This window comes from Xenorhabdus sp. XBWT, assembly GCF_059072735.1.
Genome location: NZ_CM180990.1, coordinates 2364532 through 2595217 on the forward strand (window position 1 = coordinate 2364532; position 230686 = coordinate 2595217).

The 230686-nt window shown below is 44.2% G+C and carries 147 protein-coding genes, 2 tRNA genes, 2 pseudogenes, 1 riboswitch and 1 other annotated feature (2 of these 153 running past the window's edge); of the genes and pseudogenes, 67 read left to right on the forward strand and 84 right to left on the reverse strand.

Annotation, left to right across the window (positions count from 1 at the left end; genetic code table 11):
* From AC5JQI_RS10530 to panP, 9 genes are all read left to right on the forward strand, one after another.
* A protein-coding gene (locus tag AC5JQI_RS10530) for a phage holin, lambda family (RefSeq protein WP_493914661.1) crosses the window boundary here: on the forward strand, positions 1-94 show its 3' end. Its footprint begins 221 nt before the window's first position; only the last 94 of its 315 coding nucleotides appear in the window; the start codon falls outside the window, past its left edge; the stop codon is at positions 92-94.
* Entirely contained in the window at positions 94-489 is a 396-nt protein-coding gene (locus tag AC5JQI_RS10535) for a structural protein (protein ID WP_237388283.1), read from the forward strand. Before AC5JQI_RS10530 ends, AC5JQI_RS10535 begins: the two co-directional genes overlap by 1 nt.
* Before the next feature lie 357 nt (positions 490-846).
* A complete protein-coding gene (locus tag AC5JQI_RS10540) occupies positions 847-1956 on the forward strand; it encodes an S-(hydroxymethyl)glutathione dehydrogenase/class III alcohol dehydrogenase (protein WP_493912117.1) in 1110 nt (369 codons plus the stop codon).
* A 100-nt stretch (positions 1957-2056) separates the two neighbouring features.
* Positions 2057-2887: an S-formylglutathione hydrolase gene (gene fghA, locus AC5JQI_RS10545; RefSeq protein WP_493912118.1), complete on the forward strand. Its 831-nt coding sequence runs from the start codon at positions 2057-2059 to the stop codon at positions 2885-2887.
* Positions 2888-3282: 395 nt separating this feature from the next.
* A complete protein-coding gene (locus tag AC5JQI_RS10550) occupies positions 3283-3816 on the forward strand; it encodes a hypothetical protein (protein WP_493912119.1) in 534 nt (177 codons plus the stop codon).
* Between the two features lie 503 nt (positions 3817-4319).
* Positions 4320-17450 carry a non-ribosomal peptide synthetase gene (locus tag AC5JQI_RS10555; RefSeq protein WP_493912120.1) on the forward strand — a complete coding sequence of 4377 codons (13131 nt, stop codon included), beginning with the start codon at positions 4320-4322 and terminating at the stop codon, positions 17448-17450.
* The gene (locus tag AC5JQI_RS10560; protein WP_493912121.1) at positions 17450-24223 is read left to right on the forward strand and encodes an amino acid adenylation domain-containing protein; all 6774 of its coding nucleotides are present in this window, start codon (positions 17450-17452) and stop codon (positions 24221-24223) included. Before AC5JQI_RS10555 ends, AC5JQI_RS10560 begins: the two co-directional genes overlap by 1 nt.
* On the forward strand, positions 24220-38958 hold the full coding sequence (locus tag AC5JQI_RS10565) for an amino acid adenylation domain-containing protein (protein WP_493912122.1): 14739 nt from the start codon (positions 24220-24222) through the stop codon (positions 38956-38958). The genes AC5JQI_RS10560 and AC5JQI_RS10565 overlap by 4 nt, the downstream gene beginning before the upstream one ends.
* 85 nt (positions 38959-39043) lie before the next feature.
* A complete protein-coding gene (panP, locus tag AC5JQI_RS10570) occupies positions 39044-40753 on the forward strand; it encodes a pyridoxal-dependent aspartate 1-decarboxylase PanP (protein WP_493912123.1) in 1710 nt (569 codons plus the stop codon).
* A gap of 80 nt (positions 40754-40833) precedes the next feature.
* Here the strand turns inward: panP and AC5JQI_RS10575 are convergent, their stop codons facing one another.
* The 11 genes from AC5JQI_RS10575 to AC5JQI_RS10625 all read right to left on the reverse strand — a co-directional run bounded on the left by AC5JQI_RS10575 (position 40834) and on the right by AC5JQI_RS10625 (position 57772).
* Positions 40834-42375 carry an NAD(P)/FAD-dependent oxidoreductase gene (locus tag AC5JQI_RS10575; protein WP_493912124.1) on the reverse strand — a complete coding sequence of 514 codons (1542 nt, stop codon included), beginning with the start codon at positions 42373-42375 and terminating at the stop codon, positions 40834-40836.
* 25 nt (positions 42376-42400) lie between these two features.
* On the reverse strand, positions 42401-42799 hold the full coding sequence (locus AC5JQI_RS10580) for a DUF805 domain-containing protein (protein ID WP_323854619.1): 399 nt from the start codon (positions 42797-42799) through the stop codon (positions 42401-42403).
* Positions 42800-42997: 198 nt separating this feature from the next.
* Positions 42998-44284, reverse strand: coding sequence for a 4-aminobutyrate--2-oxoglutarate transaminase (locus tag AC5JQI_RS10585; RefSeq protein WP_493912125.1), 1287 nt, complete (start codon positions 44282-44284; stop codon positions 42998-43000).
* A 36-nt stretch (positions 44285-44320) separates the two neighbouring features.
* The gene (locus AC5JQI_RS10590; RefSeq protein WP_493912126.1) at positions 44321-45073 is read right to left on the reverse strand and encodes a cache domain-containing protein; all 753 of its coding nucleotides are present in this window, start codon (positions 45071-45073) and stop codon (positions 44321-44323) included.
* Between the two features lie 38 nt (positions 45074-45111).
* Positions 45112-45867 carry a FadR/GntR family transcriptional regulator gene (locus AC5JQI_RS10595; RefSeq protein WP_493912127.1) on the reverse strand — a complete coding sequence of 252 codons (756 nt, stop codon included), beginning with the start codon at positions 45865-45867 and terminating at the stop codon, positions 45112-45114.
* 53 nt (positions 45868-45920) lie between these two features.
* The gene (locus AC5JQI_RS10600) at positions 45921-46694 is read right to left on the reverse strand and encodes a nuclear transport factor 2 family protein (RefSeq protein WP_493912128.1); all 774 of its coding nucleotides are present in this window, start codon (positions 46692-46694) and stop codon (positions 45921-45923) included.
* Positions 46695-46709: 15 nt separating this feature from the next.
* Positions 46710-48140 (reverse strand): gamma-aminobutyraldehyde dehydrogenase, encoded by a 1431-nt coding sequence (locus tag AC5JQI_RS10605; protein ID WP_493912129.1) that lies wholly within the window; start codon positions 48138-48140, stop codon positions 46710-46712.
* Between the two features lie 238 nt (positions 48141-48378).
* The gene (locus AC5JQI_RS10610) at positions 48379-49338 is read right to left on the reverse strand and encodes an oxidoreductase (RefSeq protein WP_493912130.1); all 960 of its coding nucleotides are present in this window, start codon (positions 49336-49338) and stop codon (positions 48379-48381) included.
* 269 nt (positions 49339-49607) lie between these two features.
* Complete coding sequence (locus AC5JQI_RS10615; protein WP_493912131.1) at positions 49608-50927, reverse strand: hypothetical protein; 1320 nt, start codon at positions 50925-50927, stop codon at positions 49608-49610.
* 17 nt (positions 50928-50944) lie between these two features.
* Positions 50945-57220 carry a protein kinase domain-containing protein gene (locus AC5JQI_RS10620; protein WP_493912132.1) on the reverse strand — a complete coding sequence of 2092 codons (6276 nt, stop codon included), beginning with the start codon at positions 57218-57220 and terminating at the stop codon, positions 50945-50947.
* Positions 57221-57244: 24 nt separating this feature from the next.
* Positions 57245-57772 carry a 4Fe-4S cluster-binding domain-containing protein gene (locus tag AC5JQI_RS10625; protein ID WP_493912133.1) on the reverse strand — a complete coding sequence of 176 codons (528 nt, stop codon included), beginning with the start codon at positions 57770-57772 and terminating at the stop codon, positions 57245-57247.
* 45 nt (positions 57773-57817) lie between these two features.
* Here AC5JQI_RS10625 and AC5JQI_RS10630 point away from each other — a divergent pair, with 45 nt between their 5' ends.
* The gene (locus tag AC5JQI_RS10630) at positions 57818-58939 is read left to right on the forward strand and encodes an ISAs1 family transposase (protein WP_493912134.1); all 1122 of its coding nucleotides are present in this window, start codon (positions 57818-57820) and stop codon (positions 58937-58939) included.
* A gap of 185 nt (positions 58940-59124) precedes the next feature.
* Here AC5JQI_RS10630 and AC5JQI_RS10635 read toward each other — a convergent pair whose 3' ends face one another.
* Positions 59125-59973, reverse strand: a complete 849-nt coding sequence (locus tag AC5JQI_RS10635; RefSeq protein ID WP_493912135.1) for a helix-turn-helix domain-containing protein — start codon at positions 59971-59973, stop codon at positions 59125-59127.
* 246 nt (positions 59974-60219) lie between these two features.
* Here AC5JQI_RS10635 and AC5JQI_RS10640 point away from each other — a divergent pair, with 246 nt between their 5' ends.
* A complete protein-coding gene (locus AC5JQI_RS10640) occupies positions 60220-60774 on the forward strand; it encodes a GNAT family N-acetyltransferase (protein WP_493912136.1) in 555 nt (184 codons plus the stop codon).
* A 74-nt stretch (positions 60775-60848) separates the two neighbouring features.
* Here the strand turns inward: AC5JQI_RS10640 and tyrS are convergent, their stop codons facing one another.
* From tyrS to anmK, 3 genes are all read right to left on the reverse strand, one after another.
* Positions 60849-62120 carry a tyrosine--tRNA ligase gene (gene tyrS, locus AC5JQI_RS10645; RefSeq protein WP_493912137.1) on the reverse strand — a complete coding sequence of 424 codons (1272 nt, stop codon included), beginning with the start codon at positions 62118-62120 and terminating at the stop codon, positions 60849-60851.
* Between the two features lie 254 nt (positions 62121-62374).
* Positions 62375-63028: a pyridoxamine 5'-phosphate oxidase gene (gene pdxH / locus AC5JQI_RS10650; protein WP_493912138.1), complete on the reverse strand. Its 654-nt coding sequence runs from the start codon at positions 63026-63028 to the stop codon at positions 62375-62377.
* Positions 63029-63101: 73 nt separating this feature from the next.
* Positions 63102-64211: an anhydro-N-acetylmuramic acid kinase gene (gene anmK / locus AC5JQI_RS10655; RefSeq protein WP_493912139.1), complete on the reverse strand. Its 1110-nt coding sequence runs from the start codon at positions 64209-64211 to the stop codon at positions 63102-63104.
* A 348-nt stretch (positions 64212-64559) separates the two neighbouring features.
* Between anmK and AC5JQI_RS10660 the strand changes: the two genes are divergently transcribed.
* Complete coding sequence (locus tag AC5JQI_RS10660; RefSeq protein WP_237386613.1) at positions 64560-65033, forward strand: outer membrane lipoprotein; 474 nt, start codon at positions 64560-64562, stop codon at positions 65031-65033.
* A gap of 160 nt (positions 65034-65193) precedes the next feature.
* Here AC5JQI_RS10660 and slyA read toward each other — a convergent pair whose 3' ends face one another.
* Together slyA and AC5JQI_RS10670 are read right to left on the reverse strand one after the other, a co-directional pair.
* Entirely contained in the window at positions 65194-65631 is a 438-nt protein-coding gene (gene slyA, locus AC5JQI_RS10665; protein WP_493912140.1) for a transcriptional regulator SlyA, read from the reverse strand.
* Between the two features lie 679 nt (positions 65632-66310).
* Complete coding sequence (locus AC5JQI_RS10670) at positions 66311-66550, reverse strand: DUF1289 domain-containing protein (RefSeq protein ID WP_275356073.1); 240 nt, start codon at positions 66548-66550, stop codon at positions 66311-66313.
* Positions 66551-66790: 240 nt separating this feature from the next.
* On the opposite strand from AC5JQI_RS10670, the gene gloA reads away from it, so the two are divergent.
* Both gloA and rnt read left to right on the forward strand, forming a co-directional pair.
* Positions 66791-67198: a lactoylglutathione lyase gene (gene gloA, locus AC5JQI_RS10675; protein ID WP_493912141.1), complete on the forward strand. Its 408-nt coding sequence runs from the start codon at positions 66791-66793 to the stop codon at positions 67196-67198.
* A 198-nt stretch (positions 67199-67396) separates the two neighbouring features.
* Positions 67397-68056 carry a ribonuclease T gene (gene rnt, locus AC5JQI_RS10680; protein ID WP_493912142.1) on the forward strand — a complete coding sequence of 220 codons (660 nt, stop codon included), beginning with the start codon at positions 67397-67399 and terminating at the stop codon, positions 68054-68056.
* Positions 68057-68126: 70 nt separating this feature from the next.
* Here the strand turns inward: rnt and AC5JQI_RS10685 are convergent, their stop codons facing one another.
* A complete protein-coding gene (locus tag AC5JQI_RS10685) occupies positions 68127-68507 on the reverse strand; it encodes a Grx4 family monothiol glutaredoxin (RefSeq protein ID WP_237386608.1) in 381 nt (126 codons plus the stop codon).
* 362 nt (positions 68508-68869) lie between these two features.
* On the opposite strand from AC5JQI_RS10685, the gene sodB reads away from it, so the two are divergent.
* The gene (sodB, locus tag AC5JQI_RS10690; RefSeq protein ID WP_493912143.1) at positions 68870-69448 is read left to right on the forward strand and encodes a superoxide dismutase [Fe]; all 579 of its coding nucleotides are present in this window, start codon (positions 68870-68872) and stop codon (positions 69446-69448) included.
* Positions 69449-70009: 561 nt separating this feature from the next.
* On the forward strand, positions 70010-71035 hold the full coding sequence (purR, locus tag AC5JQI_RS10695; protein ID WP_092548046.1) for an HTH-type transcriptional repressor PurR: 1026 nt from the start codon (positions 70010-70012) through the stop codon (positions 71033-71035).
* Positions 71036-71038: 3 nt separating this feature from the next.
* On the opposite strand, the gene punR is transcribed toward purR, so the two are convergent.
* Entirely contained in the window at positions 71039-71947 is a 909-nt protein-coding gene (gene punR, locus AC5JQI_RS10700) for a DNA-binding transcriptional activator PunR (protein WP_493912144.1), read from the reverse strand.
* Between the two features lie 122 nt (positions 71948-72069).
* On the opposite strand from punR, the gene punC reads away from it, so the two are divergent.
* Both punC and cfa read left to right on the forward strand, forming a co-directional pair.
* Entirely contained in the window at positions 72070-73251 is a 1182-nt protein-coding gene (gene punC, locus AC5JQI_RS10705) for a purine nucleoside transporter PunC (RefSeq protein ID WP_493912145.1), read from the forward strand.
* Between the two features lie 420 nt (positions 73252-73671).
* Complete coding sequence (cfa, locus tag AC5JQI_RS10710; protein WP_493912146.1) at positions 73672-74823, forward strand: cyclopropane fatty acyl phospholipid synthase; 1152 nt, start codon at positions 73672-73674, stop codon at positions 74821-74823.
* Between the two features lie 123 nt (positions 74824-74946).
* Here cfa and AC5JQI_RS10715 read toward each other — a convergent pair whose 3' ends face one another.
* Complete coding sequence (locus tag AC5JQI_RS10715; protein WP_493912147.1) at positions 74947-75591, reverse strand: riboflavin synthase subunit alpha; 645 nt, start codon at positions 75589-75591, stop codon at positions 74947-74949.
* 261 nt (positions 75592-75852) lie between these two features.
* Here AC5JQI_RS10715 and AC5JQI_RS10720 point away from each other — a divergent pair, with 261 nt between their 5' ends.
* From AC5JQI_RS10720 to AC5JQI_RS10730, 3 genes are all read left to right on the forward strand, one after another.
* Positions 75853-77226, forward strand: coding sequence for an MATE family efflux transporter (locus tag AC5JQI_RS10720; protein ID WP_493912148.1), 1374 nt, complete (start codon positions 75853-75855; stop codon positions 77224-77226).
* Between the two features lie 158 nt (positions 77227-77384).
* Positions 77385-77461: transfer RNA gene (locus AC5JQI_RS10725), tRNA-Val, on the forward strand.
* 34 nt (positions 77462-77495) lie between these two features.
* Positions 77496-77572 (forward strand) — tRNA-Val (locus AC5JQI_RS10730).
* 75 nt (positions 77573-77647) lie between these two features.
* On the opposite strand, the gene AC5JQI_RS10735 is transcribed toward AC5JQI_RS10730, so the two are convergent.
* On the reverse strand, positions 77648-77776 hold the full coding sequence (locus AC5JQI_RS10735) for a hypothetical protein (protein WP_493912149.1): 129 nt from the start codon (positions 77774-77776) through the stop codon (positions 77648-77650).
* A 497-nt stretch (positions 77777-78273) separates the two neighbouring features.
* On the opposite strand from AC5JQI_RS10735, the gene pykF reads away from it, so the two are divergent.
* Positions 78274-79683 (forward strand): pyruvate kinase PykF, encoded by a 1410-nt coding sequence (gene pykF, locus AC5JQI_RS10740; protein WP_493912150.1) that lies wholly within the window; start codon positions 78274-78276, stop codon positions 79681-79683.
* 362 nt (positions 79684-80045) lie between these two features.
* A complete protein-coding gene (locus AC5JQI_RS10745) occupies positions 80046-80282 on the forward strand; it encodes a major outer membrane lipoprotein (RefSeq protein WP_323855912.1) in 237 nt (78 codons plus the stop codon).
* 104 nt (positions 80283-80386) lie between these two features.
* On the opposite strand, the gene AC5JQI_RS10750 is transcribed toward AC5JQI_RS10745, so the two are convergent.
* From AC5JQI_RS10750 to ydiJ, 3 genes are all read right to left on the reverse strand, one after another.
* Positions 80387-81451 carry a L,D-transpeptidase family protein gene (locus AC5JQI_RS10750; protein WP_493912151.1) on the reverse strand — a complete coding sequence of 355 codons (1065 nt, stop codon included), beginning with the start codon at positions 81449-81451 and terminating at the stop codon, positions 80387-80389.
* A 158-nt stretch (positions 81452-81609) separates the two neighbouring features.
* Positions 81610-82023, reverse strand: a complete 414-nt coding sequence (locus AC5JQI_RS10755; RefSeq protein WP_493912152.1) for a hotdog fold thioesterase — start codon at positions 82021-82023, stop codon at positions 81610-81612.
* A complete protein-coding gene (gene ydiJ / locus AC5JQI_RS10760; RefSeq protein ID WP_493912153.1) occupies positions 82020-85091 on the reverse strand; it encodes a D-2-hydroxyglutarate dehydrogenase YdiJ in 3072 nt (1023 codons plus the stop codon). The genes AC5JQI_RS10755 and ydiJ overlap by 4 nt, the downstream gene beginning before the upstream one ends.
* A 207-nt stretch (positions 85092-85298) precedes the next feature.
* On the opposite strand from ydiJ, the gene ydiK reads away from it, so the two are divergent.
* Positions 85299-86408 carry an AI-2E family transporter YdiK gene (gene ydiK / locus AC5JQI_RS10765; RefSeq protein ID WP_493912154.1) on the forward strand — a complete coding sequence of 370 codons (1110 nt, stop codon included), beginning with the start codon at positions 85299-85301 and terminating at the stop codon, positions 86406-86408.
* A gap of 466 nt (positions 86409-86874) precedes the next feature.
* On the opposite strand, the gene ppsA is transcribed toward ydiK, so the two are convergent.
* On the reverse strand, positions 86875-89253 hold the full coding sequence (gene ppsA, locus AC5JQI_RS10770) for a phosphoenolpyruvate synthase (protein ID WP_493912155.1): 2379 nt from the start codon (positions 89251-89253) through the stop codon (positions 86875-86877).
* A gap of 293 nt (positions 89254-89546) precedes the next feature.
* Between ppsA and ppsR the strand changes: the two genes are divergently transcribed.
* The 8 genes from ppsR to AC5JQI_RS10810 all read left to right on the forward strand — a co-directional run bounded on the left by ppsR (position 89547) and on the right by AC5JQI_RS10810 (position 98590).
* Positions 89547-90368, forward strand: a complete 822-nt coding sequence (gene ppsR / locus AC5JQI_RS10775) for a posphoenolpyruvate synthetase regulatory kinase/phosphorylase PpsR (RefSeq protein WP_493914662.1) — start codon at positions 89547-89549, stop codon at positions 90366-90368.
* A 160-nt stretch (positions 90369-90528) separates the two neighbouring features.
* Positions 90529-91575, forward strand: a complete 1047-nt coding sequence (locus AC5JQI_RS10780) for a 3-deoxy-7-phosphoheptulonate synthase (protein ID WP_493912156.1) — start codon at positions 90529-90531, stop codon at positions 91573-91575.
* Positions 91576-92050: 475 nt separating this feature from the next.
* On the forward strand, positions 92051-94087 hold the full coding sequence (locus tag AC5JQI_RS10785) for a TonB-dependent hemoglobin/transferrin/lactoferrin family receptor (RefSeq protein ID WP_493912157.1): 2037 nt from the start codon (positions 92051-92053) through the stop codon (positions 94085-94087).
* Between the two features lie 74 nt (positions 94088-94161).
* A complete protein-coding gene (locus AC5JQI_RS10790) occupies positions 94162-95235 on the forward strand; it encodes a hemin-degrading factor (protein WP_493912158.1) in 1074 nt (357 codons plus the stop codon).
* Entirely contained in the window at positions 95232-96050 is an 819-nt protein-coding gene (locus AC5JQI_RS10795; RefSeq protein ID WP_493912159.1) for a heme/hemin ABC transporter substrate-binding protein, read from the forward strand. Before AC5JQI_RS10790 ends, AC5JQI_RS10795 begins: the two co-directional genes overlap by 4 nt.
* Positions 96047-97048 (forward strand): FecCD family ABC transporter permease, encoded by a 1002-nt coding sequence (locus AC5JQI_RS10800; RefSeq protein WP_237386591.1) that lies wholly within the window; start codon positions 96047-96049, stop codon positions 97046-97048. Before AC5JQI_RS10795 ends, AC5JQI_RS10800 begins: the two co-directional genes overlap by 4 nt.
* Positions 97049-97059: 11 nt before the next feature.
* Complete coding sequence (locus tag AC5JQI_RS10805) at positions 97060-97842, forward strand: heme ABC transporter ATP-binding protein (RefSeq protein ID WP_493912160.1); 783 nt, start codon at positions 97060-97062, stop codon at positions 97840-97842.
* 382 nt (positions 97843-98224) lie between these two features.
* On the forward strand, positions 98225-98590 hold the full coding sequence (locus tag AC5JQI_RS10810; protein ID WP_237386589.1) for a helix-turn-helix domain-containing protein: 366 nt from the start codon (positions 98225-98227) through the stop codon (positions 98588-98590).
* 77 nt (positions 98591-98667) lie between these two features.
* On the opposite strand, the gene lplA is transcribed toward AC5JQI_RS10810, so the two are convergent.
* The 20 genes from lplA to AC5JQI_RS10910 form a co-directional block, all read right to left on the reverse strand.
* Complete coding sequence (gene lplA, locus AC5JQI_RS10815; protein WP_493912161.1) at positions 98668-99684, reverse strand: lipoate--protein ligase; 1017 nt, start codon at positions 99682-99684, stop codon at positions 98668-98670.
* 74 nt (positions 99685-99758) lie between these two features.
* Positions 99759-100244 (reverse strand): C40 family peptidase, encoded by a 486-nt coding sequence (locus AC5JQI_RS10820; protein ID WP_493912162.1) that lies wholly within the window; start codon positions 100242-100244, stop codon positions 99759-99761.
* 111 nt (positions 100245-100355) lie between these two features.
* On the reverse strand, positions 100356-100763 hold the full coding sequence (gene arnF, locus AC5JQI_RS10825; RefSeq protein ID WP_493912163.1) for a 4-amino-4-deoxy-L-arabinose-phosphoundecaprenol flippase subunit ArnF: 408 nt from the start codon (positions 100761-100763) through the stop codon (positions 100356-100358).
* Positions 100760-101110, reverse strand: a complete 351-nt coding sequence (arnE, locus tag AC5JQI_RS10830) for a 4-amino-4-deoxy-L-arabinose-phosphoundecaprenol flippase subunit ArnE (RefSeq protein WP_493912164.1) — start codon at positions 101108-101110, stop codon at positions 100760-100762. The genes arnF and arnE overlap by 4 nt, the downstream gene beginning before the upstream one ends.
* The gene (arnT, locus tag AC5JQI_RS10835) at positions 101107-102768 is read right to left on the reverse strand and encodes a lipid IV(A) 4-amino-4-deoxy-L-arabinosyltransferase (protein WP_493912165.1); all 1662 of its coding nucleotides are present in this window, start codon (positions 102766-102768) and stop codon (positions 101107-101109) included. Before arnT ends, arnE begins: the two co-directional genes overlap by 4 nt.
* Complete coding sequence (gene arnD / locus AC5JQI_RS10840) at positions 102762-103670, reverse strand: 4-deoxy-4-formamido-L-arabinose-phosphoundecaprenol deformylase (protein ID WP_237386583.1); 909 nt, start codon at positions 103668-103670, stop codon at positions 102762-102764. The genes arnT and arnD overlap by 7 nt, the downstream gene beginning before the upstream one ends.
* Complete coding sequence (arnA, locus tag AC5JQI_RS10845; RefSeq protein ID WP_493912166.1) at positions 103670-105694, reverse strand: bifunctional UDP-4-amino-4-deoxy-L-arabinose formyltransferase/UDP-glucuronic acid oxidase ArnA; 2025 nt, start codon at positions 105692-105694, stop codon at positions 103670-103672. Before arnA ends, arnD begins: the two co-directional genes overlap by 1 nt.
* The gene (gene arnC / locus AC5JQI_RS10850) at positions 105694-106671 is read right to left on the reverse strand and encodes an undecaprenyl-phosphate 4-deoxy-4-formamido-L-arabinose transferase (RefSeq protein ID WP_493912167.1); all 978 of its coding nucleotides are present in this window, start codon (positions 106669-106671) and stop codon (positions 105694-105696) included. Before arnC ends, arnA begins: the two co-directional genes overlap by 1 nt.
* On the reverse strand, positions 106672-107817 hold the full coding sequence (gene arnB, locus AC5JQI_RS10855; protein WP_493912168.1) for a UDP-4-amino-4-deoxy-L-arabinose aminotransferase: 1146 nt from the start codon (positions 107815-107817) through the stop codon (positions 106672-106674).
* Positions 107818-107975: 158 nt separating this feature from the next.
* Positions 107976-108743 (reverse strand): vitamin B12 ABC transporter ATP-binding protein BtuD, encoded by a 768-nt coding sequence (gene btuD / locus AC5JQI_RS10860; RefSeq protein ID WP_493912169.1) that lies wholly within the window; start codon positions 108741-108743, stop codon positions 107976-107978.
* A gap of 74 nt (positions 108744-108817) precedes the next feature.
* Positions 108818-109816 carry a vitamin B12 ABC transporter permease BtuC gene (gene btuC, locus AC5JQI_RS10865; protein ID WP_493912170.1) on the reverse strand — a complete coding sequence of 333 codons (999 nt, stop codon included), beginning with the start codon at positions 109814-109816 and terminating at the stop codon, positions 108818-108820.
* Positions 109817-109920: 104 nt separating this feature from the next.
* Positions 109921-110217 (reverse strand): integration host factor subunit alpha, encoded by a 297-nt coding sequence (ihfA, locus tag AC5JQI_RS10870; RefSeq protein ID WP_038233943.1) that lies wholly within the window; start codon positions 110215-110217, stop codon positions 109921-109923.
* 4 nt (positions 110218-110221) lie between these two features.
* Positions 110222-112609, reverse strand: coding sequence for a phenylalanine--tRNA ligase subunit beta (pheT, locus tag AC5JQI_RS10875; protein WP_493912171.1), 2388 nt, complete (start codon positions 112607-112609; stop codon positions 110222-110224).
* A gap of 14 nt (positions 112610-112623) precedes the next feature.
* Positions 112624-113607: a phenylalanine--tRNA ligase subunit alpha gene (gene pheS / locus AC5JQI_RS10880; RefSeq protein ID WP_493912172.1), complete on the reverse strand. Its 984-nt coding sequence runs from the start codon at positions 113605-113607 to the stop codon at positions 112624-112626.
* 81 nt (positions 113608-113688) lie between these two features.
* Positions 113689-113813, reverse strand: a sequence feature (Phe leader region).
* The gene (pheM, locus tag AC5JQI_RS10885) at positions 113763-113810 is read right to left on the reverse strand and encodes a pheST operon leader peptide PheM (protein WP_139204069.1); all 48 of its coding nucleotides are present in this window, start codon (positions 113808-113810) and stop codon (positions 113763-113765) included. (Overlaps the previous feature by 48 nt.)
* A 108-nt stretch (positions 113814-113921) precedes the next feature.
* A complete protein-coding gene (gene rplT / locus AC5JQI_RS10890; protein ID WP_010847342.1) occupies positions 113922-114278 on the reverse strand; it encodes a 50S ribosomal protein L20 in 357 nt (118 codons plus the stop codon).
* Positions 114279-114324: 46 nt separating this feature from the next.
* Positions 114325-114522, reverse strand: coding sequence for a 50S ribosomal protein L35 (gene rpmI, locus AC5JQI_RS10895; RefSeq protein ID WP_006118955.1), 198 nt, complete (start codon positions 114520-114522; stop codon positions 114325-114327).
* A 98-nt stretch (positions 114523-114620) separates the two neighbouring features.
* Entirely contained in the window at positions 114621-115160 is a 540-nt protein-coding gene (gene infC / locus AC5JQI_RS10900; protein ID WP_092550975.1) for a translation initiation factor IF-3, read from the reverse strand.
* A 3-nt stretch (positions 115161-115163) separates the two neighbouring features.
* On the reverse strand, positions 115164-117092 hold the full coding sequence (gene thrS, locus AC5JQI_RS10905; RefSeq protein WP_493912173.1) for a threonine--tRNA ligase: 1929 nt from the start codon (positions 117090-117092) through the stop codon (positions 115164-115166).
* Positions 117093-117594: 502 nt separating this feature from the next.
* Complete coding sequence (locus tag AC5JQI_RS10910; RefSeq protein ID WP_493912174.1) at positions 117595-118272, reverse strand: transglycosylase SLT domain-containing protein; 678 nt, start codon at positions 118270-118272, stop codon at positions 117595-117597.
* A gap of 293 nt (positions 118273-118565) precedes the next feature.
* Here AC5JQI_RS10910 and AC5JQI_RS10915 point away from each other — a divergent pair, with 293 nt between their 5' ends.
* The 5 genes from AC5JQI_RS10915 to AC5JQI_RS10935 all read left to right on the forward strand — a co-directional run bounded on the left by AC5JQI_RS10915 (position 118566) and on the right by AC5JQI_RS10935 (position 123148).
* Entirely contained in the window at positions 118566-119480 is a 915-nt protein-coding gene (locus AC5JQI_RS10915; protein WP_493912175.1) for a metal ABC transporter substrate-binding protein, read from the forward strand.
* Positions 119477-120388 (forward strand): manganese/iron ABC transporter ATP-binding protein, encoded by a 912-nt coding sequence (locus tag AC5JQI_RS10920; RefSeq protein ID WP_493912176.1) that lies wholly within the window; start codon positions 119477-119479, stop codon positions 120386-120388. Before AC5JQI_RS10915 ends, AC5JQI_RS10920 begins: the two co-directional genes overlap by 4 nt.
* Positions 120385-121260, forward strand: a complete 876-nt coding sequence (locus AC5JQI_RS10925; protein WP_092550987.1) for a metal ABC transporter permease — start codon at positions 120385-120387, stop codon at positions 121258-121260. The genes AC5JQI_RS10920 and AC5JQI_RS10925 overlap by 4 nt, the downstream gene beginning before the upstream one ends.
* Positions 121257-122153, forward strand: a complete 897-nt coding sequence (locus AC5JQI_RS10930; RefSeq protein ID WP_493912177.1) for a metal ABC transporter permease — start codon at positions 121257-121259, stop codon at positions 122151-122153. The genes AC5JQI_RS10925 and AC5JQI_RS10930 overlap by 4 nt, the downstream gene beginning before the upstream one ends.
* 131 nt (positions 122154-122284) lie before the next feature.
* The gene (locus tag AC5JQI_RS10935) at positions 122285-123148 is read left to right on the forward strand and encodes a fructosamine kinase family protein (RefSeq protein ID WP_493912178.1); all 864 of its coding nucleotides are present in this window, start codon (positions 122285-122287) and stop codon (positions 123146-123148) included.
* 231 nt (positions 123149-123379) lie between these two features.
* Here the strand turns inward: AC5JQI_RS10935 and AC5JQI_RS10940 are convergent, their stop codons facing one another.
* Positions 123380-123922, reverse strand: coding sequence for a YniB family protein (locus AC5JQI_RS10940; protein ID WP_493912179.1), 543 nt, complete (start codon positions 123920-123922; stop codon positions 123380-123382).
* A 208-nt stretch (positions 123923-124130) separates the two neighbouring features.
* Between AC5JQI_RS10940 and hxpB the strand changes: the two genes are divergently transcribed.
* The 3 genes from hxpB to AC5JQI_RS10955 all read left to right on the forward strand — a co-directional run bounded on the left by hxpB (position 124131) and on the right by AC5JQI_RS10955 (position 127811).
* Positions 124131-124796 (forward strand): hexitol phosphatase HxpB, encoded by a 666-nt coding sequence (gene hxpB, locus AC5JQI_RS10945; RefSeq protein WP_493912180.1) that lies wholly within the window; start codon positions 124131-124133, stop codon positions 124794-124796.
* 353 nt (positions 124797-125149) lie between these two features.
* Positions 125150-125728, forward strand: coding sequence for a metal-dependent hydrolase (locus AC5JQI_RS10950; RefSeq protein WP_493912181.1), 579 nt, complete (start codon positions 125150-125152; stop codon positions 125726-125728).
* A gap of 691 nt (positions 125729-126419) precedes the next feature.
* The gene (locus AC5JQI_RS10955; RefSeq protein WP_493912182.1) at positions 126420-127811 is read left to right on the forward strand and encodes an L-cystine transporter; all 1392 of its coding nucleotides are present in this window, start codon (positions 126420-126422) and stop codon (positions 127809-127811) included.
* Between the two features lie 172 nt (positions 127812-127983).
* Here the strand turns inward: AC5JQI_RS10955 and htpX are convergent, their stop codons facing one another.
* The 8 genes from htpX to ftnA all read right to left on the reverse strand — a co-directional run bounded on the left by htpX (position 127984) and on the right by ftnA (position 135711).
* A complete protein-coding gene (gene htpX / locus AC5JQI_RS10960; protein ID WP_493912183.1) occupies positions 127984-128868 on the reverse strand; it encodes a protease HtpX in 885 nt (294 codons plus the stop codon).
* Positions 128869-129049: 181 nt separating this feature from the next.
* Entirely contained in the window at positions 129050-131152 is a 2103-nt protein-coding gene (gene prc / locus AC5JQI_RS10965) for a carboxy terminal-processing peptidase (RefSeq protein WP_493912184.1), read from the reverse strand.
* 19 nt (positions 131153-131171) lie between these two features.
* Positions 131172-131879: an RNA chaperone ProQ gene (gene proQ / locus AC5JQI_RS10970; RefSeq protein WP_237386884.1), complete on the reverse strand. Its 708-nt coding sequence runs from the start codon at positions 131877-131879 to the stop codon at positions 131172-131174.
* A 95-nt stretch (positions 131880-131974) separates the two neighbouring features.
* Positions 131975-132472 (reverse strand): GAF domain-containing protein, encoded by a 498-nt coding sequence (locus tag AC5JQI_RS10975; RefSeq protein WP_237386885.1) that lies wholly within the window; start codon positions 132470-132472, stop codon positions 131975-131977.
* A 682-nt stretch (positions 132473-133154) separates the two neighbouring features.
* A complete protein-coding gene (locus AC5JQI_RS10980) occupies positions 133155-133508 on the reverse strand; it encodes a YebY family protein (protein WP_493912185.1) in 354 nt (117 codons plus the stop codon).
* An 86-nt stretch (positions 133509-133594) separates the two neighbouring features.
* Positions 133595-134590, reverse strand: coding sequence for a CopD family protein (locus AC5JQI_RS10985; RefSeq protein ID WP_493912186.1), 996 nt, complete (start codon positions 134588-134590; stop codon positions 133595-133597).
* On the reverse strand, positions 134590-134976 hold the full coding sequence (gene copC, locus AC5JQI_RS10990) for a copper homeostasis periplasmic binding protein CopC (RefSeq protein WP_237386888.1): 387 nt from the start codon (positions 134974-134976) through the stop codon (positions 134590-134592). The genes AC5JQI_RS10985 and copC overlap by 1 nt, the downstream gene beginning before the upstream one ends.
* Positions 134977-135204: 228 nt before the next feature.
* Complete coding sequence (gene ftnA / locus AC5JQI_RS10995; protein WP_237386889.1) at positions 135205-135711, reverse strand: non-heme ferritin; 507 nt, start codon at positions 135709-135711, stop codon at positions 135205-135207.
* 327 nt (positions 135712-136038) lie between these two features.
* Here ftnA and AC5JQI_RS11000 point away from each other — a divergent pair, with 327 nt between their 5' ends.
* A complete protein-coding gene (locus tag AC5JQI_RS11000) occupies positions 136039-136269 on the forward strand; it encodes a DNA polymerase III subunit theta (protein ID WP_493912187.1) in 231 nt (76 codons plus the stop codon).
* A 45-nt stretch (positions 136270-136314) separates the two neighbouring features.
* On the opposite strand, the gene pip is transcribed toward AC5JQI_RS11000, so the two are convergent.
* The 3 genes from pip to AC5JQI_RS11015 form a co-directional block, all read right to left on the reverse strand.
* Complete coding sequence (gene pip, locus AC5JQI_RS11005) at positions 136315-137268, reverse strand: prolyl aminopeptidase (protein WP_493912188.1); 954 nt, start codon at positions 137266-137268, stop codon at positions 136315-136317.
* 78 nt (positions 137269-137346) lie between these two features.
* A complete protein-coding gene (gene yebF, locus AC5JQI_RS11010; RefSeq protein ID WP_493912189.1) occupies positions 137347-137718 on the reverse strand; it encodes a protein YebF in 372 nt (123 codons plus the stop codon).
* Positions 137719-137821: 103 nt separating this feature from the next.
* Positions 137822-138004, reverse strand: coding sequence for a YoaH family protein (locus AC5JQI_RS11015; RefSeq protein WP_092551038.1), 183 nt, complete (start codon positions 138002-138004; stop codon positions 137822-137824).
* Between the two features lie 145 nt (positions 138005-138149).
* Between AC5JQI_RS11015 and pabB the strand changes: the two genes are divergently transcribed.
* From pabB to mntP, 8 genes are all read left to right on the forward strand, one after another.
* Complete coding sequence (gene pabB, locus AC5JQI_RS11020) at positions 138150-139520, forward strand: aminodeoxychorismate synthase component 1 (protein WP_493914663.1); 1371 nt, start codon at positions 138150-138152, stop codon at positions 139518-139520.
* On the forward strand, positions 139517-140086 hold the full coding sequence (locus tag AC5JQI_RS11025) for a CoA pyrophosphatase (RefSeq protein ID WP_493912190.1): 570 nt from the start codon (positions 139517-139519) through the stop codon (positions 140084-140086). The genes pabB and AC5JQI_RS11025 overlap by 4 nt, the downstream gene beginning before the upstream one ends.
* Positions 140087-140255: 169 nt before the next feature.
* Complete coding sequence (locus tag AC5JQI_RS11030) at positions 140256-141620, forward strand: L-serine ammonia-lyase (RefSeq protein ID WP_493912191.1); 1365 nt, start codon at positions 140256-140258, stop codon at positions 141618-141620.
* Between the two features lie 539 nt (positions 141621-142159).
* Positions 142160-143125: a PTS mannose transporter subunit IIAB gene (gene manX / locus AC5JQI_RS11035; protein ID WP_493912192.1), complete on the forward strand. Its 966-nt coding sequence runs from the start codon at positions 142160-142162 to the stop codon at positions 143123-143125.
* 82 nt (positions 143126-143207) lie between these two features.
* Positions 143208-144008 (forward strand): PTS mannose/fructose/sorbose transporter subunit IIC, encoded by an 801-nt coding sequence (locus AC5JQI_RS11040; protein WP_237386896.1) that lies wholly within the window; start codon positions 143208-143210, stop codon positions 144006-144008.
* Positions 144009-144021: 13 nt separating this feature from the next.
* Entirely contained in the window at positions 144022-144870 is an 849-nt protein-coding gene (locus AC5JQI_RS11045) for a PTS mannose transporter subunit IID (protein WP_443089538.1), read from the forward strand.
* 107 nt (positions 144871-144977) lie between these two features.
* Positions 144978-145436 carry a DUF986 family protein gene (locus AC5JQI_RS11050; protein ID WP_493912193.1) on the forward strand — a complete coding sequence of 153 codons (459 nt, stop codon included), beginning with the start codon at positions 144978-144980 and terminating at the stop codon, positions 145434-145436.
* Between the two features lie 75 nt (positions 145437-145511).
* Positions 145512-145650, forward strand: a riboswitch (yybP-ykoY riboswitch).
* A gap of 143 nt (positions 145651-145793) precedes the next feature.
* Positions 145794-146378 carry a manganese efflux pump MntP gene (gene mntP / locus AC5JQI_RS11055; RefSeq protein ID WP_493912194.1) on the forward strand — a complete coding sequence of 195 codons (585 nt, stop codon included), beginning with the start codon at positions 145794-145796 and terminating at the stop codon, positions 146376-146378.
* 115 nt (positions 146379-146493) lie between these two features.
* Here mntP and rlmA read toward each other — a convergent pair whose 3' ends face one another.
* The 7 genes and pseudogenes from rlmA to AC5JQI_RS11090 form a co-directional block, all read right to left on the reverse strand.
* On the reverse strand, positions 146494-147309 hold the full coding sequence (rlmA, locus tag AC5JQI_RS11060) for a 23S rRNA (guanine(745)-N(1))-methyltransferase (RefSeq protein ID WP_493912195.1): 816 nt from the start codon (positions 147307-147309) through the stop codon (positions 146494-146496).
* 564 nt (positions 147310-147873) lie between these two features.
* Positions 147874-148737 (reverse strand): annotated as a pseudogene (locus AC5JQI_RS11065) (IS481 family transposase); the annotation flags it as partial.
* Positions 148738-148966: 229 nt separating this feature from the next.
* Positions 148967-154093, reverse strand: a complete 5127-nt coding sequence (locus AC5JQI_RS11070; protein ID WP_493912196.1) for an SDR family NAD(P)-dependent oxidoreductase — start codon at positions 154091-154093, stop codon at positions 148967-148969.
* A 64-nt stretch (positions 154094-154157) separates the two neighbouring features.
* Positions 154158-156632: a pentapeptide repeat-containing protein gene (locus tag AC5JQI_RS11075; RefSeq protein ID WP_493912197.1), complete on the reverse strand. Its 2475-nt coding sequence runs from the start codon at positions 156630-156632 to the stop codon at positions 154158-154160.
* A gap of 4 nt (positions 156633-156636) precedes the next feature.
* Complete coding sequence (locus AC5JQI_RS11080; protein ID WP_493912198.1) at positions 156637-157293, reverse strand: hypothetical protein; 657 nt, start codon at positions 157291-157293, stop codon at positions 156637-156639.
* Between the two features lie 15 nt (positions 157294-157308).
* On the reverse strand, positions 157309-158574 hold the full coding sequence (locus AC5JQI_RS11085; protein WP_493912199.1) for a hypothetical protein: 1266 nt from the start codon (positions 158572-158574) through the stop codon (positions 157309-157311).
* Entirely contained in the window at positions 158567-163015 is a 4449-nt protein-coding gene (locus AC5JQI_RS11090; protein ID WP_493912200.1) for a hypothetical protein, read from the reverse strand. The genes AC5JQI_RS11085 and AC5JQI_RS11090 overlap by 8 nt, the downstream gene beginning before the upstream one ends.
* Before the next feature lie 677 nt (positions 163016-163692).
* Here AC5JQI_RS11090 and AC5JQI_RS11095 point away from each other — a divergent pair.
* Positions 163693-164124: pseudogene (locus AC5JQI_RS11095) on the forward strand (IS110 family RNA-guided transposase); the annotation flags it as partial.
* A gap of 378 nt (positions 164125-164502) precedes the next feature.
* Here AC5JQI_RS11095 and AC5JQI_RS11100 read toward each other — a convergent pair.
* The 4 genes from AC5JQI_RS11100 to AC5JQI_RS11115 all read right to left on the reverse strand — a co-directional run bounded on the left by AC5JQI_RS11100 (position 164503) and on the right by AC5JQI_RS11115 (position 168662).
* Positions 164503-166116, reverse strand: a complete 1614-nt coding sequence (locus AC5JQI_RS11100; RefSeq protein ID WP_493912201.1) for a cyclic peptide export ABC transporter — start codon at positions 166114-166116, stop codon at positions 164503-164505.
* Positions 166117-166360: 244 nt separating this feature from the next.
* A complete protein-coding gene (locus tag AC5JQI_RS11105) occupies positions 166361-166717 on the reverse strand; it encodes a hypothetical protein (protein ID WP_493912202.1) in 357 nt (118 codons plus the stop codon).
* Between the two features lie 254 nt (positions 166718-166971).
* Positions 166972-167196 (reverse strand): hypothetical protein, encoded by a 225-nt coding sequence (locus tag AC5JQI_RS11110; RefSeq protein WP_493912203.1) that lies wholly within the window; start codon positions 167194-167196, stop codon positions 166972-166974.
* 104 nt (positions 167197-167300) lie between these two features.
* Positions 167301-168662, reverse strand: a complete 1362-nt coding sequence (locus AC5JQI_RS11115; RefSeq protein WP_493912204.1) for an aspartate aminotransferase family protein — start codon at positions 168660-168662, stop codon at positions 167301-167303.
* Positions 168663-169112: 450 nt separating this feature from the next.
* On the opposite strand from AC5JQI_RS11115, the gene AC5JQI_RS11120 reads away from it, so the two are divergent.
* The 4 genes from AC5JQI_RS11120 to AC5JQI_RS11135 all read left to right on the forward strand — a co-directional run bounded on the left by AC5JQI_RS11120 (position 169113) and on the right by AC5JQI_RS11135 (position 195618).
* Positions 169113-172382, forward strand: coding sequence for a non-ribosomal peptide synthetase (locus AC5JQI_RS11120; RefSeq protein ID WP_493912205.1), 3270 nt, complete (start codon positions 169113-169115; stop codon positions 172380-172382).
* A gap of 26 nt (positions 172383-172408) precedes the next feature.
* Complete coding sequence (locus AC5JQI_RS11125) at positions 172409-182296, forward strand: non-ribosomal peptide synthetase (RefSeq protein ID WP_493912206.1); 9888 nt, start codon at positions 172409-172411, stop codon at positions 182294-182296.
* A gap of 29 nt (positions 182297-182325) precedes the next feature.
* Positions 182326-193074 carry a non-ribosomal peptide synthetase gene (locus AC5JQI_RS11130; protein WP_493912207.1) on the forward strand — a complete coding sequence of 3583 codons (10749 nt, stop codon included), beginning with the start codon at positions 182326-182328 and terminating at the stop codon, positions 193072-193074.
* 93 nt (positions 193075-193167) lie between these two features.
* Entirely contained in the window at positions 193168-195618 is a 2451-nt protein-coding gene (locus tag AC5JQI_RS11135; RefSeq protein ID WP_493912208.1) for a penicillin acylase family protein, read from the forward strand.
* Positions 195619-195725: 107 nt separating this feature from the next.
* Here the strand turns inward: AC5JQI_RS11135 and AC5JQI_RS11140 are convergent, their stop codons facing one another.
* The 3 genes from AC5JQI_RS11140 to AC5JQI_RS11150 form a co-directional block, all read right to left on the reverse strand.
* Complete coding sequence (locus AC5JQI_RS11140; protein ID WP_493912209.1) at positions 195726-196022, reverse strand: LCI family antimicrobial peptide; 297 nt, start codon at positions 196020-196022, stop codon at positions 195726-195728.
* Between the two features lie 293 nt (positions 196023-196315).
* The gene (locus tag AC5JQI_RS11145) at positions 196316-196600 is read right to left on the reverse strand and encodes an LCI family antimicrobial peptide (protein WP_493912210.1); all 285 of its coding nucleotides are present in this window, start codon (positions 196598-196600) and stop codon (positions 196316-196318) included.
* A gap of 300 nt (positions 196601-196900) precedes the next feature.
* Positions 196901-197182 (reverse strand): LCI family antimicrobial peptide, encoded by a 282-nt coding sequence (locus AC5JQI_RS11150; protein WP_493912211.1) that lies wholly within the window; start codon positions 197180-197182, stop codon positions 196901-196903.
* Positions 197183-197676: 494 nt separating this feature from the next.
* On the opposite strand from AC5JQI_RS11150, the gene AC5JQI_RS11155 reads away from it, so the two are divergent.
* The 4 genes from AC5JQI_RS11155 (at position 197677) to AC5JQI_RS11170 (ending at position 202344) form a co-directional block, all read left to right on the forward strand.
* Positions 197677-198414 carry an ABC transporter ATP-binding protein gene (locus tag AC5JQI_RS11155; RefSeq protein WP_493912212.1) on the forward strand — a complete coding sequence of 246 codons (738 nt, stop codon included), beginning with the start codon at positions 197677-197679 and terminating at the stop codon, positions 198412-198414.
* Positions 198407-199615 carry an ABC transporter permease gene (locus tag AC5JQI_RS11160; RefSeq protein WP_493912213.1) on the forward strand — a complete coding sequence of 403 codons (1209 nt, stop codon included), beginning with the start codon at positions 198407-198409 and terminating at the stop codon, positions 199613-199615. Before AC5JQI_RS11155 ends, AC5JQI_RS11160 begins: the two co-directional genes overlap by 8 nt.
* Positions 199608-201071, forward strand: coding sequence for a TolC family protein (locus tag AC5JQI_RS11165; protein WP_493912214.1), 1464 nt, complete (start codon positions 199608-199610; stop codon positions 201069-201071). The genes AC5JQI_RS11160 and AC5JQI_RS11165 overlap by 8 nt, the downstream gene beginning before the upstream one ends.
* Positions 201072-201135: 64 nt before the next feature.
* Positions 201136-202344, forward strand: coding sequence for an efflux RND transporter periplasmic adaptor subunit (locus AC5JQI_RS11170; RefSeq protein ID WP_493912215.1), 1209 nt, complete (start codon positions 201136-201138; stop codon positions 202342-202344).
* A gap of 137 nt (positions 202345-202481) precedes the next feature.
* Here the strand turns inward: AC5JQI_RS11170 and guaA are convergent, their stop codons facing one another.
* The gene (guaA, locus tag AC5JQI_RS11175) at positions 202482-204059 is read right to left on the reverse strand and encodes a glutamine-hydrolyzing GMP synthase (protein WP_493912216.1); all 1578 of its coding nucleotides are present in this window, start codon (positions 204057-204059) and stop codon (positions 202482-202484) included.
* A 79-nt stretch (positions 204060-204138) separates the two neighbouring features.
* Positions 204139-205605 carry an IMP dehydrogenase gene (gene guaB, locus AC5JQI_RS11180; RefSeq protein WP_237385103.1) on the reverse strand — a complete coding sequence of 489 codons (1467 nt, stop codon included), beginning with the start codon at positions 205603-205605 and terminating at the stop codon, positions 204139-204141.
* Positions 205606-205777: 172 nt separating this feature from the next.
* Here guaB and xseA point away from each other — a divergent pair, with 172 nt between their 5' ends.
* A complete protein-coding gene (gene xseA / locus AC5JQI_RS11185; RefSeq protein WP_493912217.1) occupies positions 205778-207139 on the forward strand; it encodes an exodeoxyribonuclease VII large subunit in 1362 nt (453 codons plus the stop codon).
* Positions 207140-207197: 58 nt separating this feature from the next.
* Here xseA and AC5JQI_RS11190 read toward each other — a convergent pair whose 3' ends face one another.
* The 5 genes from AC5JQI_RS11190 to maeB all read right to left on the reverse strand — a co-directional run bounded on the left by AC5JQI_RS11190 (position 207198) and on the right by maeB (position 216061).
* Entirely contained in the window at positions 207198-209453 is a 2256-nt protein-coding gene (locus AC5JQI_RS11190; RefSeq protein ID WP_493912218.1) for a TonB-dependent receptor domain-containing protein, read from the reverse strand.
* Positions 209454-209573: 120 nt separating this feature from the next.
* Positions 209574-211724, reverse strand: a complete 2151-nt coding sequence (locus tag AC5JQI_RS11195) for a S9 family peptidase (RefSeq protein WP_493914664.1) — start codon at positions 211722-211724, stop codon at positions 209574-209576.
* Positions 211725-211787: 63 nt separating this feature from the next.
* Positions 211788-212549, reverse strand: a complete 762-nt coding sequence (gene tolA, locus AC5JQI_RS11200) for a cell envelope integrity protein TolA (protein WP_493912219.1) — start codon at positions 212547-212549, stop codon at positions 211788-211790.
* Positions 212550-212705: 156 nt separating this feature from the next.
* Positions 212706-213623, reverse strand: coding sequence for a ChaN family lipoprotein (locus AC5JQI_RS11205; RefSeq protein ID WP_493912220.1), 918 nt, complete (start codon positions 213621-213623; stop codon positions 212706-212708).
* A gap of 158 nt (positions 213624-213781) precedes the next feature.
* A complete protein-coding gene (gene maeB / locus AC5JQI_RS11210) occupies positions 213782-216061 on the reverse strand; it encodes an NADP-dependent oxaloacetate-decarboxylating malate dehydrogenase (RefSeq protein ID WP_493914665.1) in 2280 nt (759 codons plus the stop codon).
* 542 nt (positions 216062-216603) lie between these two features.
* Here maeB and AC5JQI_RS11215 point away from each other — a divergent pair.
* The 5 genes from AC5JQI_RS11215 (at position 216604) to AC5JQI_RS11235 (ending at position 220170) form a co-directional block, all read left to right on the forward strand.
* The gene (locus AC5JQI_RS11215; RefSeq protein ID WP_237385110.1) at positions 216604-217239 is read left to right on the forward strand and encodes a response regulator; all 636 of its coding nucleotides are present in this window, start codon (positions 216604-216606) and stop codon (positions 217237-217239) included.
* Between the two features lie 336 nt (positions 217240-217575).
* Complete coding sequence (locus AC5JQI_RS11220) at positions 217576-217989, forward strand: ArsC family reductase (RefSeq protein WP_493912221.1); 414 nt, start codon at positions 217576-217578, stop codon at positions 217987-217989.
* Positions 217990-217999: 10 nt separating this feature from the next.
* Entirely contained in the window at positions 218000-219127 is a 1128-nt protein-coding gene (gene dapE, locus AC5JQI_RS11225) for a succinyl-diaminopimelate desuccinylase (RefSeq protein WP_493912222.1), read from the forward strand.
* Complete coding sequence (locus tag AC5JQI_RS11230; protein ID WP_237385113.1) at positions 219124-219792, forward strand: M15 family metallopeptidase; 669 nt, start codon at positions 219124-219126, stop codon at positions 219790-219792. Before dapE ends, AC5JQI_RS11230 begins: the two co-directional genes overlap by 4 nt.
* A 180-nt stretch (positions 219793-219972) precedes the next feature.
* The gene (locus tag AC5JQI_RS11235) at positions 219973-220170 is read left to right on the forward strand and encodes a YpfN family protein (protein ID WP_237385114.1); all 198 of its coding nucleotides are present in this window, start codon (positions 219973-219975) and stop codon (positions 220168-220170) included.
* On the opposite strand, the gene AC5JQI_RS11240 is transcribed toward AC5JQI_RS11235, so the two are convergent.
* From AC5JQI_RS11240 to dapA, 5 genes are all read right to left on the reverse strand, one after another.
* On the reverse strand, positions 220115-222280 hold the full coding sequence (locus tag AC5JQI_RS11240) for a tRNA(Met) cytidine acetyltransferase TmcA (RefSeq protein WP_493912223.1): 2166 nt from the start codon (positions 222278-222280) through the stop codon (positions 220115-220117). The genes AC5JQI_RS11235 and AC5JQI_RS11240 overlap by 56 nt on opposite strands.
* Positions 222277-222729: a DUF441 domain-containing protein gene (locus tag AC5JQI_RS11245; protein WP_237385116.1), complete on the reverse strand. Its 453-nt coding sequence runs from the start codon at positions 222727-222729 to the stop codon at positions 222277-222279. The genes AC5JQI_RS11240 and AC5JQI_RS11245 overlap by 4 nt, the downstream gene beginning before the upstream one ends.
* 1043 nt (positions 222730-223772) lie before the next feature.
* The gene (gene purC, locus AC5JQI_RS11250) at positions 223773-224486 is read right to left on the reverse strand and encodes a phosphoribosylaminoimidazolesuccinocarboxamide synthase (protein WP_493912224.1); all 714 of its coding nucleotides are present in this window, start codon (positions 224484-224486) and stop codon (positions 223773-223775) included.
* Between the two features lie 94 nt (positions 224487-224580).
* A complete protein-coding gene (gene bamC, locus AC5JQI_RS11255) occupies positions 224581-225627 on the reverse strand; it encodes an outer membrane protein assembly factor BamC (protein WP_493912225.1) in 1047 nt (348 codons plus the stop codon).
* Between the two features lie 16 nt (positions 225628-225643).
* The gene (dapA, locus tag AC5JQI_RS11260) at positions 225644-226543 is read right to left on the reverse strand and encodes a 4-hydroxy-tetrahydrodipicolinate synthase (protein ID WP_237385119.1); all 900 of its coding nucleotides are present in this window, start codon (positions 226541-226543) and stop codon (positions 225644-225646) included.
* A 246-nt stretch (positions 226544-226789) separates the two neighbouring features.
* Between dapA and AC5JQI_RS11265 the strand changes: the two genes are divergently transcribed.
* Together AC5JQI_RS11265 and bcp are read left to right on the forward strand one after the other, a co-directional pair.
* Positions 226790-227341, forward strand: a complete 552-nt coding sequence (locus AC5JQI_RS11265) for a glycine cleavage system transcriptional repressor (protein ID WP_237385120.1) — start codon at positions 226790-226792, stop codon at positions 227339-227341.
* A gap of 160 nt (positions 227342-227501) precedes the next feature.
* Positions 227502-227975: a thioredoxin-dependent thiol peroxidase gene (gene bcp / locus AC5JQI_RS11270; protein WP_237385121.1), complete on the forward strand. Its 474-nt coding sequence runs from the start codon at positions 227502-227504 to the stop codon at positions 227973-227975.
* Positions 227976-228141: 166 nt separating this feature from the next.
* Here bcp and AC5JQI_RS11275 read toward each other — a convergent pair whose 3' ends face one another.
* Entirely contained in the window at positions 228142-229209 is a 1068-nt protein-coding gene (locus AC5JQI_RS11275; protein ID WP_493912226.1) for an AI-2E family transporter, read from the reverse strand.
* Between the two features lie 162 nt (positions 229210-229371).
* Here AC5JQI_RS11275 and bepA point away from each other — a divergent pair, with 162 nt between their 5' ends.
* On the forward strand, positions 229372-230686 hold the 5' portion of the coding sequence (gene bepA / locus AC5JQI_RS11280) for a beta-barrel assembly-enhancing protease (RefSeq protein WP_493912227.1). It continues 152 nt past the right edge of the window; the window shows 1315 of its 1467 coding nt (coding positions 1-1315); the start codon lies at positions 229372-229374; the stop codon falls past the right edge of the window.

Sequence of the window (230686 nt, forward strand, 5' to 3'; positions counted from 1 at the left end):
ACCTGCGCTTGGCGGCGCCGTCGGTTTTATCGGTGTGGAAAAAATTCGAGAATTTGCGCTACGCGCAATCAATAAACGTTTAGGAGATAAATAATGACAAGAGGGATTCGTAATCACAATCCGGGCAATATCCGCCACGGTGATAAATGGCAGGGTTTGCGTGATACACAGACAGACAAATCGTTTTGTCAGTTTGTGGCTCCAGAATATGGCATACGTGCAATGCTGAAAATTCTGCGTAATTATGAACGCAAATACGGGGATAACACGATTTACCAGTTTATTTCCCGTTGGGCACCACCCAATGAAAATGATACTCAGGGTTATATTGCTTATGTTTGTAAAGCAGTCGGCGTCGTCAGCAGCACTGTAGTCGATGTGGAAAATGTTGCCACAATGAACCTTTTGGTTAAGGCCATCATTAAAATGGAAAACGGTCAGCAACCTTATTCCGATGAAACCTTTAAACGGGCATTTGAATTGTTATAAAGCCCGGTTTGAATATAACCACCGCCAGAAAACTGACGGTGGTTTTTAATGGATATTTCTTTTCCTATCACCTTTATCCTGACAGGGAAATCACATTCTCTGAAATGTATTCAATAAATTATTACAATCCATTCCAATCTGTCATTCAACAATAACAATCTTATCCCGGAAGGGGATAATCCCAATATGTTTCCCACTCTCCCCTGCCAAAATGGTACTTAGATCACAGTTACCACCATATATCAGCCACCGATTGTCAAATTTGCGGTACAACGACTCCCGATGCCGCTATTTGGAATTGGATTTTGAACGGGCAATTTAACATTCACTTTTTACATCAAGGAAAAGAGGAATTCTATGAAATCACGCGCTGCCGTTGCCTTTGGGCCAAACAGACCTCTTGAAATTGTCGAAATTGACGTCGCGCCACCGGAAGCGGGTGAAGTGATGATAAAAATCAGCCATACGGGTGTGTGCCATACAGATGCCTTTACCCTTTCTGGTGATGATCCCGAAGGCCTATTCCCTGTTGTGTTAGGACACGAAGGAGCCGGAGTGGTGGTCAACGTTGGTGCAGGCGTAACCAGTGTAAAACCCGGCGACCATGTTATTCCATTATATACAGCAGAATGCGGCAAATGTGAGTTCTGCCAGTCCGGTAAAACTAACCTTTGTATCGCGGTACGTGATACTCAGGGAAAGGGTCTCATGCCAGATGGTACAACCCGTTTCTCTTATCATGGTCAGCCTATTTATCATTACATGGGATGCTCCACATTCAGCGAATATACTGTTGTCGCGGAGGTCTCACTCGCCAAAATCAACCCAGAGGCAAATCATGAACATGTCTGCCTGCTGGGCTGCGGTGTAACCACCGGTATCGGTGCCGTACATAATATTGCCAAAGTACAACCGGGGGATTCTGTGGCCGTTTTCGGCCTTGGTGGAATAGGCCTTGCCGTTATTCAGGGCGCTCGCCAGGCAAAGGCAGGCCATATTATTGCCATTGACACAAATCCCGCTAAATTTGAATTAGCCAAACAATTTGGTGCAACTGAGTGCATCAATCCAAATGATCATGATAAACCTATCCAGCAAGTCATTATTGATATGACCAAATGGGGGGTTGATCATACTTTCGAATGCATCGGTAACGTCAACGTTATGCGTGCCGCCCTCGAAAGTGCGCATCGCGGCTGGGGTCAATCAGTGATAATCGGTGTGGCTGGAGCCGGACAGGAAATTTCTACCCGACCATTCCAGCTTGTTACAGGCCGTACATGGAAAGGCACTGCCTTCGGTGGTGTGAAAGGCCGCAGCCAGTTGCCCGGAATGGTAGAAGATGCCATGAAAGGTGACATTGAACTTGCACCTTTTGTCACCCACACTATGCCTCTGGAAGAGATTAATGATGCTTTCGGCCTGATGCATGAAGGCAAATCCATCCGTACTGTCATTCACTATTGATTCAATCTTGATTGAAGTGAGCAAACCGTGTTGCAAGCCAACACGGTATATGACAAATCATCGAACGCCCATTACAGAAAATCACGTAAGGACGAAAATAATGGAAAGAATCGAACACTACGCCAGTTTTGGTGGATGGCAGGATGTTTATCAACACACTTCAACGGTTTTGAACTGCCAAATGTGCTTTTCAATTTTCCTGCCTCCCCAAATAACAGAAAGAAAATTACCCGTACTATATTGGCTCTCGGGATTGACCTGCACAGAACAGAATTTCACGACAAAAGCAGGTGCTCAACGTTACGCTGCTGAACATGGCATCGTTATTGTTGCTCCAGATACCAGCCCACGCGGTGATGATGTCGCTGATGACCCTGCGTTTGATCTTGGAAAAGGTGCCAGTTTTTACCTCAACGCCTCGGAGCAACCCTGGGCTACCCATTATCGTATGTACGATTATATTGTTTCGGAATTGCCTGAATTAATAGAAGCACATTTTGCAGTGACTAATATCCGCTCGATCAGCGGACACTCAATGGGAGGCCATGGTGCAATGATTATCGCATTAAAAAATCCGGGACGTTATTGCAGCGTATCCGCATTTTCTCCCATTGTTGCCCCTTCTCAGGTTCCGTGGGGAACAAAAGCATTTTCCACTTATCTTGGCGAAGACATTAATGAATGGAAGCAATATGACACAATAGAGTTGATCAAACATGCGCAAGAACAGCTCCCCATTCTGATTGATCAGGGACTCAGTGATAATTTTCTGGATAGCCAGTTACGCCCTGACTTATTGCTGGAAGTTTGTAATGCAACCAATTACCCAGTGACCATGAATTTTCGTCAGGAGTATGATCACAGCTATTACTTTATCTCCAGTTTTATCAAAGATCACATTGCCTATCATGCACAGGCAATGCAACGCTGAGTTGAATACAGTTAAGTTTCAGGCTGAATAATGTGTGGGATGTCTATCTTTAAAGCTAATGTAAATTACAGAAATTCAATAAGTATCAGTCACATCTCTAACAGCTTACTCAGACACTTCACTAAAAAAGATATAATGGGAGCGTCAGAATTATCCTTTCCCGAAGTCAGTCTCGTTCATACAACCCGCTGCCAAAGCAGCATGCTCCATCATTAAATATAAAGTTGGTTTAAAAAATCTTGCTGGAATCTTAGGTAACATTTCCATATCTGTATAACCACGGGAGTCCCGGGACTCCCGTGGTTATACCCAATATGCGACAACTATTGACACACCCCAACACATTTCTCATATGGGCTGTGGAGAGTTAAATATCGCAAATACAGAGGAATACCATGCACGTCAAATACATAGGGGAAGATATTCCCCAACATAATTTAGTTAAAAACAAAATTTATAAACTCACAGAGCAAGATGACGGCAAGTATCTCATTAATGGCGTCTTTGTTCACTCCAATACAGTAGTCGCTGCATACCCTCACCCACACGCAGATATCATTGCAGAATACGCAAAATTTGCTATCGAAAACGATGAACCGTGGCGCTTCTTCCAATACCGTAAATGCGTTGGAACAAGCTGGCAGGACTGCGCTAAACCCCTGACTTTCAACTATGAGTGGGAATACAAACTCAAACCCAATCCCCAAACCATTCGTATCGGTGAGTGGGATGTCCCTGTACCTGAAAGAAAACCACTACTCAAAGGTACAACATACTATGTTCCGGATCTTTTGACTGAAAATTTTACCGACCCGCTTGTATGGGATAACAGCCATCTGGATTTGCGTTTACTCAATAGAGGATTAGTACACCTTACCGCAGATGCCGCAAATACCCATGCATGCGCCCTTCTTTCTTTCATTAAATGAGCGGAGAAAACGAGCATGCTGTTCTCCGATAATAAAAGGAACTTGAGGCTGTCTCCGTAAATGTCATTCGCCTGAAGTCTGGGTAAAAATCAAACCCATCGCCTGTTCCAAAATCAGTATTTTCGGTTAATAAAAAATCGGAACAGGCATGGATAAAATTAAGCTTTTCTGTAATATCGGCTGCCACTCATCCCAATTACAATATTTATAAATATCTTACACTAAATAAATAACATGATAAAAACATCCCATCATGTAAATACTACCAAAAAGAAAAAACCTCTCTAAAAAACAATGTTAAACGTTATCTTTAATAAAGACATATCAAAAATAAATGAACCGAAATTCTTTAATAAAGAAAATTATGAAAATAAAATACTCGTTTGTAAAAAATTAGTTTTTAAACATTTTCAGCAATCAGTAATACCCTATAACTCATATTTAATTTAATCAATACATTATTTACTAGCGTAGTCATTAGTCTCATAAGCAGGAGTAACAGAATGTCTATGTCATGCAATCGTATCAATAACGAAGCTCAACGTTCATTTAAAAATTCTTCTACATCTCCCCCTTGTCAATTTTCTCTCAGTTCAACTCAGCAAGTTGTCTGGCTTGACCAGATCCTCCGTCCGGATAGCTCTTGCTATAATATCGGTTTAGTTGTGCACATTGAGGGAGAATTGGATGAAGCCTTGTTAAAGCGCGCTTTTGAAACTGTTGTCTATCGTCATGATGCATTGCGTTTACGACTCATCAACACTCAAGGATTACCACTGCAAGAGTTGAGAGAAACATTGCCAGTGGAAATGAAAATCCGTGATTTTTCAGGTTATGCCGACGCAGAAAAACAAACTGAACAATACCTACGGGATTCTTTCATTCGTCCGTTTGATTTAAAGGGCGAACTATGGCGTTTCGAATTAATACGGGTAAGCAATAAACGTTGGTACTGGCAATTCTGCTGCCATCACCTTATTGGCGATTCCATCACTTTAAAACTGATACCCGAAGATATCTCCAACATTTATAGTTGCTTAATCAAAGGAGAAGAGTTTCCGGAAGCAGCCCCTTCCTATCTCGATTTTATTAATGAGGACAATGATTACCTAAATTCACCCCGCTATACACAAGATCGGCAATTCTGGCTGGAACGCTATGAAAACTTCTCTCCCACATTACTCCAGCCATCGTCTTCAGGCAAAATAACTAAGCCTGAATTTTCTGATCCTTTACTCTGGAAATTGGACAAAAAACTGTTTCGGCGCATTGAGGATACTGTAAACGCACAGGGGTTATCCGTTCTGCACTTCATGTATGCCGTTTTAGCTTGCTATTTATCCCGTACTCTTCATTTATCACAGGCAAGCGGCGCAGAAGAGATCGTCATTGGCATTCCCGTACACAACCGTAAAAACGTCAAACAAAAACGCACGGCAGGTATGTTTTCATCCATAATTCCAGTCGGCATAACCCTTACGCCCGATGCTACTTTTCTCGATATCATGAACAAGGCGGCGGCAGAATTGCGGCGCTGTTATAAACATCAACGCATGCCAATTGCAGATATCAATCGGCACATACAAGTCCAGCAAAAAACCGGACATGCTCAATTATTTGACATTATACTGTCATTTGAGTGGATTGAAGTGAATGCCAGTATCCCAAACGCCACACTCCAATATTCACAAATACAACGTGGTGCACCATTTCCCCTTCTAATTGCCATCTACCAATATGCATTTTCTGACAGTGAAGATATGCAGAAACCTGTCACCCTTGAGATTAATTATTCACCAGATCATCTGAATTGTGCTGAGGTTACGGCACTGAAATCTCGTTTAATGGTGCTGATAGACGCTGCAATTGCATCTCCTGACACACAAATCCGGGATCTGCCGATATTGCCATTCGCAGAACAGCAACAATTGTTGGTGGATTTCAATGCCACCCAAACAGATTTCCCGCAAGATTCGCTAATCCACCAACTATTTGAGACTCAGGCAACACAACGTCCTGATGCCACTGCTGTTGTCTTTGAGGAACAAACTCTCAGTTATGGTGAACTGAACCGTCGTGCCAACCGGCTGGCACACTATCTGATTGCACAGGGTGTCCGTCCGGACGATCGGGTAGCCGTCTGTGTTGAGCGCAGTCCGGATATGGTGGTGGGTTTACTGGCTATTCTCAAGGCAGGTGGCACTTATGTGCCACTTGACCCTGTTTATCCAGCCTCACGACTGGCCTATATGCTTGAAGATGCAGCACCGGTGGCCTTACTGACACGGACAGAATGGCTCGACAAACTTGCCAGTTCGTTGCCGACAGTCTTGCTGGATAACAAAGAACCGTTCCTGACAGCACAACCAGCTGATAATCCAGCTCCCCAAACTCTCGGACTGACACCGCATCATCTGGCCTATGTCATTTATACCTCTGGCTCAACCGGCTGGCCGAAGGGAGTCATGATCGAGCATCATAGCCTGTGCAATTTGATCACGACCCAGCAAAACGTGCTGGCACTCACGCCGGATAGCCGCGTCTTACAATTTGCCTCAAACAGCTTTGATGCTTGTATTTGGGAATGTTGCATGACTTTCCAGTCGGGGGCCTGCCTCTATCTGGCAAAACGTACCGATATCCTGCCCGGTGCAGTATTGTCCGGCTATTTGAAAGACAATCTCATCAGCCATGTTCTTTTGTCACCGACCGCGCTGGCAGCGATGGATTCCCTGCCCGAGACTCTGCAAACCCTGCTTGTTGGCGGTGAGGCTTGTCCGCCGACCTTAGTCAGACGCTGGTCACAAGGACGACAGATGTTCAATGCGTACGGCCCGACGGAAACTACGATTTGTACCACACTTTACCCCTGTGACAGCGCAGAAGATAATCCGCCGCCCATTGGTCGCCCTATCGCCAATACCCAGATCTATATCCTTGATACTCACAGGCAGCCTGTCCCACGCGGTGTCATCGGCGAGATTTATATTGCCGGAACCGGGGTTGCCCGTGGTTATCTGAATCGTCCTGAGCTGACGGCTGAACGCTTTATCCTCGAACCATTTTCTCCAGAACCCGATGCACGCATGTACAAGAGCGGTGACCTCGGACGCTGGTTGGCTGATGGCAATATTGAATATCTGGGACGCAATGATTTTCAGGTTAAATTACGCGGCTTCCGCATTGAGCTGGGGGAAATTGAAGCCCGCCTAAGACAATGCCACGGTGTGCGCGAAGCCGTCGTTCTTGCCCGCAAAGATGAGACCGGACAAAAATGTCTGGTTGCCTATCTGCAACCGCAAACAGGCATTGAACTGCATCCGGCTGAATTATACCAACAGCTCTCCCGGCAACTTGCTGACTATATGCTGCCCAGCGCTTTTGTGACATTAGAGGCTTTCCCTCTCACCCCTAATGGTAAACTTGATCGTCAGGCACTCCCGACCCCTGATGTATCGGCAATGGTAATTCGCCGCTATGAAGCGCCGAAAGGTGAAACAGAAATCGCTCTGGCTCAGATTTGGCAAAAACTGCTGAAAGTGAAACAGGTTGGCCGTCATGACCATTTCTTTGAACTCGGCGGGCATTCGCTGATGATTGTCAGCCTGATTGAAGAACTGCGTAATATCGGTTGGCAACTTGACATCCGCAGTGTGTTCGCTTCCCCCGTTCTCGCTGATATGGCACAGGTGATCCAACATGATGCCAATACCTTTGTTGTGCCTGCCAATCTGATTCCGGAAGGTTGTACTACTATTACGCCGGATATGCTGCCACTTGTTTCACTGTCTCAGGCTGAAATTGACACCATCGTCGCAACTGTTTCCGGCGGAGCCGCCAATGTGCAGGATATCTACCCGCTGGCACCATTGCAGGAAGGTATCCTGTTCCATCACCTGTTACAAAAACAAGGTGATGACTATTTGTTGCAAATCTTACTTGCCTTCAACACTCATGAACATCTTGATGCATTCCTGAGTGCTTTACAGCAGGTGATTGACCGCCATGATATCCTGCGTACCGCTGCTTGCTGGCAAGATTTGGCACGGCCTGTTCAGGTGGTCTGGCATCAGGCATCATTGAATATCAATATCTTCACGCCTGCTACAGTGGATAATGTTCCAGCCCAGCTACAGGCTTATACCGATCCTCGTCTGCATCGCATCAGCCTGAATCAGGCTCCGCTATTTACTGCAGATATTGCCCATGATCCGGCGCAGGATGAATGGTTGTTGGCACTGCGTTTCCATCACCTGGTCAGTGACCATATGACACTGGATCTGCTTTTCGCTGAAATTGCGCACATCTTGCAGGGAAATGAGGGAGTTCTTCCGACAACACTTCCCTATCGTAATTTTATCGCCCAGACACTAAATATATCTCCTTCACGCCATGAGGCTTACTTCCGTGAGCAACTCGCCGGTATCAACGAACCAACAGCACCATTCGGTGTGGTCACCATGCCAAAAGTAACGCCCGAACAGAGTGAATTGCCGGATGCGGGCAAATCAGTGGCAAGGGCACGCATACAACTCCCCCCCGATCTGGCTGAAAATATCCGCATTCAGGCTCGCCGTCTGAGGATCAGTCCAAGCGTCCTGTTCCATGTTGCCTGGGCTCAAGTGTTGGCACACACCAGCGGTCGCGACGATGTGGTATTTGGATCAGTATTGCTGGGACGGCTACAAGGAGGCTCCGGTGCTGACCGCATACTGGGTATGTTCATTAATACCCTGCCAGTCAGGATAGTCCTGAACGGGCACAATGTGCAGGAAATTGTGCAGGACACCTATCGTAATCTGGCAACCTTGCTGGAACATGAGCAAGCACCTTTGGCGCTGGCACAACAATGCAGTGACGTGGCACAGCCTATGCCGCTGTTCAGCACATTACTGAACTATCGTCACAGCCAGACTGCCAAAGGTGATACCGGAGATGCAGTCAGCGCCATGTGGACAGCAATGCGTTTACTCTCCGCAGAGGAGAGAACCAATTACCCGATTACCCTGTCCGTGGATGATTTAGGGGAGGGTTTCGAACTGACCGCCCTGACCATCTCTGAAATTATACCGGAGCACATCACTACCTATCTGGTCACCGCCATTGAAGGATTGGTGGATGCCTTAATTCACGAACCGAAGAAATTGGTTCTGAATGTGTCAATCTTACCGGAAGCTGAGCGGCAAAAACTACTGGTGGATTTCAATGCCACTCAGACCAATTTCCCACAAGATGCACTGATTCATCAATTGTTTGAAGCTCAGGTCTTACAACGTCCCGATGTTACCGCCGTTGTCTGCGAAGGTCAGACTCTGAGTTACAGCGCATTAAACCAGCGCGCCAATCGGCTGGCGCATCATCTTATTTCTTTGGGTGTCCGTCCGGATGATCGGATCGCCATTTGTCTTGAGCGCAGTCCGGAAATGATCGTGGGCTTGCTGGGTATCCTTAAGGCCGGAGGTGCTTATGTTCCGCTCGATCCGACCTATCCATCCGAGCGACTGGCCTATATGCTTGAAGACGCGGCTCCGGTGGTCTTACTGACTCAGACCCAATGGGTTAACAAACTTACCCGCACTTTGCCCGCCATCTTGCCGACGATCTTGCTGGCTAATGTTTTCAAAGATCAAGAAGCCTTCTTAGCTGCTGAACCGAACGAAAATCCGGATAGTCAAGCATTGGGGCTGACACCACATCATCTGGCCTATGTGCTCTACACTTCCGGTTCAACGGGACGACCCAAAGGGGTTATGGTCGAACACCGCAATGTCAATAATCTGGTTATCGGTAATTCTTACGCTGCCATTGGTGCTGACGATTGTGTGGCCCATTGTGCCAATATTGCTTTTGACGCCTCAACCTGGGAGATCTGGTCTGCCTTGCTCAATGGCGGGTGTTTACACATTGTTTCACAATCCGTGTTACTTGATCCGGCACAATTCCACGATTCATTGGTCAAGGGGAAAGTCACCGCGCTCTGGCTGACTGTCGGTCTATTTAATGAATATCTCGAAACACTCAAGCCCTTGTTCGGGCAATTGCGCTACTTGCTTATCGGCGGTGATACCCTTGATTCGAGGAAAATCCAAAGTGTGCAATTAGCGAATTTACAACCGGCGCACTTAATTAATGGCTATGGCCCAACTGAAACAACGACATTTGCCGCAACCTATGATATTGCCTCTCCGGTTGATGTAACACGTTCTATTCCTATCGGCCGGCCGATTGGCAATACCCGAATTTATATCCTTGATTCACGGGAGCAGCCTGTGCCGCTCGGCGTTGCCGGTGAAATTTATATCGGTGGAGCCGGTGTTGCCCGTGGTTATCTAAATCGTCCCGAGCTGACCGCAGAACGTTTTCTGCTTGATCCATTCTCCCAAGACGCCAGTGCACGTATGTACAAGAGCGGTGACATCGGACGCTGGCTGCCGGATGGCAATATTGAATACCTCAGCCGCAACGACTTTCAGGTTAAATTACGGGGTTTCCGCATTGAGCTGGGGGAAATCGAAACCCGACTCAGGCAATGCCACGGCGTGCGCGAAGCCGTGGTTCTGGTTCGCAGAGATGAATCGGGACAAAAACGTCTGGTTGCCTATCTGCGACCACAAACAGGTATTAAACTGGTTCCGGCGGAACTGCGTCAGCAACTCGCCCGACACCTTGCTGACTATATGCTGCCCGGTGCTTTCATGACATTGGAGCGTTTCCCGCTGACACCGAACGGAAAAATCGACCGTCAGGCGCTGCCTGCCCCTGATTTATTGTCTGTCGTGTCACACGATTATGAAGCGCCGATCAGTGAAACAGAAATCGCTCTGGCGCATATCTGGCAAGATTTACTGTATCTGGAGCAGGTCGGTCGTCACGATCATTTCTTTGAACTCGGCGGCCATTCATTACTTGCCGTCCAACTCATTTCACGTATACGTCAGGTCATGGCAAGGGAATTATCATTGCAGCAACTCTTTGACCAGCCACTGCTGTCCGATCTGGCCCAAACGCTTACAGAGACTTCAATAACCTCTCAGGTCGTGATTCCGCTGGCGAACCGCAACCAACCGCTACCGCTCTCCTTTGCCCAACTGCGGTTGTGGTTCTTAAGTCAACTCGATCCGGCTGCCAGCCTCGCCTACCATATTCCCGCAGCGCTGCGTCTGAGTGGCCAACTTAATCACCCAGCCTTGTCCGCCGCGTTTGACCGTTTGGTCGCCCGACAAGAAATTCTGCGCACCCGCTTTGTGTTGGTCGCAGGTCAGCCCTGCCAGCATATTGATCCTGCTGACATTGGTTTTACCCTGTCTTATCAGGATCTGCGCCCGCTGGCATCGGAAGAACAGACTCACCGCATTGCAGAAATTACAGCTCTCGAAGCACAAACACCGTTTGACTTTACTCAGGACCCGTTGATTCGTGGTCACTTGCTGCAACTGGCAGATGACGATCATGTATTACTGCTCACCCAGCATCATATTATTTCTGATGGCTGGTCTATCGGTGTGCTGTTGCATGAACTGAGCGCTCTCTACCGCGCTGCTCTTAAAGGGCAAGATGCGCTTTTACCGCCACTACCCATTCAATACGCAGATTATGCGGTCTGGCAACGTGACTGGCTGCAAGAAACCACCCTGACAGCACAACGTGACTTCTGGTGCAATCAGCTTTCAGGCGCACCAACGTTATTGACACTGCCGACAGATAGACCACATCCGGCTGTGCATTCCTATATGGGTAACCGGGTGCCTGTCCACTTTAAGGCGGATTTACTGACTTCGCTTAAAGCACTTGGACAACGCCATAACACCACTTTGTTTATGACCGTGCTGAGCGCGTGGAGCATTGTCCTCGCCCGCCTCAGTGGTCAGGATGATATTGTCATCGGCACACCTGTCGCTAACCGTCCGTATCATGAACTTGAAGGGATGATCGGTTTCTTCGTCAATACACTGGCCTTACGCATCAGATTCAGCGATGAACTCAGTGTGGTGGATCTTCTGGCACAGGTTAAAGAACAGGCATTTGCCGCCTATGCTCATCAGGACCTGCCTTTTGAGCAGGTGGTGGAAGCACTCCAACCCGAACGCAGCCTGAGTTACAGCCCGATCTTCCAAGTAATGCTGTCCTTGAACAACATGCCGGTTCAAGCGTTGACCCTGCCTGATCTCCGGCTTATACCGATTGAACAGGAACACCACAGTGCTCAGTTTGATTTAACTTTGTCACTGACTGAAACCGAAGAAGGTCTGGCCGGCGAGCTGGCTTATGCTGTTGATTTATTCGACTCCGCGACTATTGAACGCATGATGGGTTATCTGGCAAATGTGCTGACAGCCATGGTGACGAATGAAACACAGATGATTGCGGCTCTGCCAATGTTGCCGGAGTCAGAACGGCTTCAATTGCTGGCAGGCTTCAACGCGGCTCAAACGGACTTTCCGCAAGATACGCTGATCCACCAGCTTTTCGAGGCTCAGGCTGCACAGCGTCCGGATGCGACCGCCGTGATATTTGAAGGACAGGCGCTCAGTTATGGTGAACTGAACCGCTGTGCCAACCGTCTGGCACACCATCTGATTGCACAGGGTGTCCGTCCGGACTTTCGGGTTGCAATCTGTGTCGAACGCAGTCTGGAAATGGTGGTTGGCCTGATTGCTATTCTCAAAGCAGGCGGTGCCTATGTGCCCCTTGATCCGGCCTATCCTGCCGATCGACTGGCCTATATGCTGGATGATGCAGCGCCTGTGGCGTTATTGACCCAGACAGAGTGGGCCAACAAACTGGCCAGTGATCTGCCTACAATCTTACTTGACAATGTACTGGATAGCCAAGAACCGCTCTTGGCAGCACAACCGGACAATAATCCGGATGCGCAGGCATCGGGGCTGACCTCACGCCATCAGGCCTATATAATTTATACCTCGGGATCGACTGGCAAACCGAAAGGGGTGATGGTCGAACACGCCAATATTATTCGTCTGTTCGCCGCAACTGAGGCTCGTTTCCGGTTCAATCAAAACGATGTCTGGGCACTGTTCCACTCGTTTGCCTTCGATTTCTCCGTCTGGGAATTGTGGGGAGCGTTGGCTTACGGTGGCCGGCTGGTTGTGATCCCAGCAGATTGTGCCCGCTCACAGCAAATGTTCTATTCATTGCTGTGCCATGAGCAGGTCACGATACTGAACCAAACCCCCAGCGCTTTCCGCCAGTTAATTGCGGCTCAGGATGCTCTTTCCTCTTCCCTTTCGCATGCTCTGCGCTGCATCATTTTCGGTGGTGAGTCATTGGAACTGCATACACTTGCGCCGTGGATTGCCCGCAATCCGACTCACCAGACCCGTCTGGTGAATATGTACGGCATCACCGAAATTACCGTACATGCCACCTATCGGGAATTGACGGAATCCGATATCCAATCAGGCCGCGGCAGTCTGATTGGTCAGCCGCTTCCTGATCTTCGAGTCTATATTCTTGATGCCCTTGGTCAGCCTGTTCCTGTCGGCGTTGGCGGTGAACTTTATATCGCCGGAGCCGGTGTGGCGCGTGGCTATCTGAATCATCCTGAACTGACCGCAGAACGTTTCCTCGCCGACCCGTTTTTCCCGGATTCAGACACCCGCATGTACAAAACCGGCGATTTGGGGCGTTGGCTGCCGGATGGCAATATTGAATATCTCGGCCGCAATGATTTTCAGGTTAAGATCCGTGGTTTCCGCATTGAATTGGGCGAAGTCGAGGCAAGACTGGAACAATGCCACGGTGTACGTGAAGCCGTCGTTCTGGCGCGTGAAGATGATGCCAGCCAGAAACGCCTGGTCGCCTATTTATTACCTCAGCAGGGCATTGAGCTGATCCCTGCTGAACTGCGCCAGCAACTCAGCCAGCATCTGGCTGACTATATGTTGCCCGGTGCTTTTGTCACACTGGAATCCTTCCCGCTGACGAAAAACGGTAAACTCGATCGTCAGGCACTCCCTGCGCCTGATTTATCCGCTGTCGTGGTACACAGTTACGAAGCACCAAGCGGTGAGATGGAAACTGCCCTTGCCCGGATTTGGCAAAATCTGTTGGGGCTGGAACAGGTCGGTCGTCACGACCATTTCTTCGAACTCGGTGGGCATTCCCTGATGATTGTCAGTCTGATCGAAGAACTGCGCCGTTTGGGATGGCAGCTCGACGTTCGCAGTGTGTTTGTCACTCCCGTTCTGGCTGAGATGGCGCAGGCTATCCAACGTGATATCAGTGCCTTTATTGTGCCTCCCAACCTTATCCCTGAAGGTTGCATAGCCATCACGCCTGATATGTTACCGCTGGTTTCACTGTCTCAGGCTGAGATTGACACCATCGTCGCAACAGTGCCGGGCGGAGCTACCAATGTACAGGATATCTATCCGCTCGCGCCATTGCAGGAAGGCATCTTGTTCCACCACTTATTGCAGGCTCAGGGTGATAATTATCTGCTGCAAAGTATGCTCGCTTTCGACAGCCGTGATCGGCTTGACATCTTCCTGATTACCTTGCAAAAAATTATCGACCGCCATGATATTCTGCGCACGGCTGTCTACTGGCAAGATCTGGAACAACCGGTTCAGGTGGTCTGGCGTCAGGCCTCACTGACTATTAATACATTTATTCCCGATACATTCACTCCGGTGACAACCGATGACGTTGCTGCCCAGCTCAGGGCACATACTGACCCTCGTTACTATCGTCTCGATCTGAATCGTGCACCGTTATTCACCGCAGATATTGCCCATGATCCGGCGCAGGATGAGTGGTTGTTGGCACTGCGTTTCCATCATCTGGTCAGTGACCACATGACATTAGAACTGATTTTTGCCGAAATGAAGTCAATGTTACAGAGTAACGCTGGTAGGTTGCCGGTTGCCCTGCCTTATCGCAACTTTGTTGCCCAGACATTGAATATGCCGACCGCAGACCACGAGGCTTATTTCCGTGCCCAACTGGCCGATGTCAGCGAGCCAACCGCACCCTTCGGAATACTCAACGTGCAAGCTGACGGTGAACTGGTTAGCGAAGATCACCTCACCATCGCCCCTGATTTGGCAGAAGCCATCCGCGTTCAGGCACGCCGTCAGGGTGTCAGCCCGAGTGTGCTATTCCATGTCGCATGGGCTCAGGTACTGGCACAAACCTGTGGCCGCGATGATGTGGTATTTGGCTCTGTACTATTGGGTCGGCTTCAGGGCGGTGCAGGCTCTGAGCGGGTATTGGGGATGTTCATCAATACCTTGCCAATACGGATTTCTCTGGGTCAACGTACAGCTAAAGATGTGGTGCAGGACACACACCACAATCTGATGATGCTGCTGGAGCACGAACAGGCACCATTGGTACTGGCACAACAGTGCAGTGGTATGGCGCACTCAATGCCGCTGTTCAGCACCCTGCTGAATTACCGCCACGGCCAATCCGGTGAGGCTGAAACCGTTGATACAATCTGGACAGGTATGCGTATTCTGACCGCAGAGGAACGAACCAACTATCCGATTACTCTGTCAGTAGATGATTTGGGTGTCAGTTTCCGCCTGACGGCTCAGACCATTGCGGGCATTGAACCTGCACGCATTACGCGCTATCTGATCACCGCCATCAGCGGTCTGGTCAACACTCTGGTTCGTGAACCACAACGCTTGATTCGGGATATTTCCATCCTGCCAGCCACAGAGCGGCAACAATTACTGGTGGATTTCAACACCACTCTGACTGATTTCCCACAGAACGGGCTAATCCACCAGCAGTTTGAAGCACAAGCGGCACAATATCCCGATGCAACAGCCGTGGTATTTGAGGAGCAGACACTCAGCTATGGTGAACTGAACCGTCAAGCCAATCGCCTGGCACATTATCTGATTTTGTTAGGTGTGCGTCCTGATGTTCGGGTTGCGATATGTATTGAGCGTAGCCCTGAGTTGATTGTTGGCCTGCTGGCTATCCTCAAAGCAGGTGGCGCCTATGTTCCGCTTGACCCAAGTTACCCGATCGAACGGCTGGCTTATATGCTTGACGATTCGGCACCGGTGGCATTACTGACTCAGGAAATCCATCTCAATAAACTTTCCAGTACGTTGCCAACGGTCTTACTGGATAACGATGAAGCGTTCCTGACAACACAGCCAGCTTACAATCCGGATACTCAGGCTCTGGGGCTGACGTCACATCATCTGGCGTATGTACTCTATACCTCAGGTTCGACCGGACAGCCCAAAGGCGTCATGGTCGAGCATCGCAACGTGATTCGCCTGATTGTGAATAATGGCTTTGCCGATATCGGCCCTGATGACTGCATCGCCCATTGCGCCAATGTCTCATTTGACGCAGCCACCTGGGAAATCTGGGGGGCGTTAGGGCATGGGGCGCGTATCCTGCTCATTCCGGAAAAAATCTTGCTCCAGCCTGATGATTTTGGTCAGTGTCTGTCAGAACAAAGCGTCAGCGCATTATTCCTGACAACCGCGTTATTCAACCAATATGCCAATTTAATTGCGCCTGCGTTGTCCGGTTTGCGTTATGTGCTTTTCGGCGGTGAAAAAACGGATACCCGTGCCGCCATTCGTCTCAGAGCCGAACACTCGCCTGAGCACTTGCTGCATGTTTATGGACCAACGGAAACCACCACGTTTGCTACCGCCTATGAAATCCCTTTCATGGCAGGTGACGATGCTGAAACTGAACGAACCATTCCTATCGGCCATCCAATTTCGAATACGCAAACCTATATTCTGGATGAGAGAGGACAGCCGGTACCCGTCGGCGTCTCAGGTGAAATCTATATTGCCGGCGCAGGCGTTGCCCGTGGTTATCTCAATCGGCCTGAACTGACCGCAGAACGTTTCCTCGTCGATCCGTTTTCTTCCGAGCCAGATGCTCGCATGTATAAAACCGGTGACCTCGGTCGCTGGCTGCCGGATGGCAATATTGAATATCTGGGACGCAATGATTTTCAGGTCAAACTGCGGGGTTTCCGTATCGAGCCGGGTGAAATCGAGACAAAGCTCAGACAGTGCGAAGGTGTACATGAAGCAGTTGTTCTTGTCCGCGAAGATCAACCGGAGCAGAAACGCTTGATCGCTTATCTGCGGCCTTTGGATGGTGTTGAGTTGATGCCTGCTGAGTTACGCCAGCAACTTGCCCGACAGCTTGCTGATTATATGCTGCCCAGTGCTTTTGTGATACTTGACTCTTTCCCGTTGACCCCTAATGGCAAACTCGATCGTCAGGCACTTCCGGCACCTGATTCATCTGCGGTGGCAACCCGTGAATATGAGCCGCCAAAAGGGAGGATAGAAATTGCGTTGGCTCAGATCTGGCAGGAATTGTTAGATCTGAGCCTCGTCAGTCGCCACGACAACTTCTTTGAAGTCGGAGGTCATTCGCTGATGGTCATTCGGCTGATAACACGCATACAAAACAAATTATTAGTCAATATCCCCCTTGCCTCACTGTTCAATTCACGCACTTTGGCGGAACAGGCTGGCATCATTCTTTCAGCACAAATGAATGTGATAGGAGATAGCGAAATTGAGTCAATACAAAGCGACCTTGATTCAATGTCAGCAGAGGAATTGATGGCAATTTTAGGCGAAGAAAATTCCCATGGAGACGGTAAATAATGGAAAGAATGAACATGAATCTTGAAGACTTGAAACGCGCTGTTCTGGAAAAAAGAATTGAAGAACAATTGAAAGCCCATGGATCTCAGCAGCAACCATCATTAATCAACAAAGCCGATCGACATCAGCCACTGCCGTTATCCTTCGCACAGCAACGGTTGTGGTTTCTTTGTCAGCTCGATCCGGCTGCCAGCCTTGCCTATCATCTGCCTGTGATACTGCGCCTAACCGGTCAACTTGACCGTCAGGCACTGACTATGTCACTCAACAACCTGATAGCCCGGCACGAGAGCCTGCGCACCCGCTTTCTCTCAATTGAAGGGCAGCCCTGTCAGCATATTGACCCTGCCGATATCGGTTTTGCCCTGTCTTATCATGATTTGCGGCAACTCGAACCGGCTTTGCATGACAGCCAAGTCACTGAAATTGCCGAACGTGAAGCACTGGCACCTTTTGATTTGATGCAGGGGCCACTTATTCGCGGTCAGTTACTGCAACTGGCAGATGAGGAACATGTGTTGTTGCTCACCTTGCATCACATTATCACTGACGGCTGGTCTGTCGGTATTCTGGTACGGGAACTGGGGGATTTCTACCGTGCAGCCCTTGATGGTCATGATGTTTCCCTGCCTGTACTGCCCATTCAGTATGCGGATTATGCGGTCTGGCAACATAACCAGTTGCAAGGTGATCAAGCGCAGGGAACAAGCCTCACCGGACAACGTGATTTCTGGCGTACCCAGCTTGAGGGGACGCCGAATTTGTTACCACTGCCCACCGATCGACCACGTCCGGCGGTACAGTCCTATACGGGTGATCATGTCTCTTTCCATCTTGATACCTCATTACTGACATCACTTAAGGCGCTCGGACAGCGCCATAACACCACCCTGTTTATGACGGTACTGAGCGCATGGAGTATTGTCCTTGCCCGGCTCAGTGGTCAGGCTGATATCGTTATCGGCACACCCGTCGCTAACCGTCCGCATCATGAGCTGGAAGGTCTGATCGGATTTTTTGTCAATACGCTGGCCTTGCGTATCCGATTCAATGATGAACTCAATGTGGCTGATCTGCTGGCACAAGTCAGGGAGCAGGCACTCTCTGCCTATACCCATCAGGATCTGCCCTTTGAACAAGTGGTGGAGGCACTCCGTCCAGAGCGTAGCCTGAGCTACAGCCCCCTTTTTCAGGTGATGCTGGCCTTAAACAATACACCGGCTCAAACACTGACCTTACCGGATTTACAACTGACCCAAATTGAACAACAACGCCGTGGTGCGCATTTTGACTTAACGTTATCACTCAGTGAAACCGAAGCCGGTTTAGCTGGGGATCTGGAATATGCCACTGATCTGTTCGATTCCACAACCGTGGAACGTATAGCCGGATATTTAACCAATATACTGACGATAATGGTGGCTGATGAAAAACATTCCGTTGCTACCCTACCGATGCTGCCGGAGCCAGAACGGCAGCAACTGCTGGTGGATTTCAATGCCACTCAGGCCGATTTCCCGCAGGATGCTTTAATCCACCAGTTTGTTGAAGCTCAGGCGGCACATCGTCCTGATGCCACTGCCGTTATATTTGAAGGCCAGAGACTCAGTTATGGTGAACTGAACCAACGCGCCAATCGTCTGGCTCATCACCTGATTGCGCTGGGAGTGCGTCCGGACTCCCGGGTGGCTATTTGTCTTGAACGTAGTCCGGAAATGATGGTGGGTTTACTGGCTATCCTTAAGGCGGGCGGCGCTTATGTTCCGCTCGATCCGTCTTATCCGACCGACCGGTTGGCTTATATGCTTGAAGACGCCGCTCCCGTGGTATTACTGACCCGGACAGAATGGGTTAACAAGCTCACCAGTGCCCTGCCTGCAACCCTGCCAACGGTTCTGCTTGATAGTACATTCAATGGTCAAGGGCGGTTTCTGGCAACAGAGCCGACCGATAACCCTGATGCTCAGACCTTGGGCCTGACAGCACGTCATCTGGCCTATGTGATTTATACTTCAGGATCAACCGGTAAACCGAAAGGTGTCATGATCGAGCATCGCAGTGTGCTCCGTCTGATTATCAATAATGGTGTTGCCGATATTGGGCCGGATGACTGTATTGCCCATTGTGCTAATATCTCATTCGACGCGGCCATCTGGGAAGTGTGGACCGGGTTGATGAATGGTGCACGCGTTCTGCTGATCCCAGAAAAAACCTTGCTACAACCCGATTATTTTAGTCAGTGCCTGTCAGAAGAAGGTGTCAGTGCACTACTCCTTACAACCGCGCTGTTTAATCAATATGCAAGTTTAATTGCGCCTGCGTTGTCCGGTTTACGCTATGTACTTTTCGGGGGTGAAAAAGCGGATAACCGTTCAGCCATTCGCCTCAGGGCGGAGAGTCCACCTAAACACTTGCTGCATGCCTATGGGCCGGCAGAAACAACCACTATTGCTACCGTCTATGAAATCCCCTTAATGGAGGAGGATGAAACTGAAAGAACCATTCCTATCGGTCGTCCAATTTCGAATACGCAAGCCTATATTCTGGATGAGAGAGGACAGCCGGTTCCCGTCGGCGTCTCAGGTGAAATCTATATTGCCGGCGCAGGCGTTGCCCGTGGTTATCTGAATCGTCCCGAGCTGACCGCAGAACGTTTTCTGCTTGATCCATTCTCCCAAGACGCCGGTGCTCGCATGTATAAAACCGGTGACATCGGGCGCTGGCTGCCGGATGGCAATATTGAATACCTCAGCCGCAACGACTTTCAGGTTAAATTACGGGGTTTCCGCATTGAGCTGGGGGAAATCGAAACCCGACTCAGGCAATGCCACGGCGTGCGCGAAGCCGTGGTTCTGGTTCGCAGGGATGAATCGGGACAAAAACGTCTGGTTGCCTATCTGCGACCACAAACAGGTATTAAACTGGTTCCGGCGGAATTGCGTCAGCAACTCGCCCAACACCTTGCTGACTATATGCTGCCCGGTGCTTTCATGACATTGGAGCGTTTCCCGCTGACACCGAACGGCAAAATCGACCGTCAAGCGCTGCCGGCGCCTGATGCGTCATCTGTGATATCCCGTGACTATGAAGCACCAGTGAGTGAAGCAGAGACAGCGCTGGCTCAAATCTGGCAAAATCTGTTGAAATTAGAACAAGTCAGTCGCCACGACCATTTTTTTGAACTGGGTGGTCATTCGTTAATGATTGTCAGTTTGATAGAAGCACTCCGTAATATCGGCTGGAAGCTTGATGTCCGCAGTGTGTTTGCCACACCTGTTCTTATTGATATGGCTCAGACTATCCAGCGCGATACCCCTATTTTTGTCGTGCCGCCTAATCGTATTCCCGATGGCTGTAATGCAATTACTCCCGATATGCTGCCGCTGGTTTCACTTTCTCAAACTGAGATTGATACCATCATCAATACCATTCCCGGCGGAGCGGGTAATGTACAGGATATCTACCCGCTGTCCCCCTTGCAGGAAGGCATCCTGTTTCATTACCTGACGCAGACTCAGGGAGATACCTATCTGTTGCAGAGCCTGTTGGCATTTGATACCCGCAATCGCCTTGACAGCTTTCTGGATGCTTTGCAACAGGTGATTGATCGTCACGATATTCTGAGAACGGCTGTTTATTGGCAAGGGCTGGAACACCCCGTGCAGGTCGTCTGGCGTCAAACACCGATGTCTGTCAACGTTTTCACGCCAACCACAGAAGATAATATTCCTGTACCGGCACAATTACAGGCTCACACCGATCCGCGTCAGTATCGCATCAATCTGAATCAGGCGCCGTTATTTGCCGCTGACATTGCTTACGATCCCGCACAGGGTGAATGGCTGCTGGCTCTGCGTTTCCATCATTTGATCAGCGACCATATGACACTGGAACTGATTTTCGCTGAAATCGCCCTGTTGTTACAAAACAATGCATTAAAAAATAATGAGTTAAAAAACAATGAGTCGCAGGGAAATGCAGAAATGCTACCCAAAGCGTTGCCCTATCGTAATTTTATCGCGCAAACACTAAATGTACCGCCCGAAGAACACGAAGCTTATTTCTGTGCTCAACTTGCCAATATTGACGAACCGACAGCACCATTTGGCATACTTTCTATTTCAAACCACGATGAACCTATTGCAGAAGCCCGCCTGCTTCTCAATCCTGTCTTGGCGGAGGCGATCCGCATCCAAGCACGACGCATGAAAGTCAGCCCGAGTGTGCTGTTTCATGTCGCATGGGCACAAGTATTGGCACACACAAGCGGTCGCAATGATGTCGTCTTTGGTTCCGTGTTATTGGGGCGTTTGCAGGGCGGTGCAGGTTCAGATCAGATACTGGGGATGTTTATCAACACTCTGCCTGTACGCGTTTCTCTGGCTGACCGTAGCGTACAGGCCGTGGTACAGGCTACCTACCATCATTTGATGACATTGCTGGAGCATGAACAGGCTCCTCTGGCACTGGCTCAAAGTTGTAGTGGTTTGCCACAATCTATGCCACTGTTTAGCGCTTTGTTTAATTATCGTCATTCCCAGCCCAGTGAAGCAAACACCGCTAATGCCATCTGGTCGGGTATACGCACTCTCACAGCCAAGGAACAGACTAACTATCCTATTACTTTATCCGTCGATGATTCCGGGACTGATTTTTACCTGACCGCCCAGACAGTGGCAAGTATCGACCCAATTCGTGTCAACCATTATCTCCTGACCGCTGTGAGTGGTCTGGTTGATGCCCTGAATCACAATCCTCAACAATTGATTCTGGATGTGCCTGTCTTGTCGCAGGCAGAGCGGCAACAAGTGCTGGTAGATTTCAACACTACTCAGGCAGATTATCCACACGATACCCTGATCCACCAGCTCTTTGAAGCTCAGGTAACAAACCGTCCTGACGCTATCGCAGTCGTGTTTGAAGGCAAAACACTGAGCTATGCCGAATTGAATCAGCGTGCCAATCGTCTGGCGCATCATCTTATTTCTCTGGATGTCCGCCCCGACGATAAAATCGCTATTTGTCTTGAGCGCAGCCCGGAAATGATCGTGGGCTTGCTGGGTATCCTTAAGGCCGGAGGTGCCTATGTTCCGCTCGATCCGACCTATCCACCCGAGCGGCTGGCATATATGCTGGAAGACGCGGCTCCGGTGGCCTTACTGACTCAGGCAGAACACGCCGGTAAATTGAACGGTGTTTTGATTGTATCCATATCTACATCCATGCCCAGACCCATGTGTATAGTGACACTGGATCTCGCAGAAACCTTCTTGGCAGAGCAACCAAGCCATAATCCTGATGCTCAGACGCTGGGACTAACACCACGTCATCTGGCCTATGTGCTCTACACTTCTGGTTCAACGGGACGCCCCAAAGGGGTTATGGTCGAACACCGCAATGTCAATAATCTGGTTATTGGTAATTCTTACGCTGCCATTGGTGCTGACGATTGTGTGGCCCATTGTGCCAATATTGCTTTTGACGCCTCAACCTGGGAGATCTGGTCTGCCTTGCTCAATGGCGGGTGTTTACACATCGTTTCACAATCCGTGTTACTTGATCCGGCACAATTCCACGATTCATTGGTCAAGGGGAAAGTCACCGCGCTCTGGCTGACTGTCGGTCTATTTAATAAATATCTCGAAACACTCAAGCCCTTGTTCGGGCAATTGCGCTACTTGCTTATCGGCGGTGATACCCTTGATTCGAGGAAAATCCAAAGTGTGCAATTAGCGAATTTACAACCGGCGCACTTAATTAATGGCTATGGCCCAACTGAAACAACGACATTTGCCGCAACCTATGATATTGCCTCTCCGGTTGATGTAACACGTTCTATTCCTATAGGCCGGCCGATTAGCAATACCCGAATTTATATCCTTGATTCACAGGGTCAGCCTGTGCCACTCGGCGTTGCCGGTGAAATTTATATCGGTGGAGCCGGTGTTGCCCGTGGTTATCTGAATCGTCCCGAGCTGACCGCAGAACGTTTTCTGCTTGATCCATTCTCCCAAGACGCCGGTGCTCGCATGTATAAAACCGGTGACATTGGACGCTGGCTGCCCGATGGCAATATCGAATATCTGGGGCGCAATGATTTTCAGGTCAAACTGCGGGGTTTCCGCATTGAGCCGGGCGAAATTGAAGCCAGACTAAAACAGTGCCACGGTATACATGATGCGATTGTGATTGTCCGTGAAGATATGTCTGATGAAAACGCCGCGGTTCAGAAACGTCTGGTCGCCTATCTGCTGACGCAGGAGGGTACTGAACTGGTTCCAACCGAGCTGCGTCAGCAACTCGCCCAACATCTGGCCGATTATATGCTGCCCAGTGCTTTTGTGACGCTGGAGGCTTTCCCGCTGATGCCTAACGGCAAACTTGACCGTCAGGCGCTTCCTGTCCCGGATGCTTCCGCAATCGTAGTACGCAGTTATGAAGCCCCGAACAGTGACGAAGAAATTCTTCTGGCACAGATTTGGCAGAATTTACTGGGACTGGAACAAGTCGGCCGTCACGACCATTTCTTTGAGCTTGGCGGTCACTCCCTGATGCTCGTGCAATTGACTACGCGTATACAAGACGAATTTCTGGTCAATATTCCCATCTCCTCGTTATTCCTTTTCCCGCAATTGGCGGAACAGGCTGACCTTATTTTGACGGCGCAAATGGAGGAAATTGGGGAAAACGATATTAAATCGCTGCAAAATTCTTTGGATTCAATGTCAACAGAAGAACTCATGGCAATTTTAGGCGGAGACAGTAACAAATGATAAGGAATGAAATAGATCTCGATAAGCTGAAACGTGCTGTTCTGAAAAAGAAAATCAAGGAGCAATTACAAATCCGGAAGCATCAAAAGCGCCCCCCCATTAAACCGGTAGCGCGTGATATTCCTTTGCCCTTGTCTTTCGCCCAGCAACGCCTGTGGTTTCTGAACCAGTTAGATCCTGCTGCCAGTCTGGCCTATCACCTGCCCGCTGCGCTGCGCCTAATCGGCCGACTTAACCATGATGCCCTGATTCAAACACTTAATCGTCTGGTTGCCCGCCATGAAAGCCTGCGCACCCGTTTTGTGATTATCGAGAGCCAGGCCTGCCAGTATATTGATCCTGCTGACATCGGCTTTGCCCTGTCCCGCCATGATCTGCGTTCATTAGCGCCGGAAGCGCGTACTCAACGCATCACTGAACTGACGGCCCTTGAAGCCAAAACCTTTTTTGATTTGATTCAAGGCCCGCTGATCCGCGGTCAATTATTACAACTGACCGATGAAGAACATGTATTGCTGCTCACCCAGCATCACATTATTTCTGATGGCTGGTCGATTGGCGTGCTGGTACATGAACTGGGCACTCTCTATCATGCTGCGCTGGGCGATCATGCTGCGCCGGAAAATCATGATGACCCGCTTCCGCCACTGTCCGTTCAATATGCCGATTATGCCGTCTGGCAACGTGAGTGGCTGCAAGGCGCTGTTCTGACTAAACAACGTGATTACTGGCGTACACAACTCGAAGGTGCGCCCGCCTTACTGAGTCTGCCTACAGACAGAGCACGTCCTCCGGTACAAACTTATATCGGCAGCCAAGTACCTGTTGAATTTGATGTCACCTTGCTGAGATCCCTGAAGTCTCTCGGACAACGCCATAACACGACGTTATTTATGACCGTACTGGCAGCCTGGAGTATCGTACTCAGCCGGCTTAGTGGTCAGGATGATATCGTCATCGGTACACCGGTTGCTAACCGCCCGCACCGCGAGCTTGAAGGTTTAATTGGATTTTTCGTCAATACACTCACCTTGCGTGTTACGTTGAGTCATACCACCAGCGTTGCCGATCTACTGACCCAAGTCCGTGAACGGGCACTTGCTGCCTATGCCCATCAGGATCTGCCTTTTGAACAGATAGTAGAAACCCTGCAACCTGAACGCAGCCTGAGCTACAGTCCTATTTTTCAAGTAATGCTAGCCTTTAATAACACGCCGGCCAAAACCCTGACACTGCCCGGCCTGCAACTCGCGCCTGTTGAACAAGTGCGCCACAGTACTCACTTTGATATGACATTATCACTGACCGAAACGGATGCGGGGCTGTTCGGTGAACTGGAATATGCTGTTGATTTGTTTGATGCCGCCACGATAAAGCGTATAGTCGGCTACTTGAAGCAAGTTCTGGTTTCAATGACGCAGGATACAACACAATCTATCGCCAGCTTACCGATGCTCTCGGATTCAGAACAACAACAACTCTTGGTGGAATTCAACGCCACTCAGGCGGATTTCCCGCAGGATGCCCTGATCCATCAACTATTCGAAGCACAGGCAGCTAAAACCCCTGATGCCACAGCGGTAACCTATGAAGAACAGTCGTTCAGTTATGACGAACTGAACCGCCGGGCCAATCGGCTGGCGCACCATTTAATGACATTGGGTGTCCGTCCTGACTCTCGGGTAGCGATATGCAGTGAGCGTAATTTGGATTTGATTATTGGTCTGCTTGCCATTCTCAAGGCAGGCGGTGCGTACTTACCACTGGATCCGACTTATCCGGCCGAGCGGTTGGCACATATACTCAAGGATGCGGAGCCAGTCGTTTTGCTGACTCAGGCTGTACACGCGGACAAAATTGACGGTGCCATACCTGCACTTTTGCTCGATACACAAGTGTCGTTCTTGGCAGAACAACCGTCTCACAATCCGGATGCACAGGCATTGGGGCTGACATCACGCCATCTGGCGAATGTGATCTACACTTCCGGCTCAACCGGTCTGCCCAAAGGAGTGATGGTTGAACATCGCAATGTACTCTGCCTTATCATCAATAACGGTTTTGCTGATCTTGGTCGAGATGACTGTGTTGCCCATTGTGCCAATATTGCGTTTGATGCATCGACTTGGGAAATCTGGTCTGCCCTGCTTAATGGCGGACGTCTGCATGTTGTCCCTCAATCCGTACTGCTCGACCCGGTACGCTTCTGTGATTCACTGGTTAAGGGGCGAGTCACTGCTCTCTGGCTGACTGCCGGTTTATTCAACCAATATCTCGACACGCTCAGACCCTTGTTTGGCCAATTACATTATCTGCTTGTGGGTGGCGATGTGCTTGATCCACGGAAAATCCGGCAGGTGCAATTGGCTGAATTGCCACCGCTGCATTTAATCAATGGCTATGGCCCGACAGAAACCACCACGTTTGCCGTCACCTACCTTATTGCATCTTCGGTTGATGTTGCTCGTTCTATTCCTATTGGTCGCCCGATTTCCAATACCCGAATTTATATTCTCGATCCACAGGGTCAACCTGTGCCGCTCAGGGTTGCCGGCGAAATTCATATTGCCGGAGCCGGAGTTGCCCGTGGTTATCTCAACTTGCCTGAACTGACTGCTGAACGTTTCCTTACTGATCCGTTCTCCAAAGATACCGATGCGCGTATGAACAAAATGTACAAAACCGGTGATCTTGGTCGTTGGCTGCCCGATGGCAATATTGAATATCTTGGCCGCAATGACTTTCAGGTTAAATTACGGGGCTTCCGGATTGAACTGGGTGAAATCGAAACACAATTGATGCAATGCAATGGTGTACGTGAAGCCGTGGTTATCCTACGCGAAGACATTTCTTATCAAAACATAGCAGATCAGAAACAGTTGGTGGCTTACCTGAAACCTTTGGATGGTGTTGAGTTAGTCCCTGCGGAGCTACGCCAGCAACTTACTCAGCACCTTGCCGAATATATGCTGCCCAGCGCCTTTATGGTACTCGACACTTTCCCGCTGACTCCCAATGGAAAACTTGACCGTCAGGCACTTCCTGCACCTGATTTATCGGCTATGGCAACGCGCAGATATGAAGCGCCAATCGGAGAAGTGGAAACGGCTTTAGCCCGGATTTGGCAAAATTTACTGAAATTGGAGCAAGTCGGGCGCCATGACCATTTCTTTGAGCTTGGCGGGCACTCGCTGATGATCGTCAACCTGATTGAACAACTGCATGGCTTTGGCTGGCGGCTGGATGTACGCAGTGTGTTTGCTGCACCTATTCTCAGCGAACTGGCAAAAACCATTCTGGTATATCCAAGCGATATTTGCGAGTTTGCGGTGCCACCCAATCTTATCCCCACAGATTGTCATGGGATCACACCCGATATGTTGCCGCTGGTTTCGCTGTCCCAAACTGAAATCGACGCCATTACAGACACAATTCCGGGCGGGGTAAGTAATGTGCAAGATATCTACCCGCTGGCGCCGTTGCAGGAAGGTATTCTGTTTCAACATTTGTTGCAGATACAAGGGGATGATTATCTGCTGCAAAGTATGCAGGCTTTCGATACCCGTGAACGCCTTGCTGCCTTTTTGAATGCTCTGCAAGAGGTCATTAATCGCCATGATATTCTGCGTACTTCCATTTATTGGCAGGATCTGGCCCAGCCAGTTCAGGTGGTCTGGCGTCAGGCAAAACTAAAGATCAACATTTTCACGCCTGCTACAGCGGATAATGTCGAAACTCAGCTACAGGCCCATACTGATCCACGTCGGTATCGTCTTAACCTAAATCAAGCGCCGCTGTTCGCCGCTGATATTGCTCACGATCCAATGCAAGATGAATGGTTATTGTCTTTGCGTTTTCATCATCTGGTCAGCGACCATATGACACTGGAGCTGCTTTTCGCTGAAATTTCCCTGTTGTTAAGAAATAAGCTACCGGGACAGGCGGAAATGTTGCCAGCGGCATTGCCTTACCGTAACTTTATTGCCCAGACTCTGAATACGCCTGTCACGGCGCATGAGGATTATTTCCGTACCCGATTTGCTGACGTAGATGAACCCACCACACCATTTGGGATACTCAAGGTACAGAGTGATAACAGTATTATCAGCAAAGCCCGCCTCCCGGTTGACATAACACTGGCGCAAGCTATTCGCTCTCAGGCCCGTCGTCTGGGTGTCAGCCCCAGCGTCCTGTTCCATGTCGCTTGGGCACAAGTGCTGGCACAAACCAGTGGTCACGATGATGTGGTCTTTGGTTCAGTATTATTGGGACGTCTGCAAGGAATTTCAGGTGCCGGCAGAATACTGGGGATGTTCATCAATACCCTGCCAATCCGGATCTCCCTGAGCGGACACAGCGTGCAAGAGGTAGTACAAGCCACATACCGCAATCTGACCGAGTTGCTGGAACATGAACAGGCACCGTTATCGCTGGCTCAACAATGCAGTGGCGTGGCACACCCTATGCCATTGTTCAGCGCCTTGCTGAACTATCGTCACAGTCAGGTCAGCGAAGCTGATACAGTTAACAGCGTCTGGACAGGTATGCGCATTCTAACCGCCGAAGAGCGAACCAACTATCCGGTCAGCCTGTCAGTGGATGATTTGGGAACAGACTTCCACTTAATGATCCAAGCCGTTGATGGAATTGATCCTGCCCGTGTCATCAGCTATATGATTACCGCCATCAGCGGGCTGACTGATACTCTGGCTCATCATCCGCAACAGCCCGTTCTGCAAGTGCCAATCCTGCCAGCCTCAGAGCAGCAACAACTGCTGGTGGACTTTAACGCCACACAGGCTGACTTCCCGCAACATGCACTCATCCACCAGCTATTTGAAGCCGAAGCCGCACGCCATCCTGCATATATCGCTATCGTATGCGGAGATCAGTCACTCAGTTACGACGAATTGAACCGCCGTGCTAACCGTCTGGCACATCATTTAATTTCATTGGGTGTCCGCCCGGATGACAGGGTTGCAATGTGTGCCGAACGTAGTCTGGAAATGGTGGTGGGATTGCTTAGCATCCTCAAGGCAGGTGGCGCCTATGTGCCCCTTGATCCGGCTTATCCGGTTGAGCGGCTGTTCTATATGCTTGAGGATTCATCACCGATAGTGCTGCTGACCCAAACAGCATCAGGCAATATATTTACCCATACTGATTCTGTATCAATACCTATCGTCATGATTGATTCCCAAGCAACATTCACGGAAACTCTGCCTGATCATAATCCTGCAATACCGGCACTCAGGGCACACCATCTGGCATATGTTGTTTATACCTCAGGCTCAACCGGTCTGCCCAAGGGAGTTATGAGCAGTCATCAGGCTCTATGTAACCGATTATTGTGGTTTGTACGTGACATTGTAACTCAGCCTTTAGTGGCGGCGCTGAAAACCAGTATCAGTTTTGTCGATTCAGTGACTGAAACACTGGGTACATTGCTGTCTGGCGGCAAGCTGGTGGTTTTCAACGATCATGAAGTGAAAGATCCCGTGCGTTTCAGTGAAGGTTTGCAACGCTTTGGTGTTAATTATTTAGTAGTTGTTCCATCACTATTGAAACTCTTGATACAAGACAGCGGTAATGGCCTGAAATCGATTAAGACATTGGTTTGCAGCGGGGAGCGGCTTGCGCCTGAACTGGCACGACAAGTTGTGGCAGATTATCCTTGGCTTCGGTTGTTCAACTTCTATGGTTCATCCGAAATCAATGGTGATGCCACTTGGTATGAATACTCCGCTGAACATGGCATACCGGAAGCTTCCGTCATTGGTCGCCCCATCGCTAACATCCATAGCTACATTCTCGATTCTCGCGGTTGTCCCGTGCCCCTCGGTGTAACAGGAGAAATCTATATCGCAGGGAGTGGCGTTGCCCGTGGTTATCTGAACCGTCCGGAGCTTACTGCCGAATCTTTCCTCCCTGATCCGTTCGCTGCAAATTCAGATGCCCGTATGTACAAAACCGGTGATCTCGGTCGTTGGCTGCCGGATGGCAATATCGAATATCTCGGTCGTAACGATTTTCAGGTTAAACTGCGCGGCTTCCGGATTGAACTGGGCGAAATTGAGGCAAGGCTTGAACAATGCTATGGCGTACGTGAAGCCGTCATGCTCGTCCGCGAAGATGAATCAGGGCAAAAACAACTGGTGGCTTATCTGCGGTCACACGATGGCATTGAACTGAAACCTGCTGAATTGCGTCAGGAACTCACCCAGCATCTGGCGGATTATATGCTGCCCAGTGCCTTTGTCATACTGGATGCTTTCCCATTAACGCCGAATGGCAAACTTAACCGCAAAGCATTCCCTGCCCCTGATTTATCCTCCGTGGTGACTCAAAACTATGAGCCACCTGTTGGTGAAGCAGAAAGCGTACTGGCGCAGATCTGGCAGGAATTATTGGGGCTGGAGCGTGTGGGTCGCCATGACCATTTCTTTGAACTGGGCGGTCACTCGCTACTGGCTGTCCGGCTTGTCGCCCGTATCCGTCAGACACTGGCGCGAGAATTGTCGTTACAGCAACTGTTTGCCCAGCCTGTTCTGATGCAACTGGCTCACGCATTGACCAACACATTGGCTGATAGTGCCCCAACAACGCACGCGATTATTCCCACAGCAGACCGCAGCCAGCCGTTACCTCTGTCTTTCGCCCAGCAACGTCTGTGGTTTCTGGGACAGCTCGATCCGGCCGCCAGTCAGGCTTATCACCTTCCTGCGGCATTGCATCTCAGTGGCTTACTCGACCACCATGCCCTGACCATTGCTCTGGATTGTCTGGTAGCACGTCATGAAAGTCTGCGCACTCGTTTTGTCTCAATTGAAGGCCAACCGTACCAGCATATTGATCCGGCTGACACTGGTTTTGCCCTGCCTTTCCATGACTTACGCCAGCTTGATCCGACATTTCATACGCAGCGTGTTACCGAGTTCGCCGAACAAGAAGCCCAGATGCTTTTCAACTTTGCTCAGGGACCACTTATGCGTGGTCAGTTGCTGCAACTGGCAAATGAAGAACATGTGTTATTACTCACCTTACATCACATCATCACTGATGGCTGGTCTATCAGTGTGTTGGTACGAGAACTGGGTGCTTTCTACCGCGCCGCCCTTGATGGTCATGATAATCCTTTACCGCCACTGCCTATTCAGTATGCGGATTACGCGGTCTGGCAACATGACATGTTGAAAGGAGATAAATCGCAAGGAAAAAGTCTCGCTGAGCAACGTGATTTCTGGTCTGCCCAGCTTGACGGTATTCCGGCATTGCTGACACTGCCCACGGATCGGCCCCGTCCGGCACGGCAATCCTATGTCGGTGATCAGGTTTCTTTCCATCTTGATGCCCCGTTATTGGCATCGCTTAAGGCGCTTGGACAGCGCCATAATAGTACATTATTTATGACTGTGCTGGCGGCCTGGAGTATTGTACTCTCCAGACTCAGTGGGCAGGATGATATTGTCATCGGCACACCGGTTGCCAACCGTCCGCACCATGAACTTGAGGGTCTGATTGGTTTCTTTGTCAATACGCTGGCGCTGCGGGTCACATTTAAGCACGATCTCAGCGTCGCTGAGCTGATTGCACACGTTCGGGAACGAGCACTTGCCGCCTATGACCATCAGGATTTACCTTTTGAGCAAGTGGTGGAAGCCCTCCAGCCTGAACGTAATCTGAGTTATAGCCCGGTCTTTCAGGTGATGCTGGCGTTAAACAATACACCCGCCCAAACGCTGACATTACCCGGGCTACAGTTGAAACCCTTCGAACAATCACAGCATAAAACGCATTTTGATCTCACGTTATCACTGGCTGAAACAGAAACGGGCCTGGCTGGCGCTCTGGCCTATGCCGCAGATCTGTTCGACACAACAACGATTGAGCGCATGGTCGGCTATTTAACCAATATATTGACCGCCATGACCGATGATGAAACACAAACCATCGCGGCTCTGCCCATGCTGACGGAAACAGAGCGACAACAACTGCTGGTTGACTTCAATGCAACTCAAACAGATTTTCCGCAGGATACCCTGATCCACCAGCAGTTTGAGGCCCGGGTTTTACAACACCCCGATGCAACTGCCGTGGTTTATGAAGGCCAGACTCTGAGTTATCGCGCATTGAACCAACGAGCCAATCGTCTGGCGCATCATCTGATTGCGTTGGGTGTACGGCCGGATTCCCGGGTCGCGATTTGTGTTGAGCGCAGCCTTGACAGTGTGGTGGGGTTACTCGCCATTCTTAAGGCCGGTGGCGCTTATGTGCCGCTTGATCCGGCTTATCCGACCGAACGGCTGGCCTATATGCTGGAAGATGCCGCTCCTGTTGTGTTGCTGACCCAGACATCACAACTCGATAAACTTCCCGGTACTATGCCTGTGGTTATTCTCGACCCGTCAGACGCATTGCTGGAGTCTCAATCCATTCACAACCCAGAAACGCCAATGCAGGGACTCACCTCACGCCATCTGGCGTATGTGATCTACACATCGGGTTCAACCGGACAGCCCAAGGGGGTGATGGTTGAGCATCGGGGGGTGATCAATCTGGCTTTAGCCCAAATCAACCGGTTTAAGGTGGATAAAACCAGCCGGGTATTGCAGTTTGCTTCATTGAGTTTTGATGCCAGTGTATCGGAAATCATGACAGCATTAAGTGGTGGTGCTTGTCTGGTTATCCCTGATGATGAAGTTCGTCAGGATGTAAATCGACTTTGGCATTATTTGGAAGAACAAAAGGTGACTCACGCATTTCTGACTCCAGCCCTGTTTCGTGGCAGTCAGGATTTACCGATACTGACGGTAAAACCGACGCTGGTGTTAGCGGGTGAAGCACCTGATTCAGTGTTATTTCAGTCGTTGTGTGAGCGGGTAACATTGTTCAATGATTATGGCCCGACAGAAGCAACGGTTTGTGCCACGTCTTGGCATTGTCCGGCAGATTACATGGATACCAAGGTACTTGTCGGGTGTCCAACCGCTAATACGCGGGTTTATTTGCTGGATGCTTATAGTCAGCCAGTCCCCTTGGGGGCGGTGGGTGAACTGTATATCGGCGGCGCAGGTGTGGCGCGGGGCTATCTGAACCGACCCGACTTAACCGCCGCCCGTTTTCTGGCCGACCCGTTCAGTGAAAAACCGGATGCACGGATGTACCGCACCGGGGATTTGGCCCGTTACTTGCCTGACGGCAATATCGAATATCTGGGCCGCAATGATTTTCAGGTTAAATTGCGCGGTTTCCGTATCGAACCCGGTGAAATCGAAGCCCGGCTGAAACAATGCCACGGTGTGCGTGAAGCGGTGGTACTGACCCGTGAAGTGCCTGCTTATCAAGATATGGCTGGTCAAAAACGACTGGTCGCTTACCTGCTTCCTCAGGCCGGTGTTGAACTTACGCCAGCGGAATTGCGTCAGCAACTCACCCAGCACCTTGCTGACTATATGCTGCCCAGTGCTTTTGTCATGTTGGACAGTTTTCCGCTGACTCCTAACGGAAAACTCGACCGTCAGGCACTGCCTAATCCCGATGCTTCCGCGCTTGTTGTACACCGTTATGAAGCCCCGAGCGGTGAGACTGAAATTGCACTGGCTGAAATCTGGCAAAATCTATTGGGTCTGGAACAAGTCGGCCGATATGATCATTTCTTTGAACTGGGCGGTCACTCGCTACTGGCTGTCCGGCTTGTTGCCCGTATTCGTCAGACACTGGCGCGAGAATTGTCGTTACAGCAACTGTTTGCCCAGCCTGTTCTGATGCAACTGGCTCACGCATTGACCAACACATTGGCTGATAGTGCCACAACAACGCACGCGGTTATTCCCACAGCAGACCGCAGCCAGCCATTACCTCTGTCTTTCGCCCAGCAACGTCTGTGGTTTCTGGGACAGCTCGATCCGGCCGCCAGTCAGGCTTATCACCTTCCTGCGGCATTGCATCTCAGTGGCTTACTCGACCACCATGCCCTGACCATTGCTCTGGATTGTCTGGTAGCACGTCATGAAAGTCTACGCACTCGTTTTGTCTCAATTGAAGGCCAACCGTACCAGCATATTGATCCGGATGACACTGGTTTTGCCCTGCCTTTCCATGACTTACGCCAGCTTGATCCGACATTTCATACGCAGCGTGTTACCGAGTTCGCCGAACAAGAAGCCCAGATGCTTTTCAACTTTGCTCAGGGACCACTTATGCGTGGTCAGTTGCTGCAACTGGCAAATGAAGAACATGTGTTATTACTCACCTTACATCACATCATCACTGATGGCTGGTCTATCAGTGTGTTGGTACGAGAACTGGGTGCTTTCTACCGCGCCGCCCTTGATGGTCATGATAATCCTTTACCGCCACTGCCTATTCAGTATGCGGATTACGCGGTCTGGCAACATGACATGTTGAAAGGAGATAAATCGCAAGGAAAAAGTCTCGCTGAGCAACGTGATTTCTGGTCTGCCCAGCTTGACGGTATTCCGGCATTGCTGACACTGCCCACGGATCGGCCCCGTCCGGCACGGCAATCCTATGTCGGTGATCAGGTTTCTTTCCATCTTGATGCCCCGTTATTGGCATCGCTTAAGGCGCTTGGACAGCGCCATAACAGTACATTATTTATGACTGTGCTGGCGGCCTGGAGTATTGTACTCTCCAGACTCAGTGGGCAGGATGATATTGTCATCGGCACACCGGTTGCCAACCGTCCGCACCATGAACTTGAGGGTCTGATTGGTTTCTTTGTCAATACGCTGGCGCTGCGGGTCACATTTAAGCACGATCTCAGCGTCGCTGAGCTGATTGCACACGTTCGGGAACGAGCACTTGCCGCCTATGACCATCAGGATTTACCTTTTGAGCAAGTGGTGGAAGCCCTCCAGCCTGAACGTAATCTGAGTTATAGCCCGGTCTTTCAGGTGATGCTGGCGTTAAACAATACACCCGCCCAAACGCTGACATTACCCGGGCTACAGTTGAAACCCTTCGAACAATCACAGCATAAAACGCATTTTGATCTCACGTTATCACTGGCTGAAACTGAAACGGGCCTGGCTGGCGCTCTGGCCTATGCCGCAGATCTGTTCGACACAACAACGATTGAGCGCATGGTCGGCTATTTAACCAATATATTGACCGCCATGACCGATGATGAAACACAAACCATCGCGGCTCTGCCCATGCTGACGGAAACAGAGCGACAACAACTGCTGGTTGACTTCAATGCAACTCAAACAGATTTTCCGCAGGATACCCTGATCCACCAGCAGTTTGAGGCCCGGGTTTTACAACACCCCGATGCAACTGCCGTGGTTTATGAAGGCCAGACTCTGAGTTATCGCGCATTGAACCAACGAGCCAATCGTCTGGCGCATCATCTGATTGCGTTGGGTGTACGGCCGGATTCCCGGGTCGCGATTTGTGTTGAGCGCAGCCTTGACAGTGTGGTGGGGTTACTCGCCATTCTTAAGGCCGGTGGCGCTTATGTGCCGCTTGATCCGGATTATCCGGCTGAACGGCTGGCCTATATGCTGAAAGATGCTGCCCCTGTTGTGTTGCTGACCCAGACATCACAACTCGATAAACTTCCCGGTACTATGCCTGTGGTTATTCTCGACCCGTCAGACGCATTGCTGGAGTCTCAATCCATTCACAACCCGGAAACGCAAATTCAGGGACTCACCTCACGCCATCTGGCCTATGTGATTTACACATCGGGTTCAACCGGACAGCCCAAAGGAGTGATGGTTGAGCACTGCAATGTCCTGCGTCTGATTATCAATAATGGTTTTGCGGATATTGGCCCGGATGATTGCATTGCTCATTGTGCCAATATGGCTTTTGATGCTTCGACGTGGGAAATCTGGTCAGCCCTGCTCAATGGGGGATGCTTGCATGTCGTTTCACAACCCGTACTGCTTGATCCAGTACGTTTTTGTGATTCACTCATCAGGGGGAAAGTCACCGGCCTTTGGTTAACCGCGGGTTTGTTCAATGAATACCTCGACACACTCAAACCCCTGTACGGACAATTGCGTTACTTGCTGATTGGCGGCGATGTGCTTGATCCCAATAAAATTCAGCAAGTGCAATTGGCCGAATCAAAACCAACCTATTTGATCAATGGCTATGGCCCGACAGAAACCACAACCTTTGTCGCAACCTATACGATTCCGTCTTCTGTCGGTATGGCGCGTTCTATTCCTATCGGCCGCCCGATTGCCAATACCCAGATTTATATCCTTGATTCACAGGGTCAGCCTGTACCAATCGGTGTTGCAGGGGAAATTTATATTGCAGGCAACGGCGTTGCCCGTGGTTATCTGAACCGTCCGGAGCTTACTGCCAAATCTTTCCTCCCTGATCCGTTCTCTGCAAATTCAGATGCCCGTATGTACAAAACCGGCGATCTCGGTCGTTGGCTGCCTGATGGCAATATCGAGTATCTCGGGCGCAATGATTTTCAGGTTAAATTGCGCGGTTTCCGTATCGAACCCGGTGAAATCGAAGCCCGGCTGAAACAATGCCACGGTGTGCGTGAAGCGGTGGTACTGACCCGTGAAGTGCCTGCTTATCAAGATATGGCTGGTCAAAAACGACTGGTCGCTTACCTGCTTCCTCAGGCCGGTGTTGAACTTACGCCAGCGGAATTGCGTCAGCAACTCACCCAGCACCTTGCTGACTATATGCTGCCCAGTGCTTTTGTCATGTTGGACAGTTTTCCGCTGACTCCTAACGGAAAACTCGACCGTCATGCACTGCCTGATCCCGATATCTCTGCTTTTGTGGTTCATCGCTATGAAGCCCCAATCGGTGAAACAGAAGTTGCTTTGGCGCAAATCTGGCAAGATTTACTGGGATTAGAACGTATCGGTCGCCATGATAATTTCTTTAAACTGGGTGGTCATTCGCTGCTCGCTGTCAAATTGCTGAATCGCATACGTGAGCAAGGCATGGAAATTCCGCTGACTGCTCTATTCGCTCACCCAACCTTATATTATCTGGCTTCGATCATCGGGGAACGTCTCGCTATGCCAATCTCTCCACTTGATGAAAATCCTGTTCCGCTCAATTCGGCAGGCTCTTTATTGCCTTTGTTCTTAGTACATGAAACCTCCGGTGACCCCCTTGTTTATTCGCCGCTGGCTGCTTTACTGCCACCTGAACTTCCTGTTTATGCGTTGCAGGCGATTGGTATTCACACTCTCGAACATCCACCTGCATCGATTGAAGATCTGGCTGCCTGCCATATTCAGGCAATACGCCGTATCCAGCCACAAGGGCCTTATCGTCTGGTGGGTTGGTCAATTGGCGGTTTGATTGCCTATGAAATGGCTCAACAATTCATGAACGATGGCGAGACAGTGGAATTCCTCGGCATGATTGATTCCTATAATCATACCGCTAACGACTCTGGTACAGACGCCTCGGGTACAAACAGTTCTGAACGGGAAATCATAACCGGACAACCGGAAGATCAAGAAGCAAAACGGACTGCGTTAATCATTGATTCATTGCGTACTCAACAAGGAATTAGCGACAAATCAGTTTTGGAAGAGCTTAATAAACTCACCGGACTAGAGCAAGTTATTGATTACAGCATTGAACACCAATGGTTGCCGACAGGTATTACACGCGAGGATATTCTTCTGCGTCTGCATACCGCCGAGATGACAACACAATTGGGTCAGGACTATGTCGCACCAAAATCATCCTTGCCTATCCATCTCTATGCAGCAGATAAGTCAGACAACGGGGATACATGGCATGGCTGGCAAGATGTTGTCGGTCATAATTCACAATTTCACCGGATCGGTGGAACACATTTCTCCATCATGCGCTCACCTTTACTGAACCATCTGGCGGACTCAATCGTCGAACATATGCGTGCCGTTCCTGCATTCGATCCTCGTGTTATTATTCAGCAGGGATCACAATTGGTACCACCGCTGTTCTGCATACCCGGAGCCGGTGCCAATCCTTCCAGTCTGCTTGATCTGGCACTGGCTTTCCCACGAAAATTACCGATATATGCTCTACAGGCACGTGGTTTTACCGCCGAGCATGATTTCCCTTACTCTAGTGTCGAAGGCGCTGCTCAAGCTTATCTTCAAATTGTCCGCCAAGCCCAACCACGCGGCCCTTATCACCTTCTGGGACACTCTTTTGGTGGTTGGATTGCTTTTGAAATGGCTTTGCAATTACATGCAGAGGGGGAAATTGTCTCCGACCTCATTCTTATTGATACTGATGAACCGAACCAACAAGGTATGGCGATCAAATCATTCAATCGGGTCGAGACTATAATGGAGCTAATTGATATTTATAATATGATATTAAGTCAACCTCTCCCGCTCACAGGACGGGATTTTGATAATCTTGAACCGGATGAACAGACTCAGTATCTGCATGGTGCGTTGGTGAAAGCCGGTCTTTTCCCCGCGAAAACACCAATATCACTGTTGCAAGGTATCATTCGTGTCATGCAGGCCAACCTGAACACTAGTTACCAGCCCCGAACTCGTTATGAAGGCGTTGTTCATTTAATCAACGCAGAAAAGGGCGATACAGATGAAAGGAAAATGCGTGAAACTCAGTGGGGCTATCATGTTACTCAACTAAACACAATGCTTGTGCCCGGTAATCACATGACTATGTTGTCCACATCACAGGTTGAGCAATGGATAATGACGTTATGGCAGAAATTAAATTATATAAACAACCCATTACTTAAATAATGGCTTATAAATCTCTCGTAGCTGGCAAGAACGCAGTATAATCTTTAACCGCAAAGCAGAAACCGCCCGGACTCAGGACGGATGAGTGACTCAAAAGAGGCAAACTATGCTGCATTTTCTTGATAGTCTGAATCTCGACGAGGCAGATAAAATGGCGCTTGATACTTCCTGCCTGAATGAACAGGAATGGCAGGCGCTGCTCAATCAATTTATCTCTCATGCTGATGGAACAGAGCTATTCGAACTGGAAACAGACATCGCAGGTGACCCTGTAACTTATTGTCATCGCGAGTTAAATAAGCCGGTATGCGAACTGGCCGAACTTGAGAAAATGTTCTCTTCGGTCAGTATTCCAGAATTCCCGGTTGAAACCGCAGCCTATGCCCGGCATTTAAGCGACGATATTCTCAATCACGTTGTGCCTGTCTCATCACCAACGTTTGTTGGTCATATGACATCTGCTCTCCCTAATCACTTACCTATGCTCGGCAAGATATTGACCGCATTGAATCAAAATCTGGTCAAGCTGGAAACATCGCATGTGTTAACCGCACTGGAACGCCAAGTGTTGGGGATGATGCACAAACTGGTATATAACCGTGATGATAACTTCTATCAGCAATGGCTTCATAACAGTGAGCATGCTCTGGCAACATTCTGTTCTGGAGGAACACTGGCTAACTTAACCGCCATGTGGGCGTGCCGGAATCAACTCATGCCCGCCAATGGCGACTTTGCCGGTCTTGCACGCGAAGGGCTGGCCAGAGGGATGCTTCATTATGGCTACAGTGGATTAGCAATTCTGGTGTCAGAACTGGGACACTATTCGTTGAAAAAAACGGCGGATGTACTTGGTCTGGGACAGGACGCACTGGTAAAAGTCAATACTGATAAAGACGGACGGATCTGTATTAATGCCCTGCTGACACAATTGCAGAATCTGCGCCAACGCAATATCAAGCCGATGGCCATTGTCGGGATTGCCGGTACAACAGAAACCGGTGCTATCGATCCGTTGAATACTCTGGCGGATATCGCTGAACAAGAGCAATGTCATTTCCATGTCGATGCCGCTTGGGGAGGTGCCAGTTTGTTGTCAGAACGTTATCGGCATTTATTCGCAGGTATTGAAAGAGCTGATACAGTCACCATTGATGCCCACAAACAAATGTATGTCCCAATGGGTGCAGGCATGGTGCTGTTCAGTCAGCCTACCCTGACTGATGCCATTGCCCAACATGCCAACTACATTTTACGCAAGGGGTCTAAAGATCTTGGGAAACATACTTTGGAAGGCTCTCGCAGCGCAATGTCACTGATGTTACACAGTAACTTACACCTGCTAGGCCGACGGGGATTGAGTCACCTGATAGATGCCAGCATTGAGAAAGCACGCCAATTTGCTGATCTTATCCGCCAACAAGAAGATTTCGAATTAATCAGCGAACCCCAACTCTGCTTGCTGACCTACCGATACGTACCTCGTGCGGTGTTACAAGAACTACGCGAAGGGTCTGAAACCGTGAAACAGAAGTGGCATGAAACGCTCAATGCTCTCAACCAAAGTATCCAAGCCATGCAATGGAATGCAGGGAACTCTTTTGTTTCACGCACCTGTATCAATCCGGTGCAATGGGCCAGACAACCAACTATTGTTTTTCGTGTTGTACTGGCTAACCCACTGACAACATTTGAAATACTTGAGAATATGCTGGAAGAGCAACGCCAACTGGCTCAACGAAGCCCATATTGGCAGGCATTACAGGATTTACACCCAACAGAACGCGGGGGTTAACACAGCGACGAATTAACCTTTCCCCAGTCATGTGTAGCGGTCAATGAATCGCGGCCTCTCGGTTAATAGAAGCGAACCACTCAGAATGAAATCATATCTGCCGGGTTAAGTGTGCTTATCACTCCCAGAGCACCTTTAATCAATGGAAGAGCCACCGGTGAGAGATAGGAACCCAGAGGAATACTTGCATGATCGATGTGAGTAAGCATAGTAAAGTCGTGGTTGAGTCCGGTGAAATCGTCGCTGATGGCTTTACCAATGCGCACCGTCTGTGCCACTCCATGACCACTCCAACCATGTACCATATACACAGGGACGTTGTCATCACTTTTGCGGACATCGGTGGCCCCGTTCAAAGTCAGGTCGCTGATCCCGCTCCAGGAATATTCCAATTCGGGTTTTGCCAGATTCGGGAATACTGTTTTGATACGATTAAGCAAATAATTGTTCACATCACGCGGTGACCAGGAATTGCCAGTACCCTGTCCACCAAACAACAGACGGTTGTCGCGCACCGCGCGATAATAGTCTATTTGTAACTGTGTATCGTAGACTGGCAGATCTGACGGGATCAATTCTTTGATATCCACCGTCAAAGGCGAAGTTACCGCCACATAGGTGAAAAAAGGCACTGTAGTAGAAAAGCCGGATATAAACTTATCAGTAGAGCCATGCACCCCCAGTACCACGGCTTTACTCGCCCTGATAACTCCCCGCTCAGTTTCTATGATCGTGCTGCTGGCATCCTGCCTGATACTCTTCACTTTCGTATTGTCATAAACTCGTCCATCCAGTCTGGCAAAACCATAAACCAGACCTCGCAGCAGCGCCAGAGGCTGAACCTGTCCACCGATGCTGTCTATATTGGCACCATGATAGATACTCGAACTCACATACTGTTCCTGCAATTCGTGTGGCCCGATAACCTTCACCGCCGTATCCCCCAGATGACGCCGGGCATCAGCATCAGCCACCAATGACCCCATATGACCCGGGTGTATCGCTGCGGTAATATGACCATATTTGCGGTCACATTCAAAACCGTAACGCTCTTGGAGTTCATCTACAAGATTCATCGCTTCAACCGATGCAAAACTCCATAAACGTTTGGCTTCATCAGGTGAAAATTTTTCCAGTATAGTTTCAGCACCCCAGCGGGCAATTCCGGGGGTCATCTGTCCCCCATTACGGCCAGAGGCTCCCGAACCAATGTTATCCTTTTCAACCAGAATCACATCCACGCCCGCTTCTGCAAGATGCAGCGCTGTGGAAGCACCCAGCAACCCACCGCCAATGACGACAACCTCACACGTCTGGTCTCCAGAAAAACGTCTAAAATCTGGCCAATCGGCCAGAGAAGCCTCATAGTAGTTCGCTGGCATGGCGTTGACAGCCGCGTCTCGATGCCAGTTCCAGATGCGAGGATCCAATCCCAATCGGCTGGTTCTGTACTGTGAATCCTGCAACAGCGTCGGTCGGAGTGAGCCAATATTGACGACCGGAGCACCGACCGCAGTTAAGGCCCGGGCAAGCAAAGATGTGGCGGGAAGGATAGATGAAAGTACTCCCGCCCCAGCAAGGGTCACGGTAGTTGAGATAAAATCTCTTCTGTTCATTGCCATTTCAGCACTCCTTTATGACCGGAATTTACCCGTTAGTCTGGTCTGAGGTATTTTTCTGTGAGTTAATCCTGTTATCTGAACTGTATCTATTGCTACCCGCCTGCCCTTTAAGAGCGGCGAAAATCAGTAAGATAACAGTGCCGATAAATGGGATAAGATGTAACAGTAGCCACCAAGCGCTACAGTTGATATCGTGCAGGCGGCGAGCATTTACCGCCAGCGCTGGTAAAAATGTGAGCAGCAGATAGATAGCACTGAACCACCCCATATAAATTTCGGGATTGGCAACAGCAAATAGCCTTTCCAGGAAAGAAATGATGAGAACAGCCAGAATCTGAAACAGAACGAAATACCAGAACTCCTTACGCTTGGCTCGCCCCCTGAAACAGATATAATTCTTTAATACATTTAAATACCAGTACATTGTTGGCCTCTCTTATGAACCAGCGGGTTCCTCCTTGCCGTCATACTCATTTTCGGTTAATCCCTTTTACACTGGCGCAGCATGCCTGCTAACGAAGCGATAACTTCGCCGTTGGGGGGATAACTACCTCAAAATACCAGCAGTGACGGCTCCCTGAGTTTTATCGTCCACCAGTAACCAGTAAAGAGCTTCCAGCCACTACTTTTCCTCTTTATGGTTCAGATCGAGCAGCACAGATTCCAGAATGCTGAGCGCCTCGTCAAAAACTTCATCTTGTATAGTCAGCGGAGGAAGGAAACGGATCACGTTACCGTGTATACCGCACGTCAACAAAATAAGACCACGCTCTAGCGATTTCTGACGTACCGCGTTGGTAAAGCCGGCATCGGGTTCCTGACTGTCCGCACAGTTAAACTCCACCGCAATCATCAGCCCAAGCCCTCGTACGTCGGCGATCTGCGGGACACGCGGCCGCAGTTCACGCAGACATTGTTTCAGTCGCTCCCCTAGCTGAATCGCACGTATAGCCAGCTTCTCTTCTTCGATCACATCGAGCACCGCATGACCAGCCGCAATCGCTACCGGATTACCGCCATAAGTTCCGCCCAAGCCACCCGGTACCACAGCATCCATCAGATCTGCCCGTCCCGTTACCGCCGCCAGCGGGAAGCCTCCCGCCAGACCTTTTGCCATCGTGGTCAGATCAGCCGCAACTTTATGGTGTTCCATGGCAAACAGTTTGCCTGTACGCGCGAAACCGGTCTGGATTTCATCGGCAATGAGTACAATACCGTAGCGATCGGTAATTTCACGCAGGGATTTAAGCAGTTCAGGAGGTGCAGGATAGAAACCGCCTTCTCCCTGTACCGGTTCGATGATTATGGCAGCGACGCGCGTAGGCTCAATAGCGGTTTTGAAGAGATCCTCCAGCGCATTCAGCGTCTGTTCCACACTGATGCCGTGCAGCCCTACCGGAAACGGGACATGATAAACATCGCTAACCAGCGGGCCGAATCCCATTTTATATGGTGCCACTTTGCCGGTTAATGACATACCAAGGAAAGTACGGCCATGAAAAGCGCCACTGAACGCCACCACGCCGCTACGTCCGGTAGCGGCCCGCGCGATCTTAACTGCATTTTCTACTGCCTCAGCCCCGGTGGTAACAAAAACGGTCTTCTTCACAAAATTACCCGGTACCAGGCGATTCAGTCGTTCAGCCAACGCTACATAGTTTTCATAAGGCACTACCTGATGACAGGTATGGGTAAACTGTTCCAGCTGTTCTCTGGCGGCCGCAATGACCCGTGGGTGGCGGTGTCCGGTGTTCACCACGGCAATACCGGCGGCAAAATCAATATAGCGTTGCCCCTGGGCATCCCAGATTTCAGCATTTTCCGCGCGTTCAACATAGATTTGAGTGGTCACGCCAACGCCTTTCGCAATAGCCGCGCTGCGCCTTTTAGCTAACATGGATTCAATCATAAGTAGAATTCCCTGATCAATCTGAATAAGTGGGCTTCAACAGAAAAACGCCCTGTGTGATTCAGTGTGTGATGACGGCAGGATCACCAGATGCAATGAAGGTATTTCACCATCGGGTGACCGATTAACGCCTTGGCTTTTCAATAGCGAACCGGAACGCACTCCCGGCACTGTCGAAGTCACGACACGCGCATCGTTATTGATAATCAATGCTGGCTTACCGATGGCACTCAGAGCCGGCAGAAGTAGGTTATCCAACGTCGAGACAAGCATATCCACTGCCGCAACACCGGCAAACTCTTCACCGATAAGCACCGGATGGGCTATCGTAATCGTGTAGGCGCCGTTACAGACATAATCCACATAAGGACCGTCAATGACAGGAAGATGCCTGCTGGCCGGCTGCCGGAACCATTCAAAAAACCGGAAATCCAGACGCCTGCGCTGCTCCTGATTGTGTTCCAGCTGTGCATGCTGAATATTATTCCCTTCCTGACGCCACCACTCTAGCGTCCAGTAGCCATCCTCCTCTCCAACCGCTTGCGTTACCGAATAGCTGGCAAATCCTGCCCCGTTACACCATGCGTTGTTACTCAGTACATCGTAAATATGTGTTTGCAATGCGCCGCGTTGTTCCTGTGCCAAGCGGACTCCTTCTGTATGATATAACGGCAGATCCAATAAAATCCGCGCTGTCTTATCCGCCAGAGCCGCGGTGGCCTGCTTCGCTGCAATCAGGATATCGTCCAGGATGCTCCTGGCCCGTTCTACGTGTATGTCGTTGTACATATGCCTCCCTCTCTCCTGATGAAATGAATGCAGACACGTTACTCACGATCAGATCTCGGCAAAAATGGTACATCAGTATCCATACGCAATTTGCGTTCAAGCAGGTGGTCGGTAATTTGGATAATCATCTTTTGCGCAAGTTGGTAACAGGTAAGGTCATCACCTTCATACAGAGCGACCAGAAGTGTACGCCAGACAGCAACAACCTCGTTATGAACGGTGGCTTCTCGGTACAAAAGCGCCATCAAAGGTGTCCATTCAGCCTGAATCGCCAGCTCCTGATTGGCAAGCCTGGCCGACTGTGACTGAGATGCCAGGGTTAATAGACAACGCATATCTGTTTGTATACGGATATCCGGTTGCGTCGCGACCTCAAAGCTGTCGATCAATTGCTCAAGCTTTCTCAGTTCATCCAGTGTCGAACGTTGCGCCGCGAGCCTCGCACTGTGGCCGATCACTGCACAGTGAAACTCGCTGAAATCCGCCAGTTCACCTGAAGCCATCCGCCGCAACGGAGGATATTTCCGCATGGCCTCAACAGAGACCTGACACACAAAACTACCGCCATGACGTCCACGCCGAGTATCGATCAACTGCCTAGCGCGCAGCGTATTTAGGGCGTCACGAACAGTTACCGGTGACACACCCAACAACCGCGACAACTCGTTTTCGTTAGGCAGCTGCTCATCAGCCTGTAATATTCCGGAGATGATCGCGTTACTTAATCGTTCCACAACCTGTTCGGTCCGGGTAGCCTGATCGAGCGGGGCATAGATGATAGAATATGCCGTCATTCTCTAATTCCTGGTTGAAATGACATGGGATTTCAGCATGTCTGCAAACAACGCTAAAAAATACCGTGGCGATGCAGCGCTTGCGCATCCTCCGGTACCGGGGTGATAGCATCCCAAAGCTCAGCCACTTTGCCGTTCTCGATGCGCCATAGCTCAAAGTAACTGTGACGCGCTCCGGCAATGCTTCCCTCCGAATGGCTCAGAACAAACTGCCCGTCGGCTACTGTACGGTGGATTTTTGCATAATGCAGGCCCTGTCCTTCATCCCTGAGTTGCTTGAGAAACGCAATGACCGCAGCCGTACCATCAGGAATATCGGGGCTGTGTTGGCGAAACTCTTCACCATTGGTGTAGTTCCCAAAGTCATCATAGTGTCCTTCGATCAGGGTACGAGTGAAAAAATTAACCACTAGTTCACGGTTCTTCTCCCTGTCATGGCTGTGGCCCGTTTCAGTCGGGCCGTCTAACTGAGTTCGGCCACTGGCGTTGGGAGCGGACTGCGGCACTAGGCCATCCCAGTGCTCCACAATTAAGCCATCAGCAACCCGGTACAGATCGAAACCAACCAACGGCTGATCGTCTAACCCGGTAAAACGGCCGTGGATAGCAATCAGGTCACCATCCTGTAATACGCGGTACGTTTCATGGTGCAGTTCAGGATGAACCTCAACCAGCTCACGCAATCCGGCAAGACCATCTTTGACCAACGGGGAATGTTCGATGAAATTAGGCGAAAAATAACGCTCAAGTGCCCCCACATCACGGCGAGTAAACAGCTCGTGGTGTGCGTGCGATACCAAGTCGCGCGAAGATCTATTTTGATTCATTATGGGTGTCCTGCATCAGTCATTGGAGCTCATCACGTGTTTGATACGCGTATATTCTTCGAAGCCATAAGCCGACAGATCTTTGCCATATCCCGAATTCTTGAAGCCGCCATGCGGTGCTTCTGCCGTAAGAGGAATATGGGTGTTAATCCAGACGGTTCCAAAATCAAGCTCACGAGACATGCGCAATGCGCGGCCATGATCGCGGGTCCAGACACTGGAGGCCAACCCGTATTTCACATCATTAGCTTTCCCGATAGCATCCTGCTCTGTCAGGAACTTCTGCACTGTGATAACTGGGCCAAAAATCTCGGTCTGAATCACTTCATCGTACTGATCCAGACCGGTAATCACCGTAGGTTCAAAGTAATATCCCGAACGATCGGCCTGACGGCCTCCTGTTTCTATGCGGGCATGAGCGGGCAAACGTGCAATAAATCCCTTGACCTGTTCCAGCTGGCGAACATTATTAAGCGGCCCATACAGTGCCTCTTTATCTTCTGGATCGCCAAAACGGATGGCTTTGGCGGCCGCCACCAGTTTAGTGACGAAAATATCGTGAACAGACTCATGCACAAGCACTCGTGAAGCTGCCGTACAGTCCTGACCAGCGTTGAAGTACCCCGCGATAGCAATGGTTTCCACCGCTTTGTCCATATCCGCGTCGGCAAAAATAACCACCGGTGCTTTACCGCCCAACTCTAAATGCGCTCTGGTGAGATTAGCCGCCGCCGAAGAGGCAACCTGCAAACCTGCACGTACGGAACCCGTGATGGAAACCATCGCTGGTGTTTTGTGCGAAACTACCAGAGCACCTGCGCTGGCATTACCCAGCACCACGTTGAAGGAACCGGTGGGGAAGAATGGTGCGGCCAGTTCAGCCAGCAACAGAGTACTCTCTGGCGTGGTATCGCTCGGTTTAAGTACCACAGTATTACCTGCTGCCAGCGCAGGCGCTATCTTCCATACCGCCATCATCAACGGATAGTTCCATGGGGTAACCTGCCCAACCACTCCCAGCGGTTCACGCCGGATACTGGTGGTCATATCAGGAAGATATTCAGCTGTAGCCTTGCCTTCGAGAAAACGGGCAGCCCCGGCGAAGAAGCGAATATGATCCACTGATGTCGCAACCTCCTCGGAAGCAATCAGATGCTTGAGCTGCCCTGTATTGCGGCTCTGTGACTCAATCAGACGTTCAGCGTTTTTTTCTACCGCATCAGCCAGCGCTAACAACGCCTGCTGACGCGCCGAGGGAGTACTGCGTCCCCATATTTTAAACGCTTCTTTAGCTGCTGCATAAGCATCATCAACATCTGCTGTGGTCGCGTTAGGAGAACGTGCATAAGATTCACCAGTGACTGGACTTACCAAATCAAAATATTCAGAACCTTTGGATTGAATATACCGACCATTAATAAAATGCCTGAGCGTTGGCACCGACATGGTTACCTCCTGATGGATTGAATATATAAAATATAACCTATGATTTAATATATTTAATGGTTGCATCATTGTCAAATTTGTATCAAAAATGTAAAAATTCACATAGATTTATATACATACGAGTAACTTTCAGCATTTCCATCAGGAAAAAAGTTTAAAACTGTGAGTAGGATCGAGGATTTCGGGATTGGGCACTGTTGCAAAAAGCAGACTGCATCACAACTTAAACAAAACGCACTTAGTGGCCTGAAAATGCATTCACGTCTATAAGGTTAGCCGTGAAATTCCACAATTTTAACGCTTCTGCTGGATCAATTGCGTATTCACAAACACCGACAAAAGGTTCGGCATATTCTGATGCGAGAGCTGCAACATTACAATCTTCACAATAAAGTCCCCCCAGTCCTTTCAGGGATGGACTTGTTACCGCCCATACCCCAGTTGCAGCCCCTTGTTCTGGGGATTTAAAGGTTGGATCAATCGGATTTCCATCCTTATCCATCCACCCTTCATTTGTCATCTCTTCATTAGTCAGGTGTCTTTGGAGAGGAGTGAATATTTTACCTGGATGCAAAGAAAATGCCCTGATATCTCTACTTTGACCATAAATATCCAACTGCAATGCAAAAAGAACATTAGCAGTTTTAGACTGACCATAAGCAAGCCATTTGTCATAACCATTAGTAAAATGAATATCATCCCATCTGATTGGAGAATTATGATGCCCTGCGGATGAAACACATGCAATTCTTCCTCCGGAGCAAATATTATTCCATATCAGATTAACCAGCACATAATGGCCGATATGATTCGTAGCAAACTGAGATTCCCAACCCGGACCAACTCTTTTTTCGGGACAAGCCATGATTCCAGCATTGCAAATCACAAAATTAAAATTATAACTGTTGGTAGTGATAAACGATGCCAAACTCCTTACAGATCTGATATCTGAAAGATCAAGCTGAAGAATTGTGACATTCGGTAACCCACTTAGTGCTTTAGAGGCACTCCTTACATTCCGGGTACCTACAACTACATGCACACCTGCTTTTGAAAGTGCTTTGGTAGCCTCAAACCCCAATCCAGAATGTCCGCCTGTGATAAGGGCGACTTTATCCTTAAGGTCTAGAGATTCAAGCACATCAGAAACTGTAGATGACGCATTAAATCCTGCATTAATCGGCTTTTGTATTCTCATAAAATCTCCAATAAATATTTTATTGATCGCACATAACCGTTAAATGAAATCTATAGTGAACGCCATAACATCCGTTTTGCATCATTTCAGTATCTCCAGCAATTTAATTTGCCAGAGAGATAAAAGGCTAGACTAGTAACCAGCCAAAAAAGCTATGTTTTTACCATAAACATAGCGATATCAACGTGAGCGTATGGTGACTGAGAACTATCGCCTTATCAGCCTTAGTCACCTTACTACTTTCAAGTTACACCATCAGTTAACCGCTCTTATCCTTTACGCATCTGCATTTTATTGTGGCTTGCCACACGTTGTTGTCGGATAGCATCAGTCCGTTCTCTCACTTTCATTTTGCTGCTTCCGGGAGGTAATGCCCTATCAATAGTCAGTTCCGCACCGGATTTTGCCAGATTTTCCTGTAACTGATAGTGTTGATGGCACCAGACAGCATCAATATCTCTATCACGCGTGGTATCTCTTTCTTCTGAAAATGCCACAGTTCGGACCTGAAAACGGGCACTCTCTTCGCCACCAGCACTAAGTTCCAGACCATAATCCGGCGTTGACGGATGAGAAATGACCACCTGACCGTCAGTCAGCCACGCATTAACCGTATTTTCATTTACCTGATAACCTAATTCACGCAACCCTTCCAGCACGACATCGCGGCGTTCAGCCGTGATAATACGTCGTTCTATCCGGAGAATTGCCTCATGAACCTGTTCCAGATGGGCTGTTACCTCGGAAAGCGAACCTTGCTGTGCCACGATGTCAGCTTCACGGCCGATGGTGATTGCCTCTTTATCATCCAGACTCTCCAACTCGGCAATGGCGACAGCCAACTGAGTACGGAGATCCTGCAAATGCTGTTCCTGACGAATCTGCGCTACCAGCTCAAAAATCAGTGAATCTGCTCTGAGTTGTTTTTGTACCTCATCTTTCAGCAATAAAACCGTTTGATATTGTGCCTGATAAGACGAGAGATCACGCTGGTTATCAAGAATGCCCAGTTTGATGATCATGGATTCTATCTGCCCGAACTGAATAGTCGTTTTCGGATCAGGTGTTGTTGGTGCCTGCCAATCTCGTTGCAGATCGGCACCTTGTTCAGCCAGCAATGAAGCTAATAATGCTGATTGATTTTCTGTCAGACAGGATTGCTCTTTGACAGCCAATTCTAATGCCGCATTCAGCGAATAGTTGTCTGGCAGCTTACCTTCAAGAAATCCGGTCAGAAATTTCAGATTTTTGCTGCGATGATGGTGTTTTCGTACTTCTTCGGTCTGTTTTTCCAGTAACTCAGCCTGTAACAGTGCTGTCTCTTCCTGAATATCCTGCGTAAACTTCTCAATATGGCGTTGCAGAGTATCTATTTTACCGGGTGACGTAGAGATAGCCATCTGCTCCATACGAATGTTTAATGCCTGAAACTGCTGTGAGAACAGCTGATTCCTGGCTTCATCCGCATAAGTAAACTTCTGGCTGATATGTTGCCAGCGTTGATAAAGTGGCTTTAATCTGGCATGTGCACGTCGGCACATGCTCAAATCTTGTTCTCTGATTATGACTGTGTGTAGGGATGAACTCATAACAATTCCTGTATACCCTATAGATTGTGCGTTGAGAAGGCTTGTGTAATCGCTGCAACCAGTTTCTGTTGTGCAATTTCCGGCTGATAAAACCATTCCGTAACAGAAATCCGGTAACGGGATGGAACCACCTGTTTTAACACGGATGACCGCCATATTTCCCTCGCCCTTGCTTGCCGCAATAACGGATGGTGCGGCACATCGCATTCAATCCCGATGATATATCGCCCGCTGTGTTTATGTTCAATAATGCAATCAAAATAGAAAGCACCGACCTGCTGCACTTCAGCTATCTGCCAGCCTTGTTGTTGAAAGGATTGCTGTTGCATGAATTGTTGCAGGAAACTCACCACGGATTGCACAAAACCATCATTGGTTTGGTTGTTATCATTCAGACCGGTATCTGTACGGCACATTCTGTTGAGTAACGCCTGATTATGTTCACTTTGTCCGGTTGTCAGATTACGGGCAAACGTCAGATACCCTTGTAAGAAATCACGGGGAATGTCAGGTTTGCGATAGGTTGAAAGCAAGTCAGATATTTCGTCCAGTGGCATGGATGAAAAGATAACCACCTGTTTTCTGGCACGGGTAATGGCTACATTAAGCCGCCGTTCTCCGCCTGTCTGCCCTAATACCCCGAAATTACGCCGGAAACTCCCCTGCTTGTTACGCCCGAACGTGGTAGAGAATAAAATCACATCACGTTCATCACCCTGCACATTTTCAACGTTTTTTACAAACAACGACATATCCTCACCCTGTTCCTGCCGCTGTGTTTCCTGCATATAGGCCTGACGAAAATCCGCATCTGTTTCAGTACGTTCAGTCAGAAGATGATGGATTAGCTGTGCCTGTTTCTGGTTAAAGGTGACAATGCCGACAGATGGGCGGCTTTCAAACGGAACCAGCCAGATTTCAGCCAGACGTGTTACGATGGCTTCCGCCTCGCCGGGGTTACACTGATTGCTGTATGTTCCGTTAACCATCTCCAGTGACAGCGGTTTTATTTTACTGAGCACTTTTTCTGAATGCTGTGCCGGAATATTCAGACGTTTTTCATAAAACGCATGGTTTGAAAAATTAATCAGATCACGGTAAACAGAACGATAGTGAATATCAAGCGTATAAACTGGTAACACCGTCCGGGCCAAATGCAGTAAATCAGGACACTCGCCAATTTGACGGTAATTCCACTCACTTTGTGGTTTTTCCTGTTGCTGTTCTGGTGAATCGTTTTCTTCGTCGTCATCCTCATTATTGACTGACCCGGCAAAGAAACTAGAAGGTGGCATCTGTTTTTCATCACCACTGACAATCATTCGTTTACCTCGATACAACGTCGGTAAGGCATATTCTATCGGGATCTGAGAAGCTTCATCATAAATGACTGTATCAAACAAACCAGCTTTGAGTGGTAAGATCTGACTGGCGACATCCGGGGTCATCAGCCACACCGGACGCAAACACATCAGACCAAGCGCCTCTCCCTCTTCGATAAATTCACGTAACCTTCTGGCACGCTTTCCTGTTAAACGGGTAATCTCTTCCCATACTCTCCTCGGGCTGATTTGCGGATACTCTAATCCTTTATTGAAAGCTTCACGGTTCAGTGTCTGCAACTCACCCTGAATCTTTTCCAGTTGTTGAACACTGTGCTCTAATGCATCCTGCTCTACAGATAATGCAGGAAACTGACACTCAAACAACGCCGTCAAAGACAAATAATAATAGTATTTCAACGTATTCTCGATTGTCTGACGTAATACTGTGTCACTCAACTGAGACAGTTTCTCTGCATAAGGATGTAATTGCGCCAGAATTTTCCAATGAGTCTCACCAAAGTTTTCAGAAAGCATACTGAACTGCATATAAGGTTTTAACGTTGGGATTGCCGTCTCTATAGCGGTAAGATCATGGTTAAGAGACGTCTGATATTTAATCGCTCTAGCAAATCGCTGTTGTGTCTGACTGGTCAGATACGGAGTCAGTATACTGAGTACGCCACAACTATTTTCTTGTGCCTGAGCTCGTGTAATCGCAGTCTCGATTTTAAGACACTGCTGTAAAAAACCATCATGCTGGCCGTCATGTATCGCACTGAATAAATGTGCTGGCTGCGGGTAATCAACCACAAATTGGGTCAGACCAGCAATCTGACGAAGGTTGGCTGCCGTATTTTCCAACGTCTGAAGTAATAAAAAAGCATCAGAATCAGAAAATTCTTCAACTTCAAGTTGTTGATGTAACTGATTCAGTTCGTTACGGATAAGTCGCCATGTCTGTTCGACACTGATTGAATGAGAAAAGGCGGTGTACTGCGCCGGATTATCACTGATGCCGTGCATAGCAGAAAAAGCGTTAAACTTACGTTGGCGGGCATGATAAAACGGATTCAGATACAACCAGAATGATGTCTGCTGTTTCTCTTTTAATGCCTGCGATAGCTGTGCCAACACCGGATTTTCACAATCTCCCAGAAGATGGAATAAGCGCGGATCACACAACGAAACATCTACCTGCTGTAAGCGCATAATCAATGCTTCCAGTTGGCTGATAATCTGTTGACCACGCGACTGTTGACCTTTTTCATTACAGAACAACGGCAGCCAGCGAGCAAATTGCTGCCATGTCAGCGAAGATAATGAAGCAAATTCCACTTTACAAGCTACCAGAGCGGGCTGATGGTGGGTCAGTGTTTCAATGGTGATCTGTGTATCAGACAGGGTCAGGGTCTGTTCCCGTGCTATTTCAGCCTGTATAAATTCGGCAAAGTCCCGGTTAAACTGATGACAATTGTTGTCATCCGCAGAGAAAGGACGCAATTGCGAAAGCGGACTATCCTCATAATCGGCAGCCAGCCATAAAGGAACGGCCTGAACGATATCATCAATGGTTTTGATTGTTTCAACTGCGTCTGATGAGAGGAATAACGATTGCAGTTCTGATAAATCGAGCATGATTTTTCCCTTATCACGCAGTGCGATCAGGGAGGCCATCAGTTGACGATAAGAACATCCCGCCGCTTCATGATACTGATATAGCCCGTTATAGTAGCTATCCAGTTGTGTTTCATATCTGTCTATACGCTGAGCGGTAATATCGCGTTTACGTACCCAGTTTTCTGTCTGATCGCCGTTTTTCTCGCGAAGAAACAGATCATCAACTTGTGAGCGTACCAACTGGATGGTATCACGTCCTTTCTGCGTCTGATTTACAAGCACAATACGGTTCGTCAAGCCACATGCTATCAGACGTTTATACACGACTTCCAGTGCGGCGGGTTTCTGACAAATTACCAGTGCTGTTTTTTGCCGCCCGATTGTATCCGCAATCAGATTAACAATGGTCTGGCTTTTACCGGTTCCCGGTGGGCCTTCAATCAACAATCCCCGATTTTGCCGTGCTGCCACCACCACTATTTCCTGAGACGGATCTGTCGCACTGACAAAATAGCGTTCTTCTGCTTTTAACGAAAAAGATTCTGGCACTTCGGACTCCAGCAGTCCCAGTGCTTTTTCCAGTGCTGTGTTCTCAATCGGCAAACCGGCAATTTGTTGCAGGTCTTCACCAATAGCCTGTCCGATAAACGACGTGTGAAACAGCACGGCTGAACAACACAACGATGCACTGTTCTCTTCGATTTCCGCATCTGATGGCAATGCAGATAAATTCCTTACTGTCACCATCATGACAGTAGAGAGCTTTTCCATAACACTCTCGACCGTCAGTCCGGTATGACTAAGAAGTTGATCCAAAGCTATCTGCCACTCTTTTACCAACGGAATACCATTCAGGCTGGCCAGAGCCGGATTGAGTCTCACCGCACTGCGCTCATTATCAAACTGCAAACGGGCAATGCCCCGCAGTCCGGTATTCATCACCAGATTAACCGGCCAGAGAAACAGCGGTGCGATACGGGGCTTCATCTTTGAAGGCTGGGTATGAATGAGCAGGAACGGAAATCCCAGATACATGCCATTTATGCCGGTATCACGCTGATATAGTTCGGTTTGTGCCTGTAATGTTCGTAGCCGATCGTTGACTTTAGGCATCTGCAATAAGGTCTGGCTATCGATTGCAATCGCATTTTTAGGTCGGTTAATTAAATGCTGTAACAGATCCTGCGCACTTTTCCGGTCACTATTCAGTTCAGCCAAATCAATCCGACTTGCCGATGGGGTCAGACGCATACGAACCAAAGATCCCCGCTGCGTATTTGCGGTGATTTTGCGGGTAAAAAACTGCATGACTTGATGAACATAGCGTTGCTTTTCCGGTACGACCCATTGTTCCGCAGCAATGGCCAGCATCACAATGATCTGCTCAAGCGGTAGACGCCGTGTCAGTAAAAATTGTTCTCTCCATTCATCAATATCCGCGATCCCGCATCGACAAAAATCACCGATCCGCTCTCTTAACTGCTGATACAGAGTAAGGCGGGGCAATTGTAATAACGCATCTGCCCGCGCATTCTCAAATGTACTGATGCGATAACGTCTTGCCAGTTTATCGGCTTCATCCAATAATGTCTGACGTGCGATAAACTGTCCGATATCTGCACCCAACAATAGAATAAGGTCTTCATCCTGTAAATTCTGTCTGTCAATCAGTGTTCGTAAACCACTGTGATGTGTATCGGGAAATAACTGATGATGCGCCTGCCAGCGGGCAATGAGCTGGCTATGAGATGTAATCAGCAAATAGATTTTCAGTATATTTTCATTAAGAATGATTTCCAGCGTTTCTGCCCGATTGCGGATCTGCTTCTGACGATGGTAAAGCTGTACCAGCCAGTGTTTGGTATCTATTTGCTGTAACAGTTGGGCCAGCGGATCATTAATCAGGCTGTAACTGATACCCGCATGTTCCAATAACCAGGAAGGCGTGATGATCTGACCGCAGTAAATAAACGGCATATTCGGATTCAGCACCTTTAAGGTCAGCATCAGGCGCAGATTGTCATCAATCTTTGGAGTATCAATAAAAAGACGCAATTGCTGGTGAATTAATTCATAGTGACTCATTCCGGCCAACCATGAAAAAAGCTCCCCACGCAGTAATAAGGACAAGGCTTCATCCCATTGAGCAGTTTCTGCTGCTTTCAGAGCAAACAGCGCCGGTTGACTATACGCCTGTCCCGCAAGCGTGAGCTGTCGGCCGTTTTGCAGCTGTTGCTGATCCGTCTCTTCCGGCACAGCCACTGCTCTTCCGTCAAGCCATGCTGATACCTCTGGCCATTGCCACCGCTGTTTGCGGTCACGGATTAATAGTCCGCGCAGCAGAATACGGATATTTTCATCCAAATCATCGGGAATGGTGACACTGTGAGTCATGATCTGAATCAGAAACGCATTAGTGTGAATCTGTTCAAAACAACGCCCAAGAGTGAGTTGTTCGAGCAGAATAATGCCCAGACTCCACCAGTCAGAAGCAGCGGAAACTCCTCCAGCTAATATTTCCGGTGCGCTGTAACGGCTGATATCCAGCGGTGAGACGATATCAAGATCGTATTCCGATAAACAAGCAGAACCAAATTCGATGATCACTATATCCAGTGGCGAACGCCGACGGATCATAATATGGGCAGGGCTTAGATCACGATGGCGTAAACCGTGCTCTGTAAAAGCAGCCAGTGCCTGACCAATTTCCCGGATAAGCTGAGAGATCTCTTCCGGTTGCCAGTAATCGCCCCGAGCAATAAATGCTTCTAACGAACCACCGGAAATATGTTCAGTCACATGCCACGGTCTGCCGTACTGACGACCTGTGTCCAGCAATTCCGGCACATGACTTTGCGACAAAAGCCGGAACACATCATAGACAGACTGATCAGGTTCTTCACCCAACTGATAAAGCGTTAAAACCCCCTGTCTACCGGTTTCCCGATGAGTCACATTGTAGCGCTCACGCGGGCTATCACTATTGTTGACTCGTTCACCCAGCAGCCAGTCTCCGATAAACGCTGGTTCTGCCTGTGAAAGTGTTGTGCTCTGATCAACATGATTTTCCGCAGAGAATTCGGCTGCATCCGCACCACATTGCAGACACATAAGATCACCTTCTTCCATCGGGTGACCATTCAAGCAAGTAAAGGTATGCTCCTGAAACTCCGAATCTATGGGTTCTGGCGTTGATGTGCTGTCCGGCAGTTTCGGACGCCAGCTTTGTTCATGGATAGACTCGGCAGATAAATCCCATCCGCACGGCTGTACGCCAATATGACCTTCACAAAAAATTTCAGTCAGTGGCCGCTCTGTCTGACAATGGGGGCAAAAACGCATCATAGCCATTACATACCTGTAGCTGTTGTTATTCTATTTTTTAATTTGTGTAATCTGATGATCTTGTTGCATAAGCAGTGTTCTGAACCGCTCCATATCACCCTTTTCCGGAATACCGGCAATAAATACTCGGCCTTGCGCATCCAAAGCAAGATCCAACACTTTGTCCGTTTCATCCAGCGGAAGATGATAAGTGTGATAACGCTGTCTGCCCAACGGAGTTAAAAGATGAAGTTCCTGATTATCGCTGCCCCGCAAACGCAAATTTTGTGTCGCATCCTGTTGATATGGGCCGGATACCAAGGCATCAATCAAACTGTCCATTGTTTGTAGCATTGTTTTTAACATGCTGTATTCGTATCCGCTGAAAACCAGAATATCGCCAGAAAAATGATCACGTAACGTTTTTAACAGCGTATAAAGCGCATCTGGCTGGTCAAAAGGCTCACCACCGGAAATAGTGATACCATCTGCCTCTGCCAGCCACAGTGTGAGCTGAGTTATCAGAGTACTTACGGCAATGCGTTGTTGTGTCGGGCGCCATGTACAGGGGTTACGCATGAAAATATTTAGTGGATAATTCCCTCATTTTTAGAGGGAATGCAGATGAAAAAATTAGTGGATGTCTTTTCTGATTTTCCAGACCCGCGTTGTCAGGGAAAGATCAGGCACCGTTTTATTGATATCTTAGTGATTGCGGTATGTGCTGTCATTGCCGGCGCTAACGCCTGGACCGATATTGAACAGTATGGTCAACTAAAAAAGGATTGGCTGGGTTCATTTCTTCCGCTCAAAGGCGGTATTCCGTCACATGATACTTTCCGGCGCTGTTTCAGTTTATTAAATCCCCGCCTCTTTGAACGCCATTTTTATCAGTGGGTTTCTCATGATGTTTCTTCAGAAAAGCGGGCGATCATTGCGATTGATGGTAAAAGTTTACGCCATTCGTTTGACAAGAAAATTGAACAAAGCCCATTACATGTGGTAAGTGCATTCTCCGTTGAGAAAGGGCTTAGCTTATGTCAGTGTGCTGTAGACGGAAAATCAAACGAAATTAAGGCCATCCCCACATTATTATCGATGCTTTCCTTGAAAGGCCATCTCGTGACGCTTGATGCGATGGGCTGTCAACGCACGATTGCCCAGCAATTACGCGAGAGCGGAGCCGATTATATTTTGTCCCTTAAAGGCAATCAGGGAAAAACCTTTTCGGAAGCGGTTAACTATTTTCAACAACAACGGGCAACACAAAAACCTTATCTGAAACCTGACCATGATGAATTTGAAGATAGCCATGGGCGTACCGTCAGACGACGCGGATGGGTTCTACCGCTGACACCAGAAACAAAACACTTAGGCTCCTGGCCAGATATTCAGGCTCTTCTGGTCACAGAAACAATACGGCAAGAACAATATTCTGAAACAGTCACCTCTTATTTTCGTTATTATTTAAGTAGTTGTCAGGACGCTCCTGCCTTTCAGTTAGCAGCCATTCGGAAACATTGGGCTATTGAAAATAGCTTACACTGGGTGCTGGATGTCACTTTTCGGGAAGATGATTCACGGATGAGAGAGCAGATCGCCACAAGAATATTTGCCCAATTACGTAAAATGGCGCTCAATATCGTTAAACGGGATACCAACAATAAGTTGAGTTTGAGTGCCCGAAGGAAATCAGCCGGGTGGGATAATGGCTACATGGAAGCCCTGTTATTTAATCAATTTTAGCCTACCAAAATTTCATGCGTAACCCCTGCCCATAGCTCCTATCTGAGTTCCCTTTTGTCTGTAATAAGCAAGCGACTTCCATTAGAAACGTGCACGGCATTCTGAAAAGTAGCAGATAACCGTATGTTTATAAAACAGTGAGCAAACGCGCTAACAAAACAGTAACTTGAAAGACAACGGGGATATCACAGATTGTGTGAATATTGTTGCTGTCGGTATGCTGACAATGATAATCCTGTTTCTCGTTTAAAATAACGGGACAAATAAGAGGGATCATCAAAATTCATTTTGATAGCAATTTCATTAACCGAGATTGCAGATAAATTCAGCAAAGCTTTAACCTCTAAAATAACCTGTCGGTTAATCAATGTCTTCGGTGAATCATTGAAATAGACTTTTGTAATTTGTGAAAGGTAAAACGGAGTGATACTAAGCTTATTTGCGTAAAACGCTACATCCCGGTGCTGTATACAATGTTTGCTAGTCAATTCCCAAAAACGCCAGCATAGTTTTTCTTTACGACTGAATTCTTTATTTACTAAGTAATTTTTATCTGGAATATGCTCTGTAATTGCCAAAAAAAGATTCTGCAAATGGTTACACATCATCACTTTTTGGTAATCCGTATAATGCACCATCATATAGTTAGTTTGCGTTATCCATGTTTTCAGTATTGGTATTTCTGACGGCTCCGGCGAGCATATAGGTGTATCATGTAAGAAGGAAAACAGAGAATTCGGCAAGGCATACGCAATTTCAGAAGCAAAACTTTTATCAATAAAACAATAAAATAATCTGAAATTTGCAGACTTTTTCTGCCAGATAGCAATCGAATCTTCAGCCAATACTAAAATATCGTAAGCTTTTACCGGATACTTTTTGAAATTAATATTGATGGTAGCTCTCCCTTGCAGGCATATCAGCACAACGGTATAAGAAAGCTGCAATGGATACTCAGTTTCATCGCAAATTTCACTCTCACCAACCACCACATTTTTCTGTTCTTTCAGCCGTTTTATAATAATTTCATACATTGGGTAGTTTCCATTTTGTCATGTTAATAATGAGATAAAACCGACCTGACGCTGATTATATTTAACTCACTTCGTGCTTAACTAACTGAAAAAATAGCCTTAAAATAAGAAAAAAGTTTTCAAAAGTACCTAAATCGCTCTGTTTTTGCCATTACATCATCGTGTCCTTCTTCCTAAAATAGCCTCACTTACATGATTTAGGCCGTAGCGAAGGCTTAATAACGCAACTCAACGGTGAATAACATAATGAAAAGTCTAATAACAAAAAGATTAATTTTACGCTCTTGGCAAGAAACAGATGCTGAAAGCCTGCATAAATATGCCAAAGATGAACATGTTGGCCCTATCGCAGGCTGGCCAGTGCACAAAAGCATAGAGGAAAGTGCCCAAATTATCCGCGATATCTTTATGTGCGACGAAATCTACGCCGTTACACTGAAAGAAGATAATCGTGCTATCGGATGTATCGGTCTGTTAATGGTAAAAGATAGTAACTTCCCTATCGGAGATAATGACGCAGAAGTGGCATATTGGATTGGAGTTCCCTTCTGGGGACAAAGACTTATTCCTGAAGCATTGCGTGAACTGATGCGCCACGCGTTTGAGGAGCTGAAACTGGACAATTTATGGTGCGGCTATTTTGCTGACAATCATAAATCAAAAAGTGTGCAGGAAAAATGTGGTTTCCGCCATTATCATACTATTAAAGAGCAGTATATTGAAATTCTGGGTGAAACCCGCACTGAAAATATCAGTCGGATCACACGTGAAGAATGGTATGCATTATGTAACGCCGCATAAATAAAAAAGCTTAATGAGATGTATCAAATACGTTAAGGGCAACATTACTGTTGCCCTTAATAACACTTTATTAATTATTTCCAGTTGATAAGGCAATAATGTTTTTTGCCACGGCGTAACAAAGTATAACGCCCAAACAAATGATCATCGTCTGCAAACACGTACATAGGTTCAGATTGTTTTTCACCATTAATGGAAACTGCATTAGAGCTGATCATGGTACGCGCTTGTCCACGGGAAGGAACGAATTCAGCTGTAACCAACGCTTGTTGCAAATCAGCTCCCTTTTCAAGTTCAATCGCAGGCATACCATCTTGCGCCAATTGAGCAAAGTCATCTTCGGTCAGATCAGCAATAGCCCCAGAGAATAAACTCTCAGTGATGCGTTTTGCCGCAGCAAGACCTTCCTCACCATGTACCATACCTGTAACTTGTTCTGCCAATACATATTGGGCGCGTGGAGCTTTGCCGCTACTCTTATCTTCTTCTTCCAGTACATTGATATCTTTGATGTCCATGAAAGTGAAGAATTTCAAGAAACGATAAACATCGGCATCTGCTGTGTTAATCCAGAACTGGTAGAATTTGTATGGGCTGGTTTTCTTCGGATCGAGCCAAACAGCGCCGCCTTCTGTCTTACCGAATTTAGTTCCATCTGATTTGGTGATCAGCGGTACTGTCATACCAAACACTTGTTTCTGGTGTAAGCGACGAGTCAGATCGATACCTGAAGTAATGTTACCCCATTGATCTGAACCGCCAATCTGCAACTCAATACCATATTTCTCATTCAAGTTTGCAAAATCATATGACTGCAACAGATTATAAGAAAATTCAGTATACGAAATCCCAACATCATCACGGTTTAGACGCTGTTTTACCGCTTCTTTGTTGATCATTTGGTTAACAGAAAAGTGCTTGCCAATATCACGAAGGAAAGCCAGCACATCCATTTCACCAAACCAATCATAGTTATTGGCCAGTTCCGCGCCATTTTCACCATCAAAACTGAGGAATGGTGAAACTTGCTTACGAATTTTCTCAACCCACTCTTTGACAGTTTCTTGCGTGTTCAATTTGCGCTCAGTTGCCTTAAAGCTTGGATCGCCAATCAAACCTGTCGCACCGCCGACCAACGCAATAGGCTTATGCCCAGCCAGTTGGAATCGTTTTAAACACAGCAAGGGAACCAGATGGCCCAAATGCAAGCTGTCAGCGGTAGGATCGAAGCCACAATAGAGAGAAACCGGACCTTGCGCCAGTCTCTCAGCTAACGCCTCTTCATCCGTTACCTGGGCAACAAGGCCCCGCTCTTGCAATTGTTTAATCAGGTTATTGCTAGACATCAATGACTCCATCGGTTTGTATACTTTACCTATATACCTATACCCGTCGCTTTTCAAATCGCCGCTTTGTCGGCCGCATCTCGAAATCCATTGGATATATATAAGTATCTCGTTATAAATCACGTGCTATAGAATAAAACGGCAGTATTATAAGTGCCAGTATAAAAATGGTAATTATCTCTTTCATCTTTAAAACTACTACTTTATTGGCTGTAATTTGAAAGCTGTCAGATACCATTGGATATAAAATAGTGTTAAGGTGCTAGACGATCAACATGCCAATCATCACCTTTACGCTGATACAGAAAACGGTCATGAAGGCGATAAGCACCTCCCTGCCAGAATTCTACCGAATCAAATTCAACTCGAAATCCGCCCCAGAAGCTGGGTAAAGGAACCTCACCGTTCTGGAATTTTTGTTTTAATTCCAAAAACTTTCCTTCCAAAATTCCTCTGGCAGAGATCCGAGAAGATTGCTGGGAAGCCCAAGCTGCAATCTGGCTATCTTTTGGGCGACTATGGAAGTATTTAACAACTTCTATGGGAGACAGTTTTTCTGCTTTACCGAGAAAACTAACCTGCCGTTCCAATTGATACCATGGAAAATGAAGGCTAATCCGGTTATTTTGTGCCAGATGTTTCGCCTTACGACTGCCAAGGTTGGTGTAGAAAACTAGACTATGAGCATCAAAATGTTTTAATAAAACGATGCGCTGATAGGGTTGACCATGCTCATCCACTGTAGCAATGCACATTGCTGTCGGATCACTGAGTTTAGCTTCACCAGCCTGCTTTAGCCAACGCTCAAAAAGCTCAATAGGTTCTTTAGTAAGATCTTTTCGCCTTAATCCGCCACGTATATATTCGCGACGCAGTTCTGCGATAGCCGTTTCATTATGTTCTGACATTTCTAACTCTCGGTTTATTACATGAGTATAGCATATCATTGTTATCTGCTAGCTAACTGTATTGATTACCTTATTATTTAACTACAGGGTAAATAGCCCCTAAAATTGTCTCTCTATCCGCACCTGTCACTGACGGCAAGTTACCAGACAATCCAGACATAGTTCGGAATGCCAGCCAAGCAAATGCCAGAGCTTCCATATCATCACCACTTAAACCGTACTTATCTGTCGTTGCAACTTCAGTACCCGGTAATAAAGTTGATAATCGGCTCATCACGCGGGGATTACGTGCTCCACCCCCACAAACCAGAAGACGTTCACATCCGCCACTTAACGTAACTTGCTGAGCAATACTGACAGCCGTTAATTCAGATAGCGTTGCCTGAACATCCACCGGAGCAATATCTGGAAAATCGGCTAACTGTTTTTCCAGCCATGCCATATTAAAATATTCACGCCCTGTACTTTTTGGTGCAGTACGTGCGAAATAAGAGTCTGAAAGCATTTTTTGCAGTAAAGATTCATTGACTGTTCCTTCACTGGCCCATAATGCGTCTTTATCATACTGTAACTGCTTATGCCGCCATGTCCAAGCATCCATCAACATGTTGCCCGGCCCTGTATCATATCCTTTAACAGCTGAATTAGGCAGAAGTGCAGAGATATTTGCAATTCCACCAATATTCAGAATAATACGTCTTTCTGTTGGATGCCCCAATACAGCCATATGAAATGCAGGAACCAGCGGTGCGCCTTGACCACCATAGGCCATATCACGCCGTCTGAAATCACCGACAGTTGTAATATTGGTGAGTGCCGCAACGCGGTTATTGTCACCAATCTGCATGGTAAAAGGCTTTTCACCATCCGGCTCGTGCCATACTGTTTGCCCATGGCAACCGATGGCAGTAATATCACTTGCAATTAATCCCGCTTTATTCAATAACCCTTGAACGGCTTCCGCAAAAAGAGTACCTAACTCATAATCAAATCTCCCTACCATTGATAATGTCGTTTGCTGTCCCTGACAAATAGAAAGCAGTTTTTGCTTAAGTTCCTGCGGGAAAGGATGACTATAACTCTCTTGTTGAGTAACACCTTTATCACTAATCTCCGCCAGAATTACATCAACTCCATCCATGCTGGTGCCAGACATAACACCAATATAACGTCCTGACTTCATAAATATTCCCCTATTTAAAGAATGGATTACATTTAGCGATGTGGATTACATTTAATCTTAGGTAAACTATAAAACACATTTATTTGGACTAGATATGTTTACTGATTAATATCAGGGATAAAATCTGAATTTTGGAGAGTCCTTCACAAAATGTGCTAAACTTTTGGTCAAGAATTATTCCTTTCAGAGTTTGTTGTAAACATTTGTAGGCATTTATTATATATACGGATATAAGTCATTAACGGCTAGCTGATTTATTATTTCTCTGCTAACAATAGTAGTAGCCGAATGCTTGATTATCAGTTTATTATCAAGCGTCCCTATCGGACAATAAAATTAGGAGTAATTATGTTCAAACGTTTCCTGGTTGGTACAGTCGTAGTAACCACATTGTCTGGTTGTGCAAACATGGGAGCACTTTCTAGTGATACTTATTCTATTGGTCAAGCTAAACAGGCGCAGGCTGTGACCTATGGTACTATCTTGTCTGTACGTCCCGTCACGATTAAAGGCAATGACGCTGGTGATCCTAATATGTTAGGACTCATTGGCGGAGCTGTCTTGGGGGGGCTATTAGGTAATACTGTCGGTGGAGGTTCTGGTCAAAAACTTGCTACGGCCGCAGGTGCTATTGCAGGTGGTATGGCTGGTCAAGGCATTGAGGGAGCGGTAAACCAAACGAAAGGTGTTGAGCTAGAAATTCATACAGATAGCGGAAAAAATATCATCGTGGTACAAAAGTTGGATCAAATTGTATTCAACAAAGGTCAACGTGTCAGGATTGCTGACAGCGGAGATTCTTTAACAGTATCGCCGCTCTGAAATACTCAAATAAACAAGACTAAAAAATCGCGGCTGACCAATATCTAGACCGCGATTTTATTATTATATATCCTTCATTTTTCAAATTGCGGCTTCGTCAGCTATACCCATTCACTTTCGTCACATTGCAACTTGAAATCGATTAGATACGGATTAATTTTTATATTACCTGTTTATGTAATTGGTTAATGTTTTTTTCGATTTTTTTTATTACAGAAGCAAGCATAATTAACTCATCATGAGTAATTCCCTCCAAGATCTCTTTCCTTGTAGAATCAATAACACTATCTACTTCTCTGATAAAGGTTTCCGATTCTCCGGTTAGCTTGATTCTTTTTGCGCGTCTATCATTGGCACATGTATGACGTGTAATCAGTTTCTTTTCTTCTAATTGATCAAGAGTTCTCACCAGAGACGGTTGCTCAATACCAATAGCTTTTGCAAGCTGTATCTGTGATTGCTCTGGTGGCAGCTGACTAATATTGTATAGAGTAACCCAATGTGTCTGAGTTAATTTCAACGGTTTCAAACGATGATCAATTAAAGCGCGCCAAACACGAACTAAACGTGCTAGGTCTGATCCCAATGTCAATTCCAATTACCCCCTCCTTATAATTAGAGACTCATATAACATCAATGAATTATCCAATCAGTTTATTCATATGAATAATGGATACGCACCCTATATCATGCTTACATTAGCAGAGTCAGATATTTTGCTAATTACCTAATTAGTGTCGCGTTGGCTTGTTACTCAAAGTTGACATCTTCGTCGCCCTAAAGAGCGAAGTTCTACGGCGCACCGAATAAAATCGCGCATTAATCCACCAACGATATAAACTGTATAAAATAATCTTCTAACTAAACTATTGTGATTTTAAATATCAACAAAAAAAATACAATCCCCCAAAATATATACATTTCCACTCGGTTAAAGTTCTATAAGAATAACCGCCATCCGAATACTAATCTATATATTTTTACATTAATATCATTTTTCTCTTACAGAAAACACTAATTTAATAAAAAAATTATTAAAAAACAATTGGATGTAAAAATAGCACCTTTATTGTTCAATAAATAATTCTTTAATAAGAAATTTTTATCGAAACATACAAATCAGTCAACGAGAGTGATATTTTTTAACAACTTAAGTCAAATTAAAGAGATGTAATATGAATATTATATCATTTATTATCGGTAATATTTCTTATTCCTGAAGCCATCTTAAACCATTATTCATATAAGAGATATTTTTTGATCTATTTAGAATAAAACTAAAATAAACCAGGTTGTTCCGGAATAATATTTCCATTTTCACCTTTTATTTTTAATGTTCTTAGATATCTATGATAACATAAGCTAAATATTCTTCTTTTTTCACTATCCGATAATTTCATCCACATAAATCGTTCTTCCCTGCTCCGATAACATCCTCGGCAAAAACCACAGGAATCAGATTCACAAATCCCTCGGCAAGGGTTTTGAATAGCAAAAAGTTCTAATTGTTCAGCCATTTGATCCTCCTGTACCCAGATTCATCAACCTGCTTTTCATGAGGAAACTATCATTTATATCCTTCATCCAGGATAGTTCAAAGCTAAAACAGTAACATAATTAAATCAAGTAAATGGAAGGACAAATTGAATTATTTTACCTATACAAGTTATAGTTTATCCAGACATGTGCGGTCAGTGGGCAAAGTTACACAATAAGGCTATGTTTCATAATAACATTATAAATATCAAGAGGTAATCATGCGTTTACTCCATACTATGATCCGTGTTGGCAACATGCAACGCTCGATTAATTTCTACACTCAGGTGATGGGCATGCGTTTACTTCGCACCAGCGAAAATCCAGAGTATAAGTATTCCCTCGCTTTTGTTGGCTATAGCGATGAAAGTCAAGGCGCAGTCATTGAGCTGACATACAATTGGGGTGTCGAAAACTATGAAATGGGAACCGCGTTTGGGCATATAGCCTTGGGTGTTGATGACGTCGCAGCAACTTGTGAACGCATCAAACTTTCAGGTGGAAATGTAACCCGCGAAGCCGGGCCAGTCAAAGGCGGAACAACTGTCATTGCGTTTGTTGAAGATCCTGATGGCTATAAGATCGAACTCATCGAAAACAAAAGCGCCAGTAATGCACTAGGAAACTAATTACTTAGTACACCTATAGATTTCAAGATAATGCTTGGAAAATGAAAATAAAAGAGAGATTAAAAGGGCATATTTTATTGCCCTTTCTTATCTTCGTCGGGTAAGCACATTATTTCTGCAAGACATCCCAAATTTTGTCATAATATCCGCTATTCCAGAGTTAAAAACAAAATCCTGAAGTTAAGAATTGAAAATCAGATGTCTAATAAAAATGATCAAAACATGCTAAGTGGACGCTTTCGTGGCTACTATCCCGTCGTCATTGATGTCGAAACTGCTGGTTTTAATGCACGAACAGACGCTTTACTTGAAATCGCTGCAATCACGCTAAAAATGGATGAAGATGGTTGGCTAATGCCTGCTGATACTCTGCATTTCCATGTTGACCCTTTTGAAGGGGCTAATCTTGATCCGGCAGCTCTGGCATTCACTGGTATTGATCCCACAAATCCTTTGCGAGGCGCGGTCAGTGAATACACAGCATTACATGCTATTTTCAAAATGATCCGCAAAGGTATGAAAGATACTAACTGCAATCGTGCAATTATGGTCGCCCATAATGCCAATTTTGATCATAATTTTGTTATGGCAGCAGCAGAACGCTCTGGTTTAAAACGCAATCCTTTCCATCCATTTGCGACTTTTGATACCGCAGCACTTAGTGGACTGGTTCTTGGGCAGACAATCCTTGCCAAAGCTTGCATTACTGCGGAAATACCGTTTGATAGTGATCAAGCCCACAGCGCACTTTATGATACCGACCGGACTGCCCTACTTTTCTGTGAACTGGTTAATCGCTGGAAACGGCTCGGTGGCTGGCCATTAGCTTCCACTGACTCTACTGACGAAGCTCCCTAGAATATAAGCCCCATACCTTATATAGCTATGGGGCTTAACATTCGCTCATCGTTCTGATGAATGATGATGCTTATTCCTGCTCACGGTATTTATCAGCAGTTTCTTTAATCAGCGTTTGTAATTCACCACGCTGATACATCTCAACAAGAATGTCACAGCCGCCTACCAGCTCACCATCAATCCAAAGCTGAGGAAAAGTCGGCCAATGAGCATATTTAGGTAACTCGGCGCGAATATCCGGATTTTGCAGAATATCCACGTAAGCAAAACGCTCACCACAAGCAGATATAGCCTGAACTGCCTGAGCAGAGAAACCACAGCTTGGTAATTTAGGAGAACCTTTCATATACAACAGAATTGGGTTTTCGCTAATTTGGCGTTTGATTTTTTCAATAATTTCCTGAGTCGTTGTATCAGAAACTGTGTTAGTGTTCATATTAGTAGTCATCATTATTGCTTCCTTAAAACTGCAAGCGCTATTCTCAGTATCAGAAAAGATTGATTCAGAATACCACTTTCTGCTCTGATTTTTCTACCGCGAACTTTTTACGTTAAATTTTTTGCCATGATATGAAATAAGTGAGCGTTCGATATTTTCCCCTCACTGGGTGTATTCAGCCCGTATAACAGCTCAATTATACACCAGATCGCCGCTAAGCAGCATCTTTTACTCTGTTCTTTAGCAGAAAAATTGTTAAGATAATTACCAAAATAGCAACATGATAATAAGCTTAAATTTGCTCTGGCCATGATTAGTATCTTTTAAGTCATGGTTTGTTGAGCCAAAAACCCGATATTAAAAAGGAGCATGCAATGTCTTTTGAATTACCAGCATTACCTTATGCCAAAAATGCCCTGGAACCGCACATTTCCGCAGAAACCCTAGAATACCATTATGGTAAACACCACAACGCTTACGTTGTAAACCTGAATAACTTGGTTAAAGATACCGAATTTTCTGGGAAATCTCTGGAAGAAATCATCAAAACATCTGAAGGTGGCATCTTCAATAATGCAGCGCAAGTCTGGAACCATACTTTCTACTGGCATAGCCTGTCACCAAATGGTGGTGGCGAACCAACTGGAAAAATAGCAGATACCATTAATCATGCCTTCGGTTCTTTTGCTGAATTTAAACAGCTGTTTACTGATGCTGCCCTGAAAAACTTTGGTTCAGGTTGGACATGGTTAGTTAAGAAAACTGACGGAAGCCTGGCTATCGTTAACACTTCTAATGCCGCCACTCCACTGACCGGCGAAGATAAACCAGTTCTGACTGTTGATGTTTGGGAACACGCGTATTACATCGATTACCGTAATGCACGCCCTCAATATTTGGAACATTTCTGGTCTTTGGTCAACTGGAAATTTGTTGAGGAAAACTTGGCTTAATAAGCTCAATTTTCATACCAAATTATAATAACAAGGGCGGGCTTTCTTCCATTCACTGAATAATGAATACCGGAAAACCGGCCCTTCAAGCAAGAGATGTTACACGTCAATTCTTTTTCTTGATCCTGATTAGATAATACAAAGGCTTCCCCAAAAAACAATCATGATTAATGCACTACCGGCAACCATTAATCCCAACTTCAGATCTGTATCCATAGAACTTCCTCAATGTACAAAGTAAAACTACCCAACACCATAAATTTTGTATAATCAGTTACCGTATTATCTGAAAAAACATACAGCAATCTTGAATCTATACTCTTTATAGCATTGATTATTACTTTCACTTTTGAGTTAGATCAGACAAAATTCAAGGTTCATCGCTAAATTATTGCCAGCCATCACTCTATATATAAATATGTTGGCAAACGCTTAACAAATATCCATATCCAATAGATTTCAAGTTGAAGCATATCGGTAAGTAGATGCTATCAACCAAAGCAGCAGCTTGAAAGATAAGGTATATAAATTTAGACCATAAGGTCAGGAGTCCTTTTTATCATGGCAACGATTAAAGATGTGGCCAAACGCGCTGGTGTTTCGACCACTACCGTATCCCATGTTATCAATAAAACCCGTTTCGTCGCCGAAGATACAAAGGCTACCGTTTGGGCTGCTATTAAAGAACTAAATTATTCTCCCAGCGCCGTTGCCCGTAGCTTGAAAGTTAACCACACAAAATCTATCGGATTGTTGGCAACGTCGAGTGAAGCTCCATATTTTGCTGAAATCATAGAATCTGTTGAAAATAGTTGCTATAGAAAAGGCTATACCCTGATTTTATGCAACTCTCATAACAATATTGATAAGCAGAAAGCTTACCTCGCCATGTTGGCACAAAAACGTGTAGATGGCCTGCTGGTAATGTGCTCCGAATACCCTGAGCAGCTTTTGGGCATGCTAGAAGATTACCGTAATATTCCCATGGTCGTCATGGATTGGGGCGAATCTCGGGGAGATTTTACCGATGCAATCATTGATAACGCTTTTCATGGTGGTTACTTGGCAGGCCGTTATCTTATTGAACGTGGTCACAGGGATATTGCGTCTATTCCCGGCTCTCTGGCAAGAAATACTGGCGGCGGACGTCACCAAGGATTTCTCAAGGCGCTCAAAGAAGCCAATGTCGCTATTCGGGATGAGTGGATTGTGCAAGGCGACTTTGAGCCTGAATCCGGCTATCAGGCCATGTGTAAGATCCTGAATCAAAAACATCGCCCAACGGCTGTTTTTTGCGGTGGGGATGTTATGGCAATGGGGGCAATCTGTGCCGCTGATGAGCTGGGGCTACGCGTTCCACAAGATATTTCTATCATCGGTTATGACAATATCCGTAATGCCCGTTATTTTACTCCCGCATTGACCACGATTCACCAACCTAAAGAACGTCTGGGACAAATGGCCTTTTCAACGTTATTGGATAGGATAGTCAACAAGCGTGAAGAGGCACAAACGATTGAAGTCCATCCACGCCTCGTTGAACGACGTTCTGTCGCGGATGGACCTTTCATCGACTATCGTCGTTGATAATTAGTTTTCTTGCAACCATTCAGCATTAAGTGTTTCACTATCGCCAAGATAATCAAACAACCAACTTAATGCTGGTGAATGGCTTTTTTGCGACCATGCTAAGCAGCATGGACTATCAGGTAATGGTTGTTCGAGTTCGAGCGCTATCAGTTTTTTCTTGCGGATCAACGGTAATGCATGATGCTTGGGCACCATTCCCATACATAGTCCATCCATCAGGCAATTTAGTCCAACATTCCAATCTGGAACCACCAACCGTCGCTGATTATCTAAAGCCCACGTATCACGTTTGGGTAAGCTACGTGAAGTATCTTCTAAACATAGGCTAGGATAAGGTCGCATTTGGTCATCATTTAATTTTCCTGATATACCTGACAACTCATGCTCAGGGCTAGCTACGCATATCCAAGGCATGAATCCCATATCCTTAAAACTATACCGTTCACCAACAGGAGACGCCCGTGTCGCGCCAATAGCGACATCCACCCGCTCATCGACTAGTGCATCCCATACACCATTAAAGACTTCAGGGTAGATGAATAGCTCAATATCAGGAAAATGTCGGTAAAAATCCAAAATTAATTGGTGAGTTCTCTCAGGTTTTACAACTTGATCAACGGCGATACTTAACTGCCCCCGCCAACCATTAGCCACTTGTTGGCACTGATGTCGGGTGTGATTCATTTTTTTGATAACAGAGCGGGCTTCCTTGACAAAAATAGCGCCTGCTTCAGTCAAATCAACGTCACGGTGACGACGCTCAAATAAAGACACAGCCAACCATTCTTCAAGTTGTTTTACTGTATAGCTTATAGCAGAAGGTACTCGATGAAGCTCAGATGCAGCCGCACTGAAACTTCCTGTTCTGGCAACAGTATCAACAACTTCCAGAGAGTATTCAGACCACATATATCTTCCTTTCAATTTTTTTCACAGAATGGTGCAAATATTACCGTTTCACAAGTAAAAATCATGCCATATAGAATAAGTCGGGTATTCTCTTATCAACTACAAATCAAATTATTAACACAATGGAAACAAATAAAAATTCAATTCTATTCATGTTCTATCTCTCCGGGCTGAGTATGCTCGGTTACTTGGCTATCGACATGTATCTGCCTGCTTTTGACACAATGAAAGCAGAACTAGGTACTTCAGCAAATTCTATCAGTGCGAGTCTCAGTATTTTTCTCGCTGGCTTTGCCTTTGCCCAGCTGTTATGGGGGCAATTATCTGACCGTTTAGGAAGAAAGCCTGTTCTTATTATCGGATTATCTCTGTTTTCCATTAGCTGTTTAGGTATGCTCTGGATAACTGATTCCACGCAATTGCTTGTACTGAGATTTATTCAAGCGGTAGGGGTCTGTTCTGCGGCGGTTTCCTGGCAGGCTCTGGTCGTTGACAGATATGATACAGAACAAGCCAAACGCGTTTTTGCCATGATCATGCCTTTAGTTGCGCTTTCTCCTGCCCTTGCACCTTTATTGGGGGCATGGTTATTGACGCATGATGGCTGGAGAATTATTTTCCTTGTATTATTGGCAGTAACGCTCTTGCTACTGGCTCCAACATTTTTATTAACCAATAAATATGGTAATACCGAAACTAATACCGAAGGTAAAACAACGATTTCTTTCTTTAAATTACTAAGCTCCCCTGTTTTTAGTGGAAATGTATTGATTTATGCTTCTTGCAGCGCTGGCTTTTTTGCCTGGTTAACTGGTTCACCAACAATTTTGAATAATATGGGCTATGACCCTACCGATATTGGCCTAAGTTATATTCCGCAAACTTTGGCGTTTATGTTTGGTGGATATGGTTGTCGTATCTTATTGGAAAAAGTAAAAAGCGAAACAGTATTTCCAATTTTGCTGATTGGTTATGCTGTCAGTATGGTTATTATTTATTTGATTTCCATCTCCAATGAGCCTTCATTTATAGCGATTCTTATTCCTTTCTGTGTCATGGCTGCAATGAATGGTGCCTCTTATCCGATTGCAGTGGCAAATACTCTCTCTGTTTACCCTAAGAACAGTGGTAAAGCTGCCGCATTACAAAATGCATTGCAATTAGGGCTTTGTTTTGTCGCAAGTATGATTGTCTCGCTATTTATGAAATATCCTCTTCTATCGACAACAACAGTTATGGTTTCTACTGTTGTTCCCATGGCAGTAGGTTATTGGCTACAAAACAAAATTCCAAAAAACAATTAAACGTGAATCGAACAATTTCCGAACACAATAATAAATAAGAACATTATCATCTAAAGGTTACATCATAATGTAGCCTTAGATGATTGTTAAAATACTATTTCACTCATATACTCATACCACTTCACTATTCTAAAAAATTCGGAGTTCGAGGTTTTTCAGAACACAGAAGTTCTCTTTAATTTCAGGATGAATAAGTAATTTGTGCTTTCTTGATGATTTTTATATTATTTCTAAATAATTCTTCTTGGTTTTAACATAATAAGAAACAACTATAAATAGGCTTTCATAATAGTGTTACACTCAAATTACAAGATTCCTTACCCTCGTTGTACGACGAGTCAGGAAGTGAACCACTATTTTGGAATGCTATTTATATAAAGTGATACCTAAAAATTCCATCACACAAATGTTGGAGAGCATATGAGTTCATCTTTCATTGAAGGTAAAAATACAATAATTGATTCCTGGCATAGGATCACCCGTGAATTGCTCCATGAAGCTGATATTGAAATCAACGGCAAACGACCTTTCGATATACATATAAAAAATCCAAACTTCTATAAACGAGTACTGAAAGAAGGTTCTCTGGGATTGGGTGAAAGTTATATGGATGGCTGGTGGGAATGTGATCGCCTTGATATTTTCTTTCATAAAATATTGCGGGCTGGTTTAGAACATCGCATACCAAAACGTATTAAAGATATTTTCCAGATAATTACCGCTCGGATATTTAATTTACAATCGCCCAAAAGAGCTTGGATTGTAGGTCAAGAACATTATGATTTAGGCAACGACCTTTTTACCCGAATGCTTGATCCTTATATGCAATATTCTTGTGGTTACTGGAAAGATGCCAATACTCTGGAAGAAGCTCAATCCCACAAGCTCCGTCTAATTTGTGAAAAACTACAACTATCCCCGGGGATGACATTATTAGATATTGGTTGTGGATGGGGTGGGTTATCGGCTTATGCTGCAAAAAACTACGGTGTATCTGTTACTGGAGTCACAATCTCAGCTGAACAACAGAAATATGCGCAAGAACGCTGTAAGGATCTAAATGTAAAAATTATCCTTGAAGACTATCGAAATCTAAATTTTCAGTTTGATCGCATTGTTTCCGTTGGTATGTTTGAGCACGTTGGCCCTAAAAATTATGCCACTTATTTTGATATTGTGAAAAAAAATCTAAAATCTGATGGCCTATTTCTTCTCCATACTATCGGATCTAATCGTGATAAATCGGGTGCCGATGCGTGGATCACCAAATATATTTTTCCAAATGGCTGCTTACCATCGATTCCAAGAATTGCCAAAGCCATTAATGGGGAATTTGTCATGGAAGATTGGCACAATTTTGGTGCCGATTACGATCGGACACTTATGGCATGGTATGAACACTTTATTTCAAGCTGGCCTGAAATAGAACATAACTACAGCCCGCGCTTCAAACGGATGTTCAGCTATTATTTAAATGCTTGCGCTGGTGCATTTCGAGCCAGAGATATTCAACTATGGCAGATTGTATTCAGCCCACAAGGCTTTGAAAAAGGACTGAGAGTACCCAGATAAAGCATATTCCACCGATAACATTCCAAAAGCTACAGAAACCGCATTTCTGTAGCTTTCATATTTGGTTGAATTTGTTTTAATACCGTCGTCAAAAAGCCTATATCACAACTCAATAATATTTTTTTATTGTTCTTCGATTTGAGACAATAACCTTTCCTGTTCTTTTTGTGCCATGACTCGCTCAACAGTATCAACAACCGCCTGAGTCTGTGGATCAATCTCGATATTGACCTTTTGCCCAAGACGCCTCTTGCCGAGAGTAGTACGTTCTAATGTTTCCGGTATCAAGTGGACACAGAAACGATTATTCACTACATCCCCGATCGTCAGACTGATGCCGTCAATGCCAATAAACCCTTTATGCAAGATATACTTCATCAATTGCTTATCGTGAATTCGAAACCAGATTTCATGATTATTTTCAGAAGTGAAAATCTTGGCAATTTCAGCAATCGTAATAATATGACCGGACATAAGATGCCCGCCAATTTCGTCACCAAACTTAGCCGCCCTTTCCAGATTAACCAAGTCACCTGCCTTAAGTTCGCCAAGATTAGTCAAGCGAAGTGTTTCTTTCATCAAGTCAAAGCTAATTAAATCGCCATCAATCTTCGTTACAGTCAAACAACAACCATTATGGGAAACAGAAGCCCCCGCCTCAATTCCGGGTAATAATTCAGCCGGAAATTTAACAACATGGGTCCTGAAGTGCATTTTTTCATCAACAGCCACTATCGGCGCTTTTCCCTGAACAATACCTGTAAACATGGGAACCTCTTTAATAATTTTACCTAGCAAGTTAGTTTAACCCACTCATTGCTTTTAAACACTATGCAGGGTGTACGTAAATGTGGATACAATTCAATATAGTCTCAATTATTAAGTATAAACCCCGTATAACGATTGGATTAATAAAATGAGTCCTATACAATTAGTTGCTTATAAGCGAGATATTTTCCGCTAACATCGTTTGCTCGCAGAAATATTCCTTGTTTTTTCAGTCAATTTTCAATCAAAAAGGTGTAGTACGTGCAGAAATATTTAAATGAAGCGCGTAGTTTGCTCGCTCTGGGAATCCCCGTCATCATCGCACAGTTTTCACAAACTGCGATGGGTTTCGTCGATACAGTTATGGCCGGTAAAGCCGGTGCTATTGAGATGTCAGCGGTTGCCGTAGGTACGTCTATCTGGCTACCCACTATTCTATTTGGTCAGGGAGTATTGCTTGCCTTAACGCCAATCGTGGCACACATGAATGGCTCCGGCCAGAGAAAAAGTGTCGCAAGTCAGATCCAACAAGGGTTTTGGCTGGCTACCTTCCTTTCTATTTTTATCATCGTGATATTGTATAACAGCCGCTTTATTATAGAGGCACAACATAATATCGATCCTGCTATGGCCCAAAAAGCTACGGATTTTATCCACGCGATTATGTGGGGGGCTCCTGGCTATTTGTTCTATCAGGTTCTGCGAGGTCAATGCGAAGGGTTGTCGAAAACCAAACCAGCAATGATAATCGGTATTCTCGGGTTACTGGTTAATATCCCTGTCAACTATATTTTCATTTACGGCAAATTTGGTGCTCCAGAATTGGGCGGTGTTGGCTGTGGTGTTGCAACAGCAACCGTTTACTGGGTTATGTTCCTTCTGCTACTTGCATATGTTAAACATTCTCCTACCCAAAAGGACATCCAGACATTTAGCAATTTTGCAGCCCCTAAGTGGTATACCCAAAAGAGAATTATCCTGCTTGGCTTACCTATCGCCCTGGCAATGTTCTTTGAAGTTACACTTTTTGCGGTTGTCTCATTGCTGGTTTCTCCGCTTGGCGTTGTTTCCGTGGCGGGTCATCAGATATCACTCAATTTCAGCTCATTGATGTTTATGTTCCCTTTGTCATTGGGGATCGCGGCAACTATCCGTGTCGGCTATAACCTTGGTAAACAATCAATCGAAGGTGCTAAGATATCTGCATATACCAGTCTTATTGTTGGCTTGATCATTGCTTGTGTGACCGCCACTTTCAGCGTGCTGTTCCGCGAACATATCGCATTTATGTATAACGATAATCCTGAGGTTGTCATTCTTGCCTCTCATCTGATGTTATTTGCAGCTATTTATCAGCTTTCTGATGCTGTTCAAGTTATCGGTTCAGGTGTATTGCGTGGGTATAAAGATACGCGCTCGATCTTCTTTATCACCTTAATCTCTTATTGGTTTTTAGGACTATCGAGCGGTTATATTCTGGGATTGACTGATTATATTACTGAACCCATGGGACCAAAGGGCTTCTGGATAGGCTTTATTATAGGTTTAACCGCAGCAGCGTTCATGATGGGTTACCGGATTTGGTGGACACAAAAACAGTCGGTTAGTTTTATCCTGAAACGTTCTACTCGTTAATTTAGTATATTAAGTTATCAATCTAGGGGAAAAGCTTCAAATTCATTCTAAAAGACGTAAATGCGAGCAGTTGAACAAGAATTTGCACTTTTCCCCTTGCCAGAAAGCTCAGTGATCGTTAATATTCGTTCCCGTTGTCAGTCACGTAAATTTAGATTGCGTCCGTAGCTCAGTTGGTTAGAGCACCACCTTGACATGGTGGGGGTCGGTGGTTCGAGTCCACTCGGACGCACCAAAATATGATTGACATTCAGTGAAAAATATTATGTGCGTCCGTAGCTCAGTTGGTTAGAGCACCACCTTGACATGGTGGGGGTCGGTGGTTCGAGTCCACTCGGACGCACCATTTCTTATAAGAAATTATCAAGTCGCATTAAATAATCCTTGCTTTTTTATCATTATTTTCTTTGATTACATTTCTCTATACCCATTTGATTTCAAGATGCAGCGCGACGGCAAGGGAATGACAAATTCGTCGGGAACGAATTTGCCCAGCCAAAGGCTGGCCTCCGGTGAAAGGCAGGAGCCTTTCATTAATCCCCTGGAGCATAGATAACTATGTGACCGGGGTGAGTGAGCGCAGCCAACAAAGCTGCAACTTGAAAGACGACATGTATATAAACTAATTGTCTTCTAATCGTTGTCTCACTAGAAACTCATTTACATCTTGTTTGCGCAACAACTCCCTGATTTCTTTAACATGAACAGGATTATTCCCCTCTTCTCCTTGTATAAATCTTTTCAAGAACCGTTTTTTTGATTCATTTCACAGAAATTAGTCTCTATAATACGTTCCTATCATAAGTTGAATGGTTTCAGCCAATTGATTTACCGAATTCAGAAAAAATTACAGATGAATAATCGTTCCCAGTCAGCATATCTGTATATAACTGACCTTACGCTAAAAAACCATTTAACGCGTTCTACTATCCATTTTTATCCGTTTTCCGTTATGTTGCGCAACTTACAACATCAGATGATGTTGGCATCAATGTCAATGGTTGACGAGTCACTATTTTATCCATTAAAACCAGTAGATAAATTGTCATGAAAAAAACCAAAATTGTTTGTACTATAGGGCCGAAAACAGAATCCGAAGAAAAATTGACTGAACTGCTCAATGCAGGCATGAACGTAATGCGTCTGAATTTTTCTCACGGTGACTACGAAGAACATGGTCAACGTATTAAAAATATTCGCGCAGTCACAACAAAAACTGGCAAAAAAGCAGCAATCCTACTGGATACTAAAGGCCCTGAAATCCGCACCATAAAACTGGAAAATGGTAATGATGTTTCCCTCACTGCGGGCCAGACTTTCACCTTTACAACAGACAAAACCGTCATTGGTAGTCAAGAGCGTGTAGCCGTGACTTATGCGGGATTACCAGCAGATCTGGCACCAGGTAATACTGTATTGGTTGATGATGGTTTAATCGCCATGACAGTTAAAGAAATCACTGCAACTGAGGTCATCTGTGAAGTATTGAACAACGGTGATTTGGGCGAGAACAAAGGTGTTAACCTGCCAAATGTTTCCATCAACCTGCCTGCTTTGGCAGAAAAAGACAAGCAAGATCTAGTCTTTGGTTGTGAACAAAGTGTAGATTTTATCGCTGCATCCTTCATCCGTAAACGCGCCGATGTACTGGAAATTCGTGAACATCTGAAGGCTCACGGCGGCGAGCATATCCAAATTATCTCTAAAATCGAAAATCAGGAAGGTCTGAATAATTTCGATGAAATTCTCGCAGCTTCCGATGGCATCATGGTTGCTCGTGGTGATTTGGGTGTCGAAATTCCTGTAGAAGAAGTTATCTTCGCACAGAAAATGATGATCGAAAAATGTAATGCGGCTCGTAAAGTTGTTATCACTGCAACACAAATGCTGGATTCAATGATCAAAAACCCACGACCTACACGTGCTGAGGCTGGCGACGTTGCCAACGCTATTATAGACGGTACTGATGCGGTGATGCTTTCCGGTGAAAGTGCCAAAGGAAAATACCCAGTCGAAGCGGTTTCTATCATGGCAACTATCTGTGAACGCACAGATCGCGTTATGAATAGTCGAATTGAAAATACCCAAACCCACAAACTGCGCGTTACAGAAGCAGTCAGCCGTGGCGCTGTTGAAATCGCTGAAAAGCTGGAAGCTCCGCTGATCGTTGTAGCGACCTACGGCGGTAAATCTGCAAGATCTATCCGCAAATATTTCCCTAATGCACAAATTCTTGCTTTGACTACAAATGAAATCACTGCTCGTCAATTACTGTTGGTGAAAGGCGTTTCTACACAGATTGTAAAAGAAATCGCTTCTACCGATGATTTTTACCGAATTGGTAAAGAAGCTGCACTGGCAAGTGGCATGGCACATAAAGGTGATATCGTTGTTATGGTATCTGGTGCTCTGGTACCAAGTGGTACAACGAACACGTCCTCTGTTCACGTGCTTTAATTCTTTGTAATTTTAAATTGCAAATACAGTGCTGCCTAATTTCAGGCGGCACTGCCGATCATAAAGTAACATTAAAATGTTAAATCTACTGAGCATATAACAAATCGTTTTTTATATCTCATTATCGCTCATTATTATCATAGTGAACTTTATAACCTATACATTGTTACATTAGACAGATTTCCTAATTTGAAATAAAACAAAATTTCCGTTTTATTACCTATATCCAAAATTTATTAGCTTATTTTGAGATAAAGAACGGTAGATTTTTTTTCGCAGCAAAAATTTATTCTCTTTCTAAAATAGTTTGTGTAATACTTAGATGGCTACTTGGAGACTAACTTAATCTAGAGGGTAATGTGATGAATCGTACTAAAGTTGTATTTGGTGCAGTAATTCTGGCTTCTACTCTGTTAGCAGGTTGTTCAAGCGCAACTAAAGTTGAACAGCTAGCTTCTCAGGTTCAAACTCTGGGTTCTAAAGTTGACCAGCTGAGTAATGACCTCGGTTCTATTCGTTCTGATGTGCAATCAGCCAAAGACGAAGCAGCTCGCGCCAATCAACGCCTTAATAACCAAGTTCGTTCTTACAAGAAATAAACTTGTAGCAAATAACAAAAAATGGCGTACTACTGTACGCCATTTTTAACCGCTCTAATTCCCTTTTGTTTCTCCAACAGAGATCATCATCTATCAACCTTATTTCAAGTTTCTGGTTGATAAATTGGCCCAGGTTGATACAACCGAGGCACTTTGGCAGGTTTGATCTCGGTGATGTCTTTTTCACTAGTTTCAATCGGTCTTGAAATTTCCAATCCTTGCTGATTATTTGAGGGCTGCCCTTTATTCACCAACGTAGGCATTCCAGAACGACGGCTAATCGCTTGATCGACAATAACTTCATCTGTCTCACGATTATCAAGGAATTTCACCAGACCTTCCGAGCGCAGAATTGGAATCATCTGAGGATCATCATTCTCTGTCTTGGAAAGTGGCTGATGAACTTCCATATAACGTTTACCGTCCGGTTCTACAGTATATTTTATAGGTTCATTAATAACCTGAACACGTGTTCCTCGTGGAACAGTTCTGAATAAATCTTCAATATCATCAGGACGCAAGCGAATACACCCGGAGCTGACTCGCATACCGATGCCAAAATTCGCATTTGTACCGTGGATAAGATATTCACCACGTCCGGCTGCTAAACGTAAAGCAAAATCGCCCATTGGGTTATCTGGGCCTGATGGCATTACAGCAGGTAAAGTAATCCCCCTACTCGCATAATCCCTGAGAATGTTGGCAGTTGGTGTCCATGTTGGATTTTCAATCAACTGACTAACTGAAGTTGTCATCGTTGGCGTATCGCGCCCAAGCTGCCCTATTCCAATGGGATATACAATGACATGATTGGTTCCCTTAGGATAATAATAGAGTCTGAGTTCAGCCAAATTGATAATAATACCTTGACGAGGTGTATCCGGGAGCAGCATTTGCGACGGAATAATAAGTTCCGTACCTGCCTCCGGTAAATACGGATCAACTCCGGGGTTAGCTTCCAGCATCGCCAGTAAACCTATTTGGTATTTGGCAGCGATAGATTCCAACGATAGCCCCTCGTCAGATACCACATAAGTGGTATTTTCACCAATCAGACGGCGATTGTCAGGTGGCAATGGGTACTCAATAGCATGGGCGATATTAGCCAATCCACTTAACGATAACATACCAATCAAGAACATGCCGATAAAAGTTAAAAAACGCTTCATACATGCCCCCTGAGATGATACTTGAATGTCTGTGGTTAATTAATAAACTACTTTGTAAGACTATTCTATCGCATTCATTGTAAACAGTGTCAAATCGTTCCTGCCAGCCAGATACTGACAGGAGCAAAATGCAATACAATCATTCTAGAGGGATAACACTAAGATAAAACAGCCGTTGTCAGGCGAGATGTACAACATAATTGTTGTTGCTCATTATAGATGTCAATCTGCCAAACCTGATGTGAACGGCCAAGGTGAATAGGTTTACAAATTCCTTTAACTGTGCCTTCACGAACAGATTTTAGATGATTGGCATTGATTTCCACCCCCACCACTGTCTGCTCACCTTCCGAGCAAAGATATCCCGCAAACGAACCGAGTGTTTCAGCCAATACTACAGATGCACCACCATGCAAGATCCCAAATGGCTGTTTAGTTCGTTGATCAACCGGCATCGTTGCTTCAATAAAATCATCGCCAATCTGGATAAATTCGATTCCCACATGCCCAACTATACTGTTATTATTCATATTGTTAAGTGAATCCACATCTATATGACGTTTCCAAATCACGGTACTATCTCCAATAAGGCTTGTAATGGGTGTTTAAGTTGTTTTCCTTCTATGCGTTTCACTTGACTGCGGCACGAATACCCTGTGCTCAAACAATGTTCCAAAGACAGGTTTCTCAGTGCCGGAGTCCATGAAAGTTTGTAGATACCAACCGAGTTCTCCAGATTTTGCTTTTCATGTCCATATGTACCTGCCATGCCACAACACCCCACACTGAGATTATTCAAGTTATGGCCAAAGTGACGGAAAATATCACCCCACTGCTTACCGCTATTAGGAAGTGATGTGGTTTCTGTACAGTGCCCCAATAAATACCAGTTATAATTGGATATTGAGTCATCACGTTTCTCTTGTGGCATTTTTTCCGGCAGAATGTTAGCCAGCCATTCATGAACTAATTGGACTTTAAAAGTGCCTCTCTGTTCTCCCAGAATATCTTTATATTCATCCCGATAACATAACACTAAAGCAGGATCGACCCCTACCATAGGGATATTCAGGCACGCCATCCGGTTAAAAAATTCGGCTGTTTTCCCTGCTGTCTTGGCAAATTGACTCAGGAATCCTTTCACATGCTGTGCTTTTCCATTAGGTGTAAATGGCAGTAACACAGGTTTATATCCCAATTTTTCCGCCAATTGGACAAAATCAGTGACAACTTTCGCATCGTGATAACTCGTAAAAGGATCTTGAACAATCAATACGTGTTGCTCACGCTGAGATGGTGATAAGTTTTCCAACTGTTCGAGCGTCGTCCTTGCTGCATAATGTCCTGCAAGTTGCTGTTGCAGGGTCGGATAAGAAAGCAAAGGCAGATCGACCATACCAATCGTATGCTGGCTGATTTTTTGTACCCAAGGTTGTTTTAAGAAGAAATTAAATACCCGAGGCGCTTTTGCCATTAATGGTGTGCTGTGTTCAACATTCGCCACAATATGATCACGCAATGGACGCAAGTAACGCCCGTGATAAAGAGCCAGAAAACGTGCGCGAAATGAAGGTACATCAATCTTGATCGGACATTGTGTCGAGCAGGCTTTACACGCTAAACAACCTGACATCGCTTCTTTCACTTCATGTGAAAAATCATATTCTCCTCGCCATGCCTGCCAGCTATAGCGGGTTTTTTCAATCAAGCCCCGTAAACTAGAGCGCTTCTGATTTAACCCTTGCTCCAATAATTCGGGTTCAACACCTTGTTCCGTCAACAACCGTAACCATTCCCTGACAAGGGTAGCCCTGCCTTTAGGAGAATGAATGCGATGCTGGCTGATCTTCATTGAAGGACACATTGGACTTTTGACATCAAAATTGAAGCAAAGACCATTGCCATTACATTCCATCGCACCACGAAATTCAGTTCTCACATTAACAGGAATTGTACGATCATAAGTTCCGCGTTTGGCTGCATCGACTTTCATCATCGGGACATCGATCCCAATTGGTGAACAGATTTTTCCTGGATTCAACCGATTGAGTGGATCAAATGCCGCTTTTATCCGACGCAGTTCGCTATATAAAATTTCACCAAAAAAAGCTGGGCTATACTCAGCTCTAAATCCCTTGCCATGCTCCCCCCATAGCAACCCACCGTATTTGGCTGTCAAACGAACAATTTCATCGGAAATCTGCTTCATCAGGATTTCCTGTTGAGGATCACACATGTCCAAAGCCGGACGAACATGTAAAACACCGGCATCTACATGTCCGAACATACCGTAATCCAACTTATGGTTATCCAAAAGTTGCCGAAACTCAGCAATATAATCGGCAAGATGTTGGGGAGGAACGCAAGTATCTTCGACAAATGGGATAGGTTTGGCTGCCCCTTTGCTGTTACCGAGCAAACCTACGGATTTTTTCCGCATAGCGTAAATACGTTCGATATCCATCAAGTCATGGCATGTTTGATAGCCAATAACACCAGCCTGATATTTTGCCATCAATTCATCAAGGCGCAGGCAAAGATCGTGAACCTGTTGCTCAATTTGCTGTTCATCATCGCCACTGAATTCGACAATATTCAGCCCTTGCATATCTTTATCAGGCACATCAATAATCAATTCCTTTACTGAATGCCAAATGATATCTTCACGCGCTAAGTTGAGTACCTTGGAATCTACCGTTTCAACCGAAAGCGCCTTGGCTGCTACCATAAAAGGGGCATTACGCAGCGCGGAATCAAAGGAATCATATTTGACATTCACCAACCGCCTGGCTTTTGGCAGCGGAGTAATATCTAGAGTGGCCTCCGTAATGAAGGCCAATGTACCTTCAGAGCCAGTCAGGATACGAGTAAGATCGAATGTCTGCATATCGTTACTGAACACATGGCGCAAATCATATCCCGTCAGAAATCGGTTGAGCTTAGGGAATTTCTCAATGATTAATTTGCGTTGCTCACGGCAACGTTCCAGTACTGTTTTGTAAACATGACCAATGATCGTTTCTTCCTGAGCAATCGATTCCGCTAATGATGTACTCATAGGTCGGGTATCAAACATTTCCCCGCCCAATAAAACCGCACGCACACCAAGTACATGATCTGAGGTTTTACCATAAACCAGTGAACCTTGACCGGAAGCATCTGTATTGATCATACCGCCCAACGTCGCACGATTGCTGGTTGATAGTTCAGGAGAGAAAAAGTAACCAAAAGGTTTTAGATATTGATTGAGTTGATCTTTAATTACACCCGCTTCGACTTTAACCCATCCCTGTTCTGGATTAATTTCCAGAATTCGGTTCATATAACGGGACATATCCACCACAATACCATTGTTAAGTGATTGCCCATTCGTACCGGTTCCCCCGCCACGGGGAGTAAATGTCAGAGCCTGAAAATGCCCCTTTCCGGCAACCCTTGCCAGCAGTACAACATCGGCACTGGAACGCGGAAATACAACGGCTTGTGGTAACAATTGATAAATGCTGTTATCTGTTGCCATAGTCAGCCGATCGGCATAGCTACTGGCAGTGTCCCCCGTAAAGCCAGCTTCTTTCAGTGCAGTCAAATAGTCCTGTGCCAGTTCACTGGCGTGGGGGGCTTGTGATATACGTGGGATCATTGGCTAGTTGCCCCTTTTCTAATTAGTATCCACATTGCTTTATTTATATACTATCTTGGGTAATGTTACTCAGACAATTTTCTGAATAGAGAAGCTTTTAACAATATCACAATATTTATCAGTTTTGAGCAATCGATTAAATAACGTTATATTCAGTTACCATTGTTACTGCCAACAGTATTTTCAATCGCAACGAGAAATTATTTCATGGAAAAATCGCAAACCCGCCAGGATTTACCCAAGCTGCTATTCGCACTATTTTTCATTTTATTGCTTATTACGACCAGTTTTTGGGTCTTAAGTCCCTTTATTCTTGGGTTTATTTGGGCAGGAATGGTCGTTATCGCAACTTGGCCATTATTAGAGAAATTACAACGACGACTATGGGGAAAACGTTGGATCGCAGTCTTTATCATGACATTCCTCTTAGTCTTACTCTTTGTTTTACCTATCGCGTTACTTATTAGTAGCTTGGTAGAAAACAGCTCTCCATTGATTGCATGGGCAAAATCGCCCTCCGCTCTTGAACTGCCGCAATTAGAATGGCTGAACCGACTGCCTATCTTTGGCGATGATCTGTACCTGAAATGGCAGGAATTGATTGCCGATGGCAGCAACCAGCTACTCAACAAAATTCCTCCTTATATCGGTAAAGCAGCAACGTGGTTTTTTACTCAAGCGGCCAACGCAGGTCGTTTTCTTTTCCATTTGGCTCTGATGGTCATATTCAGTGTATTGCTTTACTGGAAAGGTGAGCAGGTCATGCTGAGTATCCGCCACTTTGCCATCCGTCTGGCAGACAAACGAGGGGATGCAGTTGTACTGCTGGCTGCGCAATCTATTCGTGCTGTGGCGCTTGGTGTAGTTGTTACCGCATTGGTACAGGCTATCGCTGGTGGAATTGGGTTGTCAGTTGCAGGTATCCCCTATCCAATGATCTTAACATTGCTGATGTTTGTATGCTGCGTTGCCCAATTAGGGCCTTTGCTTGTCTTGATACCATCTATTGCATGGCTTTATTGGACAGGAGAAACAACATGGGGAACGATTTTAGCTATCTGGAGCCTCATTCTGACTACAATGGACGGCGTTCTTCGTCCTTTTCTTATCCGTCTTGGGGCTGATTTGCCAATGGTTTTAATCCTAACTGGTGTAATCGGCGGTATACTTTCATTAGGTGTTATCGGCTTATTTATTGGTCCTGTCGTACTGGCCGTTTCTTTCCGCTTACTATTGGCATGGATAAATGAAGTTCCTAAACCTGAGGGGAAAATGTCAGATACCAAAACATATTTCACAGAAAAGAACTTAAAATAATCAAATCAACGCGCGGGAATATTATTTTTCCGCGCAATTATAAAACAAGTTAATATATCAATCCAATTTTCTCGAAAATATAAATTCATTTAAAAAAAATAAAAACCATCAGAAAATTGTTGCAAAAAAGTCATTTTACTAAATTTTCTTTTCCCTGATTCTATTTATTAAGAGGATTCTTAATGAATAAACTAATTTATTAAATTAGTATTATTTACATCGAAACAAATGTTTCCCAGTGAATTGTTATTTTAGCCTATAAACGCCATAGGCTGGGATAAACAAAGTATACATATATTGCTGTGTGTAGTCTTTGCCTGTCAGCCCATGATAGGCTTTTTTTTTGGTGAAATTTTTCAGTTTTTCTTATCATAATTAATCATCCATAATAAAAAATATTATGTTATACGGAAAATAAAAGCCTGCAAATATTCTAACAGGCTTTTTAATTCAGAATTAAACTCAATTAGCTATTTTGAGCCAAAGAAATCCAAGTCTTCACTACTGTATCAGGATTCAATGATAAACTATCAATTCCCTCTTTCATTAACCATTCAGCGAAATCTTCATGATCAGAAGGACCCTGACCACAAATACCGACATATTTTCCCTGACGTTTAGCCGCTTGGATTGCCATAGAAAGTAATTGTTTCACAGCATCATTACGTTCGTCAAATAACTCAGAAACTACCCCAGAATCACGATCTAATCCCAAAGCCAACTGTGTCATATCATTTGAACCGATTGAAAAACCATCAAAATACGCAAGGAACTGGTCTGCCAATAACGCATTCGATGGAATCTCGCACATCATGATAACTTTCAGTCCATTTTCGCCGCGTTTCAAGCCTTGAGATGCCAATTCAGCCACAACAGATTCGGCCTGGGCCACTGTACGTACAAATGGAACCATCACCTCAACGTTAGTTAACCCCATAACATTACGCACTCGCTTGACCGCTTCACATTCTAAAGCAAAACAGGGGCGGAAACTGTCAGAAATATAGCGACCGGCACCCCGGAAACCCAGCATCGGGTTTTCTTCGTGTGGCTCATACATATCCCCACCAACTAAGTTTGCGTATTCATTGGATTTAAAATCTGACAGACGAACAATCACACGCTTTGGCCAAAATGCTGCTGCCAGTGTTGCAATCCCTTCAGTCAATCTACCGACATAAAATTCAACAGGATTATCATAACCAACCATCAGCGATTTAATCTGTTCTTGTAATTCAGGTGCCTGTTGAGAAAATTCAAGTAGCGCCCGGGGATGCACACCAATCATTCGATTAATGATAAATTCCAAACGAGCCAGACCAACTCCTTCATTTGGTAAGCAGGCAAAATCAAATGCACGGTCAGGATTACCCACATTCATCATGATCTTCACATCTAATTCCGGCAATTTGTCAATTTGTGAACTCTGAACACTGAAATCCAATTTATTCTGGTAAACAAACCCCGTATCACCTTCCGAGCAGGAAACGGTTACCAATTGCCCTTCTTTCAGACGCTCAGTAGCATCTCCACAGCCTACAACGGCAGGTATTCCTAATTCACGGGCAATAATTGCTGCATGACAAGTACGTCCGCCACGGTTAGTGACAATAGCCGCAGCTTTTTTCATGATAGGCTCCCAATCAGGATCGGTCATATCGGTTACCAGCACGTCCCCGACTTGGATTCGATCCATTTCACTGAGATTATGGATAACCTTAACAGCCCCAACGCCGATACGATGCCCAATCGCCCGACCTTCCACCAGCACACTACCTTGTTCATTCAGTTGGTAGCGCTCCATTACCTGTTGGTTTGAACGGACAGTTTCAGGACGGGCCTGTACAATATATAACTTGCCATTGTGCCCATCTTTCGCCCATTCGATATCCATCGGACGCCCATAATGTTTTTCAATCAACAAGGCCTGTCTTGCCAGTGCTTCTACTTCACTATCTGTCAGAGAGAAACGATTGCTCAGTTCATCTGAGACATCCTCAGTACGCACTTGTTTTCCATGCTCTTTACTATCCGCATAAACCATGCGTATCTTTTTGGAGCCAAGATTTCGGCGTACTATTGCAGGACAATTATTTATCAACGTTGGCTTATGGACATAAAATTCATCAGGGTTAACAGCCCCTTGTACGACCATCTCACCCAGACCATAAGCTGATGTAATAAATACAACCTGATCAAAACCTGATTCAGTGTCGATAGTGAACATCACGCCAGACGATGCCAGATCAGAGCGCACCATGCGCTGAACACCTGCTGAGAGTGCAACACCACGGTGGTCATATCCCTGATGAACACGATAAGAAATGGCACGATCATTGAAGAGGGACGCAAAGACATGTTTGATGGCAACCATAACTGCGTCAATGCCTTGTACATTCAAGAAAGTTTCTTGCTGTCCAGCAAAAGAAGCATCCGGCATATCTTCTGCTGTTGCGGAAGAACGCACGGCGAAAGAGGCGTCAGGTTCGCCTTCAGACAATTGCAGATAAGCATCACGGATATCGTTTTCAAGTTGAGACGTAAATGGCGTATCAATCACCCACTGACGAATCTGTGCACCAGCTCTGGCTAATTGATTAACATCATCAACATTGGTTTCATCCAGCAACTGATAAATACGCTGGTTCACACCACTTTGTTCCAGAAAATCATTAAATGCTTGTGCAGTCGTCGCAAAACCATTGGGAACAGAAACACCGAGTTCAGCCAAATTGGTAATCATCTCGCCAAGAGAGGCGTTTTTGCCACCGACTCGATTAACGTCATTCATGCCTAATTGATTATACCAGAGCACATTGCTTGGGATGAGGCCACTATTGGACATTAGAAACTATCCTTTTTTTACATTCGGAGGTACAAACCGGGAAAATTCAGGCTGCTCTTCACAGCAGGAAATAGCCTAGCACATTGTTTTGTCAGATATGGAAAGGTGAATCGATCAACCCAACAATATTATTTTTTTACACGTATAATTGGAAACCCGGGTTGCTCTGATAGTTTTAAATAAAAACGATTCAGCTAACAACTCAAAATTAGATTACGCATAACCAATTTAATAATATAAAGAAGAAGATAATGACAGAATTTTCCCCATCCCAAACATCTAAAAATGAAATTTTGGAACGTAGTGTATTTTTTATTTCTGACGGCACAGCAATCACAGCGGAAGTATTAGGTCATGCCGTATTGTCCCAATTTCCTATTGCTATTACCTCCTATACCCTGCCTTTTGTGGCCAGCAAAGCTAGAGCAGAAGAAATTAGGGAGCAAATAAACGCGATATACCAACAAACTCATATCAGGCCATTAGTTTTTTATTCCATTATTTCAAATGAAGTCAAAAGTATTATTATTCAGAGTGATGGTTTCTGTCAGGATATTGTCCAAACTTTGGTCTCACCATTACAACAAGAAATCGGTTTGGAGCCAAAACCAGAATTACACCGGACTCACGGTTTATCCAAAAAAAATCTGGGCCAGTATGATGCCCGCATCGCTGCCATTGATTATGCTCTTGCTCATGATGATGGCATTTCACTACGCAATCTTGATCAAGCTCAAGTCATTATCCTTGGGGTATCCCGTTGTGGGAAAACACCAACAAGCCTTTACCTTGCAATGCAATTTGGTATTCAGGCCGCAAATTATCCTTTCACCGCTGATGACATGGACAATATCCGATTACCCGCAGCCTTAATGCCCTTTCAGCATAAATTATTCGGCCTGACGATCAGCCCGGAAAGACTTGCTGCCATTCGGGAAGAGCGGCTCGAAAACAGCCGTTATGCTTCATTAAGGCAATGTCGGATTGAAATTGCTGAAGTTGAGGCTCTATTTCGTAAAAATAAGATTAATTATTTAAATACCACCAATTATTCTGTCGAAGAAATTTCAGCCAAAATTATTGACTGTATTGGGCTGAAACGCCGGATGTTCTGATGCCCAAAAACTAAAATAACTGAGTGGTTGACAATATTTGTTCACGACACTTTCTCGCGCAAATATCATTATTGTCTGTTAAATTTGCTGGAGGTTGAGTTATTGTGATCTCAGTCATCCCAGACAATGTTTCAATGTGAAGTAGAATTCGAGAAAGTATATGTACAAAACAGATGAGTTAAGAACCCACCGCATTGATAGCCTGATAACACCTAAAGAGCTTGCCAAGCAATATCCTATATCAGAAAAGACCCTGCAAAATGTGACATTGTCACGAAAACGAATCGAATCAATCCTGACAGGCGATGATCGCCGATTATTAATCATTATCGGCCCTTGCTCCATTCATGATGTTGATGCAGCCATTGATTATGCTTCCCGCCTGCATACACTGCGCGAAAAATACCAGCACAGTCTGGAAATTGTCATGCGAACCTATTTCGAGAAGCCAAGAACAGTTATTGGCTGGAAAGGTCTGATTTCAGATCCTATGTTAGACGGATCTTGTCAGGTCAATAAAGGTATTTCGCTTGCCCGTAAGTTATTAATTGATATCAATGATCTAGGTGTGCCCACTGCTACAGAATTTCTGGATATGGTCACAGGCCAATATATTGCTGATTTAATTAGCTGGGGTGCCATTGGTGCCAGAACGACAGAAAGCCAGATTCACCGGGAAATGGCCTCAGCCCTGTCCTGCCCTGTCGGGTTTAAAAATGGGACTGATGGCAATACACTTATCGCCATTGATGCAATACGTGCTGCCCAAGCCAAGCATATGTTTCTCTCCCCGGATAAAAACGGTCAGATGACTATTTATCAAACCAACGGAAACCCCTATGGGCACATTATTATGCGCGGCGGGAAAAAACCGAATTACGGCGCTGAGGATATTGCAACAACCTGCCAAAAATTACGCGAATTTCATCTACCTGAGCGTTTAATTGTGGATTGCAGTCATGCTAACTGCCAAAAAATTCATCGTCGTCAGTTGGATATCGCAAGAAATATTAGTGAACAAATTCAATCTGGCTCAACATCCATTGCTGGTGTTATGGCTGAAAGCTTTTTGACAGAAGGTGCACAAAAAGTCACTCAGGGAGAACCCTTAACCTACGGGCAATCTATTACTGATCCATGCCTTGGCTGGCAGGATACAGAACAATTTATCAACATTCTTGCTGATGCTGTTGAAAATCGTTCCTGAATCCTTTCTTTATTCTGGCTCCTAATCGATTGTCGGAGCCAGTCGAAAATACAAATAAGTCATATAAAATCAAAGGATTAATGCTTAATTTTAGGTGCAGAAAAAAATAACTTGAAGTTAGCCATTATTGAAACGATAATTATTCTCAATATTAGAATAATTACTGTTCAGATTTGGTATGGATAAATTAACGAATTATCGACTCGGCTACACTAATTTTCTACAACAGCATTTCCTTCCTGAACTACCCTGCAATGCTGTAAAAGGCAGTTGTATAGATAGTCAGCAACTATTGGAAAAATCGTATGTGGTGAAAGTTGACTTTCAAAACAGATTTTTTCGCTATATTCAACCAAATCCACCAAATTTATTCTGACATAATAAAAATTTTAGCAAATTCACCTACTGAATATCAGCGAGGTGATTAGCTCTTTGTATTCATAAAAATGCTATTTAAGCATGGAGATTGACCTGCATGATCATAATTAAATCGCCAAGTCTGAAATTGTCTACATTAAGCGTAGTCATCTTAGCGAGTTTATCATCTGCTAATGCTGAAACGATGCATTCTGAAGCAACGCTTTCTAAAAAAGACAAATCATCTAAAGACACTTTAACTGTTTATGCCACCGGTAATGTACGTGACAGTTTTGAGGCACCAATGATGGTTACAGTCATTGAGAACAATTCAGCCAACAGTAAAGTTGCAGGTAATGCGAATGATTTAATCAGCAAAATCCCCGGAATTGGCATTGCCGGCACTGATCGTGCCAATGGGCAAAACATCAATATGAGGGGTTACTCCCAAAAAGGCGTTTTAACCCTTGTAGATGGTGTCCGCCAAGGAACCGATACCGGACATATTGGGGGGATATTCCTTGATCCTGCTCTGATTAAGCAGGTTGAAGTGGTTCGTGGCCCATCAGCCCTACTCTATGGCAGCGGTGCTCTGGGAGGTGTAATTGCCTATCAGACAGTAGATGCTGCTGACTTATTAGAAGAAGGTAAAAACAGTGGTTTTCGCGTCTTTAGCCGCGCAGGAAGCGGTGATCACAGTCTAGGATTTGGTGGCTCTGCATTTGGTAAAACAGAACAATTTGATGGTGTGTTTGCATTTGGCACCCGCGATGTAGGCAATATCCGCTACAGTAACGGCTTAAAAGGCCGCAATGATGAAACCATCGGCAACATGCTGGCAAAAGGCTCTTGGAAGATAGATGACAACCAAACACTGAGTGGCAATTTGCGTTATTACCGTAATGAAGCACATGAGCCTAAAAACCCTCAAAATCCTACATATACAAATAATGCTCAACGGACAGATCGCACCACCGCCCAGCGTGATGCTCAACTAACCTATCAATTAAAACCTTTGGAACACAATTGGCTGAATGCAAAAGCGGATATCTACTATTCCGATATCAATATTAATAATAAGAGTAAGGGCAAAGGATTTGAAGGCCGTAAACAAGAGACTTATGGTATAAAACTCGAAAACCACTCACATTTGGCAAACACGGCTTTTGCTGCGCATCAGCTTACTTATGGTGGCGAAACTTATAAGCAAAAGCAAAAACCAAGCAGTCATCTTGTAGAAGGTTTCCCGGATGCCGATATGCGTTTTGTCTCTGGCTGGTTCCAAGATGAAATGACGCTGCGTGATTTACCCGTTTCATTTATTGCGGGTACTCGTTATGACAATTACAAGGCTTCAAATAGCAAATATGACGATATCAGCGCTGATAAATGGTCATCAAAAGGGGCTGTCAGCATTACTCCAACAGATTGGTCAATGCTATTTGCTTCCTATTCCCAGGCATTCCGTGCCCCAAGCATGGGCGAAATGTATTCTGATTCCAGACATTATCCTGGAAACTACTGGATACCTAACCCAAACCTACGTCCTGAGAGTAATGCGACACAAGAATATGGCTTCGGATTACGTTTCGATGATGTGTTTGTTAATAATGATGGTCTGAAATTCAAGGCCAGCTATTTTGATACTAAAGCAAAAGATTATATTACATTCATCATAGGAAGAAATTTCACACAATCAATTAACATTCCAAAATCTAAAATTTGGGGCTGGGATGTTTCTATGACATATGATTCTGACTGGTTTACTTGGGATCTTGCTTACAATCGTACAACAGGCAAAAACAAAGAAACTGGTGCATCTATAGGTGCTTTAAGTCCAGATACCCTAACCAGCACATTAGATATTCCATTATCCAGAACAGGTTTCTCCATTGGATGGATTAGCAAGTTCACCCGACATACCCAATTCAATGGCGAATATGGCACGAATAAAGATGAATACGGCCAGAAAATTTCACAATACGCAGGTTATGGAGTCAATGATTTTTATATCAGCTATAACGGTGATGGAATATTCAAAGGGTTAACCACCTCTGCTGTACTGGCTAATGCTTTTGATAAAGAATATTACTCATCGCAGGGTGCACCACGAAGTGGTCGTAATGCCAAGTTGTTCGTCAGCTATCAGTGGTAAGTAGCCACGGAACAGACTATTAATTCTAAAACGATATTTATTTTCAAACTCGGTTTTTTAAGGAGCTAACAACTGTGAATCAGTCACTTTATGAACGTTACCAACAAGCCAAAGAAGATAACAAAGCTAAATATGCGCGTGATCTGGCTGCTTACCTGAATGTCAGCGAAGGAGAGCTATTGCATAGCCGTGTCGGTATCGATGCAAAACGTCTAAATATTGATGCTCCTACCCTGCTTCAAGAACTGGCTACTGTTGGAGAAACCAAGGCGATTACTCGTAATGATTTTGCCGTTCATGAACATATTGGTCGTTACGAAAATACCAAATTCAGCCAACATGTTGGTTTGATCCTCAACCCACGTGAGCTTGATCTGCGCTTATTCTTCGAACACTGGAACAGTGTTTTCTCTTTGGTTGAACCAGCTAAGAATGGTATGCGTCACAGTATCCAATTTTTTGACCGCCAAGGTGATGCATTGCATAAAGTTTATACCACTAAAAATACAGATATGGCGGTATGGGACGCACTGATCGAAAAATATCAGGCCAGTGAAAATCCAGCATTGGAGATCCAGCCAGAAGAAGCGCCTGAACACACAGAAATCACTGAACAATTGAAAGTACAGTTGGATGAAGAATGGCGTGCCATGACTGACGTTCATCAATTCTTCATTATGATGAAGCGCCATAACTTGAATCGTCAGCAAATTTTCAATGCAGTAAAAGATGATTTGGCATATCGTGTAGACAATTCAGCATTATCTCAACTTTTTGAAATAGCGCATAAAGATCAGAACGAAATCATGGTCTTTGTCGGAAACCGTGGTTGTGTCCAGATCTTTACTGGTCAGTTGGAACGTTTGATGCCTTATCAGGAAGAAGATTCTGCTCAGAAATGGCTCAACATTTTCAACCGCAATTTCACTCTGCATCTGATTGAAAGTGCTATCGCGGAAAGCTGGGTCACCCGCAAACCAACCGATGATGGTTTTGTTACCAGTCTGGAATTGTTTGATGCGAATGGTAACCAAATCGCGCAATTGTACGGTCAGCGCACCGAAGGTACTCCTGAGCAGACTCAATGGCGTGAGCAAATTGCCGCTCTGCCTAAATTGCAACCAGAACAGGAAACTTGCATAGCATGAAAAAGTGGCTTCTAACATTTATGCTTGCCATCTCTTGCAATGCGTTCTCTGCTGAACGTATTGTGACAGTTGGTGGCGATGTGTCTGAAATTGTTTTTGCACTTGGCGAAGGACAGCATGTTGTTGCGAGGGATAGTACCAGTCTAAATCCCAGAGAATTACTCTCACTACCCGATGTAGGATACATGAGAATGCTTAATTCAGAAGGTATTTTAGCTATGCGCCCATCACTGGTGATTGCAAGTGAATCGGCTCAACCTTCTCTGACACTAAAGCAAATCGAAGATTCCGGTGTAAAAATTATTAAAGTGACCAGCGAAACCTCGTTAGAAGCCGTTCCTAAAAAAATCATGACCGTCGCTAAGGCGGTCAATCAGGAAAAACGTGGTGAAGAACTTGTTGCCCAGTATCGTCAACAATTGGCTGATATCACCACGTCAGAGATTCCCGCCAAAGTAATTTTTATCATGAGTCATGGCGGTGCCAAGCCTATGGCAGCAGGTCAACAGACTGCTGCGGATAAGATGATCCATGCCATTGGCGCGAAAAATGCCATGCAAGGTTTTCAGGGATACCGGCCTTTATCTCAAGAAGGTGTTATCGCCAGTAAACCCGATTTATTGTTGATCAGCACCGAAGGACTGAAAACTTTGGGTGGTCTGGAAAAAGTTTGGCAACTTCCTGGGTTAAACTTCACACCCGCCGGCAAGAAAAAACAGATTATTGTTGTTGATGAAATGGGATTGCTCGGATTTGGTTTACAAACTCCTGCTGTTATGAAACAAGTCCGTGAAGCAGCGGAGAAGATTCAATGAGTCGTTCTCAATCCCCCACTATCGGCTTAATGATACTGAGTTTATTGTTATTTTTATTAGCAATTAGCTCCGCCAATATGGGGGCATTGCCACTTTCCTTTAAAACTCTGTGGGAATCCTCTTTGGATGACCCACAATGGCAGATTTGGCTAAATATTCGGTTACCAAGAATTCTATTGGCGATCATCGTTGGATGCGCACTTGCTGTATCAGGTGCTGTAATGCAAGGGTTGTTCCGCAATCCTTTGGCCGACCCCGGATTATTGGGGATCAGCAGTGGATCAGCACTGATGGTCGCCATGGCTATCGTTTTTCCTTTTACCTTATCTGCCAGTATTGCATTATATAGCCACATTATTGCAGCCTTTGTTGGCAGTTTATTGGTTTCACTTCTGATATTTTCACTTAATAAATATAGTCACGGTAACCTGTCAAAACTATTGCTTGCTGGTATTGCCATTAACGCACTGTGCGGGTCATTTATTGGTGTATTGAGTTATATCAGTAATGATCAGCAGTTGCGTCAGTTTACCATTTGGATGATGGGTTCACTGAGCCAAATTGAATGGCCAACGCTGGCTATTGCTGCATCACTCATTATTCCCATTTGTATCCTGACATTCAGCCAGTCACGCAAACTCAATTTGCTACAACTGGGTGATGAGGAAGCGCACTATTTGGGTCTGAATGTCCAGCGCACTAAATATCAATTATTGTTGTTAAGTGCCTTATTGATTGGGTGTGCAGTTGCTTTAACAGGCATTATTGGTTTTATCGGGTTGGTTATTCCTCACCTTGTCAGGCTCCGGTTTGGTGGCGATCATACTTGGTTGCTGCCAATGTCCGCTCTTGGCGGTGCATGTCTTTTATTAACAGCGGATACACTGGCCAGAACATTAGTCTCTCCTGCTGAAATGCCAGTAGGGCTTATCACCGGTTTGATCGGTGCCCCCTATTTTTTATGGCTTATTCTTAAGTCATCAGGAGGCCGTTTATAATGGAGCCGCTCATGTCAGATGATTTGCTTGAAGCGCAAAATTTAAATTATTTCATCGGGCAGCGTCAAATAATCAAAGACGTTTCACTTTCCATTCGTCAAGGAGAAGTTGTTGCCATTATTGGCCCGAATGGAGCAGGAAAATCTACTCTGTTACGGCTTTTAACAGGTTTTATTCCGCCTATTTCAGGAAAATGCTTATTAAAAGGCATTCCTATTTCTCAGTGGCCGATGAAGCAATTAGCTCGTACTCGTGCCGTAATGAGGCAATATAGCTCTCTTTCTTTCTCCTTTAGTGTGGAAGAAGTCATTGCAATGGGGCGTGTCCCCCATGAAAATACGCACAAGAAAATCGCTATTGATGAAGCCATTACATTGACAGAATGCGAAGAGTTGCGAAATAGGAATTATCAGCAGCTATCTGGAGGGGAGCAACAACGAGTGCAACTGGCCAGAGTTTTGGCTCAACTCTGGCATCCAGAACCAACTGAATCGTGTCTGTTTTTAGATGAGCCTACCTCCGCACTGGATCTTTATCATCAGCAACATACATTACGGCTGGTTCATCGCCTGACACGCCAAACTCCTCTTGCCGTCTGCTGTGTACTGCACGATTTAAATCTGGCAGCACTTTATGCCGACAAAATTTTCCTGTTACACAAAGGGAAACTGGTCGCATCCGGTACCCCAAAAGATGTGCTGTGCGATGATATTCTCAAACAATGGTATCAAGCCGATTTAGGTGTGACTCAACATCCTGAAACCCACCAACCACAGATTTATCTCAGGCAATAAAAATATCACTTATCTCCTTTACTCTTAAAATTCAGAAAAAACAAACGCACTCATGTACAAATAAAAAACAATATCTGAACATAAGTGTGTGGCGACGGATTCTATATTACTGGCCGATATTTTTATATTTTCCATGCCATTGATAAATTCATATGACGAAATATCAAATGGATATTTATACCCAATAGATTTCGAAGTACGGCACGACGGCAAGGAAGTTAATCCCCGACAGTAACTGGGGTGAGTAACACAGACAATAAAACAGCACATTTTGCGTATACGATAAATAAGAAATTCTTAAAATGTCCCACACAATAACGCCATTTATTATTTGTATATCGGTATCTTTTCAGCAAAAAACCCACCCATGTGGGAGGTAGATATGTTAGAAAGTGTTATCAACGATATTGTCAGATGGCTAGAAAGCCAACTTCAACGGACAGAAGGTATCAAAATAGATGCTATTGCTCATAAAAGTGGTTATTCCAAATGGCATCTACAGCGAATTTTTAAGGAGTTGAAAGGCTGTACACTGGGTCAATATGTACGGCGACGTCGCCTCCATGAAGCAGCCAAGTCTTTGCGGGAGGATAATTTACCTATTCTTGATATTGCCCTGCAATATGGTTTTAGTTCTCAAGCAACATTTACCCGGATCTTTAAAAAGCATTTTAATACTACTCCGGCTAAATTCAGAGAGAATGGGCACCTACCTGAATTCAAAACGTTCCTACAATGTGAAGAATAAATATTTATAATAAGTACCGCCCTTTATGGTCAACCTCCCTTCCGTTGACCATTTTTTATACTTTGTCAAATCTTAAGTCACTTCAATTCGCGGATAATCCACTCATAGACTTGCTGTAATTCTACAGCCAAAAGGGGGTATTGTTCACTGAGTTGCTGAATGATATTTCCAACCGCTTCTGACTGATACAACACTCCAATCAATTTCTCAGCCAATAACTCAAACGGAGCAGGTTCCAAACTGTCGGTAAACATTTGACAACGGCTGATTGACCCCTGCTCAACATCAATATGTAATTCAATTCCACCCCAACCAAATCGTGTATCCAATGTATGGCTAAATACAGGTACCTGACCAAAATTCCATTCCCAGCTACTTTGTTTAGTATAAATATCACTAAAACCAGGTAAATCAGGCAAAACCTGTGGTGAAATTATTTCCGCTTCAGCTGTTTCAGCAAAATATTCAAAAAATGCGTCTATTATGCCCTGACAAACAGACTCATGAGTGAGATCAGGCAGTAATTCAGATAAATTCGTGACTCTGGAACGAACGGAAGTGATGCCTTTTGCTTGTAACTTTTTAGGATCAGGATTGAGATAATCAGCAAGGCGGTTCAAGTCCGCATTAATCAGCAAGGTTCCGTGGTGAAATCCACGATCTTTAGTTTCTTTATACGCCGAGCCTGAGATCTTACGTTCTCCTTCAGGAGAAGGAAGTACCAAATCATTGCGACCAGAAGCCGTTGCATGAATTCCCGATTTTCTTAACCCTTCCAGAATGATCTGAGTAGAGACTGTTTTATTATATTCAGGTTTACCTGCCATAAAGGTGAAGCAAGTATTCCCTAAATCATGAAAAACCGCCCCTCCACCACTGCTGCGCCGAGCCAGTTTTACGCCATCCTGCTCCATTCGCCGGGTGTTACATTCTTTCCATGGATTCTGCGCACGCCCAACTACAACAGTATTAGCATTGCGCCATAAAAACAGAACTCGCTGATTTGGTGGCATCTGGCGAAAAATACACTCTTCAACAGCAAGATTAAACCAAGGATCATGAGAATCTGACATCAGCAAACGTAATGTAGACATACTTAACTCCGGCAAAGAAAACAGTGCCTTAAGATAACATAAAGTACTCAGGAATAGTGGCAGGAAGGCGGAGATTACATCCGGCGGGCTTGCCAGAAAACCCGACGCCAATACACATTGTCAAGGGAGGAACGTATTACACCTTTGCTGGTGGATGCATGGATAAATTCATTGTTAGTATCATAGATACCTACATGTAGCCCACTCTCGCCACTACCGATCTTGAAAAATACCAGATCTCCCGGCATCAGATCATCTTTGCTAATCTTTGTACCTAATTTGGTTTGCTCATTAGTTGTGCGTGGAAGCCGGATATTGAAACGATCATAAAAAGTGCGATAGACAAAACCGGAACAATCAATACCATGCCTATTAATTCCACCATAACGATATGGAGTACCATTCCATTGATCAAGTTGATCTTTTAACTGGGTGATAACCATTATCGGGTCAGAAAGGGCAGCTTTCAACGGAGGCAAGTTGGATTTGGAAATAGGATTGCTACAGCCAATAAGGAAAAAACTGAATAATAGACATAAATAACCAGCTCTTATTATCATCTATTTTCCCCCAGTGACCATATAGAAACACACAAACTTTATCTGGCACGAGATAAAAAAACAAGTCTCTCTCGATTTTCCCTTTCATATCGTACGATATTGCCTATTACGCTATAAATGGCGATCAGTGAGATTATTTTTTTCTGGTCGGCTGATTAACCAGACTCCCAGTAAAATAAAGATAATACCTGCTGTCTTTAATAATGAGACAGTTTCATTGAACCAGGGAAGTAAGGCGGCCATTATATAAACAAGTGCATAACTCAAGCTAATAACTGGATATGCTTTGTTTAATGGCAGATATTTCAAGGTAAAAAACCAACATAGCATAGATAATGCGTAACCCGCCAACCCTGCCATGATCATCAGCAAAGGATTATGGTTTTGCCAAAGCCAGTCGATATCCAGCCAATGTACCGACAATGAAAGCTCAGGCAGGCGTGCAACTCCCCATTTCAATAGCAATTGAGCGATAGTGATCAATAAGACGCTTACCACAGCCCAAAGATAACCTTTCATTGCCCCAGACTCATCAACAAAATCCCCAACATTATCGCAAAAACACCGATCCAGTGTTTCAGCCCTACTTTTTCCCGATATATAAATTGTCCAATCAAAGTCACAATGACAAAATTAATACTTAACATGGGATATGCGATACTGAGCGGCAAAAATTGCAATAACCGCAACCAGAATATCATTCCTATTCCCAACAGAAGAATAGCACCAGATAACCATATCGCCACAGATACCCCTTTATAGGGGGTATCTTTTTTCTGCCAACAAACAACTGCCTGTTTTTGGCATAACTGCCCCGCACAAGTCAGCAGACTCACCAAAATTAATAGCGCCATATCGCTGCTCATGGCTGTTTCTTATAAATGACGAGTACAAAACGATGATTACTGTGCATAATATCTGGTGTCGGTAATTCAGGAAGTTTACCTTTTGACGATAACAGCAAGACGATTGATACCTGTCCTTCTTTACGTGCTGTTGCTAACCACTCAGGAAATTCTTCTTGTGTCACATATCGGAACTGGCTGTCTGGGTAAGAAAGACCATATTCCAATTCTCCCGGACGATCGAACATATAAATATCACTACGCTTTAATTCCCATGCAATCGCAGCTCCCACGCCAACGGACTGGGACAGGATATATTTACTGTCTGCCAGCTCATGTTCATTTTGTTTAATGAAAGACTGAGGAAGTTTGGAATTAATTGTCTTAGCAGGTAATACACCGCCTATCGACAAACTGAGCATAATTGAACAAGCAGCTGCCCATAACCAATATTTACCATCACGAACAAAACACAGGTAGCCAATGATTCCCCAAAATCCAAAAGCAATGCTCCCCATAATCCATTTCAACCATTCATTGGGCTGGTAAAGAGGGGGATTGACCAATGTTCCCATACCAAAGAGCGTTAAAATTGCAAGCAACCCAAAGAAGACATTCACCAGACCGTTTATCTTCAGTGCCTTCATCTTGCCATTTTTGACACAATCGACACTATATTTCCCCATCATTACGGCCAGCGGGCCTATAAATGGTAAAACGTAAGTCGGCAATTTCCCTTTTGCAATACTGAAAAATATAAATGGAACAACAAACCAGCAAAACAAGAAAAACATTTCTGGGTGACTTTTTTTCTCTTTCCAGCTTTTGATCAAAGCACCGGGTAACAAACCTAACCACGGGATCACACCTAAAATCAGTATCGGCAAGTAATACCAAATGGGGGCAATGTGCTGCGCTTTATCAGAAGCAAAACGCTGTATATGCTCTACCCAAAAGAAATAATGCCAATAATTTGGCTCACGCAAAGCAACCGCTATCACCCAAGGCAGGCTGATCAAAATAGCAAAAAACACGGCAACAGGCCCGAAACGAATCATTTCCAGAAAACGTTTCTGGTATATCGTTACAGGTATCATGGCAATCACGGGCAATGCCAATGCCAAAAAACCTTTTGTCATAAATGCCATGCCACAAGTCAGCCCCAGTACAGACCAAGCCAAAATCCGCTCTCGGGTACTGCCGGCTTTAAGTGCCCAATAGCAACTTACAATCCCCGCTGTGATCCATAAGGAAAACATGGGATCAAGAACACTGTAAGTTCCTATCGAAAGCACAATAAACATAGAAATATAGACCAAACTGGAAACAAACGCAGTCTGACGACATTGCCACATCATCATTGCCAATCGGTAAAGAAGAAATGCACTGATTAAAATACTAAACACGGAACCAAAGCGAACGGCGAAATTGTTATGACCAAAAACCCACTGGCTGATATTGTTGATCCAATATCCGGCGACAGGTTTTTCAAAATAACGAATATCTAAAAAATAAGGTACAATCCAGTCTCCGCGTTGTAGCATTTCGCGGCTGATTTCAGCATATCGTGTTTCATCGGGTTGCCATAATAGACGGCTATCTAGTGGTAATAGGTAAGTGAGGATAAAAAAAAGAGCCATCAGAACGGCTCCAGCCTTACTCGTCCGAGTATTCAACATATCTGTGTTATAACCTCTTGTTGGCAACCTAACCAGCCTTCACGACCAGGAAAACCTGAACGCTTGATTTTCCCAACGGGAAGCGTATCTCTATTTTCAGGTAATAAATGACTTAATTTACAAAATTGAATATTTTGCTGATGAAGCATATTCAGTAATGATTCAAACTGTGAAGACTTAGACATGCCTTCCACTTCGGTATGAATAGTGTAAACAGGCACACCGCAATCACGTTTGATGGCTTCAAGAATAAAGCTATTGAAATCTGCATCACTAACCTGCGTTCCAACAACTTCATCATAAGTAGGCAATGTGACTGGGATTTGTACTGTACCCAAATTTCCATCGGGCAAGAGCGGCCTGAATGGATGCGTCCCACGGCAATCACTATTGTAATCAAAATCAAAGCGCTGTTTGACGGTCAATACACGTTCATCTGCCCGCCAGCCCGCAACTGCTGAACACGTAACGGCTCGTCCTATTGCTTTTTCCAGCGCATCAATCCCTAGTTGCACCTGCTCTGCCAGTTCTGCTTCCGACCAACGCCCTACTTTTGCCTGCCAGCCCTGATGATCCCACGAATGCAAACCCACTTCATGACCCGCATCCATTGTTTGTTTCATTAAATATCCCAAATCTTTTGCAATTTTCTTCCCCGGCCATGCTGTACCAGCCAGTAAAATATCCAGACCATAAAGGGATGCTGCATTCGACCTCAACATTTTCCAAAAAAATTTAGGCCGCAACAGGCGCCATAAATGGCGCCCCATGTTATCTGGCCCAACACTGAAGAAAAAGCTGGCTTGGATATGATGCTTCTGCAAAATATCAAGCAACCGTGGTACACCTTCCTTTGTGCCTTGATAAGTATCCACATCAATTCTTAAGCCAACTTGTTTCATCAGTTTCTTCCTGATTTTCCCTGATACCTAATTGCTTCCTGATTTTTCTCTTTTAGTTCTTCAACTGCTCCGCGCAGAAAGAAATCCAGTGTTTCATCAATAGTTTGTTTCATATCAATGCTCGGCTGCCAGTCCAACAGACGTTCTGCGTTCTGGATACTGGGTTTACGGTGTTCGACATCCTGATAACCTTGGCCGTAATAGCTACTGCTTTCAATTTTCTTGAACCCAGAGAATGGAGGGAAGTATCCGCGTAACTCGTGTTTTTCAAAGCTCTCCAGCAACATTTCAGCTAATTGGCGAATACTGGCTTCATTGGTTGGATTACCAATATTGATAATTTGGCTATCACATAAACCATCTCGGTTTTCGATGATTCTGAACAGCGCCTCAATGCCATCGTGGATATCCGTAAAACAACGTTTTTGTTCTCCACCATCTACCAGCTTAATCGGGGAGCCTTCTACCAAGTTCAAAATCAGTTGGGTTATCGCCCTTGAACTACCTATACGGGCTGAATTCAAGTTATCCAACCTTGGTCCCATCCAGTTAAATGGACGGAATAAGGTGAATTTTAAACCTTCTTTTGCGCCGTATGCCCAAATAACCCGATCAAGTAATTGCTTAGAAACAGAGTAGATCCAGCGCTGCTTATTAATTGGCCCGACAATCAGGCGCGAAGTATCTTCATCGAATTCTTTGTCGTCACACATGCCATAAACTTCAGACGTTGACGGGAAAATAATCCGCTTATTATATTTCACACAATAGCGAACAATTTTCAGGTTCTCTTCAAAATCCAGCTCAAAAACACGCAATGGGTTGCGGGTATACTCAATCGGAGTCGCAATTGCCACCAAAGGAAGAATGACATCACATTTCTTAATGTGATATTCAATCCACTCAGTGTGGATACTGACATCGCCTTCAATGAAATGAAAATACGGATTGCCAATGAATCGTTCAATAGCGGAAGAACCAATATCCATCCCATAAATATCATAGTTCCCGTCTTCCAGCAGACGTTCAGTCAGATGGTTACCAATAAATCCATTAACACCCAAAATCAAAACACGTTTACGGCGACTAACTTGAGTTGTCGCTTTAGAGCCAACATGAACACCCGCCACAATGCCCATTTCAAACGCTAATCGATTTCCTTGGACATAAAGACCTGATTCACTCTGTCCGCTAATGATTTCCAACACACCATCACCACAAGCAATCACAAATGGCTCTGTAGAAATGACGGTTCCGGGACGTTTGTCATGAACTTGATCAAGTGGCCGTGAACGCCAGATTGTAATTTTACGCTCACCCAAGAATGTAAATGCACCCGGATATGGCTCTGTTACTGCTCTAATCCAGTTGTTAATTTCTTTGGCTGATTTATGCCAGACTATTTCACCATCTTCGGCTGAACGACGACCAAAATAAGTAGCATGACTCTCATTTTGTGGAATTGATGGATAATGACCTACTTTTATTTGGGGCAGGATGTTATCCAATAATTCAGCCGCCGCTTCACGTATTTTTCCATGTACATCCCGCGATGTTTCCGTTTCTCCAATTTGTACGGTCTTCTGCGCAACTATGTCGCCGGCATCTGGTTTCGCCAGCATTTTGTGCAGGGTTACCCCTGTTTCAGTCTCACCATTGATCACTGCCCAGTTAACCGGGGCCCGACCACGGTATTTCGGCAATAAAGAGCCATGCAGATTAAAGGAGCCTTTCTCAGCTAGTGATAAAATCTCCTGACTGAGCATGTTGCGGTAGTAAAAAGAGAAAATGACATCCGGTTTCATTTCCCGAATACGCTCAACCCAAAGCGGATGATTCACATTTTCTGGTGCAAATACAGGTAACCCAAAATCTGCACCAATATGCGCAACAGAGGAGAAAAAATGATTCTCATTCGGATTGTCTGTATGTGTAAATATAGCCTGAATATTAAAACCTGCTTTTACTAGCGCATTAAGTCCGACACAACCAATATCATGATAGGCAAAGATAACTGCTTTCATTAGCTTTTTTCCTGATTGTCGTTGGCCTTTTTAACTCCGACCACTTTTTGAATAAAATAACGCGGACGGGCACGCACGTCGTTATATATCCGGCCAATGTATTCACCGAGTAATCCCATTGCGACGAACTGCGCACCAATAAACATGAAAAGAATAGCAAACAGAGTAAACACACCTTCGGCAGCCCACATTGAGCCAAAAATAAGGCGCAAGGTAATCAACAGTACCGCCAACAGAAAACCAGTTACCGCAATAATGCTTCCTACTACACTTAATAACCGCAATGGTGCGGTTGTTAAGCACGTAAGAAGGTCATACATGAGGTTTATCAGTTTCATAAAACTGTACTTGGAATCCCCAAATTCACGTTCTGCATGGGTTACGTCGATCTCTATCGTCTTGCGAGCAAACGTGTTAGCCAGAATGGGAATAAATGTGCTGCGCTCATGACATTGCAACATCGCACGGATAATATGACGGCGATAGGCTCTCAGCATGCAACCGTAATCTCCCATAGAACGTCCTGTCACCCTGGTTATCATCGCATTAATGATTTTGGAGGCACTTTTACGGAACCAAGAATCCTGACGATTGGCCCGACGAGTTCCGACAACGTCATATCCCTCTTCTGCCGTTTTAACTAAGCGAGGGATCTCTTCTGGAGGATTTTGTAAATCAGCATCCAATGTAATAATTAGATCGCCATCAGACTGATGGAATCCCGCCATAATTGCCGAATGTTGCCCATAGTTGCGATTAAGCAAAATGGCAATCACATGATTTTCAGGAATTTCAGCCGCCTGAGTCAAAATATCAGCAGAACTGTCACGACTACCGTCATCTATCAAGATTAATTCATATTCTTGCTCAAGTTTTTGACATGCGGTAATCGTTCTTTCCAGTAATTGAGGCAAGCTTTCTTCTTCGTTATAAACAGGAATAACGACCGAAACTTTTTTGATTTTCTCAAATGTCACTTATTTATGCTCCGAAAGGATTTCAATTATCGCATTCACAACACGATCGACATCATCATTGTTCATATCAGGGAAAAGCGGCAATGAACAGAGTGTTGACGAGTTCCACTCAGATACAGGCAGAGAAAGTTGTGAATAACGTTCCCGATAATATTTTTGCGTATGTACAGCTCTGAAATGTAAACCTGTACCAATATTTTTGTCTTTTAGACGCGCCATGAAAGTGTCGCGATCAATGCCACAGACATTTTTGTCAACACGTACCATAAAAAGGTGATGGGCATGCAAATGTTCATATTCAGGAACACTTAACATTTGCAAAGATGAATCGATAAGAGCAGCAGAATAACGAGCTACAAGTTCACTGCGGCGTGCGTTCATCAATGCCAGTTTACCTAGTTGTACAACCGCCATCGCTGCATGAATATCGGATAAATTATATTTAAAACCCGGTTCAATAACTTCTGCTTGAGGTTTTCTTCCCTGCACTTCTCGGTCAAAAGCATCGACAGCTAATCCATGAAATTTTAAACAACGTATCCGCTGAGCCAGTTCGTCATCATCAGTGACGAACATACCCCCTTCCGCACAGGTCATGTTTTTAATCGCATGGAAAGAGAAGATTGCTGTACCCCGCTCTCCCACCCATTCATTTTTATAACGCGTGCCCACAGCATGGGCGGCATCTTCAATTAAGGGAATATTCGCTTCTCGGGCAACAGAACGCAGGGCATCAAGATCACAAGGTGCCCCCGCATAATGAACAGGAATAATGGCTTTAGTTTTCGGGGTAATTGCTTTTTTGATTATATCCGCACTGACCATTAATGTGTCACGGTCAACATCTACCATGACAGGCTCGGCACCCAGCAGACAAATCATATTGATAGTGGAAACCCAGGTTTGGGAAGGAGTAATGACTTCATCACCCGGCCCTATACCTAATGCCAGCAAAACCAAATGTATTCCCGCAGTAGCGGAGCATAAAGCAACCGCATGTTTGCATCCAAACATGCGAGAAAAATCTTGCTCTAATTGATGGTTCTGCGGGCCTGTAGTAATCCAACCAGAATGTAAAACTTTCTCAATAGCTGCTATCTCTTCACTGCCAATCGCAGGACGAGAAAATGGCAAAAAATTATCCATAACCGCTTTATGCCTTGTATCGTCTAATTTGTTTTATAATTGGACAATCCTAGATGATGCTTGTTTAACAAAACATCAACAGACAGGTAAGTTATGACCAACCAAGACACCTAAAGTAGATAAAAAGCAATCAATTATGGTGATCTAATTTATAAAAATTACATATGGCTGACCTTCCATAATTTATAGCGGCTATTTCTGATATGTCTAATATTTACCTCAAAAATTTCTGATAAATTTCGTTCGGTCATAACATTCTGCGGCATACCAGATACCAACAACTTGCCATGAGAGAGTAACCATACTCCGCTAGCCTGTTCGTAAGTGTGGTTAAGATCATGACTACTCAATATTACCGATCCTCCCAATGAGCAAAACTCTTTGATTAACTTATCCAAAATGGCTTGCTGGGTAATATCAAGATTATTCGTTGGTTCATCAAGCAGAAGTAGTTTCCCATTGGGATTCAACTCCGGCCATACTTGCAAAAAAGTTCCCGCCAATCTGACTCTCTGCCATTCTCCACCTGATAATTGTCCGGTTGGAGAAGAAAGTAACGGAAGAAGTTTCAATTGCTGGCAAAGCCTATATAGTACTTTTTCACTTTGAGCCAATGGGACTGATTCAGGGCGGAACATATCTAGATACTGAAAAACGGGCATAATGGGAGTAGATGCTGATTGAGAGAACCAAGCCCGATATTTTGCCAGTTCGTGTTGCCGGTAATCTCTCAAATTCCGATCAGTTAAATGAATTGTGCCACTATATGATAAAACCCCCGCAATAGCTGAAAGCAGGGTACTCTTTCCTGAGCCATTTAATCCAACCAAATGAATTTGCTCTCCAGCCATAACAGATGCAAACAGTGAACTCAGTCTGTTATCAACAGTCACATTATTTAGTACCACAATCGGCTGTACAGACACGTTATTATCCTCACCTTGTACGCCTCATATCTTGGTTTTCATTAGCTGGCACAGCACATATTTGTGTATGTTTTTTAATAATGGCGCGTTCTTAATAAAAGCCATATAAAAATTGGTGCCCCTAACGTTACAGTAACAACACCTATCGGTACTTCCGCGTGAGATAATGTCAGGCGGGAGAATAAATCAGCCAGCAATAAACCACTCCCTCCCGCCAACGCACTGGCAGGAAGCAAGGTTTTATAATCTGTCAGGCCGATCAATCTTAAAATATGAGGGATCACTAAACCGATAAAACTTATCGCTCCGGCAAGGGCAACACTCAATCCAACTAATAATCCAACCACTGCAACAAATAAATTACGCCACTTATGATGAGATATCCCCAGCTGCCTGGCCTGTAACTCTCCAAGTGATAAATAATTCAAAATATTACCTTTGCTGCTTAACCATAAAATGGCGGGAAGCAATGCAATAACCAACCATTTTTGACGCCAGTCAATACCACTAAAACTACCCATCATCCAATACATTAGCTGCCGGAGGTCTAAACTAGTGCTGAAATAGACCATCCATGTCATCATGGCTCCAAATATTACGCCAAAGGCAACTCCAATCAATAACAGACGCGCATTAGTTACTTGGTGTCTTCTGGCAAATTCCAACAGAATGGCAGTCATGAAAAGTGCGCCAAATACCGCACCTATGCTCAATATCCATAATGGTGCCATACCATGAAAAGCAAGGATTAAACAGACCACCACTACACCAGCACCATTGCTTATTCCAAGCAATCCTGGCTCTGCCAGCGGATTTTCAAACAAAGCCTGCATGATTGCCCCTGATACGGCCAAACTTGCACCAACGACCATCACCGCAATCGCTCTGGGTAATCTCAATTGCCAAATAAATAATTGAGCAGAATCTGATAACCATTGATCAGGCCAGAACCAAATTTCCCCAGCGCATAATGACAAAACGAATAGAATGGTGAGCAAAACAGATAAAATAACAACTATTTTATAGCTACGCTTTCTTTGGGATGTTATCAGCTCATAAACAGAAGGGTGCATGGTGATATGAGACCATTTAGGGAACAGGAGAAAAAGCATCCGATTATATAATCGGATATGAGAGATAAGAAAAAGACCGCATTACGCGGTCTTTTTTTATGTCTTTATTCTTTGGGTAAGGCTTTCTCCACCCGATTTTTCAACTTTTGGCCGGGGCGAAAAGTGACAACACGGCGAGCTGTAATCGGAATATCTTCGCCTGTTTTTGGATTGCGACCTGGACGTTGATTTTTGTCTCGCAAATCAAAGTTGCCAAATCCGGATAACTTAACCTGCTCCCCATTCTCCAAAGAGCGACGCACTTCTTCAAAGAACATCTCCACTAGATCTTTAGCGTCACGTTTGCTAATACCCAGTTTCTCAAACAGATTTTCTGACATTTCAGCTTTAGTAAGCGCCATAAGTTCAGTCCCTCAAGGATGCTTGGAATCGCTGTTCTAATGCAGCAACGCATTTGTTGACAGTCGCAGCAATTTCTTCTTCTTCCAGTGTACGCATGGTATCCTGCAAGATTAAGCTAATAGCAAGGCTTTTATAACCTTCCGCGACCCCTTTACCACAATACACGTCAAATAAGTTTATGCCAACTATATGATTTACGCCAACTTTCTTACATTCAACCAGAATATCTTCTGCGGCTACATTTTCAGGCACTACTACAGCAATATCACGGCGGTTAGATGGGAAGCGAGAAACTTCCTTCATCTCAGGAATTACGCGGTCTACCAGACTAGACCATAATAACTCGAATACCACGGTATGACCGTTTAAGTCAAGTTTACGCTCCAGTTCTGGATGAACAACGCCAATATAACCAATATAACTATTTTCCAGATAAATCCCAGCACATTGTCCAGGATGTAAAGCAGGATGTTCTTCTGCCTTGAAGGAAATCTTAGATAGTTTACCTGTCAATTCTAAAACAGATTCTAAATCACCCTTCAAATCAAAGAAATCAACTGCTTGTTTTTCAATCGACCAATGCTCAACGAAACGGTTTCCTGCGATAACACCTGCCAGCATTAATTCCTGACGAATACCGTGTTCTGCTTGCTCATCCGGTACAAAACGCAGCCCTGTTTCAAATAAACGGACGCGATTTTGCTGACGGTTTTGATTATATGCAACCGTAGTCAATAATCCTGTCAACAAAGATAAACGCATTGCAGACATATCCGCCGAAATTGGATTTGGCAGGATCAATGCTTCTTGTTGCGGGTGAAGATGTTGCTGAATCTTAGGATCAACAAAGCTATAGGTAATTGCTTCTTGATAACCTTTGTCCACCAACATTGTTTTGACTCGTTTTAGCGGCAAATTAGCTTCGCGATGTGCAGTCATCACGAGATCAGCACGCACCGGAACATCAGGAATGTTGTTATAACCGTAAACACGGGCAACCTCTTCAACCAGATCTTCTTCAATCTGCATATCAAAACGCCAGCTAGGCGCAACAACCTGCCAGCTATCAGTGTGTACGGTTACCTGACAGCCTAAACGAGCCAATATGTCAGTTACTTGTTCATCAGCAATATGATGGCCGATCAGTCGATCCAATTTCTGACGATTCAGAGTAATCGTTGCTGGTTTCGGCAAATAAGACTCACTAGTAGCATCAACGACTTCCCCCGCTTCACCGCCACAAATATCAATCAACAACTGAGTGGCATACTCCATCGCTTTATGTTGGAGCTGTGGATCAACACCACGTTCAAAGCGATGAGAGGCATCAGTGTGCAAACCATAGCGGCGAGCGCGACCTGTAATTGCCAGTGGAGCAAAAAATGCACACTCCAGCATAACATGCTGAGTTTCAGCGTTAACTCCAGAATATTCTCCGCCAAAAATCCCTGCCATAGCAAGTAATTGCTTTTCATCAGAAATGATAAGTGTTTCAGCAGAAAGTTCGGTTTCACTGCCATCCAACAGTGTAAGTTTTTCACCTTGCTCAGCAAAACGAACAATAATTGAACCATCTAAACGTCCTAAATCGAACGCATGCAATGGTTGCCCTAATTCAAGCAAGACATAGTTAGTAATATCGACCACTGGATCAATAGAACGAATACCACCACGACGCAGCTTTTCACGCATCCATAACGGTGTTACCGCTTTAACGTTCACATTCCGGATAACGCGTCCTAAGTAGCGGGGGCATGCTTCAGGTGCATCGACACGAATAGGAAATGTAGCATCAATGGTTGATTTAACCGTCTCAATCTTCGGTTCTACCATAGATAATTTATTAATAACTGCTATGTCACGGGCAACTCCCATGATGCTCAAGCAATCAGCACGGTTTGGAGTAATGCTGATTTCAATCGCATTATCATCCAACTTCATGTAATCACGCAGATCCGTACCAATCGGAGCATCCACTGGCAGTTCGATAATGCCATCATTGTCATTAGCAATACCCAGTTCAGAAAACGAACACAGCATTCCTTCTGATGGCTCTCCACGCAATTTAGCTGCTTTTATTTTAAAATCACCCGGTAATACAGCTCCAACCGTAGCGACAGCGACACGAAGCCCTTGGCGGCAATTTGGCGCACCACAAACAATATCTAACAGGCGTTCACCACCGACATTGACTTTTGTGACACGCAATTTATCTGCATTTGGATGTTGGCCACATTCAACAACTTCACCCACCACAACACCGTGAAATTGACCGGCCACTTTTTCAACACCATCAACTTCCAAACCAGCCATGGTGATTTGATCCGACAATGCTTCACTACTAATGGCCGGGTTTGCCCACTCGCGTAACCAGAGTTCACTGAATTTCATGAGATATACCCGCCTTATTTAAATTGTTTGAGGAAACGCAAATCATTTTCAAAGAATGCACGCAAATCTGTAACACCATAGCGAAGCATGGTCAGACGCTCCATTCCCATGCCAAAGGCAAAACCAGAATAGACTTCAGGGTCAATGCCAACGTTGCTCAATACGTTAGGGTGCACCATACCGCAACCCAAAACCTCCAACCATTTACCATTTTTGCCCATCACATCAACTTCTGCGGATGGTTCTGTGAACGGGAAATAAGAAGGACGGAAACGAACTTGCATATCTTCTTCAAAGAAATTATTTAAAAAGTCATGCAGTGTACCTTTCAAATTGGTAAAGCTGATATTTTTATCAACGATCAGCCCTTCTATCTGATGGAACATCGGGGTATGTGTCTGGTCATAATCATTGCGGTATACACGTCCCGGCGCAATAATACGAATTGGCGGCTGACGATCTTTCATCGTACGGATCTGTACTCCAGAGGTCTGGGTACGCAACAGACGCGTTGCATCAAACCAAAAAGTATCGTGATCAGCACGTGCAGGATGATGCGCAGGAATATTCAGAGCATCAAAGTTATGATAGTCATCTTCAATTTCTGGGCCAGATTCAACAGAAAAACCCAACTCGCCAAAGAAAGTTTCAATACGTTCAATCGTGCGGGTAACAGGATGCAATCCGCCATTTTCTATACGACGGCCAGGCAATGAAACATCAATTTTTTCTGCTGCCAAGCGTGCATTCAGAACATCTGATTCAAGCTTGGCTTTACGCTCATTCAATGCTTCTTGGACTTCTTGTTTTGCCTGATTAATAATAGCCCCTGCCGCTGGGCGCTCTTCGGCGGGTAAGTCACGCAGCGATGACATCTGGAGGGTTAAATGGCCTTTTTTTCCCAGGTATTCAACTCGCACCAAATCCAACGCGGCAACATCCTGGGCTTCTTCTACGGCTGCTTTTGCCTTTGCAACCAGCTCAGTAAGATGTGACATCGTTTTCCTCTTCCTTTGGCCAGATGGCCCTTTAGTTGTTATCGACTATGTCCTCAAACTATTTCCTAATGAGGCCATAAAAATAAAAAAGCCTCCACACTGGAGGCTCAAGCGCTGTTTTTCGTGTCTTTTCTTACGCGCAAAGCCCCCTGATTTCAGGCGCTAAAGTAAAAAAAGAAACGAAAAAAGGCTAATTTCATCATTTTATTCTCTCCTACATCCCTTTCTGATATGACCAGTGTTAATCTGACGAACAGTAAGCCATATTTTGGGAAAAAGTAAAAGAGGGAGCAAGCTCCCTCTTTTAACCTGACTTATGCCAGAGCGCCCTTCGCTTTTTCAACCAGAGCAGCAAATGCTACTTTATCGAATACAGCGATGTCAGCCAGAATCTTACGGTCGATTTCAATCGAAGCCTTTTTCAGGCCGTTGATGAAACGGCTGTAAGACATGCCGTTCTGACGTGCAGCAGCGTTGATACGTGCAATCCACAGTTGGCGGAATTGACGTTTACGCTGACGGCGGTCACGGTAAGCATACTGACCAGCCTTAATTACAGCCTGGAAAGCAACACGATAAACGCGCGAACGAGCACCGTAGTAGCCTTTCGCTTGTTTTAAAATTTTCTTGTGACGTGCACGGGCAATAACACCACGTTTTACGCGAGCCATATACTTCTCCTATCGTCTCTTCTGAGTTCTAATCTAAAAAAATCGCTTATGCGTATGGCAGACAAGCAACAACCAGGCCCAGATCACCTTTGGAGACCATGCCTTTTGGACGTAAATGACGCTTACGCTTAGTTGATTTTTTAGTCAGGATGTGACGAAGGTTAGCGTGCTTACGCTTGAAACCGCCGCTTGCGGTTTTTTTGAAGCGTTTAGCTGCGCCGCGTACTGTTTTAATTTTTGGCATTTTAATTTCCACTTCGCATTGTTAATTACAACGAATTAGTAAGGCGAATAGGCTCCCACCCAGATTTCTGGGCAGGAACCTATTACTTGTTTGCCTGACTATTTCTTCTTAGGAGCGAGCACCATGATCATCTGGCGGCCTTCAACCTTCGTAGGGAAGGATTCGACAACAGCCAGTTCACTCAGATCATCACGAACACGGTTAAGCATTTCGATACCAATCTGTTGATGCGCCATTTCACGCCCACGGAAACGCAGGGTGATTTTAGCTTTATCGCCATCTTCCAGAAAACGAATCAGGTTGCGTAGTTTGACCTGATAGTCGCCTTCATCTGTACCAGGACGGAATTTAATTTCCTTAACCTGAATAACCTTTTGTTTCTTTTTCTGCTCTTTGATTGATTTACTCTTCTCATAGAGGAACTTGCCGTAATCCATAATACGACAAACCGGCGGTTCGGCATTTGGGCTGATTTCAACTAAATCAACACCAGCTTCCTCAGCTTTCTCAAGAGCTTCTCTCAGACTGACAATTCCAATCTGTTCGCCATCTAATCCAGTTAAACGAACTTCAGAGGCGCGAATCTCTTCATTAATGCGATTTGGGCGCGCCGGTTGAATTCTTTTTCCGCCTTTAATACCTTATTCCTCCAATTGATGAAGATTGCGACTGCGTATTTCTGTCAGCAGTTTTTCTTTAAACTCACTGACGTCAATGCTGCCTAAATCCTTGCCACGGCGAGTACGGACAGATACTTTTCCTGACTCGACTTCTTTATCACCACAAACAAGCATGTAAGGCACACGACGCAGAGTGTGTTCGCGAATTTTAAAACCAATCTTCTCATTTCTCAAGTCTGCTTTTGCACGAATGCCTGCATCTTGAAGTTTTTTTACCAATTCCTGTACATAATTTGCCTGACCATCAGTAATATTCATGACAACAACCTGCTGAGGTGCCAACCACGTTGGGAAAAACCCAGCATACTCTTCTGTCAGGATACCAATGAAGCGTTCCAGAGAACCCAGAACCGCACGGTGAATCATCACAGGAACCTTACGTTCGTTATTTTCACCCACATATGACGCATTCAGACGCGCTGGCAGTGAAAAATCAAGTTGCACAGTACCACATTGCCACGCACGATCCAAACAATCATATAGAGTAAATTCAATTTTAGGGCCATAAAATGCCCCTTCACCCGGTTGGTATTCAAATTCAATACCATTTTGGGTCAATGCTTCAGCAAGATCCGCTTCTGCCTCATCCCACTGTTTTTCCGTACCAATACGTTTTCCTGGGCGAGTTGATAATTTAACAACAATCTTCTCAAAACCAAATGTACTGTATACGTCATAAATCATTTTGATACAGCTGCTGACTTCTTGCAGGATCTGGTCTTCGGTGCAGAAAATATGTGCATCGTCTTGAGTAAAGCCACGTACACGCATCAAGCCATGTAAAGCGCCTGATGGCTCGTTACGGTGACAGCTACCGAATTCAGCCATACGCAAAGGTAAGTCACGATAGGATTTCAAACCCTGATTAAAAATTTGGACATGGCCCGGACAGTTCATCGGTTTTACGCAATATTCACGGTTTTCCGAAGAAGTTGTGAACATATTCTCTTTATAGTTTTCCCAATGCCCTGTTTTTTCCCACATGATGCGGTCCATCATAAATGGGCCTTTCACTTCCTGATATTGGTACTCTTTCAGTTTCGTGCGAACAAAAGTTTCCAGTTCACGGAAAATTGTCCAGCCATCATTATGCCAGAAAGCCATACCTGGCGCTTCTTCCTGCATATGATACAGGTCAAGTTGCTTACCAATTTTACGGTGATCGCGTTTAGCCGCTTCTTCCAAACGCTGTAAGTAAGCGCCAATCTGTTTTTTATCCGCCCATGCAGTACCATAAATACGCTGCAACATTTTGTTGTCACTATTGCCGCGCCAGTACGCTCCTGCCACTTTCTGTAATTTAAAGTGGTGGCAGAAACGCATATTAGGTACGTGGGGACCACGGCACATATCAACGTATTCTTCATGATGATATAGTCCCGGATGATCATCATGGCTGATATTTTCATCCAGAATCTGAATCTTATATTCTTCACCACGAGCCGCAAATGCATCGCGAGCTTCCTGCCAAGTAACTTTTTTCTTGATGACATCATAGTCTTTTTTGGCAAGTTCCAGCATGCGTTTTTCAAGCAGCTCAATATCTTCCTGCGTCAAAGAACGATCCAAATCGACATCGTAATAAAACCCATTGTCAATCACAGGACCAATAGCCATTTTCGTATCAGGCCACAATTGCTTAATTGCATGCCCCAATAAGTGAGCACATGAGTGACGGATGATTTCCAGGCCTTCTTCATTTTTGCTGGTGATAATAGCAAGATTGGCATCTGTTTCGATTAATTCACAGGCATCAACCAATTCACCATTAACACAGCCAGCAATACACGCTTTTGCCAAGCCAGTACCGATATCACGAGCTACATCCATTATAGAAACAGCATGCTCAAATTGACGTTGACTACCGTCAGGAAGAGTAATTACAGGCATTTAAAATCCTTATCTACAGTGGTGACCCACACGAAAGATCACTTGCATTAAATAAAATTCATTTTCAAACAATACGTTAGAAACAAATTCTTGCTTCACTCCGCAAGATGTGTACACAGTTAAGGACATAATTTTTAAAAGTCCCCTGTACATTTGCTCTAACTCGCTCGATATACTATCACACAGAGTAAGTGTTAAAACAGTTCATCTTGACGTTAAAGACTCTACATTTTCCTGATGGTTGCCACCAAAACTGGGAGTTTTAATAATGATATCTTTCTGATTAGATAAATGTAATAAGGTTACTGTTTAGGCAGGTCATAAATGCCACTTACTATATGAGTTCGTTATTTCCACGGAATTTAAGTTATTAGGGTGCTCTATTCACCAATGTTAGAGTATCTAAAATAGCCAGTATTATATTGGAGGGAGTAATTGGAAATATGACACTATTTAGACATTCTGTCATGATATTAGTCACTGTATAATAATTTTCAGCTAATTAATAAGATTCCAAAGCACGATACGCATTTTTCACTTTCCATAAATAACGTGGAGCCTGTGATGCAGGGTGATTATTTTGAACATACTGATAAAATTCATTTGGTGTCATTCGATTAATTTTATTAATCGCCAAAGCCCGGTTTGAATCAAACGTTCGTAACAATGCTCCTGCACCATTCACGTAAGCTAATATCGTTGCATAATACAACGTTTCTGTATTGGAAATACCATCCAAATGCTGTTTTTTCAAGATACTGATATAAGCGGTTCCAAGGTCAATATTAGTTTCAGGGTCTTTCAATTCACGTATCGTTGGCTGACCTGATTTTCCCTTCATTCGATAAGCATCTCTCCCTGCCGTAGATGCCTTAATCTGCATTAACCCAACTGCATTCGATTTGCTGACAACTTCTGGGCGGAAATCGGATTCTACCTGAATAATTGCTTTGATAAGAGTTTCATCAACACCATAACGCTTTGCAGCTTGTTCAATAAAATCATCAAATCGAGTTGGTTCAGGTTTATTTGTAAATTTACGAGCCTCCAAAGCAGCATTATTGTCATTAAGCATACGCTTTACCCCTGTTTGCTTGTTAACGTTTAATCGATTCTCTTCTTGCCCTGCACATCCGGTTAATAACAGTGCGAACACAATGTAGTTGAATCTTGATTTCACGCTGCTCTCTCCAAAATAAAATTAACCTTATAAAGGATATATAATTTTACTGATAAACCAAAAATATTTTTTACTGCTTACCAAAATAAATTAATGAATTTACTTTTGATAGCTATGGACAAGGTGTTATTTTTTTGTTCACATGAGATCCATTACTGTCATGTGAACCAGCAGAAAATTAAGGGGTGACTATCAGATCCATCATCAATTTCATTCGATACCACCTTGACTTTACATAAACGATACTGATAATCATTATCAATAATTTATGTATAATAGTAAGGTTTGCCATAATGAACACTAAACGTTCTCTCCCTGCTTTCCCACTCTTTAGTTTTGCCATTGCGCTACTAGCAATGGTTTTACTCAGTCAGCAAGCTCATGCAGATAAAAAGTTCAGGGTTGTTACGACATTTACCATTATTCAAGATATGGCCCAGAATATCGCTGGAGATGCAGCGATCGTTGAATCTATCACAAAAGTCGGTGCAGAAATCCACGATTACCAACCTACACCAAAAGATATTATCAAAGCACAACGCGCCGATCTGATTCTTTGGAATGGTTTAAACCTTGAACGTTGGTTTGAGCGTTTTTTTGAGAACATGAAAGATATACCTGCGGCGATCATTACTGAAGGTATTATTCCTTTGCCAATTAGAGAAGGTCCCTACACTAAAAACCCAAACCCCCATGCTTGGATGTCTCCCAAAAATGCACTGATTTATATAGAAAATATTCGAAAAGCTCTCGTCAAACACAATCCAGAGAATACCGAAATTTATAACCGCAATGCTAAAGTATATGCAGAAAAAATAGCTCAATTAGATACACCACTTAGAGAACGGCTTTCCCGTATTCCAGCAGAACAACGCTGGCTGGTGACCAGTGAAGGTGCTTTCAGTTATCTCACACAAGATTACGGCTTCAAAGAAGTCTATTTATGGCCAATCAATGCAGAAGAACAAGGCTCACCTCAGCAGGTGCGTCGTGTCATAGATACAGTGAGAGATCATAAAATTCCTGTAGTCTTCAGTGAAAGTACTGTTTCAGATAAACCAGCGAAACAAGTGAGCAAAGAAACGGCAGCCCACTACGGCGGAGTACTCTATGTAGACTCTCTCTCTACTTCAAAAGGGCCTGTGCCGACTTATATTGATATGCTTAATACTACCGTAGACACCATAGCAAAAGGATTTAATCAATGAATCGCTCACCATTAAACCATCAGACATTGTTTGAGCAACCTCATTTGGTCGTTGATAATGCTACCGTTACTTACAACAATGGGCATACTGCCATTTATGATGCCAGTTTTGATATCACTGGCGGCACAATTTGTGCTCTGGTCGGAATGAACGGTAGCGGAAAATCTACATTATTTAAAACAATTATGGGATTAGTTACACCTTCACAAGGAAAAGTGACTCTCAATACGCAACCTGTCAAAACGGCACTAAAGCAAAATATCATTGCATATGTTCCACAGACTGAAGATGTAGACTGGAATTTTCCAGTTTTAGTTGCTGATGTTGTCATGATGGGGCGTTATGGAAAAATGGGATTTTTACGCCGCCCCAGCAAACGTGATCATCAAATCGTGAATGAAGCTCTTGAACGTGTTGGATTGACAGAGCTGCGCGATCGCCAAATCGGTGAACTTTCCGGTGGACAAAAAAAACGAGCATTTTTAGCCCGGGCACTTGCTCAAGAAGGAAAAGTACTGTTGCTGGATGAACCTTTTACCGGCGTAGACGTAAAAACCGAAAATGCTATTATCACCTTACTTCGAGAATTACGGGATGAAGGACATTTAGTTTTGGTGTCAACTCATAACCTCGGAACTGTTCCCGAATTTTGCGATCATGTTATTCTGATCAACCGCACAGTACTGGCCAGTGGCCGGACTGAAACCACTTTTACCCAAAAAAATCTGGAAATCACCTTCGGCGGTGTCTTGCGTCACATTAATCTTTCCGGTCCTGAACTGCACGATGATGATGACCCACGCTCACTGACAGTTATTACTGATGACGAACGTGCCGCTGTCTTTTATGGTCATAACCATCATATTCCCCCACGACAAAGTCAAAAACAAAAGGGAAACCAACCATGATGGAATTACTGTTACAACCGTTTAATTACAATTACATGGTAAAGGCCATGTGGGTAAGTTCAATCGTCGGGGCCGTCTGTGCTTTCTTATCTGCTTATCTGATGCTGAAAGGCTGGTCGCTGATGGGAGATGCTCTCTCCCATTCTGTTGTACCCGGCGTCGCAGGTGCATATGCCTTGGGTCTGCCTTATGCTGGAGGTGCTTTTTTTACCGGGATGCTCGCAGCACTATCAATGACCTTGGTTCGCCATATCACTCGATTACGCGAAGATGCTGTGATCGGATTTATATTTTCAACCTTTTTTGCGGTTGGTTTATTAATAGTTTCCTTGAATCCCACATCTGTGAATGTACAAACTATTATTCTAGGCAATATATTGGGAATTGCTGATGAGGATGTTTTACAGGTTGAAATTATTATCGCCGTTTCCTTTGCCATCTTGATGCTGATCTGGAAAGACTTATTGGTTGTTTTCTTTGATGAAACCCATGCACGGTCTATCGGGCTGTCACCATTACGGTTAAAAATCATTTTTTTCACATTATTAAGTGCCTGCACCGTTGCTGCATTACAGACAGTAGGAGCAATTTTGGTGATAGCAATGGTTGTCACTCCTGGGGCAACAGCTTACTTATTGACAGATAGATTCAAACATCTCCTAATCATTGCTGTCGCTATTGGTTCATTTACCAGTGGTTTTGGCGCATATCTGAGTTATTTTCTGAATGGAGCAACTGGCGGAGTAATTGTTACAATGCAAACCGTCATTTTCTTGCTGGTGTTTTTCTTTGCTCCCAAACACGGCATGTTAGCTTCCCGCAAACGAGCCAGAAAGGAATCTCTGGCCTTGACTCAAAAAGGACACTCATGAATACGTTTATTGAATTAATCACTGAACCTTTCATGCATGATTTCATGCAGCGTGCCATCTTTGCAGCTATCATAGTAGGTGCAGTCTGTGCTGTGCTCTCCTGCTATCTAGTCTTAAAGGGCTGGTCGTTAATGGGCGATGCCATTTCACATGCTGTTCTACCGGGTATAGTACTAGCCTTTGTTGCAGGTATACCACTTGCAATAGGTGCCTTTCTTTCCGGTATATTTTGTGCTTTTGCCACTGGATATTTGAAAGAACACAGCAGAATCAAAGAAGATACTGTCATGGGTATCGTTTTTTCTGGCATGTTTGCATTTGGTTTAGTGTTGTTTACCCGGATAGATACAGACCAGCACCTGACACACATCTTATTCGGCAGCATACTCGGTATTACTAAGAATGAATTGATCCAAACACTATGCATCGCCGGAGTGACACTGACCATTGTCTTACTGAAGCGAAAAGATTTTATGCTCTATTGCTTTGACCCCAATCAGGCCAGAGTAGTCGGCTTGCCAGTAAGACTACTTCATTATGGCTTATTGTCTCTATTGGCCCTGACAATTGTTGCGTCACTGCAAGCGGTCGGTATCATTCTGGTTATTGCCATGCTGATCTCACCCGGCATTATCGCTTTCATTCTCTGCCGGAGTTTTGATCGTATGCTTGTGGTTGCAATGATTGCATCAGTGTCATCCAGCATACTCGGCACAATCGTCAGTTTCCATATTGATGGTGAAACAGGCCCATGTATTGTAATTATTCAAGCTATTATTTTCATAGCTGCACTTATTTATAACCAAATAAAATTGGCCTACAAAAAAGTGAACAAGAGTTCGTCCGAAAAAACTTCATCTCAACCACTGCCAATTCCAGAAAAATCACACTGACCAAGAGAGAGTGCCATATTCAATTTTGGATATGGCATTATTAATTGCCATTAAAGTCCTTTTTAACCTGTTCAAATGCTGCATCTATCTGTAATATGAATGTAGCAATTGTCAACTTAATGAGGTGAATCATGTGGCAAACCGTGAACCGTCTATTAAGTGAGCATTTTGGTGACGCTGAGATTCACGATAAAACGGAATTATCAGGAGGTGATATACATCGTTCTTGGTGTATTGAATATGGTGAACAACATATTTTTGTCAAATCCAACGTGAAAGAAATGCTGCTGGTTTTTAAAGCAGAAGCAGAACAGCTAGAATTATTGGCTCGCAGCAAAACAACCCGTGTACCCAACGTTTACGGTGTGGGGCACGATCGTGACTATAGTTTCCTTTTGCTGGAATATTTGCCTATAAAGTCATTTAATGCCCATAGTGCATACTGTTTCGGTCAACATCTTGCCAAACTGCATCAATGGAGTGAGCAACCTAAGTTTGGTTTTGATTTTGATAATATGCTTGCCACCACCATACAGCCTAATGGGTGGCAGAAACGCTGGAATCAATTTTACGCAGAAAAACGTATTGGCTGGCAATTACAACTTGCAGCTGATAATGGCATGATATTTGGAGATATCAACCAGATTGTCGAGATAGTCAGTAACAAACTACACTCTCATCACCCGCAACCTTCTCTCCTTCATGGCGATTTATGGCCCACAAACTGTGCATCATTGAATGACGAGTGTGCTGTTACCTTTGATCCTGCCTGTTATTGGGGTGATCGTGAATGTGATTTAGCGATGCTGCCTCTCTATCCAGATCTTCCTTTACAAATTTTTGATGGTTACCAAAGTATTTGGCCATTGCCACATGACTTTATTGATCGCCAACCTATTTACCAACTTTATTATTTGCTGAACCGATGTAACCTTTTTGGCGGTGATAACTTTATCGTAGTGCAAAATATTATTGATAAGATCTTATCTGAATAGCCATCAAAAACACTCATCAACATGATATATGAACACAAAACGATTATTGTTAACTCTGAATCAATTCTCCTTAACAATAAGGGTTAACATGTGGTTTTTAAATCACATTCAATGTCATTTTTCAATATTTACGATTTACATACGCCAATTTCATCAATATATTTTAACAAATAAAATAACATTATATGTTAAAAACTGCATAGAACATTCTGGCACAGCTATTATTTTGTTTCATTGCCAACCCAATAGTGTAGATAACAGATAAGCAATCGCACCGATAATGATTGGTGATATATAAAGAGTAAAAATTTGGCTGAATAGAGAATGCCTCGGAAATTTGATTTTATTTTTCAATTGTTCCTTTGTAATTCCACTCTCTTTAACATTTTCAAGGATCATTTGATCTTCAATATGTTCTTTAATAAATTTAAACTGGCGGTACATTCTCAAACCAGAAGCATTCATTGCCAAACCAATAAATATTAAAAAATAGATAACAAGAAAACCGAAATTTGCTCCTGTAATGCTCACTGTCCAATCAGGAACTGGAGAGTATTTCCAAAAAAAATCCAGAAAAGGTGTATTGAATTTAATCATTTCTGTCATCATTTTGAGAAAATCATTCAATACCGCATTAATACCATCACCTTTTACGCCATGCTGCCATGTCAGATTGATCACTGAGACAAAAGTAGACAAAAAAGCCGGTACAAAAATAACCCAGCCCAGAATTCGTTTAGTAATAGCAACATAGCCAGCTTGTTGATACTTCATTAATTTTCCTCATTAGCATACATCATTTTATTTTCATTCAATCATAGCTCATAAGAGGCTTACTCTAACTCCATTTGTAGAGTAATGCTCTTATTTTTCCTAAAAAACGATTTCTTTCTTTGTTATCTGCCTACAGAGAGATTTAACTCACTGAAATTGCTACAATCAAATTTTATTAATCGCTATCATCATTGCGGAGAGATATGAGATGTCATTTTGTTTACCTCTAAAAGCCGTCATCTTTGATATGGACGGATTGCTCATTGATTCTGAGCCCTACTGGGAGCAAGGAGAAAAACATATATTCGGTGAATTAGGATTGGATTTAACTTTAGCAGAAAAACTGCCTGATACATTAGGATTACGGATAGATCAGGTTGTTGAACTATGGTATCAGGCTGCACCGTGGCAAGGTACTTCTAAAAATGAAGTTGCACAACGCATCATCAATTATGTAGTTCGATTAGTAAAAGAAAACCGCCCCTTATTACCAGGCGTCGAATATGCTTTAAACCTCTGCCGCGAGCGTGGATTAAAAATCGGTTTGGCCTCTGCATCACCCTATGAGATGCTTGAACAGATACTTGAATTATTTAACATACGGCACTACTTTGATGCTGTCATTTCTGCCGCAGACTTACCTTATAGCAAACCCCACCCAGAAGTTTACTTACAAGCCGCCAATCAACTTGACGTTAACCCGATTCAATGCGTTACGTTAGAAGATTCATTTAATGGCATGATAGCAGCCAAGGCTGCAAGAATGCGTTCAATTGTTGTTCCTGCCGCCCATCATTTTGATGATCCTCGCTGGTCACTGGCTGACATTAAATTGAATTCACTGGAAAAATTAACAATAGAGAATATTACCTGATGGTTACCGTGCTGCCATGCTGCATACATGTGCTCCATGCATCTGGCAGTGCAAAAATCAAACACCCTGTTATATCCCTGGCTGATATAGGTAAAAATAGATTAAATATTGGTGTTATATATCAATAAATATACCCAATGGATTTCAAGATGCAGCGCGACGGCAAGAGAGCAAATCCCCGGGAGCATAGCTAACTATGTGACCGGGGTGAGCAAGCGCAGCCAACAAAGCTGCAACTTGAAAGACGACGGGTATAAAAGATTATTCTTGTTTACCCTCTATCATCCTTATGCAAAAACCTCTATACTGCCAACTGTATGTATAAACAGCATAAATAATTAGCATAAATCGTTATGACAGCAGAAGGGCATCTTCTTTTTTCCGTCGCCAGCCTTGTATTGGCTCACCAGTTAGAAATCACACCAGAAATCGCACAGGGAGATTGGTTACATATGCTTCCCGGTGTACTTCTGGCTTCACTATTACCTGATATTGACCACCCAAGCTCCACTTTAGGCAGGTTATTCCGTTTTATATCCATTCCAATAGCAAAATTATGTGGCCATCGTGGATTCACACATAGTTTATTAGCGCTAATGGTGGGAATGACTCTCTTCCAGACGGAAATCCCCTCCAATTGGCCCATTCCAACCGACTTCATCCATGCGATGGTTGTCGGTTATATCAGCCATCTGATTGCCGATATGCTCACTCCTGCAGGTATTCCACTTTTATGGCCACTGAAAACACGTTTTTGTATCCCAATTCTTAGAGGAAAAGAACGCAAAAAAGCTGAACGATTTATTGCTGTTCTGGTCCTAGTGATTGCTATTATTCTTCCACAGTACATTGATTTTTCATTCACGCATTACTTTGATAAGTTCTCGTTCGATCAATTATCAATTGATAAGCTAAAAAATCTCTACAAGTAGCTGACTTATCGTACATACAACAACGTAATAACCCTATTTTCTCAAATAGGGCTATTACTAATTATATAAATAATATTTTTTAATTCTCACTTATCTGTTTACAATCAGAATTGACTAATTCACTATGCTACTATTATTTAACGCTTTAATTTTATTGCTTATTCTATAAATAGCAGTTTGCTGAATGTAAATTACCTTATCTGGCAGACAAAATCGTATATACACTTCGTCTTTCAAACTGCCTCTTTGTTGGCTGCGCTCGCTCACCCCGGTCACATAGTCACATAGTTAGCTATGCTCCCGGGGATTTGCTCTCTTGCCGTCGCGATGCAACTTGAAATCCATTGTGTATAGAAAGTGAAGTTGACATAGATTAGGGCATATAACCAATTAAACTAACTAGTGAAAAATAATTATATTAAATTCCATTTAATTATAAGCAAGTAAATTTTTATACTGATAAAATTCTATCTTATAGATTTTCATGGCCTGTATCTGATAGATTTTTGAGTGATAGCACAATCAATAAGTTAGCAGTTTGAAACTGCTATCATCACTTATCTCAATACAAACCATGAATAATAAATATATATCATACAGATATTGGTATACCTGATTGATTACAAGTTGTGATTCAGCAAAAAAAGCAACAATTTGAAAAATGAAGGTATAAACATTTTGGAGACTAGGGATGAATCTACCACTCATCATTAACATGCTCGTTTTTATAGCATTGCTCATCTTATTAGCAAAAACAAGTTCAGATAAATCGAGCTTGTCCAAAAAGGTTCTCGTGGCTCTAGTCGTAGGTATCATTTTTGGGCTGGCATTGAATATCATTTATGGTACAGATAATCTTACAGTAAAAGAATCAATTAAATGGTTCAATATCGTTGGTAATGGTTATGTACAGTTATTGCAAATGGTTATCATGCCATTGGTTTTTGCCTCTATTCTAAGTGCAGTCGCGCGTTTACATAAAGCGTCTTCTTTAGGAAAAATCAGCTTCCTGACAATTGGTACGTTATTGTTCACTACTGCAATTTCCGCTTTAATCGGTATCATAATTGCTAATTTATTTGGACTAAGTGCAGCAGGATTAATTCAAGGTACTCAAGAAACAGCTCGTTTATCAGCTATTGAAACCAACTATATTGGTAAAGTTGCAGATATGAGTGTACCCCAAATTATTCTCTCATTTATCCCGAAAAACCCCTTTGCTGATCTGACTGGAGCAAACCCGACTTCCATTATCAGTGTTGTGATTTTTGCAGCATTTTTAGGCATTGCTGCATTGAAAATGCTTAAAGATGACCATGAACGCGGTGAACGAGCTCTGATCGCCATTGATACTCTACAAGCATGGGCAATGAAACTAGTTAGACTAGTTATGCTCCTAACACCATACGGTGTCATGGCTCTGATGACTAAAGTTGTAGCAAGCTCGAATATTCACGATATTACGCAATTAGGTAATTTTGTCGTTGCTTCTTATATCGCGCTTGGTTTGATGTTTGTTGTACATGGCGGTATTTTGGCTTTTACTGGCATTAATCCACTGAAATTTTTCAAAAAAGCTGGCCCTGTATTAACATTTGCATTTACCAGCCGTTCAAGTGCAGCAAGTATTCCGCTGAATGTTGAAACACAAACTCGTCGCCTCGGTGTACCAGAATCGATTGCCAGCTTCTCCGCTTCTTTCGGTGCCACTATTGGACAAAATGGCTGTGCAGGTATTTATCCAGCCATGTTGGCAGTGATGGTTGCTCCAACTGTAGGTATTGACCCCTTCAATCCTTTATGGATTGCTACCCTCGTCGGAATTGTCACTATCAGCTCTGCCGGTGTTGCTGGTGTTGGAGGTGGTGCAACATTTGCAGCACTAATCGTTTTACCAGCGATGGGTCTGCCTGTAACCTTAGTTGCACTATTAATTTCTGTTGAGCCACTCATTGATATGGGTCGCACAGCATTAAACGTCAATGGTGCAATGACTGCCGGTACAGTCACTAGCCAATTAATGGGTAAAACCAATAAAGACATATTTGAACAAGATGACGATGTGGAATTAAAACAAGCTTAATTTGACGAGATAGAATATGCCTTCCTTTGAACTATATATAACAAAGGAGGACGAATTGAAATCAATCAAAAAAAGCCGGAACTCATAATGAGTTCAAGTTCCGGCTTTTTCCCCACTCGCGAATAAAATAACCGATAGCAGTTCAAGCTTCTTTTACTAAGAAGACTATGCATTACTTTATATATTCACCACTACGAAGAGCTTCAATACGCTTATCCAATGGTGGATGAGATAAGAACAATTCACTGAAACTCTTAGACTTACCATTAATACAGAATGCCATCATGCGCCCTTCTTCCTGAGGCTCATAACTGGTTTTGAGACGCTGCAATGCTGCGATCATCTTTTCACGACCAACTAGTTTCGCTGAACCAGCATCCGCATGGAATTCACGGTGACGAGAGAACCACATAGTAATAATACTTGCCAAAATACCAAATACGATTTCCAGTACCATAGAGAGCACCATATAAACAATTGGATTACCATTGCTGTTGCTTTCGCTTTCATCATCATTACTGGAAAGGAAGCTTGCCGCAGCCTGCGCAATAATGCGTGAAATGAAGATAACAAATGTATTCACAATGCCCTGCAATAAGGTCATCGTTACCATATCACCATTAGCAATATGACTAATTTCATGAGCAATAACAGCTTCCGCTTCATCACGACTCATATTATTCAGTAGCCCTGTACTAACAGCAACCAGAGAAGCATTACGGCGTGCTCCTGTGGCAAATGCATTAATATCAAGGGCATCATAGATAGCCACTTGTGGCATCGTAATTCCAACCTGATCAGCCTGACGACGTACTATTTCCATCAACCAAACTTCAGTTTCATTGGAAGGTTTCTCGATAACCTGACCACCAACAGAACGCAGGGCCATCCATTTTGACATTAATAAAGAAATAAATGCACCACCAAAACCAAACAAACCAGCCATAATCATAAGGCCAGTAACACTACTCCGCTGAACTCCGGTAAGTGAAAGTATTATTCCAAACACTACCATGACAGCAAGGTTAGTGAGAAGAAACAAGGCTATTCTCATCATATAAATTTGCTTCCTTTAATTATCAAACAGTTCAATTAAGAATTAAGCCATAAGATGGGGATTTAGCCCATATTATTCAAGTTTTTTAAGATGTTAAGCGATGAAATCAACATAACTTTACAATATAATAAAAAAAGGCCAGCTATCAAGCTGGCCCTCTATTAATAACGAAGTTTAAAAACTATTTCGTTATAGCCGCTTCAGCAGGCTGATGCGCAAGATCCAGCGCAATTTTTACCGATTCATCTAAATAAGGGTCTGGCCCTTTATAGTCTTTTGGTAAATCATCAAGAGACTTGAGCTGTTTTTTTCCTTCACGTTTAAAACGCTCATTCATACGATTCAACTTAATTGTATCGTATTCCTTATTTTCTTTCTCTCTTTGAGCATAATTCAAAGAGTAAACGCCTTTACGATCTTTGATAACTTTATAGTAAGCAATATCTTGTTTGATATATTTAAATTCAGGATCATTAACCGTACGTTGATTATGCAATTTAGTCAGTAATGGAACTAATGTTGAAATCACCTTTGAGGAAGTATAATGCGCAGGTTGAATACTGTCCCATGGTAACGCATTGTCTTCTTGGCTCTCACCTATTTCAGAAGTATCTTCCCCTGTCGGCATGATGATATCAGGCGTTACACCTTTGAGCTGAGTGCTGCCGCCATTCACCCGATAAAACTTCTGAATAGTGTATTGTACAGAACCAATCTCTGGCCAATCAGGCCTTAGCATCTGATCATATATTCGATTCAGAAACCGATATTGCTGAACTGTACCTTTACCAAAAGTAGGTTCACCGATAATTAATCCACGACCATAATCTTGCATTGCAGCAGCAAAAATTTCAGACGCTGATGCACTTCTATTATCAACTAAAACAACTAATGGGCCTTTATAATATACGGCTTCATCCGTATCTGATTCTTCTTTAACTCGACCAGTATTATCCCGGATCTGAACAACCGAACCAGTAGAGATAAATAGGCCGGATAGCGATACAGCCTCTGTTAACGCGCCACCACCATTACTGCGCAAATCGATGACAATCGCGGAAATTTTTTGTTTAGTGAGCTTCTGTAATTGTACTTTTACATCATTAGTCAGACCAACATAGAAACTCGGTATGTCAAGAACACCCACTTTTTCCTTGCCGACCGTTTTTACCGACATTTTGACCGCATTGTCTTCAAGACGGATGTTTTCACGAGTTAGGGTCACAATATGATTTTTTGCCCCTTTCGTACTTGGAATGATTTCTAGACGGACTTTACTGCCTTTTGGCCCTTTGATCCGAGCGACAACATCTTCCAGACGCCACCCTACAACATCTACTATAGGCTTGCCTACCTGACCAACACCTATGATTTTATCTCCAACTTTCAGCAAATTACTCTTAGCAGCAGGGCCACCAGCAAGTAATGAGCGAATGGTGACATATTCATCTTCATATTGTAAAACAGCACCAATACCTTCGAGAGATAGGCTCATTTCTGAGTTAAACTGTTCTGTATCACGAGGAGATAGATAACTAGTATGAGGATCTATTTCACGAGCAAAAGACATCATGATCGTTTGAAAAACATCCTCACTCTTGCTCTGTGTGAGACGTTTCAGTAACATCCGATAACGTTTAGTCAGTTTTTCTTTGATTTCTTTATCATTTTTTCCAGATAATTTGAGGTTTATCCAATCAAATTTAATCTTAGCGTTCCAAAGGTTATTTAGTTCTTCAACACTCGTTGGCCACGGCGCCTTAGAACGATCTGTTTCAATCGTGTCATGGCTATTCAAATCAATGGGCTGTTCTAAACGAGAGAGAACATATTGATAGCGCTCAAAACGACGCTTTTGCATTAAATTAAACAGGGCATAAGGAAGCTTTAAATCACCCTCTTCAAGCTCTTTTCCTAATACGCCTTTTTGATCTGAAAACTGTGCAATATCTGATGCCAGAAAAACATTATGTCCATAATCCAGATGATTCAGGTAACGATCAAAAATTTTCCCTGAAAAATCTGCATTCAGATAAAGTTGGCGATAGTGAGAACGAAGAAAGCGAGAAACAATCCGCTTACTCACTGTGGAATGTTGTGGTTCCGGTTTTAAATCTGGCAACTGATTCAGATTAATAGTAGCTGTATTGTTACCATTAACAACACTGTCACTAATGGCAGTAACATTACTGACCAACTTGCCACTACCACTAATAGTGTCCGCATACCCTGTACTAGAAAATGATAGACCTAAAACGAAAGCCAAAATAATGAGTTTGTTCATGCCCGAGTTGGCCTCCGTATCAGAACTTTAAGTGTTCTGCGCGTACAATCATTGCCAAGCCAGTAGGTAACTGCACTCTTACACCATCTTTGGCAATTTCTAGCACAGAAGCATCCATTATGCTTTTTCCTACATTTACTTTGATTGTCTGTCCGACTTTCAAAGAGGATACGTCTGTGACTGAGTTCAACTCAGGTTGTGCAATTTTCTTTGTGGTTTTATCTGCTGATTTAGGCGATTGTTGCAGACGGTTTTGCGAACGAGATGGACGTTTTGCGCCATCACCTGATGCTTGACGGCGAGGAGCCGCTTTTTTACTTACAGGGCGTTCACTTTTCTTGTCAGATACGTTTTCAGTTTCACGTTTCTTAGCACGTTGCTCAGCTCGTTGAGCTTGTACTCGCGCTTTTGCTTCAGCTAATTGCTGGCGTGCATGTTCAATATGTTCAACTTCCAGCTCACCACATATATTTCCATCAAGGTCAACACGCTGAGCTCCCTCTTTGACACCATAGAGGTAACGCCAACTGGAAGTATACAAGCGCAGAGCAGAACGAAGTTGTGTTTTACTTAAACCCTCTTCATTCTGAATACGTTCAACGATATCCTGGAAGATACCAATCTTCAAAGGACGTGCTTCACCTTCTGCTACGAAACAAAGCGGGAAACGCTCGGCCAAGAAAGCAATGACTTCTTTACTACTGTTCAACTTAGGTTGATTTTCCATGAAATTTCCTGATTACAACGGTTTTGCCAACCAGCGCAGGCATGAACAGGCGACATTATAATAGCCTTACTGATAAATGCCACGTTATACGTATGTTAAGTTACGTTCTGTTGTAGATATTTTGACACAACACATTGTCTTAAATGCTCACAAAACCTGATAACTAAGGCTTTCAAGCCGTTTTCATCATTCTCATCGAACCGACCAAAAACCGTACTATCAATATCCAAAACACCAATGATTTTTCCATTGATTTCCAAAGGAAGAACAATCTCAGCATTGCTGGCGGCATCACAGGCTATATGACCGGGGAAAGAATGAACATCAGAAATACGCTGTATACTTTTATTTTTAACAGCCGCCCCACATACTCCCTTTCCCAGAGGGATGCGAACACAAGCGTTCTTACCCTGAAATGGCCCTAAGACTAGGGTATCATCATCCACTAAATAAAATCCAACCCAATTAACAGTATCTAAACGTTCATATAACAATGCGCTTGTATTGGCAAGAGTAGCGATAAAGTCGTATTCACCTGACAACAGTGCAATCAAACTATTCTCTAACTCTTGATAAAATTCATTCTTGTCCATACGCCCCTATGCGATAGATTAAAATTTAACACAATTTAAACAAGATATTCACATAAAAGATTTTTACTCTCTTTGACAAATTCTTTCCGAAAATAATTTACCACTATAATGTAAACTCTTTCAGGATATCGTTTATTTATCTGAATTTAAATTTTCTTTAATTATTTTTACCAGTATTCTCTGATAAAATTCAGGTATATATCACAGCTTATATTCAAAATTAGTCTGATTTGCAGCCATAAATGTGCTTTTGTTCATACTCTTGTTCTAAAAACCTCACTAAATAGGTTTCCATAATAGTGATACATTCAAATGATAAGGCTTCCTTACTCCTCGTCAACCGAGGAGTAAGGAAGCGATCTGCATACAATTTTGGAATGCTATTTAGCATTCTGAATGATCATTTTAATCGCATCATTATATGCATAAGAAAATAAGATAATTTATTGAAAAAAGAGTAAAGATGTCCCTTCCTCGTGACAAACAAAAAAAGGCCGAGTTCACTCCTCTACTCGGCCTAGGGAAAATGACTCTTATTCAAAGAGACTAGAGCTAAAAATTATCATTGAGACGTAGAACAACTTACCAATTAAAGAGTAGTTGACATACTATGATTTACCAAATTTTTACTCCTATAAGGTAATGATTGCTCTCCTTTACAACAATGGAATCAACTAAGCATTTACTTTTTATCGTTTGATTGATCACATAAAGCTAATGCTGCTTTCTGAAATGGCTCAATACTCATCTTTTCAGCTGGTTGTTCAGGATTGTCTAAGAGGATCGTTTCTAGTGATGTTGCAATAACTTTATTAGATTTCATCAGTTGCGTTGCCCGATCATTCAATGGGTATTGCATCAATGTACTAGGATTTATAACAAACAATGCCCCACCCGAACGACAATCAAGCATAACTTCTTCACGGGTGAATGCCCATTGTTTACCAAATTGTAGTTTACTGACAGTTTGTATCGGGGCAGCAATCCCCTGAAAAGAAAGAAGAAAAAAAGGCAGAGCCCACAATACTCGTTTCATTACCATTCCCCCTGATAAACACATGCTGTAATTTTATCGCTAATTCATCTGTTTATATATCCAGATTTACATCAATCATCCAAGAATCACGCAGGAGGTTGTGTTGCAAAAACAGCCACACATAATAGTGCTGATGTTCCTAAGATAATTTCCAGCCAACTATTGATTATTAATAGCTGGTAACACCTTTGCTGCCTCAATTTAGGAACTAACATGTAGCGGTTGAACAGTGCTAAAAGTACCATACCAGCGACCAGTACTATCTTCAGCCATAATATGGATTGATATTCAGAAAGGGCACGACTGAAAGTCGGCCATCCGGGAATTAAGATAACACTACTCACAATTCCTGTTATTATCACCAGAAAAACAGCGAAATGCCCATAAAAGGAAAACTTCCTCATCGCCGCGATGCTTTCCGAATATAAGCTAATTTCCGAATATTGATCAGCAGCGATATTCTCACTATTATCTGCATTTCCTGCGCTTGTCTTGTCTGCATATGCACCATCGCGGTATTGATTTGATTCTGATGCCTTTTTAATACGAAAAAACTGTAGACACAGTAAAAACGGCCATAATCCACCAAACCAATAACCCGCACTCAGCAAATGAACAATCTGATTAGCTTGCAGTAGTAACCCTAAATGACCTTCATGCATAGCTGCATGGCCGATAAAAGCATGGCTGGATAATAAAATGACTGAACAACCCAGCAACAAGAGATTTTTGATTCTGGCATCGGAGAAGAACAACGCCCCAGCAGCAAGTATTGCAACCAATAGCTGCCATTTCCAAACCTGCCCAAAAGAGGTATTCAATACAGCCAACCAAATTTCAGGCATATAAACATCTTGCCAGCCATCTCCCATCAGCCCAGCTTGAACGATAAACCAGACGATTGAAGTTATTAAAACCAACACAGTGCTGATTAAAATAACAACTTTTAACCACTCCCTCATCAGCGTTGAAAAATGGCCTGAAACAAGCATCACCGTGAATAAGCTAAGGCCAAACATCAGCATGACAACGACAAAATGAGAGAAACGGCAAAATAGGTACAGAGCTTCTAAAGAGATCATTATTTTACAGTAAAGTTGTAAACACCTTTAGTTTTATGACCATCGACAGAAAGTACACTCCAGTCAACTCTATATTCTCCGGAGGTAAGTTTACCTTCAACTGGCAGAATTAATTTAGTTTTGGTTTCAGGATCAAGTTCCAGCTTACCGGTTTTAACCTCTGCCTTTTCTGGACCAATTAATTTTATCTTACTGAATCCAAGTTCAATACGCTCTGAAAAACTTAGGGTTATAGCTTGTGGAACGGCTTCAACAGTTGTGTTTTCTGCAGGAATCTGATCTTTCAAATGTGCATGAGCCAAAGCCTGTTGACAGGACATACCGACAAACAGAACCACAAGAGTAGATAATTTGGCCCAGAATGAACGGATGTTAAGAATAGACATATAGATAACCCTTTAATATGTACATGAATTTTTATAGTTACACGAAGGGATTCTATATCAAAAAATCGCTTTAATCTGCGATCATTGATGAACAATGTCTTGACCTGTGAAGCACTACGCAAAAATGGGGACAAAAAATGAAAAGAACCGTAATTTTTGCTTCAACGATACACGTAAAACAAGAATTACGGTTAAAAAACAGTGCTAATTAACTTAATTGACTATTCATCAGGCATGTGCCGGTGCCATAGATAAACTTTTCAGATCTTTATCAAGTAAGAACAACGCCTTGCCGCCTTCTCCCACCATATCCAATTTATCCAGAATAGATTTGAACAGTTTTTCTTCTTCATGCTGTTCAGCGACATACCATTGCAAGAAATTAAACGTAGAATAATCCTGAGTCATCATCGCTACATGAGCAAGTTTATTAATCTCTTCTGTGATCAATTTTTCATGTTCATAAGTTTGATTGAACACATCAGAAATAGAGTTAAACTCAACAGGAGGAGCTTGAATAGCTCCCAGAACAGGCATTGAACCAGTATCACCCAAATAATCAAACAAACGCTGCATATGCTGCATTTCTTCCTGAGAATGAGTTTTTAAAAATGCCGCTGCACCTTCATAACCTTTGTCACTGCACCATGCACTCATTTGCAGATATAAATTTGCAGAGTAAAATTCCAAGTTTAATTGCTCATTCAATTTTTTGATCATTTCTTGTTTTAACATCAGCCAACCCTCCTAATAGTTCATTAAACTCAGGCTATTATGCCAATTAAAAACATATAAGACAAAAATAAAATAATAATATTTAATTAATTGATAATTAAGGTTTTTATTAAATTAATTAACAAGAATAAATCTCATTAAATATAAGAAAATAAGAATCAATTTTATTTATTTAACTCCCCATTAAAAAATCCTTTTAATAAAAATGAGAATTGATATTATTTATATTTACCAGATGTTTTTTTAAACTTTTTTAAATCACTTGCTAAACAAAAAAGAGTTGATTAATTTTCTACTTTGAGAAGTAAGTTTTCAGAGAGGCCATAAATGGGACATAATTTAGCCGAGCTACCTAAAAATGAGATGGATAAGGTCAATGTTGATTTAGCAGCATCCGGTGTTGCTTTTAAAGAACGCTATAACATGCCTGTCATTCCTGATACTGTAGAGCAATCACAACCACCACATTTGCGAGAATATTTCCGGCAGCGCTTGCAACACTATCGCCAGCAATCACGATTTATGTCGCGCTTACCTTATGAACCCAGAAGCCGCTGAGGGAATATGGAAAAGATAACCACCACCCAATGGTGGTTATCTCAGCTATTTTCCAACAAATTTGTCCGTTGCCTTAATTAACTGATGTAAAATACCCGCTTCATCGAAAGAATGGCCTGCACCTTCCACAACATGCAATTCAGCCTCTGGCCACGCCTTTGCCAGATCCCACGCATTCTGTACCAGACATGCCATATCATAGCGACCATGTATAATAACGGCAGGGATATGTCTGATAACGTCAATATGATCCAATAATTGCTGAGTTTCATCCATAAAACCGTTATTGATAAAGTAATGATTTTCTATGCGGGCAAATGCTAAAGCAAATTTATCTTCTACAAATGAATCCGCATTATCAGAAGGTAGTAACGTTACCGTTTCACCTTCCCAAAGACTCCATAAACGTGCAGCTTCCAGCTGTACTTGTAGGTCATCACTTGTCAGCCGTTTGTTATAAGCCGAGATCACATCTTTGCGTTCTTCTTCAGAGAGGATAGATAGTGTACGTTCCCATTTCTCTGGAAAAAAATGAGAAGCCCCTTCCTGATAATACCAATGTAACTCTTGTGGCCGAAGCAGGAAGATCCCCCTTAACACTAATTCAGATACACGCTCAGGATGTTTTTCAGCATAAACCAAAGAAAGTGTCGAACCCCAGGAGCCACCAAAAACCAACCACTTTTCAACACCCATTAGATTACGCAACCGCTCAATATCATCTACCAGATGCCAAGTCGTATTATTCTCCAGACTAGCATGAGGTTTAGATTGTCCACAGCCACGCTGATCGAACAACATAATATGATAACGTTCAGGATCGAATAATTGCCGATGATAACTTGAAATACCACCGCCGGGGCCACCATGAATGAATATCGCAGGCTTACCTTTTGGATTACCACATAATTCCCAATAAATCTGGTGCCCATCCTCTGTATCTAAATACCCTGTTTGATACGCATCATAAGCAGGATAAAGTTTCCATTGTTCCGTCATAAGGCCCTCTCACAGTTTAAACAAAACGGGATACTTCCTAGTATCCCGTACATATTTAAAGATAATATGACAAGCTATTTACTTTATTTCACTATAACTAATAGTTTCTTTTTGACAATCAACAGTGACATTGTAACTTTTATCCTTTTTCGAACCTCGGACGATAAGTGGAACCCGCAATGCATTTTTATCGCCAGTAATATCGTTGACATTTATCCATGCAATCGGTTTTGCAGTCCCTAACTGCTTTTTGTCTGTATCCCAATGTACTATACGATGTTGCAAAAAATCTTGCTTAACTTGCGCTGCAACTTGATCGTTGGTTAAATTTTTACAAGAAATAAACTTTGCCACTCGCTCATTCTCAGCAGCTGCCGTAACAAATGAAACAGACAACAAAAGCCCTGCACCCAATAACCCGATGCAGTGAATAAACTGACTTGCCTTCATATTAATTACTCCTATTACCATCCAAATCATATGGACTTTAAGTCGCGATAAATTAACATGTAGTAGAAAGTAATTATGTGAGTCTGTTAAAAATACGTTACAACTATTTTTCATCATCCTCAAATAAAACATGGATATGCTCATTATCCCGATGTTTTTCACGCAATTCTTGAGCAACGATAGCAATAGCTTCTCCACTTCCCATTCCTTCTGAAATGAGCTGATGAATCCTTTCTACAGCAAGTTGCTGTTCTTCATGGGATAATGCTGGCATACCTGAAAACATAGTTATAACCTCAAACGTAATAATTTAATGGCAGGCTGCGATTATAGTATTTTTTATCTTAAGTCAGGAGTGAGATTCTATGTTAATCTCCATGCAGAGATACATTATTTACTGCGAACTGCCAAACGCCAACACTGATTCCATCATGAATATTGCATTACAGAAAAAACAGCTCCCTTATTCACCTGATCTTGCTACCCAATATTTTGCCCCTATTTCTACTTTTTCCTGGGCAATGTTATTGCACTCAGGGGCCGCAAATCACCCGCATAACCGATTTGATATTCTGGTCGCCGATCCTATAACAACGCTTGTTACTTGTGGCGAATCGACTGAGATTCATCATGGTGATGATGCGTATCTTTCTCATGAAGATCCTTTCCTGCTATTGAAAAAGTATCTTCATGACTTTGATATTAATCCGCAATTTGATCCCGAACTGCCTTTTCAGGGAGGAGCATTGGGTATATGGGGCTACGATCTTGGAAGACGGGTTGAAAAATTACCCCAAATAGCTGCGAATGGGCTGGACTTTCCTGATATGGCTATCGGGATCTACAACTGGGGACTGGTTATTGACCATCAGCAACAGAAGGCCACCTTGCTGAGCTATCAAAATATTGATGAAAGACTGATATGGTTAGAGTCACTGCGGGAAAGCAATAAAAAAGACTTTTCCCTGAAAAATCAGTGGCAGTCCAACATAACAGAACAGCAATATCACGAAAAAATCGCTCAGATCCATCGTTATCTTCGGGATGGTGACTGTTATCAAATTAATTTGGCACAGCGTTTTCAGGCTGATTATCAAGGGGATGAATGGCAGGCGTTTACCCAGCTCAATGAAAGTAATCGAGCACCCTTTTCTGCCTTTATCCGTTTACCTGAACACTGCATTATCAGTGTTTCACCTGAACGCTTTATTCTGCTGGAAGATCAGCAAATCCAGACCCGTCCAATCAAAGGAACACTGCCCCGGCTGCAAGATCCTATAGAAGATCAATTGCAGGCAGGAAAATTAGCAAACTCACGCAAAGATCGCGCTGAGAATCTGATGATTGTTGACCTGTTAAGAAATGACATTGGCCGGGTCGCCACGCCGGGTTCTGTTAAAGTTCCTGAATTATTTGTCGTGGAACCGTTTCCAGCCGTACACCATCTAGTCAGTACCATTACAGCAACCTTACCTGATAAATATCATGCCGCTGATTTACTTCGTGCCTGTTTTCCCGGCGGTTCAATCACTGGGGCACCCAAAATTCGCGCCATGGAAATTATTGAAGAATTGGAACCCCATCGCAGACATGGCTATTGCGGGTCTATTGGCTATATTAGTTTCTGCGGTACAATGGACAGCAACATCACCATCCGCACTTTACTGACAGAAAAAGGAAAAATTTACTGTTGGGCGGGAGGTGGTATCGTTGCAGATAGCATTGCTGAGAAAGAGTATCAGGAAACATTTGATAAACTCGGGCGAATCTTACCTCTATTAGGAGAACTTCAGACACAATGATATCACTTTCTGACTTCATTCATCGGTTTCAATTCCAGCTTCCTGCACAACCAACGAATTTGGCGAGCAATCAGCGGAATGCAGCAGTATTACTGCCGATTATATGTAAGCCAGAGCCGTCACTGCTGCTGACACAACGTTCTCAAAGCCTCCGCTCTCATGCTGGTCAAATTGCTTTTCCGGGCGGAGTCACTGATCCTGACGATAACTCATTGATTGCCACAGCGTTACGTGAGGCAGAAGAAGAAGTCAATATCCCACAAGACAAAGTACAAATTCTGGGGCAATTAGCCCCTTTGGATAGCAGTGGGGGTTATCGTGTCACGCCGATCATTGGTTTGATACCGCCTCTAATACCTTTTCGGACAAATCCGACAGAGGTAGCCAGAATTTTTGAAGTCCCATTGTTTGATGCACTCTCCCTCCGCCATTATCGCTATCTAGATATAAAACGTCGTAACCAGCAGCATCGGGTCTATTTTTACTGGCATCAAGAACAAATGATCTGGGGATTAACCGCAGCGATTATTTATCAGCTGGCACAACAAGTTCAAAAATCGTCCTAGATTGGATGTAAAACAACACAAAAATGCTCATTAATTACTCAAGATCATATCAATTGCTATTATAATTAAAAAAAAACTGTAAACTCCTTTATCAACACTACTAAATAACAGTAAAGTAGCGCGCTTTAATATAAATAACTATATCTCTTTCTTCTTAAAGGAGTCTGGCGTGATTAGCGTTTTCGACATGTTTAAGGTGGGTATTGGCCCATCCAGCTCTCATACTGTTGGTCCTATGAAAGCAGGCAAACAATTTGTCGATGATCTTGTAAATCAAGGAGTAATGTCCTCTATCACGCGTGTAGCTGTTGATGTATACGGCTCACTTTCATTAACCGGGAAAGGTCACCATACGGATATCGCTATCATCATGGGTCTGGCGGGTAATATGCCAGCCACTGTTGATATCGACTCAATCCCAGGTTTTATTCGTGATGTTGAGCACACTCAACGTTTGCCGCTGGCAAATGGTTTACATGAAGTCGATTTTCCTCGCGATGGTGGTATGAACTTCCGTAGCGATAATCTATCACTGCACGAAAATGGTATGCAAATTCATGCATTCGCAGGTGACGAAAAAATTTACAGTAAAACTTACTATTCTATCGGCGGTGGTTTTATTGTCGATGAAGAACATTTTGGCAAGCCATCCCAAAATACCAAACCTGTATCTTATCCATATAGCTCCGCTGCTGAGCTACTGATGAACTGTAAAAAAACAGGTTTATCCATTTCTGGCCTGATGATGAAGAACGAGCTGGATTTACACAGCAACGAAGAAATTGCTGAGTATTTTGAAGATGTGTGGGCAACCATGCAAGCTTGTATTGAACGTGGCCTGAATACAGAAGGTGTATTGCCGGGCCCATTGCGTGTTCCCCGCCGTGCAGCAGCATTACACCGTATGCTGACATCATCCAGCAATTTATCCAATGACCCAATGAATGTTGTTGATTTAATCAACATGTTTGCATTAGCCGTCAATGAAGAAAATGCTGCCGGTGGTCGTGTTGTTACAGCACCGACCAATGGTGCATGTGGTATCGTTCCTGCTGTTTTGGCCTATTACAATCACTGTATCGAGCCAGTAACACCGGAATTATACATTCGCTATTTTATGGCTTCTGGCGCTATCGGTATCTTGTATAAGATGAATGCCTCTATTTCTGGTGCAGAAGTCGGCTGTCAGGGTGAAGTTGGTGTTGCCTGTTCAATGGCAGCCGCAGGACTTGCTGAATTACTTGGCGCAAGCCCTGAACAGGTTTGTATCGCCGCAGAAATTGGCATGGAACACAATCTCGGCCTGACTTGTGACCCTGTTGCAGGTCAAGTACAGGTTCCATGCATTGAGCGTAACGCGATTGCTTCAGTCAAAGCGATCAACGCATCTCGCATGGCACTTCGCCGTACCAGCGAACCGCGTGTTTCTCTCGATAAAGTGATTGAGACCATGTATGAAACAGGTAAGGATATGAACGCGAAATACCGTGAAACCTCGCGCGGTGGTTTGGCGATAAAAGTCCAATGTGACTAATATTAGCTATCATTCACTCTCACTATAATGAGTGATACTGTTACCTATTTTCGCTACACCAAATCTTATCTGAAAAAATATCCCTCCCACTCAGGAGGGATATTTTTTGGCTGAAACGGATCAATAAAGTACATTATTTTTCTTTTTTCGATAAACACATTACTATTTTTTTACATAAAAATTAAGAAAATGTTACCGAAAATAGTTTAAAAAACCCAATAAACCAAAAAATAACGCATAATAAATCAATAATTGACAAATTTACAGTTTTAAATCTCGTTTTAATCTCTCAAAACAGTCTGGCTTAATTTTTCTGACTGATAGCAATTTTCTTGAAGGCTTCAAATGATAATCTAACGACATATTTTCTTATGTAACGAAATATCAAACCATAAGGAATGAAATATTGAGATAGATTCTCGATAAGACTTTATGTTTGCAACTATCATATTTATTGATAAGAGATGCAATACATTAGAAATATTGAGCATGATCTTGCAGTAAGCCTGAATTCAATTGTTATAAAAAGGGGAAAACAAGTGAGTATAGCCATTATTATTGGCACACATGGGGCTGCGGCAGAACAATTGCTTTATACCGCAGAAATGTTGATTGGGAAACAAGAGAACGTTTCTTACATCGACTTCGTACCCGGTGAAAATGCTGATACATTATTTGATAAGTACAACAAAAAACTGGAATTACTTGATATAAATCAAGGGGTTTTGTTTTTCGTTGATACTTGGGGTGGTAGCCCATTCAATGCTGCAAACCGTATCGCAGTTGACAAAGATAACTACGAGATTATTACTGGTGTAAACGTCCCGATGCTGGTTGAAGCCTTTATGTGTCGTGACGATGATCCATCCATGGAAGAACTGGTTTCAGTCGCATTAGAAGCAGGCAAAGAAGGTATCCTCGCCCTGAAAACGGAACAAGACGAAGAACCGACAAAACCAGAACCACTCAAACCAGCAACACCTGCCACCGCACCTATATCAGCCCCTTCTGCGGGCGGCCATATGAAGATAGCCCTTGCACGTATAGATGATCGCCTTATACACGGCCAAGTTGCTACTCGTTGGACGAAAGAAACTAATGTCAGACGCATTATTGTAGTCAGTGATGAAGTTGCTCAAGATACCGTGCGTTCTACTCTATTAAAACAAGTTGCACCTCCTGGTGTCAGTGCGCACGTTGTAGACGTTGCTAAATGCGTTCGCGTTTACAACAACCCTAAATATGCGGGTGAACGGGTCATGTTGTTGTTCACCAATCCAACAGATGTTCTGCGTATTGTAGAAGGTGGAGTTACTCTCGAATCTGTGAATATCGGTGGCATGGCTTTCCGCCAAGGAAAAACCCAGATTAACAATGCTATTTCCGTTGACAATTCTGATATTGAAGCCTTCGGAAAACTAAATTCTCGTGGCATAGAACTTGAAGCTCGCAAAGTCGCCAGCGATACTCGTCTGAATATGATGGATCTACTCAAAAAAGCTTAAAAAAACAGATACTATTTTTTACTAACCATTACTCAATAACAAAATTCTTACCAAATTACAATTTGGTTACAGGAGAAAAACAATGGAAATTACCGTTGTTCAGCTTGTGTTGATATTCATCGTTGCCTGTATCGCAGGTATGGGTTCCATTCTTGATGAATTTCAATTTCACCGTCCATTAGTTGCTTGTACATTCATCGGTTTGGTACTTGGTGATATGAAAACCGGCATCATCATTGGTGGTACACTGGAAATGATTGCGCTTGGCTGGATGAATATCGGCGCCGCAATCGCACCCGATGCTGCATTGGCTTCTATCATTTCAACCATTCTGGTTATCGCTGGCGGACAAGACGTTGGCGCGGGCATCGCTCTGGCTATCCCTCTGGCTGCTGCCGGTCAGGTTCTGACCATTATCGTCCGTACCCTAACCGTTGGTTTCCAGCATGCAGCGGATAAGGCGGCAGAAAACGGTAATCTTCGTGCAATCAGTGCCATTCATATTGCAGCCCTGATGCTACAAGCTATGCGAATTGCCATCCCTGCACTGATTGTTGCTATCTCTGTAGGAACTTCAGAAGTTCAGCACATGTTGAACTCCATTCCACAAGTTGTTACCAGCGGCCTAAATATCGCTGGTGGCATGATCGTGGTTGTTGGTTATGCAATGGTGATTAACATGATGCGCGCAGGTTATCTGATGCCATTCTTCTACCTTGGCTTCGTAACTGCCGCTTTCACCGACTTCAACCTTGTTGCATTAGGTGTCATTGGTATCGTTATGGCAATTCTGTATATCCAGCTTAGCCCTAAATACAACCAATCACAGACAGCCGCTACTGCTGGCAATACCTCAAACAACCTTGATAACGAATTAGATTAAGAGGATGAACAACATGTCAGAGACAACAAAGATCGGTCAGAAAAAACTGACACAAAGTGATATCCGTGGTGTTTTCCTCCGCTCCAACCTATTCCAAGGATCATGGAACTTTGAACGTATGCAGGCGCTTGGTTTCTGTTTCTCAATGATACCAGCCATTCGCCGCCTGTATCCTGAAAATACAGAAGAAAGAAAACAGGCACTGAAACGACATATGGAGTTCTTTAATACTCATCCTTATGTTGCAGCACCTATTCTCGGTGTCACGATGGCAATGGAAGAACAACGTGCCAACGGAGCCGACATTGATGACGGAGCAATCAACGGTATCAAAGTTGGTTTAATGGGTCCTTTAGCAGGTGTCGGCGATCCAATATTCTGGGGAACAGTACGCCCAGTATTTGCTGCCCTTGGTGCTGGAATCGCCATGAGTGGTAGCCCTATGGGACCTATCATGTTTTTCATCTTGTTTAATTTAGTGCGATTACTCACCCGTTACTTTGGTGTGGCATATGGCTATAAAAAAGGATTGGATATCGTTAAGGATATGGGTGGTGGCTTCTTGCAAAAAATGACAGAAGGAGCGTCAATTCTCGGCCTGTTTGTCATGGGAGCCTTAGTCAATAAATGGACCAAGGTAAATATCCCGCTGGTAGTTTCTGAAGTCCCTGATCCAATCACAGGCGAAATGAAAGTGACTACAGTTCAAACTATTTTGGATCAATTAATGCCCGGCTTGATGCCATTATTGCTCACATTCGGTTGCATGTGGTTGTTGCGTAAGAAAGTCAACCCTCTCTGGATAATCGTAGGCTTTTTCATCCTTGGAATTGTTGGTTTCCGTTTTGGTTTCCTCGGCTAAATCTGATTTTCCAGCATAACTCAAATAATTGGGGAGGTTTTTTCTCCCCAACTATTACAACAAAAGTATGATAAAACATCCATCTACTATGAAAATAGGGATTAAAAATGAGTTTGAATGATTTCATCTTATTAATTTTAATTGTGTTAATGCTCGCTTTTGCGATTTATGATGAATTTATTATCATCCAGCTCAAAGGAAAAACGCTGTTAAATATAAAATTGAAAAGAAAGCAGCGAACTGATGCATTAATTTTTATTATTTTAATTGCAATTATTATTTATAATAACATTTCGTCACACGGCAGTCAGTTCACGACCTATTTGTTATCATTTATCATTTTGATAACATTATATCTGGGTTATATTCGCTCACCAAAATTACTTTTCAAAAAATACGGCTTTTACCATGCCAATCGTTTTTTTTCATATGAAAATATCAAAGCAATGAATTTATCTGAAGATGGTATTCTTATGATGGATTTAGAACATCATAAAATATATATCTCCGTAATAAAACTGGATGATTTAGAGAGAATCTATCAATTTCTCATAAGCAAAAGATAATGATAACTATTATCAATTTCATATTAGAAATATAACAAATATTTTTTGCCTTTCACTCTGGATATGGTAGAGTCCATTTCAGTCATTGGGGAGTAGCCTGTTCCAGAAAATTTCTGGAAAATTCGTATCAACATACTCGTTTTAAAATAAAACGTGGTACGAATACCTGAAGAGTCTAATTAATGTATATCCAATAAATTTCTAATTACAGCGTAGCTAACAAAGCTGTAACCTGAAAGACAACGGATATAGATATAGAGGCTCTAAATCGGTTGGCAAGACCATAGACACATAACAACACCATTAGGTTGGGGGTGAGTTATGTGTATATGGAATCACCCAACCGAGGCTGTTTTGATGAATTTATATGCTACACTTATTCTCGCACTGGCACTTTCTATGGATGCTTTTGCTGCTGCAGTAAGCAAAGGCGCTACTCTTCACCGCCCACATTTTCGGGAAGCCATTCGTACAGGCATTATCTTTGGTTTGGTTGAAGCCTGCACCCCACTAATCGGTTGGTCATTAGGATTATATGCCAGCCAATATATTATGGAATGGGATCACTGGATTGCCTTTTCATTATTATTTCTTCTTGGCTGTCGGATGATTATCGAGAGTTTCAGGAATGAGCCAGATGTTCCTCAGAAAACCTCTCCTCAGCGACATAGCTCGGTAACATTAGTTCTCACTGCTATTGCTACCAGTCTGGATGCTATGGCAATTGGTGTCGGCCTTGCCTTTCTGCAAGTAAATATTTTACATACCGCAATGGCGATCGGACTAATGACAATGGTCATGGCTACGCTAGGAATATTAATCGGCCGCTACATTGGCCCTCTGTTGGGTAAAAGAGCTGAATTAATGGGTGGATTGGTATTAATTATTATAGGTTTCAATATATTATTTGAGCATCTCGAACTATTTATGTATGCACAATAATTTTATCACCCAATAAACCTGGAGAGGTTCATAATTTCTATCCCACTCTGGAGTAAGCCATAATTAATCTACTCCAGATTTATTGTTTAATAATCTAATTACAAGATTACTACTATCAAATACGTCGATACATCTTCAACGTAAAATCTGCTTCACAATTAAATTGCTTTTTCAACATCAAATGCGTTTTAACTTCTTCTGATGCCCGCCAAGCTAATGGAGTCATCTGCAATAAATCATGGGCTTGTTCGCCATTCAATGACATTTCATAAGCTAATGTTTCTGTAGAAATTAATTCGAATCCATCCCATTGTTCACAATTATCGGGATGCAGATGTACTTCCTGATAAATCAATTCTTTCAATTGATACAAATGACGTGAGCCTGGTGTCACCGTCAGAACGATCCCATGCTGTTTCACAACACGAGCTAATTCTGTTGCTTTACAGGGAGCATAAATCCGTAAAACACCATCCAAGGAGTTACCAGCAAATGGCAGGCGATGACTGGATGCCACACAGAAATTAACATTGGGATACCGTTTAGCACCATAACGAACGGCAACTTTTGCCACATCTAATCCATACACCACCAGATTTCGATGAAAATTTAACTGTTCCTGTACTGCAGCCGTGTAATAACCTTCACCACAACCAATATCCAGTAATATTTCCGCATTTTCCGGTAGATACTCATTAAGTAGAGCAATAGATTTTTGTTGTAATGCACGATAATGACCAGAATGCAAAAATGCCCTTCTCGCCTGCATCATCTCTATACTATCACCCGGCTCTTTCGAGCGCTTATGCTGAACAGGCAGTAAATTAACATACCCTTCTTTTGCGCAATCAAACTGGTGGTTGTTTTCGCAGCGCCATTGACGGTGAGCAAACAGTAATGGTAAATGACATAAAGGACATTGGTAAGACATAACATTCCGATGGGATAGGAAAAAATCAGGGTGTACTATATCATGTTTTTGGATCCATGTTTTTTTGATCCCATGTGTTCTATGCCCCTGTTTTACTAAATTTAGTGTTTTTGGTTATCATACAATAACATTTGATTAACAAATGGAGTAATAGACACCTTATTTCTTAATATATACCCTTCGTTTTTCAAGTTGCCTCTTTAGTTGGCTGCGCTCATTCACCCCAGTCATCGTTTTTGCAAATATACGGTTATCTATACTCCCGGAGATTAATGAGAGGCTCCTGCCTCTCACCAGAGGCCAACCTCTGGCTGGGCAAATTCGTTCCCGACGAATTTGTCGCTCCGTTGCCACCGCGACGCATCTTGAAATCCATTGGGTATAAACAATCCACTACAAAAAATTACTTTAAATACAGATAATAGTACAGATATTATCTATTAGATTACCTATTCCCATTTTATTGCATTAGTGTTGTAATCCTTGTCTAGGAAACTGAGCTTGCAAGAATGGAAGCAATAACAGGCCTATCATTACTGCACAGACAGAAATAGTAATAAACAATGTCACTTGGTAAAACTCGTTCAAGATGGTCTTGTGAAACCGTTCGCAGATACCCTTGGTTTGTGGTGACATCGCCTTTGTCTTGGTATGGTCAATATCATTAACCGCCAGATACAGTTGATAATCGTGGTGTTCAACCCGTCCACAATATTCAGTGCCCCTGTCCGTCAGAATACGTAACATCGGCAGTCGGTGAGCAGTGAAGAAGGGAAGGACATGGTCATTCAGCAAATCGGCTGCGGTAATCGGTGTTTTACTCGTATAGAGTTTTGCAAAGGCCACTTTACTGTAAGTATCGACGAAAGTTTGTTGGTACAGGCGTCCCACGCCTTTGAGATTACCGACATAAAAGGTATCTTGCGACCCTAAATAGCCAGGATGGGCGGTTTCAATTTCGCCACAGGCTTCGTCATCGTGCCGCTTACGTTCGAGCGCGGTGACCTGCTCATCAGTCAGGATAATCCCTTCGTCAGCCACTTTCTTTTCAAGTGCCGCCAAACGCTTTTTGAAGTTTTCAAGATGGTGTCTGAGCCAGATAGAACGGACGCCACTGGCAGACACGAAGATGCCTGCCTTTCTGAGTTCATTACTCGTTCTGGCCTGCCCATATGCCGGGAATTCGATGGCAGAGTTGACAACGGCGCGTTCTGTCTCCTCATCCACCCGGTTTTTGAGATTAGGGGTTTTTCTGCTTTGGTTGATTAACGCGTCAATCCCGCCTGTTTCAACGAGTTCCTGATAACGATAAAACGTATCTCTGGATACACCCATCACTTTACACGCTCTTGAGACATTATTGAGTTCTTCAGCGAGATTAAGCAGACCCGCCTTGTGTTTGATGATGGGATTGCTAGTATAAAGCATGAGAGTGACCTCTTAGTCTTTGATTATGGGTTCATCACCTTTAATCAAAGTCGGTAACTCTCTTCTTTTCAAACCGAAGTGTCAGATCTAGTCTGAACTAATACATGTCAGCAGTGTGAACACCGAGGGAATGGGCACTAATCCCCTAGTCCGATAAGTTTCCTATTGAAACTAAATCGTAACTACGTATCTCTGAATTGGCTGTTCTTAAACAATTCGAAGGTTATTCCTACTTCGCAATTGCCTTAACTTGCAATCGATATGTAATCAATGATGCAAGTTCAGCCAGCGGCTTATCACTTAACAACAATTCCAGCGGAATATCCAAACGTAATTGTTTGTTGATTTTTTGTACCAACATTAAACCATTCAATGAATCAATACCGTTGTTAGTCAAAGGTAGATCGGGATGGAATACTTCTGTTGACGTCCCAACAATCTCACCACAAAAGGTTTGTAGCAAGCTAACGACATCGTCTAGATCACTCACTGCAAGCGCCGCTTCTATGGGTAAAGTCTGAACCACATTTTCTTGCTGAATATCACGCAATAGCGGTAGGTGACGCATCTGGCTGGACAGTAAATTTGACCAATTCGTCAAGAACGGCACCAGTTGCGGCTCAATCCGAGCAAACAAGCGTTCTAAAACAGTTAATCCTTCCTCTGAGCCAAATGGCTGTAAGCCACTATTTTCCAGTATTGGAAGCGTTCGACTATCCCGCAAAGCGATCCCCGCTTCCCATGGCCCCCAATTAAGGCTTAACGCAGGTAAACCTTGCTGACGCCGTAAACAGGCCAGACTATCCAACATAGCGTTAGCCGCTGCGTAAGATGCCATACCCGGTAAAGCCAATAATGCCCCCAACGAGGAAAACATAACAAAATGCTCTAAAGGTGCATCAGCCAACGCTTGATGCAATGTCCAGGCAGCTAATGCTTTAGCGGCAAATACTCTATCAAACGCCTCGGGGCTGAGTTCACGATATCCCTGATCTTCAACATGCGCAGCGCAATGAATCACCCCACGCAGCGGCTGGCTGGCTTGTTGTCGATACTCAGCCAAACCAATGTTGGTCATTTCCACATCACCGAGATCAATCGGCAGATAATTAGCCTCGATCCCTTGTTGATGCAGAATTTTCAATAACTCTTGATCAGCCGTATCAAGGGCACGACGACGCCCAATCAATAACAAATGTCGAGCACCATGCTGTACCATCCAGGGGATCAATTGACGCCCCATATCACCAAAAGCACCAGTCAGCAGATAGCAGCCATCTGGACGAAAACGCACTGGTGGTAGCGCGGGTATTTCGGGTAATGGCACAAGGCGTAGCACATAACGCTGATCATGGCGCAGAGCTAATTGATCCTCGCCATCATCTATCAATAGCGCGTCCCACCATTTGGCTGGAGCCGTGGTACTGTCAATATCCAGTAATCCACCCCATAATGCAGTTGCTTCCTGTTGACCAATAACGCGCATCATTCCCCATAATGCGGCGGCAAATGGATCGGGCTGATCCTGCTCAGTGATTTGATGAGCACATTGAGTCACTATCCACAAACGTGGTTTTATCGACCGTTCGGCCAGCGCCGCACACAAATGGATCAACGAATGATAAGCCATCCGCGGAGCCTGCAACGGCCAGAGGATCAGGATCCTTTCGGTTTCAACAGGAAGAGTATCAACTAACTCTTGAGTTTTCTGATAACTGTCAGACAGACCAGAATACAACGAGGCACACCCACCACGGCGTTGCAACTCATCAACTAACTCTTCTGCCAGAGCGTTTTCACCCCCAAGGATAGCCCATTGCGTTACAGACTCTGTTGATGGCTGAGCGGGCAGTTTACGCCACTGTGGTTGGCCGACAACCAGATTGTGCAGTTTGGCAGACAAGCTGTTTTTTCTATTACCAACAAGCTGAACGCAAAACCCGCTGATCTGACAAAGCAACATACCGCTATCAGTATAGACGTCAATATCACCAAGCCATTGTTGTTGTGTCTGCTTAGTATTTCGGGCATGGGCATGAACCCGACCTGACAATTTACCATTGATACGCAAATGCTGAATACTGACCGGGATACGGAACTCGTTGGCAGGAATTGGCGCGTGAATATCAGCAGACTGAATCGCCAACAATGATTGGAAGATGCCATCCAAAGCCGCTGGGTGAAAATTCATTCCCTCCGGTGCAGGTGGTAATTCAATCTCACAGATTGTTTCTTCTTTACCAACAAACGCATGGCGCAGAGTACAAAAAACACCACTATAACTGAAATGCAGATGTTGAAATGCCTGATACAACATCTCTTGGTTCCACATGCAAGGATAGCGATCATTTACCGCTAATGGAGGAATAGCACAAGCAGTAGCACCCGGTACAACGATGTTCACCTGTGCACTGGCTGCAAGTTGGTAATGTACACTCTCATCCAGATTACGGGTAATGTGTACTTGCACTTCCATTCGCTGGCGATCTAGCTGTGTCTTTAACCTGAATTCTATGCCTGGCTCTAGCAGTAAAGCCGATTGCAACACAATATTATCAAGCGCTAATCCAACGTCAGGAAAACAGATACGAGCCGCCGCCAACATGATTTCAATATAGCCCGCAGCCGGAAACATTGCATTTCCCATGACAACATGATCGAGTAACCAAGGCACTTGTTCTACAGCCAACTCAGCTTGCCAACTCTCGCTGCCCGGCTGAGCTTCGCCCAATAATACACCACTCAATATACGTAATCGGCGGCGACGGCTAATCTCTGGCTCATACCAATAAGATTGCTGATGCCAGAAGTAAGTGGGTAGATCAATTGGGCAAGCGGTAGGCATCAGAGTCCGCCAGTCCGGTTCAACCCCAGCTTCAAACAGCTGTCCTAACAGTTGTGGCCAGTTTTGCCCTGAGCGACAAGCAAACACCTGTCCTCGATAAGGCTGGCTCCAATCCTTTAATCCTGCACTCAGTAGGGATTTAGGTGAAATTTCCAGAAAATGGTGGAAACCCGCTTTGAGCATGTTTTCTACCGCATCGTCAAAATGGAATAGCGAGACGACATTGTCAGCCCAATGCTCGGGACTCAACTTCCCATTAATCAACTCCCCAGTGACTGATGAAAACACTGGCAACAAAGGTTCTGCCGCGGGAACGGTTGCTGCATCCGCAGTCAACCCAGCCCTGATTGACTCTATATAATGGGAATGAGAAGCAATTCTATAATTGAGCCAACTACTGGCGATACGCTGCTGCTTTAAGCGCTCAGCAACCGCGGTTAATTCACTTATAGGCCCGGACAATAAGCAACGGTCGATACTATTACGCCCAGCTATCACCACGGCAGGCTCGGCACCTGGAGCTGACAAATGAGGTAATATCTGCTCAACTGTCGCTGCTACGATTAATAATCCGCCGCCTTTATTCAACACACGTTCCAGATAATGATAACGCTGATGTAACAGTGTCAGCGCCTGCGTCAGATCATAAATTCCCGCCAGATAACAAGCCGCCATTTCACCGGAACTATGACCAAGTAATGCTGCTGGTTTGAATCCCCACTTCTGCAACTGCGCAGCCATTGATATCTGCACGGCAAACTGCATTGGCGGTTCTGTCAATTCATCGGCAGAGATCAATGCCGCATATAAGGAAGGTGCAGAAAATCCTGTCCAAATTGCCTCACAACGCTCGAATTGTTCAGTAAACTCAGGAAATTGCTGAAACCAGGCTATAGAATCTTTCCAATCTTCACTGCCAATACCCGCAAATATCCAAGCCAGACGATCAATTTTTTTATGATTCTGCTTCGACGACACATTCAGATTAGTCAACTGCTGCTGTAACTGTTCTCGGTTACTGAATGCTACCCCCTTACGTAACGGAAAGCGGTGACGAGTCGTCGCCAGGCTATAACATAAATCATCAAGGGCAATCTCCGGCTGCCGTTGCAGCAAATCAGCAATGCACTGCGCTTGTTGCTTCAGAGAAAACTCAGACTGCGCAGACAATGGCAGCATGAAAGCTTGCCCTTGCGTCGTCCGAAGTTGTGCGGAGGATTCTGCATGATTACTTAGTACCACATGAACATTCGTTCCGCCAAAACCAAAGGAATTCACCCCAGCTATCACTTTTCCTTCAGGCAATAGGGTTAACTGCTGTGGAACTTGCAATCCCAATTCAGTAAAACGAATGTAGCGGTTAGGGGGATCGGCATGTAAATTGCCCGGCACTTGCCCTCGTTGTAAACACAATACCGCTTTAATTAATCCAGCAATACCTGCTGCGGCTTCCGTATGACCAATCACCGATTTACACGCGCCAATTAATAATGGGCGATCTATTGGATCTGGCCGACACACCAGCCCCAGTGCTTCTGCTTCTATCGGATCGCCTACCGCGGTCCCAGTACCATGAGCTTCAATATAATCAATCTCTGCTGGAGAAATCCCCGCCTGAGCACAGGCCATCCGAATTACTCGTTGTTGTGCCGCACTACTTGGCTGGGTAATCGTGGGAGTATGACCATCTTGATTTGCTGCCGAACCGTGGATTACCGCCAGAACAGGATCGCCATCCTGTAAAGCTGCGTTTAACGGTTTCAGCAAAACAGCGCCTACCCCTTCACTACGCACATAACCATCAGCATTAGCCGAAAAGCTATGACAGCGGTTGGTGAGTGATAAAAAACCGGTACGACTTTCCACTACGGAAAAATCAGGCATCAGCATTAACTGGCTGCCACCCGCTAGCGCCAGTTGTGATTCTCCGCGCCGCAAACTTTCACAAGCCAAATGTACCGCCAACAGGGACGATGAACAGGCGCTATCAATAGTCAGAGACGGACCTCGAAAATCAAACATATGGGATATCCGATTCGACAACATGGTTCCCATCGCACCGGTTGAGGTATAACCGGTAGTCTGACGCAAATCAGTAAATTGCAAGTGCATATAATCATGAGTGAAAGCGCCGATATAAACACCAACCGCCTGACCCGCCAACGACTTTGGCGCTATTCTCGCCCGTTCCAGCGTTTCCCATGTCACCTGCAACATCAGACGATGCTGTGGATCGAGAAAAGGCGCTTCTGTATTACTGATATCAAACACCGCCGCATCAAAAACAGCAACATCAGCGATAAATCCGCCTTCTCGCGCTACCATTCTCCCTGGCAAATTGCGATCCCGGGCACTATAAGCCTGAGTTGACCAACGTTCAGGGGGAACTGGGGTAATCGCGTCACTTGAACCACATAACAGCTGCCAGAATTCCTCTGGGGAGCTAATACCCCCCGGAAAACGGCAACCCATGCCGATAACAGCAATCGGCATATTTTCGTTTCTCATCATATTGATATCCATAGTGGTATTCTTTACTCCGATTAGTCGTTTGCCAGATCATTGTTCTTACTTATCAACACCAAGTCGTTGGGCTAGGAATACATTTCGGTGGATGAGGGGGCAATCCCGGTGTCATCAATGATTGATAACTAATACCCGTATTGAGTAACTGATAACGCAAACCACTTGGGCAGGTGGTGGCACCATCCATCGCCTGAGTGATATCAATTGTCACCCCAAAAGCGACATTAACCGGTTGTAATGTATTGTCAGCCGCAATGCGGATGATACGTAATGGCGATCCACCACAAACTTGCAGATGGTTATTGCCGACCTCGCTCACCCGAATCACAATAAAGCCACAATATCCTCGGTAACTCAGATCGGTGTTCTGCGGCTGGTTGGAGATAACCCAATATTGATCATTTTGTTTTTCGCTGATTTTAGCATTAGGCAGCAGGCTATAGCCGTTATCAGTAAATACCTGACGCAATCCCATTGATATCACGCCACTATCTAATGAACTCATCAGCTCAAGCGCCGCACTGAACAAGGGAACGCCGGTAAACTTCTTACCTGCGCCCTCAAGCGGCAAAGCTACCGCGCCATTAGTCAGATTAGCGCCGGTCAATTTAGCTTCAGTAAAGATAGTGCCCTGAATTGAAGCAAAGGCCAGAGATGCCGGTTTAAGACCTTGAGTTGGTTCCAACATTGCCTTGCTGAAGTTGGTATTCACCAGATTAGCATAGGCCAAATTTGCACCATATAACCGTGCCTGAGTGAAATTCATTGTCGCTAAATTAGCATTCGACAAATTGACTTGTTCCAGATTGGCGTTATCAGCTCTGGCATCGCTGCCGTACCAATGCGCGCCGGACATATCAACCGCATACAGATTAGCGCCCGTCAGGATAGCATTAGGCATAAATGTGTTGGCAAGAATTGCCGCATTACCACCATTATCTTGAGCAACGTTTAATTGCCCGTTCTGATAGTGAATAAATAACGGTCTACCCTCATGTTCAACCAACCAGTTTTGGCCCGGCTGACGAACCAACACCTCTGCCTGACCGTTGATCAACATCTTTCCCTGATACAGCATTTGACATAATTGTTCGGGCAGTTGCTGATGATCCAACGATTGAGCATCAGCTCCATCCAAATGTGTCACTGTGGATAAAGCGCCAAATTGAGCGCCAGTTAAATTAACATTCTTCAGACTCGCATTGGACAAATTCGCCCCTACTAAGGAGACATTCCCCAAGACAGTGGCACCAGCCAGATTGGCACCGACCAGAATGGCACCATTAAGTGACGTATTATCCAGATTTACTTTCTGCATCGACGCCATCAGGAATATGACTTGATCCAACTTTTGACCGCTCAGATTAACCCCATCCATCTGCGCCTGAGTAAAATCAGTTTTGGCGGTAATCGTGGCATCAACCAGATCCATCCCTGTCAGCACCGTTGCTAATAAGGTACTGTCGCTAAGGTTAAGCTGACTATAACCGGTGGTTAACGATAACCGGGCGTTGGTCAGATTAGCGCTACTGAAATTAACATGATTGATATTCGCCCCAGTAAAATCCGTCCCTACTAACGTGGCTTGACTAAAATTCGAAGTCTGCAAAGTGGTATTTTGTAAATTTACCAGCGTCATGATCGCCCCGGTAAAGTTGCAGGAAGCCAGACTGGCACCGTTTAGATCAACATTGACCAGATTCGCCTGCGATAAATCAGCATTCTCCATTATCACCGAAGGTAACAACGCACCAGAGAAATCCGCCCCCGGCGCTTTTAGACGATTCAATACCGGTTGACCGCCACTGCTTTTACAGCCGCGAAAAATGGCATTTGGCAGCTCAGCATCAGGCATATTGGTATCGCTACCCACGATACACTTTTCAAAAAGCGCATTTTTACCATGAACATGCGTTAGATCAGTCTTACTTAAATCACAACCACTCAAATTGCAATCATCAACTTTGATATTAGTTAAATCAGCGCCAAGCAATGTCGAACCACGCAGATCGGCATTGGACAAATCGACAGCCATCATCACCATTTCATTCAAATTCTCTCCGGCGAGATAGGCAAAACGCAGATCGGCTCCCATTGCTCCCCAGTCTTTAAGATATTCCAGGCTGTTTGTCACTATGGTACGAGTAAATTGGGCTGACAGAGGCGGACTGCTAGTGACTGCCTGCCAAATCAGCCCAGATTGTTGCGCCACCAAATAGCTGTCACCACTATTACTGATACGGCGCAGGCGAAATCCAGATCCTCCTACTTCTTCCAACCGGATCTCAGCAACCGTACCATCGCGCGGTTGATTAGCTTGAGGAGTATTACCGCTCGCAGCCAAATATCGACCATTGCCCGCCTGTAACCAAAAGCCAGTAACGCCATAAGCATTAATCATTTGATTAATCGCCCCTGATTGCTTGGCTGACAGCCCAAGCGTACCATCCGCCTGAACAGTAATCAGTTGGCCAGAAGCCGCTGCAAATTGCCATTTGCCAGCAAAAGATCTGGATTCGCTCATGTCATTATCCTCGCAGCAAGTGATTTACAGAAACCTTCCCAGCTCTCCCAGCCTGACCACCGCTGGCACTAATCCCTCCAATACCATATTCTCCATCGGATGCATGAGAACCGTCACCATTTACCCCGCCGCGCCCGGCAATCCCCCCGGCACCACCGGGCTGACCGAGTCCTCCATTCCCGCCATTAGAAGTGGCAGATACTGGTTTTGGTAAGCTAGTCTGGTTATATCTAACCCAAACATTACCGCCCTCGCCGCCATCCCCTCCATTGCCGCCATTGCCACCATTGCCACCGTTACCGCCGATACCCCCCGGCTTGCCTGACGATAACGAATTACCACGGCCACCATTACCGCCATCCCCCCCATTGCCACCGTAACCCGCTATGCCACCATCACCGCCATTACCGCCATTATTGCTAATCCGTGCGACACTCTGTACGTCAAAACGGGTACAACGCAGGGCAAACCACCAGCTAGAACCGGATTGACCATTCAGGCCACTCTGACCAGATTGACCATCTCCACCAGGGCTACCGGCAGTGGGTGGCTTACGACGAGAAGCATTCTGGCCATCAGCACCTCGTTGACCATCAGCGCCATTGGCTCCATCAGCACCATTCACACCGTTAGTACCCAAAATTTGAATATCTGCGACCATAACTCCTCCTTGCGGTTATTGTTTTTTGCCGTTGACATAAATTGCACCGATAGCACCGGCTTTTCCGGCAGCTCCTGTGGTACCCGATGAACCACTACTACCTGGGGCACCACCGGTACTACCTGTACCACCACCACCGCCAGCACCACCAGAGCCACCAGTGCCGCCTTTACCACCAGTGCCGCCAATCGCCCTGGACTGGAACGTCGCACTTCCGCCTTCCTGGTAAGTAAAATAGATGTTACCGCCGTCACCCGCATTACCACCATTACCACTGTTACCACCGTTGCCGCCATTACCCCCTTTGCCACCCTTTCCAGCGCTACATTCGCTGGTAGAAGCACCGCCATTCCCTCCTTTTCCACCACCACCACCATTACCACCGTTACCGCCATTACCACCATTACCACCTTGTGTCAGCATACTCACAAAGCCGCTCAGGGTACCTGTTTTAAAATTAATATCATTCGCATTGCCGCCTTTTTCACCATCACTTCCTCTGGCGCCATCAGTACCATTGCCACCAGCGGTACCGTCCGTAGCCTGCCTTGCACAGGAGTTTTTATTATCTTGACCAGCATTGCCATTGCTGCCGTCTCTTCCAGAAGAACCATTGTTTCCGCCCCCACCATCGCCTCCATTACCGCCAATATTTTCGATGTTCGGGCCATCATTATCACCCGGAGTTAGATATGGTTTTGGGGAGACGACTTCATTCGCTTCAACCGTACCATTGGTCAAATAAATAATCTTACCGCCGGGTTCAATCGTTATCTTATTAAACGTCAAATTAACAGGTTCACCATGGCTATCTTTATTTCCAATAATCAGTGGGTTACTGGCAGTGACAACAATATCTTCACCACTGTATAACGCGACTTTCATCGGAAAACGTTTAGCGTTCAGAATATCCTCATAATCTTTGACTAAAGGAGAATATCCATAGATATAAGCACGGAAAGCTTTACATATATCAACATGATTACCGGTGACATTCGCCAACCGTTCAGCTGAATAGGGTTCAGGTAATGGATGATGCGGTTCCATTCCGCCTGGGCCATACTCACTGTCAGGCACCCCGCCAAGCTCCTTCAACTCCTGTATAGTCTGTACAGTAAAAAACTCGGGTGGCACCGTAGCCATTTTGGGATCGTGAGAAAATATTACCGGCCCGTCAAAGTCCGAAGTTTTCAATTGTTTTGGCTGCCGCTCTGCATCGGTCAAATGATAATGCTCACGCAACATAGCCAAAGTTTCGTCAACAGATTTCATTTTATTCATGGGTATTCTCCTGAGTTTGGGTATAAGTTTGCACATTTAAGATCACATTAGCGTCACATATCAGTTGTCCACCCTGTTCAAGCACCAGCGTGTCTACCGCTACCACAATCGGCTGTGAATTTGAGCTGCTAATTTCCAAAATCTCACCATTAGCAATCACCAATTTTCCAATCACAAAAACATCAACGGTTGCCGGAAATGCTATCGGCGCTTCAACCGGGGGGATACCAGAAAGGATCAACAGCTCCGCTGCTGACGACACATTTGACTGATGAGATGGGGCCAGTGACTGCGGATCATCTGGCCGTAAAGAGCCTTGCGACGAAGATGGAATAACGACTGTCTCCGTTACATCGCTCTCTGAGAGACCTAATAATTGCAAGACCGCTTTAAATCCTGAACTATAACTTTTTAATAACATATTTTTCTCCGAGAAACTGTAGACAGAAATAATCTGCAAATTATCGCCATCTACTGTAGAAATGACCGGGTAACGGGTATCAACATCGGTAATGATGAAATAACCATTGTTATTGATAGTTTCGATAGTCGCCTGATGACTAAGAGGGTGTTTGTTCTCAGCAAAAAATGCACGGATTTTGTCCATATCGTGTTGCTGGAATATCGGTAATTGATCGATACCTAAATCAAATATCGGTGTGGTTGGTCTCCACTGGCTGATTTGTGGTTGAGTACGTTGATTTTCACCCAGGAACTTGCCGTAATTCATCGCCACCAGAGTACGGAATTTATCTATCACCAGATGCGCAGCAACAATATACTGACGTTTAGTCGGATCAGGCGTTAATGTCGGATCAGGGACAGTGACCAAGAACTTACCGTCAGGCTCATAGATATCAAGGATATAATCCGTTGGATCACGTCCTTCATTACGGTATGACAAGACATAAATATATCCTTTAGACTCGACCGCCACATCCAAATAAGTTATTCCCTCTGGCTTATTCAGCGGCATGTAGGACAGATAATCAGCGACTATAATTTCAGCCGGATTCGTTACATCAAGGGTTAACAACCAAGAGCGGGCGCCAGCAAGATCATCAATTTGCCATTTGACACCTTGACCGATAGCGATAACCTGCACATTACTCAAATCGTTATATACGGATACCGTTGGTCCCTGAGCAATTAGCGTGTAAGTTGCAGGTTTTTGCGGATCATATACCAACCAGCTCTGTCCTTGCTGTATCACATCAACCGTTGTGCTACCAACTGGGTCAATATTACCGTCTGCGGTCTGGTTATAACTCAGATAGATCCCGTCCTCAGCAAAAGCAGCAATAATCTGCTCATCCAGCACTCCGGCATCCAGTGAATGGATAAAGCTCGGATCACTGTTACTAAACAATAATGTCAGCCCTTGTTCACGAAATGCTTGTTGTAATGCAGGAGAGAACATCTGGGCATCCAGTGTTGCCTGGTACTCAGCAGTAGGTAGTTTAAACAGTTTTGCCCCTAGAAAACTTGGGAATGGGTTCCCTTTAGTATCGAACGCCTGAATACGGGTATTGATTGTTTCCAATAATAAGATGCGACCATCTGGCGTGACAGTCAGGGCAATTGGCCCATGAATGAGCCCTTGTCGAATCCCCTCGCCAGAGACAATCTGGGCCGCAGGTGCTTGAGCATCCTGGTAACCCTGATTACCCAACGGCAGGATCTGCATCTTGCTGTATTGCCAACTGACTGCAATAACATAACCGCTCGGATGAACCACCATTGCATCCAGATGAGGAATCGTAAACGATCCCCAAGACAGCGGATTATCCGTCAAACTAAAATCATGTTTGCCGTCGCGCAGGTCCACTCGACGCAAGTGATATTCGCCGAATCGTGAGTCAATAATAAAGTTATAAGGGGTGATGGTTTTGTCGTCCGGCCCTTCGCCAAAACTGTTATAGCTGATCAGGGGTTGTACTTTGAAACCCACTTCAGATAATTTCAAACGCTCATTCAGCGTGTCGTTGCTCAAAGTGGAAATGTTTTGCAACACATACATCTGACCGCTATTTGGAGGACTTGATGGATCTTCCAGTGGGATATTCTGACCGGAAGCCTGGTAGCAATAACCCACCTGATAATCTGAATTCAGTATTGTCATATTGACCAGCTTGCAGATGTTATTACCTACATTGCTGCAATTGGTTGAAGACTGGGTTTCCAACGGCACACTGCCTTTAATCCACTGATACTCTTTTTTATCGCTATCGTAAGACAGCTGTTCCCAATATTCGTATTGCGTCACCTCAGTCAGAGGCACCAACATCTCTTTTATATTGCCACTGACGTGCATAATGCCTTCATTAGGATCGTCTGGTTGCGCATTCAGCAGCTCACTGACGTAGCTCCCCGCTAACCAACCAGTAGCGGAATAAACATTAGCCTTAATTTTCAGGGTTCCACCCCAACCAACCGAATTGAAATTAAAAATTAGCGGCGTATTGGAACCGGTTGTAGGTAATGGAATAGTCTGGGTATAGTAGGTGCCGTTGGTATATTCGACCGTCACCTGGCATTGCACTCCCACCGGCGGCCAGATTGCGGTTTCTGGGCGCCCCACTTCACCATGAGCTGGATCGGGATGCAGGGTAAAAGCCAACGTCATCTGGCGCTTGATATCCACTTCCAAAGTGGCTGGCGTAGAGAGCAATTCCCCTGTAGTCACTGCAATCTGAGCCAAATCTAGCGCAATTGCAGCAATCCTAAACGCCCAACCCACCACAGGAACCGCCTGAGCCGCTGCACTGGCTGCTATCTGAGCTGTCACATAAGTGGCTAACGCTTCCAGTCCTTTTTTAGCCAAAATACCAATGGCAATACTGGCTAAACTGGTGAGTACTTTTTTAGTATTGAATAACGCTGAACCGACAGCGGCACCACCGCCAATCAATGGGAAAGCAATACCTGCTAATATGGCAACGTTATCTTTATTAGAAATAAAATCTTTATACCACTGAGTATTGGTCACTGCGGCGCCAGCCAACATCATCAGAGACGGAATACCGTACTGGAACATACCGGTTAAAATCACACCCGGCCAAACAATTGGGTTATCCCAACGGGAAGTTCCCAAACCGCCAAACAAGAACTTAGCGGCTTGGGCTTCAGCCGGCCAAGGCAAACCAAAATTAGTGGGATCAGTAGGCATCGGAATTCCCATGATCGTATTGACATTAGGCAACACCCCAAGGGCTTTTTGTGATGACGTTTCGAATAATGCCGCCAATTCTTTAGGGAAATAAAACGGCCAATCACCATCAACTGTTGGATTATCGATCGGCTGTTTCATTTCAGTGTCTTTAAAGAATTGAATATAAACACCAAGCTGACGTAAATATTTATTTTTAAAATCAACGGAAAAATGGCTCTGGCCGGGATCGTAACGGATGCTGTCAGGATACACATCCATACCATGATTAGGTGTGCGGTTAGTGGCTGTCCAAATTTGGCTGGTATTTTGCGGAGCACTCAATGCTGAAGCTTGATCTTTGAATTCGGTAACGTCGAGAGACGCACTTTGGCTAACACTCCAGTTATGATTTTGCAAACGGGTATCATTATGTGAAGTTTTCAGCGCATTAGAGGCCGGCGATCCTGAATAATTCTCTGTTTCATCCGATAGATTATATTGCATCACCGGATCACCTTCGGCGAAAATCACCTGCCCATCTTCACCAACCCAGTCAAATTCGTAAACCATCTTGTTGCCATCAGGGTCAACCAATTGGCCATAAGTAGCAAAACCGCTTGTCTCTGTCGCAGGTCCCTGACTCGATATTGATATAGACAATTCATAAACCCGGTTATATTGTTGTGGGTCTATTTCCTGCGGTGGGGTAATATGTGCATTCATCACAATTGATGCTGCATAAGCCTGACTGTTAGACAATTCCGGGTGGGAAAACACAATAGAACAGGCAACCTCCCATGGTGTTTTCACTTCATTAGCCGCAACCAACAAATCGCTACAATGAATAGGGTTTCGTGCTAAATGTTGGCTATTAACACCGAGAGCGCTAAGTTTACCTGGCAAAGCCGCCGCTATATTATTTACGGCCAGTTTTTCTATGTTACGTTTGGCATAACGACGTAAATGAGCATTAGGGATATGGTAAGAAAGATGGTAAAGAACCGGTAACGAAGAACGATAAGGCCCGGATTTATCACCAACCACTTTAATTAGCGTAACGTGATGAGGTAAAAAATAGTGTTCAGGTACCTCCGCGAAATGGCTAATATTGTGTGAACCGTAACGCAGAACCATATCTATTGCAGGATTTTCTCCAGCTGCTCTGGCTAAACTTGACTCATCATGTTCTTGTAACGGTATATTATATTCACCAACCCAAAGGTTTAATTGACTGGATTGGGTACGTAAATGGCCTTGAGCTAGGTCAAAATGTAGAATATGTGTTTTCATTTGGATTTTATCTCTCTAAATGACTATTTTTGTTATCACAATAAATACCCAATAACCGTATACCCCGAAAAAATAATCCCCATGAGAATGAACACATCCTCCTATAAACTTATTTTTTAAATGAGGAATACCTAAAACTAAGTAGAAAAAGATTTATCTACTTTACAAAAATCAATTGAATGTGACATTTAAGCTATACAATTAATAATATTAATGCGATTTCAAGCTTTTTTCATCAGTTAAAAAAGATGTTCATCAGTTAAAAAAGATATTCATGTGGCGCATAGCTAGCTTTCAATGTTAGCTAATTAATGGTTTCAATTTTAAATCTTTATTTTGCGATGTTATTAGTATGAATTAAATTAAGAGTAAAAATAATCATCTAAAATTATAAAACCTATCTTCAATAATAAAGCCAACCTTTAAATAAATTAATCTCATAAATTAAGAGGGCGTTCAGAATTCTGTGTCACGTTAATTTAGCGGTTACAACGTTATCGCATTATCCAAACTCCCTTCAAAGTAAATATGGTTGTGTTGCATTAGGGTTTGAAAGTTATCAGAAAGTCGGTTTGCTGATTTTTTAGGCTGCTAGCAGATAGAATTGTTGTGCCGATGACAATCCTTGCCCTTATGGATGTTGAAACTGCCCTTTGCGTATCATGAAATAGCCCCCTATAGGCGTCGATATTGCAAAACATCTTATACAGGTACACTTCGTTGATGAAAACACTGGCGAAATTGTTGACAAGCAAATTAAGCGAACTGCTTTTCTGGAATACTTTAGCAACCGCGAACCTTGTCTCATTGGTATGGAAGCCTGCGGAGGTTCTCAGTACTGGGCTCGTGAGCTTCAAAAGCTGGGGCATCAGGTCAGATTGCTTAAAGGCCGATTTGTTAAAGCGTTTGTGATGGGTAACAAGAATGACGTGATGGATGCCCGTGCCATCTGGATAGCGGTTCAGCAACCTACCAAATCCATCACTGTCAAGACGGAAGAACGACAGGCAATCCTGGCACTTCACCGGATGCGTCAGCAATTGGTGAAGTTCAGAACCACACAGATAAATGCGCTACACGGTATGTTGCTGGAATTTGGTGAAATGATATTTCTCAAAAAATTATTGATGAGTTTACGCGGATTTCACCGATTGCCTGGACACAGACATTGTTCACGGGGCTATACAACTTTAAGAGAAATAACGGGAAAATTGATGTGGAAGCGATGGCAAGGATATTGAAGTCTCACCTGAAACAGCATTTTTGGCGGGATGACTGATCAGGGTTTTCTCTCAAAGTTTACAGATCTGGGGGTTATTCTACCGTACCCCTAATAGGGTTCAGAGTCTTTTAGTAAAGACTCTGAACAAGCTCTGAAATAATCACAGGAACAGCATCGTGTCGCACTACAAACTCATGGATGGATAAGGCCCAATATACAAAAGCAACATATCATCCACTCATCGCTTAATGTAGCAGAACCCCAATTAGTCATTAATTTTCCCATCTTCTAACTTGATAACACGATCAGCAACATAGAAATAAAAGTCATCATGGCTAATAACAATTACAGTTTTACTACGAGCTTTTAGTTCAGGTAAAAGTTCAGTGTAGAATAATTTTTTAAACACAGGGTCTTGATCCGCAGCCCATTCATCAAACAAATATACTGGACGATCTTCTAAATAGGCAGAAACTAAAGCTAACCTTTTTCTTTGTCCTGTCGAAAGTTCAGTGGTGGAAAATTTACCATCAATAATTTTGACCTTATGACTCATATTTAGTGCGTCAATATAATAAATTGCTTTTTTTGCAGTATCTTTATCTGCATTTAATAATTGATCAAATAAGTGGTAATTGGAAAAAACGACAGAGAAATATTGACGATAGTATTCATTATTAGATTCATTCACCTTCACACCATTAAGCAATATAGAACCAGATTCTTGCTCAAATAAACCAACTAACAGCATGGCAAGAGTAGTTTTACCACTGCCATTACCACCGACAATAAAAATAATATCACCTTGGTTTATTTTTAAATTTAAAGGACCAAGTTTGAATTGACGATCTTCTTTATCTGTAGTGTAGTGGTGTATAACATCTTTTAGATCAATCGTTAAAGGCTTTTCACTCAGGAATGGGTCTGGTGTGTTAAGTTCAAAATTTTTGTGCTTTAATTCATCCAACTGACTGCCAAGTTGATTCATTTTATTTAATGAAATTTCAGCTTCTCTGATTTCTGGAATTGCTCCGATAACCTCGCTAATTGGACCAGTTAAAAATAAAACAATAAGTGCTACTGTCACCAAACTGGCTGGATCCTGAGGTAACCAGATAGGAACAACAAACACAATAATACCAATAATGATATAAAAAGCCACAGAACTTCCATTCAGTACCCATGCATAGCTATTGGTGGCTTTAATACAAATATCTTTGAACTTTCGTGCGTCCTCCGATATGACGTTATCGACAAACATATTTCCTTTTTGTTTATTCAATTTCAGTTCTTTACTTCCATCAATTAAACTCTGGAAATTTAAATATAACTTATCTACCTGATCACGCATTTGACTCATTAGACGTATAGGGCGTTTTTCAAGAATATAAAAAATATACATCGAAAATAAAGAAAGGATAGTCAAAATAATAAATAATTGCCAGGAAATAAACGCCAGATAACCCAGACATGCAATGATCAATGTTATATTTCCGATTGCTGTTGGCGCTAACATAAAAGATTGCACAAAGACATCAACATCTTTAGTTAAAACTGCCAATAAACCATGCCTGCCGAATTTTTGAGTCTTTTTAAAAGATGCTTGTAATATTTTACGACTCAAATTTAAACGTAATGAATAAATTGCTGATTGAGTTAAATGGGATAGCGTGACTTGTGATAAAGTTTTAGTGAAAAAAAAGATAATACACGCACAAAAAAAATCCCAGATTAGAAGTTGAAAACTAACGATTTCTGTAACTCCTTTACTTATTATACCAACAACAGCCGCACCAGAAAAACCACTAACTAGAGCACTTATGGTTGATAATAAAAATAAAATCCAAGATTGACGATACAGGTAAGATATTAGAGTCATAATAAAACCATTAAAAAAATTGTAGTTGAAGTAAATTACATCCTTATTGAGTAACTTGCAATACTATTTATTTTTATGATAAAGTAAAATCGGGAACATTAAATTAAAAAATAAATTAATACAATAGTAATGTTCAGGGCGGGATTCTAATTTGCGTAAAAATTATCCATTTCGCACATATTGATAATTTCTTACATTCAATACGATTTTATTGATAGATTTTGATATCTGGATTGTGTGTTTATCAAGTTTTAAGAGCATTGTTTTTATCCATAATAACCATATAAAAAATGTCTGATCCCGCCCTGTAGTAATGTTCTATGATATTTTCTTTTCTATACCAATTTAACTGCAAAACGCGTGTGGTAGCTTCCCGCTGTGCGAGAAAATATGACTCATCGACATAAATTAATTTCTCTAATTTAGAAGGAAACCTTGGCATAATTGGCTCGGAAATTAAAACAAGTAATGAAACCAAATTTACATCAAAATAATTTTTTGTTAACATCTTATTCACAACATGAATTGTGTCCAATAATAAATTGGCGAGTTTTTTCGTTGAAAAATGATTAATGGATGAAAATACTTTCCATTTTGCCATAATTTCTTTATGGTTCTTCGAGTTAAAATTTTTATATGGCTTCTTTAAATCGATTAGCTTTTTATTAATTATCAATGTCATTCTAATAATGAACTTTTCGGGTATACTCATTTCTTATAAGACAATATATATATTTTTTATCACTTTTACCCTGCACAAAGTGATTCAATTTAATCTAAAAGTGATTTTGGTTCATAGGGTTCTAACCAATTATCTATATGTATGTCTATTGATTCTAAAGGCTCATTAATTTTTTATTTTCCCATGTCTAGTCGAGGTATGGACATTACCTCCTCTGGAAATTTATCTTTAAGATAATATGGATGATTATCTAAATATGAAATCGAATAACATTTTTCTCCTTTTATTTTTTGTGTTCTAGAAAAAACATCAGCGTTTAAATAAACACTTGTTACATCTACTGTATGGAGTTCTTCATTTAGAGCAGGTGGTATTACAGTTATTACAAAATTACTCATGATATATTATTTCTCGATAATAGAAAATCGTGCGTATACGATATAATTATGTATTGTTGGAATTTTATATCGTTACGCATATAAAATATTTTATCTAAAAAAGATTAACATGATTTTTCGTTAATTAAATTTTCATAGCAAGTAAATGCTTTTTCAAGAATTGAAAGTGATTCATTTACTGTTTCAATGCCTACGTTTAATGGAGGCAATAATCGAATGACGGTATCATTTCGGCCTCCAACTTCTATAATTAACCCATTTTGCAATGTTAATTCCTGTATTTTTTTTGCTCCTTTTTCATCGGCATCTTTACATTCGGGGTCCAATATCTCTACCCCTAACATAAGCCCTTTCCCTCGAATTTCGCCAAGAAATGGAAATTTAATTTTCAATGCATTCAGTTTGTCAACTATTATTTGAGATATTTTTACTACATTATCCAATATTTTTTCTTCTTTAATTATTTTTATGGCATTAACCCCTGCACTAAAAGCAAGTTGATTTCCTCTAAATGTGCCAATATGATTTCCTGCCATCCAGTTCTTTAGCTCTTTTTTATAAAACATTAATGATGAAGGAAGTCCTATTCCACTGGTGCCTTTTGATGTGATAAAAATATCAGGTTCTATATCATACTGCTCGAATGCATACCAAGTCCCAGTTCTACCACAACCCGTTTGAATTTCATCAATAATGAGAGGAATGTTGAATTCTCTTGATAATCGATAAACTTTAGAGACAAAAGATTTTTCAGCAACATAAAGTCCTCCTTCTCCTTGTACTAACTCAAGAATAATTGCGGCAATGTTTCCAAGACCTGAATTTGCATCTCTTAATGCAGATTCTAAAAACATTCCAGCATCAAGTTGCTGTGAATTCATAACCCAGCTAGTTTGGGAGTGTGATTCTGAACCAAATGGAAAAAAATGAACGCCTGGCATTAGACCCAAAAAATTTTTTTTCATTTGGCGATTGCCTGTTACTGATAAAGCGCCGTTAGTACATCCATGATACCCACCTCTAAAGCTAATAATTTCCTGATGTCCTGTTGATATTTTGGCTAATTTAATCGCAGCTTCCACTGCATCAGCTCCCGTAGGGCCGCAAAAATGAAGTTTGTAAGAGTTACGAAGATTTTCAGGCAACATATTGATATGAGCTTCAGTAAATGCTTCTTTTATTGGTGTAGGAAAATCTAAACCGAGAGTTAATTTTTTTGCTTGTTTGTATACTTCATCAACTAACTCAGGGTGGGAATGCCCCAATGGTAATGAACCTGCTCCGAGTAAAAAATCGATAAATATATTGCCATCGATATCTTGTACATAAGAGCCATATGCCTTGTCTAAGGCTATTGGTAATCTTTTCGGATAAGATATTGCATCGGATTCCCATTGAATTTGTTTCTGTAAAGCAGCTTTTGATTTTGGTCCAGGAATTGCTGTTTTAATTATTGATTTATCCATTATCCACTCTTATTAAAATTTAAGTTTTCAATCATTCATGCTAGTACTGGATTAACGCAATACATCTATTTTATTTTTTACTACTATGTTGTAAAGAATTTAATTTATTAACTAATTAGTTAATTTATTAGTCAATTTATTCATAAAAAATATTTTAACCTTCAATTGTTACGCGTTAATCAAATAATATGACTATGTGTTTTTGTTATTAATTATTGCTAATAAATGCTTTTGTGTTATCTGTTTTAACTTGCTTTGAAATTAAATTCAAAATAGCATCTTTCTTTACAACATGTTTTTCCTGAAAATTATTAATTTCACTCACCATAATAATATGTAAGGAGAAATTATTAATAACTAATGCATCTAATTATTTCTCTATATAACTATGAGTGGAGGTTATAGTTTTATTATATCAGTTATTATGAACATGAAAAACGGAGCTACAAAGTGAACCATCCTGAAAATATGAAACCATTTTCCTTATCTGAAGCTCAGAATAGTCGTTGGTTTCAATATCAAATTAATCCAACCCAACGCGGAAAAAATAATAGTGCATTTTGTGCGCGGGTTAAGGATTTAACTGTTGAACGTTTAGAAACTGCAATCAATCATCTGATAAAACGGCATCCTATGTTACGGTCTAGCTTTGGGTTATATGATGGCAAGTTAGGATACCGTATTGCAGAGCATGTTGAGATACAGATCCAACGACATGATGCTAAACATCTAGACGAAAATACTCTTCAACAGCAAGTACGCCAAGATTGCTGGCATCCTTTCGATTTGGAATATCCATTACGGGTTTATGTCAGTTGGTATCAATACCATCCCCAAGAAAGCATCATGGTACTCACTTTTGACCATCTGGCAGTTGATGGTTGGTCTTATTGGTTATTATTAGAGGAATTAGGCAATATATTAGCTTCACAAGCCTTAGAGCCAATATCAGAGCATAGTTTTCAAGACTATGTTACATGGCAGCAGCAATGGCTGAATAGTGACAGAGCAAAAAAACAACAAAGTTTCTGGTGTAATAATTTATCGGGTCATCTGAATACACTACAGTGGCCAAACATTAAATGGCCAACAGAAAACGACACGCTTAAAAATACCCCTGCACCATTGACGGATAAGATCACAATTTCCCGTCTAATTCCAGATATATTAGCCAATAAACTCCATGCTATGGCTTCTAAATATGGGAACAGTTTATTTGCTGTTTTTCTGGCTGCGTACCAAATCTTATTGAATCGCTACACAGAGCAGGACGATATTATTATAGGCTCAATGATGCCGGGGCGAAGTCGTGCACATTGGGGAAAATTGGTCGGTGAATTTGTTAATCCAGTCGCATTACGTGGTCAAATTAACGGTGATATGAACGTTCGTGAGCTTATTCTGCAAGCACAGAAAAGCATTCGTCAGGCCATTGAGAATCAAAAATATCCCTTTGCTAAGATACTGGAACAACTCAAGTTACAACGCCATGCAGAAACACACCCCGTTTTCCAGACTTTGATGACTTTTCAACAGCCTCGATATATTGGTGACCTATTATTGTTATGGATGGACGAAGATAATAATACGACGGTACATTGGGGAGGTGCAGAATTACAGCCTTTCTCTTATCCCCTTTATGCTGATACCCCCGTTTCTTTGATGCTTAATATATTGGAGGTTAATACACAAATTCGGTGTTATTTCCATTACGATCCTCAGTTGTTCGATACTGAGTTAGTCCATCAACTCATGACAAATTTCTTCGTTTTACTTACTGCAATGGCTGATAACGAACAACAGAAAATTGACCATTTGCCACTGATGGATGAGCAGGAACGTAAACAAATTCTTTATAATTTCAATACAACAAATAAAGCTTTTCCTCAACAAGCATTGATTCACCAATTAGTGGAACAGCAAGTCACACATACGCCAGACGCAATTGCCCTGATGTATGAAAACCACCAATTAAGTTATGCTGAATTGAACCGACAAGCCAATCAATTAGCTCATGCTTTAGTTGAATTTGGTGTTTGCCCAGATGACCGTATCGCCATTTGTATGAAACGTAGCCCAGATATGGTGGTTGGTTTGTTAGGCATACTCAAAGCCGGTGCCGCCTATGTACCACTTGATCCTGAATATCCCATAGATCGCCTGAATCACATACTCGCGGATAGCAACCCCATACTCGTACTGACGCATCAAGATCTGAAAAGGGACTTACCAAAAACAACTATTCCTGTATGGCTCTGGGGCAGCGACGAATTTCAAACACAAATGGCCGGTCAGGCGGAAAATAATTTGTCAGCCACCAAATTAGGACTGACATCCCACCATTTGGCCTATGTACTCTATACGTCAGGTTCAACCGGTCTACCCAAAGGGGTTATGAATGAACATCGTGGTGTTGTAAATCGTTTGCTATGGGCTAAAGATGAATACCAGTTGAATCAATATGATCGTGTATTGCAAAAAACGCCGTTTAGTTTCGATGTTTCAGTATGGGAATTTTTCCTGCCTTTGCTCTCTGGCGCTCAGTTAGTTATAGCGCGCCCTGATGGTCATAAAGACCCCGGCTATTTGCTGGAAGAAATTGAACTCCGTGGTATTACAACTATTCACTTTGTTCCTTCTATGCTGCACAGTTTCATTCATCATACTCCAGCAAAGCGTTGTCCTTCTTTGCGTCAAATTTTATGCAGCGGAGAAGCATTGTCATACTCTCTGCAACAGAAATGTTTGTCTCATTTACCTCATACTGAGTTGCATAACTTATATGGCCCGACTGAAGCCGCTATCGACGTAACATCCTGGCGTTGTAGATCAGAAAAATATTCTGCTTTAGTACCAATTGGTTACCCTATTGCCAATACAAAAATCTATATTCTCGATAAATATGGACAACCAGTGCCCATCGGCATTGCCGGTGAAATCTATATCGGTGGTATTGGTGTTGCCCGTGGCTATTTAAATCGTCCTAAGTTGACAACAGAACGTTTTATTCCTGATCCATTTAGCAACAACAAAGGAGCAAGAGTCTACAAGACAGGAGACTTAGGACGTTGGTTGCCTGATGGCAGTATCGATTATTTGGGGCGTAATGATTTCCAAGTCAAGATACGCGGAAACCGGATTGAATTAGGCGAAATTGAAACCTGTCTGACTCAATGTGCCGGTGTTCAACACGCTATTATTAGCGTACATGAATACGACGCTACAGATAAACGCTTAGTTGCTTATCTTATACCCGAACCGGATATCACCTTGAGCATTCCCAGGCTGCGGGAACAACTGAACACTCATCTGCCTGATTATATGATCCCCAGTGCATTTGTCATGTTGGATGCTTTTCCATTGACCCCGAATGGTAAGCTGGATCGCCGGGCACTGCCAGTTCCCGACCATTCATCAGTGATCACACAAGAATATGCCGCACCACAAGGTGAGATTGAGGAAAAATTAGCCAATGTTTGGCAAATGCTGTTGAAAATTAATCGCATAGGACGCCATGATAATTTCTTCGAACTTGGCGGAAATTCATTATTAGTCCTACAGCAACAGTCAAGAATATGGGAAATATTTGGTGTAGAACTTTCTGTTCAACAACTATTTTCACATACCTCTCTTAGTCAACTTAAAGCGTGTATTGTCGACGCTCAATTGCTGCAATTTGACGCTGATCTACTAAAAAGTATTTATAAATCAATGAATTAAATTTAAATCTTAAATGGTACTTAAGCATGAATAATAACGAATTAAATTCTTTATCATTAGCGGAACGTGAAAAATTACTTGAATCAGCTAAAGCAGCAAAACTAACTCGTCAATATACGCAAAGAACATCAATTACTGTGCAGCCTCGTGAGGGAAATATTCCATTATCTTGGGCACAACAACGCCTTTGGTTTTTAACTCAACTCGATTCTGCGGCACAAACTGCCTATCATATGTCAACAGGGCTTCATCTACAGGGGCTAATAAATCATCATGCGCTTAAAGCCGCGTTGGATAGAATTGTAGCCCGTCATGAAATCCTGCGAACAACCTTTGAATCTATTGAAGGCATTGCCCGGCAAATTATCGGGGATGCCAACTGTGATTTTGCTTTAACGACTGAAGATATCAGCCATTTACCTGAGTTAGAAAAACAGACTGCGATAGAAGAATGCACCCAGCGTGAGGCTATAACTTCTTTCGATTTGACTCAAGGGCCGTTGTTCAGGGGGCATTTGCTTCGTTTAGCAGAAGATGAGCATATTCTTCTGTTAACTCAACACCATATTATCTCGGATGGCTGGTCAGTTAATGTATTGATATATGAGCTATCCACTCTTTATCACGCTTTCTGTCAGGGACTTGCTGATCCATTATCTGAATTATCGCTTCAGTATACGGATTACACCCTTTGGCAGCATCAGTGGTTACAAGGGAATGTTCTGGAAAATTTGTTGAATTACTGGCGAGGTGAATTGCAAGATGCGCCAGTAATTCTTGAGTTACCGACGGACAAGCCACGTCCGATAAAACAGAGCTATATAGGCAACCGGGTTAATGTCGCCTTTTCCCCGGCTTTAAGCTCTGCATTAAAAGCATTGAGTCAACGTCACGGTACAACTTTATTTATGACTCTACTGGCAGGGTTGTCAGTGTTACTTTCCCGCCTCAGTGGTCAGCATGATATCGTGATCGGCACTCCCATTGCCAATCGGCAACAGCATGAACTGGAACCATTAATCGGGTTCTTCGTTAATACGTTAGCTTTACGAATTCAATTAAGTGACAACCCCTGTGTCAGTGAATTATTGCATCAGGTGAAACATAAATCTTTGAGTGCTTATGCACATCAAGATTTGCCATTCGAACAGTTGGTTGAAGTGTTAAAACCGACACGTAATCTAAGTCATAGCCCTATCTTTCAGGTCATGCTGTCTCTGGACAATACGCCCGGGCCGCAAAATTTCGAGCTATCTGGGTTACATGTGAAGGAACTTCCACTTATCAGAAATAGCACATATTTTGACCTCACCTTATCTCTGAATGATACGGTTCAAGGCTTAGTCGGTGATTTGGAATATGCCAGTGATATTTTTGAGCACGCAAGTATTGAACGCATGGTCGGTCACCTACAGACGCTATTAGAAGCGATGATCGCTGATGACAGCCAGCAAATAGAAACGCTTCCATTGATGACACCATCACAACGTTCCCAATTACTGACTAATTTTAATCTCACGGCGCAAGACTACCAGCAAGATAGAATTATCCATCAATTAGTTGAACAGCAGGCAGCATCCAGACCAGATGCGATTGCCCTTATCGGGGAAGAAGGCCAACTCAGTTATGCAGAATTAAACCGGCAGGCTAATCAACTCGCACATGCCATCAGAGCATCGGGAGTGCGCCCGGATGAACGGATAGCCATTTGCGTCGAACGCAGCCTGGACATGATCATCGGCCTGCTGGGAATCTTGAAAGCCGGTGCCAGTTACGTGCCGCTTGATCCCGACTATCCCACCGACCGGTTAGCCTATATGCTGACAGACAGTCAGCCGGTATTGATATTGACCCAGCGTCATTTGAGTGCTCGTCTGGCTAATACTGACCTGCCCATCTGGGTGCTGGACAGCACCGACCATCACACGCATATCGCCAGTCAGCCTCAAGACAATATTTCAGTCACAGACCTCACACCCTCTAATCTGGCGTATGTACTGTATACTTCCGGCTCCACCGGATTGCCGAAAGGCGTCATGATTGAACATCGGCATGTCGTCAATTTTATTCAGGCGCAAATCCAGACAACCGCGTTGATATCACATGACCGGGTGCTGCAATTCGCTTCCTTTGGGTTTGATAATTCCGTGGCGGAAATTTTCCCCACGCTGGCAGTGGGGGCTACCTTAGTCTTACGTCCGAACCACCTCAAAGTGCCGGATAGCGATTTTATGACCTTTCTGCAAGAAAATCATATCACGGTGGTTGATTTGCCCACCGCGTTTTGGCACTTATGGGCGCAAGAGGTCAAGGCAGGACACAGCTGGCCGCCCCCATGCTTGCGATCCGTGGCCGCCAGCGGAGAAAAGGCGGAATCGCGCCACCTGAAGGCTTGGTTAGCCAGCCCGGGCACACAAACGTGCCGTTGGATTAATTTCTATGGCCCGACCGAAACCACTGTCAATGCCACTGCCTGCATTTATGAACCCGGCCATCCTTATCCTGTTGAAGATATCCCCATCGGTCGGCCGATGGTCAATACCACGGCCTATATTCTGGATACTCAGGGGCAACCTGTACCGATCGGAGTTACCGGTGAGCTTTATATCGGCGGCATAGGGGTCGCTCGTGGCTACCTGAATCGTCCGGAACTGACGGCGGAACGGTTTATCCACGATCCCTTCAGCAATCAACCGGCTGCCCGTCTGTACCGCACCGGGGATTTGTGTCGCTGGCTGCCGGATGGCAATATTCGTTATCTGGGGCGCAATGATTTTCAGGTCAAACTCCGTGGGTTCCGTATTGAACTGGGCGAAATCGAAACACATCTGGTGGCGTGTCCCGGGGTGAAGGACGCTCTGGTTATCGTCCGGGAAGATGACCTTGGGGATAAACGACTGGTTGCGTATTTAGTGCCTGAAATCCCTGAATCGCTGAATACGGCCAGCCTACGTGAACAACTCAGTAATCATCTCGCCAGCTATATGATCCCCGGTGCATTTGTTACCCTTGAAGCCTTCCCATTAAATCAGAGCGGTAAAGTAGACCGAGCCGCTTTGCCCGCTCCTAATCGCTCCGCCAGTGTTAATCATGAATACGCCGCACCACAGGGAGAAATAGAGCAGCAACTGGCAGAAATTTGGCAAAATTTATTGGGTCTGGAACAAGTCGGACGGCATGATAATTTCTTTGAGTTAGGCGGACACTCTTTATTGACCGTACAGGTAGCGTCTCGCTTACGTCAGACCCTGAATATTAATGTCACACTGCAAAATCTGTTTCTTCAGCCAATATTGTCTGATTTAGCACAAACTTTGGCAGTGGAAACTCAATCAATTCAACCCGACATCGTGCCTGTCAGCCGTCAAGAGCCGTTGCCACTCTCCTGGGCACAACAGCGCTTATGGTTTTTGGCACAACTGGACCCTGCGGCACAAACCGCCTATTACGTATCAGGCGGTTTACAACTGCACGGCGCCCTTGATCTGCCGGCCCTCACCGCAACATTAGATCGCATTGTCGCCCGGCATGAGATCTTACGCACCACCTTCCGGCTGGTCGACGGACAAGCCCGGCAAATCATCGGTAAGCCGGACAGCGGTTTCGCCCTGACGATCCACGATTTCAGTCAATTATCCGCCGCCGACCAGCACGTGGCCATCGAAGCCGCCGCAGAATGGGAAGCCAGCCAGCCCTTCGATTTTAGCGCCGGGCCGCTGATACGCGCACAATTACTGAAGCTCGCCGACCATCAACACCGCCTGCTGTTAACCCAGCACCACATTATTACCGATGGCTGGTCCCTGAATATTCTGCTGCATGAACTGTCCGCCCTTTACCGGGCCTTTACTCAAGGGCAGCCCGATCCGCTGCCGCCGTTGCCCGTGCAGTATGCCGATTATGCGCTCTGGCAGCGGCAATGGTTACAGGGGACGGTGCTGGATACCCAGCTGGCCTTCTGGCGCCAGACGTTACACGGTATTCCGGCATTACTGGAATTACCTGCGGATCACGCCCGGCCCGCAGTGCAAAGTTACCGGGGCGATCAGGTTCCCTTTATCTTGTCCCCGTCTCTCGTGGCCAGCTTAAAAGCCTTAAGCCAGCGGCATGGCACTACTCTGTTTATGACCCTGCTGACCGGTTGGGGACTGTTACTGGCCCGGTTAAGCGGCCAGACGGATATCATCATTGGCACGCCCGTGGCTAACCGGCAGCACAGTGCGTTAGAGCCGTTGATCGGCTTCTTTGTCAATACCCTGGCTTTAAGGGTCACGGTGGACGATAACCCCACCGTGCAGGCCTTACTTGCCCGGGTAAAAAATCACACGATGGCGGCCTATTCCCATCAGGATTTGCCGTTTGAACAGCTGGTCGAAGCCCTGCAACCGCCGCGAAGCCTGAGCCACAGTCCGATCTTTCAGGTGATGTTTGCCCTGGATAACACCCCCAAAAATTACCGATCCGACTTACCCGGGTTAACGCTGGCCGAAGTGCCTGCCGTCCGCAACAATGCCCAGTTTGACCTGACATTATCCCTGAACGAGACCGCCGCCGGGATTACCGGGGAGCTGGAATACGCCACCGACCTGTTCGAACGGGCGACCGTTGAACGCATGAGCGGCTATTTCACGAATGTATTGCAGGCAATGATCAATGATGACAGCCAGCGGGTCGCCGTTCTCCCGTTACTGACATCACCGCAACGTACCCAGTTATTGCGCAATTTTAACGACACGGCGAAAAATTACCGGCAAGATATTCTTATCCATCAACTGTTTGAACAGCAGGTACAGCGGACGCCGGAGGCCATTGCCGCGGTGTTTGCCGGCCAATCGCTGAATTACCACGAACTGAATCGCCGCGCCAATCGTTTAGCCCATCATCTGATTACGCTGGGGGTACATCCCGGTTCTTTGGTGGCTATTTATACTGAGCGCAGCCTGGACATGGTGATCGGGGTCCTTGCCATTCTGAAAGCAGGGGGGGGATATGTGCCACTTGACCCTGCTTATCCGGCTGAACGGCGGGCGTATATGCTCAATGATGCCGCGCCCGTTGTTTTACTTGCTCAAACCGGCCTGCCTGATATCCCCCATTGCGCTGTGCCTACCGTGTTTCTCAATGAGTTTCTCAATGATTCAGTGCCATCGCTGTTCACTTCAGCCTCGATACAGGATGCCAATCCTCAGGTATCCGGTCTGACCCCGCATCACCTGGCCTATGTGATTTACACTTCCGGTTCCACCGGTCAACCCAAGGGGGTTATGGTCGGGCATGCCAATGTCAGCAACTACTTACAGTGGGCTCAGCGTTATTATCTGGCAGAAGGGCAACTGGACAGCCTTATTTCATCGCCATTGGCTTTTGATGCCACAGTGACCAGCCTCTATCTGCCTTTACTGTGTGGCGGTCAGCTCCGTTTGCTGCATGACCGGCAGGAACTGACCGAACTACTGCCGGCCCTGTTGTCGAGTGAACGCTGTACATTGGTGAAAATTACGCCCCGTCATCTTCTGGCGATCGGCCAGGCATTGCAGTCGAGGGGGCAAACATGCCCGGCACATTGTTTTGTCGTCGGCGGAGAGGTGCTTCCCGACGCGACAGCCGCCCTCTGGCACGAATTATCGCCAGAATCCCGGATGATTAACGAGTATGGGCCAACCGAAACGGCGGTGGGGTGTGTTGTATTTGACCGCAGTCACCCGATCCGCCATGGTTTGCGTCGTTTTGTTGACAGTGTGCCAATTGGTCACCCGATTGCCAATACTCAGATTTATATCCTCGATATTCACGGTCAGCCGGTGCCGATAGGGGTCACCGGAGAAATCCATATTGCGGGTGCCGGGGTGACCCAGGGCTACCTTAATCGCCCGGAACTGACGGCCGAGCGCTTTATTCCTGATCCCTTCTCCGCGGAACAGAATGCCCGTATGTACAAAACGGGCGATCTCGGTCACTGGCTGCCAGACGGCACTATCGAATATCTGGGACGTAATGACTTTCAGGTCAAAATCCGCGGATTCCGCATTGAACTGGGCGAGATAGAAACGCAGCTGGCGGGGTGTGCGGGGGTTAAGGATGCTGTCGTGATCGCCAGAGAAGACGATAGCGGGGATAAACGGCTGGTCGCTTATTTGATTCCTCACCTCAATAGGACTCTGAAGGTTGACCACGTGCGTGAGCAGCTCCAAAGCCGTTTGGCGGGCTATATGATCCCCAGTGCATTTGTCATCCTGGCAGCCTTTCCGTTAAATCAAAATGGCAAGATAGACCGATCTGCCCTGCCTGCACCGGATCGCACCGCCAGTGCCAGTCGTGAATATGCTGCACCCCAGGGGTATTTCGAGCAGCAACTGGCGGCTATCTGGCAGAAACTGTTGAATCTGGAACAGGTGGGGCGGTATGACAATTTCTTTGAACTGGGCGGCCATTCGTTGCTCATTGTGAGTCTGATTGAGCAATTGAGCCAGCACAGGCTGACACTGAAAGTCAGGGAGGTTTTTTCATCCCCGGAGTTAGCGGATATGGCAAACCATCTGGCTGATGAGCCGGCGGATGGCGCCATAACACCGGTCATTGCCCCACAGGTGATCGCAAAAGACTGCCGTGTTATTACGCCGGATATGCTGCCATTGGTCTCCTTAACGCAGGAGCAGATTAACCACGTTGTTGCCGGTGTGGCCGGGGGCGTGAGCAATGTTCAGGATATGTACCCACTGGGACCCTTGCAGGAAGGGATTTTATTCCATTATTTACTGGACACGCACGGTGACACTTACCTGGACAGCCAGTTTATCCGCTTTGATAACCGCCCGCGGCTGGACAGGTTCTTACAGGTCCTGCAACAGGTGATCGCGCGCCATGATATTTTGCGCAGTGCGGTTCACTGGCAGGGCTTACCGGCGCCCGTGCAGGTAGTGTACCGTCAGGCTTCACTGCCGCAGACCGAAACCGTACTGACCCCCGGCGAGGAGACCGAACGGCAGTTACGCCGCCAGATGCCTGCCCGCCTGGATATCACGCAGGCCCCGTTATTAGCCGCCACCTTCGCGCAGGAGCCCGGCAGTGAACACTGGCTTCTGGCTTTACAACACCACCATCTGGTGTGTGATCACCTGTCTTTGGACATCATCTTCAACGAGATGCAGGCACTGCTCGCCGGTCAGGGCGACACGCTGCCCCCGTCACTGCCTTACCGGCACTTTATTGCCCAGATCCGGTCAGTACCGGCTGACACCCATCAGGCTTACTTCCGGCAACTGCTGGCAGACGTGACAGAGCCGACCCTGCCGTTCGGCCTGTCCGACACCCAACACCTCGCGGCCGATATCACCGAAGCGGTTATGCCGCTGGAGGACGTGCTCAGTCAGCAGATAACCGCGTGTGCCCGGCAACAGGGAGTCAGTGCCGCCGTCCTGTTCCATGTCGCCTGGGCTCAGGTGCTGGCGCTGTGCAGCGGGCAGGATGATGTTGTGTTTGGCACCGTGTTACTCGGGCGCCTGCAGGGCGGGGCCGGGACGGCGCAGATATTCGGTATGCTGATCAATACCCTGCCGGTCCGGGTTGCACTACAGGGCAGCACGGTGCTGCAAACGGTGCAGGCTACCCATCAGCAGCTCAGTGCCCTGCTGGCACACGAGCAGACCCCGCTGGCGCTGGCGCAGCGGTGCAGCGGCATTCCGGCGCCACACCCGCTCTTCAGCAGCTTACTGAATTTTCGCCACAGCCAGCGGGATCCCGACACCGCCCTCTCACCGGCCTGGGCCGGGATCCAGATTCTGGCCGGTAAAGAACACAGCAACTATCCGTTATCACTGGATGTCGATGCCTTTGAGGACGGGTTTGCGTTAACCGCCCAGTGTCCGCAGCATCTGAATCCGGCCCGCATTAACCAGTATATGGTGTCGGCCTTAAGCCAGCTGGTGAGCGCCCTGCACACCGCCCCGGCTCGCGCTATCCACACGCTGGCTATCTTACCGGACGGGGAACGTATTCAGTTACTGGAAACCTTTAATCCGCCCCCGGTCACGGCACCCTCGGCCAGCCTGTTACATCAGGCGGTTGAGCAGCAGGCCGCCCGGACCCCCCAGGCCACGGCTCTGGTCTGGGGCGATACGTCCCTCAGTTACGCCGCCCTCAATCAGCGGGCTAATCAGCTGGCTCACGCCCTGATAGCCGCCGGGGTGCAACCCGATGACCGGGTAGCCATTTATGCCGAACGCAGTTTAGAACTCATCCTGGGTTTATTGGGCATACTAAAAGCGGGGGCCGGTTATGTGCCGCTCGCAACGGAATACCCCCGCGAGCGGCTGTCTTATATCTTGTCAGACAGTGCGCCGGTCTTGCTGCTGACGCAAACCCCTTTATCCCCGCGCCTGCCGGATATTGACGTGCCCGTCTGGTGTCTGGATGAGACCAGCCAACAAGCCAGCCTTGCGGCGTATGCGACAGAGAACCCGGTTCCGGCCCTGTCGGGATTACAGCCGCACCATCTGGCCTATGTGATTTATACTTCCGGCTCCACAGGGTTACCAAAAGGCGTGATGATAGAACATCGCAATGTGATGAGCTTTGTCGATGCACAATTGCAAGCCAGCCCGCTCAGCGCCCGCGACCGGGTGTTGCAATTTACGGCGGTGGCATTTGATACCGCTGTATCGGAAATTTTTCCAACCTTGGCGGCGGGGGCGACATTAATTCTACGGCCAACCCATCTGCACATCCCCGATACTGAATTTAACGCTTTTCTGCAGGAACAGCGCATTACGGTCCTTGATGTGCCGACGGCGTTCTGGCATCTGTGGGTGCAGGAACTGGCTGCCGGCCGTTGCTCTTTCAGCCGGTATTTACGCACGGTGACGGTGGGCGGTGAAAAAGTGGAGGCCCGTCACTGGCAGACATGGCAGGCTTTACCTGAAACCCATCCCTGCCGCTGGCTTAACGCCTATGGGCCGACGGAGACCACTGTCACGGCCACGGTCTGGGCTGGGGATAACGCCATGCCGCCCGTGGCGGACAATCTTCCGATTGGCCGCCCGTTGTCCAACAGCAAAATCTACATTCTGGATACACACGGCCGTCCGGTGCCTGTCGGGGTCACGGGGGAAATTTACATTGGTGGTACCGGGGTTGCGCGTGGTTATCTGAATCGTCCGGAACTGAACGCAGAGCGCTTTATTCCCGATCCATTCTCAACTGCATCAGATGCGCGTATGTACCGGACCGGGGATCTCGGCCAATGGCTGCCGGAGGGCAATATCCTCTATCTCGGACGCAATGATTTTCAGGTCAAACTCCGCGGATTCCGCATTGAACTGGGGGAAATTGAAACGCAGCTGGCGGCCTGCCCGGGGGTTAAAGATGCGGTGGTCATTGCACGTGAAAATACAACAGGGGATCAATATCTGGTCGCTTATCTGATACCACAACCCGATATCTCTTTAGACCCCAATGAACTGCGTGAACAGCTCAGCCGTCACTTGATGGAATACATGCTTCCTCAGGCCTATATGATATTGGATACCTTACCTCTCACCGCAAATGGAAAGCTGGATCGCCAAGCACTGCCAGTGCCTGATCGTTCCTCTATTGCTGCCCATACATATGAGATTCCTCAAGGATACATTGAGCAGCAGCTCGCTACAATTTGGCAGAATTTGTTAGGTCTGGATCAGACTGGACGCCATGATGATTTCTTTTCATTGGGAGGCAATTCGCTTTCTATCATGCAATTATCCAGAAGCCTGCGTAATACATTTGATCTCGATATATCGGTGGCAGATATCTTCCGTCATTCAACTCTCTCTCAACTTGCTGAACTTATTACATCAATACAACAAGATATCAGTTCCATACAACAAGAACTGGATGATTTGTCTGAGGATGAGTTGCTAGCCATGCTACGTGAAGATTAACAGTGAATAAAATGGGCAAAATAAACAAAATGAATAATAACGAACAGAGACTAAATCAGTTAAAGCAGGAAGTACTTCAGAAAAAATTGAAGGGAAGAATTCCAGATAAGCAACTTGAGGAAAAATATCAACTAACTAGTAGAACCAACCCCAAACAAGAATTGCCACTCTCCTGGGCTCAGCAACGCTTATGGTTTTTGGCGCAACTGGACCCTGCGGCACAAACCGCCTATTACGTGTCAGATAGTGTAGATCTGCACGGCGCCCTTGATCTGCCGGCCCTCACCGCCGCATTAGATCGCATTGTCGCCCGGCATGAGATCTTACGCACCACCTTCCGGCTGGTCGACGGACAAGCCCGGCAAATCATCGGTAAGCCGGACAGCAGTTTCGCCCTGACGATCCACGATTTCAGTCAATTATCCGCCGCCGACCAGCACGTGGCCATCGAAGCCGCCGCAGAATGGGAAGCCAGCCAGCCCTTCGATTTTAGTGCCGGGCCGCTGATACGCGCACAATTACTGAAGCTCGCCGACCATCAACACCGCCTGCTGTTAACCCAGCACCACATTATTACCGATGGCTGGTCCCTGAATATTCTGCTGCATGAACTGTCCGCCCTTTACCGGGCCTTTACTCAAGGGCAGCCCGATCCGCTGCCGCCGTTGCCCGTGCAGTATGCCGATTATGCGCTCTGGCAGCGGCAATGGTTACAGGGGACGGTGCTGGATACCCAGCTGGCCTTCTGGCGCCAGACGTTACACGGTATTCCGGCATTACTGGAATTACCTGCGGATCACGCCCGGCCCGCGGTGCAAAGTTACCGGGGCGATCAGGTTCCCTTTATCTTGTCCCCGTCTCTCGTGGCCAGCTTAAAAGCCTTAAGCCAGCGGCATGGCACTACTCTGTTTATGACCCTGCTGACCGGTTGGGGACTGTTACTGGCCCGGTTAAGCGGCCAGACGGATATCATCATTGGCACACCCGTGGCTAACCGGCAGCACAGTGCGTTAGAGCCGTTGATCGGCTTCTTTGTCAATACCCTGGCTTTAAGGGTCACGGTGGACGATAACCCCACCGTGCAGACCTTACTTGCCCGGGTAAAAAATCACACGATGGCGGCCTATTCCCATCAGGATCTGCCGTTTGAACAACTGGTCGAAGCCCTGCAACCGCCGCGAAGCCTGAGCCACAGTCCGATCTTTCAGGTGATGTTTGCCCTGGATAACACCCCCAAAAATTACCGATCCGACTTACCCGGGTTAACGCTGGCCGAAGTGCCTGCCGTCCGCAACAATGCCCAGTTTGACCTGACATTATCCCTGAACGAGACCGCCGCCGGGATTACCGGGGAGCTGGAATACGCCACCGACCTGTTTGAACGGGCGACCGTTGAACGCATGAGCGGCTATTTCACGAATGTATTGCAGGCAATGATCAATGATGACAGCCAGCGGGTCGCCGTTCTGCCGTTACTGACATCACCGCAACGTACCCAGTTATTGCGCAATTTTAACGACACGGCGAAAAATTACCGGCAAGATATTCTTATCCATCAACTGTTTGAACAGCAGGTACAGCGGACGCCGGAGGCCATTGCCGCGGTGTTTGCCGGCCAATCGCTGAATTACCACGAACTGAATCGCCGCGCCAATCGTTTAGCCCATCATCTGATTACGCTGGGGGTACATCCCGGTTCTTTGGTGGCTATTTATACTGAGCGCAGCCTGGACATGGTGATCGGGGTCCTTGCCATTCTGAAAGCAGGGGGGGGATATGTGCCACTTGACCCTGCTTATCCGGCTGAACGGCGGGCGTATATGCTCAATGATGCCGCGCCCGTTGTTTTACTTGCTCAAACCGGCCTGCCTGATATCCCCCATTGCACTGTGCCTACCGTGTTTCTCAATGATTCAGTGCCATCGCTGTTCACTTCAGCCTCGATACAGGATGCCAATCCTCAGGTATCCGGTCTGACCCCGCATCACCTGGCCTATGTGATTTACACTTCCGGTTCCACCGGTCAACCCAAGGGGGTTATGGTCGGGCATGCCAATGTCAGCAACTACTTACAGTGGGCTCAGCGTTATTATCTGGCAGAAGGGCAACTGGACAGCCTTATTTCATCGCCATTGGCTTTTGATGCCACAGTGACCAGCCTCTATCTGCCTTTACTGTGTGGCGGTCAGCTCCGTTTGCTGCATGACCGGCAGGAACTGACCGAACTACTGCCGGCCCTGTTGTCGAGTGAACGCTGTACATTGGTGAAAATTACGCCCCGTCATCTTCTGGCGATCGGCCAGGCATTGCAGTCGAGGGGGCAAACATGCCCGGCACATTGTTTTGTCGTCGGCGGAGAGGTGCTTCCCGACGCGACAGCCGCCCTCTGGCACGAATTATCGCCAGAATCCCGGATGATTAACGAGTATGGGCCAACCGAAACGGCGGTGGGGTGTGTTGTATTTGACCGCAGTCACCCGATCCGCCATGGTTTGCGTCGTTTTGTTGACAGTGTGCCAATTGGTCACCCGATTGCCAATACTCAGATTTATATCCTCGATATTCACGGTCAGCCGGTGCCGATAGGGGTCACCGGAGAAATCCATATTGCGGGTGCCGGGGTGACCCAGGGCTACCTTAATCGCCCGGAACTGACGGCCGAGCGCTTTATTCCTGATCCCTTCTCCGCGGAACAGAATGCCCGTATGTACAAAACGGGCGATCTCGGTCACTGGCTGCCAGACGGCACTATCGAATATCTGGGACGTAATGACTTTCAGGTCAAAATCCGCGGATTCCGCATTGAACTGGGCGAGATAGAAACGCAGCTGGCGGGGTGTGCGGGGGTTAAGGATGCTGTCGTGATCGCCAGAGAAGACGATAGCGGGGATAAACGGCTGGTCGCTTATTTGATTCCTCACCTCAATAGGACTCTGAAGGTTGACCACGTGCGTGAGCAGCTCCAAAGCCGTTTGGCGGGCTATATGATCCCCAGTGCATTTGTCATCCTGGCAGCCTTTCCGTTAAATCAAAATGGCAAGATAGACCGATCTGCCCTGCCTGCACCGGATCGCACCGCCAGTGCCAGTCGTGAATATGCTGCACCCCAGGGGTATTTCGAGCAGCAACTGGCGGCTATCTGGCAGAAACTGTTGAATCTGGAACAGGTGGGGCGGTATGACAATTTCTTTGAACTGGGCGGCCATTCGTTGCTCATTGTGAGTCTGATTGAGCAATTGAGCCAGCACAGGCTGACACTGAAAGTCAGGGAGGTTTTTTCATCCCCGGAGTTAGCGGATATGGCAAACCATCTGGCTGATGAGCCGGCGGATGGCGCCATAACACCGGTCATTGCCCCACAGGTGATCGCAAAAGACTGCCGTGTTATTACGCCGGATATGCTGCCATTGGTCTCCTTAACGCAGGAGCAGATTAACCACGTTGTTGCCGGTGTGGCCGGGGGCGTGAGCAATGTTCAGGATATGTACCCACTGGGACCCTTGCAGGAAGGGATTTTATTCCATTATTTACTGGACACGCACGGTGACACTTACCTGGACAGCCAGTTTATCCGCTTTGATAACCGCCCGCGGCTGGACAGGTTCTTACAGGTCCTGCAACAGGTGATCGCGCGCCATGATATTTTGCGCAGTGCGGTTCACTGGCAGGGCTTACCGGCGCCCGTGCAGGTAGTGTACCGTCAGGCTTCACTGCCGCAGACCGAAACCGTACTGACCCCCGGCGAGGAGACCGAACGGCAGTTACGCCGCCAGATGCCTGCCCGCCTGGATATCACGCAGGCCCCGTTATTAGCCGCCACCTTCGCGCAGGAGCCCGGCAGTGAACACTGGCTTCTGGCTTTACAACACCACCATCTGGTGTGTGATCACCTGTCTTTGGACATCATCTTCAACGAGATGCAGGCACTGCTCGCCGGTCAGGGCGACACGCTGCCCCCGTCACTGCCTTACCGGCACTTTATTGCCCAGATCCGGTCAGTACCGGCTGACACCCATCAGGCTTACTTCCGGCAACTGCTGGCAGACGTGACAGAGCCGACCCTGCCGTTCGGCCTGTCCGACACCCAACACCTCGCGGCCGATATCACCGAAGCGGTTATGCCGCTGGAGGACGTGCTCAGTCAGCAGATAACCGCGTGTGCCCGGCAACAGGGAGTCAGTGCCGCCGTCCTGTTCCATGTCGCCTGGGCTCAGGTGCTGGCGCTGTGCAGCGGGCAGGATGATGTTGTGTTTGGCACCGTGTTACTCGGGCGCCTGCAGGGCGGGGCCGGGACGGCGCAGATATTCGGTATGCTGATCAATACCCTGCCGGTCCGGGTTGCACTACAGGGCAGCACGGTGCTGCAAACGGTGCAGGCTACCCATCAGCAGCTCAGTGCCCTGCTGGCACACGAGCAGACCCCGCTGGCGCTGGCGCAGCGGTGCAGCGGCATTCCGGCGCCACACCCGCTCTTCAGCAGCTTACTGAATTTTCGCCACAGCCAGCGGGATCCCGACACCGCCCTCTCACCGGCCTGGGCCGGGATCCAGATTCTGGCCGGTAAAGAACACAGCAACTATCCGTTATCACTGGATGTCGATGCCTTTGAGGACGGGTTTGCGTTAACCGCCCAGTGTCCGCAGCATCTGAATCCGGCCCGCATTAACCAGTATATGGTGTCGGCCTTAAGCCAGCTGGTGAGCGCCCTGCACACCGCCCCGGCTCGCGCTATCCACACGCTGGCTATCTTACCGGACGGGGAACGTATTCAGTTACTGGAAACCTTTAATCCGCCCCCGGTCACGGCACCCTCGGCCAGCCTGTTACATCAGGCGGTTGAGCAGCAGGCCGCCCGGACCCCCCAGGCCACGGCTCTGGTCTGGGGCGATACGTCCCTCAGTTACGCCGCCCTCAATCAGCGGGCTAATCAGCTGGCTCACGCCCTGATAGCCGCCGGGGTGCAACCCGATGACCGGGTAGCCATTTATGCCGAACGCAGTTTAGAACTCATCCTAGGTTTATTGGGCATACTAAAAGCGGGGGCCGGTTATGTGCCGCTCGCAACGGAATACCCCCGCGAGCGGCTGTCTTATATCTTGTCAGACAGTGCGCCGGTCTTGCTGCTGACGCAAACCCCTTTATCCCCGCGCCTGCCGGATATTGACGTGCCCGTCTGGTGTCTGGATGAGACCAGCCAACAAGCCAGCCTTGCGGCGTATGCGACAGAGAACCCGGTTCCGGCCCTGTCGGGATTACAGCCGCACCATCTGGCCTATGTGATTTATACTTCCGGCTCCACAGGGTTACCAAAAGGCGTGATGATAGAACATCGCAATGTGATGAGCTTTGTCGATGCACAATTGCAAGCCAGCCCGCTCAGCGCCCGCGACCGGGTGTTGCAATTTACGGCGGTGGCATTTGATACCGCTGTATCGGAAATTTTTCCAACCTTGGCGGCGGGGGCGACATTAATTCTACGGCCAACCCATCTGCACATCCCCGATACTGAATTTAACGCTTTTCTGCAGGAACAGCGCATTACGGTCCTTGATGTGCCGACGGCGTTCTGGCATCTGTGGGTGCAGGAACTGGCTGCCGGCCGTTGCTCTTTCAGCCGGTATTTACGCACGGTGACGGTGGGCGGTGAAAAAGTGGAGGCCCGTCACTGGCAGACATGGCAGGCTTTACCTGAAACCCATCCCTGCCGCTGGCTTAACGCCTATGGGCCGACGGAGACCACTGTCACGGCCACGGTCTGGGCTGGGGATAACGCCATGCCGCCCGTGGCGGACAATCTTCCGATTGGGCGCCCGTTGTCCAACAGCAAAATCTATATTCTGGATACACACGGCCGTCCGGTGCCTGTCGGGGTCACGGGGGAAATTTACATTGGTGGTACCGGGGTTGCGCGTGGTTATCTGAATCGTCCGGAACTGAACGCAGAGCGCTTTATTCCCGATCCATTCTCAACTGCATCAGATGCGCGTATGTACCGGACCGGGGATCTCGGCCAATGGCTGCCGGAGGGCAATATCCTCTATCTCGGACGCAATGATTTTCAGGTCAAACTCCGCGGATTCCGCATTGAACTGGGGGAAATTGAAACGCAGCTGGCGGCCTGCCCGGGGGTTAAAGATGCGGTGGTTATAGCGCGTGAAGAAAAGGACGGTAATACCAATCTGGTCGCTTATATTATTCCACAGCCAGATAGCTCACTGGATGCTATTCAGTTGCGTGAGCAATTAGGTACACATCTAATGGAGTATATGCTGCCCAGTATATTTGTGACATTGGATGCTTTTCCATTTACCCCAAATGGAAAAATAGATCGCAAGGCATTGCCAACGCCTAAGCACACAGATGTCATCAGCCGTGAATATCAAGCTCCTGCCAACACCACTGAACGGAAATTAGCCACTATCTGGCAAAATCTGCTGCAACTGGAACAAGTAGGGCGTCATGATCACTTTTTTGAATTAGGAGGACACTCTTTACGGGTCGTTAGCCTAATAGAACAGTTGCGCCAGCACGGCTTTACATTGCAGGTTGGTGCCGTATTTTCATTTCCCGTCCTGGCAGATATGGCAAAACAGCTAGTTAATAAGACCACTGATGATTCCACAGCACAAATTATTCCACCTAATCTGATCACAAATGATAGTCAAATTATTACACCAGATATGTTGCCATTGGTGTCACTAACCCAAGAGCAGATTGATCAAATCGTTGCCAACGTGGCTGGCGGTGTTAGTAATATTCAAGATATTTACCCATTGGGACCATTACAGGAAGGGATCCTGTTTCACCATTTACTGGAAACAAAAGGTGACATTTATCTGGACAATATGATGATAACCTTTGACTGTCGTGCGAGGTTGGAGACATTTTTGCGGGCACTACAGCAGATAATTAACCGTCACGATATCTTACGCAGTGCAGTTCATTGGCATGATCTTCCTGAACCCGTGCAAGTTATTTATCGTCAGGCACAGCTTCCTATTACTGAACTGACATTGTCACCCGAAGGTGAGGCTGAGCAGCAATTACGTCATCATACTGATCCACATTTGATACGTCTGAATATTACACAGGCTCCATTATTATCAGCCACCATTGCCAAAGATCCCCATAGCGGAAAATGGTGGCTGGCCTTGCTACATCACCATCTGGTTTGTGATCATCATTCACTGGAAATTATCTTCAATGAAATTCAGGCAATACTCCTGGGGCAAGAAGATCAACTGCCTTCTCCTCTGCCTTACCGTAATTTTATTGCTCAACTCCGCATGGTGCCACTTGAGCAACATCAGGCTTACTTCCGCCAGCTTTTAGCTGATGTCGATGAACCAACTTTGCTTTTTGGTTTGTTGGAAGTTCATGGCGAAAACAGTGAACAGTTCGCAGAAGCTGAATGCGAATTAGACATATCACTGGCACACGCACTGAGAAATTGTGCTCAACAACAAGGCGTCAGTGCAGCAGTACTGTTCCACGTCGGCTGGGCACAAGTACTGGCACAATGCAGCGGACGAGATGATGTTGTTTTTGGCACAGTGCTGTTGGGACGTTTACAGGGGGTAGTCAATTCAGACAAAATCCTCGGTATGTTTATGAATACACTTCCCATCCGTATTAAATTAGGTAGTTTCACTGTGCAGCAAGTTGTTCAGCAAACTTATCAGGTACTGAGTGAATTATTGGAACACGAACAAGCTCCACTCTCACTGGCTCAACAATGCAGCGGCGTCAAGGCACCTTTACCTCTGTTTAACAGCCTGTTGAATTATCGCCACAGCCCGGATAATGATAACGACCAGAATACGCGATCTGCTCAGGAAGGTATCGAGCTGTTAAGTTCTAATGAACGTACCAACTACCCACTGAGTCTGGCAGTTGATGATACCGGACAGGGATTCACATTGACCACGCAGTGTGTATCATTCCTTGATCCCAAACGGATTAATGCCTTCATGCACACTGTGCTATATGACTTAGTCGAGGTTTTGCAAAACTCACCAGAATATACCTGCCAGCAATTGAACATCCTGCCACAGGAAGAGCGTATTCAACTCTTACAAACATTCAACAATACTCATATTGAATATTCGCAGGATGATTTAATCTACCAACGTTTTGAGCAACAAGTGGAGTATTCTCCGGCGGCCATCGCCTTAATTTACGGCGATCAACAATGGTGCTACGACGAACTGAACCGAAAAGCGAATCAGCTAGCGCACTATTTAATTGAACTTGGTATACGTCCAGATGATAGGGTGGCAATTTGTGTTGAACGCAGTCTAGATATGGTCATCGGCTTATTAGGTATATTAAAAGCAGGCGCAGGTTATGTTCCTCTTGATCCAGATTATCCTACTGAACGGCTGTCCTATATGTTGTCAGACAGCCGACCGGTAGTATTACTGACCCAGCTTGCCCTGCAAACTCGTTTCCCCGATACAGACATTCCCTTATTGGTACTGGATGATAGTGAATACCAAACAAAGATCAGAAATCAGCCAGATTGTAATTTGCCAGCTTCTGATTTAGGTGTTACATCACGTAATCTGGCATATGTACTGTATACATCCGGTTCAACAGGACTACCCAAAGGGGTAATGATAGAACATGTCAGTGTGGTTAACCTGCTACTCTCAATGCAAGAGATACTGCAAATTACGACTGACGACACAATGCTTTTCTCCACGACCATTGGTTTTGATATAGCCGGGCTGGAGCTTTATTTACCTTTATTCAGAGGCAGCCGTATTGTCTTAGCGCCATCACGAATAGCTAAAGATCCTGAACAATTGGGCGCATTAATTGCATCGCATAGCATCAAAATTGTACAGGCAACACCTACTGCCTGGAGAATGTTGCTTGATTCTGGATGGGAAGGCGCAAATATCAAGGCATTAAGCGGGGGAGAGCCGTTATCTCACGAACTGGCACAACGTTTAAAACAAAAAGTCAGTGGCTTATGGAATCTGTATGGACCAACAGAAACAACTATCTGGTCAACCGCATCCACTAACATTTTGACGGAGCAAATCAACCATCACACTAAATCTCAAATGACGATTGGTCGTCCAATAGCCAATACTCAAATTTATTTACTTGATAAACACAACCAGCCTGTCCCCATTGGCGTCATCGGTGAAATTCACATCGGAGGCATCGGAGTGGCTCGTGGTTATCTGAATCGTCCTGAACTTACTAATGAACGCTTCGTTCACAATCCTTTCAGCGAGCAAGTTGATGCGCGAATGTATAAAACAGGAGATTTAGGCCGTTGGCTTTCTGATGGTACTATCGATTATCTCGGACGTAATGATTTTCAAGTTAAGATCCGTGGTTTTCGGATTGAACTGGGTGAAATTGAAGCCAAACTACTTGCCTATCCTGGAATCCAGGAGGCGATTGTGATGGTGCGTGAAGATATTACTCATGATAAGCGTCTGGTGGCTTATCTGATTTTACAACCAGAAATGCCCCTGAGTTTGGAGCAATTGCGCGAAACCTTACATACCAGTTTGCCCCACTATATGATCCCCAATGCTTTTGTCACATTAGATTCATTTCCACTAACGCCAAATGGTAAGCTGGATCGTCAGTCTTTACCCTCACCAGATGCGTTTGCTGTGATTACTCAAGACTATGAAGCGCCTATCGGTGAAATAGAGAATATTATTGCTGAAATTTGGCAGGAAAACCTCGGATTAGACCGTATCGGACGGCATGATCATTTCTTCGAACTCGGTGGACACTCTCTACTGACATTACAAATTGTTACCCGCTTACGTCGAGCTTTAAACGTCAATATAGCAATACGAGATCTATTCCTTCACCCAACAATCAGTAAGCTTACCTGTTACCTCCAACAGCTTTTATCCGGTAGCCATCAGGAACAGCAAAAAAATGTAGCTATTGTCCGTCAGGGCAAAGGTGAATCGTCACTGATTCTTGTCCATCCAGCAGGAGGTGGCATCCACTATGCCTATGATCTTGCGGCACATATTCATGATCAAGACATGACAATTTATGGAATCGCCGCCAGTGATAGATTCGGCGATGAAAATCGTCAATTAACGTTTAGCGAAATGGCTAAAGAGTACATTACCTCTATTCGTCAGGCACAAATATCGGGACCTTATACGATTGCCGGATGGTCAATAGGCGGAACTCTTGCATATGAAATAGCGAATCAATTGATAGCCGAAGGAGAAACTGTCGATTTCATAGGATTAATTGATTCGGTTTCCAGCTATCAAGATACATTCACTCAGGAAGATAAACAGTCTGGATTGTTGTTTAATGCAAAAAATACTTTGTATGATCTACTGGTGGAAGAAGCAGATACCTCCCTTCATGTGGATGAGAAATTACAAAGGATTGCAGATAAACATGATTTCAATGCGCTGCTGGCTTTTGCTCAGCAGAACAATTTGCTATCACCTCATATTCCTTCAGAGAATATTCTCTACTATCTGAGCCTTTATCATAATATTGCGGTTGCGGCTTACCACTATATTGCACCAGCAAACATGATTGCCCCAGCAAACATAGCTTCAGAAATACTTCCTCATGTCGTCTTATTCAGAGCAACAGAGCAAAATAAGCCGTATAGCTATGCCCTTGGGTGGGAGGATATTATTCCACAAGAACAGCTTTCTATTGTCCCTGTTACTGGTTCTCATGAATCTATTATGAAGTTGCCACATATCAAACATGTCGCTCAGGCTTTACTGAAAGCGATTATGGCTGCAAAAGAGAATGATTAACTGAATAACCACCTCCTATGGAGGTGGTTAACAACACGCTGGCTCTTATCCCCTTCTATGAAGAGATGTTTTTACTATTACTGAGAAAAAAACATGATACTTGGAACGATAAAAATAAAATCCTACCTTAAAATGTTTACCTTCATTTTTAGCTCGAGTTTATTGGTGGGCTGTCTTCATCATGCTCCTACGACACAAGCTCAAGGTCATTTGGATAAATATGCAGAAATACGCCGCACTAGTTTAGGCATTCCACATATTAAAGCTAAAAATTGGCTTGGATTAGGTTACGGCTATGGTTATGTTCAGGCACAGGACAACCTTTGTACTATGGCAGATTCCTTTCTGACTTATCGTGGCGAACGCTCCCGATATTTTGGCGGACAAGCCACACTGGTTTATGAAGGGGTAACAGATAGAGTGAAAAATCTGGATTCTGATTTTTATCACCGCCATATTCTTTCAGAAGATATGTTACAACGTATGATTCAAGCCCAACCTGAAAAAGTCAAACAACTTGTTTCCGGCTTCACGGCGGGTTATAACCGATACCTGCACGAATTATCCCTTCATAACACGGCACATCAGGCTTGCCGCAATCAGATCTGGATCCAGCCAATCAGTGAGCAGGATATTTACCGGCGTATGTATGCGGTCTTATTCGCGGAGGGGTATACCCGTATGTTAACTAACATTGTCAGTGCCCAACCTCCTGCGGCATTATCAAATACAGATAGTTCAACCACTGAATCACCCCTATCAATAGCTACATTTCGTTTGAACAGTTTGGCAAGCAAAGGCGTTGGCAGTAATGCTTATGGATTTGGAACACAAGCCACCCATTCAGATTCCCCTCTATTGTTTGGCAATCCGCATTGGTTTTGGTTTGGCCCAGACCGTTTTTATCAGGCTCAATTCACAATCCCGGGTGAAATTAATGTCAGTGGAGCATCGTTTTTAGGTATTCCCATTATCCAGATTGGTTTTAACGATAATATTGCATGGAGCCACACCAATTCGGTAGCTGCCCACATGGGGTTTTATGAACTCAGTCTGGCACCTGATGACCCATTAAGTTATCTACGTGATGGCAAAAAAATAAAAATGCAAGCCAACACCATCACGGTTCAGGTTAAACAAGATTCTGGCTCTTTGACTCCGGTTACTCGCACATTGTATAAATCAGAATATGGACCACTGGTGAATATTTCCCCACTAAGTTGGGATACAGAAAAAGCATTTGCAGTCCGCGATATCAATCAAGAAAATTTTCGCTCATGGCGAAATTGGGTACGCTGGGGTCAATCCCGTTCTCTTGACGAATTTATTGCTATCCAACAACAAGAAGTGGCTATGCCTTGGGTGAATACCGTCGCTGTTGGTCGTGGCAGTGATCAGGCCTGGTATGCAGATATGGGGGCTGTCCCTAATGTTTCTCCAGAACAAGTGAAAATGTGTACCACTAAATCGCGCCAAATCTTAGCTGCGCAATTAGATCCAGCTATCCCATTTTTTGACGGTTCACGCAGTTTCTGTGATTGGCAGAGTGACCCTGATTCAGCCCAAACCGGTGCTGTAGGGCCGGCGCGAATGCCCAACTTGTTGCGCACTGATTATGTTGCCAATATGAACGACAGTTATTGGCTTACCAATCCTCAATCTCCCCTGACGGGTTACCCGGCCATCTTTGGTCCCGATAATAATACCCCTGTCAGTATGCGTACACGTTTAGGTCATATAATGGTACAGGAACGTTTGCAAGGCCGTGATCAGTACCCGGGGAAATTCATCAACACTGAGATACTTCAGAAAATGGTTTTAAACAGCCGTGTTTTGACTGCTGAATTATTCAAAGCCCAACTGTTAGAAAAAGCCTGTCATTCACCATTGGTTGATGTACAACATGATCCTCTGAATGACATAACCTACTCCTCTCCGAAACGGGTTAATGTAACCACAGCCTGCCAGATTCTAAAGGCTTGGGATAATAGTGGTCATATCACCGCGCGAGGAGCACATATTTGGGATGGTGTTTGGGATCGTCTGCTGGATTTACCGGATCACATTTTATTTGCCATTCCCTTTGACAAAAACGATCCATTAAATACACCGCGTAAACTCCATGATGATATAACAGAAACACTTCGACAAGCACTGGGAGCGACTGTGCTGGATTTAAATCATCACGGATTATCACTGAATGCACAACGAGGTGACTATTTATATTTATCACGAGGAAAGAATCGTGTTCCTTTATATGGTGGCTGTGATGAAATCGGGTATTTCACCATTGCCTGTGTAAAAAATATCGACGATACAAAACTCAATACCTTTGGCAACAGCTACTTACAGCTTGTTGGTTTTCCAAATAATAAAGTAGAGGCTTATACTTTATTATTAACCTCATTGTCAGATGATCCTGCTTCGCCACATTATAGTGACTCCACCCGTTTCTATAAGACTAAACAATGGTTACATTTACCATTTACAGAATCAGAAATTGTCTCAGATCCAAATTATAGTCTTCTGATTTTAACGGATTGATATTCCATGTTAAATAAAATTCAAATGTCACTACAGCAAAAGAGGTGCCACTGACGGAACAGAAAACTACCTATTTCTTGATATTAAAGCCTTTAAAAGGAGGCTCATCATAGGATTTTTATTTTATTACCTTCGTAGTAAGCGATATATCCTTTACCACAATGACGAGCTACCGGTTTAACACCCTGTAAGTGATATTGAATATTTCCGTCAGTGAATACACTATCAAAAATGTAATTAGGGCGAACTTCGTATACAACCCACACCGTACCATTTAGTCCGATGTGGGTTCTCCCAGAACTATAACAGTAGTTAGAATCTGTATTTACTGATGCAGTTGCAACGCTTCCAGTTAATGCAATTCCTGCTGCCAATACTCCGCCTACGAATAATTTCTTAAACATAAAAAACTTCTCCTTAACATTATAGAAACTTTCTATTTAAATTTATCACTTATCAAAGCATATTTGATAAGATGCGCTAAATGTAAATCATCACAAGATATTTTTACCATTTCAAAATTTGGAAAAGGCATATATTTTATATATTGAAAGTTTGGCTGGGATTATAAAATAATGACAGGACAGAACAATAATTAAATATTACTATCCATCATAAAGCTAAAAACCCCGTTGTTTTAACGAGGTTTATTAACTTACTGAAAGACAAGAATAAGGTAGCTTTCGGTGTGATTTTCCTATGACTTTATGCCTTCATATTTACCAACATAAACACTCATTCCACAGGAATATAATTTTTTAAAGCCTTTTAAATGCCATTTGATGCCATCTTCATTACGCACATCGAGAAAAACAATACCATCTTTAACAAGATATTTAGTATATAAATCATTGTGATATTCTACAGAAGAAGAATAGCAGTTGTTCCAGGGAATATCTACGTTTGCCGATGCAGTTCCAATGCCTAAAGTTAATGTAATACCTGCTGTCAATGCCCCGCCCAGTAATAATTTCTTAAACATAAAAAACCTTCCTTTAACAGTTTCATGACTTGTGATATAAGTTTATCACTTATCAAATCATATTTGATAAGATAAGCTAAATGTAAACCATCACAAAATAATATTGCTATTTCAAAATTTGGAAATTGTGTATGTTTTTATTTTATATTGTAAATTTAGCTAGAGTTAAGAAAGGTAGTTAAAAAAGTCATAATAGGAAATAGGAATATATTATTCATTGGAAAACAAAAACCCCGTTACTTTTAACGAGGTTTATCAGTGCCATGAAATTTTTATAATAATAGACTATTGGGTGAGATTTTATTTTTGTCTACCTTCATATTTACCAACATGAACATCTGAACCACAATGACTTAATTTTTTTATTCCTTTAAAATACCATGTAATTCCATTAATTTTTTCTACATTGCTAAAAACAGACTTTCCTCCATTTTTTACTACATATTTAGTATATAATCCATTACTGTACTCTTCAGGAGAGTTATAGCACTCGTTCCAATGAATAGCTACGTTTGCCGATGCAGTCCCTGCAAATAAAACACCCGCGGCCAATGCTCCAACTGTCAATAATTTCTTGAACATAAACATTCTCCTATCATAATTTTAGAATTTAAAACTTAAATATATTACTTATAAAGTTATTTTTGATAACGCACGTAAATATAAATTATCATCTGTCGATGTTGCAATTTTAAAATTTAGAAACCGACCATACATTCATTCTGGATTAGAAAACTAATTTAGATTATTATAATTTATAATAGGTATTGACATTTCTATTATTCACATAGTGAAAATAATTTATTTATAATTAAGACCTTATTGAATTAAATAATATACAGTCAAGTGCATTAATTATTATCTAACTGCTAATTTCTTATTGTTATCAGAATTCTGTTATTTTGATAAATATCAATGTATACCCAATGGATTTCAAGATGCATCGCGGCGGCAAGGGAGAAAATTCCCGGGAACATAGATAACTATGTGACTGGGGTGAGTGAGCGTAGCCAACAAAGAGGTAACTTGAAAGACAAAGGGTATAGATATTAAGGTATAGGATACTATAAAACATAATGGCTCCTGTAAATTCTATTCAGCCAACATCATTGATATCACCTGTTATCAATATGCAGCAACTGACCCGGATTTATCAACATGGTGAAAAAAACCCAATACCAATTCTGAACGGTATCACAGCACAGATTTTCGCCGGCCAGAGTTGCGCGATTGTTGGCACATCGGGTTCGGGTAAAAGTACATTACTGAATATTCTCGGTCTGCTGGATAAACCCACTTCCGGGGAATATTTTCTTTGCGGCGTTGATATGTCAACAGCCAATGCTGAACTTCGGGCCAGAATGCGCAATAAAGAAATTGGTTTTGTTTTTCAAAGTTTTCATTTATTGGCCGGAATGACAGCAACAGAAAATGTCGCTCTGCCGCTTCTTTACCGCGGTATTTCTGCTTATCAGGCCTATAAAATCGCCAGAGAAAAATTACATTTGGTAGGACTTTCCCATCGTACAACCCATTATCCGGCAGATCTATCCGGCGGTCAGCGGCAGCGGGTGGCACTCGCCAGGGCATTAGTCGGAGAACCTTCATTACTGCTGGCGGATGAACCCACCGGAAATCTTGATCAACAAACGGCAGAAGAAATTTTGTGGCTGCTTTCATCCCTTCACACAGACAATGCGATGACACTGGTCGTAATAACCCATGATTCTATGGTTGCAAACCATATGCAGCGTGAATTACTCATGGTTGACGGTCAGTTGCATGAAACCAGAGGTGTGGCAGTTCATGTATGATAAGAGTCAGTTCGGCAGCTATGGCATGTCGGCATTAATGATGTGGAGAGAAGCCTGGCGTAATTTAATGGCAACAGGGAGAAATACTCTGCTTGCTTTATCAGGTATTGCTATTGGCTGTGCATCTGTTGTGGCTTTTGTGAATACCGGGCATAACGCCACTCTTGCTGCATTAAAGATGTTCAGCGGGCTTGATATCAATGTCATTACAACAAATTTTTATTCCTATCATAATGGGGTTGATGCTGAATCAATTACAGTGGATGACCTGAAAACGGCTGTTCCCGGTTTGTCTTCAGCAGCCCCGTGGATCTATTACTCTTCTCCTGTACGCTATAACGGGAAAACAAAAACATTTATCGTGATAGGTTCTTCCGCAGAACTTGAAGAAGTCATGCGATTGCAAATTCGTCATGGCCGATTTATTTCTGATTATGACCAGCGCTCTCCTTATCTGGTTATTGGCAATGAAATAGCCGTTACCCTCGGTGAAGGGGATGCATCCCGAATACTTGGCAGGCAGATTCAGCTTGGTAATTATTTATACACAGTGATTGGTATTTTCGACGTAAAAGGGCAAAACCCTATTTTTCCTTTTTCTCTGGATTCGGTAATTGTTGTTCCTATTGATACTATGCGTAAAATATCATCCAGTACTAATCTGAATGGCATTATTTCCCGCACGATAACAACCTCCACTACAGAAACCGATGCAAAGAACTTATTGGCATTCTTTAAGCATAAGTTCCCAACGGTTGAAATTGAAGTTCAGATTGCTCAGCAACTACTGCAAGGGCAGACAGAGCAAAGCAGAACCTTTTCTTTTATGTTGATAGGATTAGCAGGCATTTCATTACTTACCGGCGGCATTGCCATTTCCAATGTCATGCTGATGAACATCACAGCCCGACGCAAAGAAATCGGATTGCGTATGGCCTTAGGCGCAAGAATTCAGGATATACGACATCTGTTTTTGTATGAAACTGCTGTACTGACTTTTGCAGGCGCAATTATTGGGGCACTGGTCGGTGTCATCGTTTCTTTCCTTTTTGTTCTGTATTCCGGCTGGTCATTTTCTCTGGCTCCCTCATCTATTCCTTTAGGGATCGGGAGTTCAATTGTGGCGGGACTTATCTCCGGCGTTTATCCCGCACATAAAGCCTCACAGATGGAACCCGTACAGGCATTACGTGATGATTAAAAAATATGTCTTTTATAGTTTCCTGACTCTGTTCTTCTGTTTTCCCCAAACAGGAATTTCTGCGCCTGAACAGAAACAATCAGCTTCATCAGAACCTGATCATAGCCTGCATCGGGAAACCTCAGGAAAAGTAATAGGCCTGTCATTAAGTGACGCGATCTCGTTGGGTTTAAGAAACAACTATGCAATTCGCAGTGTTTATCTGGATCGCATCGCACAGAAATTCGATTTGCGGGTGGCAGAAGACAGGTTTACACCCAAACTACAGCTAAGCGGACGTTATATTACGGGTAAAAATCAGGATGCGAGTTTCAGGAAAGCCAACCTTTCTCCTAAGGCCACATTACTGACTCCGTTGGGAACACGTTTCACGCTTTCATGGGCACGTGAAAACAATAAATCGGGGATAAACAATTTTCACAATGATGGTGCAAGTATTACGGTAATCCAGCCTCTTTTGCGGGGAGCTGGAACCGATGTTAATAATGCCCCGGCCTTATTGGCAAAACTCCGGGAACAGACCAACCGACTGAATCTAAAAGCAACGATTTCCGATTCAATCACACAAATCATTCTGGCCTACCATTCGTTACTCCGCGCTCAGGAGCAACAGGCATTGTCTGTCGCTTCCCTTAAACGTATGCAAAAATTAGTGGAGACAAATAAGGAACTGATTGATGCCGGCAGAATGGCCCAAACAGATATCATACAAACTCAGGCTGATCTCGCCATGCAAGAACTTTCAGCGAAAGAGGCTGAAAATAATGTGCATACTACAAAACTGGCATTACTTAAGTTACTCGCCCTGAATCTCAAAACGCCTATCCATGCAACCGATACGCTTAAAGGCACTCATGTCAGTCTGAACGTTGAACAATCCATAAAAAAAGCGCAGGCTCAACAACCGGTTTATCTTATCCAGCTACTTTCCGCAAAAACCGCAGATATTCAACTATTGCAGGCCCGGGATAACCGACTCTGGGATTTATCACTGGTTGGAGGAACGTCCCATTATCGTTCATCCTCTTCTGACACCCGCAACTGGGAAAATTATGTGGGTATGCAACTGGAGATCCCAATCGGGGATATGATACAGAAACAAGCGGAAGTTCAGGCCAGAGTTGATGTTCAGAAGCAGGCATTACATCTGGAAGAGGCAAGAATAAATCTGGAACAGAAAGTCATTAATGCCATCCGGGATACCGAATCCCGCTGGCAGGAATATCAGTTAGCGATAAAAGCCAGTTCACTTTCTCAAAAGAAACTCGAAATTGAACAGGAAAAATTACAGGCAGGACGATCCAGCAACTTTCAGGTACTGAGTTTTGAAACCGACCTAAGAAATGCGGAAAATGCCCGCTTGAATACACTTATCCAGTATCTCAATGCGCAGGCTGAGCTGGATCAAATTCTGGGCACAACGCTGGAAAGCTGGGAAATAACGATTAATGAATAAACATTCAATACTGACACGTTCAATGATTAAACGTTATCGATGGGTTATAGCTGGCATATTTGTTATGACAATTTGTTTTTTAGCCTTTTTTTCCGCAGGGCAAGTGTTCTCAGGAAAATCCTCAGATCAACAATCAGTGCAATGGATTGAAGTCAACCCCGGACTTATAGAAAAACAACTGGGCTTAGTCGGCAAACTGCAATCCAGACGCCTTGAAACCATACCTGCGCCATTTGAGGGTATTATCAAGCAGGTTCTGGTTAAAGAAGGGCAGCGGGTGAATGCGGATCAGACATTAGTAATGCTTGATACCCGAAAAATTGATATCGAACTTCGGCAGGCGCAGGCCGATATGATTAAGGCATCATCAGTTGTTGACCAATTACATGACTGGGAAAACAGTCAGGAAGTTATCCGAGCCAGAAGGAACGTCGAAAATGCGAACCATATGGTGATGGAATTAAAAAATAATCTCGCCAAAACACAGGCGCTTTTTTCACGGGGCATCGTTCCGCGAATGGAAGTGGAAACCCTTGAGCAGCAACTTCGTCGGCAGCTCACAGAGTTCGCATCAGCACAGGACGATCTGGTCTCTACCCGGCAAAAAGGGAGTGTTAATAACGTACGTGTTGCAGAGATGGAACTTCAGAATTCGACAAGCCGTTACCAGGCACTACAGGAACAATACTCTCACAAAGAAATCAAAGCCCCATTTTCAGGTGTCGTACTCAGGGCAACGCAGGGAGAAAAAGGGAAGTCCTTAACGATTCAGACCGGTGTTCGGGTTACCGAAGGAACACCTTTACTGGAAATTATGGATACAACACAGTATCAGGTATTGGCACAAGTTGAAGAAGCAGATCTTGCCAAACTCAAAGAGAGGCAGTCAGTCAAAATCAGCGGAGAGGGCTTTTCTGATCATCCTCTGGATGGAGAAATTGAAACCATTGCCATGCAAAGCGCAAATAACGATAAACCCGGATCGGCGATTTATTATGATGTTGTGATTAAAGTAACTTCATCCATGAATCGGAATTATCCCATCAGGTCCGGTATGAGTGCCAAAGTCAATATTGTTATTTATCGCAATGAACAAGGGTTTGTTGTACCAGAAAAAACAATAAATCGTGATAGCGACGGGCAGTTATCAGTAATCTGGCGCCCAAATTTAAAACATCATGCAGTGTACCGGCTGGTAACTGTCGGAGAGGCTATGCCGGAAGGCGTGGAGATCCACGGACTGGAAGCAGGGTTTATTGCATTGCCTCAATGAAAATAACCCCGAATGAAGGGGACTCAGGCTGCTGACGAACCTCGTTCAAAATAACGGTATGGAGAGTAAAAGACCCTGATTACAGGGTCTTAATTAAAAAATCATGATGATTCGGTGAGGCTTGGGAGGGCTTTAGATCATTCCCACTCAATTGTTGCCGGCGGTTTACCGCTGATGTCATAGACCACCCGCGAAATACCATCGACTTCATTGATGATTCTGTTCGATACACGGCCCAAGAAATCATATGGCAGATGTGCCCAATGAGCAGTCATAAAGTCGATTGTTTCTACTGCACGCAGGGAAACAACCCAGTCGTATTTACGGCCATCGCCCATAACACCTACAGAACGGACTGGCAGGAATACCGTAAATGCTTGGCTGACTTTATTGTATAAATCCGCTTTGTGCAGTTCTTCAATGAAGATAGCGTCCGCACGGCGCAGTAGGTCACAATACTCTTTCTTCACTTCGCCCAATACGCGAACACCAAGACCCGGTCCCGGGAATGGATGACGATACAGCATGTCATATGGCAGACCCAGCTCCAGACCGATACGACGAACTTCGTCTTTGAACAGCTCTTTCAGCGGTTCAACCAGACCCAGTTTCATGTCTTTCGGCAGTCCGCCCACATTGTGGTGAGATTTAATGACATGAGCATTACCGGTTGCAGATGCAGCAGATTCGATCACGTCTGGATAAATCGTGCCCTGTGCCAGCCAATTAACCTGAGTTTGTTTTGATGCTTCTTCATCAAATACATCAATAAAAACGTGGCCGATAGCTTTACGTTTAGCTTCTGGCTCATCAATGCCAGCCAGTGCGGACAGGAAGCGATCTTCCGCTTTAACATGGATAATATTCAGGTCAAATTTACCTTCAAACATCTCCATGACCTGATCTGCTTCATTCAGACGCAATAAACCGTTATCCACGAAGACACAGGTCAAGCGCTTACCAATCGCACGGTTCAGCAACAATGCAGTAACAGAGGAATCGACACCACCAGACAGCGCCAGAATAACTTGGTCATCACCAATCTGCGCACGCAGACGCTCTACGATATCATCAATAATAGAAACGGGGGTCCACAGCGCTTCACATTGACAGATATCCAGCACGAAGCGTTTAAGAATATTTTGTCCCTGATGAGTGTGTGTCACTTCTGGGTGGAATTGAACACCATAAAAACGTTTTTCATCGTTGGCCATTATAGCGAATGGGCAAGTTTCAGTGCTGGCAATTGTTGTAAAATCAGCAGGGATAGCTGTCACTTTATCACCATGACTCATCCATACATCTAACAAAGGCTTGCCATCTTCGCTCAGCGTATCTTGAATATCGCGGAATAATTCACAGTTATTTCTGATCTCAACTTGAGCATAACCGAATTCACGCTCATTAGAACAGAAAACTTGGCCACCCAATTGCATGGACATAGTTTGCATGCCATAACAGATACCCAATACTGGTACACCTGCGTTGAAAACATATTCCGGTGCACGAGGACTATTGTTTTCAGTTGTACTCTCAGGGCCACCAGACAGGATAATACCGTTCGGATTAAATTCGCGGATTTGCTCTTCAGTGACATTCCATGTCCAAAGTTCACAATAAACACCAATTTCACGAATACGGCGGGCAATAAGCTGTGTATATTGCGAACCAAAGTCAAGGATCAGAATACGATGCTGATGGATATTAGTTGTCATTTGAGGTGAATTCCCAAAACAAGTGGCAATTAAAAGATAAAAAAGTCAGTGGCCCGATTTGCGGGCCACTCTAAATAAATTACAGTCCCAGACGATAATTTGGTGATTCTTTGGTAATAGTCACGTCATGAACGTGGCTTTCCTGAATCCCAGCACCACTGATACGAACAAATTCTGCTTTAGTTCTCAGTTCATCAATGGTTGCACAACCAGTCAGTCCCATACAGGAACGCAATCCACCCATTTGTTGGTGAACGATGCTTTTCAGTAGGCCCTTGTAAGCAACACGACCTTCGATACCTTCTGGAACCAGTTTGTCTGCTGCGTTATCGGTCTGGAAATAACGGTCAGATGAGCCTTTGGACATCGCCCCCAGAGAACCCATGCCGCGATAAGATTTGAACGAACGGCCTTGGTACAATTCGATTTCACCCGGAGATTCTTCTGTGCCTGCCAGCATTGAACCGACCATGACACACGCCGCACCCGCAGCAATCGCTTTGGCGATATCACCGGAGAAACGGATGCCACCATCCGCAATCACTGGAATACCCGTACCTTCCAGTGCTTCAACCGCATCTGCAATCGCAGTGATTTGAGGAACACCTACACCCGTCACGATACGGGTTGTACAGATAGAACCTGGACCAATACCTACTTTTACTGCGTTAACGCCCGCTTCCATCAGTGCCTTAGCACCTTCGCCGGTCGCTACGTTACCGCCGATGATTTGTAAATCAGGGTACTTAGCACGGGTTTCACGAATACGCTGCAAAACACCTTCAGAATGACCGTGAGAAGAATCGATCAGCAGTACATCTACACCCGCAGCAACCAATGCATCAACACGCTCTTCGTTGCCAGCACCTGCTCCAACCGCAGCACCAACACGCAAACGACCTTGCTCATCTTTACATGCATTTGGCTTACGTTCTGCTTTTTGGAAATCTTTTACCGTAATCATGCCAAGCAGATGGAAATTATCATCAACAACCAGCGCTTTCTCAACACGTTGTTCATGCATTTTTTGCAAAACAACTTCACGGGCTTCGCCTTCTTTTACCGTTACCAGACGTTCCTTCGGGGTCATTACCGCAGTGACCGGCTGATCCAGATCGGTCACGAAACGCACATCACGACCAGTAATAATACCGACCAGCTCATTCGCTTCGGTCACAACCGGATAACCAGCAAAACCATTTCGTTCAGTCAGTTCGTGGACTTCACGCAGAGTCGTTTGTAGCGTTACAGTAACAGGATCAGTAACAACACCACTTTCGTGCTTCTTCACGCGGCTGACTTCTTCAGCCTGACGCTCGATTGACATATTTTTATGAATGAAGCCAATGCCCCCTTCCTGTGCCAGTGCGATTGCTAGTGAAGATTCCGTTACGGTATCCATAGCAGCAGAAAGCATAGGAACGTTTAGGCGAATGACAGAAGTTAATTGAGTGGACAGATCTGCTGTGTTAGGCAGGACTGTAGAATGGGCAGGTACCAACAAAACATCGTCGAAAGTTAATGCTTCTTTTTTAATTCGTAACATGGGCAATATCTCACCAAGCAATGGGCAATAAGAGGGATAAAATATTGCCGCGGCATTATACAGGCCGAAATCGGTTGCCTCCAGCATTTTTTGAAAAAAATTCTTGATTAGTCCTGAGAGGTGATTAATATCGTTTAATTAAGCCCTTGCTTTAAAATTTGATCTGGATCACATGTCGCTACCAACCAATACCGGGATCTTTTCTGTTAGCCGCCTGAATCAGACGGTTCGTCAACTATTGGAGATGGAAATGGGCAGAATCTGGATTTCTGCCGAAATGTCCAATTTTTCTCAGCCATCATCAGGACACTGGTACTTCACATTAAAGGATGAACGTGCACAAATTCGTGCTGCCATGTTCCGAAATCAAAATCTGAGGGCAACTTTTCGCCCACAAAATGGTCAACAAGTATTGGTTCGGGCACAAATCACCCTGTATGAACCCCGGGGTGATTATCAACTGATTGTGGAAAGTATCCAACCTGCCGGTGATGGGCTGCTACAACAACAATTTGAAGCATTGAAACAGAAACTCTCCGCAGAGGGATTATTTGAACAGTTCCATAAAAAAACTCTGCCCTCACCTGCAAAACGCCTTGGTGTGATTACTTCTGCCAGCGGCGCAGCATTGCACGACATTCTGAATATCTTGAAGCGCCGTGATCCTTCCTTGCCGATTATCATTTATCCTACCGCTGTTCAGGGTGCAGAAGCACCATTGCAGATTATTCGCGCGATTGAACTGGCGAATGCCCGGCAAGAGTGTGATGTATTGATTGTTGGACGGGGTGGCGGATCACTGGAAGATTTATGGTGCTTTAATGATGAGCAAGTGGCACGGGCAATATTTCAAAGCCATATTCCCATTGTCAGTGCTGTTGGACATGAAACAGATGTGACCATTGCGGATTTTGTCGCTGATCTACGTGCGCCGACACCTTCCGCCGCCGCAGAGTTAGTCAGCCGTAATCAGATAGAATTATTACGGCAAATTCAATCTCTGCAACAACGTCTTGAAATGGCGATGGATTACTTTTTTGCTCAAAAGCAACGCGTGTTTAATGGATTGCAGCATCGGTTACAACAACAACGCCCTGATTTGCGTTTGGCACGCCAGCAAAATCATTTGGCTGAGTTACGCCAAAAGTTAATTGATAGTTTTTTACGTTGTCTGAAACAACATTCAATCTCATATGAAAAGTGGAATCAACGGCTGTTACACATTCATCCTGAACGGGAAATCCAATATTACAGTCAATCTATCCAACAACTTGATTTTCGTTTAAAACAAGCTGTTGAGCGGCAATTAGGGCGTTATCGGGAAAAATTTGCTGTTTCTTGTTCCCGGATGGAAACAGTCAGTCCACTGGCAACGTTGAGCCGCGGTTACAGTATCAGTGAAGCATCTGATGGAAAGTTGTTGAAGCAGGTTAAACAGGTGAAAGTTGGAGATAGGTTGAAAACAAGGTTACAGGATGGTTGGGTTGAGAGTCAGGTGACACAGGTGAAAAAAACCAGAAAGAAAAAAAATTAACGTCAATAAAATAGCGGTGAGTTTTCACCGCTGTTTCTATATGGTTATTTAGATTTGATTAGAATCTAACTTCAGCACCTAAAACGTAAGTTCTGCCACGGGCTGTTTGAGTTACAGACTCGCCATTAGATATATTTGCTGAAGAATTCATGCGATTCAACGCATCAGCATAATTTTTATTAGCTATGTTCTGTACTGAGAATTTAATAAGGATATTTTTATTGATTTGATAATCTGTGTATAAATCAATAATAGTTGGTATCTTATCATCTTTTAACATTTTATCACTAATATTCCAATCACCATCTGTTTCAGGATCTTGATGATAAGACTGACCTGTATATTTCACTATTGCACCAATACGAACTTTTTCTTCCAGTAAACGAACACCTGTATCTAATGTCATATAGCTCTCTGGTAACTGAGATGCAGAGCTTGTTCCCATAATAGTTGCTGCCTGTGAAGCAGGCTGTTGTGTTTTCTGCTGACTATAGGCTAATGAACTATAAAATACACCTGCATCATAATTAACCGTAATTTCATAACCTTTCATCGTCACTGGGGTCAGGCTATTCGTATATATATACGTATTAACATCAGAACTTAATTTATTGATATCTATTGCATTTAGCTCTTCATCATTTTTACACATTTTTTTCTCACCACACAGTGTATATTTATCACTACTAATATAATTTTTAATCTTTGTGTGGAATAGTGTTGCTTTCAGACGGAATGTATCTCCATCAACAATTAAATTTGGGTGATAACTATTAAAACCAATTTGATAAGTATCTGCTATTTCGCCTTTGAGGAAAGGATTGACAGAGTTACCTTCTCCACCAGGATAAAATACTTCCTGAATATTTGGCGCTCTCATTGAATGCGTGTAGCTCACAAATGGCTGAAATTCAGGTATAATTTCTGCTGATAATAAAATGCTCGGATTAAAAGCATGATTTTTCAAATCCACCTGAGCAGCTCCTTGAGGGAAACAGGAAATTCGCGGATCACAGGCTGGCTTAACTCCTTTAAGACGGTAATCTAAATAATTAAGTCCCAAATCGGCAGTATAAATACCATGTTCTATTTTTAGCCGGCTATAAATACTGGCAATATTTTGTTCTCCGCCTGGTGAAAACTGATTATTTTCTTCTTTTACTGTATTATCAGCACCAACACCAATAAGTGTTTTCTTTTTATATTCAGTATGCATCAATTTACTGCCAAGGGTAAATGCAAAATCAGTATCAGCATAATTAAATCGACTGGTGTTTTTAACATTAATAGCATTAGATTTATTATGCGACTCAGTCCTACCTAAACCGGGTATAGAATCCATCTGCAACATCTGATCGCCACGTCCCGTACTAAGCAGAACCTCAGTATCAATTAATTCACTAAATGGTGTGTAATGATATTTTAGGTAGTAATCATAACTATCAATATGGCGTTTAGTGAATTTATTATGATAAAAACGCCCGGAGAACTCCAAATCATGAAAATCATTGGGTTTAATATTTACTTTCATCAGTTGTGAATTTGGTTTCTGTTTAAATGTCTTATCCGTACCAAACTCTTCACTGCTGATACCCATACCATTTTTATAATGAGCATCAATATTGTGACCGCTCACAGCCAGCATAGCACCAATAGAACCTTCCGGACTGAATGCCTGCGTTTTTCCCGCAATTGCAATCATGCCATTTTTACCGATGCCATTAGTACCATAGCTTGATTTAGTCCGGATGCCCAGATTACTGCCTTCGAAAATAACATCATCAATCCCAATAGTACGGAAATTCGCACTTCCGGCCAGCGCATTGACTGAACCGTCATCGTTAGCCTGTCCACGGTCAATATCTGTTCGTATAATAAAATTAGGATCAATCAAAGTACCAAACTGATTATACGGTTGGCTCCCATGCGAAAACCCGCTCGGTGCTATACCATAAAAACTCTGGCTAACACCATCCACCATCATATTAACGCGGCCAAAACCACTTAACCCACGGATATTAACACTTACTGTTCCTTGGCTGACGTCCATCTGAGTATAAGTTCCCGGTAAACTGCGCAGTACGCTATCCATGGATTCTAGTTTATTATCTTCCCCCACAGAGCTATAAGCGCCGGGTTTTTCCATTGCTTCAATATGCGGAGAATTTTTATTATCCTGAGCACCTGAAACTTTCAGCCTGCTGAACCGAAGAACTTTTTCTTTTTTATTGTCATCTGTGTTTTCAGCATAAGCGATTCCCTGAAGCCCAATCAGCATTACGCTGGCTCCAGCTATTTTTGCTACAATTTTCATTAACCTTACCCTAAATAAGAGAATATTTATTGTTGCTCACATTGCTTCGTAAATTTACGTAATAGAACTCTATGGAACTGATAAATAATTACCAGCACCATAGGTTATAAATAGATTTTTTTAATCTTTTAATTCTGGAAAATATGTTTTAGCGTTATCTAACATCAATAAGAAACTGTAATCAAAAGCGATATCATTTATACGATTAAAACGCCCAGTCTTTCCACCATGCCCGGTATCCATATTCGTCTCCAATAATAAAAGACTATTACCCTGTTTCATTTCCCTTAATTTCGCTATCCATTTTGCAGGCTCCCAATATTGCACCTGAGAATCATGCAAACCTGTTGTAACCAGCAAGTTTGGATAACGCTGATGTTTAATATTGTCATAAGGGCTATAAGATTTAATACGAAGGTAATCTTCTTTATTATTCGGATTACCCCACTCTTCATATTCCCCCGTAGTCAGAGGAATGGATGAGTCAAGCATGGTTGTCAGTGCATCCACAAAAGGCACTTTCGCAATGACGCCACGATATAATTCTGGTGCCTGATTAATGACTGCCCCCATTAATAAACCACCCGCACTGCCGCCTTCTGCATAAACACGCTTGCTATCACCATAGCCATCAGCAATCAGCGTCTTGGTCGCATCAATAAAATCATGAAAACTGTTCATCTTGTTTTCGATTTTACCTTGCAGATACCAATTCTTGCCTAAATCACCACCACCACGCACATGCACCAGCGCATAGACAAAACCGCGATCCAACAAACTCAGCAATGCAGAACTAAAATAGGGATCCATGCTAATGCCATAAGCACCATAACCGTAAATCAGGATCGGGTTCTCACCTTTTTTGAACAGGGATTTGCGGTACACCAGTGAAACAGGTACTTCCACGCCATCACGCGCTTTTACCCAAATGCGCTGGCTTTCATAATTCTCTTTGTTGAAGCCTTTAACTTCCTGCTGTTTCAATAGCTCACGCTCACCTGTCTGCATATCCCACTGGAATACAGAACTTGGCGTTGTCATGGATGAATAGCTGTAGCGCAGTAAGTTAGTATCCGGCTCAGGATTATAACTCAATGAGGCCATATAGGCCGGATCATCAAATTGAACGCGTTTTTCCTGCTGAGTTTTCCAATCAATCTGACGGATTGACGATAATCCTTTGGTACGTTCTTGTAAAACCAGCCAATTGTTGAACAACGCAAAGTTTTCCAGATCCGTATTTTCCTGTGGAGCAATAACGGTTTCCCACAGTTTATCGAGGGCGCTTGTCCGATATAAACCAAATAGTGGGTTTTCATGGTTAGAACGGATATAAAACTGTCCACGGAAATGATCGAGATCGTACTCACGTCCCGCCTGACGGGCAGAGAAAACTTGCGGCTCTGTTTGCGGATTGTTAGCATCAATCAGGCGATATTCTGAAGTTGAGTAACTTGAACTCGAAATCAAAATATAATCAAGCGAAGTACTTTCCGAAATTGACAGATAAAAACGATCATCTTCTTCCTGATAAACCTTTTTATCCTGCTTGGTATCCGTACCATATTGATGGCGGAATAACTGATAAGGCAATAAAGTTTGTACATCTCTGCGCACATAAAACAGGGTGTTGCCATCATTGGCCCACAAAATATTACCGGACGTATTTTCTATGGCATTATTCTGCCAATCAGCATCGGCAAAATTCTTAAATGAGATTTGGAAATTACGGCGCCCTTGGGTATCTTCTGCCACCGCAATGCGCTTGTTATCCAACGTAACAGCAAATCCGCCAATTTGATAAAACTTATGGCCTTTTGCCCGCTCGTTGCCATCAACCATAACCTGCCAGTCAGATGAGTTTTCGGCAGGCTTACGCTGATAAATCGGGAAATCCTTCCCTGCTTCGTAAACGGTACGATAAATATACCCATTATAGGTATAAGGAACAGATTGATCTTCTTTACTCATTCTGTCAGTCATTTCTTTATACAGGGTTTCACGTAATTCCTGACCTGATTTCAGCATTTGCTTGGTATACTGATTTTCAGACGTTAAGTAATTAATGACATTTTTGTCCTGACGGTTATCATCGCGCAGCCAATAGTAATTATCGATGCGGGTATCTCCGTGGATCTCCATCTTATGCGGCTGTTTTGTCGCCATAGGTGGCACCATATTTTCCTCCGTTGCGATAGTGGCAAAACTATTGCTCAACAAACTTCCTCCCAGCAAAAAGCCGAGCATGGCTCTTTTACTGCTACTGCGCATTATCTTTTTTATAGGTGATGAAAATACCGTTTCATACTGTGACATGCCATCAATCCTGTATTTTTATTGAGACAAAGAAAAATCTATCGGCAGTTCAACCGTAATCCTGCCATTAGTTAAAATAACATCAGGCGGAGCAGGCAAAGGCTGTGCTCTTTCCAATACCATTTTTGCTTCCCTGTTGAGTGAATTAGTCCCTGAATGCCGGGTCAATTCACTGTCAATCACGCTTCCTAATCGATTAACCGTAAATCTCACCATCGGACGTCCTGTTCGTTTTCTTCTCTGCGCATCTACTGGGTATCTTTTATAGCGATTAAGATGCCCGGTAACTTCTGCCTGCCAGACCGCCGTGGCATCAGCAATAGTATCTGAATTACTGTCATAAGATGCCGCAGTGCGGACGGTCACATTATTTGCTGCGGCGCTACTGGTCGTGGGTGCTACGCTACTGTGTGATTTTTCACTTTCCTGTTCTTTTGCTTTCACTCGCTTCACAGGCTGTGTTTTTTTCGGCGCATCTTGCTCTTTCTGTTTTTTCTTTTGATTATTCACTAAGAGCTGGGCATTCTCATTTACATCCAGTTTCGGCATGTGAATTTCATCAACCTTACTTTCCTTCTGTTTACTGGCAACAGATAACTGTTGTTCAACGCCAACCGGCTGATTCTGTACTTTATTTATTGCTTCTGTTTGCGTTGATAGTTCAACCATAACCGCAGGAGGAGGCAGTAATTCTTCAATATCAACATCTGCGGGTTTGTAGACTAGCCAGCCTACAACCAAAGCGTGAAGTGTAATCGCTGCAAGAAAGGATTTTGTCACGTGGCTTGTGTGAGCATTTTGATACGTGTTGTACGTCAACATCTCTTTAATAGCACATTATGTCAATAATAAATGGATATGAATGATAATCAATTATATATATAAATGAAAACTATTTTTATTTATTAGTTATTCACTTCCTTGTGATAACTACTATTATTTAGTTATTTTTTCACTCTTTTTTGGCGTAAACCAGATAAAATCAGCATATTCATTGTTCAAGACGACTCCTTCTTCGGCAATCATGAATACAACAATTTTTTCATTTGGTGCTATTTCTTTCACATGCTGGGGAACGCCCATCGCTTTTGCCGCGTGATATCCACCCGCAAATAATACAGCCGGTGATGGTGCTTTAACCAATTGTTCAGCCATACGTTGATCACGCATTTGCTGGATCTGAGACATAGCGGAGAGATATTGCTCATCGATCTTTTCACCGTGGGAATTTTTAATCGTTATTTCAATGAGTTTTTTAGCTTCATCAGAGACTAATGATGTTCTATTGCCCGCTTTATGGCTTTTATATGCCTGATCAATTTCACTGCGATCCAGATTTGCAGCTAACAGCGGATAAGGTGCTTTCATCAGCTCCATAACCAAATTTACGTACCACTCCCACGGCCAGCCCTGCTGCCATGCCAATAGTTTTTCAACGCGTTCATTCCTGACAATCGGGTTACCTTGCAGCCAATTTTTGACTTTATTCACTTTTTCTTGCTGATTCGGGTTAATCATTTCGAGTAATACGGAACCGTGGGGGCGTTTTTTATCAAGCTGCTGAACCAGCCATAACTCGATTTGGTGATGGTAGGGGTTGTCGTGTTTCTCACCAACAACAACGCGAGAGTAGCCAGCCAATTGTTCAAGCAACTCATCAGGAGTGATAGCCTTCCCTGTTTTCGCATCAATCACTGCTCCGGATTGCATTAACTCATCAGAGAGAATTTGAAATGACGTTTTAGAGGTACTTTCAGCACTATTGGGAGCTACGGCACAGCCGCTGAGTACACCAGTGCCAAACAGGAGAGAACAGGCTAAAAAAGTTGATTTTATACGGGTAGATGTTTTCATATTTATTCATTATCAAAAGAAAAATTGCCCGCATATTATAGATAATGAGAATTATTTACAAATAAAACTACCCTATTAAGCAGTAACTTAACAAGGTAGCTTACTCGTTGCTCTGTGCCCGATTTCATTGCTGAAGTCAGGACAGTCACACATATTATTTATAGAGGATTGGTTTGTGCTTCAACAGCAGCCAATGCCACCATATTCACGATACGACGCACAGAAGCAATCGGTGTCAGAATATGGACAGGCTTCGATACCCCCATCAAAACTGGCCCAACGGTTACCCCATCCGAGCTAGTAACCCGCAGTAAGTTATAGCTGATACGAGCCGCTTCCATGCTTGGCATGATCAATAAATTCGCAGAGCCTTTCAGAGGACTGTCCGGCATGATGTCACGGCGGATACTTTCCACCAACGCTGCATCCCCGTGCATTTCACCATCAATTTCAAGTGACGGAGCCACTTGCTGAATCAATTCCAATGTCTTACGCATTTTTTGTGCTGAATCACACTCTGAAGAACCGAAACTTGAGCGTGACAATAGAGCCACTTTAGGTTCAATACCGAAACGACGAACTGTTTCAGCTGCCATGAGTGTTATTTCCGCCAATTCTTCCGGGCTTGGGTCTTCATTGACATAAGTATCAGCAATAAAAGTATTCCCCATTGGCAACATCAAGGCATTCATGGCACCCGCAGTATGTACTCCCTGACGGAAACCAAAAACATCTTTCACAACTTGGTAATGCTCACTATAGCTGCCAACAGTGCCACAGATCAGGCCATCTGCTTCACCACGATGTACCATGATGGCCCCGATCAGCGTTGGATTGCCAATCACGGCACGACGCGCCTGTTCTTGAGAAACGCCGCGACGCTTCATCATTTGATAATATTCTTGCCAATATTCTTTGAAACGCGGGTCATTTTCGTTGTTGACTACTTCAAAATCTTTACCGGCCTCAATATGCAGGCCCTGCTTCTTGATCCGCATATCAATAACGCTAGGACGGCCAATCAGGATAGGAAATGCCAACCCAAGAGAAACGAGTTCCTGTGTAGCGTGCAGTACGCGAATATCTTCCCCTTCTGCCAACACAATACGTTTTTTCTCTTTTTTCGCTTGGGAGAAAATGGGTTTCATGAACAAGTTGGTTTTATAGACAAATTCATTGAGTTTCTCAATATACGCCCCGAAATCAGTAATCGGACGTGTTGCAACGCCTGATTCCATTGCAGCCTTCGCCACAGCAGGCGCAATTTTTACAATCAGGCGAGGATCAAACGGTTTAGGAATGATATATTCAGGGCCAAAGAATAGATCTTGATCACCATAAGCGGAAGCCACTTCCTGACTTTGTTCAGCCAGTGCCAAATCTGCAATGGCGCGAACACAGGCAAGCTTCATTTCTTCATTAATGGTCGTCGCACCAACATCCAGTGCTCCACGGAAAATAAATGGAAAACACAGAACATTATTTACCTGATTAGGAAAATCAGAACGACCGGTACAAATAATCGCATCAGGACGCACTGCTTTTGCCAGTGGAGGCAGTATTTCTGGTTCTGGGTTGGCTAATGCCATGATAAGGGGTGCTTTTGCCATGGTCTTCACCATGTCCTGTGTCAGCACGCCCGGCCCTGAACAACCGAGGAAAATATCAGCATCCGGGATCACATCCGTCAATGTACGGCTGCCGTTATCTTCAATAGCATAATCCGCTTTGGTCTTTTCCATATTTTCTTCGCGGCCACGATAGATAACTCCTTTCGAGTCACAGACGACAATATTTTCACGTTTCAGACCTAGTGCCACCAGCAGGTTCATGCAGGCGATCGAAGCTGCTCCGGCACCCGATACAACCATGCGCACATTGCTGATGTCTTTCTCAACGACCCGTAATCCATTTAAAACTGCGGCAGTACAGATAATGGCTGTACCGTGCTGATCATCATGGAATACAGGAATTTTCATGCGCTCACGAAGCTTCTGCTCAATATAGAAACATTCCGGTGCTTTGATATCTTCGAGGTTGATACCGCCAAAAGTCGGTTCCAATGCAGCAATGATATCAATCAATTTATCTGGGTTGGATTCATCCACCTCAATATCAAAAACATCAATGCCCGAGAATTTTTTGAACAGAACGCCCTTACCTTCCATAACAGGTTTACCAGCCAATGCACCGATATTACCCAGCCCCAAGACAGCACTGCCGTTGGAGATCACCGCAACAAGGTTGCCACGGGCAGTATATTTATAGGCCGCCAAAGGATCTTTTGCTATCTCAAGGCAAGGAGCCGCCACTCCCGGAGAATATGCCAGTGCCAGATCACGTTGTGTTGTCAGTGGCTTAGTCGGGGTAATTGTGATTTTTCCTGGCTGTGGAAATTCGTGAAAATCAAGAGCACTTTGTTTTAATTTTTCGTCCATCATCTGATCCTTTACGCGTCTGTCGAAGTAAAAATTTGCCCAGTATAATAGTTACGGAAAGTTAAATCATGATGTTAACAGCATTTTGTTCATAACCACCAAAATAAAAGGGTAAAAAATAAGCAATGAATGATTTGATGTTAACCAATATTATATAGACATTATCCTAACAATACCTAATTAGGGGTATCAATTTATCAATTAATAACCTGATAAATTAATTAAGGAAGTATTTTTAAATTAGCATTTAAAATAAGTTTACAAAAACAAAAATTAATCTATAAAATATTCCTGAAATTTATTTAGAAAATTATTAGCAATTAAGGAAACGCATTTTCTTATGAATGTGAATTTTATTTCATCTATATGGATAAACCTGTTTGCGATATTTCTATTTTTATATCAGGATATATTTTCAGAATATCATTAGCTATGATTCAATATACTCTATAAAAATCACACAGCAATTTAACATAAAGCAGAAACCTGTCTTTTATGTTTTATAAAACATAAAATCTGCATTTCTATATGGGAGAAAGAACATGCATAATCATTCAGTCATGATAGTCGATGATCATCCTATCATTCGTCACGGCCTAAAAGGTTTGATTGAATTAGAACGAGAACTCATTGTAACTGCCGAAACTGACAATGGTGAAGATGCGATTAATATCGCTTGCCAAATAAAGCCTGACATTATTTTGATAGATCTGAATATTCATGGCATTTCTGGAGTTGATACGATTAAATCTCTCCGCCGAAAAGGGCTGAACACCTATATTCTGGTACTCTCTGATTCAGATAATCGCAGTGATATTTATGATGCAGTTGACGCAGGTGCGAATGGTTATTTATTAAAGGATATTGAACTTGTCCCTCTGTTGAGCAACATAAAAAAAGCCATAGATGGTCAGTCTGTGTTCAGTGAAAAAGTCCATCAATATTTATCCACTCGCCATCTCTATATTGATCCGTTATCAAAATTAACCAAACGTGAATTGGATGTCTTAAAAGAAATTTCAGAAGGCATGACAAATAAAGAAATAGCTGACTTCCTTTTTATTTCAGAAGAGACCGTGAAAGTCCACACACGTAACCTATTGAAAAAACTTAAATCCCGCTCCCGTCTAGAAGCCACTATCATCTATCTAAAACATAGAAAAACAGTATTGATCTAACATTGAGTTATTTCTTAACCTTCTCAATTGCAACACAATTTCCCTAAATTCTTCCGATGGGGAAATTGTGAGTTATGAAGAATTACAAATTAATTTACAATAAATTAATTTCAAATATAGTAAATTAATACACTATTTATTTAATTTATTATTTCGAATGGAATTTATTTATCCCTGCTCTACCATTTTTTATGGTTACCCACAGCTTGTGGTTTCATAACATAAGGGTCAGAAGAAAAAACGGGCAAAGCGCGTGCACAGAAACGTGTTATCTGGATAAATTACCAAATTTCACGCATTATGTTGAGTATGTAAAACAAGATCAAGGATCTCACCATGTCAGATACCACTACCCATCAAGCATTCATCCTTTACGGTATCAAAAACTGCGATACCATAAAAAAAGCACGTCACTGGTTAGAAGATCAAGAGATCCCTTATCAATTTCATGACTATCGTGTTGATGGTTTACCTTCTGAATTACTTCAATCATTTATTGAGCAAATAGGCTGGGAATCTCTTTTGAATACCCGAGGTACAACTTGGCGTCAGTTGTCTGATGAACAAAAAACAGCCATCAATAATGCGGAGGCTGCTAAAGTACTCATGTTGGAAAAACCTGCAATAATAAAACGTCCTCTCTTAGTCTCAACCACAGAGGAAACAAGAGCAGCAGAATCAGCAATGGAAAAGTATTTGCTCGGCTTCAAGGCCGAACAATATCAACAATTCTTTCGCATGAATAGATAAGGACTCCATCATGATTTGTCCAGTAATTGATCTTGCTCAACAGTTAATCAATCGTCCTTCCGTTAGCCCCGATGATCAAGGCTGTCAGGAGCTTATCATTCAACGTTTGCAAAATATCGGCTTCACGATAGAACGAATGCCTTTCGGGGATACCCTGAATTTTTGGGCTTATCGTGGAACGGGAATAACGTTTGCCCTTGCTGGACATACCGATGTGGTTCCTGCTGGTGATATTCCACAGTGGCAAACACCTCCTTTTGAACCCGCTATCCGCGACGGAATGCTGTATGGTCGTGGTGCAGCTGACATGAAAGGCTCCTTGGCTGCAATGGTTGTAGCCGCTGAACGTTTTGTAATGGAAAATCCGGATCATCAAGGCCGCCTTGCTTTTTTGATCACGTCAGATGAAGAGGCTAAAGCGGTAAACGGAACGGTCAAAGTTATTGAAACCTTGATGTTACGCCATGAGCGTCTGGATTATTGTTTGGTGGGCGAACCTTCCAGCCAACAGCGTCTTGGCGATATTATCAAAAATGGGCGCCGAGGTTCGTTAACCGCCAGTCTGACTATTTTGGGAACCCAAGGACATGTTGCCTACCCTCAACTGGCAGATAATCCTATCCACCATTCCCTGCCTTTTCTACAAGAGTTGGTCAATACCAAATGGGACAACGGAAATGAATTCTTCCCTGCAACGAGTATGCAAATCGCCAATATTCAAGCGGGAACCGGCAGCAATAATGTGATTCCGGGTAAATTATGGATTCAATTTAATTTCCGTTTTAGCACTGAATTGACAGATACCGAGATCAAGCAGCAGGTTGAAGATATGCTGAAAAAGCATAACCTGAAATATGAACTTGATTGGTGGCTATCAGGCGAACCTTTCCTGACCTGTGAAGGTGTACTTGTTGACGCGACGGTTGAGTCCATCCAGCATTTTTGTGGATATCAGCCAGAGCTATCAACCAGTGGCGGTACATCAGATGGGCGTTTTATTGCCAAGATGGGTGCCCAAATCGTAGAATTAGGGCCAATTAATGCCACAATCCATAAAGTCAATGAGTGCGTCAACGTATCTGATTTACAAAAATTAAGCCTTATTTATCAACGCATCATGGAACAATTAATAAAATGATGACACCTGAAATGTTAACTGGCCTGTCCACAGAGCATCTGGTAACACTTGCAGGTAGCCATCGTTTGCAGTTCAATGCCACCAAAGCATTTCTTGCCATGCAGAAAGATGCCACCAAAGCAGGTTTTAAGTTACAACCCGCCAGCTCGTTTCGTGATTTCACACGCCAGCAAACTATCTGGAATGAGAAATTTCGCGGTCAGCGTCCAGTCCTGGATGATAATAGCCAACCGCTTGATATTTCAAAAATGAGTGAAAGTAAAGTGTGTGAAGCCATTCTCCGCTGGTCTGCCCTGCCAGGAGCAAGCCGCCATCATTGGGGCACCGAACTGGATATATATGATCCATTTTTGCTACCGCAGGGTAAAAAACTGCTGCTGGAACCGTGGGAATATGAAAATGGAGGGTATTTTGAGCCATTGACCGATTGGCTAACAGAAAACATGCCTAATTATGATTTCTATCGTCCATTTACCCGACACGATGCTGGTGTAGCTTATGAACCGTGGCATATCAGTTATTGGCCTACATCTCATAAAGCCGAAAATTTATTCAATGAACAAGTGTTACTAAGTGCTTGGCAAGATCGTGATATTGCCGGCATTGATTGGTTAAAAATCAATCTATCCTATATATTTGAAAGATACATCAGAGTTGTAGATTAGGGTAATGGTCAGCTATACCCAATGGATTTCAAGATGTAGCGCGACGGCAACCCCAGGAGCATAGCTAACTCTGTGACTGGGGTGAGTGAGCGCAGCCAACAAAGCTGTAACTTGAAAGACGACGGGTATAAACACTAAGAGCCTTATGGAGGAGACTCTTAACATTCCGAGGAAAATACCATGCATTGGTTGATAAAAGATTATTGGTGGATTGTTCTGTTGGTTCTGATCGGTATTGTCATTAATGCGGTAAAGGCATTAAGTCGTGTCGATCAAAAACATTTTTTAGATAATAAACCAGAATTACCTCCACATCGGGATCTTAATGCTCAATGGGATGATGAGGACGATTGGCCTCAACAGGATCGTAAGAAATAACCCAATTTTTCCACTGATTGGCAAGTATTTTATCTATGCTTGCCAATGCGTGGGCAACTTCGTCTCGCCAATGTTTCAATAACGCCTTATGTCCACTCAACGATAAATCACGCGCGCACTGTTCAATATCTATCCGCTGCTGAAGATGTTTTCGCAAAGCAGGCAATGCCAGCTTGCTCATCAGCAATAGCCTCTGTAGTGCAAAATAAGAGGCAGACAAGGGGCGGTGAGCAAACGCAAACCCAGATAACTCCTGCCAATCACACGCATTGAGTCGTTCGTCATCATCATACTTAATGGGTAGGGAAAACCCAAGCAACATCCCCAATTTCTGAGCATCGCGGGATAATTGTTGCTGTGCAGATTGAGCAAGCCGATGCCCTTGCTCACTCAACGGCAAGATAGCCATCGCGGAATAACAACCACTGCTTGCTTCCCGATGTGTTCCCATTCTCACCAACTGAAAACCACATTTTTGCCAAAGGGCTAAAAGTTCATCGGTATAGCCAAAACTGACAGAAAGAAAATCCAACCGATGCTTATTGGCTTCCTGACATTGTTGGGTTATCAAATGTTGGGCGATCCCACGGCGACGATACTGTGCTTGCACTGCGATTCGGCTAACTCGCTGTGATTTCAGTGTGGCGGCAAGTGGAAAACCACCATGTGCCGCCAAGGATTGAGCCACCAGATTTCCCCTTGGACGGCGGCGCCCTGCCCATATTTCATGTGCCAATGATGGAGATAAACCACCTTCATCTACCATCCACAGCGCCCCTATCAATTGTTGCTTATCCTCAGGGAAACAAGACATGGCAGCAAGAAATGTCATTCCGTTACCATCCAGCAATCGACGCAAATCGAGGGGGGATGTACGGTAATGTGCACTGGTTAATAATCCATAAAATTGGCGCAATAATGCAGGTTGTTCTGACCACATGGGTTGTTTAATGGGATAAAAATTCAGTGCTTTTTCAAAATTGAAATATTCTGATTGTTCATCAAACCGCAACTTATTATCAAAGAGCTTTTTATCATCGAATAATAGGGCGCTATCCAGCCAAGTTTCCAGTGGATCGTTTTCAGCCCAACGCATTGGTGTCTTCAATTCCCGAATTTGGCATTCAGGTAATTCAGCACAAAGTTTCAACAAAAAGCCACGCCCCGTACCTTCATAGCCCTGAACTGTTGAAGTCAGCAGTACCCGTGGAAAATATTGTATCAATTCAGATAGCAGTGGTGTTGGGATCGCCGCAGCTTCATCAATCAGTAACCAGTCAACGTTATTTTTATTTTCCTTACCATTTTTTTTCAATCGGCAATATTTCAGTAAATTATCTACCGACCAAAATGGCGTTTCTTGCTCTGGAGATCCTTGTTCTGAAAGAACAGAGTAACGTAGGATCACCTCTGTGGTAATTTTTGCAGGCGCACATAACCAGCATTGACCATGCCAATGCCGCACCAACATTCCCGCCAATGCGGATTTTCCACGCCCTCTCGGAGCAGTGATCACCCAAACACCTCGCGAAACCTGTGACAGTTCATCCAAAATAGCTTGCTGACTAACTGTTGGATTCCCGTCAGGCATCTGCCACAACTGAGCCTGAGGCAAAGGCTGCGCTCTGAAAGGAATTTCCTGTCGCCATAATAAGACATTAGGAAATGCGAGGATCTGCTGCTGAATATGGCGAATAAAATAAGGTGTCGGAATAATCCCGCCTGACTCATTCCAGCGCGAGCTATCTTCGTCCGGTTGTTCAGTCCACTGTGACCAAGTGGGTATACGCATAACCAACCAACTCCCTGCTTTCAGGGTACCAGCCAATATTGCCAACGCCTCAGCATTAAGACCATGAGTCGCATCAAAAATACCATGCAAAAATTCACGCCCCAGCAAACTGACAGCTTTTGTCGGTTCAATAGCCTCAGGGGTATAAGATGAAACCGTTAGCCAATCCCCATGAAACTGTTTTTTCAGATGAGTAACAATCGATTCACTCCATTGAGGATCACCACTCAACACAACTAAACGGCGATGACCCTGTTGTTGCATCTGTGCTTGCAACCCTGCCCATTCACTATCCAGCACATTTTCCAACACAATCATGACTTACCAATCAACATTGATAAAATACCGGCAGCAATCAGTGGGCCAACGGGAACTCCCCTAAATAGAGCCACACCCAATATTGTGCCGACCAATAGTCCCGCCACTGTGGACGGTTGATTGGACATTAAAGCTACGCCACGGCTTCCCAGCCATGACACAATTACGCCAACAGCAATAGCGAGCAGGGATTTCCAATTCAGGAAGGAACTAAAAATTTCTTGTGCAGAGATTTTTCCACTTGCAATAGGTGCCATGACTCCTACGGTCAAAACCAGGATGCCTATCGTCAAGCCATACTTTTCCACCCAGGGGAAAAACTGATTTAATGGTGTGATGCGAACCACCAGCAAAAATAGCATAGCGAGAGTGACGGTCATGTTATGACTGATAATACCAAGCCCTGCTAGTACGAGTAAAATAAGTAACGTCGGATCAATATGGCTCATGGATTTTTAATTTCCTACAAAACAAGTCTTACAAGACAAAATTTGATGTCTTCACTGCACCAGTACAGCAGACAACATAGATTCTGACATGGTGAAGAATCATAACTTAAAATTTATGCAGTTAATCAAAAATATTTACATTCATTGGAAGAATGATTATTAATGACTATATTCACAGATAAAACATCCGGTAATAAAAATCATATTCAACAGATTTCCAATGACCGATACGCCATGCCCAATCATTTCAAGCTACAACTCAACAAAAAATCAGCAACCTGAACGATAAAATCACATACCTCGATTGAGTTAAATTGATGAAAATCCAATCAAATGGATTAATCATGTAGCAATTCGTGTTTTTTAATATCCTTGCTTTAAATAGTAACAATGATAAATAATTACAAAACCTGAGCATGATATAATCTTAACTCTTAATCATAGAAGTATCACGGCAGGAATAATTTACTTATAACATCAGTAAAAAATCGAATTAATCGCGCTTTACTGATAAATATCAATACAATGACCAAGGTGAATGCGGAAAGGTTGTAAGAAAATGCCTTGCAAACAGGATGCGTTCGTATAATCAATATGAGAAAACTAATATTCTCCATCATGATCTGTGTTTCATTAACAGCCTGCACTACCCAATGGGTACCCGCAACAGGTAACCCGATTCCTTTTAATGAAGCAACCCAAATATGTAACGACGCCTCATTAAGTCTATTTCCTGTAAAAAATGAGGTTGCACAAAGATCAGTACTCAAAACAGTACGACAATCTTGTGTGAATGGTGTCGAATGCGGAAAAGATGGTTATTACAATCAGAGCGTTCCTGTCACTGAAAGCTACGTTATGGATGTTAATCAGAGTTCCAGAAACCAATATTATAATCATTGTATGAAACAAAAAGGCTGGAAACAAAAAATTAAATACCTTCTCTAATCTTCACCAGACCAGTAAATAACCGCAAGATGCCCTCTTTAACTCAGGGCATCCTTTTATTTTACACAATAAATTTTAAGTAATCGTTTGCGTCATTAATCCAAAATAACACCAATACGGCGTGCAACTTCTTCATACGCTTCAATCAAACCACCAAGGCTCTGGCGGAAACGATCTTTGTCCATTTTGTCCATTGTCTGCTTATCCCATAAGCGACTACCATCCGGTGAGAATTCATCTCCCAATACAACCTGACCTTTGAACAGGCCAAATTCCAATTTGAAATCCACCAAAATCAAACCCGCATCATCAAACAATTTACTCAATACGTCATTGGCTTTGTAGCTGAGGCGTTTCATCTCAGACAGATGCGCTTTGCTAACCCAGCCGAAGGTTTCACAATAAGATTCATTGACCATTGGATCATGTTTAGCATCATCTTTCAGGAACAGATCAAACAAGGGTGGATTAAGCACCATGCCCTCTTCAACGCCCAATCGCTTCACGAGTGAACCCGCAGCACGGTTACGAATAACGCATTCCACTGGCACCATATCGAGTTTTTTAACCAAAGATTCATTATCTGACAATAGCTGTTCCATTTGCGTCGGGATGCCCGCTTCTTCCAGTTTGCTCATGATGAAATGGTTGAATTTATTATTCACCATCCCCTTGCGATCAAACTGTTCAATGCGTTCACCATCCAATGCTGATGTATCATTACGGAATTCCAGTACAAGCAGGTCAGGGTTATCAGTGGCGTACACCGTTTTTGCCTTTCCACGATACAACTCAGCTTTTTTCTGCATTTTATACTCCAGAAATGTGTGACATCTTTAAACGTAAAAAATCAAACAAAAAATTTAACTCAATATATAAAGGGGCCTGAGGCCCCTTTATATATTACTTGTCTGTGGATTTGCTGAATGCGGCCTCCAGCATAGCCACCATTTGATCATTTTCAGACTGAGTCAGCGGTTTACCTTTCTCGCTGATAAATTGCAGGCTGCTTCGGTTATCCAAATCACCTACCTGTAATTTGTAACTACCTTCACTGATAGAGGGTTCTTCTACACCCAAAGCTTTCCAATCTGAAGAGCTGCGCCCTTTGTAAGTCACGGCTATCGCTCCTGTTGAGCGAGTACGATCCGTAACTTGCATTCCTACGCTTTCCAACGCATATGGCAATCTGTTCCAAACTACGTTGTATGGCGCACGAACGATAATTTGTGGCAGTCCTGTGTTATCGCTACCGCTTTGTACAGTTAACGCACCAGAATCTTTTGCATTGCTCTGACCTGCTTCTTCTTGCTGCTGCCTCAAACCACCAGCCAATTCGTTAAGCATCAAGGCATTGTAACGCTGGATTTCTGCCGGATCTGTGATATTTTTTCCACCCTGTTTCAATCCATCATTCGAAACAGACAGCGTTGTTTGGTAATCCTGTTCAGCAACCGAGATGTGATAACGCCCCTGATAAGGAATATTTTCATCCGAACGTTGCCATGTGATCCAATCAGTCGTCAATGTTCTGGCTGCATCATCTTTTTGACTTATCTGATAATTTTTCTTCGCCAAAAGATCATTTACCTGTGACCACAATTTGCTGTATTCCGAGGTATTTTCAAGCAACAATTTACTACTTTGTGCGCTATTCTCAACACGGGAGCCGGTCAATAACGCAAGAGCCTGCAAGGGTGGACGAATATCCAATTCTTTACCCACTGCGCCTGTTGAAGTCGCTGATGGAATATCATATTCACCGTTTTGTAATGGTAAAGTCATTCCCTCAGGGATGCTCAATATTTTCAGGGGAGGTGTTTCAAGATAGGATTCATCTCCGCTTACCTGACGTTTATAGCGCTGATCGCTGGAGCAAGCTGCCAAAAAAACCACCAATGACAGGCCAGCAATCTTCATGACCTTCGATTTTTGCAATAATGTTGCCATTAAAATTCCCTAAATTTTACAGTAGTCCAGTCACTTTCAAGGCATTGCCAACTGGAATTTGCCCTTCTTGCGTCAGCGGAATCATTGGCAGACGCAGTGTGTCATCGGCAATCAATCCCAGTTGACGACAAGCCCACTTGACTGGCGTCGGGCTAGGTTCAACAAATAATTTATGATGCAATTCCATTAATCGGCTGTTCAAGCTACGAGCCTTCAAAAATTCGCCCTGCCCAGCCAATTCACACATCTGTGCCATTTCCGCTGCTGCAACATTCGCCGTCACAGAAATAACCCCTTTGCCGCCAAGCTGCATGAAATCGACAAAAGTTGGATCATCACCACTTAGCAAAATGAAATTTTCATCATTAACCAATTCTTGGATCTGACTAACACGGCTTAAGTTCCCCGTCGCTTCCTTAATTGCAATAATATTTCTCAATTTCGCCAGGCGAGCGACTGTCGGCGGCAGTAAATCACATCCAGTTCGAGATGGCACATTATACAGAATTTGTGGTAAGTCAGTATTTTCAGCTATCGCCTTATAGTGTAGATATAATCCTTCCTGTGAGGGTCTATTATAATAAGGTGTCACTGTCAGGCAACCCACAACGCCCGTATTTTCGAAACGGTTAGTCAGAGAAATAGCTTCAGCCGTGGCATTCGCCCCTGTACCAGCAATCACAGGAATGCGCCCATCGGCCATTTCCAGTGTTGCCAGTACGACATCAACATGTTCATCGTGGCTAAGTGTTGCACATTCGCCTGTTGTTCCAACAGACACAATCGCAGATGTACCATTGGCGATATGATAATCAACCAATTTTTTCAAACTGGCCTTATCAATCTGACCGGCGGAATCCATTGGAGTTATCAATGCAACTATACTGCCTGTAAAACCAGAATGTTCGCTCACCATTGCCATTTCCTCTTAATTAAACCTTAAACCACACATGAGAGGTTCATGGTACTTTCTTGTTATACAGAAGAAAACTCTTTAGACACGCGATTTCGATGAATTTTGTTAATACCAAGTGTAGCCGATTAAACAAAAATTATAATTGTGTTCTCAAGACAAATACGATTGACCTTCTCTTGATCATTTTTTATGTTTAAACAGAACACATACACAGCAAGCACCTAACACAATTAAAGGAAAATCGCTTTGCCAACATCAGAACAACACTTTTTAGTGATCACTGCTCTCGGTACAGATCGGCCCGGCATCGTCAATACCATTACTCGCCTTGTCAGTACATGCGGCTGTAATATTGAAGATAGCCGTTTAGCAATGTTTGGCGAAGAATTTACCTTTATCATGTTGCTATCCGGCAGCTGGAATGCGATTACCCTGATCGAATCTATTTTGCCACAGAAAGGCGCAGAACTTGAGTTACTCATTGTGATGAAACGGACCCGATGTGGTGTTCAGAAAAAATTTCCTTCAACTATTACTGTCAAAGTTGATGTTGATGATTCTCCGAGAATTGTTGAACGTTTTACCAGCCTATTCACAACTCAGAATCTTAATATTGCTGAGCTGGTATCAAAAACTCATCCCGCCGAAAGAAAAAAACCAGCCCGCCTGCAAATTCAAATTACGGGCCATCATCCATTGGATGATAACGGTACAATATTTAAAGAAACCTTTCACCAGCTATGTTCAGAATTAAATGCGCAGGGCAGTATTAACGTACAAAACCATTTAGAATCATAGAAATGAATTTAAAAACAGTCCCTAATTTGAATAGCTCTCAGAATGAAGTAACTTCATAAAGCTGGTGACTGTCTTTATAATATTTCATCCATATGGCTATTTATAGTAGTATTAGCGTACAAAATCATTCAAATCAAAACGATCAAACGGAGAATGCGTGATGAGTCCATTGAAAGCCGGTGATAAGGCACCTCAATTCAGCCTTCCTGATCAAGATGGAAAAACCATCAATTTATCTGATTTCAAAGGTCAGCGGGTTTTAGTTTATTTTTACCCTAAAGCAATGACACCAGGCTGTACCGTTCAGGCGTGCGGTTTGCGTGATACGATGAATGAACTGAAGAGTCTCAATGTTGAAGTGCTGGGCATAAGTATAGATGCATCTGAAAGGCTATCCCGCTTTGCAGAAAAAGAGCGGCTGAATTTCACATTACTTTCTGACGTTGAACATAAAGTTGCAGAACAATTTGGCGTTTGGGGAAAGAAACAGTTTATGGGGAAAACTTATGACGGAATTCACCGCATCAGTTTCTTGATTAATCCACAAGGCGATATTGAACACACTTTTGATAAATTCAAAACCAATGCCCATCACCAAGTTGTACTCGACTACCTGAAACAACACTCATCGTAAACCAGTAATAATCAAATGACATAATTCACTCCCGCAGTCCAATGTCACTGAGGGAGTGAAATTCAATTCCGCCTGAGACGTTCTAGAAAAGCTAATATTATCGCTGTAATGGCATGAAGCAACAACATGCGTTCTCAATACCCAGCTGCAATATTGTCATCGACTATTATAATTTTTCCCCTTCGACTTTTTCTTCCGGCCAGACATGAATAACAGCTTTGATTAACGTAGCCAGAGGAATAGCAAAGAAGACTCCCCAAAACCCCCATAATCCACCAAAAATAATGACAGAAAGAATGATAACAAGCGGATGAAGGTTGACTGCTTCTGAAAATAGAATTGGCACAAGGAGATTGCCATCTAATCCTTGCACAACCAAATATGCAATGAACAATGTCCAGAAATCAGTTCCAAGCCCCCACTGAAACAACGCGACGATAATGACGGGAATAGTGACGATAACCGTACCAATATAAGGAATTAACACTGATAAACCGACCAAAACTGCAAGCAGAAGAGAATAATTCAGTCCAAAAAAGGCAAATACTGCATATGTACAGATAGTTAGAATAATCATTTCTGTTACTTTGCCACGAATATAATTCGTAATCTGCTGATTCATTTCGTTCCATAATTTTCCTGCCAAACCGTAGTTACGTGGCAATACCCGCTGTAATGCCGCTACCATTTGTTTTTTATCTTTTAACAAGAAAAATACCATTAAAGGTACAAGGATCAGATAAATCGCAAGCGTCAATAAACCAATCAAAGATGCGACTGAAAACTTAAAAACAGATTCACCCGCGAGAGAAATTTTGCTGCGCAGATTATCAGCTATCATGTCGATAATTCCCGCATCAACCAGCTCGGGATAACGGGCTGGCAAAGTATGAGCATAATCATTAAATCGATTGAGCATATTAGGCAAATCAGAAAATAAGTTTAATCCCTGTTGCCAAACAGTTGGAGCAACAATCAGGATGACCAATGCACTAATTCCCATAAATATTGTTAATACAATAGAAACAGAAAGCGCACGACTACAACCTAATTTCGCTAATTTAACAGTTGGCCATTCCAGCAAATAGGCCAGAACAATAGCAGCAAGAACTGGTGCCAGAATTCCATTGAAAAAATAGATTATCCCAAATCCAACCAATAAAATAATTGATAATGCAATAACTTGTGGATCAGTAAAACGGCGATAATACCATTGCATGATCATACCCAGCATAAACACAACTCCTTGAAAACTGCATTCAATGACTATTTTTTATCAAAAATTGTTAAGGTTAACGGTTTTTACGTTACCCTTTGCTATCATACACGTATTCATGAAATTCATAGCTAATTAGAGCGCTTTGTTTTACGAGGATCATTTTATGAGAATCGCCTTATGAAAAAAAACACGCTGCAAAAAACTCTGATAGCCGTATTCATCAGCCTGTCACTATTGGGAAATACTTCGGTTTTCTCCGCACCAACTGAAGATTCACTGCCCGATATCGGTACCACGGCTGGGGCAATCCTCAGTATCAACCAAGAAATGGTAATGGGTGATTTGTATATACGTTCGATACGTGCTCAGGCACCACTGATTTATGATCCTTTATTGACTCAATATATTAACAAACTGGGCCAAAAATTAGTCAGCCACGCCGATTCAGTAAAAACCCCTTTCCACTTCTATCTGATCAACAATCCTAATATTAACGCTTACGCTTTTTTCGGCGGTAATGTAGTACTCCACTCAGCACTACTCCGCTATAGCCGCAATGAGAGTGAACTAGCGTCTGTCATGGCCCATGAAATTTCTCATGTGACGCAACGGCATTTAGCGCGTTTAATGGAAGAGCAGCAGCGCAAAAGTCCCTTTGCCTGGGCCGGAACTCTTGGCTCTATCCTGCTTATGATGGCCAATCCACAGGCAGGGATAGCGGCACTCAGCGGCACACTTGCAGGTTTCCAGCAAGGTATGATCAGTTTTACTCAATCAAATGAGCAAGAAGCCGACCGTATTGGAATGCGAACCCTCAGCCAGGCAGGATTTAATCCGAATGGTATGCCTGACTTTATGCAAATTCTGGCAGATCAATCCCGCTACAGCTCAAAGCTACCTGAGATACTATATACTCACCCATTACCTGACAGCCGTTTAGCTGACGCCCGTAACCGTGCAAATCAATATCCAACCAAGGCTGTCCCTGAGTCCCAGGATTTTCTGTTCGCCCGCGTCCGCATTCTGACAATGTATTCAACAGAACAGCGCCCCTATATTGAGCAATTATTCAATAAATATAGCCAAGGCACTGCCAAAGAACAGATTGCTGCTGCCTATGGACGAGCTATTTTGCTTTCCCAAGATAAAAAATTTAATGAGGCCGGAACTGTATTATCACCATTATTGAATAAACAGCCGAATAATACTTGGTTTATTGATACCATGACAGATATCGATCTCGAAAAAAAGCAATATACTAGCGCGATTAATCGCTTGCAGGATGCCCTCAAGAAACAAAAAAATAATCCGGTGCTGCAAATCAATCTTGCAAATGCTTACCTTCAGGCCAAACAGTACCCGCAGGCATCACAACTCCTGTTTCGTTATACGTTCAATAATCCCAATGATTTCAATGGTTGGTCATTATTGATTGACATTGCCAAAAAACAAGGTAAACAGGCTGAAAAATTGGCTGCCTATGCTGAAACCA

Excerpts from the sequence above, each read along its gene's own strand:
- AC5JQI_RS10535 (WP_237388283.1), top strand. The coding sequence starts at position 94 with ATGACAAGAGGGATTCGTAATCACAATCCGGGCAATATCCGCCACGGT.
- AC5JQI_RS10540 (WP_493912117.1), top strand. The coding sequence starts at position 847 with ATGAAATCACGCGCTGCCGTTGCCTTTGGGCCAAACAGACCTCTTGAA.
- fghA (WP_493912118.1), top strand. The coding sequence starts at position 2,057 with ATGGAAAGAATCGAACACTACGCCAGTTTTGGTGGATGGCAGGATGTT.
- AC5JQI_RS10550 (WP_493912119.1), top strand. The coding sequence starts at position 3,283 with ATGCACGTCAAATACATAGGGGAAGATATTCCCCAACATAATTTAGTT.
- AC5JQI_RS10555 (WP_493912120.1), top strand. The coding sequence starts at position 4,320 with ATGTCTATGTCATGCAATCGTATCAATAACGAAGCTCAACGTTCATTT.
- AC5JQI_RS10560 (WP_493912121.1), top strand. The coding sequence starts at position 17,450 with ATGGAAAGAATGAACATGAATCTTGAAGACTTGAAACGCGCTGTTCTG.
- AC5JQI_RS10565 (WP_493912122.1), top strand. The coding sequence starts at position 24,220 with ATGATAAGGAATGAAATAGATCTCGATAAGCTGAAACGTGCTGTTCTG.
- AC5JQI_RS10575 (WP_493912124.1), bottom strand. The coding sequence starts at position 42,375 with ATGGCAATGAACAGAAGAGATTTTATCTCAACTACCGTGACCCTTGCT.
- AC5JQI_RS10580 (WP_323854619.1), bottom strand. The coding sequence starts at position 42,799 with ATGTACTGGTATTTAAATGTATTAAAGAATTATATCTGTTTCAGGGGG.
- AC5JQI_RS10585 (WP_493912125.1), bottom strand. The coding sequence starts at position 44,284 with ATGATTGAATCCATGTTAGCTAAAAGGCGCAGCGCGGCTATTGCGAAA.
- AC5JQI_RS10590 (WP_493912126.1), bottom strand. The coding sequence starts at position 45,073 with ATGTACAACGACATACACGTAGAACGGGCCAGGAGCATCCTGGACGAT.
- AC5JQI_RS10595 (WP_493912127.1), bottom strand. The coding sequence starts at position 45,867 with ATGACGGCATATTCTATCATCTATGCCCCGCTCGATCAGGCTACCCGG.
- AC5JQI_RS10600 (WP_493912128.1), bottom strand. The coding sequence starts at position 46,694 with ATGAATCAAAATAGATCTTCGCGCGACTTGGTATCGCACGCACACCAC.
- AC5JQI_RS10605 (WP_493912129.1), bottom strand. The coding sequence starts at position 48,140 with ATGTCGGTGCCAACGCTCAGGCATTTTATTAATGGTCGGTATATTCAA.
- AC5JQI_RS10610 (WP_493912130.1), bottom strand. The coding sequence starts at position 49,338 with ATGAGAATACAAAAGCCGATTAATGCAGGATTTAATGCGTCATCTACA.
- AC5JQI_RS10615 (WP_493912131.1), bottom strand. The coding sequence starts at position 50,927 with ATGAGTTCATCCCTACACACAGTCATAATCAGAGAACAAGATTTGAGC.
- AC5JQI_RS10620 (WP_493912132.1), bottom strand. The coding sequence starts at position 57,220 with ATGGCTATGATGCGTTTTTGCCCCCATTGTCAGACAGAGCGGCCACTG.
- AC5JQI_RS10625 (WP_493912133.1), bottom strand. The coding sequence starts at position 57,772 with ATGCGTAACCCCTGTACATGGCGCCCGACACAACAACGCATTGCCGTA.
- AC5JQI_RS10630 (WP_493912134.1), top strand. The coding sequence starts at position 57,818 with ATGAAAAAATTAGTGGATGTCTTTTCTGATTTTCCAGACCCGCGTTGT.
- AC5JQI_RS10635 (WP_493912135.1), bottom strand. The coding sequence starts at position 59,973 with ATGTATGAAATTATTATAAAACGGCTGAAAGAACAGAAAAATGTGGTG.
- AC5JQI_RS10640 (WP_493912136.1), top strand. The coding sequence starts at position 60,220 with ATGAAAAGTCTAATAACAAAAAGATTAATTTTACGCTCTTGGCAAGAA.
- tyrS (WP_493912137.1), bottom strand. The coding sequence starts at position 62,120 with ATGTCTAGCAATAACCTGATTAAACAATTGCAAGAGCGGGGCCTTGTT.
- pdxH (WP_493912138.1), bottom strand. The coding sequence starts at position 63,028 with ATGTCAGAACATAATGAAACGGCTATCGCAGAACTGCGTCGCGAATAT.
- anmK (WP_493912139.1), bottom strand. The coding sequence starts at position 64,211 with ATGAAGTCAGGACGTTATATTGGTGTTATGTCTGGCACCAGCATGGAT.
- AC5JQI_RS10660 (WP_237386613.1), top strand. The coding sequence starts at position 64,560 with ATGTTCAAACGTTTCCTGGTTGGTACAGTCGTAGTAACCACATTGTCT.
- AC5JQI_RS10670 (WP_275356073.1), bottom strand. The coding sequence starts at position 66,550 with ATGGCTGAACAATTAGAACTTTTTGCTATTCAAAACCCTTGCCGAGGG.
- gloA (WP_493912141.1), top strand. The coding sequence starts at position 66,791 with ATGCGTTTACTCCATACTATGATCCGTGTTGGCAACATGCAACGCTCG.
- rnt (WP_493912142.1), top strand. The coding sequence starts at position 67,397 with ATGTCTAATAAAAATGATCAAAACATGCTAAGTGGACGCTTTCGTGGC.
- AC5JQI_RS10685 (WP_237386608.1), bottom strand. The coding sequence starts at position 68,507 with ATGATGACTACTAATATGAACACTAACACAGTTTCTGATACAACGACT.
- sodB (WP_493912143.1), top strand. The coding sequence starts at position 68,870 with ATGTCTTTTGAATTACCAGCATTACCTTATGCCAAAAATGCCCTGGAA.
- purR (WP_092548046.1), top strand. The coding sequence starts at position 70,010 with ATGGCAACGATTAAAGATGTGGCCAAACGCGCTGGTGTTTCGACCACT.
- punR (WP_493912144.1), bottom strand. The coding sequence starts at position 71,947 with ATGTGGTCTGAATACTCTCTGGAAGTTGTTGATACTGTTGCCAGAACA.
- punC (WP_493912145.1), top strand. The coding sequence starts at position 72,070 with ATGGAAACAAATAAAAATTCAATTCTATTCATGTTCTATCTCTCCGGG.
- cfa (WP_493912146.1), top strand. The coding sequence starts at position 73,672 with ATGAGTTCATCTTTCATTGAAGGTAAAAATACAATAATTGATTCCTGG.
- AC5JQI_RS10715 (WP_493912147.1), bottom strand. The coding sequence starts at position 75,591 with ATGTTTACAGGTATTGTTCAGGGAAAAGCGCCGATAGTGGCTGTTGAT.
- AC5JQI_RS10735 (WP_493912149.1), bottom strand. The coding sequence starts at position 77,776 with ATGCTCCAGGGGATTAATGAAAGGCTCCTGCCTTTCACCGGAGGCCAG.
- pykF (WP_493912150.1), top strand. The coding sequence starts at position 78,274 with ATGAAAAAAACCAAAATTGTTTGTACTATAGGGCCGAAAACAGAATCC.
- AC5JQI_RS10745 (WP_323855912.1), top strand. The coding sequence starts at position 80,046 with ATGAATCGTACTAAAGTTGTATTTGGTGCAGTAATTCTGGCTTCTACT.
- AC5JQI_RS10750 (WP_493912151.1), bottom strand. The coding sequence starts at position 81,451 with ATGAAGCGTTTTTTAACTTTTATCGGCATGTTCTTGATTGGTATGTTA.
- ydiJ (WP_493912153.1), bottom strand. The coding sequence starts at position 85,091 with ATGATCCCACGTATATCACAAGCCCCCCACGCCAGTGAACTGGCACAG.
- ydiK (WP_493912154.1), top strand. The coding sequence starts at position 85,299 with ATGGAAAAATCGCAAACCCGCCAGGATTTACCCAAGCTGCTATTCGCA.
- ppsA (WP_493912155.1), bottom strand. The coding sequence starts at position 89,253 with ATGTCCAATAGTGGCCTCATCCCAAGCAATGTGCTCTGGTATAATCAA.
- AC5JQI_RS10780 (WP_493912156.1), top strand. The coding sequence starts at position 90,529 with ATGTACAAAACAGATGAGTTAAGAACCCACCGCATTGATAGCCTGATA.
- AC5JQI_RS10785 (WP_493912157.1), top strand. The coding sequence starts at position 92,051 with ATGATCATAATTAAATCGCCAAGTCTGAAATTGTCTACATTAAGCGTA.
- AC5JQI_RS10795 (WP_493912159.1), top strand. The coding sequence starts at position 95,232 with ATGAAAAAGTGGCTTCTAACATTTATGCTTGCCATCTCTTGCAATGCG.
- AC5JQI_RS10800 (WP_237386591.1), top strand. The coding sequence starts at position 96,047 with ATGAGTCGTTCTCAATCCCCCACTATCGGCTTAATGATACTGAGTTTA.
- AC5JQI_RS10805 (WP_493912160.1), top strand. The coding sequence starts at position 97,060 with ATGTCAGATGATTTGCTTGAAGCGCAAAATTTAAATTATTTCATCGGG.
- AC5JQI_RS10810 (WP_237386589.1), top strand. The coding sequence starts at position 98,225 with ATGTTAGAAAGTGTTATCAACGATATTGTCAGATGGCTAGAAAGCCAA.
- lplA (WP_493912161.1), bottom strand. The coding sequence starts at position 99,684 with ATGTCTACATTACGTTTGCTGATGTCAGATTCTCATGATCCTTGGTTT.
- AC5JQI_RS10820 (WP_493912162.1), bottom strand. The coding sequence starts at position 100,244 with ATGATAATAAGAGCTGGTTATTTATGTCTATTATTCAGTTTTTTCCTT.
- arnF (WP_493912163.1), bottom strand. The coding sequence starts at position 100,763 with ATGAAAGGTTATCTTTGGGCTGTGGTAAGCGTCTTATTGATCACTATC.
- arnE (WP_493912164.1), bottom strand. The coding sequence starts at position 101,110 with ATGAGCAGCGATATGGCGCTATTAATTTTGGTGAGTCTGCTGACTTGT.
- arnT (WP_493912165.1), bottom strand. The coding sequence starts at position 102,768 with ATGTTGAATACTCGGACGAGTAAGGCTGGAGCCGTTCTGATGGCTCTT.
- arnD (WP_237386583.1), bottom strand. The coding sequence starts at position 103,670 with ATGAAACAAGTTGGCTTAAGAATTGATGTGGATACTTATCAAGGCACA.
- arnA (WP_493912166.1), bottom strand. The coding sequence starts at position 105,694 with ATGAAAGCAGTTATCTTTGCCTATCATGATATTGGTTGTGTCGGACTT.
- arnB (WP_493912168.1), bottom strand. The coding sequence starts at position 107,817 with ATGGATAATTTTTTGCCATTTTCTCGTCCTGCGATTGGCAGTGAAGAG.
- btuC (WP_493912170.1), bottom strand. The coding sequence starts at position 109,816 with ATGCACCCTTCTGTTTATGAGCTGATAACATCCCAAAGAAAGCGTAGC.
- ihfA (WP_038233943.1), bottom strand. The coding sequence starts at position 110,217 with ATGGCGCTTACTAAAGCTGAAATGTCAGAAAATCTGTTTGAGAAACTG.
- pheT (WP_493912171.1), bottom strand. The coding sequence starts at position 112,609 with ATGAAATTCAGTGAACTCTGGTTACGCGAGTGGGCAAACCCGGCCATT.
- pheS (WP_493912172.1), bottom strand. The coding sequence starts at position 113,607 with ATGTCACATCTTACTGAGCTGGTTGCAAAGGCAAAAGCAGCCGTAGAA.
- rplT (WP_010847342.1), bottom strand. The coding sequence starts at position 114,278 with ATGGCTCGCGTAAAACGTGGTGTTATTGCCCGTGCACGTCACAAGAAA.
- rpmI (WP_006118955.1), bottom strand. The coding sequence starts at position 114,522 with ATGCCAAAAATTAAAACAGTACGCGGCGCAGCTAAACGCTTCAAAAAA.
- thrS (WP_493912173.1), bottom strand. The coding sequence starts at position 117,092 with ATGCCTGTAATTACTCTTCCTGACGGTAGTCAACGTCAATTTGAGCAT.
- AC5JQI_RS10915 (WP_493912175.1), top strand. The coding sequence starts at position 118,566 with ATGAACACTAAACGTTCTCTCCCTGCTTTCCCACTCTTTAGTTTTGCC.
- AC5JQI_RS10920 (WP_493912176.1), top strand. The coding sequence starts at position 119,477 with ATGAATCGCTCACCATTAAACCATCAGACATTGTTTGAGCAACCTCAT.
- AC5JQI_RS10925 (WP_092550987.1), top strand. The coding sequence starts at position 120,385 with ATGATGGAATTACTGTTACAACCGTTTAATTACAATTACATGGTAAAG.
- AC5JQI_RS10930 (WP_493912177.1), top strand. The coding sequence starts at position 121,257 with ATGAATACGTTTATTGAATTAATCACTGAACCTTTCATGCATGATTTC.
- AC5JQI_RS10935 (WP_493912178.1), top strand. The coding sequence starts at position 122,285 with ATGTGGCAAACCGTGAACCGTCTATTAAGTGAGCATTTTGGTGACGCT.
- AC5JQI_RS10940 (WP_493912179.1), bottom strand. The coding sequence starts at position 123,922 with ATGAAGTATCAACAAGCTGGCTATGTTGCTATTACTAAACGAATTCTG.
- hxpB (WP_493912180.1), top strand. The coding sequence starts at position 124,131 with ATGTCATTTTGTTTACCTCTAAAAGCCGTCATCTTTGATATGGACGGA.
- AC5JQI_RS10950 (WP_493912181.1), top strand. The coding sequence starts at position 125,150 with ATGACAGCAGAAGGGCATCTTCTTTTTTCCGTCGCCAGCCTTGTATTG.
- AC5JQI_RS10955 (WP_493912182.1), top strand. The coding sequence starts at position 126,420 with ATGAATCTACCACTCATCATTAACATGCTCGTTTTTATAGCATTGCTC.
- htpX (WP_493912183.1), bottom strand. The coding sequence starts at position 128,868 with ATGATGAGAATAGCCTTGTTTCTTCTCACTAACCTTGCTGTCATGGTA.
- prc (WP_493912184.1), bottom strand. The coding sequence starts at position 131,152 with ATGAACAAACTCATTATTTTGGCTTTCGTTTTAGGTCTATCATTTTCT.
- proQ (WP_237386884.1), bottom strand. The coding sequence starts at position 131,879 with ATGGAAAATCAACCTAAGTTGAACAGTAGTAAAGAAGTCATTGCTTTC.
- AC5JQI_RS10975 (WP_237386885.1), bottom strand. The coding sequence starts at position 132,472 with ATGGACAAGAATGAATTTTATCAAGAGTTAGAGAATAGTTTGATTGCA.
- AC5JQI_RS10980 (WP_493912185.1), bottom strand. The coding sequence starts at position 133,508 with ATGAAACGAGTATTGTGGGCTCTGCCTTTTTTTCTTCTTTCTTTTCAG.
- AC5JQI_RS10985 (WP_493912186.1), bottom strand. The coding sequence starts at position 134,590 with ATGATCTCTTTAGAAGCTCTGTACCTATTTTGCCGTTTCTCTCATTTT.
- copC (WP_237386888.1), bottom strand. The coding sequence starts at position 134,976 with ATGTCTATTCTTAACATCCGTTCATTCTGGGCCAAATTATCTACTCTT.
- ftnA (WP_237386889.1), bottom strand. The coding sequence starts at position 135,711 with ATGTTAAAACAAGAAATGATCAAAAAATTGAATGAGCAATTAAACTTG.
- AC5JQI_RS11000 (WP_493912187.1), top strand. The coding sequence starts at position 136,039 with ATGGGACATAATTTAGCCGAGCTACCTAAAAATGAGATGGATAAGGTC.
- pip (WP_493912188.1), bottom strand. The coding sequence starts at position 137,268 with ATGACGGAACAATGGAAACTTTATCCTGCTTATGATGCGTATCAAACA.
- yebF (WP_493912189.1), bottom strand. The coding sequence starts at position 137,718 with ATGAAGGCAAGTCAGTTTATTCACTGCATCGGGTTATTGGGTGCAGGG.
- AC5JQI_RS11015 (WP_092551038.1), bottom strand. The coding sequence starts at position 138,004 with ATGTTTTCAGGTATGCCAGCATTATCCCATGAAGAACAGCAACTTGCT.
- pabB (WP_493914663.1), top strand. The coding sequence starts at position 138,150 with ATGAATATTGCATTACAGAAAAAACAGCTCCCTTATTCACCTGATCTT.
- AC5JQI_RS11025 (WP_493912190.1), top strand. The coding sequence starts at position 139,517 with ATGATATCACTTTCTGACTTCATTCATCGGTTTCAATTCCAGCTTCCT.
- AC5JQI_RS11040 (WP_237386896.1), top strand. The coding sequence starts at position 143,208 with ATGGAAATTACCGTTGTTCAGCTTGTGTTGATATTCATCGTTGCCTGT.
- AC5JQI_RS11045 (WP_443089538.1), top strand. The coding sequence starts at position 144,022 with ATGTCAGAGACAACAAAGATCGGTCAGAAAAAACTGACACAAAGTGAT.
- AC5JQI_RS11050 (WP_493912193.1), top strand. The coding sequence starts at position 144,978 with ATGAGTTTGAATGATTTCATCTTATTAATTTTAATTGTGTTAATGCTC.
- mntP (WP_493912194.1), top strand. The coding sequence starts at position 145,794 with ATGAATTTATATGCTACACTTATTCTCGCACTGGCACTTTCTATGGAT.
- rlmA (WP_493912195.1), bottom strand. The coding sequence starts at position 147,309 with ATGTCTTACCAATGTCCTTTATGTCATTTACCATTACTGTTTGCTCAC.
- AC5JQI_RS11070 (WP_493912196.1), bottom strand. The coding sequence starts at position 154,093 with ATGATGAGAAACGAAAATATGCCGATTGCTGTTATCGGCATGGGTTGC.
- AC5JQI_RS11075 (WP_493912197.1), bottom strand. The coding sequence starts at position 156,632 with ATGAGCGAATCCAGATCTTTTGCTGGCAAATGGCAATTTGCAGCGGCT.
- AC5JQI_RS11080 (WP_493912198.1), bottom strand. The coding sequence starts at position 157,293 with ATGGTCGCAGATATTCAAATTTTGGGTACTAACGGTGTGAATGGTGCT.
- AC5JQI_RS11085 (WP_493912199.1), bottom strand. The coding sequence starts at position 158,574 with ATGAATAAAATGAAATCTGTTGACGAAACTTTGGCTATGTTGCGTGAG.
- AC5JQI_RS11090 (WP_493912200.1), bottom strand. The coding sequence starts at position 163,015 with ATGAAAACACATATTCTACATTTTGACCTAGCTCAAGGCCATTTACGT.
- AC5JQI_RS11100 (WP_493912201.1), bottom strand. The coding sequence starts at position 166,116 with ATGACTCTAATATCTTACCTGTATCGTCAATCTTGGATTTTATTTTTA.
- AC5JQI_RS11105 (WP_493912202.1), bottom strand. The coding sequence starts at position 166,717 with ATGGCAAAATGGAAAGTATTTTCATCCATTAATCATTTTTCAACGAAA.
- AC5JQI_RS11110 (WP_493912203.1), bottom strand. The coding sequence starts at position 167,196 with ATGAGTAATTTTGTAATAACTGTAATACCACCTGCTCTAAATGAAGAA.
- AC5JQI_RS11115 (WP_493912204.1), bottom strand. The coding sequence starts at position 168,662 with ATGGATAAATCAATAATTAAAACAGCAATTCCTGGACCAAAATCAAAA.
- AC5JQI_RS11125 (WP_493912206.1), top strand. The coding sequence starts at position 172,409 with ATGAATAATAACGAATTAAATTCTTTATCATTAGCGGAACGTGAAAAA.
- AC5JQI_RS11130 (WP_493912207.1), top strand. The coding sequence starts at position 182,326 with ATGAATAATAACGAACAGAGACTAAATCAGTTAAAGCAGGAAGTACTT.
- AC5JQI_RS11135 (WP_493912208.1), top strand. The coding sequence starts at position 193,168 with ATGATACTTGGAACGATAAAAATAAAATCCTACCTTAAAATGTTTACC.
- AC5JQI_RS11140 (WP_493912209.1), bottom strand. The coding sequence starts at position 196,022 with ATGTTTAAGAAATTATTCGTAGGCGGAGTATTGGCAGCAGGAATTGCA.
- AC5JQI_RS11145 (WP_493912210.1), bottom strand. The coding sequence starts at position 196,600 with ATGTTTAAGAAATTATTACTGGGCGGGGCATTGACAGCAGGTATTACA.
- AC5JQI_RS11150 (WP_493912211.1), bottom strand. The coding sequence starts at position 197,182 with ATGTTCAAGAAATTATTGACAGTTGGAGCATTGGCCGCGGGTGTTTTA.
- AC5JQI_RS11155 (WP_493912212.1), top strand. The coding sequence starts at position 197,677 with ATGGCTCCTGTAAATTCTATTCAGCCAACATCATTGATATCACCTGTT.
- AC5JQI_RS11160 (WP_493912213.1), top strand. The coding sequence starts at position 198,407 with ATGTATGATAAGAGTCAGTTCGGCAGCTATGGCATGTCGGCATTAATG.
- AC5JQI_RS11165 (WP_493912214.1), top strand. The coding sequence starts at position 199,608 with ATGATTAAAAAATATGTCTTTTATAGTTTCCTGACTCTGTTCTTCTGT.
- AC5JQI_RS11170 (WP_493912215.1), top strand. The coding sequence starts at position 201,136 with ATGACAATTTGTTTTTTAGCCTTTTTTTCCGCAGGGCAAGTGTTCTCA.
- guaA (WP_493912216.1), bottom strand. The coding sequence starts at position 204,059 with ATGACAACTAATATCCATCAGCATCGTATTCTGATCCTTGACTTTGGT.
- guaB (WP_237385103.1), bottom strand. The coding sequence starts at position 205,605 with ATGTTACGAATTAAAAAAGAAGCATTAACTTTCGACGATGTTTTGTTG.
- xseA (WP_493912217.1), top strand. The coding sequence starts at position 205,778 with ATGTCGCTACCAACCAATACCGGGATCTTTTCTGTTAGCCGCCTGAAT.
- AC5JQI_RS11190 (WP_493912218.1), bottom strand. The coding sequence starts at position 209,453 with ATGAAAATTGTAGCAAAAATAGCTGGAGCCAGCGTAATGCTGATTGGG.
- AC5JQI_RS11195 (WP_493914664.1), bottom strand. The coding sequence starts at position 211,724 with ATGCGCAGTAGCAGTAAAAGAGCCATGCTCGGCTTTTTGCTGGGAGGA.
- AC5JQI_RS11205 (WP_493912220.1), bottom strand. The coding sequence starts at position 213,623 with ATGAAAACATCTACCCGTATAAAATCAACTTTTTTAGCCTGTTCTCTC.
- maeB (WP_493914665.1), bottom strand. The coding sequence starts at position 216,061 with ATGGACGAAAAATTAAAACAAAGTGCTCTTGATTTTCACGAATTTCCA.
- AC5JQI_RS11215 (WP_237385110.1), top strand. The coding sequence starts at position 216,604 with ATGCATAATCATTCAGTCATGATAGTCGATGATCATCCTATCATTCGT.
- AC5JQI_RS11220 (WP_493912221.1), top strand. The coding sequence starts at position 217,576 with ATGTCAGATACCACTACCCATCAAGCATTCATCCTTTACGGTATCAAA.
- dapE (WP_493912222.1), top strand. The coding sequence starts at position 218,000 with ATGATTTGTCCAGTAATTGATCTTGCTCAACAGTTAATCAATCGTCCT.
- AC5JQI_RS11230 (WP_237385113.1), top strand. The coding sequence starts at position 219,124 with ATGATGACACCTGAAATGTTAACTGGCCTGTCCACAGAGCATCTGGTA.
- AC5JQI_RS11235 (WP_237385114.1), top strand. The coding sequence starts at position 219,973 with ATGCATTGGTTGATAAAAGATTATTGGTGGATTGTTCTGTTGGTTCTG.
- AC5JQI_RS11240 (WP_493912223.1), bottom strand. The coding sequence starts at position 222,280 with ATGATTGTGTTGGAAAATGTGCTGGATAGTGAATGGGCAGGGTTGCAA.
- AC5JQI_RS11245 (WP_237385116.1), bottom strand. The coding sequence starts at position 222,729 with ATGAGCCATATTGATCCGACGTTACTTATTTTACTCGTACTAGCAGGG.
- purC (WP_493912224.1), bottom strand. The coding sequence starts at position 224,486 with ATGCAGAAAAAAGCTGAGTTGTATCGTGGAAAGGCAAAAACGGTGTAC.
- bamC (WP_493912225.1), bottom strand. The coding sequence starts at position 225,627 with ATGGCAACATTATTGCAAAAATCGAAGGTCATGAAGATTGCTGGCCTG.
- dapA (WP_237385119.1), bottom strand. The coding sequence starts at position 226,543 with ATGGTGAGCGAACATTCTGGTTTTACAGGCAGTATAGTTGCATTGATA.
- bcp (WP_237385121.1), top strand. The coding sequence starts at position 227,502 with ATGAGTCCATTGAAAGCCGGTGATAAGGCACCTCAATTCAGCCTTCCT.
- AC5JQI_RS11275 (WP_493912226.1), bottom strand. The coding sequence starts at position 229,209 with ATGCTGGGTATGATCATGCAATGGTATTATCGCCGTTTTACTGATCCA.